The organism is Nocardia sp. BMG51109, from assembly GCF_000526215.1.
GTDB lineage: Bacteria > Actinomycetota > Actinomycetes > Mycobacteriales > Mycobacteriaceae > Nocardia.
This window is the reverse complement of the sequence record NZ_JAFQ01000004.1, coordinates 1,665,480-1,896,165: the sequence shown is the minus strand read 5'-3', so window position 1 is coordinate 1,896,165 and position 230,686 is coordinate 1,665,480. Positions and strand designations below refer to the sequence as shown.

General features: G+C 69.3%; 211 protein-coding genes, 2 tRNA genes, 4 pseudogenes and 2 riboswitches (2 of these 219 only partly in view). Of the genes and pseudogenes, 124 read left to right on the top strand and 93 right to left on the bottom strand.

The annotated features are described in order from the left end of the window. A protein-coding gene (locus tag D892_RS0109940; RefSeq protein ID WP_024801094.1) for an alkene reductase crosses the window boundary here: on the bottom strand, positions 1-792 show its 5' portion. 282 nt of this gene lie to the left of the window's left edge; only the first 792 of its 1,074 coding nucleotides appear in the window; it begins with the start codon at positions 790-792; its stop codon lies off the left edge, out of view. A 113-nt stretch (positions 793-905) separates the two neighbouring features. Here D892_RS0109940 and D892_RS0109935 point away from each other — a divergent pair, with 113 nt between their 5' ends. Both D892_RS0109935 and D892_RS0109930 read left to right on the top strand, forming a co-directional pair. Next, on the top strand, positions 906-1,283 hold the full coding sequence (locus D892_RS0109935) for a MerR family transcriptional regulator (protein ID WP_024801093.1): 378 nt from the start codon (positions 906-908) through the stop codon (positions 1,281-1,283). Positions 1,284-1,528: 245 nt separating this feature from the next. Further along, positions 1,529-2,128 carry a DUF4291 domain-containing protein gene (locus D892_RS0109930; RefSeq protein WP_024801092.1) on the top strand — a complete coding sequence of 200 codons (600 nt, stop codon included), beginning with the start codon at positions 1,529-1,531 and terminating at the stop codon, positions 2,126-2,128. 53 nt (positions 2,129-2,181) lie between these two features. Here the strand turns inward: D892_RS0109930 and D892_RS44995 are convergent, their stop codons facing one another. From D892_RS44995 to D892_RS0109915, 3 genes are all read right to left on the bottom strand, one after another. Continuing rightward, positions 2,182-2,700 (bottom strand): HEAT repeat domain-containing protein, encoded by a 519-nt coding sequence (locus D892_RS44995; RefSeq protein ID WP_084161004.1) that lies wholly within the window; start codon positions 2,698-2,700, stop codon positions 2,182-2,184. Then, positions 2,697-3,128: a hypothetical protein gene (locus D892_RS0109920; RefSeq protein ID WP_024801091.1), complete on the bottom strand. Its 432-nt coding sequence runs from the start codon at positions 3,126-3,128 to the stop codon at positions 2,697-2,699. Before D892_RS0109920 ends, D892_RS44995 begins: the two co-directional genes overlap by 4 nt. Before the next feature lie 351 nt (positions 3,129-3,479). Further along, entirely contained in the window at positions 3,480-4,139 is a 660-nt protein-coding gene (locus D892_RS0109915; protein WP_024801090.1) for a helix-turn-helix domain-containing protein, read from the bottom strand. 89 nt (positions 4,140-4,228) lie between these two features. Between D892_RS0109915 and D892_RS0109910 the strand changes: the two genes are divergently transcribed. Together D892_RS0109910 and D892_RS0109900 are read left to right on the top strand one after the other, a co-directional pair. Next, entirely contained in the window at positions 4,229-4,543 is a 315-nt protein-coding gene (locus tag D892_RS0109910; RefSeq protein ID WP_024801089.1) for a nuclear transport factor 2 family protein, read from the top strand. A gap of 49 nt (positions 4,544-4,592) precedes the next feature. Next, positions 4,593-5,369 (top strand): HD domain-containing protein, encoded by a 777-nt coding sequence (locus D892_RS0109900; protein WP_024801088.1) that lies wholly within the window; start codon positions 4,593-4,595, stop codon positions 5,367-5,369. A 42-nt stretch (positions 5,370-5,411) separates the two neighbouring features. Here the strand turns inward: D892_RS0109900 and D892_RS0109895 are convergent, their stop codons facing one another. From D892_RS0109895 to D892_RS40805, 9 genes and pseudogenes are all read right to left on the bottom strand, one after another. Further along, positions 5,412-5,786, bottom strand: coding sequence for a glyoxalase (locus tag D892_RS0109895; protein WP_024801087.1), 375 nt, complete (start codon positions 5,784-5,786; stop codon positions 5,412-5,414). Positions 5,787-5,814: 28 nt separating this feature from the next. Continuing rightward, entirely contained in the window at positions 5,815-6,402 is a 588-nt protein-coding gene (locus D892_RS0109890; protein ID WP_024801086.1) for a hypothetical protein, read from the bottom strand. 479 nt (positions 6,403-6,881) lie between these two features. After that, entirely contained in the window at positions 6,882-7,832 is a 951-nt protein-coding gene (locus D892_RS0109885; RefSeq protein WP_024801085.1) for a phosphotransferase, read from the bottom strand. A gap of 91 nt (positions 7,833-7,923) precedes the next feature. Continuing rightward, complete coding sequence (locus D892_RS0109880; protein ID WP_024801084.1) at positions 7,924-10,617, bottom strand: fumarate reductase/succinate dehydrogenase flavoprotein subunit; 2,694 nt, start codon at positions 10,615-10,617, stop codon at positions 7,924-7,926. A 28-nt stretch (positions 10,618-10,645) separates the two neighbouring features. Then, complete coding sequence (locus D892_RS0109875) at positions 10,646-11,425, bottom strand: ABC transporter ATP-binding protein (RefSeq protein WP_024801083.1); 780 nt, start codon at positions 11,423-11,425, stop codon at positions 10,646-10,648. Further along, positions 11,422-12,288: an ABC transporter permease gene (locus tag D892_RS0109870; protein WP_024801082.1), complete on the bottom strand. Its 867-nt coding sequence runs from the start codon at positions 12,286-12,288 to the stop codon at positions 11,422-11,424. The genes D892_RS0109875 and D892_RS0109870 overlap by 4 nt, the downstream gene beginning before the upstream one ends. A 175-nt stretch (positions 12,289-12,463) precedes the next feature. Further along, positions 12,464-13,891: an ABC transporter substrate-binding protein gene (locus D892_RS0109865; RefSeq protein ID WP_024801081.1), complete on the bottom strand. Its 1,428-nt coding sequence runs from the start codon at positions 13,889-13,891 to the stop codon at positions 12,464-12,466. A 55-nt stretch (positions 13,892-13,946) separates the two neighbouring features. Further along, complete coding sequence (locus tag D892_RS0109860) at positions 13,947-14,174, bottom strand: ferredoxin family protein (protein WP_024801080.1); 228 nt, start codon at positions 14,172-14,174, stop codon at positions 13,947-13,949. Beyond that, a pseudogene (locus D892_RS40805) lies at positions 14,175-14,909 on the bottom strand (GntR family transcriptional regulator); the annotation flags it as partial. It lies immediately after the preceding gene. 809 nt (positions 14,910-15,718) lie between these two features. Here D892_RS40805 and D892_RS0109845 point away from each other — a divergent pair. The 3 genes from D892_RS0109845 (at position 15,719) to bla (ending at position 18,691) form a co-directional block, all read left to right on the top strand. Next, positions 15,719-16,984, top strand: a complete 1,266-nt coding sequence (locus D892_RS0109845) for an ROK family protein (RefSeq protein WP_024801078.1) — start codon at positions 15,719-15,721, stop codon at positions 16,982-16,984. 174 nt (positions 16,985-17,158) lie between these two features. Then, positions 17,159-17,722 (top strand): TetR/AcrR family transcriptional regulator, encoded by a 564-nt coding sequence (locus tag D892_RS0109840; protein ID WP_198036868.1) that lies wholly within the window; start codon positions 17,159-17,161, stop codon positions 17,720-17,722. A gap of 9 nt (positions 17,723-17,731) precedes the next feature. Continuing rightward, positions 17,732-18,691, top strand: a complete 960-nt coding sequence (gene bla, locus D892_RS0109835) for a class A beta-lactamase (RefSeq protein WP_024801076.1) — start codon at positions 17,732-17,734, stop codon at positions 18,689-18,691. Here bla and D892_RS0109830 read toward each other — a convergent pair. Beyond that, positions 18,688-20,301 (bottom strand): DUF2207 domain-containing protein, encoded by a 1,614-nt coding sequence (locus D892_RS0109830; RefSeq protein ID WP_024801075.1) that lies wholly within the window; start codon positions 20,299-20,301, stop codon positions 18,688-18,690. The two genes, bla and D892_RS0109830, sit on opposite strands and share 4 nt — an antisense overlap. A gap of 329 nt (positions 20,302-20,630) precedes the next feature. Between D892_RS0109830 and D892_RS0109825 the strand changes: the two genes are divergently transcribed. Both D892_RS0109825 and D892_RS0109820 read left to right on the top strand, forming a co-directional pair. Further along, on the top strand, positions 20,631-21,563 hold the full coding sequence (locus D892_RS0109825) for a neutral zinc metallopeptidase (RefSeq protein WP_024801074.1): 933 nt from the start codon (positions 20,631-20,633) through the stop codon (positions 21,561-21,563). 7 nt (positions 21,564-21,570) lie between these two features. Further along, the gene (locus D892_RS0109820) at positions 21,571-22,776 is read left to right on the top strand and encodes a neutral zinc metallopeptidase (protein WP_063629950.1); all 1,206 of its coding nucleotides are present in this window, start codon (positions 21,571-21,573) and stop codon (positions 22,774-22,776) included. 32 nt (positions 22,777-22,808) lie between these two features. Here D892_RS0109820 and D892_RS0109815 read toward each other — a convergent pair whose 3' ends face one another. The 4 genes from D892_RS0109815 to D892_RS0109800 all read right to left on the bottom strand — a co-directional run bounded on the left by D892_RS0109815 (position 22,809) and on the right by D892_RS0109800 (position 28,198). Further along, positions 22,809-23,486: a TetR/AcrR family transcriptional regulator gene (locus tag D892_RS0109815; RefSeq protein ID WP_024801072.1), complete on the bottom strand. Its 678-nt coding sequence runs from the start codon at positions 23,484-23,486 to the stop codon at positions 22,809-22,811. Next, entirely contained in the window at positions 23,486-25,735 is a 2,250-nt protein-coding gene (locus D892_RS0109810; RefSeq protein ID WP_024801071.1) for an MMPL family transporter, read from the bottom strand. The genes D892_RS0109815 and D892_RS0109810 overlap by 1 nt, the downstream gene beginning before the upstream one ends. A gap of 113 nt (positions 25,736-25,848) precedes the next feature. After that, on the bottom strand, positions 25,849-27,144 hold the full coding sequence (locus tag D892_RS0109805; RefSeq protein ID WP_024801070.1) for an ammonium transporter: 1,296 nt from the start codon (positions 27,142-27,144) through the stop codon (positions 25,849-25,851). A gap of 217 nt (positions 27,145-27,361) precedes the next feature. Further along, on the bottom strand, positions 27,362-28,198 hold the full coding sequence (locus tag D892_RS0109800; protein ID WP_232236045.1) for a hypothetical protein: 837 nt from the start codon (positions 28,196-28,198) through the stop codon (positions 27,362-27,364). 509 nt (positions 28,199-28,707) lie between these two features. On the opposite strand from D892_RS0109800, the gene D892_RS49565 reads away from it, so the two are divergent. From D892_RS49565 to D892_RS46505, 5 genes are all read left to right on the top strand, one after another. Then, the gene (locus tag D892_RS49565) at positions 28,708-32,217 is read left to right on the top strand and encodes a DNA polymerase III subunit gamma and tau (RefSeq protein ID WP_024801068.1); all 3,510 of its coding nucleotides are present in this window, start codon (positions 28,708-28,710) and stop codon (positions 32,215-32,217) included. Between the two features lie 337 nt (positions 32,218-32,554). Then, positions 32,555-33,766, top strand: coding sequence for an acetyl-CoA C-acetyltransferase (locus D892_RS0109790; protein ID WP_024801067.1), 1,212 nt, complete (start codon positions 32,555-32,557; stop codon positions 33,764-33,766). Between the two features lie 32 nt (positions 33,767-33,798). Continuing rightward, entirely contained in the window at positions 33,799-35,946 is a 2,148-nt protein-coding gene (locus tag D892_RS0109785) for a 3-hydroxyacyl-CoA dehydrogenase NAD-binding domain-containing protein (protein ID WP_024801066.1), read from the top strand. Between the two features lie 203 nt (positions 35,947-36,149). Then, positions 36,150-38,153: a protein kinase gene (locus D892_RS49560; protein WP_063629949.1), complete on the top strand. Its 2,004-nt coding sequence runs from the start codon at positions 36,150-36,152 to the stop codon at positions 38,151-38,153. Beyond that, entirely contained in the window at positions 38,135-39,922 is a 1,788-nt protein-coding gene (locus tag D892_RS46505) for a hypothetical protein (protein ID WP_232236316.1), read from the top strand. Before D892_RS49560 ends, D892_RS46505 begins: the two co-directional genes overlap by 19 nt. A 21-nt stretch (positions 39,923-39,943) precedes the next feature. Here the strand turns inward: D892_RS46505 and D892_RS0109775 are convergent, their stop codons facing one another. From D892_RS0109775 to D892_RS49370, 3 genes are all read right to left on the bottom strand, one after another. Beyond that, complete coding sequence (locus D892_RS0109775) at positions 39,944-41,260, bottom strand: class I SAM-dependent methyltransferase (RefSeq protein WP_024801065.1); 1,317 nt, start codon at positions 41,258-41,260, stop codon at positions 39,944-39,946. Then, positions 41,257-42,792, bottom strand: coding sequence for an FAD-binding oxidoreductase (locus tag D892_RS0109770; protein WP_024801064.1), 1,536 nt, complete (start codon positions 42,790-42,792; stop codon positions 41,257-41,259). Before D892_RS0109770 ends, D892_RS0109775 begins: the two co-directional genes overlap by 4 nt. 588 nt (positions 42,793-43,380) lie before the next feature. Further along, positions 43,381-44,106, bottom strand: a complete 726-nt coding sequence (locus D892_RS49370) for a hypothetical protein (RefSeq protein ID WP_024801063.1) — start codon at positions 44,104-44,106, stop codon at positions 43,381-43,383. Positions 44,107-44,230: 124 nt separating this feature from the next. On the opposite strand from D892_RS49370, the gene D892_RS0109760 reads away from it, so the two are divergent. Continuing rightward, positions 44,231-44,665, top strand: a complete 435-nt coding sequence (locus D892_RS0109760; protein ID WP_024801062.1) for an SRPBCC family protein — start codon at positions 44,231-44,233, stop codon at positions 44,663-44,665. A 7-nt stretch (positions 44,666-44,672) separates the two neighbouring features. On the opposite strand, the gene D892_RS0109755 is transcribed toward D892_RS0109760, so the two are convergent. The 3 genes from D892_RS0109755 to D892_RS0109745 are packed head-to-tail and all read right to left on the bottom strand — an operon-like array spanning position 44,673 to position 46,478. Beyond that, positions 44,673-45,020 carry a VOC family protein gene (locus tag D892_RS0109755; RefSeq protein ID WP_024801061.1) on the bottom strand — a complete coding sequence of 116 codons (348 nt, stop codon included), beginning with the start codon at positions 45,018-45,020 and terminating at the stop codon, positions 44,673-44,675. Between the two features lie 14 nt (positions 45,021-45,034). After that, positions 45,035-45,871 (bottom strand): MerR family transcriptional regulator, encoded by an 837-nt coding sequence (locus tag D892_RS0109750; RefSeq protein ID WP_024801060.1) that lies wholly within the window; start codon positions 45,869-45,871, stop codon positions 45,035-45,037. 34 nt (positions 45,872-45,905) lie between these two features. Then, positions 45,906-46,478, bottom strand: coding sequence for a hypothetical protein (locus D892_RS0109745; protein ID WP_036566876.1), 573 nt, complete (start codon positions 46,476-46,478; stop codon positions 45,906-45,908). A gap of 124 nt (positions 46,479-46,602) precedes the next feature. On the opposite strand from D892_RS0109745, the gene D892_RS0109740 reads away from it, so the two are divergent. Beyond that, the gene (locus tag D892_RS0109740; RefSeq protein ID WP_024801058.1) at positions 46,603-46,941 is read left to right on the top strand and encodes a YbaB/EbfC family nucleoid-associated protein; all 339 of its coding nucleotides are present in this window, start codon (positions 46,603-46,605) and stop codon (positions 46,939-46,941) included. Positions 46,942-46,957: 16 nt separating this feature from the next. Further along, positions 46,958-47,566: a recombination mediator RecR gene (recR, locus tag D892_RS0109735; protein WP_024801057.1), complete on the top strand. Its 609-nt coding sequence runs from the start codon at positions 46,958-46,960 to the stop codon at positions 47,564-47,566. Positions 47,567-47,733: 167 nt separating this feature from the next. On the opposite strand, the gene D892_RS0109730 is transcribed toward recR, so the two are convergent. Both D892_RS0109730 and D892_RS0109725 read right to left on the bottom strand, forming a co-directional pair. Next, positions 47,734-48,378, bottom strand: a complete 645-nt coding sequence (locus D892_RS0109730) for a hypothetical protein (RefSeq protein WP_024801056.1) — start codon at positions 48,376-48,378, stop codon at positions 47,734-47,736. Beyond that, positions 48,375-48,593: a hypothetical protein gene (locus D892_RS0109725; protein ID WP_369801744.1), complete on the bottom strand. Its 219-nt coding sequence runs from the start codon at positions 48,591-48,593 to the stop codon at positions 48,375-48,377. The genes D892_RS0109730 and D892_RS0109725 overlap by 4 nt, the downstream gene beginning before the upstream one ends. A gap of 197 nt (positions 48,594-48,790) precedes the next feature. Here D892_RS0109725 and D892_RS0109720 point away from each other — a divergent pair, with 197 nt between their 5' ends. Next, positions 48,791-49,915: a PLP-dependent cysteine synthase family protein gene (locus D892_RS0109720; protein ID WP_024801054.1), complete on the top strand. Its 1,125-nt coding sequence runs from the start codon at positions 48,791-48,793 to the stop codon at positions 49,913-49,915. 25 nt (positions 49,916-49,940) lie between these two features. On the opposite strand, the gene D892_RS0109715 is transcribed toward D892_RS0109720, so the two are convergent. Then, positions 49,941-50,705 (bottom strand): sulfite exporter TauE/SafE family protein, encoded by a 765-nt coding sequence (locus tag D892_RS0109715; protein ID WP_024801053.1) that lies wholly within the window; start codon positions 50,703-50,705, stop codon positions 49,941-49,943. Positions 50,706-51,044: 339 nt separating this feature from the next. On the opposite strand from D892_RS0109715, the gene leuA reads away from it, so the two are divergent. The 6 genes from leuA (at position 51,045) to D892_RS0109685 (ending at position 60,115) form a co-directional block, all read left to right on the top strand. Beyond that, entirely contained in the window at positions 51,045-52,871 is a 1,827-nt protein-coding gene (leuA, locus tag D892_RS0109710) for a 2-isopropylmalate synthase (protein ID WP_024801052.1), read from the top strand. Between the two features lie 240 nt (positions 52,872-53,111). Continuing rightward, complete coding sequence (locus D892_RS44985; RefSeq protein WP_084161002.1) at positions 53,112-55,286, top strand: MinD/ParA family protein; 2,175 nt, start codon at positions 53,112-53,114, stop codon at positions 55,284-55,286. 226 nt (positions 55,287-55,512) lie between these two features. Further along, positions 55,513-57,282: an FAD-dependent oxidoreductase gene (locus tag D892_RS0109700; protein WP_024801050.1), complete on the top strand. Its 1,770-nt coding sequence runs from the start codon at positions 55,513-55,515 to the stop codon at positions 57,280-57,282. 50 nt (positions 57,283-57,332) lie between these two features. Further along, positions 57,333-57,959: a pyridoxamine 5'-phosphate oxidase family protein gene (locus D892_RS0109695; protein WP_024801049.1), complete on the top strand. Its 627-nt coding sequence runs from the start codon at positions 57,333-57,335 to the stop codon at positions 57,957-57,959. A gap of 70 nt (positions 57,960-58,029) precedes the next feature. After that, entirely contained in the window at positions 58,030-59,265 is a 1,236-nt protein-coding gene (locus D892_RS0109690) for a MurT ligase domain-containing protein (RefSeq protein ID WP_024801048.1), read from the top strand. A 139-nt stretch (positions 59,266-59,404) separates the two neighbouring features. Continuing rightward, positions 59,405-60,115: a type 1 glutamine amidotransferase gene (locus D892_RS0109685; protein ID WP_024801047.1), complete on the top strand. Its 711-nt coding sequence runs from the start codon at positions 59,405-59,407 to the stop codon at positions 60,113-60,115. On the opposite strand, the gene D892_RS44980 is transcribed toward D892_RS0109685, so the two are convergent. After that, positions 60,022-60,312 carry a type II toxin-antitoxin system Phd/YefM family antitoxin gene (locus tag D892_RS44980; RefSeq protein ID WP_084161491.1) on the bottom strand — a complete coding sequence of 97 codons (291 nt, stop codon included), beginning with the start codon at positions 60,310-60,312 and terminating at the stop codon, positions 60,022-60,024. The genes D892_RS0109685 and D892_RS44980 overlap by 94 nt on opposite strands. Positions 60,313-60,531: 219 nt before the next feature. Here D892_RS44980 and D892_RS0109680 point away from each other — a divergent pair, with 219 nt between their 5' ends. Together D892_RS0109680 and D892_RS40785 are read left to right on the top strand one after the other, a co-directional pair. Beyond that, complete coding sequence (locus D892_RS0109680; RefSeq protein WP_024801046.1) at positions 60,532-62,154, top strand: GMC oxidoreductase; 1,623 nt, start codon at positions 60,532-60,534, stop codon at positions 62,152-62,154. Between the two features lie 431 nt (positions 62,155-62,585). Then, positions 62,586-63,434 (top strand): hypothetical protein, encoded by an 849-nt coding sequence (locus D892_RS40785; protein WP_051499576.1) that lies wholly within the window; start codon positions 62,586-62,588, stop codon positions 63,432-63,434. A 50-nt stretch (positions 63,435-63,484) separates the two neighbouring features. Here the strand turns inward: D892_RS40785 and D892_RS0109670 are convergent, their stop codons facing one another. From D892_RS0109670 to D892_RS0109655, 4 genes are all read right to left on the bottom strand, one after another. After that, the gene (locus tag D892_RS0109670; RefSeq protein ID WP_024801044.1) at positions 63,485-64,693 is read right to left on the bottom strand and encodes a low temperature requirement protein A; all 1,209 of its coding nucleotides are present in this window, start codon (positions 64,691-64,693) and stop codon (positions 63,485-63,487) included. 40 nt (positions 64,694-64,733) lie between these two features. Next, a complete protein-coding gene (locus tag D892_RS0109665; RefSeq protein WP_024801043.1) occupies positions 64,734-65,189 on the bottom strand; it encodes an SRPBCC family protein in 456 nt (151 codons plus the stop codon). Between the two features lie 167 nt (positions 65,190-65,356). Next, positions 65,357-65,542, bottom strand: a complete 186-nt coding sequence (locus D892_RS0109660; protein ID WP_024801042.1) for a DUF1918 domain-containing protein — start codon at positions 65,540-65,542, stop codon at positions 65,357-65,359. Between the two features lie 114 nt (positions 65,543-65,656). Then, positions 65,657-66,076, bottom strand: a complete 420-nt coding sequence (locus tag D892_RS0109655; protein WP_024801041.1) for a secondary thiamine-phosphate synthase enzyme YjbQ — start codon at positions 66,074-66,076, stop codon at positions 65,657-65,659. A 133-nt stretch (positions 66,077-66,209) separates the two neighbouring features. Here D892_RS0109655 and D892_RS0109650 point away from each other — a divergent pair, with 133 nt between their 5' ends. From D892_RS0109650 to D892_RS0109640, 3 genes are all read left to right on the top strand, one after another. Then, entirely contained in the window at positions 66,210-67,475 is a 1,266-nt protein-coding gene (locus D892_RS0109650; RefSeq protein ID WP_024801040.1) for an aspartate kinase, read from the top strand. 75 nt (positions 67,476-67,550) lie between these two features. Next, positions 67,551-68,585 carry an aspartate-semialdehyde dehydrogenase gene (locus D892_RS0109645; RefSeq protein WP_024801039.1) on the top strand — a complete coding sequence of 345 codons (1,035 nt, stop codon included), beginning with the start codon at positions 67,551-67,553 and terminating at the stop codon, positions 68,583-68,585. 145 nt (positions 68,586-68,730) lie between these two features. Further along, positions 68,731-69,309 (top strand): SMI1/KNR4 family protein, encoded by a 579-nt coding sequence (locus D892_RS0109640; protein WP_024801038.1) that lies wholly within the window; start codon positions 68,731-68,733, stop codon positions 69,307-69,309. A 108-nt stretch (positions 69,310-69,417) separates the two neighbouring features. Here the strand turns inward: D892_RS0109640 and D892_RS0109635 are convergent, their stop codons facing one another. Beyond that, positions 69,418-70,767, bottom strand: a complete 1,350-nt coding sequence (locus D892_RS0109635) for a serine hydrolase (protein ID WP_036566870.1) — start codon at positions 70,765-70,767, stop codon at positions 69,418-69,420. A gap of 367 nt (positions 70,768-71,134) precedes the next feature. Between D892_RS0109635 and D892_RS0109630 the strand changes: the two genes are divergently transcribed. Together D892_RS0109630 and D892_RS0109625 are read left to right on the top strand one after the other, a co-directional pair. Next, positions 71,135-71,578 (top strand): Fur family transcriptional regulator, encoded by a 444-nt coding sequence (locus D892_RS0109630; protein WP_024801036.1) that lies wholly within the window; start codon positions 71,135-71,137, stop codon positions 71,576-71,578. A 48-nt stretch (positions 71,579-71,626) separates the two neighbouring features. After that, a complete protein-coding gene (locus D892_RS0109625; protein ID WP_024801035.1) occupies positions 71,627-73,093 on the top strand; it encodes a catalase in 1,467 nt (488 codons plus the stop codon). Between the two features lie 369 nt (positions 73,094-73,462). Here the strand turns inward: D892_RS0109625 and D892_RS0109620 are convergent, their stop codons facing one another. Further along, positions 73,463-74,404, bottom strand: coding sequence for a site-specific integrase (locus tag D892_RS0109620; protein ID WP_198036867.1), 942 nt, complete (start codon positions 74,402-74,404; stop codon positions 73,463-73,465). 462 nt (positions 74,405-74,866) lie between these two features. After that, positions 74,867-75,490 (bottom strand): helix-turn-helix domain-containing protein, encoded by a 624-nt coding sequence (locus D892_RS43555; RefSeq protein WP_024801033.1) that lies wholly within the window; start codon positions 75,488-75,490, stop codon positions 74,867-74,869. A 105-nt stretch (positions 75,491-75,595) separates the two neighbouring features. On the opposite strand from D892_RS43555, the gene D892_RS0109610 reads away from it, so the two are divergent. The 7 genes from D892_RS0109610 (at position 75,596) to D892_RS0109575 (ending at position 80,330) form a co-directional block, all read left to right on the top strand. Further along, positions 75,596-75,805 (top strand): helix-turn-helix domain-containing protein, encoded by a 210-nt coding sequence (locus D892_RS0109610; protein WP_024801032.1) that lies wholly within the window; start codon positions 75,596-75,598, stop codon positions 75,803-75,805. Positions 75,806-75,897: 92 nt separating this feature from the next. Continuing rightward, positions 75,898-76,407 (top strand): hypothetical protein, encoded by a 510-nt coding sequence (locus D892_RS40775; protein ID WP_156959439.1) that lies wholly within the window; start codon positions 75,898-75,900, stop codon positions 76,405-76,407. Beyond that, positions 76,404-76,742, top strand: coding sequence for a hypothetical protein (locus D892_RS0109600; RefSeq protein WP_156959438.1), 339 nt, complete (start codon positions 76,404-76,406; stop codon positions 76,740-76,742). Before D892_RS40775 ends, D892_RS0109600 begins: the two co-directional genes overlap by 4 nt. Continuing rightward, complete coding sequence (locus D892_RS0109595; protein ID WP_198036866.1) at positions 76,735-78,123, top strand: AAA family ATPase; 1,389 nt, start codon at positions 76,735-76,737, stop codon at positions 78,121-78,123. Before D892_RS0109600 ends, D892_RS0109595 begins: the two co-directional genes overlap by 8 nt. Next, a complete protein-coding gene (locus D892_RS0109590; RefSeq protein WP_024801028.1) occupies positions 78,123-78,395 on the top strand; it encodes a WhiB family transcriptional regulator in 273 nt (90 codons plus the stop codon). The genes D892_RS0109595 and D892_RS0109590 overlap by 1 nt, the downstream gene beginning before the upstream one ends. Then, the gene (locus D892_RS0109585) at positions 78,392-78,604 is read left to right on the top strand and encodes a hypothetical protein (RefSeq protein WP_024801027.1); all 213 of its coding nucleotides are present in this window, start codon (positions 78,392-78,394) and stop codon (positions 78,602-78,604) included. The genes D892_RS0109590 and D892_RS0109585 overlap by 4 nt, the downstream gene beginning before the upstream one ends. Before the next feature lie 292 nt (positions 78,605-78,896). Next, complete coding sequence (locus D892_RS0109575) at positions 78,897-80,330, top strand: phage major capsid protein (RefSeq protein ID WP_024801026.1); 1,434 nt, start codon at positions 78,897-78,899, stop codon at positions 80,328-80,330. A gap of 633 nt (positions 80,331-80,963) precedes the next feature. Here D892_RS0109575 and D892_RS0109565 read toward each other — a convergent pair. Together D892_RS0109565 and D892_RS0109560 are read right to left on the bottom strand one after the other, a co-directional pair. Next, positions 80,964-81,260 carry a hypothetical protein gene (locus tag D892_RS0109565; RefSeq protein WP_024801025.1) on the bottom strand — a complete coding sequence of 99 codons (297 nt, stop codon included), beginning with the start codon at positions 81,258-81,260 and terminating at the stop codon, positions 80,964-80,966. Continuing rightward, positions 81,257-81,607, bottom strand: coding sequence for a hypothetical protein (locus D892_RS0109560; protein ID WP_024801024.1), 351 nt, complete (start codon positions 81,605-81,607; stop codon positions 81,257-81,259). The genes D892_RS0109565 and D892_RS0109560 overlap by 4 nt, the downstream gene beginning before the upstream one ends. A gap of 182 nt (positions 81,608-81,789) precedes the next feature. Here D892_RS0109560 and D892_RS0109555 point away from each other — a divergent pair, with 182 nt between their 5' ends. Next, on the top strand, positions 81,790-82,752 hold the full coding sequence (locus tag D892_RS0109555) for a helix-turn-helix domain-containing protein (RefSeq protein ID WP_024801023.1): 963 nt from the start codon (positions 81,790-81,792) through the stop codon (positions 82,750-82,752). A gap of 353 nt (positions 82,753-83,105) precedes the next feature. Here D892_RS0109555 and D892_RS0109550 read toward each other — a convergent pair whose 3' ends face one another. The 5 genes and pseudogenes from D892_RS0109550 to D892_RS0109520 form a co-directional block, all read right to left on the bottom strand. After that, the gene (locus tag D892_RS0109550; RefSeq protein WP_024801022.1) at positions 83,106-83,759 is read right to left on the bottom strand and encodes an LUD domain-containing protein; all 654 of its coding nucleotides are present in this window, start codon (positions 83,757-83,759) and stop codon (positions 83,106-83,108) included. After that, on the bottom strand, positions 83,756-84,301 hold the full coding sequence (locus D892_RS0109545; protein WP_024801021.1) for an LUD domain-containing protein: 546 nt from the start codon (positions 84,299-84,301) through the stop codon (positions 83,756-83,758). Before D892_RS0109545 ends, D892_RS0109550 begins: the two co-directional genes overlap by 4 nt. A 202-nt stretch (positions 84,302-84,503) precedes the next feature. Then, positions 84,504-85,682: pseudogene (locus D892_RS0109535) on the bottom strand (transcription termination factor Rho, short form); the annotation flags it as partial. A 311-nt stretch (positions 85,683-85,993) separates the two neighbouring features. Then, a complete protein-coding gene (locus tag D892_RS0109525) occupies positions 85,994-87,157 on the bottom strand; it encodes a nitrate/nitrite transporter (RefSeq protein ID WP_024801019.1) in 1,164 nt (387 codons plus the stop codon). An 86-nt stretch (positions 87,158-87,243) separates the two neighbouring features. Further along, positions 87,244-88,983, bottom strand: coding sequence for a GMC family oxidoreductase (locus D892_RS0109520; RefSeq protein WP_232236043.1), 1,740 nt, complete (start codon positions 88,981-88,983; stop codon positions 87,244-87,246). A 275-nt stretch (positions 88,984-89,258) separates the two neighbouring features. On the opposite strand from D892_RS0109520, the gene D892_RS0109515 reads away from it, so the two are divergent. Next, entirely contained in the window at positions 89,259-89,744 is a 486-nt protein-coding gene (locus tag D892_RS0109515) for a glutathione peroxidase (protein ID WP_024801017.1), read from the top strand. 119 nt (positions 89,745-89,863) lie between these two features. On the opposite strand, the gene D892_RS0109510 is transcribed toward D892_RS0109515, so the two are convergent. Next, the gene (locus D892_RS0109510) at positions 89,864-90,427 is read right to left on the bottom strand and encodes a TetR/AcrR family transcriptional regulator (protein WP_024801016.1); all 564 of its coding nucleotides are present in this window, start codon (positions 90,425-90,427) and stop codon (positions 89,864-89,866) included. A gap of 114 nt (positions 90,428-90,541) precedes the next feature. Here D892_RS0109510 and D892_RS0109505 point away from each other — a divergent pair, with 114 nt between their 5' ends. Both D892_RS0109505 and D892_RS0109500 read left to right on the top strand, forming a co-directional pair. Beyond that, positions 90,542-91,210, top strand: a complete 669-nt coding sequence (locus D892_RS0109505) for a class I SAM-dependent methyltransferase (RefSeq protein ID WP_024801015.1) — start codon at positions 90,542-90,544, stop codon at positions 91,208-91,210. A 216-nt stretch (positions 91,211-91,426) separates the two neighbouring features. Beyond that, a complete protein-coding gene (locus tag D892_RS0109500; protein ID WP_232236041.1) occupies positions 91,427-94,846 on the top strand; it encodes a tetratricopeptide repeat protein in 3,420 nt (1,139 codons plus the stop codon). A gap of 17 nt (positions 94,847-94,863) precedes the next feature. On the opposite strand, the gene D892_RS0109495 is transcribed toward D892_RS0109500, so the two are convergent. The 10 genes from D892_RS0109495 to D892_RS0109445 all read right to left on the bottom strand — a co-directional run bounded on the left by D892_RS0109495 (position 94,864) and on the right by D892_RS0109445 (position 105,897). Further along, a complete protein-coding gene (locus D892_RS0109495; protein WP_024801013.1) occupies positions 94,864-96,249 on the bottom strand; it encodes an AarF/ABC1/UbiB kinase family protein in 1,386 nt (461 codons plus the stop codon). Between the two features lie 588 nt (positions 96,250-96,837). After that, positions 96,838-97,902, bottom strand: coding sequence for a prenyltransferase (locus tag D892_RS0109485; RefSeq protein ID WP_024801012.1), 1,065 nt, complete (start codon positions 97,900-97,902; stop codon positions 96,838-96,840). Continuing rightward, positions 97,895-98,620 carry a class I SAM-dependent methyltransferase gene (locus D892_RS0109480; protein ID WP_024801011.1) on the bottom strand — a complete coding sequence of 242 codons (726 nt, stop codon included), beginning with the start codon at positions 98,618-98,620 and terminating at the stop codon, positions 97,895-97,897. Before D892_RS0109480 ends, D892_RS0109485 begins: the two co-directional genes overlap by 8 nt. After that, the gene (locus D892_RS0109475) at positions 98,614-99,894 is read right to left on the bottom strand and encodes a glycosyltransferase family 4 protein (RefSeq protein ID WP_024801010.1); all 1,281 of its coding nucleotides are present in this window, start codon (positions 99,892-99,894) and stop codon (positions 98,614-98,616) included. The genes D892_RS0109480 and D892_RS0109475 overlap by 7 nt, the downstream gene beginning before the upstream one ends. A gap of 49 nt (positions 99,895-99,943) precedes the next feature. Beyond that, positions 99,944-100,804 (bottom strand): TIGR03619 family F420-dependent LLM class oxidoreductase, encoded by an 861-nt coding sequence (locus D892_RS0109470; RefSeq protein ID WP_024801009.1) that lies wholly within the window; start codon positions 100,802-100,804, stop codon positions 99,944-99,946. Positions 100,805-100,819: 15 nt separating this feature from the next. Continuing rightward, on the bottom strand, positions 100,820-102,319 hold the full coding sequence (locus D892_RS0109465) for an FAD-dependent oxidoreductase (RefSeq protein WP_024801008.1): 1,500 nt from the start codon (positions 102,317-102,319) through the stop codon (positions 100,820-100,822). 12 nt (positions 102,320-102,331) lie between these two features. Further along, positions 102,332-102,676 (bottom strand): carboxymuconolactone decarboxylase family protein, encoded by a 345-nt coding sequence (locus tag D892_RS0109460; RefSeq protein ID WP_051499572.1) that lies wholly within the window; start codon positions 102,674-102,676, stop codon positions 102,332-102,334. A gap of 83 nt (positions 102,677-102,759) precedes the next feature. Then, complete coding sequence (locus tag D892_RS0109455; RefSeq protein ID WP_024801006.1) at positions 102,760-103,644, bottom strand: NAD(P)-dependent oxidoreductase; 885 nt, start codon at positions 103,642-103,644, stop codon at positions 102,760-102,762. Beyond that, positions 103,644-104,393 (bottom strand): SDR family oxidoreductase, encoded by a 750-nt coding sequence (locus D892_RS0109450; protein WP_024801005.1) that lies wholly within the window; start codon positions 104,391-104,393, stop codon positions 103,644-103,646. The genes D892_RS0109455 and D892_RS0109450 overlap by 1 nt, the downstream gene beginning before the upstream one ends. A gap of 34 nt (positions 104,394-104,427) precedes the next feature. Further along, positions 104,428-105,897: an aldehyde dehydrogenase gene (locus tag D892_RS0109445; protein WP_024801004.1), complete on the bottom strand. Its 1,470-nt coding sequence runs from the start codon at positions 105,895-105,897 to the stop codon at positions 104,428-104,430. 301 nt (positions 105,898-106,198) lie between these two features. On the opposite strand from D892_RS0109445, the gene D892_RS0109440 reads away from it, so the two are divergent. The 8 genes from D892_RS0109440 to D892_RS40770 all read left to right on the top strand — a co-directional run bounded on the left by D892_RS0109440 (position 106,199) and on the right by D892_RS40770 (position 112,545). Continuing rightward, positions 106,199-107,404 (top strand): cytochrome P450, encoded by a 1,206-nt coding sequence (locus D892_RS0109440; protein WP_024801003.1) that lies wholly within the window; start codon positions 106,199-106,201, stop codon positions 107,402-107,404. Positions 107,405-107,437: 33 nt separating this feature from the next. Then, on the top strand, positions 107,438-108,268 hold the full coding sequence (locus tag D892_RS0109435) for an SDR family oxidoreductase (RefSeq protein ID WP_024801002.1): 831 nt from the start codon (positions 107,438-107,440) through the stop codon (positions 108,266-108,268). Next, positions 108,268-108,465 (top strand): ferredoxin, encoded by a 198-nt coding sequence (locus D892_RS0109430; RefSeq protein ID WP_024801001.1) that lies wholly within the window; start codon positions 108,268-108,270, stop codon positions 108,463-108,465. The genes D892_RS0109435 and D892_RS0109430 overlap by 1 nt, the downstream gene beginning before the upstream one ends. A gap of 34 nt (positions 108,466-108,499) precedes the next feature. After that, on the top strand, positions 108,500-109,048 hold the full coding sequence (locus tag D892_RS0109425; protein WP_024801000.1) for a hypothetical protein: 549 nt from the start codon (positions 108,500-108,502) through the stop codon (positions 109,046-109,048). A gap of 5 nt (positions 109,049-109,053) precedes the next feature. Beyond that, on the top strand, positions 109,054-110,289 hold the full coding sequence (locus tag D892_RS0109420) for a hypothetical protein (RefSeq protein ID WP_198036865.1): 1,236 nt from the start codon (positions 109,054-109,056) through the stop codon (positions 110,287-110,289). A 298-nt stretch (positions 110,290-110,587) separates the two neighbouring features. Then, positions 110,588-111,298, top strand: a complete 711-nt coding sequence (locus D892_RS0109415; RefSeq protein WP_024800998.1) for an acetoacetate decarboxylase family protein — start codon at positions 110,588-110,590, stop codon at positions 111,296-111,298. Next, the gene (locus D892_RS0109410; RefSeq protein ID WP_024800997.1) at positions 111,295-112,062 is read left to right on the top strand and encodes an SDR family oxidoreductase; all 768 of its coding nucleotides are present in this window, start codon (positions 111,295-111,297) and stop codon (positions 112,060-112,062) included. Before D892_RS0109415 ends, D892_RS0109410 begins: the two co-directional genes overlap by 4 nt. Positions 112,063-112,245: 183 nt before the next feature. Continuing rightward, on the top strand, positions 112,246-112,545 hold the full coding sequence (locus D892_RS40770; RefSeq protein ID WP_024800996.1) for a LuxR C-terminal-related transcriptional regulator: 300 nt from the start codon (positions 112,246-112,248) through the stop codon (positions 112,543-112,545). Between the two features lie 57 nt (positions 112,546-112,602). Here the strand turns inward: D892_RS40770 and D892_RS0109400 are convergent, their stop codons facing one another. Both D892_RS0109400 and D892_RS0109395 read right to left on the bottom strand, forming a co-directional pair. Then, entirely contained in the window at positions 112,603-113,088 is a 486-nt protein-coding gene (locus D892_RS0109400) for a hypothetical protein (RefSeq protein ID WP_024800995.1), read from the bottom strand. Positions 113,089-113,214: 126 nt separating this feature from the next. Then, a complete protein-coding gene (locus D892_RS0109395) occupies positions 113,215-114,033 on the bottom strand; it encodes a crotonase/enoyl-CoA hydratase family protein (protein ID WP_024800994.1) in 819 nt (272 codons plus the stop codon). 134 nt (positions 114,034-114,167) lie between these two features. Here D892_RS0109395 and D892_RS0109390 point away from each other — a divergent pair, with 134 nt between their 5' ends. Then, a complete protein-coding gene (locus tag D892_RS0109390) occupies positions 114,168-115,766 on the top strand; it encodes a succinic semialdehyde dehydrogenase (RefSeq protein ID WP_024800993.1) in 1,599 nt (532 codons plus the stop codon). Between the two features lie 772 nt (positions 115,767-116,538). On the opposite strand, the gene D892_RS0109385 is transcribed toward D892_RS0109390, so the two are convergent. From D892_RS0109385 to D892_RS0109375, 3 genes are all read right to left on the bottom strand, one after another. Next, positions 116,539-116,612: transfer RNA gene (locus tag D892_RS0109385), tRNA-Pro, on the bottom strand. 54 nt (positions 116,613-116,666) lie between these two features. Beyond that, positions 116,667-117,452 carry a hypothetical protein gene (locus D892_RS46500; protein WP_156959437.1) on the bottom strand — a complete coding sequence of 262 codons (786 nt, stop codon included), beginning with the start codon at positions 117,450-117,452 and terminating at the stop codon, positions 116,667-116,669. A gap of 658 nt (positions 117,453-118,110) precedes the next feature. Further along, positions 118,111-119,073: a metallophosphoesterase gene (locus D892_RS0109375; protein ID WP_024800991.1), complete on the bottom strand. Its 963-nt coding sequence runs from the start codon at positions 119,071-119,073 to the stop codon at positions 118,111-118,113. Positions 119,074-119,189: 116 nt separating this feature from the next. On the opposite strand from D892_RS0109375, the gene D892_RS0109370 reads away from it, so the two are divergent. Continuing rightward, positions 119,190-119,654, top strand: coding sequence for a GatB/YqeY domain-containing protein (locus tag D892_RS0109370; RefSeq protein WP_024800990.1), 465 nt, complete (start codon positions 119,190-119,192; stop codon positions 119,652-119,654). 97 nt (positions 119,655-119,751) lie between these two features. Here D892_RS0109370 and D892_RS0109365 read toward each other — a convergent pair whose 3' ends face one another. After that, positions 119,752-122,118, bottom strand: a complete 2,367-nt coding sequence (locus D892_RS0109365; RefSeq protein WP_024800989.1) for a transglycosylase domain-containing protein — start codon at positions 122,116-122,118, stop codon at positions 119,752-119,754. Positions 122,119-122,606: 488 nt separating this feature from the next. On the opposite strand from D892_RS0109365, the gene D892_RS0109360 reads away from it, so the two are divergent. Further along, positions 122,607-122,930, top strand: a complete 324-nt coding sequence (locus D892_RS0109360; RefSeq protein WP_024800988.1) for a WhiB family transcriptional regulator — start codon at positions 122,607-122,609, stop codon at positions 122,928-122,930. A 123-nt stretch (positions 122,931-123,053) separates the two neighbouring features. On the opposite strand, the gene D892_RS0109355 is transcribed toward D892_RS0109360, so the two are convergent. Both D892_RS0109355 and D892_RS0109350 read right to left on the bottom strand, forming a co-directional pair. Beyond that, positions 123,054-124,220 carry an ArsA family ATPase gene (locus D892_RS0109355; RefSeq protein WP_024800987.1) on the bottom strand — a complete coding sequence of 389 codons (1,167 nt, stop codon included), beginning with the start codon at positions 124,218-124,220 and terminating at the stop codon, positions 123,054-123,056. Next, positions 124,220-125,239, bottom strand: a complete 1,020-nt coding sequence (locus D892_RS0109350; protein WP_024800986.1) for an ArsA-related P-loop ATPase — start codon at positions 125,237-125,239, stop codon at positions 124,220-124,222. The genes D892_RS0109355 and D892_RS0109350 overlap by 1 nt, the downstream gene beginning before the upstream one ends. A gap of 190 nt (positions 125,240-125,429) precedes the next feature. Here D892_RS0109350 and D892_RS46495 point away from each other — a divergent pair, with 190 nt between their 5' ends. The 3 genes from D892_RS46495 to D892_RS0109335 all read left to right on the top strand — a co-directional run bounded on the left by D892_RS46495 (position 125,430) and on the right by D892_RS0109335 (position 127,053). After that, complete coding sequence (locus tag D892_RS46495) at positions 125,430-125,594, top strand: DUF4177 domain-containing protein (protein ID WP_156959436.1); 165 nt, start codon at positions 125,430-125,432, stop codon at positions 125,592-125,594. Next, positions 125,594-126,058: a RidA family protein gene (locus D892_RS0109340; protein ID WP_024800985.1), complete on the top strand. Its 465-nt coding sequence runs from the start codon at positions 125,594-125,596 to the stop codon at positions 126,056-126,058. Before D892_RS46495 ends, D892_RS0109340 begins: the two co-directional genes overlap by 1 nt. Positions 126,059-126,168: 110 nt before the next feature. Then, positions 126,169-127,053 carry an MBL fold metallo-hydrolase gene (locus D892_RS0109335; protein ID WP_024800984.1) on the top strand — a complete coding sequence of 295 codons (885 nt, stop codon included), beginning with the start codon at positions 126,169-126,171 and terminating at the stop codon, positions 127,051-127,053. 166 nt (positions 127,054-127,219) lie between these two features. Here the strand turns inward: D892_RS0109335 and D892_RS0109330 are convergent, their stop codons facing one another. Together D892_RS0109330 and D892_RS0109325 are read right to left on the bottom strand one after the other, a co-directional pair. Then, a complete protein-coding gene (locus D892_RS0109330) occupies positions 127,220-127,894 on the bottom strand; it encodes a Crp/Fnr family transcriptional regulator (RefSeq protein WP_011206875.1) in 675 nt (224 codons plus the stop codon). Positions 127,895-128,156: 262 nt separating this feature from the next. Next, positions 128,157-128,399 (bottom strand): hypothetical protein, encoded by a 243-nt coding sequence (locus tag D892_RS0109325; protein WP_024800983.1) that lies wholly within the window; start codon positions 128,397-128,399, stop codon positions 128,157-128,159. A gap of 91 nt (positions 128,400-128,490) precedes the next feature. Here D892_RS0109325 and nth point away from each other — a divergent pair, with 91 nt between their 5' ends. The 4 genes from nth to D892_RS0109305 all read left to right on the top strand — a co-directional run bounded on the left by nth (position 128,491) and on the right by D892_RS0109305 (position 132,519). Continuing rightward, positions 128,491-129,327 carry an endonuclease III gene (gene nth, locus D892_RS0109320; protein WP_369801743.1) on the top strand — a complete coding sequence of 279 codons (837 nt, stop codon included), beginning with the start codon at positions 128,491-128,493 and terminating at the stop codon, positions 129,325-129,327. Between the two features lie 23 nt (positions 129,328-129,350). After that, a complete protein-coding gene (locus tag D892_RS0109315) occupies positions 129,351-129,995 on the top strand; it encodes a TlpA disulfide reductase family protein (protein WP_036568494.1) in 645 nt (214 codons plus the stop codon). A gap of 620 nt (positions 129,996-130,615) precedes the next feature. Then, a complete protein-coding gene (locus D892_RS0109310; protein WP_369801816.1) occupies positions 130,616-131,329 on the top strand; it encodes a CoA pyrophosphatase in 714 nt (237 codons plus the stop codon). Then, on the top strand, positions 131,326-132,519 hold the full coding sequence (locus D892_RS0109305) for a MarP family serine protease (protein WP_024800979.1): 1,194 nt from the start codon (positions 131,326-131,328) through the stop codon (positions 132,517-132,519). The genes D892_RS0109310 and D892_RS0109305 overlap by 4 nt, the downstream gene beginning before the upstream one ends. A 161-nt stretch (positions 132,520-132,680) precedes the next feature. Here the strand turns inward: D892_RS0109305 and D892_RS0109300 are convergent, their stop codons facing one another. From D892_RS0109300 to acs, 3 genes are all read right to left on the bottom strand, one after another. Further along, the gene (locus D892_RS0109300; protein ID WP_024800978.1) at positions 132,681-133,628 is read right to left on the bottom strand and encodes an alpha/beta fold hydrolase; all 948 of its coding nucleotides are present in this window, start codon (positions 133,626-133,628) and stop codon (positions 132,681-132,683) included. 24 nt (positions 133,629-133,652) lie between these two features. Continuing rightward, positions 133,653-134,189 (bottom strand): phage holin family protein, encoded by a 537-nt coding sequence (locus D892_RS0109295; protein ID WP_024800977.1) that lies wholly within the window; start codon positions 134,187-134,189, stop codon positions 133,653-133,655. Between the two features lie 305 nt (positions 134,190-134,494). Further along, the gene (gene acs / locus D892_RS0109290; protein ID WP_024800976.1) at positions 134,495-136,453 is read right to left on the bottom strand and encodes an acetate--CoA ligase; all 1,959 of its coding nucleotides are present in this window, start codon (positions 136,451-136,453) and stop codon (positions 134,495-134,497) included. Positions 136,454-136,850: 397 nt separating this feature from the next. On the opposite strand from acs, the gene D892_RS0109285 reads away from it, so the two are divergent. The 5 genes from D892_RS0109285 (at position 136,851) to D892_RS0109265 (ending at position 142,910) form a co-directional block, all read left to right on the top strand. Next, positions 136,851-138,452, top strand: a complete 1,602-nt coding sequence (locus D892_RS0109285) for an ABC transporter substrate-binding protein (RefSeq protein WP_198037133.1) — start codon at positions 136,851-136,853, stop codon at positions 138,450-138,452. A 56-nt stretch (positions 138,453-138,508) separates the two neighbouring features. Continuing rightward, a complete protein-coding gene (locus tag D892_RS0109280) occupies positions 138,509-139,435 on the top strand; it encodes an ABC transporter permease (RefSeq protein WP_024800974.1) in 927 nt (308 codons plus the stop codon). Then, positions 139,428-140,387 (top strand): ABC transporter permease, encoded by a 960-nt coding sequence (locus D892_RS0109275; protein ID WP_024800973.1) that lies wholly within the window; start codon positions 139,428-139,430, stop codon positions 140,385-140,387. The genes D892_RS0109280 and D892_RS0109275 overlap by 8 nt, the downstream gene beginning before the upstream one ends. Before the next feature lie 5 nt (positions 140,388-140,392). Next, positions 140,393-142,078, top strand: a complete 1,686-nt coding sequence (locus tag D892_RS0109270; protein ID WP_036566860.1) for an ABC transporter ATP-binding protein — start codon at positions 140,393-140,395, stop codon at positions 142,076-142,078. An 82-nt stretch (positions 142,079-142,160) separates the two neighbouring features. Next, positions 142,161-142,910 (top strand): hypothetical protein, encoded by a 750-nt coding sequence (locus D892_RS0109265; protein WP_024800971.1) that lies wholly within the window; start codon positions 142,161-142,163, stop codon positions 142,908-142,910. 368 nt (positions 142,911-143,278) lie between these two features. Here D892_RS0109265 and D892_RS0109260 read toward each other — a convergent pair whose 3' ends face one another. Then, a complete protein-coding gene (locus D892_RS0109260) occupies positions 143,279-144,169 on the bottom strand; it encodes an HAD family hydrolase (protein ID WP_369801815.1) in 891 nt (296 codons plus the stop codon). A gap of 371 nt (positions 144,170-144,540) precedes the next feature. On the opposite strand from D892_RS0109260, the gene ssd reads away from it, so the two are divergent. The 7 genes and pseudogenes from ssd to D892_RS0109225 all read left to right on the top strand — a co-directional run. Further along, on the top strand, positions 144,541-145,650 hold the full coding sequence (gene ssd / locus D892_RS0109255; RefSeq protein WP_024800969.1) for a septum site-determining protein Ssd: 1,110 nt from the start codon (positions 144,541-144,543) through the stop codon (positions 145,648-145,650). Beyond that, positions 145,647-146,834: a TadA family conjugal transfer-associated ATPase gene (locus tag D892_RS0109250; protein WP_024800968.1), complete on the top strand. Its 1,188-nt coding sequence runs from the start codon at positions 145,647-145,649 to the stop codon at positions 146,832-146,834. Before ssd ends, D892_RS0109250 begins: the two co-directional genes overlap by 4 nt. A 347-nt stretch (positions 146,835-147,181) precedes the next feature. After that, positions 147,182-147,973, top strand: coding sequence for a type II secretion system F family protein (locus tag D892_RS0109245; RefSeq protein WP_024800967.1), 792 nt, complete (start codon positions 147,182-147,184; stop codon positions 147,971-147,973). Positions 147,974-148,379: 406 nt separating this feature from the next. Then, positions 148,380-148,982 (top strand): type II secretion system F family protein, encoded by a 603-nt coding sequence (locus tag D892_RS0109240; protein ID WP_024800966.1) that lies wholly within the window; start codon positions 148,380-148,382, stop codon positions 148,980-148,982. Positions 148,983-149,066: 84 nt separating this feature from the next. Next, entirely contained in the window at positions 149,067-149,252 is a 186-nt protein-coding gene (locus D892_RS0109235) for a DUF4244 domain-containing protein (protein WP_369801814.1), read from the top strand. A gap of 68 nt (positions 149,253-149,320) precedes the next feature. Beyond that, positions 149,321-149,689 (top strand): TadE family type IV pilus minor pilin, encoded by a 369-nt coding sequence (locus D892_RS0109230; RefSeq protein ID WP_036568479.1) that lies wholly within the window; start codon positions 149,321-149,323, stop codon positions 149,687-149,689. 125 nt (positions 149,690-149,814) lie between these two features. Then, positions 149,815-150,186: pseudogene (locus D892_RS0109225) on the top strand (Rv3654c family TadE-like protein); the annotation flags it as partial. A gap of 371 nt (positions 150,187-150,557) precedes the next feature. Here D892_RS0109225 and D892_RS0109220 read toward each other — a convergent pair. Beyond that, positions 150,558-152,954 carry a DEAD/DEAH box helicase gene (locus D892_RS0109220; RefSeq protein WP_084160998.1) on the bottom strand — a complete coding sequence of 799 codons (2,397 nt, stop codon included), beginning with the start codon at positions 152,952-152,954 and terminating at the stop codon, positions 150,558-150,560. Positions 152,955-153,389: 435 nt separating this feature from the next. On the opposite strand from D892_RS0109220, the gene D892_RS0109215 reads away from it, so the two are divergent. From D892_RS0109215 to D892_RS0109190, 6 genes are all read left to right on the top strand, one after another. Beyond that, positions 153,390-153,596, top strand: a complete 207-nt coding sequence (locus tag D892_RS0109215; protein WP_011206895.1) for a cold-shock protein — start codon at positions 153,390-153,392, stop codon at positions 153,594-153,596. A gap of 244 nt (positions 153,597-153,840) precedes the next feature. After that, on the top strand, positions 153,841-156,783 hold the full coding sequence (gene topA, locus D892_RS0109210; protein WP_024800961.1) for a type I DNA topoisomerase: 2,943 nt from the start codon (positions 153,841-153,843) through the stop codon (positions 156,781-156,783). 129 nt (positions 156,784-156,912) lie between these two features. Then, on the top strand, positions 156,913-157,437 hold the full coding sequence (locus D892_RS0109205; RefSeq protein ID WP_024800960.1) for a DUF664 domain-containing protein: 525 nt from the start codon (positions 156,913-156,915) through the stop codon (positions 157,435-157,437). Positions 157,438-157,724: 287 nt separating this feature from the next. Next, complete coding sequence (locus tag D892_RS0109200; protein ID WP_369801813.1) at positions 157,725-158,933, top strand: DNA polymerase III subunit delta'; 1,209 nt, start codon at positions 157,725-157,727, stop codon at positions 158,931-158,933. An 80-nt stretch (positions 158,934-159,013) separates the two neighbouring features. Beyond that, positions 159,014-159,089: transfer RNA gene (locus D892_RS0109195), tRNA-Thr, on the top strand. A gap of 292 nt (positions 159,090-159,381) precedes the next feature. Continuing rightward, positions 159,382-160,050 (top strand): hypothetical protein, encoded by a 669-nt coding sequence (locus D892_RS0109190; RefSeq protein WP_156959435.1) that lies wholly within the window; start codon positions 159,382-159,384, stop codon positions 160,048-160,050. Positions 160,051-160,502: 452 nt separating this feature from the next. On the opposite strand, the gene D892_RS0109180 is transcribed toward D892_RS0109190, so the two are convergent. Together D892_RS0109180 and D892_RS0109175 are read right to left on the bottom strand one after the other, a co-directional pair. Continuing rightward, complete coding sequence (locus tag D892_RS0109180; protein WP_024800956.1) at positions 160,503-161,567, bottom strand: diacylglycerol kinase; 1,065 nt, start codon at positions 161,565-161,567, stop codon at positions 160,503-160,505. Positions 161,568-161,577: 10 nt separating this feature from the next. Further along, positions 161,578-162,366, bottom strand: coding sequence for an SDR family oxidoreductase (locus D892_RS0109175; RefSeq protein WP_024800955.1), 789 nt, complete (start codon positions 162,364-162,366; stop codon positions 161,578-161,580). A 150-nt stretch (positions 162,367-162,516) separates the two neighbouring features. Here D892_RS0109175 and D892_RS0109170 point away from each other — a divergent pair, with 150 nt between their 5' ends. From D892_RS0109170 to D892_RS0109155, 4 genes are read left to right on the top strand one after another with little or no spacing between them, the layout of a single operon-like run. Next, on the top strand, positions 162,517-163,149 hold the full coding sequence (locus D892_RS0109170; protein WP_024800954.1) for a TetR family transcriptional regulator: 633 nt from the start codon (positions 162,517-162,519) through the stop codon (positions 163,147-163,149). A 51-nt stretch (positions 163,150-163,200) separates the two neighbouring features. Then, the gene (locus D892_RS0109165; RefSeq protein WP_036566857.1) at positions 163,201-163,572 is read left to right on the top strand and encodes a glyoxalase superfamily protein; all 372 of its coding nucleotides are present in this window, start codon (positions 163,201-163,203) and stop codon (positions 163,570-163,572) included. Between the two features lie 40 nt (positions 163,573-163,612). Beyond that, a complete protein-coding gene (locus D892_RS0109160; RefSeq protein ID WP_024800952.1) occupies positions 163,613-164,053 on the top strand; it encodes a DUF2752 domain-containing protein in 441 nt (146 codons plus the stop codon). 55 nt (positions 164,054-164,108) lie between these two features. Then, the gene (locus D892_RS0109155; protein WP_024800951.1) at positions 164,109-164,297 is read left to right on the top strand and encodes a hypothetical protein; all 189 of its coding nucleotides are present in this window, start codon (positions 164,109-164,111) and stop codon (positions 164,295-164,297) included. Between the two features lie 492 nt (positions 164,298-164,789). Here the strand turns inward: D892_RS0109155 and D892_RS0109150 are convergent, their stop codons facing one another. After that, a complete protein-coding gene (locus tag D892_RS0109150) occupies positions 164,790-166,109 on the bottom strand; it encodes an aminotransferase class V-fold PLP-dependent enzyme (RefSeq protein WP_024800950.1) in 1,320 nt (439 codons plus the stop codon). A 47-nt stretch (positions 166,110-166,156) separates the two neighbouring features. Next, positions 166,157-166,270, bottom strand: a riboswitch (SAM riboswitch). 95 nt (positions 166,271-166,365) lie between these two features. Between D892_RS0109150 and D892_RS0109145 the strand changes: the two genes are divergently transcribed. Beyond that, on the top strand, positions 166,366-166,998 hold the full coding sequence (locus tag D892_RS0109145) for a LysE family translocator (protein ID WP_024800949.1): 633 nt from the start codon (positions 166,366-166,368) through the stop codon (positions 166,996-166,998). A 90-nt stretch (positions 166,999-167,088) separates the two neighbouring features. On the opposite strand, the gene D892_RS0109140 is transcribed toward D892_RS0109145, so the two are convergent. After that, positions 167,089-167,625 carry a flavin reductase family protein gene (locus D892_RS0109140; protein WP_024800948.1) on the bottom strand — a complete coding sequence of 179 codons (537 nt, stop codon included), beginning with the start codon at positions 167,623-167,625 and terminating at the stop codon, positions 167,089-167,091. A gap of 223 nt (positions 167,626-167,848) precedes the next feature. After that, positions 167,849-168,187, bottom strand: a complete 339-nt coding sequence (locus tag D892_RS0109135; RefSeq protein ID WP_024800947.1) for a 2-oxo-4-hydroxy-4-carboxy-5-ureidoimidazoline decarboxylase — start codon at positions 168,185-168,187, stop codon at positions 167,849-167,851. A 145-nt stretch (positions 168,188-168,332) separates the two neighbouring features. Here D892_RS0109135 and D892_RS0109130 point away from each other — a divergent pair, with 145 nt between their 5' ends. Beyond that, positions 168,333-169,154, top strand: coding sequence for a crotonase/enoyl-CoA hydratase family protein (locus D892_RS0109130; protein WP_024800946.1), 822 nt, complete (start codon positions 168,333-168,335; stop codon positions 169,152-169,154). 54 nt (positions 169,155-169,208) lie between these two features. Here D892_RS0109130 and ppa read toward each other — a convergent pair whose 3' ends face one another. Then, entirely contained in the window at positions 169,209-169,700 is a 492-nt protein-coding gene (gene ppa, locus D892_RS0109125; protein WP_024800945.1) for an inorganic diphosphatase, read from the bottom strand. A 250-nt stretch (positions 169,701-169,950) separates the two neighbouring features. Between ppa and D892_RS0109120 the strand changes: the two genes are divergently transcribed. From D892_RS0109120 to D892_RS0109100, 5 genes are all read left to right on the top strand, one after another. Beyond that, positions 169,951-171,450 (top strand): D-alanyl-D-alanine carboxypeptidase/D-alanyl-D-alanine-endopeptidase, encoded by a 1,500-nt coding sequence (locus D892_RS0109120; protein WP_024800944.1) that lies wholly within the window; start codon positions 169,951-169,953, stop codon positions 171,448-171,450. Between the two features lie 88 nt (positions 171,451-171,538). Further along, a complete protein-coding gene (locus tag D892_RS0109115) occupies positions 171,539-172,624 on the top strand; it encodes a zinc-dependent metalloprotease (RefSeq protein ID WP_051499559.1) in 1,086 nt (361 codons plus the stop codon). Position 172,625: 1 nt separating this feature from the next. Continuing rightward, positions 172,626-173,642, top strand: coding sequence for a tRNA lysidine(34) synthetase TilS (tilS, locus tag D892_RS0109110; RefSeq protein ID WP_051499032.1), 1,017 nt, complete (start codon positions 172,626-172,628; stop codon positions 173,640-173,642). A gap of 56 nt (positions 173,643-173,698) precedes the next feature. Beyond that, the gene (gene hpt, locus D892_RS0109105) at positions 173,699-174,289 is read left to right on the top strand and encodes a hypoxanthine phosphoribosyltransferase (RefSeq protein ID WP_024800941.1); all 591 of its coding nucleotides are present in this window, start codon (positions 173,699-173,701) and stop codon (positions 174,287-174,289) included. 388 nt (positions 174,290-174,677) lie between these two features. Continuing rightward, positions 174,678-175,562, top strand: a complete 885-nt coding sequence (locus D892_RS0109100) for a LysR substrate-binding domain-containing protein (RefSeq protein WP_024800940.1) — start codon at positions 174,678-174,680, stop codon at positions 175,560-175,562. On the opposite strand, the gene D892_RS0109095 is transcribed toward D892_RS0109100, so the two are convergent. Then, complete coding sequence (locus tag D892_RS0109095) at positions 175,553-176,956, bottom strand: amidase (RefSeq protein ID WP_051499557.1); 1,404 nt, start codon at positions 176,954-176,956, stop codon at positions 175,553-175,555. The genes D892_RS0109100 and D892_RS0109095 overlap by 10 nt on opposite strands. Before the next feature lie 283 nt (positions 176,957-177,239). Between D892_RS0109095 and D892_RS0109090 the strand changes: the two genes are divergently transcribed. The 3 genes from D892_RS0109090 (at position 177,240) to D892_RS0109080 (ending at position 181,399) form a co-directional block, all read left to right on the top strand. Then, positions 177,240-179,678, top strand: a complete 2,439-nt coding sequence (locus tag D892_RS0109090) for a serine/threonine-protein kinase (protein ID WP_051499555.1) — start codon at positions 177,240-177,242, stop codon at positions 179,676-179,678. Then, entirely contained in the window at positions 179,675-180,385 is a 711-nt protein-coding gene (locus D892_RS0109085; protein ID WP_024800937.1) for a cyclase family protein, read from the top strand. The genes D892_RS0109090 and D892_RS0109085 overlap by 4 nt, the downstream gene beginning before the upstream one ends. 333 nt (positions 180,386-180,718) lie before the next feature. Further along, complete coding sequence (locus tag D892_RS0109080; RefSeq protein ID WP_198036863.1) at positions 180,719-181,399, top strand: nucleoside/nucleotide kinase family protein; 681 nt, start codon at positions 180,719-180,721, stop codon at positions 181,397-181,399. An 8-nt stretch (positions 181,400-181,407) separates the two neighbouring features. On the opposite strand, the gene D892_RS0109075 is transcribed toward D892_RS0109080, so the two are convergent. From D892_RS0109075 to D892_RS40765, 3 genes are read right to left on the bottom strand one after another with little or no spacing between them, the layout of a single operon-like run. Continuing rightward, entirely contained in the window at positions 181,408-182,295 is an 888-nt protein-coding gene (locus D892_RS0109075; RefSeq protein WP_024800935.1) for a PfkB family carbohydrate kinase, read from the bottom strand. Positions 182,296-182,342: 47 nt separating this feature from the next. Beyond that, entirely contained in the window at positions 182,343-183,182 is an 840-nt protein-coding gene (locus D892_RS0109070; RefSeq protein ID WP_024800934.1) for an SDR family oxidoreductase, read from the bottom strand. After that, positions 183,179-184,705 carry an aldehyde dehydrogenase family protein gene (locus D892_RS40765; protein ID WP_051499553.1) on the bottom strand — a complete coding sequence of 509 codons (1,527 nt, stop codon included), beginning with the start codon at positions 184,703-184,705 and terminating at the stop codon, positions 183,179-183,181. The genes D892_RS0109070 and D892_RS40765 overlap by 4 nt, the downstream gene beginning before the upstream one ends. A gap of 319 nt (positions 184,706-185,024) precedes the next feature. On the opposite strand from D892_RS40765, the gene D892_RS47650 reads away from it, so the two are divergent. From D892_RS47650 to D892_RS48430, 3 genes and pseudogenes are all read left to right on the top strand, one after another. Continuing rightward, on the top strand, positions 185,025-185,579 hold the full coding sequence (locus tag D892_RS47650; protein WP_198037212.1) for a hypothetical protein: 555 nt from the start codon (positions 185,025-185,027) through the stop codon (positions 185,577-185,579). Between the two features lie 112 nt (positions 185,580-185,691). Continuing rightward, positions 185,692-185,898 carry a DUF294 nucleotidyltransferase-like domain-containing protein gene (locus tag D892_RS40755; RefSeq protein WP_036566850.1) on the top strand — a complete coding sequence of 69 codons (207 nt, stop codon included), beginning with the start codon at positions 185,692-185,694 and terminating at the stop codon, positions 185,896-185,898. 24 nt (positions 185,899-185,922) lie between these two features. Next, positions 185,923-186,018: pseudogene (locus D892_RS48430) on the top strand (helix-turn-helix domain-containing protein); the annotation flags it as partial. Positions 186,019-186,166: 148 nt separating this feature from the next. On the opposite strand, the gene D892_RS48425 reads toward D892_RS48430, so the two are convergent. Further along, positions 186,167-186,403 carry a DUF2277 domain-containing protein gene (locus tag D892_RS48425; RefSeq protein WP_036566848.1) on the bottom strand — a complete coding sequence of 79 codons (237 nt, stop codon included), beginning with the start codon at positions 186,401-186,403 and terminating at the stop codon, positions 186,167-186,169. Positions 186,404-186,561: 158 nt separating this feature from the next. Here D892_RS48425 and D892_RS0109050 point away from each other — a divergent pair, with 158 nt between their 5' ends. Then, a complete protein-coding gene (locus tag D892_RS0109050) occupies positions 186,562-187,386 on the top strand; it encodes a DUF1266 domain-containing protein (RefSeq protein ID WP_036566846.1) in 825 nt (274 codons plus the stop codon). A 76-nt stretch (positions 187,387-187,462) separates the two neighbouring features. Here the strand turns inward: D892_RS0109050 and D892_RS0109045 are convergent, their stop codons facing one another. After that, positions 187,463-188,401: a hypothetical protein gene (locus D892_RS0109045; protein ID WP_232236037.1), complete on the bottom strand. Its 939-nt coding sequence runs from the start codon at positions 188,399-188,401 to the stop codon at positions 187,463-187,465. A gap of 298 nt (positions 188,402-188,699) precedes the next feature. Between D892_RS0109045 and ftsH the strand changes: the two genes are divergently transcribed. From ftsH to D892_RS0108955, 18 genes are all read left to right on the top strand, one after another. Then, positions 188,700-191,075, top strand: a complete 2,376-nt coding sequence (gene ftsH, locus D892_RS0109040) for an ATP-dependent zinc metalloprotease FtsH (RefSeq protein WP_024800930.1) — start codon at positions 188,700-188,702, stop codon at positions 191,073-191,075. An 88-nt stretch (positions 191,076-191,163) separates the two neighbouring features. Then, positions 191,164-191,859 (top strand): GTP cyclohydrolase I FolE, encoded by a 696-nt coding sequence (gene folE / locus D892_RS0109035; protein ID WP_232236035.1) that lies wholly within the window; start codon positions 191,164-191,166, stop codon positions 191,857-191,859. 10 nt (positions 191,860-191,869) lie between these two features. Then, positions 191,870-192,736 (top strand): dihydropteroate synthase, encoded by an 867-nt coding sequence (folP, locus tag D892_RS0109030; protein ID WP_024800928.1) that lies wholly within the window; start codon positions 191,870-191,872, stop codon positions 192,734-192,736. Next, positions 192,733-193,188, top strand: a complete 456-nt coding sequence (gene folB, locus D892_RS0109025; protein ID WP_024800927.1) for a dihydroneopterin aldolase — start codon at positions 192,733-192,735, stop codon at positions 193,186-193,188. The genes folP and folB overlap by 4 nt, the downstream gene beginning before the upstream one ends. Further along, positions 193,185-193,751, top strand: coding sequence for a 2-amino-4-hydroxy-6-hydroxymethyldihydropteridine diphosphokinase (gene folK / locus D892_RS0109020; protein WP_024800926.1), 567 nt, complete (start codon positions 193,185-193,187; stop codon positions 193,749-193,751). Before folB ends, folK begins: the two co-directional genes overlap by 4 nt. Before the next feature lie 5 nt (positions 193,752-193,756). Further along, positions 193,757-194,224 (top strand): DUF3180 domain-containing protein, encoded by a 468-nt coding sequence (locus tag D892_RS0109015; RefSeq protein ID WP_036568463.1) that lies wholly within the window; start codon positions 193,757-193,759, stop codon positions 194,222-194,224. A 73-nt stretch (positions 194,225-194,297) separates the two neighbouring features. Then, entirely contained in the window at positions 194,298-195,545 is a 1,248-nt protein-coding gene (locus tag D892_RS43550) for a DUF6779 domain-containing protein (RefSeq protein ID WP_156959434.1), read from the top strand. A gap of 137 nt (positions 195,546-195,682) precedes the next feature. Next, positions 195,683-196,702 carry a Rossmann-like and DUF2520 domain-containing protein gene (locus tag D892_RS0109005; protein WP_051499031.1) on the top strand — a complete coding sequence of 340 codons (1,020 nt, stop codon included), beginning with the start codon at positions 195,683-195,685 and terminating at the stop codon, positions 196,700-196,702. An 87-nt stretch (positions 196,703-196,789) separates the two neighbouring features. Next, positions 196,790-197,752, top strand: a complete 963-nt coding sequence (gene panC, locus D892_RS0109000; RefSeq protein WP_024800922.1) for a pantoate--beta-alanine ligase — start codon at positions 196,790-196,792, stop codon at positions 197,750-197,752. Positions 197,753-197,766: 14 nt separating this feature from the next. Further along, positions 197,767-198,186, top strand: a complete 420-nt coding sequence (panD, locus tag D892_RS0108995) for an aspartate 1-decarboxylase (RefSeq protein WP_024800921.1) — start codon at positions 197,767-197,769, stop codon at positions 198,184-198,186. A gap of 40 nt (positions 198,187-198,226) precedes the next feature. Beyond that, a complete protein-coding gene (locus tag D892_RS0108990) occupies positions 198,227-199,018 on the top strand; it encodes a type III pantothenate kinase (protein ID WP_024800920.1) in 792 nt (263 codons plus the stop codon). Positions 199,019-199,233: 215 nt separating this feature from the next. Next, positions 199,234-199,872, top strand: coding sequence for a cysteine dioxygenase family protein (locus tag D892_RS0108985; RefSeq protein WP_024800919.1), 639 nt, complete (start codon positions 199,234-199,236; stop codon positions 199,870-199,872). 5 nt (positions 199,873-199,877) lie between these two features. Beyond that, entirely contained in the window at positions 199,878-200,300 is a 423-nt protein-coding gene (locus D892_RS0108980; protein ID WP_024800918.1) for a rhodanese-like domain-containing protein, read from the top strand. A gap of 297 nt (positions 200,301-200,597) precedes the next feature. Next, on the top strand, positions 200,598-202,064 hold the full coding sequence (gene lysS, locus D892_RS0108975) for a lysine--tRNA ligase (RefSeq protein ID WP_036566844.1): 1,467 nt from the start codon (positions 200,598-200,600) through the stop codon (positions 202,062-202,064). A gap of 115 nt (positions 202,065-202,179) precedes the next feature. After that, positions 202,180-202,545, top strand: a complete 366-nt coding sequence (locus tag D892_RS0108970; RefSeq protein WP_024800916.1) for an Lsr2 family protein — start codon at positions 202,180-202,182, stop codon at positions 202,543-202,545. A gap of 240 nt (positions 202,546-202,785) precedes the next feature. Further along, positions 202,786-203,409: an FHA domain-containing protein gene (locus D892_RS0108965; protein WP_024800915.1), complete on the top strand. Its 624-nt coding sequence runs from the start codon at positions 202,786-202,788 to the stop codon at positions 203,407-203,409. 263 nt (positions 203,410-203,672) lie between these two features. Continuing rightward, a complete protein-coding gene (locus tag D892_RS0108960) occupies positions 203,673-206,219 on the top strand; it encodes an ATP-dependent Clp protease ATP-binding subunit (RefSeq protein ID WP_024800914.1) in 2,547 nt (848 codons plus the stop codon). Between the two features lie 158 nt (positions 206,220-206,377). Then, on the top strand, positions 206,378-207,193 hold the full coding sequence (locus D892_RS0108955) for a phytanoyl-CoA dioxygenase family protein (RefSeq protein WP_024800913.1): 816 nt from the start codon (positions 206,378-206,380) through the stop codon (positions 207,191-207,193). 169 nt (positions 207,194-207,362) lie between these two features. On the opposite strand, the gene D892_RS0108950 is transcribed toward D892_RS0108955, so the two are convergent. The 3 genes from D892_RS0108950 to D892_RS0108940 form a co-directional block, all read right to left on the bottom strand. Further along, positions 207,363-207,824 carry a YfbM family protein gene (locus D892_RS0108950; protein ID WP_024800912.1) on the bottom strand — a complete coding sequence of 154 codons (462 nt, stop codon included), beginning with the start codon at positions 207,822-207,824 and terminating at the stop codon, positions 207,363-207,365. Between the two features lie 90 nt (positions 207,825-207,914). Further along, positions 207,915-208,577, bottom strand: a complete 663-nt coding sequence (locus D892_RS0108945; RefSeq protein ID WP_024800911.1) for a response regulator transcription factor — start codon at positions 208,575-208,577, stop codon at positions 207,915-207,917. Between the two features lie 475 nt (positions 208,578-209,052). Continuing rightward, on the bottom strand, positions 209,053-210,411 hold the full coding sequence (locus D892_RS0108940; RefSeq protein ID WP_036566839.1) for a sensor histidine kinase: 1,359 nt from the start codon (positions 210,409-210,411) through the stop codon (positions 209,053-209,055). 583 nt (positions 210,412-210,994) lie between these two features. On the opposite strand from D892_RS0108940, the gene D892_RS44965 reads away from it, so the two are divergent. The 3 genes from D892_RS44965 (at position 210,995) to D892_RS0108925 (ending at position 213,525) form a co-directional block, all read left to right on the top strand. Further along, entirely contained in the window at positions 210,995-211,999 is a 1,005-nt protein-coding gene (locus D892_RS44965; protein WP_036568456.1) for an ABC transporter ATP-binding protein, read from the top strand. Beyond that, positions 211,996-212,844, top strand: a complete 849-nt coding sequence (locus D892_RS0108930; protein WP_024800908.1) for an ABC transporter permease subunit — start codon at positions 211,996-211,998, stop codon at positions 212,842-212,844. The genes D892_RS44965 and D892_RS0108930 overlap by 4 nt, the downstream gene beginning before the upstream one ends. 237 nt (positions 212,845-213,081) lie before the next feature. Further along, entirely contained in the window at positions 213,082-213,525 is a 444-nt protein-coding gene (locus D892_RS0108925; RefSeq protein ID WP_024800907.1) for an OsmC family peroxiredoxin, read from the top strand. A gap of 226 nt (positions 213,526-213,751) precedes the next feature. Here D892_RS0108925 and D892_RS0108920 read toward each other — a convergent pair whose 3' ends face one another. After that, positions 213,752-214,489, bottom strand: a complete 738-nt coding sequence (locus D892_RS0108920; RefSeq protein ID WP_024800906.1) for a CbtA family protein — start codon at positions 214,487-214,489, stop codon at positions 213,752-213,754. Continuing rightward, a complete protein-coding gene (locus tag D892_RS0108915; protein WP_024800905.1) occupies positions 214,480-214,674 on the bottom strand; it encodes a CbtB-domain containing protein in 195 nt (64 codons plus the stop codon). The genes D892_RS0108920 and D892_RS0108915 overlap by 10 nt, the downstream gene beginning before the upstream one ends. A gap of 37 nt (positions 214,675-214,711) precedes the next feature. Further along, positions 214,712-214,854: riboswitch (cobalamin riboswitch) on the bottom strand. On the opposite strand from D892_RS0108915, the gene D892_RS0108910 reads away from it, so the two are divergent. Next, positions 214,848-217,559, top strand: a complete 2,712-nt coding sequence (locus tag D892_RS0108910) for a discoidin domain-containing protein (protein WP_232236032.1) — start codon at positions 214,848-214,850, stop codon at positions 217,557-217,559. It overlaps the preceding riboswitch by 7 nt. 74 nt (positions 217,560-217,633) lie before the next feature. Here the strand turns inward: D892_RS0108910 and mhuD are convergent, their stop codons facing one another. After that, positions 217,634-217,942 carry a mycobilin-forming heme oxygenase MhuD gene (mhuD, locus tag D892_RS0108905; protein WP_024800903.1) on the bottom strand — a complete coding sequence of 103 codons (309 nt, stop codon included), beginning with the start codon at positions 217,940-217,942 and terminating at the stop codon, positions 217,634-217,636. A 56-nt stretch (positions 217,943-217,998) separates the two neighbouring features. Between mhuD and D892_RS0108900 the strand changes: the two genes are divergently transcribed. The 3 genes from D892_RS0108900 to D892_RS0108890 all read left to right on the top strand — a co-directional run bounded on the left by D892_RS0108900 (position 217,999) and on the right by D892_RS0108890 (position 221,053). Further along, positions 217,999-218,742, top strand: a complete 744-nt coding sequence (locus tag D892_RS0108900) for an alpha/beta fold hydrolase (RefSeq protein ID WP_024800902.1) — start codon at positions 217,999-218,001, stop codon at positions 218,740-218,742. Between the two features lie 145 nt (positions 218,743-218,887). Then, positions 218,888-220,057 carry an acyl-CoA dehydrogenase family protein gene (locus tag D892_RS0108895; protein WP_024800901.1) on the top strand — a complete coding sequence of 390 codons (1,170 nt, stop codon included), beginning with the start codon at positions 218,888-218,890 and terminating at the stop codon, positions 220,055-220,057. 186 nt (positions 220,058-220,243) lie between these two features. Beyond that, positions 220,244-221,053: an enoyl-CoA hydratase/isomerase family protein gene (locus tag D892_RS0108890; protein WP_024800900.1), complete on the top strand. Its 810-nt coding sequence runs from the start codon at positions 220,244-220,246 to the stop codon at positions 221,051-221,053. Between the two features lie 12 nt (positions 221,054-221,065). Here D892_RS0108890 and D892_RS0108885 read toward each other — a convergent pair whose 3' ends face one another. The 6 genes from D892_RS0108885 to carD form a co-directional block, all read right to left on the bottom strand. Next, the gene (locus tag D892_RS0108885) at positions 221,066-221,371 is read right to left on the bottom strand and encodes a DUF4190 domain-containing protein (RefSeq protein WP_024800899.1); all 306 of its coding nucleotides are present in this window, start codon (positions 221,369-221,371) and stop codon (positions 221,066-221,068) included. Between the two features lie 115 nt (positions 221,372-221,486). After that, positions 221,487-222,449, bottom strand: a complete 963-nt coding sequence (rlmB, locus tag D892_RS0108880) for a 23S rRNA (guanosine(2251)-2'-O)-methyltransferase RlmB (protein ID WP_024800898.1) — start codon at positions 222,447-222,449, stop codon at positions 221,487-221,489. A gap of 345 nt (positions 222,450-222,794) precedes the next feature. Beyond that, on the bottom strand, positions 222,795-224,186 hold the full coding sequence (gene cysS, locus D892_RS0108875) for a cysteine--tRNA ligase (protein ID WP_024800897.1): 1,392 nt from the start codon (positions 224,184-224,186) through the stop codon (positions 222,795-222,797). A 90-nt stretch (positions 224,187-224,276) separates the two neighbouring features. Continuing rightward, positions 224,277-224,765, bottom strand: a complete 489-nt coding sequence (gene ispF / locus D892_RS0108870) for a 2-C-methyl-D-erythritol 2,4-cyclodiphosphate synthase (RefSeq protein ID WP_024800896.1) — start codon at positions 224,763-224,765, stop codon at positions 224,277-224,279. 38 nt (positions 224,766-224,803) lie between these two features. Continuing rightward, positions 224,804-225,490, bottom strand: a complete 687-nt coding sequence (gene ispD, locus D892_RS0108865) for a 2-C-methyl-D-erythritol 4-phosphate cytidylyltransferase (protein WP_232236315.1) — start codon at positions 225,488-225,490, stop codon at positions 224,804-224,806. An 80-nt stretch (positions 225,491-225,570) separates the two neighbouring features. Beyond that, complete coding sequence (gene carD, locus D892_RS0108860; protein ID WP_019931623.1) at positions 225,571-226,059, bottom strand: RNA polymerase-binding transcription factor CarD; 489 nt, start codon at positions 226,057-226,059, stop codon at positions 225,571-225,573. Positions 226,060-226,360: 301 nt separating this feature from the next. Here carD and D892_RS0108855 point away from each other — a divergent pair, with 301 nt between their 5' ends. From D892_RS0108855 to disA, 3 genes are all read left to right on the top strand, one after another. Next, complete coding sequence (locus tag D892_RS0108855) at positions 226,361-227,125, top strand: hypothetical protein (protein ID WP_024800894.1); 765 nt, start codon at positions 226,361-226,363, stop codon at positions 227,123-227,125. A gap of 104 nt (positions 227,126-227,229) precedes the next feature. Beyond that, positions 227,230-228,627, top strand: a complete 1,398-nt coding sequence (gene radA, locus D892_RS0108850; RefSeq protein WP_024800893.1) for a DNA repair protein RadA — start codon at positions 227,230-227,232, stop codon at positions 228,625-228,627. Then, positions 228,624-229,826 carry a DNA integrity scanning diadenylate cyclase DisA gene (gene disA, locus D892_RS0108845; RefSeq protein WP_024800892.1) on the top strand — a complete coding sequence of 401 codons (1,203 nt, stop codon included), beginning with the start codon at positions 228,624-228,626 and terminating at the stop codon, positions 229,824-229,826. Before radA ends, disA begins: the two co-directional genes overlap by 4 nt. A 193-nt stretch (positions 229,827-230,019) precedes the next feature. On the opposite strand, the gene D892_RS0108840 is transcribed toward disA, so the two are convergent. After that, on the bottom strand, positions 230,020-230,686 hold the 3' portion of the coding sequence (locus D892_RS0108840) for a DUF4232 domain-containing protein (protein WP_024800891.1). It continues 5 nt past the right edge of the window; 667 of the gene's 672 nt are visible here — the last part of the coding sequence; the start codon falls outside the window, past its right edge; the stop codon is at positions 230,020-230,022.

The following is a 230,686-nucleotide window of genomic DNA, read 5'->3' as shown; positions in this document are numbered from 1 at the left end:
CGTGGTGGCCTCGAGGTGGATGTAGGCGAGGTCGAGGCGGGCCAGCTCGTCCAGGAGCGCGGTATTCAACTCGGCGGCGTCGGTTTCCCGCACGCCCCAGAACCCGCCGCCGGGGGAGAGGCGGATACCGGTCCTTGCCCCGCCGACGGCCTCGACGGTCGCGGTCACGGCTTCGACGGCGAACCGGATCCGATTGGCGATCGAGCCGCCGTAACGGTCGGTGCGCAGATTGGCGTTCGAGGACAGGAACTGGGAGATCAGGTAGCCGTTGGCCCCGTGCAACTCCACGCCGTCGAAGCCGGCCTCGACGGCCCGGCGGGCGGCATCGGCATACGACCGCGCATGCTCGGGCACCTCCTCGGTATCCAAGGCGCGCGGCACGGGCACCGGCTTCGGCCCGGCCGGCGTGAACACATCGCCGACGGCCGGCACCGCGGACGGCCCGACCGGTTGCATCCCGGTCGTCTCGGGATGCGAAACCCGTCCACCATGCATGATCTGCGCGAACAGCCGCCCGCCGTTGGTATGTACGGCCTCGGTCACCTGCCTCCAGGCGACGACCTGCGCCTCGGTATGCAGCCCCGGCGTCCCCGGATTGGACTGCCCGATGAGGCTCGGCTGCGCCCCCTCGGTCACGATCAGCCCGGCCGTCGCCCGCTGCGCGTAGTAGGTCGCCATCGAGGGCGTCGCCAGTCCTCCGTCGTCGGCCCGAACCCGCGACATCGGCGCCATCACCACCCGATTGGGCACCGTCAGGCCGCCGAGCCGATAGCTGTCGAAAAGTGTTGCCACGTCAAGCTCCTTGGTGATCCGAAGCGCCCGCACTCGGGCACGAGAGCTACGCTAAAACCTGACACGGATGTCAGAGGCAAAGCTTTGTGCCCCACTTCACACCTGGAGGTCCCATGCGCATCGGCGAACTGTCGTCCCGCACGGGAGTAAGCGTCCGCTCCCTGCGCTACTACGAGGAACAGGGCCTACTCACCAGCACCCGAAGCCCGAGCGGCCAACGCCACTACACCCCGGCCGACATCGACCGAGTAGCCTTCCTCCAACGCCTCTACGCCGCCGGCCTCTCCAGCCGCACCATCGCCGAACTCCTCCCGTGCGTAGATTCCCCCTCCGAAGAAAACTCCGACGCCGCCCTACACCGAATGACCCAGGAACGAGACCGCCTGTCGACCCACATCACCGACCTCATCCACACCCGAAACGCCCTGGACGACCTGATAACCGCCAACCGCGAACACCGAAAGGGTTTTCGGTGCCGGGCTGTCGGCTGATCCGGTACCGGCCAACGAATTCCGGCGTCTCAGTCTGCCCGACGTTGAACGTGTGGTGCATTTCTTCTCCGTCGATCAGAAGCTCTGAATGTCCTGTATGACGGTAGGTCGCGTAACCGGGGAGTCGCCACCTCTTTCGCGAACTCGAACGATGCGCTTGCCCATACACCACACATTGCCCGCTCTCGGCGGAACTCGAGCAAAAGAAGTATCGTACGTCGAGGCGAGATGGGACGATGAGCGCCATGGACGTTCCCTACAGACAGATCCGAGCCCACTTCGACGATGATGCGATCACCGTCTACCAGGCCTACCGTGCCGAGATCGCGATTTCAGCGGCGAAGAACGGAAAGTTTCCTCCGGCCTTCAAGAGGGAGCGGATGACCTGGATCAAACCCTCGTTCCTCTGGATGATGTACCGCTCCGGTTGGGCCAAGAAGCCTGGCCAGGAACATGTCCTGGCAATATCGATCATCCGAGAAGGGTTCGAGTGGGCCTTGTGGAATTCAGCCTTCGCACATTTCGACCCCGCCGTACATGCGGACGACGCCCAGTGGAAGGCCAGCCTGTCGGCACCCGTACGCATTCAGTGGGACCCGGAACGTAACACCAAATTCAGCCCGCTACCACACCGCTCCCTACAGGTAGGCCTGTCGGGCGAGGCCGTCCGCCGCTACTGCGACGAGTGGATAGTCGGCATCGAAGACGTTACTGGTCTGGCGCACGAGATAGATGGGCTGGTCACTTCTGGTGATACCGAGAAAGCGTACGAAATCCTTCCGAAGGAGAACCCGTATCCGGTCTCGAAAGAGTTGGCTGCGCATCTGGGTATATCCGGCGGATAGGCTTGCTGCGTGCCCGGGAAAGCGGACTATTAATGGCGACAAATTCGTAGTGATCATTTCTTGTTTCGCCTTCGTTCGAGCTGCTTTTCGGAACTTTCTCTCAAGATCTCATCGTCCGATTCAAGCAGTCGATTCAACGCTTGCTCAGCCTCTGGTCCTGGTGTTCCTCCGAGCGCCCATATTGCTTTCGTGGCCAGGGCGCGGCTATCGTCGAACTCAAGATATTCTGGAATCCACTGCGTGGCGTTGTACAGGGCATCTACGGCCGCTGGTGTCTTTAGCTCCCCTAGTGCTGATACCACATCTTCGTGTTTGTAATGCCAATCTGATGTGGAGAGTTGGCGCAGTAGATCGAGATGGTCGAGATCGAATCCAAACACGCTGGACACAATCATGGCATACTCGATATCTGCAGCATCGCGACGTTCCGTGGCATTCCGGAGAAGCTTTAGGCCGAGAGTCTTTCCGTCTCTCGTTCCGAAGTGCTGAAGAATATCTTCCTGCGTAGCCGACGGCGGCTTTCCTGGCGCATGAACGAGTTCTAATATAATGCGCTTGTCCTCCGGGGTCATCGCGGTATCTCCTTGAAGTTGAGAATGCCTCCATTGAAAATATCCAGAGCTGTTCCTCTTCCGAGTCCGATGTTGATATGCCCAGGACCTTCACCTTTGAAGAAGGCGTTTTCTTCTGCCCACCCTTTCGACACAACAGGCATGTCCGGATATATGCTCGACGTTACGTTCGAGACATCCCGGACGCCGACATTGATAAGCGAGTCAAGAGTGCCTGGGCGAAGTTGGAACTCCCCGACCCCGATGAACCCGCCGATCCACCGCACCCCACCCACCACGTAGGTGCAGACCCGATCGTCCTCGGTCACCGGCACCAGCAACACCGCATCCCGCAACGCCGCCACCAGCAACTCCGGCTGCCCGACCCCCGCATAAAACGCCCGAACCTCCGACCGCAAACGGGCCGAACCACCATTGTCAGCAGACATGCTCGGTAGGCCCCCTCCCTGGTCAGAAGCCGTGCACACCGCACTCGCAGCATACTGAATCGATGCCGGGGTGATGGGCCGTGCCCGCTCCTCATCTGTCGTCCGAGGACGTTGCGGGCAGCAGATCGGACCAGCGATCACCAGGAACTTCGGCGGCATTTCGCGAGAGACGAACAGTCAAGGTTCCCGACGAGCATCGGTCCAGTTCGGCACGGGCACCCCGAGCCTGTCCGGAAGAGGGCCTGGCGCCGGTTCGGAATATCAGGGCACGTCCCGTGGTACGGGGGCTCAGGTCGTGGAACCGCCCGCGACCGTGGGTGAGTATCCCGTCCGGGCCACCTTCCGCGCCACTCAGGTCGCGGCGGGATCGGCCAGTGCGAATGCGCCGGCCAGGGCGGGGAGGGCGGTGGGATCGCCTGCGATGGTGAGGGATTCGTGGGCGAGGGCGTCGGCGAGGGTGCGGGTGCCGGTGTTGAGGTCGACCAGGGTAGCGGTGTCGGTGGCGATGGTCGCGCGTGGGTTTTCGGTGCTGGTGGCGCGCACGGTGATGTCGGCCTGGTCGATGTCGACGCGGTAGGCGCGGTCGTCGATGCGTAGTTCGTAGGTGCCGTCGGCGCCGGACGCGCGGGTGGGGTCGAAGCGGGCCTGGAGGCCGAGGGCCAGCAGATCCGGGGCGATGTACCGGTCGTCGGGGTCGCCGAGCTGTGCCATCCCCCAGCGGCCGAGCCCGATCAGTATCGGTCGCAGGTCGTCTCCGGTGGGTGTGAGCTGGTAGACGGTCGACGCGGCCGGAGGCGGGAGCGTGGTTCTGGCGATGACGCCGGTCCGTTCGAGGTGTTTCAAACGCTCGGTGAGCAGCCCGGTTCCGATGCCGGGGAGCTCGTTCAACAGGTCGCTGAACCGCTGCGGGCCGAGCAGGAGATTCCGCACGATCAGCAGCGTCCAGCGCTCACCGAGCACATCGAGTGCCGCCGCGATCGCGCAGTACTGGTTGTAGGAACGCTTGGTCATCGCGCCGTAGCCTATCAACATCCGACTCTGTACTTAATAAATATGGTGCTATAGCTTGTCAATTTAGAAGTATGTTGAGGGGGTGGATCATGACTGTCGGAGCCGAACCGGCGAGACGGTGGACGCCGCAGGATCCTCGGGAGTTCGTCGCAGCAGCGCAGCGCATCACCAACAGCAGGGATGTCGAGGCGGTGCGGAGCATCTTCGCGCCGGACGCGGCCTGGACGATCGTCATCGACGGTGTCGTGCTGTCCGCGAACGGTATCGACGAGATCGTCCGGCGCTGGCAACTGATGGCCCGGTTCCTGCGGTCCCGCAACCTGATCGTGGCCAAGCGGCTGATCACGGCGGATGAGCGAACGCTGGTGAACGAGTGGACGAGCGGTCCGTCCGCAATGCCGTGACGTTCGGGTGGCACCGGCTATCGCTCCGCACCGCCGAAGGAGAATCCCGATGATCCGGGGCGGTATCGCGCCGATGAGCCGGTCGGAGGAGCTCGCCTTCGCTCGGCGAGCCGTTCTCGGCCAGCTGCGCGCGCTACCCGATACCGCGCGAACTGTCTTGGGCGGCAAGAGGACACGCCCAACATCGACATTCCGGCTCGTGGACCCGCCGGACAGCAGCCTCACCCGGCGGGCTCGCGAATGGGCCACCACCGTCTACGATCGCCCGCTCCTGCGGCACTGCCTGCGGTGCTGGTACTTCGGAGACCTGTTCGCGCAGTACGGAAATCACGACTACGACCCGGAACTGCTGTACGTGTCCTGCCTATTGCACGACGTGGCCCTGACCGACGCCCATTGCCCGCCTTCGGGAGTCGCGTGTTTCGCAGTACATGGTGCGGACCTGACCCATCGGCGGCTGCTGGACTGGGGCGCCGACACCGATTTCGCCGACACCGCCCGAACCGCCATTGCCCGGCACCTGGACATGCGGGTATCGCAGCACGACGGAATCGTGGCCCATCTCCTACAGGCCGCCGCCCACCTCGACGTGGCCGGCACCCGTCACCGCGATCTGCCCCCGGACGCACTCGCCGAGGTCGTGCGGGCGCATCCGCGTGACGGTTTCGCCCCGCTGCTGGTTCGTGCGCTGCGGCGCGAGGCCGGGCAGCGGCCGCATTCCCGGGCGGGGGTGTTCTGGAAGCTGGGCATCCGAATCCTGATCACTCACAATCCGATCGATACCGTCGTCGGCCGATCCGGACGGGAACACCAGCAAACGTTTTGAGCCCGCGCTGTCGTCAGCCAGTTCGGCCGCCCGAACATGATGTCAATTATTTTCCGGAGCAAGGAATTCCAGTCGATTGCCGACACCGTCACGACTGTGGAAGCGTCGCCGACCGGGGATCTCCTCCGGATCGGCCCAGGTGACCGGGTACCCGGCGGCGGAGAGTGCGGCGGCCACCGCGTCCACGTCGACGACGAATCCGGGATGCGCCTTGCGCGCGGGCCGGAAATCGTCCTCGATGCCGACGTGCAGTTCACCGTCGGGACCGCCGTTACCCGGCACCCGGAACCAGCAGCCCCCTCGGGCGGCGAGCACAGGCGGTTTGGGCAATTCCGCCCAGCCGAGGATGCCGGTATAGAACGCCCGCTGGCGCCCCTCGCTGCCGGGCGGGCTACTGACCTGCACGTGATGGATCATGTCTCCGAGGGTATGCCGGGAGCCGGATTCAGTCGTCTTCGTCGGCGGCGACCATCTCCAGCACTCGGGGGCGGTTGGCCGGGTCCAGGAGCATGGCCGCCGACCACAGGTAGCCGGACATGCCGAGCGGCGGTTTGGTGAATTCGTCTGCGGGCGTGAACAAGTCGGAGATGCCCCGCTCCGGGAGGTAGCGGTAGGTGAGGGCGACCCATTCGTTGCCGCGGGCGTCGTAGATGACCGCGTTGGCCATCTCCTCGGCGGTCGGGCGCTCGGGCATGCGGCCCTCGAGCATGATTCGGCGCATCTCGCCGGACGCCGTCTCCTCCGCCGTGAATTCCTCGCAGTAGCCCTCGAATACGAGCCCGAACCCCCACAGCGGCATCCCGGTGTGCTTCATCTGCGCCGCCCGGAAGTGCACCGGGTTCATTGCGGATTCCTCGGTCTCCTCGTTCTCCAGCGGGCCTGCCGTGACGGCGAGTTCGCCGCTGGGATGGGCGGCCAGCCCGAAGAACATCGGCGCCGCACCCCAATCCTCGTGCTGCTCCAGCATCCAGTGGGTGAGATCGCGAATCGAGGCGTCTTTCGGGTAGTAGATCGGGGCCGGGCCGATGGTCACGTCGGATGTCCTTCCTCGGCGCGTAGGAAGACGGCTCCCGCAAACGATGGAACAAGGCCGCCAACGTCCGCTGTTTGATTTGATTCGGCCGATCGAACTCGTCGCCCATCGTACCGGTGGAACCTGGCAGGTAACTCGACTCTCGGCAGCGCGGTACGCCGCATTTTCGGCGGAGAAGCGGACCCGTCACGGGACGACCTCGAGCCGCATGCCGCGCAGATCGTTTTCGCTGCCAGCCGGTTTCGGTGATGCCGAGTGAATCTCGCTCGACATCGACAGCGGGCCCGGCCGTCCCTGGTCCAGTTCACGGGCCGGAGCTTGTCGGCGGCGATCCTGTCCGGATCGATGGCGCGGGTCGGGCGGGGATCGCGACGCCGGAGGTGCGCGGGCTCCCGGCGCTCGCGGCAGTGGGTGCGGCCGATTCGTCGATGTGCACCGGCCGGGTCGGATTCGGCGGCCGGAAGACGCGTCGAACGGAGTCAGCCGCCGAGATCGTCCGAGATAGGTGGCATCGTTCGCCACTGGTCCATGGCCGGTTTCAGCGCCTCCGCGAGCATGGGCAGCTGCGGGACCAGCGCCAGGCAGGCCACCGTCCGGACGGCGCCGACGGCGTTGACGAAGCGGAGCAGGCGTTCGTCCAGCTCGCGCATGCCGTGGAGCCGTGCGCCCGAGTTGTAGGCCGCCTCGCCCTCGGGCCCGAAGAACGCCAGATCCCATTCGACCGGTCCGAGCGAAACCAGCTCGAAGTCGGAGTACAGCGGACCGGTCGGCGTGGCAACGATATTCGCCGCGGGGGCGTCGCCGTGAATCGGTTGGAGGTCGATGCCCGGGAACGTAGCCTCGAATGCGTTGCGCGAGCGGATGATCGGCGCCAGGACCGCCCATTCGTTCCGCGCGCGGTCGAGATCGGCCGGGTCGATCAGGTCGGGGTTCGCCGCCAAGGCGGCAAGGCCCTCGTCGACCATCCTCGGTTCGGCCGCCGACAGGAACGGCAGCTCACCCGGGTAGTCCCGCAGCACGGCGTGCAGATCGGCGACCAGGCGGCAGTTGTCCACATAGTCGGGCTCGGCCCTGTCCTGCTCGGCGAACTGCCAGAACGTCATCGAAAAACCATTGCGCTGCACGGGTTCTCGCGACACCAGCGGGCTGGGCGGAATCACCGGATCCCCGCGTTCCGCAAGCCATGCCACCACATCCAGTTCCGCTTGCTGCCGCGCCGCCTGGTCCCGCGGTTCGAGATAGCCCGGCAACACGGTCGGCACCCGCACCACCACGGGCGACGGAGCGAGGTGCACGACAACGGAGAACACGTCGTGCAGCACGGTCGCCTCGGTCACGGTCAGCCCTAGATCGCGCCCTGCGGCAACGGCCGCATCGAAAGCACGCGACGTGCGGTCGGCAAGCTGTTCGGACGTCATCGGCGCAGGCATGGCGGCTATGGTGCCACACGCCGCCGATCGACAGTCCCGGCGATCGTTCGAGGCGCCGGATCGAGGAGATCGAATGCGCGGCGTTCGCGTGTTACCCGAGTGCGTGGCGGGCGTAGGCGCGGACGTCGGCGTCCGAATCGGCCAGGGCCGCTTGCAGGGTCTCGCGGGCGCGGTCGTCGTCCGGCCAGGTGCTGAGGGTGAGTACGGTGGCCTTGCGGACATCCGGGTGCGGGTCGGCCAGGGCGGGGCGCAGGGCCTCCGCGGCGTATTGCGGATCGAGGCCGGCATGGCCCCGGGCTGCGCCCTCGCGTACCTGCCAGGCGGAATCGTTGAGGGCCGCAGACAGAGTGGCGGCATCGTCGGCGGCTCCCAGCGTCGCGAACGCGGCCAACGCCGCGGCACGCACGAGCGGGTCGTGGTCCTCGGCGAGGGTGCGCACTGTCGCCCGGCCGCCCCGGCCGACGGTGGCCAGGCCGCGGGCCGCGGCAATGCGGACCTCGCGATTCTCGTCGTGCGCGGCCGCGGTCAGCGCGGGCCAGTCGTTCACGGATACCAGTGCCGACACCGCCTCGATGCGGACGCGATGGTCGGGGTCGACCATGGCCTTGCCGAACAGCTCCCGGTCGCCCGATCGCGAGGTGCGCAGCAGTTCGATCACCGCCGCCCGCACCACCGGGTCGTCGGACGCCGCGAGTGCGGCCAGACCGGTTGCCGTGGGCAGGATTTCGACCAGTTCGCGGAGTCCGGACACGGCGGCGGCGCGCACGGTCGACTCGGGATCGCCGAGGGCGCCGATCAACCGGTCGGCGAAGCCGTCCGGTGTCTCCTCGGTCAGCACCGACAGCGCGGTGGCGCGCACCCGCGGTTCCGGGTCGTCCAGGTAGGGATCCAGATCGGTTGCGCTCGGGCCGTCCAATGCCAGGAGACCGGCGATCCGCGGCGCCGCGGCGTCCTGAGACTCGGTCACCGCCGTGCCGTCGCCGCGGCCGGCCACGAGCGGCGCCGACTCCTGGGCGCGCGGCGGGCCCGTCACGATGTCGGGCTGCGACACCGGTTCCGGCGCGGCGGCGGTGGACGGCACCGTGGCGAACTCGGGGACGGGCACGAAATACGGTGCTACCGGCCGCTTCAGGAACTCCATGCCGTTCCTGCCGCGGCGCAGATTCAGGTGATAGCGCCACTCCGCATCGTCGCGCCGCGGTAGGTCGGCGCGCTCGTGATAGAGACCCCAACGGGATTCGGTGCGGGTCAGCGACGAGCGCGCCGCCATCTCCGCGCAGTCCCGGATGAAACTCACCTCCGCGCACCGCATCAGCTCGTGCGGGGTGGTGGCGCCCATCTCGGCGATCTCGCCGCGCATGCGCTCGAAGGTCTCGATCGCCAGCGACAGTTTCGTCGCCGTCTTCGGCGGTGCCACATAGTCGTTGACGAATCGGCGCAGCTTGTATTCCACCTGCGGCTGCGGCGGGCCGTCCGGGTGGCGCAGCGGGCGGTACACGAGTTCGTGCGCCGACGCGAGCTGATCGACCGGAAGATCCTGCGGTGCGGCCAGATCGGCGAGCGTGGCGGCCGCGTGCTCGCCTGCCAGATCGCCGAATACGAACGCGCCGATCATGTAGTTGTGCGGCACGCATGCCAGATCACCGGCCGCGTACAGCCCCGGGACGGTCGTGCGGGCGTGCTCGTCCACCCACACACCCGATGCGGAATGCCCACTGCACAAGCCGATTTCGGAGATGTGCATCTCCACGTCGTGAGTCCGGTAATCGTGCCCGCGATTGGCGTGGAAGGTGCCGCGGGTGGGCCGCTCGGTGGTGTGCAGGATGCCTTCGAGCGCCGACAGCGTCTCGTGCGGCAGATGAGTCACCTTCAGATAGATGGGCCCCCGAGCGGATTCGATCTCCCGCTTGACCTCCGACATCATCTGGCCGGACCAGTAGTCCGAGTCCACGAAGCGTTCGCCCTGCGCGTTGACCTGGTATCCGCCGAACGGATTCGCCACGTACGCGCAGGCCGGGCCGTTGTAATCCTTGATCAGCGGGTTGATCTGGAAACATTCGATGCCCGACAGCTCCGCCCCCGCGTGGTAGGCCATCGCGTAGCCGTCGCCCGCATTCGTCGGATTCTCGTACGTGCCGTACAGATATCCGGACGCCGGCAGTCCCAGACGCCCGCACGCGCCGGTCGCGAGGATCACCGCCTTCGCGCCGATCGCGACGAATTCACCGGTGCGCGTGTGCAATGCGGCGGCGCCGACCGCGCGCCCGTCCTGGGTGAGAACCCGAACCGGCATCAGCCGATTCTCGATGCGGATGCGTTCGCGCATCTTCCGTTGCCGCAGTACGCGATACAGCGCCTTCTTGACGTCCTTGCCCTCCGGCATCGGCAGCACGTACGAGCCGGAGCGATGCACCCGGCGCACCGCGTACTCGCCGTAGGCGTCCTTCTCGAACTTCACCCCGTAACGCTCCAGCCGCTGCACCATCGCGAAACCGCGGGTCGCGGTCTGGTAGACGGTGCGCTGGTCGACGATTCCGTCGTTGGCCCGGGTGATCTCGGCGACGTAGTCCTCGGGCACCGCCTTACCCGGGACGACGGCGTTGTTCACACCGTCCATGCCCATCGCCAGGGCTCCGGAATGCCGCACGTGCGCCTTTTCCAGCAGCAGTACGTTCGCCCCGTTCTCGGCGGCGGTCAGCGCGGCCATGGTGCCCGCCGTGCCGCCGCCGATCACCAGGACGTCACAGTCGAGCCGGGCGGTTTCGGACAGGTCGGGAATGTTCATCGGCACATGCTCCGGGGAAGAAGGGTCACTACACGGACGCGGTGAAATCGCCCGAATAATCCAGGGCGGCAAGGATTTCCGTACGTAGTGTCGACCTGTCGACATCGTCGCGGGGATGCGGCACCTCGAAGCGGGCGCGCAGCGGTTGCGCGGCGCGGCCCAGCACCGCGACGCGGTCGCCGAGCAGCAGCGCCTCGTCCACGTCGTGGGTGACGAAGACGACGGTGACCGGATGCGACCGCCAGGTGTCGATCAGCAACCGCTGCATGGTGGCGCGGGTCGGGGCGTCGAGGGCGCCGAACGGCTCGTCCATCAGCACCGCCCGCGGCTCCCCGGCCAGGCCGCGGGCCAGTTGGACCCGCTGGCGCATACCGCCGGACAGGCTCTTGGGCAGGTAGTCGCCGAAGCCGGTGAGGCCCACCTCGTCGATCCAGCGCTCGGCCCGTTCCCGGCGCCCGGCCCGCGGTGCGCCGCGCAGCTTCAGTGCCAGTTCGATATTGGATCGCACCGTGCGCCAGGGCAGTAGCGCGTTGTCCTGGAACACCATTGCCCGGTCGCGGGACGGGCCGGTGATCTCGGTGTCGCCGGCCGTCATCCGGCCCGCTCGGGGCGGAAGGAGCCCGGCCAGCGCCCGCAGTACCGTCGACTTGCCGCATCCGGACGGCCCGGTCAGGACGAGGATCTCGCCCGGACCGATCGTCAGGGTGAGATTCCGCACGACCGACGCGCCGGAATAACCCAGCTCGACGCCATCGAGTACCAAACTCGTTGCAGCCGAGTCTTTTTCGTCCTCCACCGCGGTACTCATTTCGCCGTCTCCTCCGCTCGCGGCAGCCAGCGCGTGACTCGGCGGCCGAACAGCTCCACCATCGCCGAGGTGACGAATCCCAGCACCCCGATGGTGATGATGCCGACGAACACCCCGGGATAGTCCACGATCGTGTACGCCTGCCAGGTCCGATAGCCGACACCCAGACGGCCCGAGATCATCTCGGCCGACACCACACAGATCCACGCCACCCCGATGCCCACCGACAGCCCGCTGAAGACCCCCGGCAGGCTGCCCGGCAACACCACTCGAACCAGCACGTCCCATCGGCCACCACCCTGGGTGCGCACCGAGTCCTCCCAGATCGTCGGCAGCGCGCGCACGGCATGGCGGGTGCTGACCATGATCGGGAAGTAGGCGGCCAGGAAGGTGATGAACACGATCCCGGCCTCGTCGGTGGGGAACAGCAGAATCGCCACCGGCACGATCGCGATCGCCGGAATCGGCCGGGCCAGTTCGGTCAGCGGCCCGAAGATGTCGGAAAACGCCCGCGAACGACCCAGTGCCACACCACTTCCCACACCGATCACGGCGGCCGACGCGAAGCCGCTGAGGATGCGGATCAACGACTGCGCCAGATCCAGCCAGTAGGTGCCGGTGCCCAGCTGCCGCCCCAGCGCCCGCAGGATCTCGGTCACCGTCGGCAGCGTGTCGAACCGCACCCACAGCCGAACGTCGTTGGCGGTCAACAGCTGCCACACGACAACGGCAATGACGATCGACAGCGCCCGGACGGCCCGCGACCGCCATACCCCGGGCCCGCCGGCGACCGGCCTCGTTTCGGGCGCACGTTCTTCCGCGAGAGTGGTTGCGGTATCGACCTGAATCGTCCCGGTGCTCATGGGCGCGCCTTCCTCGGAACGTCTCCGCCCGATGCCATGGCGACCGGTTCCCGGGCGAGTCGAGAGTTCGGGCAGGTAGGGCCTACTGCGCGTGCCGTCGCCGCGGCTGCCGGTTCGTCGGTCAGTGCGCGCACGATCCGGGCTCGAACTCCGCCGGTGCTCATGCGTCTCTTTCTCACGACCGGACCTCGCCGACGGCTTGCTCGAACGACACCTGGGCGCCGGTCGGGTGCGCGGCGAGATAGCGTTGCGCCGCAGCCGGTGTGGTGAACGGTAGGTAGGTGTCGCCGTCGCGCACCCAGAGCGCCTTGTCGGCGAACCAGCGGGTGCCGAGTTCGGCGTCGGGCACATAGGCGGCACGGACCTTCTTCCCCTGTGCCCGAGCCAATTTCACGGCGCGCAGCAGGCTGGTCGGGTCGGCGGCCGGCTGAGCGGTGTCCTGGCCGTCGGTCCAGACCTCGCTCGCCCGCGCCGGGTCGGTCACCGGGCCGTTGGTCAGCGGATCGGTGCCGGTGATCGGCGCGGGGTTGGCCGGATTGCCCACGGCGGCGTTGTAGTCGGCACCGCGTTCGGCGAATGCCCTGCGCAGCGGCGCGTCGTCGACGAACTTGTCGATGTCCAGGTCGGCGAAGTCACCGATCGACTTCAGGTACGGCACATCGCCTTTGAACGCCCGGATCAGATCCGGCTTCAACGGGGTGTCGAACGAGATGCCGCCGGGGCCGTTGTAGAGGTACACGACCTCCTGCGGTAGGCCCGACCCTTCGGCCACCAGCTTCGCGGCCTCGAGGGGACGCTGATGCAGAAAGTCGGTGGCGTCCAGCTGTGCCCGCAGGAAGGCGTCGAGAACCTCCGGATGCTGCTCGGTGTAGCCGTGCCGGGCGACCACTCCGTGGAACGTGGGCACGTTCAGCTCGGCACCGTCGAACAGAAGTTTCGCCTTGTCCTGGAAGACCAGCAGCCCAGGCCACGCCACGAACTGCGACAGCGCCTGCACCTGACCGGATTCCAGCGCCGAGGCGCCGATCTGTGGCTGCTGGTTCAGCACTTCGACACCGGACTTCGGATCTATTCCGTTGCGGCTCAATGCCTGCCGCAGCAGGCCGTCGCTGGCCGAGCCCACGCTGGAGGACACCTTCTTGCCTGCCAGCTCGCTCAGCGACCGCACCGGCGAACCCTTGTCCACGACGATCATATTCGGCGACCCTTTCGGGTGATAGCCGGTCACCGAGACGAACTCGGTGCGGGAGCGCTCGTTGGCCTGCGTGCGTGAGCCGTTGATCAGCAGCGGATAGTCGCCCATGGACCCGATATCGATCTTCTCCGCCACCATCTGCGCCGTGATCGGTGCGCCGGTGTCGTAGTCCTGCCACTCCACCCGGTACTTCTTCCCGCCGTCCGCGGTGAGCTTCGACAGGCGCTGCTCCAGAAATCCCTTCGCCCGCAACAGGGTTCCGGCGGTGACGGTGTTGATGGTCTTGGATTGGTAGCCGATGACGACCTTGACGGTGTCACCGGAGGCGGCCTGCTCCAGCGAGCAGCCCGCGGCGGTGAGCGCCACGATCGCGGCCATCGCGGTCAGGCGGGCACGACGGTATTTCATGGATGTTCCTCGCAGAAGCGGCCATCCAGGCCGATGAAGGTGGGGAGCGCGTGATTCAGCGCAGGAGATACGGCATGTTCACGGTGACGGCGCCGGTGGGACAGCGGGCCGCGCACGGACCGCAGTACCAGCACTCGTCGACGTGCATGTAGGCCTTGCCGTTGTCCGGGTTGATCGCCAGCGAATCCAGCGGGCAGATCTCCACGCACAGCGTGCATCCCTGGATGCACAGCGATTCGTCGATCGTCACCGGGACATCGGTGCGCTGGTTGACCATGGCCATTCAGATCAATCTCCAATCGGGGCTGTCGATCGGGCGAGACAGGCTGCCGCGCATCGTGATTCGGTCACCGCGCAGCCGGATGTACTCGAGATCCACCGGGCGGCCGTCCACCAACTTCGCCAGTCGTTCCAACAGCAGCAGTGCGCCACCCTCGGGCATCTGCAGCGCGGCCGCCGAATGCGCGTCGGCGTTGATGGCCTCGAGCACCAGGTCGGCGGAGTCCAGTGGGCCGCCGAGCTGCTCGATGAGCGCGAAGATGTCGTTGGTCTCCAGGTCGCGCTCGATCACCCGATCGCCGATATCGGGCACGAGGTAGGTGAGATCCAGGCTCAGCGGCAGATCCCCGAGATAGCGCAGCCGTTCCAGATAGACCGCCGGTTCGCCGGGCGCCAGGCGCAGCCGGCGGGCGACGGCCGGTGGCGGCGTGATCCGCCGCGCCGCCCGGACCTCGTTGCGGACCTCGCCGTGCTCGCGCAGCGTCTCCTTCAGGCCGCGCAGCGAGTCCAGGCCGTGTTCGTATTTGCGCTGCGCCACATGGGTTCCCACCTTCGGCGCGCGCTCGATCAGGCCCTCGTCCTTGAGGAGCGCCAGCGCGTCGCGAACGGTGTTGCGCGACACCGCGAATTCGGCGGTCAGCGCGGATTCGCCGGGCAGGGCGCGGTCGAAGACCCCGGCATGGATCTGCTGGCGCAGCACATCGGCGACGCGGCGGGCTCGATCCGCGCGGCGGACTCCGCGGTCGGCGGACCGGCCGCCCGCATCGGACGCGTCGTCGCCCGCACGGTGGCTCTCCGCTCCGCGGCCGCGGTGGGCGTCGTCGGCGTCGGGGACTCCGTCTGTGTCAGGGGCAGCGTCTGTGTCAGGGACTTCGTCGGCGTCAGGGGCATTGCCGGCATCGCGGATGTCGTCGATGCCCGGGATGTCGTCGGTACCGCGGATGACGTGGGCGCCGGAGAAGTTGCCGGTGCCGGTATCACGGGGGCTGTCGGCCCCCTGGGGATCGCCGGTAGCACGGCGGCCGTCGACACTGCGGAGTACGGCGCGCTGCGGCGCGGGTTGCGGCGTCACCATTTCTCCTCCCGCCGTTGACCTGCGATTTCCGAGAATAACGGCGGTTCGGGGTGCACCGGCGCGAAGCGTGCCCGGCCGCCGCGGGCGGCTTCGGTTATGCGCCGCTCACCGAGCGGCCGGTCCTGCTCGAATCACGGTGATTTCGGTCATTCCGCCACCCCCGTAGCGTGCGGGGCGAGTTGAAATCACGGTGAGCGAAACAGATGCATACCGCCTGGTCTGGCGTCATGCAGACATGGGATGTTAGCTTCGATGGCATGTCCAACAGCCGACCGATCGCCGCGCGGGTCACGTACATGACCGTCGCGCTCGGTGTGCGGCTGCCGCGGCAGCGGGAGCTGTGTTGCTCTCGGCCGCGCAGCTGAGAACCGCTCCCAAGCCGTTTTCCGGTTTCCTCCGGGCCCTTCTCGCTGCCTTGTTGCTGCAATAGTTCGATCTGTCCCGCGACCCGGGACCACAACAAGGATCCGCACATGACGAGCCCCACCCTCGAGCGAACGTCCGCCCAGACCGCCACCCGAGTGGTACCGCCGCGGCCGGCGGTACCACCCGAACTCCGCATCGCCGACAATCCGGCCTCGGCGGTGTTACGTGCCGCCACTCGCGGCCCGATCTTCCGCGACACCGCCGCCCAGACCACGGGCCTGAGCATCGCGACGGTGAATCGCCAAGTCTCCGCGCTACTTTCGGCCGGATTACTGCGCGAGCGCGCCGACCTCACCGCATCCGGAGCCGTCGGGCGCCCGCGGGTGCCCTTCGAGGTCGACACCGATACGTACGCCACCCTCGGCGTGCACATCGGCGCCACGGTGACCAGGATCATCGCCGCCGACCTGTCCGGCCGCATCCTCGGCGGCCTGGAGATCGCCACCCCGCAGGTCGGGCAGGAGGCCGCACTCACCATCATCGCCCGCAGCGCCAAGGCATTCCTGGACCGGTTGCCGCGCCGCCGTCCGCTGTGGACCGGCGTCGCGTTGGCCGGCCGGGTCGATCCCGCCGCCGGCGTGGTGGACCATCCGCGGCTGGACTGGCGGGCCGCGCCGGTGTCGGCGGTCTTCGGTTCGGTGCTCGACCTCCCGGTGTCGGTGTCCGCGCACGTGGAGGCCATGGCCGCGGCGGAGTTACTGCTCGCCCACGGCGGCAGCGACGGCGCACGGCCCGGTTCCAGCCTGTACGTCTACGCCCGGGAGACCGCGGGGATCGCGGTCACCCTGCACGACCGCGTGCACACCCCGACCAACGGCCCGGGGTCGATCGCGCACCTGCCCACCGGCTCCGAGGTGGAATGCCAGTGCGGCCGGCGCGGCTGCCTGGAGGCCACCGTCGGCGAGGCGGGGCTGCTGGCCCGCGCCGTGCGGGCCGGCATCGTGCCCAGGCGGGAGGCGCCGCGCCGCCCGATGATCGGCGACCTGTACCGGGCGGCCGAATCCGGTTCGGCGCCGGCGCGTGAGCTGCTGGTGGAGCGGGCCGAAATCCTCGGTCACGCAGCGGCTCTGGTGCGGGACATGTTCAATCCGGACCGGATCGTTCTGGGCGGCCAGGCGTTCACGGGTTATCGCCCCGGAATCGACCACGTACTGCGGGCTTTTGCGCAGGGCAGCACGCTGCCGCCGGCCGATCTGCGGCTCAGCCGGTTCGGCGGCCGGGTCCAGGAGCACGCCGCCGCGGTGACCGCGCTCAGCGTGTTCTACGCGGACCCACTGTCGGCCATGCGCCGAAGCATCCGCACCACCCGCTGACCGGGCTCCGGCCCCGCCATCCGACCGGGCACGAGCGGCGTTGTCGCACAACGCAACCGCCGCTCGTGCTCGTCGCGCAGCGCTCATCCGATGCCGCCGCGCGGGCCTGTCCCTTCGACCCCGCTAGACTAAGTGGAAGATTTTCGTCCATTTCCACAGGGTGAGGTGACGGCGGTGGCCGACGACTTGCGGGCCGATGCGCGGAGCAACCGGGACCAGATCCTGGCGGCGGCCGAGGTCGTGTTCCGGGAACAGGGCGTCGACGTGCCGATGAAGGAGATCGCCGATCGGGCCGGGGTCGGCGTCGGCACCCTCTACCGGCGGTTCCCGGACCGGGGCGCGCTGATCAGCGCGGCGGCGCGGTCCTACATCGGCGCGCTGGCCGAGCTGGCCGCCACGGCCCGGGACGAGGAGGACCGCGCCTGGCTCGCGCTGTGCCGGTTCCTGCGGGAATGCGCCGAATCGCGCCTGGGCGCCACGGCCTCCGCGATCGAACCGGCGCTGCAGGCCGACACCCGGGCGGATCCGGGCCTCACCGATATTCGCGCGAGCGTCGCCGAGCAGGTGGCCCGGTTGACGGCGCAGGCGCAGGTCGACGGCGACCTGCGCACCGATGTGGACGCCCAGGACGTGAGTCGCCTGATGTCCCTGCAGATCTACACCCGCCCCGACGAGCCGTACGCGGCGGCGGTGCGGCGGACGATGGACATCCTGCTGGACGGCCTGCGCGCCCGGTAGTGTGCGGAGGTGGCCGATCGACGACAACTCTCGGCGTCCGGACACACCGGCTTCGGGCGTCGCCTCCTCCTGCGAAGTGCGCTGGCTCTACCGCTGGCGGCATGCGCGAAGCCCGATGCCCCGGCGATCGTCCCGGCGGGGTCGGATCCGGTGTCCAGTGCCCGGGTCGATCCGGTGGCGGCCGAGGATCACTTCGCAGCGCTGGAGCGGAAATACGATGCGCGCCTGGGCGTCTACGCCATGGCGACCGGCACCTCGGTAGCCATCGCCTATCACGCGGACGATCCTTTCGCGTTCGCCTCGACCTACCAGACCCTCGCGGCCGCGGCCGTGCTGCGTCAGCGGCCGCTGTCCTATCTCGACACGGTGGTCAGATACGTTCCGGAGGACGTGAATTCGTTCTCCCCGGTGACCCGGGAGCATATCGAGACCGGCCTGACCATCCGCGAGTTGTGCGATGCCGCAGTGAGATTCGGCGACGGCACGGCGGCCGGCCTGCTGATGCGCGATATCGGCGGCCCGGAGCAGCTGACCGCCTACCTGCGCAGCCTGGGTGACACGGTGAGCCGGATCGACCTGTACGAGCCGGAACTGGGCGGCGTCGCACCCGGCGACCCGCGCGGCGCCACCACGCCGCGTGCCCTCGCGGCCGACTATCAGCAGATCGTGCTGCGCGCCGCGCTGGCTCCGCAACAGGAAGTGCTGCTGAAGGATTGGCTCGAGCACGGCACCACCGGCGCCGACACCATCCGGGCCGGTGTGCCCGCCGGCTGGACCGTGGCCGGTCAGGCCGGGCTGGGCGGCTATGGACGAGCCTGCGACGCCGCGGTCGTCCGGCCGCCGGGCGGCGCCCCGCTGGTGCTGACGGTCCTGACCGACCGGCCCGGCCCCGCCGACGAACCGCGGCCCGCGATGATCGCCGACGCGGCGAGGTATGTGATCGGTGCGCTCTACCGCACCCCGCGCTAACGGCGGGCGGCGCCGAACAGACCCTCCACCGCGGTGATGAAATACGGGAAGTGCCCGGCGAACCGGTGCAGATTGCGGTCGCGGTCGAAGCCGCCGAACCAGTACAGGCCGGGCTGCCGATCGGCCCCGGGGTTCAGCTCCCGGAAGGTGCGGATCCAGTTGTCGGCGCGCCCGCCGATCACACTGAACGGCAGCGCCCGGGAGAACACCAGCTCCTGATCGCCAGGCGGAACCCGGTCGGGCGCAAGCGAATCCAGTCCGCGTTGCAGCGCCCGCACCTGCCCGGCCAGCTCGCGGCCCGCGGCGGTGCGCTCCGGCAGGTAGCGCGGCAGCAGCAGCGCCGCCACCCCGCCGATCGCGATCGCGACGCCGACCAGCGCATGCCCGCTCGTCACCGCGAGCCCGATCGTCGTGCCGACACCGGCCACCACCAGCACCGCGCCCAGCCAGAACGCCGGGCCGCGGCGGGACCGATCGACCAGGGTGCCGCGGGTGAGGGCGTCGTCGCGCAGCGCGGCGGACACCGGCGCGCCGTTCACCCGGCCGCCGCCGCGCAGCTCCGAGACCAGCGCCGAATCGGTGCCGTCGGGCAGCAGCGCGCGGTAGACCGCCTGCTCGTAGGCGCGCAGTTGATCGTCGGCCGGATTGATGCGATCGATCCGCCAGTCCGAATCGCTGACGGGGGTGATCCAGATGTACCGGCGCACAGCGAGATCCACCACCGTGGCGGCCAGATCGCCCGGATCCGCCGAACCGTCCAGCAGCAGGCCTGCCTCGCCGGGCAGCACGCCGCCGGGCGAGACGAACTGTGCCTGCTTACCGCTGTGCTGCACCGGATCCAGCGTCTCGGTCACCGCGAGCGCCGCCGCGTCCTGTCGCCGCGCCCAGACCAGGTAGCCGCCGGCCGCGATCAGCGCCACCAGCAACACCCCGAACGCGGCCAGCACGGGCGTCGTGATCGCGAACGCGCTCGGCTCGTCGCCGCTGATGTCGGCGTTGGCGGGCACGGTGCCCGGCGGCAACTGCAGCGTGAGGTCGATGAGGTCGCCCTTGTGCAGGCCCTCCTTGTGCAGCGACAGCACGCCGTCCGGCTCCACCCGCACATCGGCGCACGGCTGCGGGGCATCGGCCGGGCCGATCTTGCAGTCGACGATGCCCATTTGATAGCTGGGACCGATCACCGAGGCGTCGATCGCGGCGACATCGGTGTTGAGAACGCCGCTCCAGCGGAAGATCTGGGTGCCCGGCGCATCGTTCACCGTGTTGTGCACGGTGTACTTGTACGACGATTCGCCGGGCTGCGCGTCGATGCCGAACCGGTCGCCGTCCACCTTCGCCGTGCCCGGCCCGGTGGCCGCGATATCGGTGACGGTGAATCGTCGTTCGCCCTTGTCCGCCAGCGCGACTCGCAGCGGGACGGCCATGTGGAACTCGCCGCCCGGTGGTACCTGTACAGTCTGGTCGACCCCCAGCAGACCCTGTTCGTTCAGTGTGATGTCGGCGTTGATCGTCACGCCGTCCGCCGGTTGCTGGGCCTGTGTCGAGGTGGCGAACAGACCCGCCAGAACTAGAAACAGAGCGCCCAGGGCGCCCCCCCGAATGATCAGCATGACGCCATAGCTTAGACAGCTTGCTATTCTGCGTCAGCGGCAGTCGTATACCAGAAAGAACCAGGGGGCACGGGGGAGTGAGCCAACCACCCTACGGATATGGTCCGATTCCTCCCGGGCGTCGCCCGCCCCCGCCGGGGCAGCAGCCTCCGCCGTACGGCCCGCCACCTGGCCCTCCGCCCGGTTATGCCCCGCCGCCCGGTTACGCTCCGCCGCCGGGGTACGGTCCGCCGCCCGGCTACGGCCCACCGCCCGGCTACCCCGTACCCGGTTACGGTCCGCCACCGGGTTACGGTGCCCCACCGCCGGTTCCGGGCTACCGCCCGCCGATGCCGCCACCGGCACCGTACGGCCCGCCCGGGCGGCCGCCGAAACGGAAGCGCCGCGGTGGCCCGGGCGCCATCCTGATCGTCCTGATCCTGATCGTGACCAGCGGGTTGGTGCGCACCGCGATTCGCACCGGCGTGGATGCGGCGCATTCCGGCGATCAGCCGAGCTACACCTACGCGCCGACGACGGGCCCCGGAAAGGATTCGGGCACAGCGGGCGTCGCATCGACCGACGCCAATCCGCTGGTGGCCGACCCGGGTTCGCCGCTCAACCCGGCCCGCTGTAACTACGCGCCGTGGAGCACGCAGGTCGACGCGGCGCGCAAGTTCTTCGAGAGCGCGGCGGGCTGTCTCGAACAGGCCTGGCGCCCGGTGCTGTCGGCGGCGAACCTGTCGTTCACCGCACCGAAGATCAACGTCACCGCCACCACGGCCGGGATCACCACCCCGTGCACGGGCACCAGCAGCAGTTTCGCGGCGTTCTACTGCGGGGCCGACCAGACCATCTACATGCCGGTCAGCCAGCTGCAGACCGAGATGTTCCGGGATCACTGGGAGATCTACCTGTCGGTGTTCGCCCACGAGTACGGGCATCACGTGCAGGCCCAGTCCGGAATCCTGCTGGAGGCCAACAAGCAGCGCCGCGAGGCCGGTACCCGCAGCGCCCGCGGCCTGGAGCTGTCCCGCCGGGTCGAGTTGCAGGCCAACTGTTTCGACGGCATGTTCGTCGCGGCCACGGCCGGCGGCGGCTCGCTGACCTCCTCGCAGACCGGCAACACCCGCGAAGACTCCTACGGTCGCGGCGACGCCCCCGGCGATATGCGCGATCACGGCTCCGCCCAGAACATGGGCGACTGGTGGAGCACGGGTTTCGACAAGAACAAGACCGCACAGTGCAATACGTTCCGAGCCCCCGCGAGCCAGGTGAATTGACCCGGATATGAACCAGCCTCCCGGATACCCGCCGCCGCACGGCTTTCCGCCGCCGGGCCGACCGCCCTACGGCCCGCCGCCCGGATACGGTCCGCCTCCTGGCTACGGTCCGCCTCCGGGATACGGTCAGCGCCCTCCGTACGGTCCGCCGCCGGGTTCCCCGTACGGCCCGCCGCTGCCGCCGCCCGGCTACTACGGGCGGCCCTATCCGCCACCGAGTTCGGGCGGCGGCGCGGTCGGCGCGGTATTCGGTGTGCTGCTGGTCTTCGCCGTGGTCGGCGCGCTGGTCGTCTTCGCCACCGTCGGCGCGAGCGAGAGCGAATCGTCCAAGCACTCCTACGATTCGCCGAGCTACACCTACACCGCACCGAGCGAAACCACGACGTCGAGCTACACCACGGCGTCGTCGAGCTCGGCATCGTCCACCACGACCACCCGGTCCACGACGACCCGGCGCAGCACCGCCGCGACGACCACGAAACCCGCAGGGCCGCAACCGGTCGTCGCCACCGGTGACAATCCGCTGTTCCGCGACCCCGATTCCGGTCTGGTCAACATCCAGTGCGGCTACCCGCAGTGGGGTTCCAGCGTCGCGGCGGCAACGGCGTTCTTCGAGGCCGCCAAGACCTGCCTGGACAACATGTGGAAGCCGGTGCTGCAGGCGGCCGGCCTGCCCTTCTTCAGCCCCACCGTCTCCGTCCCGGCCAAGGCGGTGAACGCGACCTCGCCGTGCACCAGTTCCGGGGGCAGCTTCGCGGCGTTCTACTGCTCGGCCAACCACACCATCTACATGCCGCTGGACACCATCCAGATCGAGGAGTACGGCGACGATTCGGTGATCTATCTGGGCGTCTTCGCCCACGAATACGGCCATCACGTCGAGGCGGTCAGCGGCGTCACGGCCAAGGAGAACAAGGACCGGCGTGAGGCGGGGCCGAGTTCGGCACGGGGGCTGGAGCTTTCGCGCCGTCATGAACTGCAGGCCGAATGCTTCGGCGGAATGTTCCTCGGCTCTTCCAATTTCGTCGGTACGGTGACCGACGACCAGGCGGGGCGCGTCATCCGCGACTCCTACACCCGCGGCGACCGTCCGGGCGATACCCGAGACCACGGCAGCAAGCAGAACTTCGGTGCCTGGCACGAGTACGGCTACACCAACAACCGCACCCAGAAGTGCAACACCTGGCTGGCCGCGGCCGCCGACGTCTCCTGAACGACTTTTCCTGAATTACGGTGCGGCCGTGGTCATTCGGTGTCGCGCAGCGGTGCCAGCCGCTGTGCCGCCTCGTCGGGCTCGGGCACCCCGCCCAGGATGTCGAGCACCAGGTGGCCGACGCACGTGGCCCCGAGCACGCGGCTGGCGAACTCCTCGGCATCGCCGAACGGCAGGTAGGGCTTGGCGATCAGCAGCGAGGCGACGCCGTGCGCGGCCGCCCACAGTTCCAGCACGACGGGCAGCGGATCACCGGGCGTGATGGTGCCGGCATCCATCGCCTCCCGGACGGTGTGCGAGAAGCGCTGGAACGCACCGCTGCCTATCACCAGGTCGACCGCGCGCGGACCTTGATCGGAGGTGGCCGCCATGGCGACCCGGTACTGGGCCGGATGCTCCAGGGCGAATCGCACATAGGCCATGCCCTGGTCGCGCATCCGGGTGACCGGCGAGACGCCGGGATCGGTGGCCGCGACCACCGCGGTGTCGAGATTCTCGAACACCTGCGCCACGGCCGTTTCGATGAGCGCGTTCTTGTCGGCGAAGTGCCGGTAGATCGACGGCGCGCTCACCCCGACGAGCTTGCCGACCTCGCGGATCGATACCGCATCGGCATTTCCGGTGCGTGCCAGCAACTCCCGGGTCGCGACCAGAATCTCCTCGCGCAACTGGGCGCCGCTGCCGCGGGCCGATCGCTGGCGTGGGCACATCACGGCCGGCCCACCGGCTCCGGTTCGGCGACCGCGCTCGGCTCCTCGTCCGACAGGCCGAACCGATCGTGCAACCGGGCGAGCGGTGCGGGCGCCCACCAGTTGACCGTCCCCAGCAGCTTCATCAGCGCCGGTACCAGCAGCCCGCGAATGATGGTGGCATCGGCGAGCACGGTCAGGGTCAGCCCGAGACCGAACATCTGCATGAAGGACACTTTCGAAGTAATCATGGCCCCCAACACGATAGCCATCAGAACCGCCGCAGCCGTGACGATCTTGCCGGTGCGGGCGACACCGATCGCCACCGACCGCAGATTGTCCGCCGCGGTGCGCTCGGATGACAGCCACGCCTCCCGGATCCGCGACAGCAGGAACACCTCGTAGTCCATCGACATCCCGAATGCCAAGCAGAACATCAGGATCGGCATCGTCGCCACCAGGTAGCCGGTCGGAGTGAAGCCCAGCAGGTCAGCGAACCGGCCGTCCTGGAAGATCCAGACCATCATCCCGAACATGGCGCTCAGCGAGAGCGAGTTGAGCACCAGCGCCTTCAGCGGGAGCACCACGCTGCCGGTGAACAGGAACAGCACGATGAAGGTGGACAGCGCGATCAGTGCGGCGGCGAGCGGCAGCCGCGCCCCCAGCGCGTGCAGGGTGTCGGTGTTGATCGCCGCGCCGCCGCCGAACAGCGCCGGTCCGGGGGCGGGCACGTCGCGCAGTTGTCGCAGCTGCTGCTCGCCCGCGGCCGAGTACGGATTGAATGTCGTTGTGACGGTGAGGTATTGGCCGGTATCGTTGGCCATTCCGGGTGGTGTGGGCGCGACCCGCGAGCCGGACACATAGACGCCCGGCCCGGACAGCACGGCCGATACCCCGTCCACCTTCGACAGCTCGGCCGCATAGCCACCCACCGCGGCCGGATCCCCGCGGTACCCGTTCAGCACGACAGTGGTCGCCGTTCCCGTGTTCACGGCCGGGAACTCGCTGCGCAGGACGTCGCCGACGGCCCGGCTCTCGGCGCCGGGCGGCAGCACCCGCTCGTCCGGGAAGCCGAATTTCACGCCCAGGAACGGCGCTCCGATCGCCAGCAGCACCGCGACGATCACCACCGCGACCGGAGCGGCCCGCCGCATCACCCAGGTCACCATGCGATACCACGCCGACCGCTCGGGCGGGACCGGCTCGGGCCGCGGCCGGCGCAGCATGCGCCGCAATGGAACTCGCAGGTCCCAGGCGTTCACCCGGTCGCCCAGCAGCACCAGCGCGGCCGGCAGGATCACGATCGACGCGGCGGCCGCGGCGGCCACCACGGCCACGCCGGCGTAGGCGAACGACCGCAGGAAGTACAGATCGAACACCGCCAGCGCGGCCAGCGCCAGCACCACCGTGAGCGCGGAGAACAGCACCGTGCGCCCGGCGGTCTGGACGGCGCGGATCGCGGCGTCGCGGTGGGTCAGGCCGCGCGCCAGTTCCTCCCGGAATCGGCTGACGATGAACAGGCTGTAGTCGATGGCCAGCGCCAGGCCCAGCGCGGTCGTCATGTTCAGCGCGTAGATCGACACGTCGGCGAACATCGTGAACGCTCGCAGGATCGCTATCGTGCCGACGATCGCGAACACCCCGATCAGCAGCGGCAGCGACGCCGCGATCACGCTGCCGAACACCAGCATCAGCACGATCGCCGTCAGCGGCACCGCGACCGCCTCGGCGATCGCAAGATCCTTGGTGACCTGGCTGTTCACCTCGTGATAGAGGATCGACTGGCCGCCCGCCTGCACCGTGACGCCCGGCGGCATATCGCCCAGCCCGGCCGCGATATCCGCGGCGGACCGCTGTGCCTTGTCGTCGCCGCCGGTGAGATAGGCGAGCACGAGCGCGCTCTTGCCGTCGGTGCTGCGCAGGGCGGACGCGACCTGAGGTGGGCTGGACCAATAGGAGCGGACGCCGACGGTATCGGGGCGGCCCTGCAACTGCTCGGTGATGTCGGTGGCGGCCGCTCGCGCGTCGGGGGCCTCGACGCCCTGGTCGGAGTGCACCAGTAGCACCAGGTTGGGCTCGGCGCCGCCGAAGTTGTCCGCCAACAGGCGGGTTACCTCGGAGGATTCGGAGGCGTCCGAGGTGAAGCCGCCGGATTTCAGGCCGCTGGTGACCGAGGCGCCGAATCCGGCGCACAGCAGCGCGAGGGCCAGCGCCGCGAGCAGGATCCCTTTCGGATACCGGGTGGCGGTCCGGGCGATGGTGGTCAGCATGAAGTGTGCTCCTCGATGCGGCCGTAAGGTAACAGCGTTAGCGTAACGCTGTTACCTTTACGGGTCGCAAGGGGCGCTGCCCGGGCAATCGAGTGATCCCGATCACATGCCGGTTACTTTCGGTCCCGATCGCCCTTTCCGTGCTGGTGGCCGGACAGTCCGCGCGGCGCGTGCCCGTGCACCCCCTCGGCGTAGGCGGTCTCGGCGTGCAGGGCGAAGTCGATGCCGGCGACCTCGTCCTCCCTGCTGACCCGGAAGCCCATCGTGCGATCGATCAGCTTGCCCAGCACGAACGACACCGCGAACGCCCACACCGCGACCACCAGCACCCCGACCGCCTGCTTGCCCAGCTGGGCGAGTCCGCCGCCATAGAACAGGCCGCGCGCGTCGCCGGTCATCACCCGGGTGGCGAGCAGGCCGATCAGCAGCGTGCCGACCACGCCGCCGGTGAAGTGCACGCCCACCACGTCGAGCGAATCGTCGTAGCCCGCCTTGAACTTCCACCCCACCGCGTAGGAACACACCACGCCCGCGGCCAGTCCCACGATCACCGCGCCGAGGGTGTTCACCGAACCGCACGCCGGTGTGATCGCCACCAGGCCGGCCACCACGCCCGAGGCCGCGCCGAAGGTGGTCGGGCGCCCGTCCCGAAGCTGTTCCACCGCAAGCCAGCCCAGCATGCCCAGGCAGCCGGCGACGAGCGTGTTCAGGAAGACCGCGGCGGCGGTTCCGTCGGCCGCCAGCGCCGATCCCGCGTTGAAGCCGAACCAGCCGAACCACAGGATGCCCGCGCCCAGCAGCACGAACGGCAGATTGTGCGGTCGCATCGCATCGAGCTTGAATCCGACGCGCGGGCCCAGGACCAGCGCCAGCGCCAATGCCGAGGCGCCCGAACCGATCTCGACGACCAGGCCGCCGGCGAAGTCCAGCGCGCCGAAGGAGGACAGCCAGCCGTCCGGGCCCCACACCCAATGTGCGATCGGCGCGTAGACCGCCAGCGTCCACAGCGGTACGAACACCATCCAGGCCGAGAACTTCGCCCGGTCCGCGATCGCGCCGCTGACCAGTGCCGCGGTCAGGATCGCGAAGGTGAGCTGGAATGTGGCGTACAGCAGTTCCGGTACCGAGTTGCGCACCGAGGACGGGCCGATCCCGACCATCCCGGCATGGGTGAGGTTGCCGATCAGCCCGCCGCCGGCATCGTCGCCGAAGGCGAACGCGTACCCGAGCAGCAGCCATGTCACCGTGACCAGCGGGATGGCGATGAAACTCATCATCAGCATGTTCAGCACGCCGGTGGAGCGCACCATGCCGCCGTAGAAGATGGCCAGTCCGGGCGTCATGAGCAGCACCAGTGCGGTGCCCGCCAACAGCCAGGCCGTGGCCGCGGGATCGATCGTCGGGGGCACGGGGTAACTCCTTCCGGCGCATTCTGCGTTGCAAGGAAGTTACCGAACGCTCACCGCGGGGGTCGGCCGAGCAGTGCTCCGGTGTGACACCCGCCGTCCCAGCGCGTGGGGTCGGCCCCGTCGTCACGCCGGAACGACGGGGAAGGCACATCGACCGGAATAACGGCGCGCGTTATGCGCCCGGGGACGGCAACGCCGATGCGACGGGCGGGCCGCCCTACTGTCGACGGGGCTTGCGGGTCAATGCGCGCAGCCCGCGCGGTCCGGGTACCGGCCGGTCGTCGCGCAGGGCCAGCCATTCGGCGGTGACCAGCCACTGCTGCTGGGCGCGGGCGTCGCCGGTGTCGTGGAACACCCGGCGGCCGCGGTCGTCGTGTGCGCCGCGGGCCAGCTCCGGCCAGTCGGGCGGGTGGCCGTGCTCGCGCTCGTGGGTCTCGAGGAATCCGGCTACCGCGGTGCCGATCGCGTTCACCGGGCGGCGCGAGACCCGTTTGCCGTATTCGTCGGAATGGAAACGCCTTGCGGCGCACAGCGACCGGGGTTCGGCATTGAATGCGATCCAGCCGGCCCGCTGCGCGCGTTCGATCAGCCACAGATGTTTGATCGCGTTGGGGGCGATATCGCCGACGCGCTCGCGGATCAGGGTGAGAACGGGATCGGTGCACAGAATGTCGCGGCGGGTCGGCCCGGTTCCGTGTTCCGCCCAGTAATCGTGGGTGGTGGTTGCCAGTACCCGGCCGAATTCATCGATACTGCGTTGTGCGCGCCTTCCCAGGCGTTCGATGCGTTCGGCCTCGGCACGCACCCGGTTCTGGGTTATCAGCGTCCGGATCGCCGCCATCGTCGGAACCTGGCCGCGCTCCAGCAACTCCAGAATGGCGCCGGAGGTCTGCGGATCGGCGGCGGCCGCCGCGGGCAGCGAATCGCGATCCAATGCGAAATCCCGCGGGCTGATCGCGCGGCTCAGTAGGCCGACCGCCGTTCGGTCACCGGCGAATTCGGTCTGTGAAAGCCAGGCGGTGGCAATGTCGTCACACGACGGCACGGTCGGCATTTCCTCCGGGGACGGAGCGGGAGGGCCCGGTGACGCCGTGGGGAGAACTCCCGCTGGGGTCGGTGGCTGGGATTCGGGTGGTTCGGATTTGGTTGTGCCCCGGTCGGGATGAGGGACCGACCGGGGCCACCAACCTGATGAAGGTTTGGCTACCGAAGTTGCCGGAACTCACGTTAGCCAGTCCATTGCAAGAAAATCCAACCGGGTTACGGGATCGTTATGTCCGCAACTTTGCGGACAAACGGGGCGGCGGTTCGGAACTTTCTGCGGAGCACCGCCGGAGAACGGTAGTCGGACGAATTCTGTTGTATATCTGATTTGTTGGGGGCACTGCCATACTCATCGGTCTGTTGTTGCAGTTGTAGCGGGTTGCGGGAATGGTCGCGGATCCGCTCCGCATCGTCCGGGCCGATGGATCGCGCAGCCCGGGCCGGCGGATCGCGCAGCCCGGGTCGGCGAGCCGTGACGACGCGGTCGGCGCTGTCGCACCTTGCCGGTACCCTCGGGCCGTGGCTCTGTACCGGAAGTACCGACCGGCAACGTTCGCAGAGGTGGTGGGGCAGGAGCACGTCACCGATCCGCTGAGCACCGCGCTCGACACCGGGCGGATCAGTCATGCCTACCTGTTCTCCGGCCCGCGCGGTTGCGGCAAGACCTCCTCGGCGCGCATCCTGGCGCGCTCGCTGAACTGCGTCGAGGGCCCGACGTCGCGGCCGTGCGGGGTGTGTTCGTCCTGCGTGGCGCTGGCACCGGGCGGCCCGGGCAATCTCGATGTCGTCGAGCTCGACGCGGCGAGCCACGGCGGCGTCGACGACACCCGCGAGCTGCGCGACCGGGCCTTCTACGCGCCGGCCGAGTCCCGCTATCGGGTGTTCATCGTCGACGAGGCGCACATGGTCACCACGGCCGGCTTCAACGCGCTGCTCAAGATCGTCGAGGAGCCGCCCGCCCATCTGATCTTCGTCTTCGCCACCACCGAGCCCGACAAGGTGCTGCCGACGATTCGCTCGCGCACCCATCACTATCCGTTCCGCCTGCTGCCCCCGGCGACGATGCGCGGCCTGCTCGGCACGATCTGCGAGCAGGAGGGCGTGGCGGTCGAGGAGGCGGTCTACCCGCTGGTCATCCGGGCCGGCGGGGGTTCCCCGCGAGACAGCCTGAGCGTGCTGGACCAGTTGCTGGCCGGCGCCGGCCCCGAGGGCATCACCTACCAGCGCGCGCTCGCGCTGCTCGGCGTCACCGATATCGCCCTGATCGATGAGGCCGTCGAGGCGCTGGCGGGCGACGACGGCGCCGCGCTGTTCGGCACCGTCGACAGGGTGGTCGAGGCGGGGCACGATCCGCGCCGCTTCGCCACCGATCTGCTGGAGCGGATGCGTGACCTGATCCTGCTCCGCGCGGTGCCCGACGCGGCCGACCGCAACCTGGTCACCGGCCCCGGCGACGTGCTCGACCGCATGCGCGACCAGGCCGCCCGCATCGGCCCCGGCACCCTGACCCGCTATGCCGAGTTGCTGCACGAGGGCCTGGGCGAAATGCGCGGTGCCACCGCCCCGCGCCTGCTGCTCGAGGTCGTCTGCGCCCGCATGCTGCTGCCCTCGGTCTCCGATACCGAATCCGCCACCCTGCAACGCCTGGAGCGCCTGGAGCGCGGAGTGGCCGGCGGTGCCCTCCCGCCCGCCTCCGGCGGCGGCCCGGGATCCGGAGGAGGATCTCGCGCCGCAGGTGGCGGGGCTCCGTCCGCCGGAACCGGCGCGCCGGGGTCGACGGCCGAAACCACGGCGTCCTCCGGCGGCAGCCGCCGCCGCGGCGCCGAGGCGCTGGCGGCGATACGTGCCGAAAAGTCCGGTGACCCGGCACAGTCGGGCACCGGTTCGGCGCAGCGCGGTGGTCCGGAGGGTGCCGGGCCGCGTGATGCCGGCGATTCGGCGGGGGCCACACGTCCGGAACGGTCTACGGCCGCGGGTTCGGAGGGCACCGGCGGTTCGGCGGGAGCCGGCCGCACAGGGGAATCGCCCGGAGGCTCCGGGAGCGTCACCGGATCGGTGCAACCGGGCCACCCGGGGGAGTCGTCGCCCGCGAAGACGGATAGCGGCACACGATCATCCGATGTCCGGCAATCGGGTGCCGCACAGGCCACCGAACAGCGACCTCACCCGGCACAGCGCGCGCAGACCCCCGCCGGGCCGGAGGACGGGGGACCGCAACAGGGCCGGGTACCGGGCGATTCTCCGGCCGAAGCGGACGGGGGCGTAACGGCTGCCGATCCCGCGCTCGAGGTACCGTCGCCCACGTCCGGCTCGGCGTCGCATGCGGAACAGGATGCGGCGCAACAGGTTCGTCGTGCGGACGGCCTCGGCACCGCCACGGCTGCCGACACGGTCGAATCGCCCGCCGGCTCCGATACCCCCGCCGCCTCGCCGGAAGACACCTCGGCCGGGGTGCAGCCGGAGGGCCGAGACGGACAACCCGGCTCCGACCCGTCTGCTCCCCGGGCCGGGGCGCGGTCGGAGGGCCGAGACGGACAATCCGGCGCTGAGCCGTCTGCTCCCAGGGCGGGGTCGCAGTCGGCCGGACGAGCCGATCGGTCCGGGGCGCGGTCGGAGGACCGGGACGCGCAGTCCGGTGCCGAGGCATCTGTGCCCGCGGCCGAGTTGCCCGGGCAGGACGGTGCTACCGCAGGCGGGAGCGGCCGCGCGGCCTCCGGCAACCAGGATGTGCGACCCGGCTCCGCAGGGGCGCAGGACGATTCGACGACCGGTTCGGGCAATTCCGCGGCAGCGCCGCAATCGGGCGGGCGGCCCTCGGGCGTCGCCCCCGATATGGTCTCCGCGCAGCAGGATTCGTCGGTGGATGAGGGTCGCGGCGGTGTACCCGCCGATCCGTCACCGGACGATTCCGTCGGTCTCGATCACGGTATCCAGCCGGGTTCCCCAGGGGGGCCTGCCGATTCGGTGGCCGGCGCGGGTGATTTCGGAGCGGATTCGGTGTCGCGGCCCGCCGGCACGTCCTCGGATTCCGCCTCCGGGGCCCCCGGTGTCGCCGCAGCCGACGCGGTTCGGCCGAGTACCGAATCTCCGGTGCTCCAGGATGATTCGAGTGACACCGTAGCGGGTGTCAGCGGTGCCGCGAACGCCGATATGGCGCAATCGGTTCCGGGCCAGGACGCAAGCGGCACGGCGGCGGCGGCCGATCCGGGCGAGGCGGGTTCCGAACCGGGGGCCGGCTCCTCTTCCGGTGGGCCGGTCGAGGCGGCGGACGCGCCGTCGCCCGCGCCCGCGGGCGATCTCGTGCACGAGATCGAGGCGCAGTGGGGGGAGATCCGGGCCAAGGTGCGGGAGTTCGGGGCCGCCGTGCATGCGCTGCTGTCGGGGGCGTCGGTGGCGCGGGTGGACGGCGACACCATCGTGTTCGCGCATCAGCACGCGCCCTTGGCGCAGCGACTGTCGAATCCGAAGTATGTCGAGGCCGTGCAGGCGGCGGTGCATGCGGTGCTGGGCCGCGAGTTCGGCGTGCGCTGGGAGGTCGGCTCGGGCGAGGGCCGGGCGCCGAACCCCGCGCAGGCGAATCGCGGCTCCGCCGGTCCCGCACCCGGTGCTGGAGGTCCCGCGCGCGGCGCTACCCCGGTGCAGTCCGAGCCCCCGCGCTACACCCGTCCGAGTCGGACGAAGGCGGCGAATCCGGAAACTCCGGCCGATGCGCCCGCGGCGCGCGGCCGTGAGTCGGGCCCGGCGGCCGCCGATTCCGGCACTCGCTCCGCGCCCGCCGACGACTCCGATTCCCCGCCGGACGACTCCATACCGCTGCCGGACGGCCCGGATCTGCCCGAGGATCCCGGCCCTGCCGACTACTCGCCGGTAGGTTATGACAGTGTCCCACCTGCGTCGACGGCGGAGGAGGAGCAGGAGATGCTCGCGGAGTCGGCCCGCCCGGCCCCGCCGGGCGACCGCCGCGACCCCGATGAGGTGGCCTTGGAGTTGCTGACGGCTGAGTTGGGCGCCACACGGCTGGAGGGTTGACAGACACCCGCCCGACGACCTTAAGTTAACCGGAGTTCGCATCCGGCTGTACTATGAACGGGTGGTCGTCAGCAGCGGTGCTACGAGGTTCTATGGTGTGCCCGGGCATACGGGCGGCCGGAGCGTGCGTGGGCCGGTGCGTGCCGACGTTTGTACAGCGTCAACACGCGGTGCGAGCGACGGTCCCGGAGGCCCCGGCCTGTGTAACCCACGCAGGGCCCCCGGGAGAGCACCGCACAACGAACACGGTCGGTCGCATGACCGGTCGGCGAGGTTACCTGCGGCGATGCCGGGCACTGCGGTGTCGCCTCAGCCTTAAGGAAGGAATGACTCCGTTATGACCACAGAGGCCTACATCTACGAGGCCATTCGCACTCCGCGAGGCCGGAACAAGAAGGGCTCGCTGCACTCGGTCAAGCCGATCGATCTGACGACCGGTCTGGTCAAGGAGCTGCGTAACCGCTTCCCGAACCTGGACGAGGAACGCATCTCGGACGTCGTCCTGGGTGTCGTGTCCCCGATCGGCGACCAGGGCGCCGATATCGCCCGCACCACCGTGCTGACCTCCGGCCTGCCCGAGACCGTCGGCGGCACCCAGATCAACCGCTTCTGCGCGTCCGGCCTGGAGGCCGTCAACCTCGCCGCCCAGAAGGTCCGCTCCGGTTTCGAGGATCTGGTCATCGCCGGCGGCGTCGAGTCGATGTCGCGCGTGCCGATGGGGTCCGACGGCGGCGCCATGTTCGCCGACCCGTGGACCAGCTACGAGAGCTACATCGTCCCGCAGGGCATCTCCGCCGACCTGATCGCGACCATCGAGGGCTTCAGCCGCGAGGACGTCGACGCCTACGCGGTGCGGTCGCAGGAGCGCGCGGCGGCGGCGTGGACCGGCGGCTACTTCGCCAAGTCGGTCGTCCCGGTCAAGGACATGAACGGCCTGACCGTGCTGGACCGCGACGAGCACATGCGTCCGGGCACCACCCTGGAGGACCTGGCCAAGCTCAACCCGTCGTTCTCCATGGTCGGCGAGATGGGCGGCTTCGACGCGGTCGCGCTGCAGAAGTACCACTTCGTGGAGAAGATCAACCACGTGCACCACGGCGGCAACAGCTCCGGCATCGTCGACGGCGCGGCCCTCCTGCTGGTCGGCAACGAGGAGGCGGGCAAGGCGTCCGGCCTGACCCCGCGCGCCCGCATCGTCTCGACCGGCATCAGCGGCGCCGACGCCACCATCATGCTGACCGGCCCCACCCCGGCCGCCCAGAAGGCGCTGGCCAAGGCCGGCCTGAGCGTCGACGATATCGACCTGTTCGAGCTCAACGAGGCCTTCGCCTCGGTCGTCCTGAAGTTCCAGAAGGATCTGAACATCCCGGACGAGAAGCTGAACGTCAACGGCGGCGCCATCGCCATGGGCCACCCGCTGGGCGCCACCGGCGCGATGATCACCGGCACCATGGTCGACGAGCTGGAACGCCGCAACGCCCGCTACGCCCTGGTGACCCTGTGCATCGGCGGCGGCATGGGTGTGGCCACCATCATCGAGCGCGTCTGACGCCCCGAGACTCACAGGAGAGACGAAAACACATGACCGACAACATGATTGCCTGGGAGAAGGACGCCGACGGCATCGTCGTGTTGACCATGGACGACCCGAACCAGGGCGCCAACACGATGAACGAGCTCTACAAGAAGTCGATGACGGCCACCGTCGATCGGCTGGAGGCCGAGAAGGACGACATCGCCGGTGTCGTCATCACCTCCGCGAAGAAGACGTTCTTCGCCGGCGGCGACTTGAAGAACATGATGCACGTCGGCCCGAACGACGCCCAGGCCCTGATGGACGAGCTGACCGAGATCAAGTCCGCGCTGCGCCGCCTGGAGCAGCTGGGCAAGCCGGTCGTCTCCGCCGTCAACGGCGCCGCCCTCGGTGGCGGCCTGGAGATCACGCTGGCCACCCACCACCGCATCGCCGCCGACGTGAAGGGCCTCAAGATCGGCCTGCCCGAGGTGAAGCTGGGCCTGCTGCCGGCCGGTGGCGGCGTCACCCGCACCGTGCGCATGTTCGGCATCCAGAGCGCGCTGCTGCAGATCCTGCTGGAGGGCAAGGAGTTCGACGCCGAGAAGGCCAAGGGCATCGGCCTGGTCGACGAGGTCGTCGGCTCGATCGAGGAGCTGGTCCCGGCCGCCAAGGCGTGGATCAAGGCCAACCCCGACAAGGGCGTGCAGCCCTGGGACGTCAAGGGCTACAAGATCCCGGGCGGCACACCGTCCAGCCCGTCGCTGGCCGCGAACCTCCCGGCCTTCCCGGCGAACCTGCGCAAGCAGCTCAAGGGCGCCAACATGCCGGCCCCGAAGAACATCATGTCCGCCGCCATCGAGGGCGCGCAGGTCGACTTCGACAACGCCTCGCTGATCGAGTCGCGCTACTTCGTCAACCTGCTCACCGGCCCGGTCGCGAAGAACATGATCCAGGCGTTCTTCTTCGACCTGCAGTCCATCAACAACGGTGGTTCGCGGCCGAAGGACGTGCCGAAGCGCGAGATCAAGAAGGTCGGCGTGCTCGGCGCCGGCATGATGGGCGCGGGCATCGCCTACGTCTCGGCCAAGGCCGGGTACGAGGTCGTGCTGAAGGACGTCTCGCAGGAGGCGGCCGAGCGCGGCAAGGGCTACTCGGTGAAGATCGAGGAGAAGGCCCTGTCCAAGGGCCGGACCACCGAGGAGAAGTCCAAGGCGCTGCTGGACCGCATCCATCCGACCGCCGAGGCCAAGGATCTCGAGGGCGTCGACTTCGTGATCGAGGCGGTCTTCGAGAACACCGAGCTCAAGCACAAGGTGTTCCAGGAGATCGAGGACATCGTCACCCCCGACGCGCTGCTCGGCTCGAACACCTCCACGCTGCCGATCACCGGTCTCGCGGCCGGTGTGAAGCGGGAGCAGGACTTCATCGGCATCCACTTCTTCTCGCCGGTCGACAAGATGCCGCTGGTGGAGATCATCAAGGGTGAGAAGACCTCCGACGAGGCGCTGGCCCGGGTGTTCGACTACACCCTGGCGATCCGCAAGACCCCGATCGTGGTCAACGACAGCCGCGGCTTCTTCACCTCGCGCGTGATCGGCACCTTCGTCAACGAGGCGATCGCCATGCTGAAGGAGGGCATCGACCCGCAGACCATCGAGCAGTCGGGTCTGCAGGCCGGCTACCCGGCGGCGCCGCTGCAGCTGTCGGACGAGCTGAACATGAAGCTCATGCAGAAGATCGCCACCGAGACGCTGGAGGCCGCGAAGGCCGGCGATACGAAGCTGGGCACCGAGCGGCATCCGGCGCAGGACGTCATCGACTACATGGTCGGTGAGGGCCGTCCGGGCCGGCTGGAGAAGGCCGGCTTCTACGAGTACGACGAGAACGGCAAGCGCCTGGGCATCTGGTCCGGTCTGCGCGAGCACTTCGAGACCGGCACCGAAGACAAGGTCCCGTTCCAGGACCTGATCGACCGGCAGCTGTTCATCGAGGCCATCGAGACCCAGAAGTGCTTCGACGAGGGCGTGCTCGAGACCACCGCCGACGCCAACATCGGTTCGATCTTCGGCATCGGCTACCCGGCCTGGACCGGTGGTGTGCACCAGTTCATCGTCGGCTACCCCGGTGGACAGGAGGCCTTCGTGGCCCGCGCCGACGAGCTGGCCGCCAAGTACGGCAAGCGGTTCGAGGTGCCGAGCTCGCTGCGCAAGTAGACCCGTTGTCCCGGCACCTCGGGTGCCGGGACGCTCCTCGTACGCAGGTACGGCCCGGATCACGGGTTTTCGTGGTCCGGGCCGTGCTGTGTCCGAAGGGGTTTCGTCCGGGCCGGTCAGCCCCGCCGCGCGGGGCGAATTACCACCGCACGACTGTGGTCCGCGCTACGTTGGAATGAGCGCGGAACGTTCGAGGTGGTGCTATGAACCCGCATACGGGCAAGGTCCGCGGCACCGATCCTCCCGCCGAATCGAACACGCAGCGATATCCGGCGATCGGTGTCGCCGACGAGCTCGCGGCGTTCGGGCTGTACGGCGCCGAGGAGATCGGCCGCGGTGGCTTCGGGATCGTCTATCGCTGTGCCCAGCGCGCCCTGGACCGCGTCGTGGCGGTGAAGGTGCTCTCGTCGGAGATCGATGTGGAGAGCCGGGAGCGGTTCCTGCGCGAGGAGCATGCGATGGGCCGGCTGTCCGGCCATCCGAACATCGTCGATGTGCTCCAGGTGGACGTGACCGCCAGCGGCCTGCCGTTCCTCGTGATGCCGTACGCCACGCACGGGTCGCTGGAGCGTCTGATCCGCGATTACGGCCCGCTGAACTGGTCGGATTCGTTGCGGGTCGGGGTGAAGCTGGCCGGGGCGATCGAGAGCGCGCACCGGGTCGACGTGCTGCATCGCGACGTAAAACCGGCGAACGTGCTGCTGAGCCGCTACGGCGAACCGCAGCTGACCGATTTCGGCATCGCCCGGATACCGGGCGGATTCCGCACCTCCACCAGCATGATCACCGGCTCGCCCGCCTTCACCGCGCCCGAGGTGCTCAAGGGCGACGAACCGACCGCGCGCTCGGACGTCTACGGCCTCGGCGCCACCCTGTTCGCGCTGCTGACCGGGCATGCGGCCTTCGAGCGGCAGTCCGGCGAGAAGGTCGTGGCGCAATTTCTGCGGATCACCACCCAGCCCATTCCGGACCTGCGTGAGCAGGACATTCCGCCGGGCGTGGCCGACGCGATCGAACGTGCCATGGCGGCCGATCCGGCCGAACGCCCGGCCTCGGCGCTGGAACTGGGTGAGCTGCTGCGGCTCGAGCAACGCGAGCGGGGGCAGCTGCCCGACGACATGGCGCTGCTGGATCCCGGGGCCGAGACCGACGAGACCGGCGATTCGGGGTGGTCGGCGCATCCGTCGCTGCGCCCGCTGCCGCGCGGCTCGACGACGCTGCGGCCACCGGAGCCGTCCAGGCCGCCCGCCGAGCCCGGAGCGGCGACATCCGCTGCCGAGCCCGGAGCGGCGACATCGGCTGCCGAGCCTGGAGCGGCGACATCCGCTGCCGAGCCCGGAGCGGCGACATCCGCTGCCGAGTCGGAAGGGGTGGTGTCCGCTGCCGAGCCGGGGGCGGCGACGTCTGCTGCCGAGCCGGGAGCGGTCACCCGGAGCATGCCGCCCACGGCCGCCACCAAGTTCCGGCCGCCGACCCCGGCACGGGCGCCGGTCGAGCGGCCGCGGCTGCTGGACATTCTGCGCGCGGCCGACCGCCGTCGGCTCGCGGTGATCCACGGCCCGGCCGGATTCGGTAAGAGCATCGTCGCCGCGCAGTGGCGGTCCGAGCTCGTCTCCGGCGGAACGGCGGTGGCCTGGATCGGCGTCGACCACGACGACGACAACGAGGTCTGGTTCGTCGCGCACCTCGTGCAGGCGATCCGCCGGATGTGCCCGGATATCGGCGCCGGGCTCGAACAGGTGCTGGAGGAACGTTCCGCCGAGGCGGTGCCGTACGCGATCTCGACGCTGATCGACGAGATCCACGCCGCCGGGCGCCCGGTCGTGGTGGTGGTCGACGACTGGGACCGGATCACCGACGCCGGCGCCCAGCGGGCGATGGATACGTTGCTGGAGAACGCATGTCATCACCTGCGGTTCGTGGTCACCACCCGGGAGCCGGCCGGGCTGCCGCTGAGCAGGCTGCGCGTGCGCGACGAGGTGGTCGAGATCGGGTGTGAGGAACTGCGCCTGACGCCGGCCGAGACCCGGCAGATCCTGGTGGAGCGCAACGGTTTCCGGCTCACCGACGAGCAGGTCGAGCAGATCCGCACCGCCGCGGACGGGTGGCCGGCGGCCATCCAGCTGGTCAGCCTGTCGCTGCGCGGCGGCCGGCCGATCCGGAGACCGATACCGAGGCGTTGCGCGAGGTGGATCCGGAGCAGTTGATCGCGCATCTGTCCGGCGGCAACCAGTCGATTCGCGAGTATCTGTCCGACAACGTGCTCGACGCCCTCGACGAGCGCATGCTCGAGTTCCTGATGTCGATCTCGGTGACCGAGAAGGTCAGCGGCGCGCTGGCAGCGGCGCTGAGCGGGGAGCCGGATGCCGAGCAGATGCTCGAGCAGGCGCAGCAGCGGGAGCTGTTCGTCGGTCGCGTCGAGCAGGATCCGGAGCTGTTCCGGATCCAGCCGTTGTTCGCCGAGCAGCTGCGCATCCGGCTGGACCGGATGCATCCCGGCAAGCTGAAGTCGTTGCACCGCAAGGCATCCTGGTGGTATGCCGAGCACCAGCTGGTGCGCAAGTCGGTGGAGCACGCGCTGGCGGCCGCCGATCTGAAGCTGGCGCTGGACCTGCTGGAGAACGGCGGCATGGATCTGATCGACACCTCCCGGCTGGCCACGCTGCTGGGTACCGTGTCGAAACTTCCCGTGCAGCAGGTGGCCTCGCGGTCGAAGCTGCTGATGGCGCTGGCGCGGGCCAATGTCAACCTGCAGCAGTCCGGGGCCGCCCGCACCGCCCTGGGGCGGTTGTCGAACATGCTGGCGCGCAGTTCGCCGAACGACGCCGAGACGGTGCGGCAGCGGTGCGAGGCCGCAGTACTGGGCGCCGCCGATCAGGTGGCGCGCGACCGCATCGACGGTGTGCCGGAACGGGTGTCGGACTGCCTGCGGCTGGCCGGCGAACTGCCGCCGTGGACGGTGTCGACGGCGGCCAACCTGGTGTCGTTCGTGCGGCTGTGCGAGTTCGACTTCGACGGCGCGCGGGAGATGCAGGACTGGGCCGCGCCGTACCACGACCGCTCCAAGGATCCGCTCGGCGCCGTGCTCGGCATGCTGGGTAAGGGCGCCGCCGCCTACGAGCAGCTCGATATCGACACGGCCACCCGGTGTTTCGAGCAGGCATGGCAGACCGCCCGGGACCGCGGGGGTCCGCGGTCGCATGCGGTGCGGGTGGCGGCGGCCATGCTCGGCGAGGTCACCTATCGGCGCGGCGATCTGGATTCCGCCGAGCGCCTGCTGGATCAGAGCCATCAGCTGGTGGCCCGGGTGGGCCCGGTCGACTTCCTGATCACGACCTTCGTGGTGGGCGCGCGGGTCAAGGCGGTGCTCGGCGATACGGCGACCGCCGTCGCCCGCCTGGACGAAGGGGCGCGAATCGCCGCCGATCGCAAGCTGACCCGGCTCGCCGCGCACGTCCGCGCCGAACGCCGGCGGCTCGAGCTACCGGGCGACCAGGTCACCGGCGCGGTGGCCGATTCGGCGATCCGGCCGGTCCGGCTCAGCACGGGAACGGCCGCGCTGGCGGCGGAGGCCGAGGAGATCGCGAGCATCCGCGACCTGCTGTTCCGCCACTATCGCGGCGGCGCGGACGTTCTCGGCGACGATCCGCTCCCGCTGGGCACCACCGACACCGCGGTCAAGCGCGCCCGCGCCCTGCGCGGCCGGGTGACCGAAAAGCACCGCCCCCGTGCGGAATTGGATACGGCGCTGTTGCTGTCCGAATGCCTGTCGGCGGCGGGCTCGACCGGTGAGGCGATCGCCACGCTCACCCCGGCCGTCGCCCGCTGCGCCCGATTGGGTTGGCCGAGACCACTTCTGGACGCCGGCCCGGGAGTGCTCACGCTCCTGCACACCCTGCGCGACGACATGCTGCTGGGCGCCGAACACACCGAAGTCCCCGACATCCCCAGGAAATTCCTCGATTCCCTGCTGTGAGCAAATCGGCGGTTTCGGCCGTCAGGCGTTCCACCAGGGACGTAGCGGGACCGTCCACTCCTCCTGGGGGCCCAGCTTCATGCCCAGCACCTGGTGTAGCTGCACCACGTTGCGCTCGAAGCCGAGGGCGCTGCCGGCCATGTAGAGGCCCCAGACCTTCGCGGTGCCCTCGCCGGCCTCGGCGACGCAGGCGTCCCAGTTGTCGACCAGGTTCTTGCACCATTCGTGCAGGGTGAGCGCGTAGTGCGGGCGGAGGTTCTCCTCGTGCAGGACCTCGAGACCGACGTTCTGGATCTCGGAGACGATGCGGCCGGAGCCGATCAGCTCGCCGTCCGGGAAGACGTAGCGGTCGATGAAGTCGCCGGCCCTGGTGGTGCGGGTGTTGTCGGGCCGGGTGATGCAGTGGTTGAGGAACAGGCCGCCGTCGCGCAGCTTGTCCTGGATGGAGCGGAAGTACGACGGGTAGTTGTGCACGCCTATGTGTTCGGTGAGACCTATGGACGACACCGCGTCGAACTGGCCCTCGGGAACATCTCGGTAGTCGGAGTGGCGCACCTCGCCGAAGTCCTGCAGGCCCTCCTCGGCGATCTTCTTCTGGGCCCACTCCGCCTGCTCCTTGGACAGGGTCGCGCCGATCGCCTTGACTCCGCGCTCGGCCGCGTAGCGCACCATGCCGCCCCAGCCGCAGCCGATGTCGAGCAGCCGGTCGCCCGGCTTCAGGTTCAGCTTGTCGAACACCAGGCGGTACTTGTTCTCCTGCGCCTGCTCGAGCGTCCAGTCCTCGTCGCCGTAGGCCGCGCAGGTGTAGGTCATCGACGGGCCGAGCACGTGTTCGTAGAACTCGTTCGACACGTCGTAGTGATGGTGTATGGCCTCGGCGTCGCGGCCCTTCGAATGCCGGAAGCCCTCCAGCGCGATGCGCCGCCAGCGCGGCAGCGTCTCCTGCGGCGGCGGGGCGATCGGCTTGAGCGCGTCCCAGCCCAGCGAGCGTGCGATGGTGACCAGCGCCAGCGCCGACGGGCGCCGGAACTTCATGTCGCTCATCGCCTTCAGGAACTCGTACGGGTTGCCGGGGTGAATGCCCTCGGCGGCCATGTCACCGGAGATGTAGGCGCGCGCCATGCCGAGATCGCCCGGGGCCGTGGCGATGTAGTTGATACCGCGCGGCGTGCGGATGTCCAGGCGGTACTTCGAATCGGCGGGTCCGCAGCTCGAGCCGTCGTAGGCGGTGAACCGGATCGGCACCGGGCCGTCCACCAGCGTCTCGAAGATCTCGGCGATGCTGAGTCTGGTTCCCAGTTCCGCGAAAACGTCGGAACGATCCTTGAACGTGGTCACTTGCGTTGCACCGCCTTCGAATACAAATCCAGTAAACGATGATCTGGGTCGTAGTGTTTCTTCAGTTCGGGATAGGTATCACCGCCGTACAGGTCGGCGAACTCATCTTTGTCGTAGTAGGCATCCGAGTACAGGGATTTGTGACCGTCCAGTTCGGAAACCTTGCGCTCGATGGCGCGGTTGGCCGCGCCCTCCGGCTGCCCGGGAACGGTCGGGACCGCGGACCAGAAGCCGACGTTCACGTAGGTGCGCTCGGGCCGCAGCGGGTACATCGGCCACGGATACGGAGTATCCCCATTGGGCACAGCACGAGTATCCCCATTGGGCACGGCACGAGTGTCCCCGTTGGGCACGGCATGGGTTTCCGCGTCGGGCGCGGCGCGGGTATCCCTTGCTTTTCCGTTGTCGCGCAGGCGAAGTGGGCACAGCCAGACCGGCTCGATGGGGATCTCGGCGAGGAACCACTCCATGAAGTCCGCGGTGCGCTCGATCGGCACCTCGATGTCCTGCACCACGCGCTCGTTCGGCGGATTGCCCTTGCGGGCCTCGAGCCGGTCGGCGATGCCGTACTTGTGGTCCAGCGCGATCAGCTTCCAGTAGAAGCTCGAGCGGCGATACTTCCGCGGCCAGAACCGGCGGATCCGCGGGTTCTGCGTGCCGAACGCGCGCGAGCACCAGAACCAGTCGGTGTCCCAGCGCCACAGATAGTCGTGGATGGTCAGGCGGTCGCGCTTGGGTTGCTTCGAGTCGTGCTGGATGGAGCGGTAGTAGATGTCCATCCCGGTGTAGTCGCTGACCGGGCCGGGCTCGTCGGTCTGGCGGCCGAGGATGAGGTAGCTCTCGTCGCCGCCGAATACGACGCCGTCCAGGTAGTCGACCCGCTCGCCGTCGTAGGAGCGGTCGGTGACGATCCGGCCCATCACCGCTTCCAGCTCGCGCAGATCATGGAAGCGCACGTGGCGCAGGGCCACATACGGCTGTACCGGTTCCAGCTCGATCTTCAGGCGGGTCGAATAGCCGAGCGTGCCGTAGGAATTCGGGAAGCCCCGAAAAAGATCGGCATGGTCGCCCGTCGGTGTGGCGGTGATGATCTCGCCCGCGCCGGTCAGCACGTCGATCTCCAGCACCGATTCGTGCGGGAGGCCGTTGCGGAACGAGGTCGACTCGATGCCCAGGCCGGTGACCGCGCCGCCGAGCGTGATCGTCTTCAGCTGCGGCACGACCAGCGGGGCCAGGCCGTACGGCAGGGTCGCCGCGACGAGGTCCTCGTAGGTGGTCATCCCGGCCACGTCGGCCGTCCGGGCCTGCGGGTCCACCGCGATCACCCGGGTCAGGCCGGAGACGTCCAGACCGGGTGCGGTATTGGCCGCCCGGGCCCGGAACAGATTCGACGTCTTCTTGGCCAGCCGGACGTTCGCGTCCCGCGGTATCGCGCGATAACTTGCCAGGAGCCGATCGACCCCCGCTCGATGCGCGGCAAATCCTGATTCGCGTGCGACCGGTGCGCGTCCGGCCTTGCCCAACAGACTCACTGCCACACCCCTGACGCTATCGCTACCCGCAGGGCGAGGCTACTTCGAGGGTGCCTTTCGGTCGGATTTTTCACACGCCCGTCGCGTGTCGTTGGGGTAGTCGGCGGGCGGCCCTTCCGGGGTCGAAGCCCCTGGTCGACGCGGTAATTAGCGGTAGTAATGGTCTCGGGCGCGGGAACCTTTCGGGACTCGGCGGTGAATTTCGGAATACGTGTGGCACGTCGATCCGGATGAATCCCGGGGCGGCCGACCGGCCGCCGAATCGGGCGCATTCCGGGACGGTTGCCGGAAGGGCCCGCCGATCGATGTCCGTTTTGTCGGCCGGGCATTGTGGCCGAGCGCGGTCCCGGGTCGCGGCGTCGGCCGGACGGCGGGTGTCGGTGGACTCGGGGCGGGCACGCCGCGCTCTGCCGTGCCGCAATGACGCCCGATCACTGCGGCGCGGCGGGATCACTGCGGCGCGGCGGGATCACTGCGGCGCGGCGGGATCACTGCGGCGCGGCGGGATCACTGCAGCGCGGCGGGATCACTGCGGTGCGGCGGATGACCTGCGGTGCGGCGGGATCACTGCGGTGCCGCGGAGCCGGTTCAGGGGCGCTGCTGTCCGGGAACCTGCTGGTGCGGTCCCGGTTGTGGATAACCCTGCGGCGCAGGGTAACCCTGCGCCGGTGCCGGGTATCCCGGTGGCGGGGGCGGATACCCCTGCTGCTGACCCGGGTACTGCGGCTGACCGTACGGCTGCGGTGCGTATCCCGGCTGCGGTGCGTATCCCGGCGGCGGGCCGAACTGCGGAGCGGGCTGGGGCGGCGCGTACTGCGGATTCGCTGGGGCCGAGGCATAGTGCGGCGGGTAGCGGTGACCGGCGACGGCAGGCTGCGCGTAGGCCGGATGCTGTTGCGCCGCAGCGGGATCGGGCCGGTGCATCGGCGCGGCGGCCTGCGGGTGGCCGTTCGGCGGCCCCTGGCCGGCCGCAGGCTGCGGCGCGCCCCGCGTACCCGAACCGCCGGACTTGCGCACCTCGCTGCTGACCGCCCAGACGCCGCCCGCCGTCACCAGCGGGCCGAGCCCGACCAGGAGCCAGGCCGTCGTCTTGTTCCTGGACTTCTGCTCGTCGACGCTGCGGGTGGTCGAGCTGCCCTTCCTGGTCGTCGTGCAGGTGTCGCCGGCGTGCATCTCCCGGCCGCCGCAGTCGGCGCTGTCGCCGCCGCTCAGCATCACGATGCCGCCGATCAGCATGCCGATCCCGGCGATCGCCGCGAAACCGTAGGTGATGATGTTCTTGACACGACGTACGCGCAGCGCAGTATCCGACACGGATCCCCTCCAGGTGATTGCGAAGATAGGCGACCCGGCCGCCCCCGATCGCGGCGTACCATAACCCGGCGGCAGGCATCGCGCACATCGCCGACTCAAAGCCGACTCAAACAAGGAGTTCACAGTGGGACAGGTCAGCGCTTCCAGTTCGATCGTCGTTCCGGCCGATCCGACGCGCGCGCTCGAGGCGATCGCCGACTACGAGACGGTTCGCCCCCGCATCCTCTCGGAGCACTATCGCGACTACAAGGTCGTCGAGGGCGGTAAGGGCGCCGGCACGGTGGCGGAGTGGACGCTGCAGGCCACCCAGAAGCGCTCGCGCAACGTGCATGCGGTCGTCTCGGTGTCGGATTCGATGGTGACGGAGCGGGATTCGAACTCCACGCTGGTGACGACCTGGACGGTGACACCGTCCGGCACCGGTTCGCTGGTCACGATCCGGACCGGCTGGAAGGGCGCCGGCGGCGTCCCCGGATTCTTCGAGGGCATCTTCGCGCCCCTGGGCCTGAAGAAGATTCAGGCCGAGGTGCTGGAGAAGCTGAAGGGCGAACTCGCGTAACCGAGTGTCACCCCTGGGCGATGTCGAACAGATTGCCTTCGGGATCGGCGAGCGTGGACCAGACCGTCCCGTACTCGTCGAAGTCGGCGATGTGCTTGGCGCCCAGGGAGCTCGCCCGCTCGATCTCCGCGCGTCGATCGGTCGCGACGAGGTCGAGGTGGACGACGTTCTTGCCCGGATTCTTGTCCGGCACACACAGGAACATCAGCGTCGGCTCCGGCGTCGTGCGGCCGATCGTCGCGAAGTAGGTGTTCGCATCCGGATCGACGGGCCGTTGCAACAGCGCGGCGTAGAACTCCGCCAGTGCGGCGGCGTCGGCGCAGTCGACGGCGATATTGGCGAGCCTGAGGGACATGGGTTTTCCTTTCTTCACGGCCGGGCGACCGGCCAGCAGACTTCGGTGCGGAAGGCGGCCGGGTCGGCGGTGTCCGACGGGCCGACGACGTAGATCTCCCGGATGGGTTCGGCGAGGGCGGTGTCGTGCTCGGCGACATGGCTGCCCAGCGCCCCGTAGGTGCGGTCGAAGTCGGTGAACGGCCCGGTGTGCACGGCGATCGCGAAGCGCCGGGCCGGAAGTTCGGTCACCGCGGCGTCTTTCGCGCCGGCGAGCGCGTCGCGGGCGGCGGCGAGCGTGTCGCCGGCGGCGATGGGCACGAAGGCAGCTGCCTCGCCGATCTCGTTCTCGAAGAACTCGGGCGAGAAGGTGGCCCCACCCGGCCCGGCCGGTGCCGCCCCGGCCGCCGCGAGCAGTTCGTAGAGCCGGGCGAAGGTCGCACCGAACCAGTCCGGCATGTCTTCCCGGGTAAGGACATTCGTGATGGCAAGGGCGGGAAATGCGGGGACGGAACGATATTCGACCTGGATCGGCGCGTCCGGCAGCAGCAGCGCGCGCAGCGACGCGACCACGTCGCGGGTGCGGGTGAGTTCGGCCTCCATCCGCTCCAGATGCCCGCGCAGGGCGGCGTCCCGCTCGGACCGGTCGGGGGCGGCCAGCATCGCGCGGATCTCCGGCAGCGGCATGTTCAGCTCACGCAGGCGCCGGATGAGATGAGCCTGCGCGACCTGGCCGGTCGAGTAGCGCCGGTACCCGGAGGCCGGATCGATCGTCGCGGGTTCCAGCAGGCCGACCTCGTGGTAGTAGCGCAGCGTCTTGACGCTGAGATAGGTCAGCCGGGAGAACTCCCCGATGGCAACCGTCGCTGTCATACCCGCCAGCGAACACCCTCCAGCGGGTGGAGAGTCAATAGGTGAGCACGAAGGTCAGCAGCAGGGTCGTCTGGAAGGCCCCGCGCCACCAGGAGTAACCGAACCACACCCCGGGCGTGACCTCGCGGATCTCGTCCCAGACCTGCGGCGTGATCGAGGGCGCGTAGTCCAGGGCCCAGGTCGGCTGCCCGTCCAGCCGCGACGGCGCGGTGTAGACGTCGGCGGGGAACCCCTCGATTCCCGCGCCGGTGACGCGGTTCATCAGGCGGCCGCCGTCGGGGCCGGTATAGAAGGTCTTGCCGATCCAGAACGGCGGCGCCACCGCCTCCATGACCGGTGGGCGCGTCACCCAGCCGTTGGTGACGCCCATCGGCACGCTGCCCTGCGGCGCGTCCCGGAAGATCTGGTCCTGCTGTTCGGCCGAGCAGCTGTCGTGCAGCGCGGCCACCGTCGCGGCCGGGTTGTCGGAGTACAGCACGCACCCGTTGCCGTAGTCGGTATCGGCGTGCGCGACGGGTGCGGTGATCGCGGCGAGCGCCGCGGCCACACATACCGGCGTCACCGAACGCGCCGCCGCTGTTCGGAAAATCCCATGTCTCGCGCGCATGACAGCCTCCACCAGCGACTCGGCCCCACCTGTGATGGTAAATGGCTATTGCCGGGCCGATCCGGACCTACACCCAACCGTGACTACGCTGGAGGCCAACCACTTCCCGCAGAGAGGACAGCCCGTGGAGCCCGGTGGACAGGTCGACATGCAGGCATTGCTTGCCCAAGCCCAGCAGATGCAAGAGGCCGTGATGGCCGCCCAGGCCGAGATCGCCGCGGCCGAAGTCGAGGGTGAGGCCGGCGGCGGCCTGGTCAAGGTGACGGTGAAGGCGACCGGGGAGATCCGGTCGCTGCAGATCGACCCGAAGATCGTCGACCCCGAGGACATCGAGACGCTGCAGGATCTCGTCGTCGGCGCGATCAACAGCGCGATGTCGAACGCGCAGGATCTGGCCGCCGAGAAGCTGGGGCCGCTGGCCGGTGGGATGGGCGGCGGCTCGCTGCCCGGCCTGCCGTTCTGATCCGGAGACGCAGGCGTTGTACGAGGGTCCGGTCCAGGATCTGATCGATGAGCTGGGCAAGTTGCCCGGCGTCGGTCCGAAGAGCGCGCAGCGCATCGCCTTTCACCTGCTGTCGGTGGAGCCGCCGGAGATCGACCGGTTGCAGGCCGCGCTGCAGAAGGTGCGCGACGGCGTGCGGTTCTGCGCGGTGTGCGGCACGGTCTCCGACGGCGAACTGTGCCGCATCTGTGCCGATCCGCGCCGCGACCGCACGCTGATCTGCGTGGTGGAGGAGCCCAAGGACGTGCAGGCGATCGAGCGCACCCGCGAGTTCCGCGGGCACTACCACGTGCTCGGCGGCGCGCTGGATCCGCTGTCCGGGATCGGCCCGGATCAGCTGCGCATCCGGGAACTGCTGGGCCGCATCGGAAATCAGGAGGACGGCGTCGACGTCACCGAGGTGATCATCGCCACCGACCCGAACACCGAGGGCGAGGCGACGGCCACCTACCTGGTGCGCATGCTGCGCGACTTCCCCGGACTCTCGGTCACCCGGCTGGCCTCCGGCCTTCCCATGGGCGGCGACCTGGAATTCGCCGACGAGCTGACGCTGGGGCGGGCCCTGTCGGGGCGCCGCGCCCTGTAGGGCGAGCCGCCTCGGGCGCGGGATCGGCACGAGCCGCGCCGCCGGGAATTCGGGGCGTGCGGCCGTGCCGATCCCGATTACCGTCTCGGTGATGAGCCCCGAGTTTGCGGCGGGTCGGCTGGCGGTCGAAAACCAGTAGGGGGCAGGGGTTTTCGCGGTGGGGCCGGTCAGAGTTCGACCGGCTGCCAGGCGATGGCGTCGAGGCGGCCGCGGTCGCCGGTGGTCCAGGCCCAGATGAGGTCGGCGACCCGGTGGGCGTCGGTGAGCCGGGTGCCGACGTGGCGTTCGGGGGAGCCGTCGCGATATTCGAGGACGTAGGCGCCGTCACCGTCGCGGAAGGTCTGGATGTAGAACTGCGGTTCTCGCTCGACGATCAGGTACGGGTTGGGATCGGCCAGGTCCGGGATCCACTCGTCGAGCAGCGGCCTGGTCAGATAGGGGAACTCGCCGGCGCCGCCGTGCGTCACCGCGACCGGGACGTGGCCGGCCGGATCGATAAGCCAGGTGAGCTGCGGATCGTAGACCGCGTAGTCGCGCGGCGTGGCGAATTCGAACAGCAGCTTGCGCAGCGTGCCGATGGCATCGTATGGGCACGAAACATACAGCGCGGCACCGTTTTCCGCGCCTCCCGCAGGCGCCTCCGCGAGAAAGCCGTCGGCCGCGCGCAATTCGTCGTTGCGCTTGTTCAGCTCGGCCGCGATCTCCGCCACCGCCGCGGTTTCCGGCAGGCCGCGCTGGGCCGTCAGGTACGCGTCTACCTCGTCGGGGGTGGTCGCGACGCCCGAGGGCAGCAGGACGTGGTGGTAGCTCACCCGGCCAGGCTACGTGGCCCAGTACATGTCTCCGTGAGCGTGCAGCCGCAGCCGCCCGCCACGTCGAAACAATCGACGACGAAGGTGTGCCGGGATTGGTCGGCGTCGTGGCAGTCCGGATCCGTGCATTCCACCGACCGGTCGGTGTGCACGATCAGCGTGCCGTGGCAGTGGTCGAGCGCGGAATCGCAGGACGAACAAACCCGCATGTGCATGAAGACCTCCCGTGAGACCGTCCGCCCCACGGTCTTACCACCGGCACAGCCGATCCGAGAGCCCGGACGAGCGTGTCGCCCGAACCTGTCCGGAATTGCCCGTGCCCGGGCGTTGTCAAGCAACCACCCCGCAACCGGTGTGGACAATTGTGGAAATATCGAGTTCTACCTCCACGAGCTCGAGGCGAGGAGTGCGCATGACAGCCGCCGCGATACCGACCGGCGCGGAGCCGGCCGTGGCCGACATCAACCGGTACGACCCGGGCCACCGGCAGTGGCAGGCCGAGGCGATCGGGAAGGTCCGCGCGGATATGCGCCGCTCGTCCGATACGCACCTGCTGCGGGTGCCGGTGCCGGCGGTGCCGGGGGTGGACCTGTATCTGAAGGACGAGTCGACGCATCCGACCGGATCGTTGAAGCACCGGCTGGCGCGCTCGCTGTTCCTGCACGCGCTGTGCAGCGGCTGGATCGGGCCGGACCGGCCGGTGATCGAGGCGTCCAGCGGCTCGACCGCGGTCTCCGAGGCGTACTTCGCCCGCCTGATCGGCGTGCCGTTCATCGCCGTGATGGCCCGCGGCACCAGCCGGGAGAAGGTGCGGCTGATCGAGTTCCACGGCGGGCGCTGTCATTTCGTGGACGGCGCCGACGAGGTCTACGAGGTGTCGGCGCGGCTGGCGCGCGAGACCGGCGGCCACTACATGGACCAGTTCACCTTCGCCGAGCGCGCCACCGACTGGCGCGGCAACAACAACATCGCCGAGTCGATCTTCGACCAGCTCGCCGAGGAGCGCCATCCCGACCCGGCCTGGATCGTGGCGACCGCGGGCACCGGCGGCACGTCGGCGACGATCGCCCGCTACATCCGCTACACCAGCCGCGCGACCGGGCTCTGCGTGGCCGACCCGGACAACTCCGCATTCTTCCCCGGCTGGCGCGACGACGATCCGGCCGTCACCACCGAGACCTGTTCGCGCATCGAGGGAATCGGCCGCCAGCGGGTCGAGCCCAGCTTCGTCGCGACGGCGATCGACCGCATGATCCACGTCCCCGACGCCGCCGCCATCGCCGCGATCCAGGTGCTCGAGGAGCTGATCGGCCGCAAGGCGGGCGCCTCCACCGGCACCGGGCTGTGGGCGGCGTTCCACATCATGTCCGAGATGGCGCGCGAGGGCCGCGAGGGCAGCGTCGTCGGCCTGATCTGCGATCCGGGCGACCGCTACATCGACAAGTACTACTCCGCGGAGTGGCTCGCCGCCCAGGGCATCGACATCGCCCCGTTCCGCACCCGCCTGGACGCCTTCCTCGAAACCGGACGCCTGTGAGCCGACCGGAGCGCGAGGGCGCGGATCAGGTGGTCAGCAGCCGCACGACCGCGATGATGCCGACGACCACGATCACCCCGCGCAGGGCGGTGGGCGGCAGGCGCCGTCCGACAGTCGCACCCAGCTGTCCGCCGATGATGGATCCCACCGCGATCAGCGCGACCACCTGCCAGGCGACGTCGGCGACGGCGATGAAGATCAGCGCCGACAGCGCGTTCACCAGCAGCGCCAGCAGGTTCTTCACCGCGTTGAGGCGCTGCAGTTCGTCGTGCACGAACACGCCGAGCAGCCCGATCAGCAGCACGCCCTGCGCGGCGCCGAAGTAGCCGCCGTAGATACCCGTGGCGAGCACCGCCGGCCACAGCCACGGCCCGCCGTGTTCGGGCGCCGCGCCGTCGGTCTCGCGCCGCCGTCGCACCCAGCGCGACAGCCGCGGCTGGATCACCACCAGCACCAGCGCCGCGATGATCAGCACCGGCACGATGGCCTGGAACGCGTCGGCCGGCAGGGTCAGCAGCAGGATCGCGCCGATCGTCCCGCCGATCAGGGATGCGCTGCCGAGCCGCACCAGGCGGGCGCGCTGACCGGCGAGTTCGCGGCGGTAGCCGAGCACGCCGCTGACCCCGCCGGGCACCAGGCCGACGGTATTGGACACGTTCGCGGTCACCGGCGGATAGCCGAGGGCCAGCAGGACCGGGAAGGTGATCAGGGTGCCCGAGCCCACGATCGTGTTGATGCAGCCGGCCGCGATTCCCGCCCCGAAGACGGCCAGCTGGTCCAGCAAAGTCATGACTAGTTCCCTGTCGACATCCCTCGCGGAGCGGTGTCCGCTCCGGCGCATCCGCCACCGACGACGCTATAGGTAGGACGAATCGGGGTCGCTGCCGGTCGCCGATACCGTCGCTCACCTGCCCGGTCCGGTGGAGCGGGCGCCGCGGGCCGTCGTGCGGCGGGACCATCTTTCGCCGGCGGATCACGGACCTGTAAACTCGCGATCATCATGCAGCGGGCACTCCTCCTCGGCCGCCGCGACGGGGTCTGAATCGGACCGGCTCCCGTCGCGGGGTTCAGCTGTGCCGGTCGACCCAACACCTTTGGGACACATCACCCACACTCTCGGAGAATTTGCATGTCACCCGCTGATGCCTTCGTATCCGGATCGCGCACCATCCAGGCGCCGTCCAAGCCCGCGCCGGCCGACCAGCCCGCGTGGAACAAGCAGAAGAACTCCTCGATGTCGACCTTCCGGTACCGGCCGTTTGCCGAGGAGGTTCCGGGCGGCAGCCCGGTATCGAATACCGCGGATATTCCTTTCGACCGCACTTGGCCGGACAGGGTGGTCGACCGCGCGCCCGGCTGGTGTGCCGTCGACCTGCGCGACGGTAACCAGGCCCTGATCGACCCGATGAGCCCGGCCCGCAAGCGCCGCATGTTCGACCTGCTGGTGCGGATGGGCTACAAGGAGATCGAGGTCGGTTTCCCGGCGGCCAGCCAGACCGATTTCGACTTCGTCCGCGAGATCGTCGAGGACGGCGCGATTCCGGACGACGTCACCATCCAGGTGCTGACCCAGTGCCGCCCGGAGCTGATCGAGCGCACCTTCCTGGCCTGCCAGGGTGCGCCGAACGTGATCGTCCACTTCTACAACTCCACCTCGATCCTGCAGCGGCGGGTCGTGTTCCGCGCCGATCGCGCGGCGGTGAAGAAGATCGCCACCGATGCGGCGACGCTGTGCCTGGAGATCGAGCAGGGGTATCCCGACACGAACTGGCGCTACCAGTACAGCCCGGAGTCCTACACCGGCACCGAGCTGGAGTACGCGCGGGAGATCTGCGACGCGGTCTCCGAGATCATCGCCCCGACCCCCGACAAGCCGATGGTCATCAACCTGCCCGCGACCGTCGAGATGACGACGCCGAACGTCTACGCCGATTCGATCGAGTGGATGAGCCGCAACCTGGCCCGCCGCGACTCGATCGTGCTGTCGCTGCACCCGCACAACGATCGCGGCACCGCCGTGGCCGCCGCCGAACTGGGCTATCAGGCCGGTGCCGACCGCATCGAGGGCTGCCTGTTCGGCAACGGCGAGCGCACCGGCAACGTCTGCCTGATCACGCTGGGCATGAATCTGTTCTCCCGCGGCGTGGATCCGCAGATCGACTTCTCCGATATCGACGAGATCCGCCGCACCGTCGAGTACTGCAACCAGCTGCCCGTGCACGAGCGGCACCCGTACGGCGGCGATCTGGTCTACACCGCGTTCTCCGGCAGCCACCAGGACGCCATCAACAAGGGCCTGGACGCGATGAAGACCCAAGCGGATGCGGACGGCCGCGATGTCGAGGACATCACCTGGGAGGTCCCGTACCTGCCCATCGATCCGAAGGATGTGGGCCGCACCTACGAGGCCGTGATACGGGTGAACTCGCAGTCCGGCAAGGGCGGCGTCGCCTATATCATGAAGACCGACCACGGCCTGTCGCTGCCGCGGCGGTTGCAGATCGAGTTCTCGCAGGCGATCCAGCAGATCACCGACGGCGAGGGTGGTGAGGTCACGCCGAAGGAGATGTGGGACGTCTTCGCCGAGGAGTACCTGAACCCGATCCTGCCGCTGGAGCGCATGCGGCAGAAGGTGACCGCCTCCGAAACCGATACGGGGACGGACGCCATCACCGCCGTCATCAAGGTGGACGGCACCGAACAGGAGATCTCCGGCGCGGGCAACGGGCCGCTCGCGGCCTTCGTCGACGCGCTGTCCACGATCGGTTACGAGGTGCGCGTGCTCGACTACTCGGAGCACGCCATGTCGGCGGGCGACGACGCGCAGGCGGCGGCCTACGTCGAATGCGCCGTCGGCGACCGGGTGTCCTGGGGCGTCGGCATCGCCACCTCGATCACCACGGCATCGCTGCGGGCCGTCGTCTCGGCCGTCAACCGGGCTCAGCGCGCGGAATGACCACCGGGCGCACCGCCCCTGATCCAGGGCGGTGCGCTCCCCGGCGCCGGGCGATCCGGCGCGGACGCCCGGACGTTCACCGGGCCGGCTCGAGCCGAGTTATCCACATGTGGATAACCCGGCTGTGGACGGGGGTGTCGAGCTGTCCGTGACGGTACGGGCATCCGGCCAGCGTGCTAGCTTTGGAGTGCATTCAGCGCCGAGCTCACTGCTCGAAAAACCCGAGCAGATGGGGGATACGTGACACCTAACGACAACTCGACTTCACCACCCTGGTTGCAGAATCCCGGAGTGGACGTGGCCGCCGAGAAGGACGACCAAACCTCGAAGCCGGCGCACGACGAACAGGCGGACGACGCCGGGGCGGCCCAGGCCGATTCCGGAGACTTGCCGGTCCCCGGCACGGAGGCCGGCGAATCCGATTCGTCGGGTGAGCCCGAGCAGGCGGCGGGCATCCTCCCACCGGTGCCCGATTCGATCGAGCAGACAACCGTCCAGCCGCAGTTCGGGCAGGATCAGTTCGGGCAGGACCAGTTCGGCCAGGAACAGCAGTTCGGCCAGGAACAGCAGTTCGGCCAGGAACAGTACGGCGGTTTCCCGCCGCCGGGGCCGCCCGGATTCGCACCGGGGTCGTTCGCTCCGCCCGGTGCCCCGTACCCGCCGAATCAGGGCTTTGCTCCCGGCGGTTTCCCGCCGCCCGATCAGGGCGGTGCGTTCCCGCCGCCGGGCGGGCCGGGGCAGTTCCCGCCGCCGGGTGGCCCGGGCGACTACGGGCAGTTCGGATTCCCTGGTGAGCAGGGTCATTTCGCGCCTCCCGGCGAATACGGCCAGTTCCCGCCCCCGGGTGAGCCGGGGCAGTTCGCGCCTCCCGGCGAGCCCGGCCAGTTCGCGCCTTCGGGCGAGCCCGGCCAGTTCGCACCGCCGCCCGGCGGTCACGGCCAGTTCGAGGCCGCGCCTCCGGGCCAGTACATGGCGCCGTCCGGGGATTTTCCGGAGCAGTACGGGTCCGCTCCCGGCGGTCCGGCAGAGCCGAATTCGTATGCGGCGCCCACGTCGTACGGCGAGGTGCGGCAGGAGACGGCCTACGGCGAGGTGCGGCAGGAGATCGGTGCCGACGGCATGGTCCGGCGGGTTCTGGACGACGAGCCGTCGTCGGCGGCGCCGGGCCCGGACCAGTCGAGCGGAGGCGGGGAGCAGTTCAGCTGGGCGCCGCCGCCGCTGCCGCCGCAGCCCCAACCTCAGCCGCAGCCGCCGCAGCAGCCGGCCTATCCCCAGCCGACCTATCAGCCGCCGCAGCCCGGCCCCGACAACTGGCAGGGCGGTCCGCCGCCGCAGTCGGCGCAGCCGCCGGGCTTCCAGCAGCAGTACCTGACGTCGCCGGGCGATGCGGGTCAGGCGGTGAACGACCTGAACCTGCTGAAGCGGACGCGCCGCGCGCCCCGCAGCGGTTGGCGCCGGGCCGTGCACAAGGTCACCGGCGGTGCGATCAATCCGGGCGAGTCGCCGGCCGACCTGGTGCAACGCGAACTCGTCGAGCGGGTGAACCAGCCGGTGCGCGGCGACTACCGGATCGCCATCCTGTCGCTGAAGGGCGGCGTCGGGAAGACCACGACCACGGTCGGCCTGGGCTCCACGTTCGCGTCGTCGCGCGGCGACCGCGTCATCGCGATAGACGCCAACCCGGACCTCGGCACGCTCGCCCACCGGGTACCCCGGCAGACCAGGTCCACCGTGCGAAATCTGCTGGAGGACCAGCACATCAGCCGTTACTCGGACGTGCGGGCACACACCTCGCAGGCGCCGAGCCGGCTGGAAGTGCTTGCCAGCGAGCAGGATCCGGCCGTCTCGGAGGCGTTCAGCGAGGCCGACTACCGGCGGGCGATCGGCATCCTGCAGCAGTTCTACAACATCATCCTCACCGACTGCGGCACCGGTCTGATGCATTCGGCGATGAAGGGCGTGCTCGACCTGGCCAGCTCGCTGATCCTGGTGACCTCGCCGGCGATCGACGGTGCCCGCAGTGCCTCGGCCACGCTGGACTGGCTCGAGCATCACGGCTACGGCAAGCTGGTGGAGCGAACGGTGGTGGTGGTCAACGCCTCTCGCCGCGGCGCCTCCACGGTCGACCTCGATCAGCTGCGCAAGCTGTTCCTGGACCGCACCCGCGCCGTCCAGGTGGTGCCGTTCGACGACCATCTGGCCGAGGGGGCGGAGATCGATCTGGAGCTGGTCGGTAAGCCGACCCAGACCGCCCTGCTGGAGCTGGCGGCCATGGTCGCCGACGATTTCGGTTACCACGTCCCGCAGCCGCCGTTCCCGGGTCCGCACACGCAGTACTCCGGGCCGCCGGGTGGCTACCCCGGCCAGGATCCCTACCCGAGCTACAACCAGTACCCGCGCCCGCAGGGCTACTGACTCGTTCCGCCGCTCGTCCGAAGCGGCCTCCGTATTCGGGGGCCGCTTCTTTCGAATGGCCTGTGCGACGGTGTTTTTCGGCCAACCGTCGATGTAATGTGGCCGGTCGGCATGCGATAGCGGCGCAGATATTCCAAAGTTCCTGGTATAACCGTGCTTTCGTGTGCACCGCTACCGGTCTCCACGTCCAGCGCCTACAGTAGATCGCGGCGTGGAGGTTTGGTAGATGGCAGAACGGCAGGGCGCCGTCTCGCGGCGGACGATGCTGCGCGGGGCGGCCGGGGTAGCGGCGGCGGGGGCAGTAGCGGGAGCGATGGCCGGTGTGCCGCCGCGGGCGGCGGCGGACGAGCAGGGCCGTCGGGTCGCGGTGTTCGGTGGTGGCGTGGCCGGCCTGACCGCCGCGCACGAGCTGGCGGAGCGCGGATTCCGGGTGACCGTCTACGAGCGGCGGGCGCTGGGCGGTAAGGCGCGCAGCATGCCGGTGCCCGGCACCGCCCGCGACGGCCGCCCCGATCTCCCCGGCGAGCACGGCTTCCGCTTCTTTCCCGGGTTCTATCGCCATCTCCCCGACACGATGCGGCGAATTCCGTTCCCCGGCAACGCGAACGGCGTACACGACAATCTGGTCGCGGCGGTCGAGGCGCGATTCTCCCGGCGCGACGGCGACGACACCATCGTGCCGATGGGCCGCGCCGGCCGGCCGTGGTCGACCCCGGACGACTTCGTGCAGACCGTCGGCTCGGTGATCGCCACCTCGGCGAAGATGCCGATGGCCGACGCCCTGTATTTCGCCAACCGCATGCTGGTGTTCGACACCAGTTGCGATGCCCGCCGATTCGGTCAGTGGGAGAACACGCCGTGGCGCGATTTCGTCGGCGCCGGGGCGCGGTCGCGGGAGTTCCGGGCGCTGCTGTCGCGCACCCTGACCACGCTGCTGGTCGCGGCCAAGGACGAGTACGCCAGCACCCGCACCATCGGCACCATGGGCGAACAGTTCCTCGGCAATCCGCTGGAGACCACCAACGACGGACCGCTGGACCGGGTGCTCGACGGTCCGACCAACGAGGCCTGGATCGATCCGTGGGTGCGCCTGCTGCGCGATCTCGGCGTGCGGTTCGTGACGGCCGAGGTGCGCGGGCTGGACATGCTGGGTGGCCGGATCGGCCGCGCTCGCATCGTCGACGGGTCGGGGGCCGAAAGTTCGGTCGCGGCGGACCATTTCGTCCTGGCGGTACCGGTCGAGGTGGCGCGCGGGTTGTGGACGCCCGAGATCCTGGCCGTGCGGCCGGAACTGGCCGGTCTCGACCGGCTGGTGGTCGACTGGATGTCCGGTATCCAGTTCTACCTGCGCCGCCCCGCGCAGATCGCGCGCGGCCACGTCGCCTACGTCGATTCGCCCTGGTCGCTCACCTCCGTCGCACAGAACCAATTCTGGTCGCGCACAAAGCTTTCCGGCTATGGCGACGGTACGGTGCAGGACTGCCTGTCGGTGGACATCTCGGACTGGAGCACCCCCGGCACGCTGGTGCGCAAGCCGGCCGCGGAGTGCACGCACGACGAGATCGCCCGCGAGGTGTGGGCCCAGCTGCGCGACCATCTGAAGGGCGCCGCCCAACTGAGCGACTCGGACCTGCATTCGTGGTATCTCGACGCCGGCATCACCTGGGACGCGGCCCGTCGCCGCAACAACAACGCCGATCCGCTGCTGATCAACACGGTCGGTTCCTGGTCGGCCCGGCCCCGGCCGCACGGTGCGCTGGAAAACCTGTTCCTGGCGGGCGATTACGTCCGCACCGACGTGGACCTGGCGACCATGGAGGGCGCCTGCGAGGCCGCCCGCGCGGCGGTGAACGCGCTGCTGGACGTGGCCGGATCCGATGCCGAACGCTGTCGGTTGTACACCCTGTACCGGGCGCCCGGACTGGAGCCGCTGCGGCAGCTGGACGCCCAGCGCTACGCGGCCGGGCAGCCCAACCAGTTCGATATACCGGTCTGATTGTTCACAAACCCTGGCGCCGGCACGGCGATCGGCAGTTCAATCGAGGGATGAGTGAGATCACGACTCTCGCCGAGCTCCGTGAGCTGCTCGGCGAGCCGCATCCCCGCACCGTCGCCAAGGACCGTGCCACGCTGCATCCGCGCGACCGGCAGTGGATCGCCACCTCGCCGTTCGTCGTCCTGGCGACCAGCGACGACGACGGTAACTGCGACGCCTCGCCGAAGGGGGACCCGGCCGGATTCGTGCAGGTCCTCGACGACCGGACGATCGCCATCCCGGAGCGCCCGGGCAATCGCCGCGCCGACGGCTACGTCAACATACTGGCCAATCCGCATGTGGGCGTGATCTTTCTCATCCCGGGCCGCAACGAGACGCTGCGCATCAACGGCCGCGCCCGGCTCGTCCGGGACGCGCCCTACTTCGACGACATGGTCGTCAAGGGGCACCGCCCGGTGCTGGCCGTCGAGGTGGCCATCGACCAGATCTTCCACCACTGCGCCAAGGCGTTCATGCGCAGCAGTCTGTGGCAGCCGGACGGCTGGCCGCACGACGAGCTGCCCGGCCAGGCCCGGTTGACCAAGGAGGTGCAGCCGAACGTCACCGAGACGCTCGAGCAGCTGGAGCAGCACTACTCCCCGGAGACCTACCAGAAGTTGCTCTACGAGATCCGATAGGCGCGCGGCGAGGCACGGCTCACCCGGCACCGCTCGCGCGCGGACGGCGCACCCCCAATAAACTCGCGTCGTGGCAGACATCTCGGTGCGCGGACGGCTCGCGCTGCGTGCGGCGGCGGCCGCGTCGTGGGCCTCGCAGAAGGCCGGTCGCGGCAAGGGCTCGATGATCGGCGGCCTGATCGCGCTGCTGATCGACCCGACGATCATGACCCAGCTGGGTCGCGAGCGGCGCACGGTGCTGGTGACGGGCACGAACGGCAAGTCGACCACGACCCGCATGACGGCCGCCGCGCTCGGCGCGCTGGGGCCGGTGGTGACCCAGGCCGACGGCGCCAATATGGATGCGGGCATCGTGGCGGCGCTGAATACGGACCGGTCCGCGACGCTGGCCGCGATCGAGGTGGACGAGCTGCACCTGCCGCACGTCGGCGACGCGCTGAACCCGGCCGCGGTGGTCCTGCTGAATCTGTCTCGCGACCAGCTGGATCGGGTCGGCGAGATCAATATGATCGAGCGCAAGCTGCGGGCCGGCATGGCCCGGCACCCGGATACGGTCGTGGTCGCGAACTGCGACGACGTGCTGGTCACCTCCATCGCCTACGACCACCCGAACGTGGTGTGGGTGGCCGCCGGCAGCGGCTGGTCGGTGGACGCCACCAGCTGCCCGCGCAGCGGCGAGCCGATCGTGTGGGAGGGCACGCACTGGCGCAGCACCGGCGCCGACTTCCATCGCCCGGAGCCGGACTGGTGGGTGGACGAGGAGCATCTGTACGGCCCGGAGGGCGTGAAACTGCCGCTGCACCTTGCCCTTCCGGGCCGGGCCAACCGGGGTAACGCGGCGCAGGCGGTGGCCGCGTCGGTCGCGCTGGGCGTGCGGGCGGAGACGGCGGCCGAGGCGGCGGGCACGGTGCGCGAGATCGCCGGGCGGTACCGCAGCGTGCAGGTGGGCGACCACAGCGCCCGCCTGCTGCTGGCCAAGAATCCGGCCGGCTGGCAGGAGGCGCTGTCGATGATCGACCCGGCCGCAACGGGTCTGGTGATCGCGGTGAACGGCCAGGTGCCCGACGGCGAGGACCTGTCGTGGCTGTGGGACGTCCGCTTCGAACATTTCGAGGGCACCCAGGTGGTGGCCGCCGGGGAGCGCGCCACCGACCTCGCGGTCCGCCTCACCTACGCGGGCGTCGACCACACCACGGTGCCGAACCCGTTGCGCGCCATAGATTCCTGCCCACCCGGCCGGGTCGAGGTGCTCGCCAACTACACCGCGTTCCGCGACCTGAACCGCGACCTGGAGGCCCGCGGATGAGCAACGCGGGTGGGTGGCAGCCTTCGTCACCACGGGTGCCGGGGATACGCGCGGTGGAGACAGTCATGAGCGATGCGACCGGGGGCGGCAGTTCGCGTCACCGCAGAGGGAGCCGAGGATGCCTGCAAAGGACACTGCGATGAGCGATTCGACCGTGCGCATCGGGCTGGTGCTGCCCGATGTGATGGGCACCTACGGCGATGGCGGCAATGCGGTGGTGCTGCGGCAGCGGTTGCGCATGCGCGGGCAGGACGCCGAGATCGTCGAGATCACCCTGAACGACCCGGTTCCCGAGTCGCTGGACGTCTATCTGCTGGGCGGCGCGGAGGATTCGGCGCAGCGGCTGGCAACCCGCCACCTGCTCCGCCATCCGGGATTGCAGCGGGCCGCCGCGAAAGGCGTTCCGGTGCTGGCGATCTGCGCGGCGATCCAGGTCCTCGGGCACTGGTACGAGACCTCGAGCGGCGAGCGCGTGGACGGCGTCGGCCTCTTCGACGCCACCACCTCCCCGCAGGCCGAGCGCGCCATCGGCGAGGTGGTCTCCACGCCGCTGCTCCCGGGCCTTTCGCAGGCCCTGACCGGCTTCGAGAACCACCGGGGCGGAACCAGTCTCGGCAGCGACGCCACCGGCCTGGCCCGCGTCACCCGCGGCGTCGGCAACGGCGTCGGCAACGCCCTGGAGGGCGTGGTCCAGGGTTCGGTCCTGGGCACCTACATGCACGGCCCGGCCTTGGCCCGCAACCCCGAACTGGCCGATTACCTGCTCACCCGCGCTCTCGGCGTCGACGAACTCGAACCTCTGGACCTCCCCGAGGTGGACCAACTCCGCCGCGAACGCCTCCGCGCCTGACCGCGGCCGTGGTCAGACCCGCGCAGGCTGCCGTAACCGGTCCGGTCAACTCGACGGACCGGTGGTACGACCTTGGCGACCGGGGTACCGGCGCGGCTGATCACGATCTCCTCGCCGTGCTCGACACGGTCGATGATGCGCGACAAGTGCGTCTTCGCGTCATGGATATTGAACTGCTCGGCCGCATTGCCAGACATGACCACCTCCTTAGCTGAGAGGTCAGTTCATTATTGCCTCGTCGGCCAGTGTGGTGGAGAGTCCGGCGACCTCTCACTCGATGGCCGCGTGATCGGCGCCGACCATCGTTTATAGCGAAATGCTATTCGATTCACCGTTGTGTTCGCCTCGATTGTGTTGTGCGCGTGGGGATCCGGCGGTAATCTTCGCGCGGCCGTGCGTGATGAGGGAGGTGGCCGGTGCGCAGACGCGCCTTTATGAAGGGCGCCGGGACGGCGGCGCTGCTGGGTGCGGTGGGAGTTGCGCACGGGGCGGGGCCGGCTGCGGCCGAGCCGGTCTGGAACGACCTGTTCCGGTCCTGGGTGCCGGAGATCTTCGCGCCTGTTCCGGATCCGCCGGAACATTCGCCGGCCATCGTCGTGGGCTCCGGGTTCGGCGCCGCCGTCGCCGCGCTGCGACTGGCCGAGGCCGGGGTTTCGAATACCGTGCTGGAGCGCGGGTCTCGATGGCCGAACGATCCGTGGCGGGAGATCTTCACCGGCGACGACCTGCCGGACGGGCGCGGCTTCTGGCATCGAACCAGCTTCACCGGCGTCACCAAGGTGCCCATGCGGTTCGCCGATTTCGGCGGCGTTCTCGACGTCACCGAATTCTCCGGCATCGACGTGTGGCGCGCGGCGGCCGTGGGCGGCGGATCGGTCGTGTTCACCGGCGCGATGATCGCCCCGGAGCGCCGGTTCTTCGACAAGATATTCGGCGGCGCAGTCGATTTCGACGAGATGGATCGGGTGTACTACCCGCGGGTGCGCCAGCAGCTGCGGCTGAACCCGCTGCCGCCGGACCTCTACGCCGCGTCGCCGTTCAGCCACACCCGGCGCTGGGACGAGCAGGTCCGGCGGGCCGGCTACCAGCCGCTGGCCAACGACTCCATCTTCAACTGGGACATCCTGCGCGGCGAACTGTCCGGCGCGACAAGACCTTCCGCCACGGCCGCGCGCAGCAACCTGGGCAACTCCAACGGCGCGAAGTTCGACCTCAACCAGAACTACCTGAAATACGCCCAGGAGACCGGCAAGTCGGCGATCTTTCCGGGCCATCGCGTCGACGCCATCGCCCAGGACCCCGGCGGCCGCTACGTCGTCACCGTGACCAAGCTGGACCCGATCGGCACCGTGCTGGCCACCCGCACCCTCACCTGCGATCGGCTGTTCCTCGGTGCCGGCTCGATCGGCACCTCCGAACTGCTGGCGCGCGCCCAGGCCACCGGCGCGCTGCCGAATCTGAACGAGCACATCGGCGACGGCTGGGGGACCAACGGCGACGTGGTGCTCGCCCGGGTGGACAACTCGCTGGCGGGCACGGGTCAGGGGGTGCCGAGCGCCAGCCGCATCGCCGACGACTCCGGGCTGCCGCTGACCCTGGAGAACTGGTTCATCCCCGGAGTTCCGCTGGAGACCGGCGCGCTGGCCTCGCTCGGCATGGTCCTCGATCCGACCCGCGCGCGCATCGGCTACGACCCCGGCCGCAACGCCGCCGCGCTGAGCTGGCCCCGGCAGGCCCAGGATCAGGTGGTGGAGGCGTGCCGTGCCGTGGACCACCGCATCGCCGAACGTTCCGGCGCCGTCTTCGATTACGTCACCCCGCTCGGCTACGACGCCAACGCCGTATTCACCGCCCACCCGCTGGGCGGCGCCGTGCTCGGCCGCGCCACCGACAACTACGGTCGCGTGCACGGACATCCGGGCCTGTACGTCGTGGACGGCGCCGCGGTCCCGGGCAGCACGGGCACCGTGAATCCGTCGCTGACCATCACCGCCCTGGCCGAACGCAATCTGGAGGCGATCGTCCGCGCAGGCCGGTGAGCCGTATCCGAAACGGGGGTCACAGGCTCATGCCTGCGGGCACGACTCCGAGGTCGCCCGCGCACCGGCTCGCGGACGCGTCGCCTCGGCCCGAATCGTTCTCCGTGCCAGGGATGTGGCGTCACACTCCGCCACCGGTCGGGACGCGCCGGGGCGTCTGCGGCGGGATCGGATCTCCAATTGTGCCGCTGCCCAAGGGCGTTCCGCTCGCCGGTGCACGGCGCGGTGTGCTTCGGCATCGATTCGGTACGTCCGGGGCGGGCCACCGCGAGGGCGGGGTATCGTCCCGTCCACTGTGGCTCGATTGCGACCGATGGCGTACCGGAGACATCATCCGAGGCGACGTCGGGCGGGATCGCGCCGCGCGGTCTGCTCGATAGTTGCCGATAGCTATCAGTCTCAGCGAGTCGTTGGATGTGGAAGGGAACGTCGTGTCGCAGTACAGCACCGGAGCGGGCGCGCGGAACCGGGCGGGTGACCCCGGCGACGCAGGGGCGGGCGACCCCGAGGAGTTTCCGCGCAAACCACCGGCGCTGTGGACGGATTTCGTCATGCTGGCACTGGCCGTCGTCTCGGTGGTGCTGGTCGTCTGGGTGACCTTCTTCCCGGTCTCGCCGGGCGCCTACCGGGCGTTCGTGATCGTCGACTACTCCATTTGCGGGGTCTTCGCCGCCGAATTCCTCTGGCGCTGGCGCCGGTCGGGCTGGTCCTGGACGTTCCCGTTCGTGTACTGGTACGAGGTGCTGGGCATGATCCCGGTGACCAGCCCGTTCTTCCGCGGCTTCCGCCTGTTGCGCATCGTGGTGATCCTGGTCCGGCTGGCCCGGGTCGCCGACCGCGTCTTCGGCGACCGGGTGACGGCGGCCGTGGTGAACCGCTCGGTCGGCACGATCGTCGAGACGATCAAGCGCCCGGTGACCGTGGCGGTGCTGGAGGAGGTCGCGAAGGTGCTGCGCACCGGCCACTACACCCGCAACATCGCCGCCGCGCTGGAGGAGAACCGCGGCGAGCTCGACGCCATGATCGTGGAGCTGATCCGCAACGATCCGCAGATCGGGCGGGTGCGCTACCTGCCGTTCCACGAGGAGATCATCCGGACCATCGCCGACATCAGCTTCCGCATCGTCTTCGAGGCGCTGTCCGATCCGCGCACGGACGAGCTGATCGGAGATGTGTTGCGCGAGAACGTCGATCAGATGCGGGTGGCGATGCGCGACGGGGTGGAGGTGGAAGACACCGTCGACCACAAGCCGTCTCGGGCGCCCGACCGCTGGCGCTGATCTTCGCCACACGGCCCCGCCGACGGCCCGTCACATGCCCCGCCGACGGCTCAGTGCGCCTCGCTGTGCCGGATCTCGTCACGGGGCTGCGCGTAGCGCACCAGCTCCCATCCGGTCAGTCCGGCCAGCACCGCGCACAGCAGCCCCAGTGTCACGATCGCCGGCAGGTGCGCCGCGACCGGAATCAGCGCGCCCAGCAGCACCACCGTGACCACCCGTGCCCAGGACACCTGCCGGGTGGCGTACTGCTTGAATCCGACCAGCCCGATCACATACAGCATCACCCCGCCGTAAAGTGCGAACAGGGGAATTCCGTACAACTTGTCGTGTAACGAATGCCCTTCTGCGCCACCGACGTAATTGAGAACCTTCTTCAATCCGAGTGAGAGCGCGATGATTCCGGCGATCATCGGAAAATGCCAGTAGGTGTAGCAATTTCGCGCGATCTGAATGCGCCGCTCACCGCGGGCATGCATCATCTCGTGCTCGACCACCCGCGCCGCGACGTCGAAGTACGCCCACCACAGCAGCGCCGAAACCGTCAGCGCCAGCAGCGATCCGAGCGCGATCGGCCAGGAGATGGGCAGCCCGGACATGCCGACGCCGATGGCGACGATGGACTCGCCGAGCGCCACGATCACGATCAGCCCGTGCCGCTCGGCGAAGTGGCTCGCCGAGTTCACCCGCCACTGGTTGCCGGCGAACAGCGTCCACAGCATGTCACCGGCGATGGCGGCGGCCCACAGCCAGATCTGTGCGGCCCCTTCGTTGAGCGCGGCGATGATCAGCAGGGTGGTGCCGATCGTGATCGAGCCGACCGCCCAGCGCGTCACCTGCCCGCGCAGCTGCGCGTCCTCGTTGCTGGCCAGCCAGAACATCACCAGGTGCACCACCCGGATCACCAGGTAGCCGATGGCGAAGACCAGTGGCGCGTACCAGCCGCCGGGCATGTCGTGGAAGGTCTCGGGAATCACCTCCGCGACGATCAGCGCCGCGCCCATCGCCGCGAACATCGCGACCCGGGCGACGCCCTCGTCGGCCTGGATCACATTGCCCAGCCAGGCGTAGGCGATCCACACCCACCACATGACCGCCAGGATCAGCAGCGCGCGCAGCATGTTCAGCGCGGTCACCTCGTGCGCGGCCAGGTCGGTCACCTGGGTGAACGCGAACACCAGCACCAGATCGAAGAACAGCTCCAGCTGCGTCACCGAGGCGTTCTCGGAGACGACCCGAATCCGTCGTGTCACACCCGTCATGGGGATATCGTGCCAGGTCCCCGGGGTGACGGCGGTACGGTCAGCCCACCTCGTAGTTCTCGAACCGGAACTTCTCGATGAACTCGATCAGATTCTGCACCGCTTCCTCGTTGACGCGGGAGATGCTGCGTTTCATCAGGATTCCCGGCACGGGGATGGGCAGCTGGAGCTCGGCGTGGTACCAGACCTCGGTGCCCTCGTCGGTCACGTCGAGTTCGAACCAGCCCCGGCCGCCGCCGCCGGCGCCGCTCTCGACCACCTCCCAGGCGATGCGATCGTCGGTGCAGTCGTACTCCAGCACCTGGCGATCGGAGTTACCCAGCGGGGTGGCCGTGGCGTACACCCGCTTCGGGCGGCCGTAGTCGTCGTAGGTGGCTACGCGCACGTCTCTGTGCGACGGTGACCATTCCGGGATCCGCTCGATCGCGAGCAACGCCTCCATGACCTGTTCGGGATCGATGTCGATAACAAATCGATGGTCGGTCTTCGTGCGCATGTCATGCCCTCCACCCCCCAAATGCTTCGCGCCCGATTGTCTCCGGGGCGACAGCGCACGTCAACTGATTCACCATCGGGCGGCCCGCTAAACCACTAATTTTCGGGGCCGCAAAAGCTTTCGCCGGAGCGGTCGGCTCGGCGGCGCACCGGTCGCATCGAACCGGATCAGGAGTGTGGACGGACCTCGCATTCGGGGCCCGGATACATCAGGCTTTCGTGTCCGTCGTCGAATCGGACCACGAACGGCGGGTTACCGTCGTCGCCGCGCACCTCGACGATCTCGCCGGTGCGCACGGGCATGCCCACCGCGCGGCTGTGCATCAGGAGTTGGTCGCCGACATTCGCTCGCATGCCCCGCATTATGGGACGAGAGTGATAAGCATCACAAGGCGGTGGAGCGTCGGGATCCGCCGCCGGCCGGGACGGGTAGGGGGTGCGCAGGTCGCCTGGTTCGACCGGGCCCGGCTACTCGCGGTCGGCGAGGAAGGACAGACGCACCCGGCGGCTCGGGTTGTCGACATTGAGGTCGACGAAGGCGACCGACTGCCAGGTGCCCAGGGCCATCTCGCCGCGCAGCACCGGAACGGTGGCGTAGGGCGCGATCAGCGCGGGCATGACGTGCGAGCGGCCGTGCCCGCGCGAGCCGTGCGCGTGCCGCCACCGATCGTCGGCGGGGAGCAGGTCGCGCAGCGCGGCCAGCAGATCGTCGTCGCTACCGGCGCCGAGCTCGATGAGCGCCACGCCCGCGGTGGCGTGCGGGACGAACACGTGCAGCAGGCCGTCCCGGCCGCCGGCGGCCTCGCGCAGGAAGGCCGCGCACTGCGGGGTGAGGTCGTGGACGACCTCGGAGCGGCCCGTGGTGACCTCGATCTCTCTGCTCTCCATGGGTCCCATCGTCCACCTGCACGGGGCCCGATCGCCATTGCCCCCGCTCGGAGGCGCATCGATATGCGCTGGACAGCGGCCGGTACTCTGGGTTCCTGGTAAGCGCAGCTAGTCGATCTTGGAGGACCCCCTCGTGGCTCTCGTCGTTCAGAAGTACGGAGGATCCTCGCTCGAATCTGCCGAGCGAATCCGGCGCGTTGCTGAGCGGATCGTGGAGACGAAGAAGCAGGGCCACGAAGTCGTCGTCGTCTGCTCCGCCATGGGTGACACCACCGACGAACTGCTGGACCTGGCCCAGCAGGTGGCCCCGTCGCCCCCGGCCCGCGAGCTGGACATGCTGCTGACCTCGGGCGAGCGCATCTCGAACGCGCTGGTGGCGATGGCCATACACTCGCTGGGCGCGGAGGCGTGCTCGTTCACCGGTTCGCAGGCCGGTGTGATCACCACCAGCGCGCACGGCAACGCGCGCATCATCGACGTGACGCCGTCGCGGGTCCGCCAGGCGCTGGACGACGGCATGATCGTGCTGGTCGCCGGCTTCCAGGGCGTCTCGCAGGACAGCAAGAACATCACCACGCTCGGCCGTGGCGGCTCCGACACCACGGCCGTGGCGCTGGCGGCGGCCCTGGAGGCGGACGTCTGCGAGATCTACACCGACGTGGACGGCATCTTCACCGCCGACCCGCGGATCGTTCCCGACGCGCAGCGGCTGGACCAGATCTCCTTCGAGGAGATGCTGGAGATGGCGGCCTGCGGGTCCAAGGTGCTCATGCTGCGCTGTGTGGAGTACGCGCGAAGCTTCAACGTGCCCGTGCACGTGCGTTCCTCGTACACCGACAAAAAGGGCACCTACGTCTACGGATGGATGGAGGACATCCCCTTGGAGAAAGCAATCCTCACCGGCGTCGCGCACGATCGCAGCGAAGCCAAGGTGACCGTGGTGGGCCTGCCAGACGAGCCGGGCTACGCCGCCAAGGTGTTCCGGGCCATCGCCGATGCGGAGATCAACATCGACATGGTGCTGCAGAACATCTCCAAGGTGGAGACGGGGAAGACCGATATCACCTTCACCCTGCCCAAGACCGACGGTCCCAAGGCGGTGGAGTTCCTGACCAAGCGGCAGAGCGAGATCGGCTTCTCGCAGGTCCTGTTCGACGATCACATCGGCAAGGTGTCGCTGGTCGGCGCGGGCATGAAGAGCCATCCGGGCGTCACCGCCACCTTCTGTGAGGCGCTGGCACAGAACGGGGTCAACATCGACCTGATCTCCACCTCGGAGATCCGGATCTCGGTGCTGGTCAAGGACACTGAACTGGACAAGGCCGTGCAGGTGCTGCACAAGGCTTTCGACCTGGGCGGCGACGAGGTCGCGGTCGTGCACGCGGGATCGGGGATCTGACGTGATCGGGTCGAGCGCGGAGGCGGCAGCGGAGCGTAACCACGTAGCGCTCCCGATTACGTCGAGAGGGCACTGATGGGCGTGCGCGTAGGAGTGGTCGGCGCGACCGGGCAGGTCGGCGCCGTCATGCGAAAACTGCTGGAAGAGCGCGACTTTCCCGCCGACGAGGTGCGGTTCTTCGCGTCCGCGCGATCGGCCGGCAAGAAGCTGCCGTGGCGCGGCGGCGAGATCGTGGTCGAAGATACCGAGACCGCCGACCCGAGCGGCCTGGACATCGCGCTGTTCTCGGCCGGCGCCACCATGTCGCGGGTGCAGGCGCCGCGCTTCGCCGCCGCCGGTGTCACCGTGATCGACAACTCGTCGGCCTTCCGCAAGGATCCCGAGGTCCCGCTGGTGGTCAGCGAGGTGAACCCGGAGCAGACCCGGAACCTGGCCAAGGGCATCATCGCCAATCCGAACTGCACCACCATGGCCGCGATGCCGGTGCTCAAGCCGCTGCACGACGCCGCCGGGCTGCGGCGCCTGATCGTCTCCAGCTATCAGGCGGTGTCCGGCAGCGGACTGGCCGGCGTGCGGGAGCTCGCCGAGCAGGTGCGCGCGGTGGCCCCGGAGATGGAGAAGCTGACCCACGACGGGTCGGCGGTGTCGTTCCCGGCGCCGGACAAGTACGTCGCGCCGATCGCATTCGATGTGCTGCCGATGGCCGGTTCGCTGGTCGACGACGGTTCGGGCGAGACCGACGAGGATCAGAAGCTGCGCAACGAGAGCCGCAAGATCCTGGGTATCCCGGATCTGCCGGTGAGCGGCACCTGCGTGCGCGTGCCGGTCTTCACCGGCCACTCGCTGTCGGTGAACGCCGAATTCGCCCAACCGCTTTCGGTGGAGCAGGCGCAGAAGATCCTGGCGGGCGCCGCGGGCGTGAAGCTGGTCGACGTGCCGACCCCGCTGCAGGCGGCCGGCGTCGACGAGTCCCTGGTCGGCCGCATCCGCCAGGACGAGGGCGTCCCCGAGGGCCGCGGCCTGGCCCTGTTCATCTCCGGCGACAACCTCCGAAAGGGCGCCGCCCTCAACACGATCCAGATCGCCGAGGTCCTGCTGTCCCAGCGCTGAGGGGTGCCGGTCCGGCCGTGAGCCTTTGCGGCGATGTTCCATGTTGGTGAAAGCTGTGTAACTTCGGCTCCGACCTGGTGTTATGTGGTTTCGCCGCGTCGAATGACGTTGGCGCGCAGGTGCGTTCGGTCGTCATGATCAATTGATGGAGGACGAACTACGGGCTCGGCTGCATTGGATTCGGGGCCGCCTCGAGTGGTTGCGCGAGCGGGATGCCTTGCTGCCGAGAGGTTTCGGCGACGAGGTTCCCTCGGGGAGGCACCTGCACTCCTATCTCACCTGGCCGGTGCGGGCGAGCGAACTGTCCGGGTTGGAGATCGCGATGGGCGGGGTCCTGGAGCCGGAGTTCCGGGCCTTTCTCGCGCATGTCGGCGTCGGCGCGGGTCCCTACTGCGGAATCAGCTGGGAACGTCTCGTGCGTTCGGCCCGCAACGCTTGTGCCCGAACGTTTCCGAACGGTGAGCAGGGGTCGATCGCGCGCGGCCCCGAACCGGCGGATCACGGCGTCCTGGTGATCAGCGATGTCGGATACGGCGACTTCATCGGCGTGGTCGCGGCCGGGCCCTCTCGGGGCCGAGTCGTCTACCTGGGGTACCGCCGCGGCGAATGGTCGCTCGGCCCGGCCTTTCTCGACTACTACCAGAGCTGGCTGAACCACGCGGCCGCACGGATCAACGCCGAACTGCGCGCGCATCTCATCACCCCGCCGGTCGGTTGTGCCTGACCGGACGCCTCCGGCTCCCGGCGCGCACGCATTTCGCCGCGGAGACCGCGTGCGCCGGGCGAGCGGATGTTCCGGACGCGGCTGAGCCGAGACCACGGCCGTGCTCGGTCAGCGGATGCCCGGCGTCCGCGGGTCCGGCCCGAGGCAGGCGAGGATCAGACAGCCGGGCGGGCTGTCGGCGAAGGGTGGGGCGAGGGGAGTGTTCAAACAGGACAGCACAGTACAGCCGGGGTAGGCGTACGGGCCGATGCCGAACACCGCCAGCGTGACGTTCGGGTCGAGGTAGTCGCCGGGATTCACCTCCGGGGGCGGTTCCACGTACGGCCCCGGATCCGGCGCGGGCGGCTCGTCGAACGCGGCGAACAGCCGGCGGAAGAACTCGTGCGTCAGCTCGGCCGAATTCTGCAGCGTGCCGAGCGCCCCGCGCTCGCTGTGGTTGCCGTAGAAACCGGTCCACATCACGGTCAGGTCCAGACTGGGGATGATGAAGACGTTCTGCAGCCCGAGCCCCGACATCTCGTAGGTGTCCGGCGGCAGGAACTCCGGCATCTCCACGCAGCCCGCGCCGAGCCAGAACAGGTAGCCGTAGCACGGGTTGGTGGGCGAGGGCTGCCGCGCCTGCCGCAGATACTCGTCGGAGACCACCTGCGCCGCGCCCCAGCGGCCGTCGTTGCTCACCAGCAGTCCCAGCTTGGCCAGATCGTCGGGCGGGATCAGCAGATGGGCGTAACCGTAGGTGTGCGCGGAACGGTCACGGGCCCAGTAGTAGTCGCCGCGCTCGATGCCCAGCGGATCGAACAGCTCTCGCTGCGCGAACTGCTGCAACGGCTCGCCGACTGCCTGCTCGAGCACGTAGGCGAGCAGATCCACGTTGCGCTGGCTGTAGGAGAACGTGCTTCCCGGCGGCGTATCCAGCGGTAGGCCGAGCGCCTGGACGGCGCTGTTCGGATCGATCGGGACGACGGCGGTGGCGCCCTCGTTCAGCAGCCCGATGCGCAGCCCGGAGGTTTCGGTGAGCAGATTCTCGACGGTGATCGCCCGGTGCGCCTCGTCGCCGAGGCCGGGCGGCAGGTAGCCGCCGATCGGTGCGGCGATATCGAGCTTCCCTTGGTCCCAGGCGATTCCGGCGATCAGCGACACCACGCTCTTGGTGGCGCTCCAGACGTTCCAGGGGATACGTCCCGTCTCGTCGTTCGCCGGTCCGGTACCGATCAGGCAATTGTTCCGGAATACCTGGACATTCAACCGATTTCGCCCGGCGGCGAAATCCAGCGCGGCCGCCAGCCGGTCGGTGTTCAGTCCTTCCTGCTCGGGTTCCGCCCGCTCGAACTCGCGGCCGGAATGCACGCGGCAGTGCGCGAACTCGTCGGGAGCCGCCGAGACCGGCGGCGCGCTGACGATGCCGATCGCCACCAGGAAGACAGTCACACCCGCCAGCCGGCCGAGAAGGCGCCCCATGGCGTCAGATTATCCCGCCGCTCGCGGCCGGTGCGGGAACTCCGGACGGCTCATATCCGATTTGCAACCGTCGGCGCCGACCGTGAACGCCGCCAGGTTCGGGGGGAGTACCTGGCGGCGCCGTCACGCCGAGCGGCGCGGATGCCACGCCTGGATCCGCGGCTCGAGTGCCGACGCCCGACATGCGCCTCGCGGCGAGTGGTCGCTCGTAGCGACTGAGGGTGCGGCCCGGGGCTGTCCCGACGCCGGCAGTGGTGGTCAACGGGCGGGTATCCGGATCTATTCCGCCCCGGTCGGAGGAAGCCGGCCATAGGAAGACTATCGAGTCTTTTATTGACTTATTCCAGAAAACGGGCAGACTGGGGATATGCACACCGATGGCTTCGATCCGCGCGAGCGGTTGCGCGCGGCCGGCTTGCGGGTCACCGCCCCGCGGGTCGCGGTACTGGATGTGGTGACAGCCCTACCGCATTCGGATGCCGATCGGGTGGCCGTCACGGTTCGGGAACGGATCGGCTCGGTATCCACACAGGCCGTCTACGACGTGTTGCGCGCCTGTGTGAACGCCGGACTGCTGAGGCGCATCGAACCGGCCGGATCCGCGGCGCTGTACGAGGCGCGGACCGGCGACAACCACCACCACCTGGTGTGCAGAACATGCGGCACGGTCGTGGACGTGGACTGTGCCGTGGGCAGTGCCCCTTGTCTAGACCCGTCCGACACACACGGCTTCTCGATCGACGAGGCGGAGGTCGTGTACTGGGGGCAGTGCCCAGACTGCCGTCGGACGGCCGACACCCCATCCCGATAACCCGGGCAGCCCCTCTCCGGTGTTGCTCACCAGTCAAGGAGGCGTCGAATGACCAAGCCGACCACCACCAACAGCGGGACGCCGGTAGCGAGCGACAACGAGTCCCTCACCTCGGGTACCCAGGGCCCGATCCTGCTGCACGACCACTATCTGATCGAGAAGCTCGCCCAGTTCAACCGGGAACGGGTGCCCGAGCGGATCGTGCACGCCAAGGGCGCGGGCGCCTACGGGGAGCTGGTCGTGACCGGCGACGTCAGCCGGTTCACCAAGGCCAAGCTGTTCCAGCCGGGTGCGCGCACCGAGTCGCTGGTGCGTTTCTCCACGGTCGCCGGTGAGCAGGGCAGCCCCGACACCTGGCGCGACCCGCGCGGCTTCGCGATGAAGTTCTACACCGAGGACGGCAACTACGACCTCGTCGGCAACAACACGCCGGTCTTCTTCATCAAGGATCCGATCAAGTTCCCCGACTTCATCCGCTCGCAGAAGCGGTTGCCGGGCAACGGATTGCGCGATCACAACATGCAGTGGGACTTCTGGACGCTGCGGCCGGAGTCCGCCCACCAGGTCACCTGGCTGATGGGCGACCGCGGTGTGCCGAAGACCTACCGGCACATGAACGGCTACGGCTCGCACACCTACCAGTGGATCAATGCCGAGGGCGAGCGGTTCTGGGTGAAGTACCACTTCCGGACCGACCAGGGTCACGACTTCCTGACCCAGGCGGAGGCCGACCGGCTGGCCGGCGAGAACGCGGATTACCACCGGCAGGACCTGTGGGATGCCATCGAGCGCGGCGACTACCCGAGCTGGACGGTGTACGTCCAGGTCATGCCGGTCGCCGAGGCGGACGGCTACCGCTTCAACCCGTTCGATCTGACCAAGGTGTGGTCGAAGAAGGACTACCCGCTGATCGAGGTCGGGCGCTGGACGCTGAACCGCAACCCGCGCAACTACTTCGTCGAGATCGAGCAGGCCGCGTTCGAGCCGTCGAACATCGTGCCGGGCATCGGCTACTCGCCGGACAAGATGCTGCTGGGCCGCGTGTTCTCGTACGCCGACGCACACCGCTACCGGATCGGCACCAACTACGCGCAGCTGCCGCCGAACCGGGCCCGGGCCGCCGAGGTGAACTCCTACTCCAAGGAGGGCCCGATGCGGTACGAGTTCAACGCGCCGGAAGTCCCGGTGTACGCGCCGAATTCGTACGGCGGCCCGCACGCCGACGAGTCCCTGGCGCCGGAGGAGGCCGCCTGGGCCTTCGAGCCGGAGCAGGTCCGGGCGGGCTACATCCAGCACGCGGAGGACGGCGATTTCACCCAGCCGGGCACGCTGGTCCGCGAGGTGTTCAGCGACGCGGAGCGCGACCGCCTGGTGAGCAACGTCGTCGGCCATGTCCTGGGCGGCGTGCAGGAACCGGTGCTGAGCCGGGTGTTCGAGTACTGGAAGAACGTCGACACGGAGATCGGCAAGCGCATCGAGGAGGGCGTGCGCGCCGGCCTCAACGGCAACGGCTGATCACCCATCGGCAGCGGCCGACCGCCGCGAATGCGTGAGATGCGAAGGCCCGCACCGGTTCCGGTGCGGGCCTTCTGTCGTCGTGATGCCGCCGCGGGGCGTACGCCCGCCGGGCGACGGCAATCTCGGCTGCTACAGCAGCCCCCACCAATAGACCAGGCAGGCCAGTACGAAGACGACCGCGGTTTCCATCGTCGCTCCCAACCTTCGGCACGCGTACCACCATCATTCCTCGAGTCGGCGAGACGCGCCGTTCACCAAGATCACAACGCCGCAACGGATGCGTGTCCGGCCGGTGGGCCGCCCCCCGGATATCCGCACCGGACGTGATCCTGCTGTCCCCTCGGTAGGCAGGTTCCGGCCTGTTGATCATGCACTGAGCTGGTACTTTCCACTCTTCATGGCCTTGTCCATGTCACAAGATGTCACAATCGGTCCGAAAATCAGCTCCCACTGCTCGGCCACCATCACCCGGAACTCCCAATCACCGTGGATGTACTCACCGGTGACCGGCGACGCGATCATGCCCTTGGGCTGGTGGCCCAGCCATGCCCCGATGAGGTGCGGCAGCACGCCTCGCAGCGCCAACAGGGTCGCGCAGGTGTCCCGCGCGGCGTGCAGGTGCAGGTAGATCACGGGCGGCCGTTCGTCATCAGCACGGGTCTTCGCGCTCTCCGTTCGAGCGCTTCCCTCCGGGGCGGCGCCGAGCGTGCGCACAAAGTCGGCCCATCGCTCGTAGACCGTCTCCGGGTGCACCGCGCCGCCGGACGGGTTCACCACCACATGCGTCGGTGGCTCGCCCTTCACTCCGAACCGGCGGCCGGAGGCGAGATGCATCTCGCGCTGCCAGCGGCGCACCATCTTCAACGCTGCCGCGAGCGTCGGTGGTAGCGGCAACTCGCGGTGTGACTCCTCGGTCTTGGTATCGGTGACCAGCGCCGTGCCTTCTCCCTCGTCGCGGTCCGCCTTCTTGCGCCGATTCCGCTTGCGCTGCTCCCATATCGACATGCGCCCAGCTTCGAAATCGACAGCATCCCAACGCAATCCGGCTATCTCGCTCTTCCGCAGACCCGCGAACGCGAGCAGGCACACGATGAACAGCTGAATGCCGCGTTCGGCGGCCGTCTGGAGGATGGTCGATACCTCCGTCTTCGTCTCATTCTCGATGAACACCCCGCGCTTCGGTGCCTGAGCGACCGTGCCGCGGCGCTCGCGCAAACGGGGCACGAGCGCCGCCGAATTGACGTCCAAAAACCCCTCGTCGCGAAGGCCGCCCAGCATGTTCTCGATCTTGTCGAGAAACCGGTTCACCCGGTCCGCGCTCCACGGCACCCGCTTGCGCCCGCCCGCGGTGGGATGCGGGCAAGTGCCGGCACGAAGCTGGTCCCGCAGTCGGGTCAGCTGAGTCCGATGTAGTTGCCGCACAGGCATCGTGCCGTGCGCAGCGACCAGCGGTTGCAGGAGCCAATCGACGTAATCGGCTCGGGTGTTCGGGTCGACGCCCAGCCCGTCTGCCCATTCCTCGATGGCCTGGGAGACCGTGAGCCGAGGCGGTCGGCCTGACAGCGATCCTCGAGCCGATTTCACGCTGTGCTGCGCGTCGTACTCGATCGCCTCGGCCTCGTCGTAGCACGTGACCACGTGCCAGCGAGGTTTGCCGGTCGTCGGGTCGGTGCCAGCGCGACCGCGGAACACCCACCGTTCGGGCGACCGCGGACCGGGAGGCTTGTACGTGATGCTGCTCGGTAGTTTCTTCTTGCGGGCCATGGGATTTCAGCTCTCCATACGGTCTGTCGGCAGCTCTGTTCGCAAGTCGTCTACGGTCCCGCCGTGGGACCGGATAGCGGCGGCAAGCTCGGTCCGCTGGCTGATGATGTCCTCGACCGCGGCCTGATACGCCCGCGTTGCCTCCTCGGCGCTCTTGGGGTCGCGGCGGATACTCCAAATCGCTTTGTTACGAAGGGTTTTCAGGTCTTCGTCCAGATCGCGCAGCTTCCGTGAGGCTTTCGGAAGGTCGAACTTCTCTTGCGCGATGTGGTCGGGGCCAGTCCATTCCGGTTGGAACCAGTACCGCCCGCCCAGCCAGTCCACGGCGTCGATGCTGCGGAGGTCCCTCCCTGGGACAACTTCCGCCCGACCGTGCGGCAAATCCGGGTAGAGCAGCCATGCGGGCCATACGCCCAGTGCCGTAGCAAGGATGAGCAACTCGGGCACGGTGATGGTCTTCTTGCGTCCCAGTTCGAGATCGCTGATCTGCGCCTTCGATAGCGCGTAGCCGCATTCGGTTGTCCGCTGGGCGAGCTTCGCGGCGGACAGCTTCGGCCGTTCGGATTCGCGGAGCTGTTTCACCGCCCGGCCGACCCTCAAGGCCGTCTCGGCATCCCAATTTGTCGTCATGGATACGACATTACAGCCTGCTTGCGGTGTCCACACGAAGAGCGTAGAACTCGTATGGATACCAACGAACGATAGAAATGTCGTTACCGTAACGAGGAGTTCAATGTGAGCACCGCTCAGCTTCACAGCATTCCGGCCGCTCTCGAGCGGCTCGACATCGGACGTTCGACTTTGTACGAGCTGATGAATTCCGGCGTCCTGCGCTCGGTGAAGGTCGGCAGCCGCCGCCTGATCCCCGAGGCTGCCATCGTCGAGTTCATCGACGGTCTGTCGAGTGCATCGGATGCTAATTCGGCAGATCAGGGCGCGGCCTGATGTCGGCGCTCATCGACGAAAGCGGCCCGGGAGCGGGTGCAACCGCTCGCCGGGCCAACAGAAACCCCAACGCCTCACGAGAAGAGATTTCTATGTCCAAGACTACATACCCGACCAGCGCGAACGCTGACGACCGCCCGGGGTTGTGTGGCCGGTGCGACCACAGTCGCGACGTTCACGATCAGCTGGTCGCGGATCACGAGTTCGTGCCCGCGGACGGCTGTGCCGATGACATCCCCGACGGCGACGCCGTCGCCAAGGCTCGCGTGGTGCTCGCCCGTCTCGGCGAGGCGATCGAGGCGGACGGCCGGCCTCGCGACGAGATCGCGGTTGCGGCGGGTATCAGCCCGGCTGAGCTGGAGGCCACGTTGCACGAGCGCCGCCCGTTGTTCGTGGCCGAGGTGGTGTTGCTCTCGCTCGTGCTGGGCTTCGAGGCGTCGACGTTGTTCGCCCGTGACGCCGTTCCGGATGGGGTGGGCCGGGCACAGGTCACCATCGCCTTGCACTGCTCGAGGTGCGGGCGCGAGTGCGGCCGGTGCACGCCGCCCGCGCCGCCGGTGCCGGTGGTGTGCCGGTCGTGCCGGAAGGTGGCGGGCCGGTGAGCAACTCGGTCGCCGACGCCGAGCCGGTGCCGGTGCAGCTGCGCCGCCGGGCGCGGTGTGCCGAGCGGCTGCCCGGCGGTGATCCGTGGCTTGAGGGGCTGCACGACGACGACCAGGTGCCGACCGCGCGCCAGCTGTCCGCGTGGAGCGCTGCGGCACAGGATATTTGGCAGTCAGGCTGCACGCCGGTCGTTCCACGCGAGGTCGCCCGCCAGCTGTGGAAGCGGGGCGGTGCCGATCGCGAGTTGGTGGAGCTGCTGCACCGCCAGGCACGGGCCGCTGAGCACGAGTTGCTGGAGCGGCTTTGCACGGAGGAGGCGTTGCAATTTGAGTAAGAGGACCCAGGGCGTCGCGGCTTCGGTTGCGGCGCCCTCCGGGGCGGAGGATCTGCCCGAACCGACCTGGCATTGCCGGGCACACGCGGTGTACGACAAGGTGTGCTTCTCGTGCAAGGCGTTCGCCGAGGAGCAGCAAGAGATGCTCCGGCAGAGCCTTCGCGAGGCGACGACCCAGGACCACTCTCAGGACCACTCACCCCCGGGTGGTCCTCGGTCCTCGACCCTAGGGGGTCAGGACCAGGACCACTCGCGCCGAAACGTCCGCAACCAGCGGAAACGATCGAATGGAGTGGTCCTGGACGATTCCGGGCAGGACCACTCCCAGGACCATGATTCGGAGTGGTCCGGGACCACTCAGGACCACTCTCAGGACCACTCGCCGGAGGTGGACTACGGCCGCTATTTCGACGTGGCCGGACTGCTCGACGGCACCCTGCCCGACCCGCCCGCGCCTGCCTACGGTGTGCGCGACGACGCGCACGCGCTGTTCTACGCCGGTGAGGTGAACCTCGTGTTCGGCGATCCGGAGTCCGGCAAAACGTGGCTCGCGCTGGTCGCTGCCCGAGAGTTGCTGGGCGCGCACGGTGACGGTCGCGCCGTAGTGATCGACCTCGACCACAACGGCGCGGCCGCGATGGTGTCGCGCCTGCTGGCGCTCGGTGCGGACAAGGCCGCGCTTGCCGACCGCGAGCGGTTCCTGTACGTCGAACCCGAAGACCGTAGCCACCTGCTCGGTGTGGTCGCCGACATGAAGGTCTGGCGACCGGGCATCGTGGTGCTCGACAGCCTCGGCGAGCTGCTGCCGCTGTTCGGGTCCTCGTCGAACTCGGCCGACGAGTACACCGACGCGCACCGGACCGCGCTCAAGCCGCTCGCGAAAACCGGCGCCGCGGTACTGGTGATCGACCATCTCGCCAAGGGCAGCGAATCCCGGACACTCGGCCCCGGCGGTACGGCCGCCAAGCGCCGCACCATCGGCGGCGTCTCGCTGCGGGTGACGCTGAACGAGGCGTTCACGCCGGGCCAGGGCGGCTCGGCGTGGCTGACGGTCAACAAGGACCGGCACGGCGGCCTGCGCCAGCACTGCCCGACCGGCGGCCGCGAACCATCCGCCGGCCTTTTCCGCCTCGACCCGAGTCCGCTCGGCGAGGGCATCCTCGAGGCTGTCATCCGCGCGCCCAAGGACGGCGACCGTCCACCGACGAGCTTCGCTATCAGCGCCGCCGACGCGGAGAAGGTCAGCGATGACGTGGCTGTGCTGGCCGCGCTCGACCCGCTGCCGAAGTCTCGGCGCGATGTGCAGGATCGGATGGGTTGGGGCAGCGACCGCGCGAACCGGGCACTGAAGGCATGGCGCGAGCAGGACGGTAGCGACTGATGGGCGGGTATCGGGGCGCGCGGGCGCTCGTGGCCGAGCTGGCGGACGCGCGGCTGTCGGGTGCGGTGTGCGTGGGGTGTGCGCCGTTCTTCGATGAGGTGGTGCCCGGCGAGAGCAGCGAGGCGCGGATCGATCGTGTGACCGTGGCCGAGCGGTTGTGCTCGGCGTGCCCGGTGCGGGCCGCGTGTGACGCGGTGGCGGCCGAACTCGGCCGGGAAGCGGTCGGGGTGTGGGCCGGGCGGATGTGCGGCGAGAAAGGGCAAGGACGTTGACCGATAACCCGAGGCATATCACTGCGGCGTGGGCGATCGAGACCGCGGCGCGGTACTGGGTCAGCGGCAGCGCCTTCGATGAGGCGGTGCGCGTGCAGACTGCGGATCTGAGTCGTGACGAGCTGGTGCTCGTGGCCGGGCTGCTCGGTGCCCGGTTGTCCGGGATGGTGGCCGGTGTCGCGCAGTCGCGCCGCGCCGACGGCGAGTGAACCCCCGGGGGGAGGGGGTTGCCGCGAGAAAGCGCAGGTCGGGGGCGACCCGCCGGTCAGTCGCCCTTTCTCTCTCCCGAGATTTCGGGTCACGGTCGGCGGGAGCGTCGGCCCGGCGCGATAAGATCGCAGGTGCCTTCACCGGCTCCTGGACAGCCGCACCGGCACCGCCTTCTCGGCCGCCGCCGGTGCACTGTCGGCCGGAAGGCGACGCGCCGCGAACTCCACCCGATCGAGGCCGGAGAGCACCCGTCGATTCCCTCGATTCCCCCCTGTGCAGAGGAGTACGCACATGCGCGTCAACAGCGCGGTCTACCAGCGGTGCCTCGACCGCGAGAAGAACATTCAGGACGAGCTCGAACACCTGAAGACCAAGCCGGGCAAGGCAGCGGCCGAGGTGCGGCAGTGCGAGCAGCTGCTTGCCGAGTTCCGCGAGGTTCACCGCCAGCGGCTCGACCTTGAGCACGACGCGACGCTCGCCGAGATCCGCGGTGCGCGCGGAGGCGGTGCCGGCCTGGGCATCGTGGACCGACCCCGGACCGACGGTGCCGGTAGCGACGGGTTCTCCGAGCGGGACCGGGCGCTGTACAGCCTCGATGCCGCGGTGCGAACCGATCGCCTGACCGCCCGCGGTGCGGAGCTGGTGGAGACGCTGGTCGACCACGGCCCGGCGCTGTCCCGGTCGTGGACGGCGCGTTACGCCGTGGCCGCCGGGGCCGAGGACTACGAGCGCGCGTTCGCGAAGCTGGTCGGCAACCCGACGCACGGTCACCTGACATGGACGGCGGCCGAAGCCGAGGCGTACCGCGCGGTCGACGCGCTGCGTGTCGAGCAGCGCTCCATGTCGCTGACCGACACCGCGGGCGGCTACATGGTGCCGTTGACCCTCGATCCGGCCGTCATGCTCACGAGCAACGGCAGCACGAACCCGCTGCGTGCTATCTCGCGGGTCGTGCAGACCGCTACCGATTCGTGGAACGGCATCACCTCGGCCGGTGTGACCGCGGAGTGGACCGCCGAGGCCGCCGAGGTGGCCGACGCTTCGCCGACCCTGGCCAAACCAGCGATCCCCGTGCACAAGGGTGATGCGTTCGTGCCGTTCTCCTTCGAGATCGAAGGCGACGCGGTCGGATTCATGACCGAACTCGGGCGGCTGCTCCAGGACGGCGCCGACCAGCTCTCCGCGACCGCCTACACCACCGGTTCGGGCACCGGCCAGCCCAAGGGCATCATCACGGCCCTGGTCGCCGCTGCCGGTACCGTGCCGCTGGTCTCGCCGACGACACCCGAGACGATCGCGGCCAGCGACCCGTTCACGGTCCAGAACGCGCTACCGCCGCGGTGGCAGCCGAACGCCTCGTGGAACGCCAACCTGGCCGTTCTGAACACGTTGCGCCAGTTCGAGACGGCGGCCGGTGCGCTGAAATTCCCTGGGCTGCAAGGTAATCCGCCGTCACTGCTCGGCCGCACCATGTACGAGAACAGCAACATGGACGGCACGCTGAACCCCGGCGCGACCGAGGCCAACTACCCGCTGCTCTACGGCGACTTCGGGCAGTTCGTGATCGTGGATCGCCTCGGCTCGACGCTCGAACTCGTGCCTCACCTGATGGGCGCCAACCGCCGGCCGAGCGGCGAGCGGGGCGCATTGCTCTGGTTCCGAACAGGATCCGATGTCGTCGTGCCCCAGGCATTCCGGCTGTTGTCGGTGCCCACGACCGCGTAGAAGGGCGTCCGCCAGGTGGGACGGGGGTACTCGCCTATGAGTACCCCCGTTCGTCCGGTCGACGGGGGTGTGCGTCTGCCGCACCCCCACCCCCGGAAAATATTCTGACCCCCACCCGCATGACTCCGCCGGTAGTCATGGAATTTTTTGTGCGGGGCCGAATCTCAGGCGCGACCGGATGCGGAGTATCTGACCTGCGAAGAGTCCGCGCCGAGGAGAGTTTGGTCGGCAAACTCCGCTCGCTGACCAGCGTCTTTGCGGGACTCTCCGTAACCAAATCTTCAGTGCAGTTTTGGTCGTGCTGGAGACCGCGACAGCGGTTCGCGGTGAACCTCTCTCGATACCGTGCAGCAGGAGGGAGTGACAGATTGTCACTCCCTGCGTCTGCTGCACTGCGGCGGGATCTGCTTCCGCCCCGCCGCGGTGATCCGCCACACCTGCGCCTGCCAATGCCGCGCCCTCCCGACCTGGCTCACCCAGCCGCGTTCATGCATGGTGCCGATCGTCGTGTGCACCCGGTCCGGACTGAGCCGGATGTCCTCTCCGATGGCGCCGCAGTCGCGGGGCGCCCCATCGGCGAGTGTTTGCAGGATCTGTTGCTGCCGCTGCCCGGCCTGCTCATCCCGGTGGCCCTCAGTACTCGCGCGTCGAGTCCGGCCGGATGTGCCCGGCCTCGACGAGCACCTGCCACGCCACTCGCTTGCGCGGGCAGTCTTCCCGGTCGCAGGCTCGGTGCTGCTGCATGATCTTGTGGGCGCCCGCGACCCCCGGCTCGTACGGCGGCGCCTCGTGCGTCCAGCCGATCGTCCACAGGGGCTGTGTCGGTGCCTTCCGCTCGTAGTCGCGGCCCGAGCGCAGCAGAAGCCACACCACGCCCCCGGCGATGACCAGCAGCCCTGCCAGCATCCACCAGGCCGTTATCTCGCTCACGCCGCATCGGGTCCGTCGCCGGTCGGCGGCCGTCCCGCCGAGGCCCCCGCGTCGCCGGTGGTGACCGGGCGGGCGAGCTTCGAGCACAGCACCGACACGTCCAGTTCCTCGAGCGCGCGGCGACCGCCACCCAGGTGCGCGGCCGTCGGGACGATCACGACCTGCGCCTTGGCGCGGTGCACGGCTTCGATGAGCCGTAACGTCGGCATGTCGGTGGCAGCGTCGAACACCAGGCCCTCGGCGAATTCCAGATCCGACCATTCGGCCAGTTCGCGGATCGCTTTCTCGTCGGCGGCCACATCCTCGCTCAGGTCCGATCGGATGAGCCCAACTGCGTTGTCCCGCATCGCTTCTCCCTCGGTCGCGCCTCGTGGAAGGCACCCGCCGCCGGGGAGCGGGTCCGACGACCGGGGTTCGAGGTTGGATCAGTCGTCAGACCAGGGGCCGGGCATCGACTCGACTCGGCGGCGGGGCCACGAATAACCTTCGTCGTGACACGGTGGTGACACGAGCGCGTTAGTGTTCGCAGGTGTTCGCAGAATCAGCCGTGACCGGAAATCTGCTGCGCGAACTGCGCACGGTCGCCGACATCGGATTGCGCACTATGGCCGCACGCACCACATTCGCGGCGAGCTACCTATCCGAGATCGAGACCGGGCGGAAGCCGGTGACGGACGCAGTGGTGAAGGCCTACCGGAAGGCCCTCGGTGATCCGACACTCGGCCTCACCGGCGTCGACGTGGAACGTCTCGGCGCGACCGTCGCCGATCCGGCGAAGGCCGGCGCCTCGAGCCTCGAGGACATAAGTGCGATCCTCGAACGCACACGCCACCTCGAGGACACCGCCGGGGCGGCCCTCGTTTTGCCCGTGGTCCGAGGCATCGACAGTCTGGCACGAGCATTGACCGCGGAGAATGTAGGCGGCGGCTCGACGGCCGCAGGATTGGCGGCCGAAGTAGCTGGATATCGAGGGTGGCTCGAACACGACACCGGCCGGGCACACATCTCGAACAAAGCATTCGAGGATGCCGCACAGCTCGCCGACACTGCTGGCGACCGGTCCCAGCTCGCCCACGCGCTGAGCTTCCGCGCCTACACGGCTCGCTGCCAGGGCGACACCGAACGGGCGATACACCTCACCGAAGCGGCGGCCGAGGTGGACGGCGCGCACCCGATCCTCGGCGTGTACGCGCGCCATCAGCATGCCGAGATCCTGGCTGTGCGCGGCGACAACCGCCGGTCGGCCAAGGCCCTGGCAGGCGCCGAGCACGCGGCGGACGTGACCGACGGTATCGAGCTACCGTCCTGGGGCTACTGGTATACCGCCGGATTCTGGGGCCTTCACCGCGGTGTCGTGCTGTCGACCCTCGGCCGCCGCTGCGATGGCAAGCGGGAAGCCGCACAAGGGGTCGCGGCGATGCCTGCCGCTCACCGGTCCGCCGGATGGCTGACGCCGATGTTGGATCTTGTAGAGCCCGGGTGGAAGCCGTAGCGGCAGATCAAGAACAGAGACGGCCCGCGCTGCCCGACGATGGAGCGCGGGCCTTTCTGTGTCACCTGCGTGTCACAATTCGCGTCGTATTGGTACGTCCGCCAGTGTTCGCGGAAGTGCAAAACCCCTGCTCACGGACACCGTTGGACTCCCTCGAATCGCACCGGACGTGATCCTGCTGTCCCCTCGAGCAGCAGGAGCACGCCGGCGGTCGGATGAGACCCGACACCCCTCGTCGACGGGTCACCTCCGCTTGTCCCCACGCGGTGGTGGGGCACCGGTGTTATCCGGTGGTGACACAGACGATGCCGCCCCGGGCTTGCCGGGGTCTTAAGGAGCGCTTGCGGTGAGGGTTATTCGACGACGACGACTTCCAGCTGCCGCGGGCCGTGCACGCCCTCGACGTGGACCATCTCGATGTCGACCGTCGCGGCCGGGCCGCTGAAGAACGTGATCGGGCGGCGCGGATCGAGCCGGTCGAGGATCTCCGGCAGGGCGGACACGATCTGATCGGCGCGCACGACGCAGACGTGGCAGTCGAGCACCAGGGTCGGCCCGCGGCGGCCCTGCCCGGGCCCGCCGTCGAGGACGACCGTGCCGGAGTCGGCGACCGCGCCGGCGCAGGCGGTGACCACCGCGTCCACCCCGTCCAGGTCGTCGGTGGACAGCTGGGGATGGTCATCGATCACGCGGTGTTCGTCCGTCTCCGCCCAGGGCCGCAGCCAGTCCTCCGGCAGTCCGTCGGGCGCCACCACCGACGTGGCGTCGTGGGTCCGCAGGACGGTGCGCACCATGTCCGGGATCTCGGATTCGGTGGTCCGGTTGACTTGGGCGCCATATAGCCTCAGTCGCTCGACGAACAGCTCGACGATCGCCGTGCGGTCGTCCGGGGAGACGTCCGGCGCGTGCCGCCGATAATTGCGCGGCACCGTCACGGTCCGTTCGTCGTCGGGCAGTGCCTTCAGTCCGTCGCGCACGCGGCGCAGGATCTCCTCGCGCGAGGTCACCGCGTCCTCCCGTCCGGGGTCGATCCGGCGCCGCCGGGCGGGTGGCCGGTGCCGAGGGCGCGATGTCGGCCCGTATCGCCGCCGTGCCCGGTGCCTGTATGCCCGTTGCCCTCATACGCGCCGCGGGGGCGCTGCCACCGACGACGGAACGACTCCTCCGGGATCGTGGGCGCCCGCCGGCTGTCGGTCCACCCGGTCGCGCTGCGAGCCAGCAGTTGCAAGGACACCTCCAGGTCGCGCCGGGTCGGCACGATCTTCTCGACGCGCACCACCGAGATCAGGGTATCGGGCCGCGTCCGGCGCAGAGGGTTGTTGCCCTCGGACTCCACCGTGGCCCTCGTGTCGGCCTCGGCGACCAGGAAGTTCGTACCGATTTCGATCGCTGCCGCCGGGGACCTCTCGCGCCGGGGCAGGGGCGTGGAGCCGGCGAGGTCGTGCGGGCCGCCCGGCGCGCGGCGGCCGCGCCCGGCGGTGTCTGCGCGGTAGCGGGTGCCGGGATACGGGGCATCGCCGACACGGGCGGCGAACGGTGCCGTGCGCATGGGCGGCCCCTTCCATGGCCGGCGCCGGCGATTCGATCGGCACCGGAGTCCGAATGCGGGACGAGCTGTGCGGTGGTGCTGTGCGCCCGCCGGGCGGCGGGTGAGCACGGCTGATCTTGTCGAACAGGCTACCCCCGAGAGGTGTCCGGCTGACACCACAATGTAGGCCCGAATTTTCGGGGTTGCGCCGCGACGTCGCAGGTCAGCTGCGGGCGGCGCGGATACCCGCGAGGAACTCGGCGTTCGTGTCGGTCTGGCGCAGGCCGGTCAGCAGCAGCTCGAGGGCCTGCTGCGGTTCGCGGCCGGACAGGGTGTTCCGCAGCGACTGCACGGCGGCCAGTTCGTCGGGGTGGAGCAGGAGATCGTCCTTGCGCGTGCTCGATTGGGCGATGTCGACCGCGGGAAACAGGCGGCGCTCGGCGGCTCGGCGGTCGAGCTTCAGTTCGGCGTTGCCGGTGCCCTTGTACTCCTCGAAGATCACGGTATCGGCTACCGAACCGGTTTCCACCAGCGTGGTGGCGATGATGGTGAGCGAACCGCCGCCCTCGATGTTGCGCGCCGCCCCGAGGAACTTCTTCGGCGGCGCGAGCGCGGCGGCGTCCACACCGCCGGAGAGGATGCGGCCGGAGGCGGACGAGGCCAGGTTGTACGCGCGGGCCAGGCGGGTCAGCGAATCCAGCAGAACCACCACGTCCCGGCCCATCTCGACCAGCCGCTTGGCGTGCTCGACGGCCAGTTCCGCGACCGCCACGTGGTCGTGGGGCGGCTGGTCGAAGGTGGCGGCGGCGATATCGGCGGGTACCGCGCGGGTCAGGTCGGTGACCTCCTCCGGGCGCTCGCCGACCAGCACCATCATCAGGTGGCATTCGGGGTGGTTCTTGGCGATGCCGTGCGCGATGGATTGCAGCGCAAGGGTTTTGCCCGCCTTCGGCGGGGCGACGATCAGAGCGCGCTGGCCCTTGCCGACCGGCATCGCGAGATCGGTGACGCGCGTGATCGTTTCGTGCGGTTCGGTCTCCAGCCGGAGCCGGTCCTGGGGATAGATGGGGATCAATTCGGAGAAGTGCGGCCGGGATCGCGCCTGCCCGACCGGCAACCCGTTCACGGTGTCGACCCGGATCAGCGGCGGGTACTTGGCGTTGTCGCGCTTGGGGCCGACCGCGCCGGTGACGGTATCGCCGCGGCGCAGGCCGTTCTCGCGGATCAGCCGGGTGGATACGTGGGCGTCGCGCGGTCCGGCGAGGTAGCCGTCGACGTGCAGGGCGGCCCTGTTGTCGACGATGTCCAGGATGCCGGTCACCGCCGTCTCGGTGGCACCGCCGGCACCGCCGACACTGGAAGCACCGCCGGCATCGGAAGCACCGCCGGCACCGCCGCCTCTGTGGTGAATTGTGTTCTGTTCCATGATGTTTCTCCTGAGCGGATGGATGGTCGTAGTCGCGGCGAATGCCGTGATCGCGGCGGGGAACCGCGGGGGAAGAACTCCGGACCGGCCCGGTGGGTGGCGCTGCGCGCCGTCACATAACGCGGAACGGAGCGGTGAAGAGATCCTGTGGGAGGGACTGCTGCCCGGTGGGCGGGAGTGTCGACCTCATCCACACGATGACGACGTGCCTACGGTAGCGGCACATCAGGGGAACACGCAATGGCGCCGGTTCATTCCGTACCGGCGCCACCGCGATCATCGGTGGTTCAGGCGGGTTGGGCGTGGGCCGTGCGGCGCAGCGCCATCGTGTACAGCAGGGCCGCGACTGCGGTGAGCGCCAGCAGCAGGTAGCCCACCGTGTAATCGTCGAAGATGCTCCACATCACGCCCATGACCAGCGGTGGGAAGTAGCCGCCCAGGCCGCCGGCCGCGCCGACCAGTCCGGTCACGGTGCCGACGCGGGCGGGTTCGACCAGCTTGGCCAGCAGGGCGAAGACGCCGCCCGTGCCGAGCCCGACGAAGAAGGCCATGAGCACGAAGCTGATCCCGGCGGGCCACTCGGCGGGCGGGTCGAAGGCCAGCACCACGGCCAGCACCGCCGTCCCCGCGAAGGACGTGACCAGCACCGAGATGGGGCCGACCCGGTCGGACAGCGTGCCGCCCAGCGGGCGCGCCAGCACTCCGGCGATGGAGAAACCGGCGGTGCGCAGGCCGGCGTCGGACTGGGCGAAGTCGTATACGTTGTGCAGCACGGTCGGCAGGTAGGTGGAGAAGGCGACGAAACCGCCGAAGGCCACGGCGTAGAGGAAGGCGCCCTGCCAGGTCGCCCGGAGCTTCAGCGCGTCACGGATGCGCGGCAGCGCGGGTTCGTTCGCCGGGCGCCACTCCGGCGCGTTCCTGCTGAACATCAGCATGACAACGCCCATGGCGGCGAGTACGACGGCGAGCAGAACATGGGTGGCCGGCCTGCCCAGCCAGTCCACCAGCCGCGGGGTGAACAGCGCCGACAGCGCCGTGCCGCCCATGCCGGCGCCGAATACGCCGGTGGCGAAGCCGCGCCGAGCGGGTTCGTACCAGGAGTTGACGAACGGCACGCCGACCGCGAACGAGGTGCCGCCGATGCCCAGCAGGAAGGCCCAGAACAGCAGCGGCCCATAGGAATTCGACCAGCCGACGAACAGCACCGGCACGATCGTCAGGAAGCAGACGATCGCGAACATGAGGCGGCCGCCGAACTTGTCGGTGAGGACGCCGGCGGGAATGCGGCCCAGCGAGCCGACGATCACCGGCGTGGCGACGAGCAGCGAGGTCTGGCTCGCCGACAGGTTCAGCATGGAGCTGTAGCTGCTGGACAGCGGGCCGATGAGATTCCAGGCCCAGAAGGTGATGGCGAAGGCAACCGTGGCGAGCGCCAGATTCCTCGCATTCATACCTTCTGTCTATCAGACCCGAGGTTGCTCCGGCTTCAGGGTACGGGGTGCGCGCCGGGTGACCGATCACCCGGCGCGCAGAGCGATCAGGCTCCGGCGGTGATGAATTCGGCGCACTTCTCGCCGATCATGTACGACGGTGCGTTGGTGTTGCCGCCGGTGATGCTCGGCATGATCGAGGCGTCGGCGACGCGCAGGCCCTCGATGCCGCGCACCCGCAGTTGCGGGTCGACCACGGCGCGTTCGTCGGCGCCCATGCGGCAGGTGCCGACCGGGTGGTAGACGGAGTGGATGCGGTTGGGTAGTTCCCGCCGCAGCGCGGTCTCGTCGGTGAAATCCGGTCCGGGCGAGAGCTCCTCGGTGACGTCGCCCGCGATCGTCTTGGACGCCATGATCTCCCGGATCATGCCGATGGCCTCGACCAGGAAGTCGGTGTCGGCGGAGTCGGACAGGTAGCCCGGGTCGATGAGCGGCTGCTGGAGCGGATCCTTCGAGCCCAGCCGCAGCTCGCCGCGGCTCTTCGGGTAGATCAGCGTCGGGAAGACGGTCAGGCCGGGCCTGCGGTCCACCATGTGCAGCTTGTCCTCGTCCTGGTTGGGCACCGGATAGCTCCACGGCAGGGTGTGGATCTGCATGTCCGGCACGTCCTTGGCCATCGAGGTCCGCACGAACCCGACACATTCGAACACCGTCCGGCCCATCCAGGAGCTGCCCGGGCGCACGGTCTCGCGCAGCAGGCCGGCCGCGAAGTGCGAGGGGATGCCGCGGTGGATCGCCTTCTTCGAGATGAAGGTCATCGGGACGAACAGGTGGTCGTGCAGGTTCTGGCCGACGGGCAGGTCCGCGTGCACGTCCACGCCCATGTCGCGCAGGTGCCCGGCCGGGCCGATGCCCGACAGCAGCAGGATGTGCGGCGAGCCCATCACGCCGCCGGAGACCACGACCTCCTTGCCGGCGCGGATGATGCGGCGCCCGGACTTCTCGATCACCTCGACGCCGGTCGCCCGGCCCTTCTCGATGACGACGCGGGCGACGTGCGCGCCGGTCACCACGCGGAGATTCGGGTTCGGGCGCTCGGTGATGAAGCCGCGAGAGGAGCTGTAACGGATGCCGTTGCGGGCGCTCTGCTGGAAGATGCTGATGCCCTCCTGCGACTCGCCGTTGTAGTCGGCGATGCGCGGCACCCCGAGCGTTTCCGATGCGGCCGTGAGGAATTCCTGCGCGATCGGGGTCAGTTCCTTCTGCCGGGTGACCTGGATGGGGCCGCCGGAGCCGCGGAGCTCGTTGGCGCCGTCTTCCCAGTTCTCGAGGCGTTTGTAGGCGGGCAGGACGTCCTGGTAGCTCCAGCCGTCGCAGCCTTCGGCGGCCCAGGAGTCGAAGTTGGCCTTGTTGCCGCGGACGAACAGCATGCCGTTGACGGAGCTGGAGCCGCCGAGCACCTTGCCGCGGGTCATCGGGATCTCGCGCTCGTTGGCGTGTTTCTGCGGTACCGAGTACTGGCTCCAGGTCACCCGGTGCTTCAGCTGGGGCACCGTGTGCACCGTCGTGATCATGCCCGGAACCCGGACCAGCCGGGTGTTGTCCTTGCGGCCGGCCTCCAGCAGGATCACGCTGGCGCCGTGCTCGGCCAGCCGGGCCGCGACGATGGCTCCGGCGCTGCCCGCACCCACGACGATGTAGTCGGCTTCGGTGGCTGCCGCGTTGCGCGGAGATTCGGTCATAGTGCTTACCTCGTCCTCGAAGTGGTCGTCGTCGGCGTCGGCGCGCGCGGGGGCGTGCCCGAGATCGGCGCGCGCGGGAGCGTGCCCGAGATCACTGTAGAACAAGTTCTAATACTGGTGAAGGTCCGAGGTCGAATTCCGGCCGCGGACCCGGCCGCCACCGGCGGTCGAGTCGGTGGTGCAGGTGATCTTTCGGGCTTCTCCCGGGGCGTCCGATCGAGCGTTGGCGGCGCTGTCAATCTTGTGAACTCGTTTCAGTTCGCGGTCTTCGCGACGGTGCGAACGATGCGGAGAGATTATCGCCGTCGCGGGTGCGGACGCCGCCCGCGGTGCGTACTTCGGCCGGGGGGTTCGACGGAATTCGCCCTATCATCGGCGTTGTGACTATTCGTGACATTCCCGTACGTACCCTCTCCGACGATTCCACGACCCTGGGCGAGCTGGCCGGTGACAAGGCGATGCTGGTGGTGAACGTCGCCTCCAAGTGCGGCCTCACGCCCCAGTACACCGGCCTGGTGGAGCTGCAGCAGACCTACGGCCCGCGCGGCTTCAGCGTGGTCGGTGTGCCGTGCAACCAGTTCATGGGCCAGGAGCCCGGCAGTGCCGAGGAGATCCAGCAGTTCTGCTCGACCACCTACGGCGTGGACTTCCCGCTGCTGGCGAAGTCCGATGTGAACGGCGACGATCGGCACCCGCTGTATCAGGAGCTGGTGCGGACGACCGATGCCGACGGCGAGGCCGGCGATATCCAGTGGAATTTCGAGAAGTTCCTCGTCGATCGCGACGGCAAGGTGGTCGGCCGGTTCCGCCCGCGCACCGAGCCGAAGGATGCGGCGGTCGTCTCCGCCATCGAGTCGGTGCTGTAGGCCGGTGTCGGTGTCCTGGCGCGGCGTCGGTGCCGCGGGCCGGTATCGGCGTTACGGCCGGGCGTCGGCGCTGTGGTCCGTCGCTCAGTCGCCCCCGTAGTTCAGTCGCGGCCCGTAGTTCAGTCGCGCAGAATCCGGAGGGCGGCCTGTTCGAGCCGGTCGGCGATCTCCGCGTACGACGCGTAGCCCATGCCGGCCCGCACCAGGGCGCCGGCGTAGAGCAACTCGAGCGACTCCACGATATCCGGATCGGCATCCTCGCCGAGGGCCGTGACCAGGCGCTTGCGAATCTCCGTGCCGACGCGCATCCGCAGGTGGGCGACATCGGGATCGGTGCCGAGCAGCGCACTGGTCACCGCGCCCGCCAGCGCCGGTTCGTCGGCCACCAGCATCGCGATCTGCCGCAGCACCGCGACTGTTCGTGCGGTGCTGCCGGATTCGTCGTCGGCGGGCGGCGGCGTGGAGGCCAGGCGACGCCAGAAGACCTCGGCGACGAGATGTTCCTTCGAGGAGAAATAGGTGTAGGCGGTGGCGGTGCCGACCCCCGCGGCGGCGGCCACCATGCGCACCGTCAGCCCCGCGAAGCCCTCGCGGGACAACACCTCGAGCGCGGCTCTGGTGAGCCGGTCGACGGTGTCGGCCTGCTTCTCGGTGAGGCGCCGACGGGTCGCTTCGAGGCTCACGGGGACGGGTTCGGACACGTGTCCGGATGCTACTATGGACACCCTGTTCGGGCAACTCGCCCGCCCCCCGGCACCGGCCCGTGTGCCTCGCGCCGAGAGAAAGGTTTCCCCCTCATGACCCGTGCCGATTCGGCGATTCCCAGCACGGCCGCGGAGTTGTTCGACCTTGCCGAGCAAACTACCGGCTTCATGCCGATCGCGGAGGGTCAGGCGCTGTACGAGGCGGCCGTCCGCTACGGCGGGGACGGCACCGTCGTCGAGATCGGAACCTACTGCGGGAAGTCGGCGATCTACCTCGGCGCGGCCGCCCGGACGACCGGCGCGACGGTCTACACGATCGATCACCACGGCGGGTCCGAGGAGCATCAGCCCGGCTGGGAGTACCACGACAGCTCGCTGGTGGATCCGGAGACCGGCCGCTTCGACACGGTCACCCAGTTCCGGCGCGCGATCGTGCGGGCCGGGCTCACCGACACCGTGGTCGGCATCGTGGGCCCCTCGGCGACCGTGGCCCGCATCTGGCGCACCCCGATCCGGCTGCTGTTCATCGACGGCGGGCACACCGAGGAGGCGGCGCAGCGCGATTTCGACGGCTGGGCGCATTGGGTCGCCGCGGGCGGCGCACTGGCCATCCACGACGTGTTCCCCGACCCTCGCGACGGCGGCCGGGCCCCGTACAACATCTACCGAAAGGCGTTGGACAGCGGGAAGTTCCACGAGGTGTCGGCGACGGGGTCGCTGCGCATCCTGGAGCACACCACGGGGTGCGGCGGACAGGAATAGCGCGTCGTCCGGTCTCGTGCCCGCAGCCGGAAGGCCGCGAAAGTGGCTGTCCAGCAGGCAAATGCGCCGGAGTCGCAGTTCATCGGAGCAAGTTCGGGCGCGGCGGTGTGGCCGGGTGCCGGCTCGCCGCGGGAAGCCGGTCGCCGACAAGGTGTTCGGCATCGTCGATCGCGCCAACGCCGGACGAGGTTGGTCGGGCCCGATTAGCCTGTGCGGGTGGGCAGGGCGAGGGACGGTGTGGGCGACGGCGAATCGGCGAGGAGAAGGTTTGCCAGGCGCCTGAACGAGCTGTTCGACGCGGCGGGGAATCCGACCCTGGAACAGGTGGTGCGGAAGACCGGGAAGGATCGTCCGGGCACGACGCGGAAGGTCGCGTCGATCGGGGTGATCAGCTCGTGGCGGTCCGGGCAGCATGTTCCGGCCAAGTTCGTATCGCTCGAGCCGATCCTGGTGACGCTGAGATCCATGGCGAGAGAGCGCGGCGCCGGCGACTCGACGACGATGGGGAAGTGGCAGCAGCTGTGGCAGGCGGCGCGGGACAATCCTGCTGGGGCCGAATCGGTTTCGGGTCACCAGGTGGTCGATACGCTGCCGCGGGATACGACGGTGATCGGTCGCGACGACGAGTTGGAGCGCATCGCGAAGGGCGTCGAGTCCGGCGGGGTGGTGTCGATCAGCGGTATGCCGGGTGTCGGCAAGACGGCGTTCGCGATCAAGGTGGCGCATCGCCTGGCGGATGGATTTCCCGACGGCCGACTGTTCGTCGACCTGCATGCCCACGATCGCGGACGACCGGCCGCGGAGCCTGCCGACGTCCTGGCCGGGCTGCTCACCCTGCTGGGGATGGCTTCGCGCGCTATTCCCGACGGTCTGGAGAATCGCCGTGCCGTGTGGCGGGACCGGACGGCCGGGAAACGCATCCTGCTGGTCCTCGACGACGCCCGGGACGCCGCTCAGGTCGAGCCGCTGCTGCCGAACGGACCGAACTGTGCGACGGTGATCGCCGGTCGCCGGATGCTGGTCGCCCTGGACGGGGCCCACTCGTTCAGCCTGGATACGTTGGCGCCGGACGCGGCGGCCGAGTTGTTCTGCACGCTGGCCCGCCGCGCCCCGGCCGAGAGCGAGCGGGCGGTGGCGGCCGAGATCGTCCGGTTGTGCGGGTATCTGCCGCTCGCGATCGTGTTGCTGGCGGCCAGGATGGCCCATCACCCGACGTGGACCCTCGCCGGGTTGGCCGACGACCTCGCCGCGGCGGCCGATCCGCTGGGCGAGTTCGAGGCCGGTGAACGCGCCGTCCACATCGCGTTCGGGATGTCCTATCGCGACATGCCGCCGGCCCGGCAGCAGTTGTTCCGTCGCCTCGGACTGCACCCCGCCCGCGACATCGATGGATACGCCGCCGCGGCGCTGAACGGAACCGACGTGGCCGCGGCCCGCCGCGAGCTCGAGGCGCTGTTCGTCGACCATCTGCTGCAGGAACATGTGCACGGTCGCTACCGGATGCACGACCTGCTGCGCACCTATGCCCACGACCTCGCCGCCGGCGATCCGGAGCCGGATCGCCGAGCCGCCGTGGAACGGCTGCTGAATTACTACTGGCATGTCGGCTATTCCGCCGGCAAGCGTCTGGCGGTCGGAACCCGCTCACGGCCGCCCTCCGGCGAACGGGATTTCGAGGGTGCACCGAGCTTCCCCGGCCGCGATGGGGCGTTGGCGTGGCTGCGGGCCGAGCGGGACAACCTGCTGGACTGCCTCGGTTACGCCGCCCGCTGTGACCGACCGCGGCAGGCGATCGGACTGACGAGCGTCCTGGCCGGGTTGCTGTTCCTGGACGGTCCCTGGCCGGTCGCGGTCGAGCTACATCAACGCGCCGTGGCCCTGGCCCGGCTCGTCGGCGACCGCCTCGGCGCCGCCGACGCGCACTACAACCTGGGCATGATGCGGTACGCCATCGGAGACTATCCGGACGCGGTCGGTCCGATGCGGGAGGCGTTGCGGCTCTACTCGGACGACGGCCGGCGTGTCGATCAGGCGCGCGTCTTCGGCGTGCTCGGCGCGCTGGCGTACGTCACGGGCGACTATCCGGGCACGGCCGACCTGATGCGGCAGGCGCGGACGATCTACCAGGACGAGGGCGACCGCTCGGCGGAGGCGTACGCCCTCATCGGCATGGGCATGGCGCGATACGCGACCGGCGACTACCGGGACGCGGCGCAGTGGGTACAGCAGGCGCTGACGACGTTCGCCGATGTCGGCGACCCGCTCGGCGAGGCACACGCACTCAACGAACTCGGGGAGGTCCGGTACGCGAGCGGAGACTATCCGGGCGCGACCGAGTCGGTCGAGCGCGCGCTCGCCGTCTACCGGGCCCAGGGCGATCGTTTCGCCGAGGCGCGCGCCCGTAATGACCTGGCATCGGTGCGGTTCGCGACCGGAGATTATCCGGGCGCGGCCGATTCCGCGTGGCAGGCGCTGGAGATCTGCCGCGATCTCGGCGACCGGATGGGCGAGGCCTACGCGCTGACGGGCCTGGCCCGGCTGCACTATGCGACGGCGGACTGGTCGTCGGCGGTCGACGACATGAACCGGGCGCTGGAGATCTTCCGCGAGATCGGCGACCGGGTGGGCGAGGCCTATGCGGTCAACGATCTCGGCTGGGCCCGATACACCAATGCCGACTACTCCGGAACCGTCGCGGAGATCAGCCGCGCGCTGGCGATGTTCAGCGATATCGGTGACCGGGTCGGGCAGGCGTACACGCTTCTCGGACTCGGCCTGGTGCGGTACGCGGACGGCGAATACGTCGTCGCGGCCGAGCCGATGCGGCAGGCGCTGACGATCTTCGACGAGATCGGTGACCGGGTGGGCCGGGCGTACGTGCTGGCCGGGCTGGGCAGGCTCGCCCTGGCGACCGGAGACCATCCCGCCGCGGCCGACCGGCTGGGCCGGGCGCTCGAGATATTCGAGGCCATCGGGGACGCGGTCGGTGCGGCCTATGTCCTCAGCAGCATGGGCAGGCTCGGCTTCGACACCGGAGACACCGCGGGCGCGGTCGATCTCGTCACGCGGGCGGTGGCGACCTATCGCGAGATCGGCGACCGCTTCGGATTCGCCTATGCCCTGGCCGGATTGGCGTTGCTGCGGTACGCGGAAGGAGACTACGCGAGCGCGATCGGACCGGCGACGGAAGCGGCGGACGTCTTCCACGACATCGGCGATCGCGTCTGTTACGCCTATGCGTTCGTCGGTCTGGGGTTGCTGCGCTACGCGGACGGCGACCTCGCCGGCGCCGTGGCCATGGTCGAGCGGGCGCCGGCGTTGTTCCGGGAGATCGGTGACCGCATCGGAGAGGCATACGCCTTCGTCGGGGCAAGTCTGCTGTCCTACAAGGCCGGTGACTACGACCGGATCGACAATATGGCGCAGCAGGGGCTGGCGCTGTTCCGCGCGATCGGCGAGAACCCCCGGCGAGCCGAGCTGCTCGAGCGGCTCACGACGGCCTGGGAGGAGTCGAGCAAGCCACAGGATGCCGTGGTGTCCTACGCCGACGCGCTTCGACTGATCCGCGAGATCCAGATCCGCTGGAAGAAACGCCGGGTCTGGCGAGACTGGCCGGTGCCGGTCACCCGGCGCTGACGATCGGGCGTGCGGGACTACGGATTGTCCGGCGTCCGTTGCAGTTTCCAGGCTCGGTGCAGGCGGCCCGACTCGGTGGCCGGCACGTCGTCGTAGAGCCACTCGCGCATGATTCGGTGCCAGTTCGTGCTCGCCCGCAGGTGTCCGAGGGTGGCGCAGGTCCAGAAGCCGGTGCGACGGGAGATCAAGTGTTCCGGCGGCAGGTGCTGCCGGCGCATGCGCGAGAACTGGGGCAGCCGCGGGTCGACGACGTTGAGCAGCGCACCGCAGGCCAGCTCCGGGGTGATCGGCACGTCCTGGTCGGCCAGGCACCACTGCATAGCCGACAGCACGTAGTCGTAGCACTCGGACGCGGTCACACCCGCCTGATCGCCGATGACACCGTGGTCCACCATGAGCCGGTGGAGGTCCGGCCCGCGGTCCTCCGCGGCCGCGCGCAGACACGCGGCCTCGAAGGCGATGTGCTCCACGGCCATTCGCTTGTAGAGGCCGAAATCGAGGAATACCACCCGGCCGTCGGTGCCCAGTAGCACGTTGCCCGGATGCGGATCGCCGCAGAATTCGCCGAACTCGAACTGCGAACCCAGATAGAACCGGTAGATGATCTCGCCGATCCGGTCGCGTTCGGCCTCGGGCAGGGCCCGCATCGCCTCGAAGCTTTCCCCCGGCGCGTATTCGGTCACCAGGACGTGGCGACCGCTGCGTTCCGGAAACGCTTGCGGCACAGCGATGAACGGATGGCCGGCGTACAGGTTCGCCACGTGCTGCTGGGTGCGCGCCTCGGCGACGTAGTCGACCTCGTTCTCGAAGTTGGCGCGCATCTCGTCGAGCACCTCGAGCGTGAAGGCGGGCAGCGCGTGCTGCAGCAGCGGCCGCAGCAGGGCGAGGTTGCGCAGGTCCGCGCGAACCGCCGCGTCGATTCCCGGATACTGCACCTTCACCGCCACGTCCGTGCCGTCGGCGAGCCTCGCCCGGTACACCTGGCCGATCGAGGCGGCGGCGATCGGCTCCGGGTCGAACTCGGCGAACAGCGTCTCCAGCGGCGCGCCCAGGTCCTCCTCGACTACCCGGCGCATCGTCTCGAACGTCACGGCGGGTGCGCTGTCGAACAAGACCGCCAGGCTGTGCCGAAAGCTCTCCCGGTGTTGCGGCGGAACAAGATCCAGATCGAACAGCGACAGAAGTTGTCCCAGCTTCATCGCCAGGCCCTTCATCTCGCCGAGCACCACGACCAGCTTCTCGGCCAACTGCCAGACCGACTCGTCGGCCAGTCTGGCCCGGACCTCCTCGGAGCGACCGATCATCGACAATCTGGTGCGCTGTTGGTGAACAGCCTGCCCGGCGACGAGGACGCCCAACTTCGAACCCCGGGCCATCCGCGAGGTCGGTACCGGCTTGTTCATCCTGACTCCTCCGTCGGGTGCACTGTGTTGTTGTGCGAGATCGTTGTTGTACGAGATCGCGGTCACAGTAGGACCGCCGTCGGCGCGGCGCCACCACAGCGCTCACTGCCGGGAACCGAACGCCCTGGTCACATCGCTGCTGTGGCTTTTCCGGTCCAGAGTTCCAGGGCCGGGGGCACGACGGCCGCGATCGGCTGACGTCCGCTCGGTATTTCCGGTCCGTAAAACCTCATCGGTGCTCGGACCAGCGGATTCACCTGTCCCGCAGGCGGAATCGATGGCGCCGGGCACCGATGGATTCCTACCGTTTCCGGTGTTCGGATCCACCGGACCGTTCGGGCGGCAGCCCGGCGAAGATCTGTATCACGGAAAGTCGAGCCGACAATGGGCATTGCCACCGCAATCATCCAACTCGTAGCTGTCAGCATCCAACTCGGTATGGGAATCGCGGTGAACGGACTCGCGCTGGCAAACACCGGCAGCGCGGTCCTCGGGAACCTGATCGGCTAGCCCGCGAGCGCTCAGACCCGGTGTGATCCTCCTTCGAAGGGGGACGAAGGATCACGCCGGGTGCGGCGCATCCGGTCGTTACGACCTCGATCCCACGCAGTCGCAGGCGAATCCGGTGGTGATGTCGATCGACGGGGTGGAGTCGCGGAAGATGCCGTTGGCGGGGGTGGTGCGGGAGAGGGCGTCGGTGGCGAGGATCATGGCAGCGCCGGTCCAGGTGGTGCGCTCCACCGGCCAGTGTTTGCCGTCGGCGTACACCAGTCCGGTCCAATAGGATCCGTCGTTCTCGCGCAGGTGTTGCATGGATGCCAGGAGGTCGTGGGCGCGGTGGTGGTCGCCGAGGGTGTCCAGGGCCAGTGCCAGTTCGCAGGTTTCCGCGCCGGTGACCCAGGGGCGGTCGTCGACGCAGCGGATGCCGATCTGGCCGACGACGAAATCGGTCCAGCGTGAGGCGATCCGGTCGGTGCCGTCGGGGCCGTGGTAGGCGCCGCACAGCACCGGGTAGTACCAGTCCATCGAGTAGCGGTCCTTCTCGGTGAAGGACTCCGGGTGGTAGCGCAGGGCGTGGCCGAGGCGCAGCGCCGCGACCTCCCAGTCGGGTTGTGGGTCGGCGAGCAGTTCCGCCAGTGCGAGCGCGCAGCGGAGGGCGTGGAACATGCTGGAGCTGCCGGTCAGCATGGCCTCGGGGAGGACCGCGGAAGCGCTGCGCAGCCAATAGATCTCGCCGTTCGGGCCCTGCATGGCGGTGACGAAGTCGATGGCGGCGCGCACGGTCGGCCACATCGTCGCGGCGAACGATCGATCGCCGGTGCCCAGGTAGTAGTGCCAGACCCCGGTGGCGATGTAGGCGCAGAAATTGGTGTCCGCGTGGGCGTCCTCGACGATGCCGGCACGAAACTGCAAGGGCCAGGAGCCATCCGGCCGCTGGGTGCGGGCCGACCATTCGTAGGCCGCGCGCGCCTCGTCCAGCAGGCCGGTGACGGTCAGCGCCATCGCGTTCTCGACGTGGTCCCACGGCTCGGTGTGACCGCCGCCGAACCAGGGGAGTGCGCCGTCGGATTCCTGCTCGGCGGCAATGGATTCGGCGGTCTGCCGACACTGTGCCGCGGTGAGGATACCGGGAACCGCCGGCAGGTCAGGCACTGCGCACCGTCGGCTTGGTGAAGTACAGCGCGACGCTCTTGCCGATCACGGGATCCAGGGCGGACTCGGCGACGCGGGTCAGCCAGGGGCGTTTCATCATGTCCCACACCAATAGTCGGTGATAGGCGCCGACCACCCTGCTATCCGTCTTCGAGACGCCCACCAGGCACTTCAGCCACCAGTACGGCGCGTGCAGGGCGTGTGCGTGCGCGCTGTGGATGAATCGCAGACCTCGCCCGGAGATCTTGTTGCGCAGCTCGTCGGCCCGGTAGATGCGCACGTGGCCGCCCTCGTTGGCGTGGTACTCGTCCGACAGCAGCCAGCAGATCCGTTCGGGCAGATGGCGGGGGACCGTAACGGCCAGGGCCCCACCGGGTTTGAGCACCCGCACCAGTTCGGCGATGGCGCGGTCGTCCTCGGGGATGTGCTCCAGGATCTCCGAGGCGACGACGACGTCGAACTCCTCGTCCTCGAACGGCAGAGCGAGCGCGTCGCCCTGCACCGTCTCCGCCTTCGCGCAGGACGCCGCCTCGCCGGCCTCGGCCAGCGCGCCGAACATCTGCTTCACGTCCGCCAGGTCGTCGGCGTTCTGGTCGAAGGCGACGACGTCCGCGCCGCGCCGATAGGCCTCGAACGAATGCCTGCCCTGGCCGCATCCCACGTCGATGATGCGGGTGCCGGGCCCGACGCCCAGGCGATCGAAGTCGACGGTCAGCATGTGGTGGTCTCCTCGTTCGTAACCGTTCCCGTGTCGCGGCCGTCGCCGCGCAGACGCTGGGGGTGGCGCTCGATCGCGCGCTCGTACACCGCGACCGTCTGTGCCGCAACGGCTTCCCAGCTGTACACGGTCAGCGCGCGGTGGCGTCCGCTCGCGCCGAGTTCGTCCAGGCGGCGGCGGGAGCCGAGCAGCCGGCCGACGGCCTGGGTCAGCTCGTCGACGTCGCCGGGCTCGACGAGTTCGGCGCAGTCGCCGACGACCTCGGGCAGCGCCCCGGCCCGGCTGGCGACCAGCGGCGTACCGCTGGCCATCGCCTCGACGGCGGGCAGCGAAAAACCTTCGTAGAGAGACGGAATGCAGGCGATCTCGGCGGAGGCCAGCAGCTCGGCGAGCTCCAGGTCGGACAGCCCAGCGGAGGCGGTGACGATATCGGACAGGCCGAGTTCGGCGATCAGCTTCTCGGTGGGCCCGTTGGGTTCCAGCTTGGCCACCAGCCGCAGCTCGATGTCGTGCGACAGCCGCAGCCGCGCCACCGCCTGCAAGAGGTGGCCGATGCCCTTGAGAGGCTTGTCGGCGCTGGCGACGGCGACGATGCGGCCCGGCACCCGCCGCGCGCGCGGGCGGAACAGCTCGGTGTCCACGCCCAGCGGAACCACGTTCAGCTGATCTATCGCCACGCCGAAGTCGTCGACGATATCGGCGGCCGACGACGAGGACACCGTGATCAGGTCCGGGATCTCCCGGGCCACCCGCTGCTGCATCCCCAGGAACCCGTACCAGCGGTGCACGAACGCCTTGCGCCGCCACGGCGCCGCCGCCAGATCGAGTGACCGGTCGCGGGTGATCGGATGGTGCACCGTCGCCACCAGCGGCAGCTGCTGCGCGATATCGAGCAGTCCGGAACCGAGGCACTGATTGTCGTGCACCACATCGAAATCGGCCGCCCGCGCCCGCAACAGCCGGGCGGCGCGCAGGCTGAACGTGCGGGGTTCGGGAAATCCGGCCGTCCACATGGTGGCCAGCTCCAGCAGGTCGATCCGGTCGCGGATCTCACTCGGCCGCGGCGTGCGGAACGGGTCGGGATCCCGGTACAGATCCAGGCCGGGCACCTCGGTGAGGGTCACCCGCGGGTCGAGGTGCTCCGGATACGGCTGTCCGGAGAACACCTCGACCCGGTGCCCGAGTTCGGCCAGGCCGGCGCTGAGGTACCGGACATACACCCCCTGTCCGCCACAGTGGGTCTTGCTGCGGTAGGACAGCAGGGCGATGCGCACGTTCTCGGCTCACTCTCGGTGGTCGAACTGAAAAAGGAGGAGCGGTGGCTCAGGCGGCGAGGCCGAACGGAGCCAGCTTGACGGCCAGGCGATCCAGGAACGCCAGCACGTCTGCCTCCGGCTTATCCGGTAGGCCGTAGAGCACGTCGGTGACCTCGGCGGTCTGCCAGTCGGCCAGGCGCTGCGGGTCGGGCTTGCCGTCCAGGGCGACGACGCGCGGCCGTCCCTCCCGCCCGGCGTCCTGCCACACCTTGCTCAGCAGCTTCAGGCGCTCCAGCAGGACCTCGTGCTCGTAGGGGGTGGTGATCCAGCCGTCGGCGGATTCGGCGATCCACCGGAAGCCCTTCTCGGTGCCCGCCGTGCCGACCAGCACCGGCACGTGCTTCTGGACCGGCTTCGGCCATGCCCAGCTCGGGCCGAACTTGACGAACTGGCCGTCGTAGGCGGCTTCCTCCTGGGTCCACAGGGCGTTCATGGCTTCCAAGTATTCTCGAAGCACCGTCCGCCGCTTGTTACCGGGTACCCCGTGGTCGGCCAGCTCGTCGGTGTTCCACCCGAATCCGGCGCCGAGGCTGACCCGGCCGCCGGACAGATGGTCCAGCGTGGCGATGGTCTTGGCGAGGGTGATCACGTCGTGCTCGACGGGCAGCGCCACCGCCGTGGACAGCTCGATGCGCTCGGTGACGGCGGCCGCCGTGGCGAGCGCCACCCACGGATCGAGGGTCCGCATGTAGCGGTCGTCGGGCAGGCTGGCGTCCCCGGTCGTGGGGTGCGCCGCGTCGCGCCGCACCGGGATGTGGGTGTGCTCGGGCACGAAGAACGACCGGAAGCCGCGCTCCTCCGCGGCCTTGGCGGCGGCGGCCGGGGTGATGCCCCGGTCGCTGGTGAACAAGACGATGCCGAAACGCATGGGCCCGTATTCCTTTCAGTTCGCCGACGCGGGGGCGTGCGGTGTTTCGCCGGTGGCGGCCGCCCGCCCCGCGCGGCGTCCGTAGAAGCTTCCGTCGCCGAGCGAGCAGCCGCTGGCGTACCCCCCGGCGCAGACCCCGGAGGTGGCGCGGCCCGCGGCGTACAGCCCCGCGATGGGCGCACCGGAGACGTGCAGCACCCGCGCATCGAGATCGGTGCGCAGCCCGCCGAGGGTGAATCCCGCGGTCATGCCGCGCAGGTCGTAGCCGGCCAGCGGGGCGTTGACCGGCCGGACCCACTCGGGCTTCTTGCCCAGCAGCGGGTCGACCCCGTCCTTGGCGTGCCGGTTGTAGACCTCGACCGTGGTCTGCAGGGTGCCGGCGGGCAGGCCCATCTCGGTCTCGAGCTCCTCGACCGATTCCGCCACCCAGGTCGGCTGCTGCCGGAAGAACGGGGTGGAGGTGTCGGTCGCGTCGGCCGCTTCCAGCCCCTCCTCGTCCAGCACCAGGAAGGCTTGATTGTCCTGCTGTAGCAGCGTGGCCTGGCCGAGTCGGCCCGGGTAGGTGTCCTCGGCGACGTAGCGCTGGCCGCGGCCGTTGACCAGGATGCCGCGGGCCGCCCGCTGCGGATCGAGGAAGAACGCCACCTCGGTGGCGTCCATGTGGGCGAGGTCGGCGCCGAGGGCCTGGGCGACGCGGATGCCGATGCCGTCGTGCTCCTCGATGGCCGCGCCCGGGCGGCCGATCAGCCGCGGCGCGAAGCTCTCGATCATCTGCTGCTGATAGGCGAAGCTGCCGGTCGCCAGCACCACGCCGCGCCGGGCGCGGACGGTGACCTGTTTGCCGTAGCGCTTCGCGACGATGCCCACGACGCGCTCGTCGTCGTCCACCACGAGCTGCTGGATGCGCAGGTCGTATTCGGCTCGCACGCCGAGGGATTCGGCGACGTCGGTGAGCGGCTTCATCAGCATGTAGCCGCCGCCCTTGGCGCCGGTCCGCTTGTTGCTCATCTGCGGCACGTGGCCGCGCGGCGCGGGCGGGATGGTGTCCTTGAAGGGTGCGGCGTTCTCGCCGCCGGAGTACATCAGGCCCTCGTCGTGCGGCGGCTCCCAGCCGGGCTCGCCCCAGAACTCCTCCTTGAACGGAACGCCCTGGGCCACCAGCCAATCGAAGTGTTCGACGCTGCCCTGGCAGTAGTCGTGGATCTTCTCCTTGTCCACACCCGGCCCGAGGGCGGCGACCATGAACTTCTCCATGTTCTCCGGCGTGTCCTCGAAGCCGAGCGCGCGCTGCAGGGCCGTCCCGCCGCCGAGATAGATGAATCCGCCCGCCTGCGAGGCCGCGCCGCCCCAGCCGCCCGTGCGTTCCAGCACCAGGACGTCGGCGCCGGCGCGGGCGGCCTCGATGGCGGCGGACGCACCGGCGACGCCGTATCCGGCGATCACGACATCGGCCTCGAAGTCCCAGGCGGTGATCGCGTCGGCCCGCGCGGGGCGCAGGGTGGGGGTCTCGGTCATCGTCTGAGTTCCTTACTTGGTCTTGTTCGCCTGCTCGGACTTTCGCTGCTGGTCCACGACCTTGCCCACCACGCCGTCGAGCGCGGTGCCGGCCGGCCAGCCCACGTAGTGGCACAGGAACAGCGCCATCTCGCGCAGCTGGTCGGCGGTGAACTCGCCGTTGCGCAGGGCCGCGCCGAGCTGGATCTCGGCGACGTCGAACTGGCCCTGGGCGGTGAGCGCGCCGATCAGCAGCAGTCGCCGCTCGCGCAGGTCGAGCTCGGGGCGCGACCAGATGCCGGCGAACAGGTGGTCGGCGGTCACCGCGAAATGGTCGCCCGGGCCGTCGGAGAACTCCCAGCCGTACACCTCGGACATCTTCTTCAGGCCGCGCTGCCGGCGTTCCGCGGCGGATTCGCCGTTCTCGTCGCTCTGTTTCGACGGTTCACTCGTAAGCTCGCTCACGGCTGCTCCTTCTTCGCGTTCTCGCCGGGGCCGATGCCGAGGCCCGGGCCGAAATCGCCGAGAGCCCTTCGGGCCAAGGGCAATTCGACGCCGAGCCGCTCACCCAGCGCGAGTGCCAGGGACAGATCCTTCTCGCCGAGGTCGCGGACATGGGTCAGGATCGAGTACCAGAAATCGTCCGGTGCCACCGGTGCGGTGGTGTCGCGCAACATGATCGAGCCCGCGCCGCCGGTGACGGCGTCGGAGTGGCGGACCACCTTGCCGAGCGCCTTGACATCCAGTCCGGCCGTCTCGGCCAGCCGCTGCGCCTCCGACGCGGCGGTGAACGAGACGAAGTGCAACAGGTTGCGTGCCAGCTTCATTCGCGTGCCCGCCCCCACCGGTCCGGCGTGCACGACGAGATCGGAGAAGCAGCCGAACGGCTCGCGCACCCGGGCGAAGGCCTCGTCGCTGCCGCCGACCATCACCGCGAGCCTGCCCTGCTGCGCGCCCGCGGCGCCGCCGGTGATCGGCGCGTCGACGAATTCCACGCCGTGACCGGAACATTCGGTGCCCAGTTCCTCGGCGGTCCGGTCGCTGATGGTGGAGTGCACGGCGATCACGGTGCCGGGCTTCGCCGCCTGCAGGATGCCGTCGGGGCCGGTGACGACGGAGCGGACCTGCTCGTCGTTCACGACCGCCACCGAGATCACCGCGGCGCGCGCGGCCGTCTCCGCCGCGGAGGGCGCGGCCTCGGCGCCCTCCGCGGTGTACTTCTCGGTGGCCTCCGGCCGCGCGTCGCACACCACCAGCCCGCCGGGCCAGGTCAGCAGGCGCTCGGCCATCGGCGCGCCCATATTGCCGAGGCCGATGAACCCTACGCGGAAGTCCTCGGTCGCCATCAGCGGACGATCTGTCCGCCGTCGACGTTCAGGATCTGCCCGGTCACCCAGCTCGCCTCGTCGGACAGCAGGTACAGGCACGCGCCGACGAGGTCCTCGGGCTGACCCATGCGCTTGATCGGCAGCTTCTTCACCATGTCCTGGACGATATTGCCCGGGGTGGCGTTCTTGGTGGCCTCGGTGTCGGTCGGCCCGGGCGCGATGGCGTTGATCCGGATCTTGGAGCCGCCGAGCTCGGTGGCCAGCTGCTGGGTGAGGCTGTTGATGCCGGCCTTGGCCAGTCCGTAGAACCCGGAGTAGAGCCAGGCGGCGGTGGAGGACTGGTTGACGATCGAGCCGCCGCCGTCCTTCGCCATCTCCTGCCACACCGCGCGGGTCACGTTCAGCGCGCCGTGCAGGTTGACGCCCATGAACTTCTGGTAGTAGTCCCACGGCACGGTCAGCAGCAGGTCGAGCTTCATATCGCCGTAGATCGCCGCGTTGTTGACCAGGTGGTCGATGCCGCCGAACTCGGAAACGGTGAATTCGGCCAGGGCAGCGGCGGATTCGGGATCGGACACGTCCACGCTGTGGAACGCGGCGGTGCCGCCGGCGGCGCCGATCTCCTTGGCGACCTGTTCACCCTTGTCGGAATTCAGGTCGGCGACAACGACTTTGGCGCCCTCGGTGGCCAGCGCCCTGGCGTAGACGGCGCCGATGCCCTGCGCGGCGCCGGTGACGATCGCGGATCGTCCGGTGAAGCGGGCCATGATGAAATCTCCTCTGCGGGCGGTGAAGTCCGATTTATCGAGCGGTCGCGATCAGCTTGGTTTCCAAGTATTCCTCGAATCCGGCGACGCCGAGTTCACGGCCGATGCCGGACTGCTTGTAGCCGCCGAACGGGGCGTCGGCCGAGTACCACAGGCCGCCGTTGACGCCGAGCGTGCCGGTGCGCACGCCGCGGATGACGTTCTCCAGGCGGTCGGTGTCGGTGCCCCACACCTCGCCGGACAACCCGTAGTTCGATTCGTTGGCGATGCGGACGGCGTCGTCGTCGCCGTCGTGCGGGATCACCACGAGCACCGGGCCGAAGATCTCCTCCTGCGCCACGGTCGCGGTGTTGGGCAGGCCGGTGATCAGTGTCGGCTGCACGAACCAGCCGTTCGCCCGGCCCTCGGGGCGGCCGCCGCCGGTCACGACGGTGCCGCCCTCGGCCCGGGCGATCTCCAGATAGCGCTCCACCCGGGCGCGCTGCCGCTCGGAAATCAGTGGGCCGCAGATGGTTCCGGCCTCGTTCGGGTCGCCCGGCGCGATGCCGCCCATGGTCTTGGCCGCCGCCGCGACCGCGTCGTCGTAGCTCGCGCGCGGCACCACCAGGCGGGTGGTCAGCGCGCAGCCCTGGCCGGCGTGCACGCACACCTGGAACGCCGCGTAGCTCGCGGCGGCGGCGATATCGGTGTCGTCGAGGATGATGAACGCCGACTTGCCGCCCAGCTCCAGGAACACCTTCTTCAGCGTCGCCGCCGCACCGGCCATCACGGCCCGGCCGGTCTGTGTCGAGCCGGTGAACGAGATCATGTCGACCCGCGGGTCGGTCACCAGCTGGCTACCGAGGCTGTGATCGTCGGAGGTGACGACGTTGACGACACCGGCGGGGATATCGGTCTGCTCGGCGATGACCTTGCCGACCAGCGCGGCGCACCACGGGGTGTCGGGCGCGGGCTTGAGCACGACGGTCGCCCCGGCGGCCAGCGCCGGGCCGAGCTTGGCGAAGTTGATCTGGTGCGGGAAGTTCCAGGGCGTGATGGCCCCGACCACGCCGATCGGCTCGCGCCGCAGCCGGCGGCCGGACTTGATACCCATCGGCGACGCCTCGCCGAGATCGGTTTCCCACTCGTAGCTTTCGGCCAGGTCGGCGAAGTAGCCGAGGTCGCCGACCGGACCCTCCAATTGCGGCCCGCTCGTGAGCATCCGCGGTGCGCCCACCTCGGCGATGGTGACCTCGCGCAGTTCCTCGATGTTCTCGCGCAGCGCGTCCCGCAGCTGCCGCAGGCATGCGGCCCGGAACGCGGGATCGCGCGACCAGTCGGTGTCGTCGAACGCCGAGCGCGCCGCGGCGATGGCGGCGTCCATATCGGCGCTGTCGCCATTGGCCGCCTGGCCCACGACCTCCCCGGTAGCCGGATTCTCGGTCGCGAAGACGCCGGCGCCGCCGGGCACCAGTTTGCCGCCGATCAACAGCGGTGAGCCGTCGGTGGTGACGAGCTTCCCCATCAGATTGCTCCCATGTGTCTGGACACGTGTACGGACTATAGGTAGAGCGCCAGTCGCGGCGCAAGAACTTGTTTCAATTCGCGACACGCTTACGGTATCCGTCCGGGGTGCCGCTCGGCGGCCGTCGACGTCCTCTCCGGTGTCCCCGTCGTTCCGCATTCACCTTGCGGGAATGAATTTCCGATTGTCGCGTCGCGTGACCGATGGTAGCGTCCAGACACATGTCCAGCTATGTGTCTTCCGCGATCGCCAGGGGCCGTCGCGAGCGGCTGAACTCGTTCTCGAAGAAGGGGTGGTGGTGATGACCGCGGCACGCTTGGAGCCGGTCACGTTCGATCCCTACGACTACGGCTTCCACGAGGATCCCTATCCGATCTATCGGCGCCTGCGCGCCGAGGCTCCGCTCTACCACAATCCGGACCTGGGGTTCTGGGCGCTGTCGCGGCATGCCGATGTCACCACCGGCTTCCGCGACCACGTGCGGCTGTCGAGCGCGAACGGGGTCTCGCTGGATCCGGCGGCCTGGGGCAAGCACGCGCACAAGACGATGTCGTTCCTGGCGATGGACGACCCGCGGCACGTGCGGATGCGGCAGCTGGTCAACAAGGGATTCACGCCCCGGCGGATCGCCGAGATGACCGACCGCATCCGGGAGCTGACGCTGCTGCACCTGGAGCCCGCGCTGGAGCGCACGAGCTTCGACTGGATCGATGATTTCGCCGGCAAGCTGCCGATGGACGTCATCTCCGAGCTGCTGGGCGTCCCGGAACCGGACCGCGCCGAGGTCCGGCGCCTGGCGGATCAGGTGATGCACCGCGAGGACGGGGTGCTCGACGTGCCGGTCGCCGCGATGGAGGCGTCGCTGGAGCTGGTCGGGTACTACGCCGACATGCTCGGTCAGCGGCGCAAGACGCGCACCGAGGACCTGACCTCCGCGCTGCTGGACGCCGAACTCGACGGTGACAAGCTCGACGACGACGAGATCATCGGCTTCATGTTCCTCATGGTCGTCGCCGGTAACGAGACCACGACCAAGCTGCTCGGCAACGCGCTGTACTGGTCGGCCATCAATCCCGCGCAGTTCGCCAAGGTCGCCGACAACACCGAACTGATCGGCCACTGGGTCGAGGAGACGCTGCGCTACGACACCTCCAGCCAGATCCTCGCCCGCACCGCCACGCAGGACATCGACCTGCACGACGGCACCATCCCGGCCGGGGACAAGGTGCTGCTGCTGGTCGGCTCGGCGAACCGGGACGACGACGTGTTCGCCCACGCCGACAGCTACGACATCGAACGCACCGACAAGGGCGGGCTGGTCAGCTTCGGCGGCGGCGTGCACTTCTGCCTCGGTGCGCACCTGGCGCGGCTGGAGGCGCGCATCGCGCTGGCCGAGTTCACCGATCGGGTCGCCGCCTACGGCATCGACGAGTCGGGGATCGAGCGCGTGCATTCCACCAATGTCCGGGGTTTCGCGAAACTCCCTGTCACCGTGGAGGTTCGATGATCGCGCAGCCCGGGACGAGGAAGTGAGCGCCTGATGCCGCGGTTCGAAGCCAACCCCGCCCGCCGTCCGGCACTGGTCGCCGGCGCCTCGTCCGGTATCGGCGCCGCGACCGCCGTGGCCCTCGCCGAACAGGGCTGGCCCGTCGCGCTCGGCGCCCGGCGGGTGGAGGTCTGTGAAGCACTGGCGGAGAAGATCCGTGCCGACGGCGGCGAGGCGTTCGCCTACCGGCTCGACGTCGCCGACGGCGACTCGATCGACGATTTCGTCGCCGCCTCCGAAAAGGCCCTGGGCCCAGCGGAAATCGTGGTCTCCGGCGCCGGTGACCTGGAATTCGGGCGGGTCTGGGAGGTCGACCCCGAGACGTTCCTGCATCAGGTGCAGGTCCATCTGGTGGGCGCGCAGCGGCTGGCATACCGGGTGCTGCCCGGCATGATCGAGCGCCGCCGCGGCGATTTCATCGTGATCGGCTCCGACTGCGCGGACAGGCCGCGCCCCGGCATGGGCGCCTACAACGCCGCCAAGACCGGACTGGAGGCGCTGGCCGAACAACTCCGAATGGAGTTGGAGGGCACCGGCGTCCGCGCCTCGGTGGTGCGTCCCGGCCAGACCCAGACCGCCATGGGGATGTCCGCCGATCCGGACGTCGTCGGCCCGCTGCTGGAGGACTGGGCGCGCTGGGGTTTCGCGCGCCACCCGTATTTCCTGCGTGCCTCCGATATCGCCGCCGCGGTGGTCGCGGTCGCGGCCACGCCGCGCGGAGCCCACCTGGTCCTGGTGGAGGCACAGCCCGAAGCGCCACTGCGCGAATCGGATACAGCGCCACCGCGCGAACCGGATACCGGCACCGAGGAAGGGAGTCGCTGATGCATATCGAGGTGGACCTGGATCTGTGTCAGGGGCACGCCGTCTGTCAGGACGAGGCGCCCGAGGTGTTCACCGTGCCCAAGAACGACAAGGTGCAGCTGCTGCGCGTGGATCCGGGGGCCGATCTCGCGGCCGTCCGCGATGCCGTCCGGTACTGCCCGACCCAGGCGTTGTCGCTCGTCGACGACGACCAATAGCCAACCAGAAGCACTGCGAGCGAAGGAAATTCAGATGGCCGGCTTTTCCCGGGACGAACTCGACGAGATGGTCCGCCGCTGGGTGGACGAGAACAAGCGCTGCGAGGACATCGGTGACTGGCGCCCGCTGGCGGACATGTACACCGAGGACGCCACCTACGGCTGGAACTACGGCCCCACCCAGGAGTTCATGGCCGTCGGCCGGGACGAGATCCGCGACCTGGCGCTCGGCCAGGAGATGGCGGGCCTGGAGGGCTGGACGTACCCCTACCAGGAATTCGTGGTGGACGAGCGCAGCGGTTCGGTGATCGGCTTCTGGAAGCAGATCAACGAGAACACCCGGGCCGACGGCCGGCACTACAGCCCGGAGGGCATCGGCGGCAGTTGGTTCCGCTACGGTGGCAACTTCCAGTGGTCGTGGCAGCGCGACTTCTTCGACTTCGGCAATGTGTCGGCGCTGTTCCTCGACATGATCAAGGACAATGCGCTGTCGTCGGGCATGCAGCAGCGCATCGAGCGGTCGGGCGCGGGACCGCTACCGGGGTGGTACAAGATCGGGGAAGCCCCGGCTTCGCTGTGGTGACCGGCATGTCGTCCCGATACGCGGAGCTGTCCCGCGAACAGTTGGCCATCCTGGTGCCCGAACTGCTGCTGTGCGGGCATCTCATCGATCGGTCCGGAATGGCGCACACGATCTCGGCCTTCGGCCGGGACGGCATGGCCGAGGTCGCCATCGAGGAGTGGCAGCTGGCCAGCCCGATCTACACCCGCCGGATGCGTGCGGCGCTGCGGATCCCGGGCGACGACATCGTCACGATCTTCAAGGGTCTGCAACTCGATATCGGGGCGCCGCCGCAGTTCATGGACTTCCGGTTCCGCGTCGACGACGACCGGCACGGTGAGTTCTGGCTCGATCACTGCGGCGCGCTGGCGGATGTGGAGCCGATGGGCGAGCCCTACGTGTTCGCCATGTGCCACACCATCGAGGATCCGACCTTCGACGCGACCGCGCTGGCGACCAATCCGCACGCGCAGGTCCGGCCGATCCACCGCCCGCCGCGCATGCCCGCGGACCGGGTGCCGGTCTGCGCGTGGACGGTCACGATCGACGAGGCCAACGAGCCGCCGGCGACCCCGCCGAACACCCCGTTGATCGCGGCCTCCGCGGCCGCCCGGCTGGAGCTGGCGCCGGTCGATCCGGCCGACACCGGGCAGGCGGACTACGCGGGCGCGCTGCTGAGCGATCTGCGCTTCGCCGACTTCTCGAAGTCGGCCCTGGTGCGCATGGCCGACGAGGTGTGCCTGCAGCAGCATCTGCTCACGCTGGGGTTCCTGATCGCCGTGCGGGAGCGCGGCGGCGAGGAGACGGCGCTCGACATCGGCCGCAAGCAGTTCACGGGCATCGCCGGGCTCACCTCCCAGCGGATCCGCGCGGCCCTGGGACTCGGCGACGATTTCGCGGCGCTGGCGCAGGTGCTGCGGCTGCATCCGGCGTGGAATCCGTTGCCCTACACCGCCGCCGAGATCACCGCTTTCCACGACAGCGTCGTGCTGCGGCTGTCCCGCGAGAGTCCGGGTGTGGCCGACGGCGCCTGGCCCGCGCTGATCGATGCCGAGCATACGGAGGCGCTGGACGCGATGGTCCGCGGCGTGAACCCGCACTTCTACACACGGGTGCACGCCGACGGTGACGAACTGGTCGCCGAGATCGCCTCGGCCGGTGAGCCGTTCCCGGAGGCGTCGGAGGTCGCCATCACGCGTTTCAGCACCGGTGCCGACTTCTCCTTCGGCGAACGGCAGTCGCTGCCGCTCACGGTCGTGTAGTTCCGGGGACGGCCGGGCAGTTCGGGGCCGCCGGATTTCGCGGGTCTCACGGACCACGCCCGTGCCGGTGTGGGTCATCGATGCCGTCGGCGCACGCCGAGCGGCGAGTCGGACCGCCGCCCGGCGACGGGCCGTGCGGCAGGCTGCGCTCCGGACTACACGGCCGGTTGATCCGCCCGGCCCGAGCCTGTGCTGTCGTGGCCGGCCCCGGACTGCTACCGGTCGCAGGGGCCCGATCGGCCGAACGCCGGACGATGCCGCGCTACGCTGCCATACTAGAACGTGTTCTAATTGAAAGGTGAGGGCGCAGGTGTACTCGATACTCGGTGAGAAGATCGAGGTCCCGGTCGAGGTGCGTGAGGCGCAGGCTTGCTCGAGCGTGTTTCCGGTGGACCCGGTGGCGGTGCGCGAACTGTTGTCGGGCACGGGGCTGGAACCGGTGCGGATCGCGGGGCGCGCTCTGTGCGCGCTGGCCTTCGTCCGGCATCTCGACACCGACCTCGGCCCGTATCACGAATTCGCGTTCGCCCCGCTGGCGCAGCTGCCGGGCCGGCGCGGGAGTGCGGGCGCCTATATCCGCTGGCTGCCGGTGAATCAGACCTTCACCTGCGCGGTCGGGCGTGAGCTGTGGGGATTTCCCAAGGAGATCGCCGACATCCGGATCGAGCCGCACGGGCGCGGCCGCCGGTGCGAGGTCCGGCTGGACGGCCGCCTCGTGGTGGCGCTGGACGTGCCCGGTGGCGTGCCCGCACCCGCCGGGCCGGTCGGCGGCTCGATGCAGACCTACACCCATCGCGACGGCGTGCTGCGCGGCACGCCGTGGGTGATGCATCCCGCGAACGTCCGAATGCGGCCGGGCGGCAGCCGCATCGAACTCGGCGACCATCCGATCGCCGACGAGATGCGCGCCCTCGGCCTGCCCGCGCGCGCGTTGTTCACCAGCAGTTTCGGGTCGTTGCGCATGACCTTCCAGGAGGCGACGGAAATCCCTGTGCAGGAGGCACGATGAACAAGACAGCACTGGTGACCGGAGCCGCCAGCGGCATGGGCCGCATGGTCGCCCAGCGGTTGGCCGCGGCGGGCTACCGGGTCGCCGCGGTGGACGTGAACGAGACCGGGCTGGCCGAAACCGCCCGGCGCTCACCGAATACCACCACCTACACCTGCGACGTCTCCGATCGCGAGGCGGTCGAGGCGGTCGTCGAGAAGGTGCGCGCCGACCTCGGCCCGATCGAGCACCTGGTGCACGCCGCCGGGCTGTGCCGCGTGGGTTCGACGCTGTCCCAGGACGTTTCCGAGCTGCGCCGGATCATGGACATCAACTACATCGGCACCGTCAACATCTGCCAGACCATCGTTCCGGCCATGCGCGACGCCGGCGCGGGGATGGTGGTGCTGTTCGCCTCGGTGGCGGGCTGGCTGCCGTCCCCGGGGCTGGCCGCCTATTCGGCCTCGAAGTTCGCGGTCGTCTGCTACGCCGAGGCGCTCTCGCTGGAACTGCAGGGCACGGGCGTGCGGCTGATCGCGCTCTGCCCGCCGCACGTGGAGACCCCGTTCCTGGACGGCGTCCGGGCCGCCGACCCGGGCGTTCTGGGCGGCACCAACGGCGTCGCGCCCGAGAAGGTGGTGGACGCGATGGAGAAGGCCGTCGCCGACCCGAAGGCCCCGCTGTTCGTCTTCCCCGGCCCGGCCCGCCCGCTCGTCCTGGCCCGCCGCTTCATGCCCAACCTGCTCCGCAAGCAGGTCGCCAAGATGGTCAAGCCGACCGGATAGCCGTGCCGGTCCGCCCGCACCTGGAGGGCACGGTCGGCAATATCTTGCCGGTGACTGCCGAATTTCGGCCGATATCTACGAAATAGCCAGGGAACAGGTCTGATTCGGCATCGCTGAAAGTTCGCCCGCCTGCGATACTTGACCTGGGTCGGGCAACTTGCTGGCAGACGAAAGGGTCCGGCTGTGCTCGTCTCGATACCTTCTCCCGCGTCTCGACAGGCGCCCGCGCCGGGTCACCCGGAATTCGCCACTCCACCGCCGCCGGCCCTGAGCTCCCGGGAGATCGAGGTCATGCTCGCGTGGATCCGGAGCGACTCCAAGACCGCCGTGTGCCGACAGCTCTACATCTCGCCGGGAACGGTCAACACCCACCTGGCGCGAATTCGTGGCAAGTATCAGGCCGTCGGCCGCGCCGCGCCCACCAAGGCCGCCCTGCTGGCCCGGGCCTTACAGGATGGGTACATCTCGCTGGAACAACTGTGACGGCGAGGCCGGCGACGAGATCTCGCCGCCGGCCGCCGGGCATTTCCGGAGCCGGAATCACGCCGGACAACGCACCACGTAACTCCACTCGGTATCGCTCGGCCCGGTGACGCGGACAAGCACCGAGGTCGCGCCCCCGGCCGGCAGCGTGACGACCGCCGAACCTGTGCCCTCGTTGATGTTGTCGCCGATATAGCCGGTGCTGTAGACCTGCGCACCCCCGTAGAACACCTGGATCAGATCCGGGATGCTCTCGGTCTCGTAGCTCAGGACGAACGAGGCCGGGCCGCTCCTGCCCAGTTCGTGCACCGTATCGGTGACTCCCGCACCGCCGGATTCGGTCGACGCGTTGCACTGTTGCGAGCGCGGGACCGCGGATCCGAATCCGTCGCCGAAACTTCCGGTATCGAACCCGCTGCTGCCCGAGCTACCGGAACCGGGCGCCGCGACCGCGCCGGCCGTCGCGCCCAGCGTGGCCGTCGCCAGCGCGGCGAGGGCGGCGGCGTACCGGCGGGTCTTCCGCATTCCCAGGGTCTTCGGCATTTTTCCTCCACGGAGATCGGTAGACCATCCCCTGGGAAGAATGGTTCCAGCGGCCGCGCCGGCCCGATATCCGCTGTCCGAACGACACCGGGGCGCAGGGCTTCCCGATGTCCGGACGGGTATTCGTCAGCGGCCCTTGAACTGCGGCTTGCGCTTCTCGGCGAACGCCCGGGGGCCCTCCTTGGCGTCCTCGCTGCGGAAGACCTGCAACCCGAGCTTGGCGTCGATCTCGAACGCCTCCTCCTCGTGCATGCCCTCGGTGTCGCGAATCGTCTGCAGGATGGCCCGCACCGCCACCGGCCCGTTGGCATTGATCAGTTCGGCCAGCTCCAGCGCCTTGTCCAGGGCGGTCCCGTCGGGGACGACGTGGCCGATCAGGCCGATCTCCCTGGCCTCGGCGGCGGTGACGTGACGGCCGGTCAGCAGGATCTCGGCGGCGAGGGTGTACGGGATCTGCCGGGGCAGCCGGACGGCCGATCCGCCCATCGGGAACAGGCTCCAGCGCGCCTCGGACACACCGAATTTCGCGCTCTCGCCGGCCACGCGGATATCGGTACCCTGCAGGATCTCGGTGCCACCGGCGATGGCCGCGCCCTCGACGGCGGCGATCAGCGGCTTGGTCAGGCGGCGGCCCTTGAGCAGTCCGGGCAGATAGCTGGGGTCGAACTTGCCGCCCTCGCTCATGTTGTCGCCGGGAGACTGCTTGGACATCGCCTTCAGGTCGGCGCCCGCGCAGAACGCGCCGCCCGCGCCGGTCAGCACGCAGGAGCGGATCTCCGGGTCGTTGTCGACGGTGTCCCACGCCTGCACCATCAGCTCCAGCATCTCGCCGGACAGCGCGTTGCGGACCGTCGGGCGGTTCATGGTGACGACGAGCGTGTGACCGCGCCGCTCGATCAGTGCGTGCGGTTCCGTGTTGCTCCCGGTTTCCGTGGCTGCCGTCATCGCCGACCCTCTTTCTCCTGGCATTACCTGCGTGGTGCGGTCGAAGTTACCCCGCAACGTTGTCCCAAACAATAACGTGTTCTAGTTTGGAGCGTGGTGACCGCCGTCACGAGGCGGCAAGTTAGGGAGTTCCGATGGAGACAATCACGCACAGCGGCGCGACCACGTTGCCGCCGCGGATCACGAAGACGTTCGTCGACCGGCTGACCGCGATGGTGACCGCGGGCACCGCCGGGGACAAGCGCGACCCCTACGAGATGATCGAGGTCTACACCGGCGCCGTGGTGGGCGAGCTGCCGCAGTCCTCGCCCGAGGACGTGGCCGCCGCGGCCGCGAAGGCCCGTGCCGCGCAGCGGGAATGGGCGAGCTGGCCGCTGGCGAGGCGGCTGGCGGTGTTCGAGCGGATGCACGAGCTGATCCTGTCCGAGCTGGAGACCATCGCCGATCTGATCCAGATCGGCTCCGGCAAGACCCGGCGCATGTCGATCGAGGAATCGTGCGATCCCCCGATGGTCATCAGCCACTACCTCAAGCACGCCAAGCGGATATTGAAGCCGGTCAAGCGCGGCGGGGCGATGCCGATCATCGCCTCCTCGACCGAGCACCACCGGCCCAAGGGCGTCGTCGCGGTCATCGCCCCCTGGAACTTCCCGTTCGCCGTCTCGATGTCGGATTCGGCGCCGGCCCTCATCGCGGGCAACGGCGTGGTGCTCAAGCCGGACAACAAGACCGCGCTGTGCACGCTGTACGGCGTCGAGCTGCTGCGCCGGGCCGGGCTGCCGGACGGGCTGGTGCAGGTGGTCTGCGGCGCCGGCCCGGACGTCGGTCCGAGCCTGATCGAGAACTCCGACTACGTGATGTTCACCGGATCCACCGCGACCGGCCGCACCATCGGCGAGCTGGCCGGCCGTCACCTGATCGGTTGCAGCCTGGAGCTGGGCGGCAAGAATCCGATGATCGTGCTGGACGACGCCGATCTCGACGAGGTCGTCCCGAGCACCGTCTTCTCCGTCTACGGCAACTCGGGCCAGGCGTGCATGCACATCGAGCGGATCTACGTGCACGAGCGGCTGCACGACGAGTTCGTCCGCCGGTTCGTCGCCGCCTCGGAGGATCTGGGTGCCAAGGCCGGTGCGAGCTACGACTACGAACCGGAGTTCGGTTCGCTGGTGTCGACCGACCACCTGGCGCGCGTCGCCGGGCATGTGGAGGACGCCGAGGCCAAGGGTGCGACCGTGCTGACCGGCGGGAAGGCGCGGCCGGATCTGGGCCCCGCGTTCTACGAGCCGACCGTGCTGACCGGCGTCACCGCCGAGATGGCCCATGCCACCGAGGAGACCTTCGGGCCGGTCGTGACGATCTACAAGTTCACCGACGAGCAGGAGGCGATCCGGCAGGCGAATGCCACCACCTACGGCCTGAACGCCAGCGTGTGGAGCCGCAACCTGGCCCGCGCCGAGCGGCTCGCGCAGCGGCTGGAGGCCGGCAATATCAACATCAACGACGGCTTCGTCGCCAGCTTCTCCGCCAAGGCCACCCCGTCCGGCGGGATCAAGCAATCCGGGGTCGGCACCCGCCACGGCGACGACGGCCTGCTCAAGTACACCGACACCATCCATGTCGGCGTGCAGAAGAAGCAGGTGCTGTCGGCCCGCGCGAACATGCCCTACCCCAAGCAGCTGAAGAGCACCCTGATCTCGCTGCGGTTGATGCGCAAGTTGCGGATCCGCTGAGCCGCAACCCCTTTCGGTCACCGACGTGCGGCGCCGGTCCGGGCGATTCCGAGTCGCGTCCGGATCGGCGCCGCCTCCGGTTCGTGCTACTGCATCCCGATCGAGGGTGTCCAGGGACGCAGTGGACAGGTGACTGTCGGCAGTCGGTGCCGGCAGGGTGAGCTGAGCGAGGGTGGGCCGCACCGCCACTCACCGCGTGCTCGCTCGACAGTGCGACGGCGACGGCCACGATGATCGCGGCGCAGACGATGACGGCCGCGAGCAGCAGGAGCCGGAACTTTTCCCGGACAGCCGTTTCCGCGGCGTGCCGGTTCGCCCCTGGGCGTCCGGGACTATGCCCAGCAGCCTTCGTGTGCTCATTGCCATTGCATTTCCACCGTTCAGGCGCCGGCACTTCGTGGAGCCGCACGGGCGGAGATGCGGTGGCCGAGCCTCGAGCGAGTCCGTTGTGTCCTGGCGACCTTGCCCGGCCATGATCCGTCGATCGTCCTGTGGATCCTATTCAGAAGGCACTGTGCAGCAGTCGGAATCCGCGGGCTTGTTTCCGCGGCTTGTTCGCCGGTGGGACCATGCGCCCCGGCTGGCGAAGGGTTGCCGTTGGGCAGCGACTTCGAGCCGCTGGATCGAAGCTGGAGCGCTTTGCCGCCCGACTGCCGCCCGATCCGCGTCGGCACCGACTTCGTCCACCGCGGCGGGGCTGTCGGCTGTGGAACGAGTAAGGCCCCCGACCAGCATTGCTGATCAGGGGCCCTGTCGTGTCTCCACACACGAGTCGGGGTGGCGGGATTCGAACCCACGACCTCCTCGTCCCGAACGAGGCGCGCTACCAAGCTGCGCCACACCCCGTGGCGAACCTGTCGTAGCTTACAGCAGGGTCGGCTTCGACGTTAAATCGGCTGGTCACCGGTCCGGCAGCGGCCGGATGCTGGCCAGGATCTGTTTGGCGGCCGACCTGTCGATGGCCCTGGCGACCCCGGTATCGGCGGCGATCGTCATGACGAAGTTGCCGTTTTCGCTCGGGAACGCGAAGGCGAAGACGGAGAAGGTGGTGGCGCAGCCGGGCACGGGCGGCGGTGCGCTGCCCGTGGTCTCCACGAAGACGCCGCGCAACTGCCCGTCCAGCGATTCGAGCGACTCGGCCCGGCCCGGGGTGGCGCCGGCGGCGGCCGACCAGCCCACCTTGGCCATCCGCGCCCCGACATCGGCGGCGGCCGCGGCCGGGTCGGCCTGTGGCGACATCGTCAGGAACGCGTTGGTGCGAATGTAACTGGGGCAGTAGTCTTTACCGTCCTGCGCCAGCCCCGCGACCTCCACGGTGTCGGGCGGATTTCCCCACACGGCCGTGCCGACGGGATTGATCTGCCATTCCGGGGGCACGTCGTAGGCCGCTCCGCGTTCCGGGATCGGCACCGGCCGATAGCCCGGGACCACCGGGGCGAGCCCGGCCGCGCTCGGCGGCGCCGTGGCCGGGGCGGAACTCTGCGGCGTGCCCTTGCCACTGGTGAGCGCGCTGACCATGGACGGCGGAGCGGTCTGCGCGCTCGGGCTCGGGGTATTGCGGCCGGATACGATCATCGCGACGGCCACGCCGAGGGTCAGCACGGCCACCGTCGCGACCCCGGCGACGATCCACGCGGTGCGGTTGTGGCCGGGGCCCGGTGGCCTGCCGGTGGCGAACGGCGGCACCTGGAAACTCGACGTCGGCGGATGCTGCGGACCATTGGGCCATCGAGGTGAATTCGGTTGCGGCGCAGCATTCCCCGGCCCCGGGTATGAGCCCGGCCCGGGAGGCGCCGCGGCCCAGTTCGACCCCGACGCCGCGGGTGGGTATCGCACACCGGAGTTCGGTGGCGCCGCCGACTGCCACGGCGGAATACGGTGCGGGGAACCATAATTCGGCGCCGGTGCCGGGTGCGACTCGATCGGTGCCGGATCCGTCGGCTGCGTCGCACCGGAGGCCGCGGCCACGGCCGCCGAGAGCGGCGGACTGCCGTGCGCCGCAGCGGGATCGGGTCCGTGCGCGCCGAGGCCCTCGACCGATCCGAAGCTCAGCTGTGCCGCATCGGACCGCGCTGCCACCGAATCGTCGCCGGGCGCGGGTGCGGCGCCGAGATTCGTCAATTCATCGTTCGGCCGTGCCTGCAATCCCGGCCGAGCCCATTCTCGATGGGCCGGATCCTCGGTACCCGCCTCGCTCGGGGGCCGCCCGGTGTCGGGTCGCGAGCCGCCGGACCGCCCCGCGGGAACATCGGGGCCGGATCCGCCCGTCGAGGCCGGATTCCACGGTCCTTGCTCGAACCCGGTCAATCCTCGCCCCTGCCTGCCGTTCCACGTCGGCGCTACCCTAGCGCGCGACCGCCTCCGATTCCGATACCCCGTGGCCGCTGTCGGCAACCGGGCGTTCGGGTGGCGCGGCGATCAGGGTGAGCAGCGTCGCCTCGGGGCGGCAGCAGAATCGGTACGGGGCCCACGGCGAGGTGCCGAGACCGGCGGAGACGTGCAACCGGGTGTGCGCGCCCCACCGGGAGGCGCCCTTCACCCGGGAACGGTCGATCCCGCAGTTGGTGACCAGCGCGCCGACGAACGGCAGGCACAGCTGACCGCCGTGGGTGTGCCCGGCCAGTACCAGGTCGTAGCCGTCGGTGGCGAACCGGTCCAGCACGCGGGGCTCGGGCGAATGGGTCAGGCCGATGCTCAACTCCGCCAGCGGATTGGGGCTGCCGGACACCGTCTCGTAGCGGTCCCGCTTCAGGTGCGGGTCGTCGACGCCGGCGGTGGAGATCTTGATACCGCCCACCTCGAGATCGCGGCGCACGTGCGTCAGATCCAGCCAGCCGCGCTCGGTGAACGCCGCGCGCAGATCCTGCCAGGGCAGCGGCGCGCCGTGCACCCGCTTGTGGTTCTTGTCGAAGTACTTCAGCGGGTTCTTCGGAACGGGGGCGAAGTAGTCGTTACTGCCGAATACGAAGATGCCGGGCCGCGACAGCAGCTCCGACAGCGACTGCACGACCGAGGGCACGGCGCGAGGATGCGCCAGATTGTCGCCGGTGTTGACCACCAGATCGGGTTCCAGCCGGGCCAGCTCGCGCACCCACGTCTGCTTGAGCCGCTGGCCCGGGGTCATGTGCAGGTCGCTGATGTGTAGCACCCGTAGGCTCGCCGAACCCGGTTGCAGGACCGGTAGCGTCGCCTCGCGCAACACGAAGGCATTGCGTTCGACCAGCGAGGCGTATCCGATCCCGGCGGCGCCCGCTGCGGCGGTACCCAGCGCGGCTCGTCGGAGTGCGGGGGACGAGAAGACGGGCATTCGCTCAGAATAGGCGACCGGTGCAAGTCACACCGAGTGTGATTCCGCACAGGGACACGTTCGGGCGTGGCGTCAATGCTGTGGGAGCACCGCTGTCCAGCCGTTACCGTTGGCGCATGCCGGAACTCAAATCGAAGCTGCGCGCCGACCTCACCGCCGCGATGAAGGGCAAGGACGCGCTGCGCACCAACACGCTGCGGATGCTGCTGGCCGCCATCCAGACCGCCGAGGTGGCCGGCGCGCAGGCCCGCGAACTCACCGACGCCGACGTGCTCGCCGTGCTCGGCAAGGAGGCGAAGAAGCGCAACGAGGCCGCCGTCGTCTACGAGCAGGCCGGCCGGGGCGAGCTCGCCGCCAACGAGCGGGCCGAGGAGGAGATCATCGACGAGTACCTGCCCACCCAGCTGACCGACGCGGAGGTGGCCGATCTCGCCGATACCGCGATCGCCGAGGTCGCCCAGGAACTCGGCGAACGACCGGGCATGAAGCAGATGGGCCGGGTCATGAAGATCGCCTCGGGCCTGGCCGCCGGTCGCGCCGACGGTTCGCGCATCTCGGCCGCCGTGAAGGCGCGGCTCTAGGCGTTCGCCGCGGCGGCCTGGTGCCGGAACGCCGGAGGGCCCGCTACCCGGCAGGGGTAGCGGGCCCTCGCGATCTCATCGGCTCAGCCTCATCGGCTCAGCGCGGGATCGGGATCGGTATCGGGATCGGAGGCAGTCGCGGTGGCGCCGGTAGCCCGGGCAGGTTGGGCACCGGTGCGGGTCCGGGCGCCGGTGCCTCCCGCTGCGTTCCGTCGCTGATGTTGACCGTGATCACCGAACCGGGGATCGCCGAGCCGTTCGGCGTCGTGTTGATGACGGTGCCCTTCGCCGGGGAGCCCGGCACGGTCACCATCGTCGCCTGGAAGCCCGCGCCGATCAGGGCTGCGCGGGCCTCGGATTCGGTCATCCCGGTGACGTCGGGGATCTGCGAGTTGTTGGCGCCCCGGACGTACTTGTCGTCCTCCGGCGGCAAGGTCGCCGGCGGGTAGTGGTCCAGCGCCGGCCTGACGCCCTCGAACCAGCTGCGGGCCGGTTCGTTACCGCCGAACAGATTGCCGTCACCGCAGCTGCGCAGCGGGAACGAGCAGATCTCGCCCGGCGTGGGCGAGTCGCCGTAGATGTAGGCCGACCCGGCCAGCGAGTTGGTGAAACCGAGGAAAGCAGAGGACCGGTGCGCCTCGGTGGTGCCGGTCTTGCCCGACATCGGCACGGTCCATCCGGCGGCGCGGGCCGAACCGGCCGCGGTGCCGTTGATGTGGTCCTGGCCCATCGCGTTGGCCAGCGTATTCGCCAGCCCGGGCTCGACGACCTGTTCGCACGAGGGCTGGTTCAGCGGCACCTGCTTGCCGTCGCGGTCGACGACCTCCTGGATCGGCGAGGGCGGGCACCACTTGCCACCCGACCCCAGCGTCGCGGCGACATTGGACAATTCCAGCGGATTTATCGCGAACGGGCCCAGGGTGAACGAGCCGAGGTTCCCCTGTTTGACCATGTCGGCGAGGCTCTGGTTGCCGTGGCCCGAGCTGCCGGGCGCCGCATAGGTGCGCATGCCCAACCGGACGGCCATATCGACGGTCGGGGTGACACCGACATCCTGGATGAGCTTGACGAACGCGGTGTTCGGCGACTGCGCCAGCGCCTCGGTGACCGACATCGGCGACCGGTAGTTGCCGCTGTTCTTCACGCAGTACGCGTCGGGCGGGCAGCCGGGTGTGCTGCTGTAGCCCATGCCCTTGGCGGAGAAGAACGACGGCACGTCCAGCTGGGCGTTGATACCGAGGCCCTTCTCCATGGCCGCGGCGGTGGTGAAGAGCTTGAAGATCGAGCCCGCGCCGTCGCCGACCATCGAATACGGCTGCGGCTGCACCGTTTCGTGCCCCTCGGAACTGAGCCCGTAGTTGCGGCTGGAGGCCATCGCCCGCACCGGATGCGCGTCCTGTCCGGTTCCTATGACGCTGGAGACCTCGGCTATATCGTCGAGGTCCGGCTTGGTCACGTTGGATACCGCGTTCTTCAGCGAATCCTGCAGGGACGGATCGAGGGTGGTGCGGATCGTGTAGCCGCCCTTGTCGATCTGCTCCTTGCTGATGCCGGAGTTGGCCAGGTACTGCAGCGCGTAGTCGCAGAAGAAGCCGCGATCGCCGGCCGCTATACATCCGCGCGGCAGGCCCTTCGGCTCCGGCAGCACCCCGAGCGGCTGGGTCTTGGCGGCGCGGAACTCCTCGGCGCGGCTGGGGATGTTCTGGATCAGAGTGTCCAGCACGACGTTGCGGCGGTCCGTCACCAGCTGCGGATTGGTGTAGGGGTTGAGCTTCGACGAGCTCTGCACCATGCCGGCCAGCATCGCCGACTGCGCGGCGTTCAGATCCTTGGCGTCGATGCCGAAATAGGTCTGGGCGGCATCCTGAATCCCGTAGGCGCCGTTGCCGAACGGCACGATGTTCAGGTACCGGGACAGGATCTCGTCCTTGGTCAGCTGCTTCTCGAGCGTCAGCGCCATGCGGATCTCACGCAACTTGCGCGCGGGGGTGGTCTCGATCGCGGCCCGGCGTTCGGCGTCGGTCTTGGCGACCACCAGCAGCTGGAAGTTCTTGATGTACTGCTGGTCCAGGGTGGAGGCACCCTGCTGCACCTCGCCGCTGGAGGTGTTGGTGAGGAAGGCACGTATGGTGCCCTGCCAGTCGACACCGCGATGCTCGGCGAATCGGCGGTCCTCGATGGACACTATCGCCAACTTCATGTCGTTGGAGATCCTGTCGCTGGGCACCTCGAAGCGTCGCTGTTCGTACAGCCAGGCGATGGGGTTCCCGGCGGCGTCCACCATGGTCGACACCGCGGGGGCATTACCCTCCACCAGCTCGGCGGAGACGTTGTCGACGGCGTCGGCGGCCCGGTTGGACATGTACCCGAAGCCACCGGCAACCGGGAACAGCAGCCCGGCGATGAGCACCGCCGCCAGGACACACGCACCGAGGAGCCTCGCGAGCGTTTGTGAGATCGGCACGGACCCAGCCTAATTGTTGTCGCCGCGTCGCTCGGCTCGGCTTCGCCCCGCCGGGTGCGGCGGCCCGGCGACTCGGTTGTCCGGGATCGCCGCTTGCCACTTCCGCGCGTACGCGCGACCCTGAGAACAGTGCCGTGCCGGGCCCGGCGCGGCATTGATTTCGGTTGTTTCGATCGACTGGCGATCTCGCGTGTCGCTAGGGGTTTACGGGGACCACTCGGCGCGTCGGGCCGAGGGACCGGGCGTGTCGCCCGATTCCTTCCGACTGCCCGGTTCTCGGTCGCATTTGCATGGACGGGCGTACCAAAAAATCTGGGGACGGTCTTGCGCAGTCGCCATACCTTTACCTAGATTGAGAACCCAGTGTGATAGAGCTAACACTCAAAGTGGAATGTGGTGCAGGACGCAGCGGGGTTGGGTTGTTGCGCACTGCACGCGATTCTGGAGCGCCGTTGACCCGGTGTTCGGACTGCAAAGGGGCACACCAAATGCACATGACTACCCCCATCGCTCGATTGGACGTGGAGCAGGCCGAAGCGAGGATCGCCTGGGTTTCCCAGGCCCGATGCAAGGAAGTGGATCCCGACCAGTTGTTCGTGCGCGGCGCAGCTCAGCGCAAGGCGGCGACGATCTGCCGGCACTGCCCCGTGCTGATGGAGTGCGGTGCCGACGCCCTGGACAATCGAGTGGAGTTCGGGGTGTGGGGTGGAATGACCGAACGGCAGCGTCGTGCGCTGCTCAAACAGCATCCGGAGGTGACGTCCTGGGCGGAGTTCTTCCGCGCCCAGCGGCAGCAGAAAGTGGCGATGTAGTCCCTGCCACGGCAACGGTCCGAGCCCGCGAGTGCGGGCTCGGACCGTTTCTGCCCCCGGTCGCCCGGTTGGTGTTCGGGTGACTCGGGTGTGGGGCGGCCCGGTTGTCGGGCGGCTCGGTTGTCAGGCAGCAGGGCCCGGTTCGGTGAGCTGATCACCGACGGCACGCAGCGCCTCCAGATCGGAGACCTCGTAGGGCAACGCGGTGACGGCGACGATCGGCACGCGCGGGTGCGCGCCGGTGAACCGGTGCAGCAGGTGCCGCTCCCGCTTGGCGGTAATCGCGCGATGGGCGTGGACGCGCAGGACGTCCGCGGCGAGCGCGGCCGGATCGTGGTCGTCCCGATCGGTTTCGGCGGATTCGGCGGTGCCCAGGCGATCGGCACCGGCCAGGGCCTGTTCGGCCGACATCGAGCACAGCACCGGGTGGGTGCGGTTGAGGACCAGCCCGGCCAGCGGCATGCGATCGGTGGACAGCCGGTCGACGAAGAACGAGGCCTCCCGCAGCGCATCCGGTTCGGCGGCGGCGACCACGAGAAAGTGGGTGCCGGGCCGGGACAGCATCTCGTAGGTCCGGTTGGCGCGGTCCTGGAACCCGCCGAACATCGACTCCAGCGACTGCAGGAACAGCGACGCGTCCTTGAGCATCTGACCGCCGACCACGGTGGACACGCCGCGCACGGCCAGGCTCATCGCACCGGTGACGAATCGGCCGACGCCGCGGCCCGGCGCCATGATCACCCGGATCATCCTGCCGTTGAGGAAGTTTCCGAGGCGCTTGGGCGCGTCGAGGAAGTCCAGGGCGTTGCGCGACGGCGGGGTGTCCACCACGATCAGATCCCACGTCCGCTCGCTCGCGAGCTGGCCGAGTTTCTCCATCGCCATATATTCCTGCGTGCCGCCGAACGAGGAGGCGACCGTCTGATAGAAGGGGTTGCCGAAGATCTGCTCGGCCTTCTCCGGGCCGGTGTGCTCGAGCACCATCTCGTCGAAGGTGCGGCGCATGTTCAGCATCATCGCGTACAGCTCGCCGGTCACCTCGGGGCCGAGGTCGACCCGCTGCGGGACGTTCCCCAGATCGTTCACGCCCAGCGACTGCGCGAGCCGGCGGGCCGGGTCGATGGTCAGCACCGCGACCTTGCGGCCCCGTTCGGCCGCGCGCAGCGCGATCGCCGCGGCGGTGGTGGTCTTGCCGACGCCGCCCGAGCCGCAGCACACCACCACGCGCGCGGTGCGGTCCTCGATGATGCGGGAGATGTCCAGCGGCGTGACCGTCTTCGGCAGATTCATCACCGGACTCCCTGTGCGCTCAGATGTTCGGCCAGTTCGTACAGCCCGCCCAGGTCCATCCCGTCGGGCAGGGCGGGCAGGTACAGCCGACACAGATCGAGCCTGGCCAGTTCGGACGAGCTGTCGTCCTGCGCCTGCAGCGTCGTGGAATGCTCCACCGTCTCGCGCAGCAGTCCCTGGAAGTCGGCATCGGACAGGGTGATTCCCGCCTCGGCGAGGCCGGTGCGCAGCGCCTCGGCATCGATGTCGCCGGTCGCCGCCCGGGCGCGCACGGCCGGGGGTAGGTGGCTTTCGGTGGCGCGGTTGACGATCACGGTGCCGACGCGGAAATCCGCCTCGGTCAGCTCCGCGATCGCATCGGCCGTCTCCTGCACGGGCAGCGCCTCCAGCAGCGTGACCAGGTGCACCACGGTCTGATCGGAGTGCAGCAGCTTGGCGACGCCCTCGGCCTGCGTGGCGATCGGCCCGCCCTTGGCCACCTCCGCCATCGCCTTGGTGACATCCAGGAAGCTGGCGATTCGCCCGGTCGGGGGCGCATCGATGACGACCTCGTCGTAGACCGGCCGGCCCGACCGGTCGCTGCGCACGGCGCACTCCTTGATCTTGCCGGTCAGTATCACGTCGCGCAGGCCCGGCGCGATCGTGGTGACGAACTCGACGGCACCCATCCGGCGCATCGCGCGGCCGGCGAAGCCGAGGTTGTAGAACATGTCGAGATATTCGAGGAAGGCGTGCTCGATATCGAGGGCCAGCGCCATCACCTCGCCGCCGCCGTCGGCGGTCGCGATCTTGGTCTCGGTGGGCGGCAGCGGCGGCAGGTCGAACAGTTGCGCGATCGACTGCCGGCCCTCCACCTCCACCAGCAGCACCCGGCGCCCACCCGCAGCGAGTGCCAGCGCCAGCGCCCCGGCGACGGTGGACTTCCCGGTCCCGCCCTTGCCGGAGACGTAGTGCAGCCGGGCCTCGGTGGCACGTTCCGGCCAACCCAGTTTCAACCCCGGCTCTGCCGAAACGGGCACTGCTGTCGGTAATCCCACGTTCGCGAGCCTATAGCCCGATGTGAGAATGCGGCCACGGGATCCTCGGACTGTCTGGTACACCACTCGGGACTTGCGTGCGGCGCGGCGCGTGTGCGGCCCGTGCGTGCCGAGTCCGGGCTCGGTCCGGACCGACGCGGCGGCGTGATCGGCTACGGCTACGCTCGGCGGCATGAGTGATGTGACCGCGTGGGAATACGCGACCGTGCCGCTGCTGACGCATGCGACCAAGCAGATCCTGGACCAGTGGGGTGCCGACGGCTGGGAACTGGTCACGGTGCTGCCCGGTCCGACCGGTGAACAGCACGTCGCCTATCTGAAGCGGGTGAAGAGCTGATGGTCCAGCCGTGGCGGCAGAACCTGGAGCGGCTCGGCCTCGAGCTGCCCGCCGTGGCCACCCCGGCGGGCGCCTACATCCCGGCGCTGCGCACCGGCTCGCTGGTCTACACCTCCGGCCAGCTGCCGTTCATCGGCGGTGAGCTGTCGGTATCCGGCAAGGTCGGCGCCGAGGTGAGCCTCGAACAGGGGCAGGAGGCGGCGAAGTGGTGCGCGCTGAACGCGCTTGCCGCCGTGCACGACCTGGTCGGACTGGACGCGGTGGTGCGGATGGTCAAGGTGGTGGGCTTCGTCGCCTCCGCGCCCGGATTCAACGATCAGCCGCTGGTGATCAACGGCGCCTCGCATCTGCTCGGCGAGGTGTTCGGCGAGGCCGGGGTGCATGCGCGCTCCGCCGTCGGCGTCTTCGAACTACCGAAGAACACCCCGGTCGAGGTGGAGTTGATCGCCGAAATTACGGGCTGAAATGTGAAATAACATACGTTCCAACTGGTTTCGTAAGAACATGGGTACCTCGTCGGGTACGCACCAGAACTTGGCCAGGCACACGACCGCCAGCCCGGGAGGAACTTTCCATGGACTCACGACCGGCGAAAAATCGCGGAGAGGCGGGGGAGCCCCTCACCCATCCCGCGTACGGACAGCTGCGCCCGGTGACGACGACCGCCTCGGTGCTGCTGGCGAACAACCCGAACAAGATGACCCTGCAGGGCACCAACACCTGGATCCTGCGCGCCCCGGGCCGATCCGACTGCCTCGTGATCGATCCGGGGCCGCAGGATCGCGCGCACAGCGAGGCGATCGCCCGGGAGACCGGCGGCGATATCGCCCTGACGCTGATCACCCACCATCACCACGATCACACCGGCGGTATCGACCGATTGGTGAAGCTGACCGGGACATCGGTGCGGGCACACGACTCCCGGTACCTGCGGGGTTCCGAGACGCCACTGGCCGACGGTGAGGTGATCGAGGCCGCCGGGCTGCGGCTGACCGTGCTGGCCACCCCCGGGCACACCACGGATTCGGTCTCGTTCCTGCTCGACCCGGCGGACCCGGAGGCGGCGGCTCGGGTCCCGGAGGGAACCGCATCGGACGCCGCGGTATTGACCGGCGACACCGTCCTCGGCAGCGGCACCACGGTGCTGGAATCGCGCGACGGAGCCCTCGGCGACTACCTGGCATCGCTGGACCGGCTGGCCGAGGCCGCGCCCGGCCGACGGCTGCTGCCCGCGCACGGCCCGGATCACGAGGCGGCCGAGCCGGTGCTCCGCCACTACATCCGGCACCGGCAGGAGCGGCTGGACCAGGTGCGGCAGGCGCTGGTCGAACTCGGCCCGAACGCCAAGCCCCTCCAGGTGGTCGCCAAGGTCTACGCCGACGTCGACAAGCGCCTGTGGCCGGCAGCACGCAGCTCCGTCAAGGCGCAGCTGGCGTATCTGCGGGGCGAACAGAACTGACCTGTCCGGCGGTCCGTCGCACGTCACCCCGGCATTCCCTCGATCGTCGTCCCGGCATGCTTTCGGCCGTGATCCACAGCGATTCCGGCCGAAAGCATGCCGAAATGACGGTGGGACCCTGCGCCGGTACGACGGTCAGGCCCTGTGCCGGAACGACCGGGAAGGTCTACCGCGCCCGGCGGGCCAGCCGTTCGGAGTCGGAGATCAGCACGCTCTTGCCCTCGAGCCGCAGCCAGCCGCGGTGCGCGAAGTCGGCGAGCGCCTTGTTCACGGTCTCGCGGGAGGCGCCGACCAGCTGGGCGATCTCCTCCTGGGTCAGGTCGTGGGTCACCCGCAGCGCGCCCGCCTCCTGCGTGCCGAAGCGCTGGGCCAGCTGCAGCAGCGCCTTGGCGACCCGGCCGGGAACGTCGGTGAAGATCAGGTCGGCCAGGTTGTTGTTGGTGCGGCGCAGGCGGCGCGCGAGCACCCGCAGTAACTGCTCGGCGATCTCCGGGCGCTGATCGATCCACGACTTGAGCGCGTCGCGGTCCATGGTGACGGCGCGGACCTCGGTGACCGTGGTGGCCGTGGAGGTGCGCGGCCCCGGATCGAAGATCGACAGCTCACCGAACATGTCCGACGGGCCCATGATGGTCAGCAGATTCTCCCGGCCGTCGGGGGACCGGCGCCCGATCTTCACCTTGCCCGATGTGATGATGTACAGCCGGTCGCCGGGTTCGCCCTCGTTGAAGATGACGTGGCCGCGCGGGAAATCCACGGGTTGAAGCTGTTTGGCGAGAGCCGCGACCGCGGTGGGCTCGACGCCTTGGAAGATGCCTGCTCTGGCGAGGGCCTCGTCCACGAATGTGCTCCTTTTGGGATTGGCAGTGCTGTCCTGGGGCGACAGCTGGTCTGTGCGTTTGTCACGCACGCTGCCGCCTCCGAGCCCAGCGCTGTCGCTGTCTGTCCTGGACCGAAGCGATCCGGCCGACAGTGCAGTCTACTTTGCGTCCGGGCAGCGCAGTGACAGACACCACGTAACGAACGGTCTGTGAAACGCCCGCGATGCCGATTTGGTTCCCGGGGCCGTCCGCGTGAATCCGGTGCGACGGCGTCGGGCGGGGTCAGCTGGCCTGGGCGACATCCAGTTCGTCGCCACGAGCGCGCCGTCGGCCGGGATGGGCCGCGGTGGGTGGTACGCCGAGTTTCGCCAGCTCGTTGACCTCGGCATTGCTGGCGCGGTCCAGGTATTGCCGGACTTCTTCCTCAGGTTCGAGCAGTTTGCGGAGCCGATCTTCGACGCGTTCCATGAACAGCGCGAACAACATCAGCAGTACCGGGAAGAGCACCACGGCGAGTCCTTGCATATCCGTGAGTAAACACGGAATAGGTCTCAGATGGAACACGGCGTATCCGCACGGGCGCGCTCCCGTCGGTGGTGTTCCGTATGGTGGGTCCGTGCGTGAACCCCGATCCACAGTGCCCGCATCCGCCGGTGCTCCGGATGTCGCGGCCGCCGACGGCAAGCCGGTCCGAGGCCGGAAAAATGGTGGTGCGCAGGCCCGTAAGTTCGCCGGGGAAACCCGGCTGGGGCTGGTGCGCCGCGCCCGCCGGATGAATCGGACGCTGGCGCTGGCCTTCCCGGACGCACACTGCGAGCTGGATTTCACGACGCCGCTGGAACTCGCGGTTGCGACAATTCTCTCCGCGCAGTGCACCGATGTCCGGGTGAATCTGACCACCCCGGCGTTGTTCGCCCGCTACCCGGATGCCCGCGCCTACGCGGAGGCCGACCGTACGGAGCTCGAGGAGTACATCCGCCCCACGGGCTTCTACCGCAACAAGACCACGGCCCTGATCGGCCTGGGCCAGGCGTTGACGGAGCGGTTCGACGGCGTCCTGCCGAATACGCTGGACGAGTTGGTGCGGCTGCCGGGAATCGGCCGCAAGACCGCGAACGTCATCCTGGGCAATGCGTTCGACGTCCCCGGCATCACCGTCGACACACATTTCAGCCGGCTCGTGCAGCGCTGGCGGTGGACCACGGAGGACGATCCGGTCAAGATCGAGCACGCCATCGGCGAGCTGATCGAGCGCAAGGATTGGACCATGCTCTCGCACCGGGTGATCTTCCACGGCCGCCGCGTCTGCCACGCCCGCAAGCCGGCCTGCGGTGCCTGCCTGCTGGCCAAGGACTGCCCGTCCTTCGGCGCCGGGCCCACCGATCCGGCGACGGCCGCCGCCCTGGTCAAGGGGCCGGAGGCCGAGCATCTGCTCGATCTGGTGGGCCGGTGAGATCTGGTGGACCGGTGAGTTCCATACCGGTGGCGTGGCGCTGGACGCTCGCGGCGCTGATCGTCGTCGTCGCGCTGGCGGTCGCGCTCTGGCCGCGCGGTGGCGAACAGGACGGCGCTCGGAGGTATACCGCCACGGCGGTGGCGGGCGGTCCCGCGGCCGCCTCCGACGGGCAACGTGCCGCCGCCGCCCTGGCGGAGTGCCCGGCGCAGTCACCGCAGCAACCGCCTGTCCGCGCGACCGGCCCGCTGGCCGGGGTCACGGTCGGATGTCTCGCCGATGCCCGCCCGCTGGATCTGGGTCAGGCTCTGGCGGGACGTCCCGCACTGGTGAACCTGTGGGCGTACTGGTGTGAACCGTGTGCCCGGGAGCTACCGGCACTGCAGCAGTACGCCACCCGTGCCGCGGGCGCCGTGACCGTGCTGACCGCGCACAGCGATCCCGACGAGAGCAAGGCACTGGCCCGCCTGCGCGATCTGGAGGTGCGCCTGCCCGGCGTCCAGGACGGCGACGGCCGGGTGCGCACCGCGGTCGGCGCCCCCGCGGCGCTACCGGTGTCCGTACTGGTCCGCGCCGACGGCTCGATCGCGAAAGTCGTTGTCCGCCCGTTCGACAGCGCCGACGACATCGCCGCCACGGTCGCCGCCGAACTGGGAGTCGCGGCGTGAGCCAGGGCGGGGCCGTCGTCTCCCGCGGAGATCATCAGTGCCGGTGGACGGGCGCGTACGCCGAGCGGGTCGTTCCGGGCGAGCGATACGTGGCCGGCGGCGTGATGCCTTGCGGAGGTCATGAGGGGCGGTGCGGGACGGCCGCGTACGCCGAGCAGGTCGTCCGGGGTGAGCGATACGTGGCCGGCGGTGTGGTGCTTCGGGGAGATCGCATGGGGCGGTGCGGGACGGGCGCGTACGCCGAGCGGGTCGTCCCGGGTGAGCGATATGTAGCCGGCGGTGCGGTGCCTTGCGGACGTCACGAAGGCCGGTGCGGCGCGGGCGATCGCAACGGGGCGAATGCTTCGGGCGTGCGGGGCGCGTCGGCTCCTTTCGCCCGCAGGCGCGCCGCCGGTCGTCCGTCCGAGCGCGAGACAGCGTCGGTGAAGTGGTGTGGAACCGGCCCGAGCGGCGGTGGGCACATACGCGCGGGTGGGCGACCGGCTCGGCGCCGCATCCCGTTTCGTGATCGAATCGGTGTGGCGGGAAGTTGCTGTGCGGAAGGCAGCGTGCGGATGGGGGCGGGAGGAGGCAGCGTGCACAACCGGGACGGGCAGGAGGAGTCCGGCGCCAGACCGAGAGTGGTGACCGAGGGTATTCCCGCTTGGCTACGGGGCGTGGTCGACCGCAAACCCGCCGACCCGACCGGGGTCAACCAGGTGCTGAATCGGACCTCGCAACGGGTGGTCGCGGCCGCCGTGCGTCCCCGCCCGGCGTCGGTGCTGGTGCTGTTCGGCGGCTCCCCCGAACCCGATCCCGCTACCCCCGGTGGATTGCCCGCGGATGCGGATGTGTTGCTCACTCAGCGCTCGAAGACGCTGCGCCAGCATCGCGGGCAGGTGGCGTTCCCGGGCGGCGGCGTCGAACCCGGCGACGACGGGCCGATCGCGACCGCGCTGCGGGAGGCGCGCGAGGAGACCGGCCTGGAACCCGGTGGCGTGGAACCGATCGCGGTGCTGCCGAAGATCTTCGTCCCGCCCTCGCGATTCGATGTGACCCCGGTCGTCGCGTACTGGCGAACCCCGGGGGAGGTCGGGGTGGTCAGCGAGGCGGAGGCCACCCGCGTGGTGCGGGTTCCGGTCGCCGATCTGATCGATCCGGCCAACCGGTTCGTGGTGCGCCATCCGCTCGGCTACACCGGCCCCGCGTTCGCCGTGCACGGCATGCTCGTCTGGGGATTCACCGCCGGCGTGCTGGCCGGCCTGCTGGCGGTGTCGGGATGGGAGCGGAACTGGGATTACCACGATGTGCGTGATTTACAGGCCTCGCTCGAAGCAGTGGGGATGACGCTATGACCTCGTCGGCCTGGCTCGACATCGCGGTCGTGATCATTGCGCTGCTCGCCGCCTCCTCCGGGTGGCGGCAGGGTGCGGTCGCGTCCGCGCTGGCGTTCCTCGGCGTGGTGCTGGGCGCGGTGGCCGGCATCCTGATCGCGCCGCACATCCTGGTGCACATCAGCGAGGGCCGCAAACGCGTGCTGGTCGGCGTGGTGCTGATCGTGGCGCTGGTGATCGTCGGCGAGGTGGCCGGCATGGTGCTCGGCCGCGCGGCCCGCAGCGGTATGCGGCATCCGTTCACCCGCAGCGTCGACAGCGTGGTGGGCGCGGCCCTGCAGGCGGTGGCCGTGCTGGTGACGGCCTGGCTGCTGGCGCTGCCGCTGGCCTCGTCGTCGCAGCCCGCGATCGCGGCCGCCGTGAACGGGTCGCGGGTGCTCTCCGACGTCAACCAGGTGGCGCCGAACTGGTTGCGGCGCTTGCCCAACGAGTTCTCCCGGCTGCTCAACACCTCCGGCCTGCCGGACGTGATCGGGCCGTTCGGGCGAGCGCCGATCGCCGCGGTGGAGCCGCCGGATCCCACCGTGCTGGACAGTCCGGTGGCGCTCAACCTCCAGCACAGCGTGCTGCGTATTCGCGGTGTCGCACCGAGTTGCCAACGCGCCCTGGAAGGTTCGGGATTCGTGGTGGGCCCCGAGCGGGTCATGACGAACGCGCACGTGGTGGCCGGTACGAACACCGTGCAGGTCGACACCGCGCGCGGCCGGCTCGATGCCACCGTCGTGCTGTTCGATCCGTCGGAGGACGTGGCGGTGCTGGCCGTGCCCGGCCTGAACGCACCGGCGATTCCGCTGGCCCCGGAGGCGGCCGACTCGGGGCAGAGCGCGATCGTGCTGGGCTATCCGGGCGGCGGGCCGTACACCGCCAGCGCCGCTCGCGTGCGCGAGACGCTGGAGCTGACCGGGCCGGACATCTACAAGACCGGCACCGTCGAGCGCGAGGTCTACACCGTGCGCGGGCGGGTGCGCGCCGGGAACTCCGGTGGGCCGCTGGTGAATCCGGACGGTCAGGTGCTCGGCCTGGTGTTCGGTGCCGCCGTCGTCGACGAGGACACCGGCTACGCGCTGACGCTCAACGAGGTCCGGCGGGCCCTCGACTCCGCCGAGTCGGTGAACAGCCCGGTCCCGACGGGCGAGTGTGTGCTGAGCTAGTTCCAGCGGCACTCGCCTGCGTCCTCGGCCCCGAGTCGTCCGAATCGGCGGCGTCCCGCCGTGCTTCCGGCCGGAGTGCGTCTCCACCAGCGGCGGATTCCGGCCGAGAGCATGCCGGGAATGGCGGAGCTGTCGTCGCCGTATCGGGCTGCGCCCGGCGGTCAGCCGAGTAGCTTCGCCAGTTCGGTCGTGACCGCGTCCGGGCTCTCCTGATGCGCGTAGTGGCCCGCCTCCGGAATGCCGATCAGCCGGCGGCCGGGGGCGAGCCGATGCTCGCGGCGCAGCGTGCCGTCGAGGATGTAGCGATCGGCCTCGCCGTACAGCGACAGCACCGGAATCCGGACCGGCTCGCGCATCGCCGACATGAACCGCGCGCCGTCGGGACGCCATTGGCTGCGGAAGGCCCAGCGCTGATATTCCAGTGCGGAATGCGCGGCGCCCGGAACGCGGATGGCCGAGCGCATCCGGCGGGCGGTATCGACGAGTTCGGCGGTGTGTGCCCAGCGTCGGCCCGCCCGCTGCCGCAGCAGCCGCTCCACCTCGAAGCCGTCATCGATGGTCAGCAGCCGCTCGCCGTACCGCGGCGGCTGATAGCGCAGGAAGTTCGGTAGCCAGGCCCGGCGCTGCGGCGGGTCGCGCAGCACGGCCTGTTTGAGCGCGACCGGATGGGGCGAACTCACCAGCGCGATGGAGCGGACCAGCCGCGGATGCAGTACGGCCGTCGCCCAGCACACCAGCCCGCCCTCGGCGTGTCCGACCAGGGTGGCCTCGCTGTGCCCGAGCGCCCGGACCAGGCCGGCCACGTCGCCGGCCAGGGTCCAGCCGTCGTATCCGCGCGGTGGTTTATCGGAATCGCCGTAGCCGCGCAGATCCACCGCGGCGACGCGAAACCCCTGTTCGGACAGGCCGGTCAGCTGATGCCGCCAGGACCACCAGAAGTCGGCGAAGCCGTGCAACAGCAGTACCAGCGGCGCATTCGACGCGCGCCCGCGGTGCGCGGGCTCGGCCTCGACGACGTGGAACCGAATGCCGTTGGCATGCACATCCTTGTGGGCCCACGGGCCGTCGTAGCGGACGCTGGACGGATCCGGGATCGGGTTCGGCGACACGCCGATAGAGCGTAGTCGGCGGGACTACCTTTCCCGCCGATCGGTCGAGGTGACGGGAGCGTCGAGGGCGGAGGTGTCGAGGGTGGCGTGCTCGCCGTGCGAACCGAACCCCTGCGGCAGCACCGTGCGGGTCTCCTTCAGCGACTCTATGGTTCGCTCCGGTGCGCGCAGCTTGCGCACCTTCCGATAGCCGAGGAAACCGAACACCGCGACCGCGAGGACCATCAGCCCGAACACGATCAGGAACGACGCCCACCGGTACAGCCACACATCGAGCAGCTCGGCCAGGAAGAAGAAAAAGAAGAACGAGGAGAACAGCAGGATGGTCAGCGCGACGACGAAGTACACGCTGCCCTGGAGGCCCTTGCGGATCTCCCCGGTGACCTCGGCCTTGGCCAGCGCCACCTCGGCCCGGACCAGCGTCGACATCTGCTCGGCGGCATCGCGCACGAGATCGCCGACGCTGGCGCCCTTCGCGGTGTCGACCTCGGACAGCGGAATAGCGGTGATGGTCCGATCGCGACCCCCGTCGTGCCCGTTACCGCCGTTTGTGACGCTCAATGCTCGACCCTTCTCGATGTCCCGTGCTGTCCGGCCTTCACTCGCGGCGGCCACGCGGTCGTGCCCGACGCACGCGGCCCCGTCGCAACCCTAGCGCCGAACCGATCGGGGCAGCCGCCATTGACTCGGCAACACGTGTCCCTTTCGCCGGTTCGCACGTGTCCCTGTCGTCGGTTCGGCGGTGGTCGCGTCGTTCGCCGACGCGAGTTCCGCCACCAAGAGGCTAGCGGTGCCGCCGACCGGCCCGGGTACCGACGGACGAACGTGTCGCGGTGGCCGGGCCGGTCGACGGCGCGTTGCGCTGGTTACCAGTTGGTTTTGCGGGCGCGGATGGCTTCGAAGACGTGGGGGTCGACCAGGGTGGAGGTGTCGCCGAGTTCGCGGCCTTCGGCGACGTCGCGTAGCAGGCGGCGCATGATCTTGCCGGAGCGGGTTTTGGGTAGTTCGGGCACGGTGTGGATTTCGCGGGGGCGGGCGATCGGGGAGATCTCGCGGGAGACTTCGGCTTTCAGCTCGTCGACGAGGTCCTGGCCGGTGTCGGTCGCTGCGCCGGTGAGGATGACGAACGCGACGATGCCTTGGCCGGTGGTGTCGTCGCTGGCGCCGACCACGGCGGCTTCGGCGACGCCGTGGTGTCCGACGAGGGCGGATTCGACCTCGGCGGTGGAGATGCGGTGGCCGGAGATGTTCATGACGTCGTCGACGCGGCCGAGTATCCACAGGTCGCCGTCGGTGTCGAGTTTGGCGCCGTCGCCGGCGAAGTACCAGCCGTGTGTGGCGTAGCGCTGCCAGTAGGTGGCCTGGAAGCGTTGCGGGTCGCCCCAGATGCCGCGCAGCATGGACGGCCAGGGCTGGTCGAGTACCAGGTAGCCGTTGGCTTCGGTGTCGCCGAGCGGCACCGTATTGCCTTCTTCGTCGACGACTTTCGCGGAGATGCCGGGCAGCGGGCGCATGGCGGCGCCGGGTTTGGTGGCGGTGACGCCGGGCAGCGGGGAGAGCATGATGGCGCCGGTCTCGGTCTGCCACCAGGTGTCCACGACCGGGGTGCGGTTGGCGCCGATGACCTCGCGGAACCAGCGCCATGCCTCGGGGTTGATGGGTTCGCCGACCGAGCCGAGGACCCGCAGGCTGGACAGGTCGTGGCCGGCGGGGATCTCGCGGCCCCATTTCATGAACGTGCGTACCAGTGTGGGTGCGGTGTAGTAGATGGTGACGCCGTATTTTTCGATGGTCTGCCAGTGCCGGTGCTCGTCGGGGAAGTTCGGGGTGCCTTCGTAGACGACCTGGGTGGCGCGGTTGGACAGGGGCCCGTAGACGATGTAGCTGTGCCCGGTGACCCAGCCGATGTCGGCGGTGCACCAGTACACGTCGCGGCCGGGTTTGTGGTCGAACACGGTGTGGTGGGTGTAGGACACCTGGGTCAGGTAGCCACCGCAGGTGTGCAGGATGCCTTTCGGTTTGCCGGTGGTGCCGGAGGTGTAGAGGATGTAGAGCGGGTGCTCGGCGTCGAAGGGCTGGGCCTCGTGTTCGGGGGAGGCTTTCGCGACGGTGTCGTGCCACCACAGGTCGCGGCCCTCGGTCCACGGGATCTCGATCGCGGTGCGCCGCACCACCAGCACGTGCTCCACGCTCGACGGTGTGCCGCCGTGCGCGTAGAGCGCCTCGTCCACGGCCTCCTTCAGCGGTGCCGCCTTGCCGCGCCGCCATTGCCCGTCGGTGGTGATCACCAGGCGGGCCTCGGCGTCGTCGACGCGCTGGCGCAGGGCGGTGGGGGAGAAGCCGGCGAACACCACCGAGTGGGTCAGGCCCAGCCGCGCGCAGGCCAGCATCGACACGATCGCCTCGGGCACCATCGGCATGTAGATGGCGACCCGGTCACCGGCCTCGAGGCCCAGCTCGGTGAGGTAGTTCGCGGCGCGGGACACCTCGGCCAGCAGATCGGCGTAGGTGATCGCGCGGGAGTCGCCGGGCTCGCCTTCCCAGTGGAGGGCGACCTGGTCGCCGTGGCCGTCGAGCACGTGGCGGTCCACGCAGTTGTAGGCGACGTTCAGCTTCCCGCCGGTGAACCAGCGCGCGAACGGGGCGTCGTCCCAGTCCAGGACCCGTGTCCACGGTTGGTGCCAGTGCAGGCGGCCGGCCTGCTCGGCCCAGAACGCCTCGCGGTCGGCGGTGGCCCGGTCGTAGAGAGACGCGTCGGCGTTGGCAGCGGCGGCGAACTCCGCGGTCGGCGGATACACGTCCCGGTGTTCGGTGGTATCGGTCATCTCGTCTCTTCTTTCGCATGCGCTTCGGCCGGGGGTGACCGCGGCCACTATGCGACCCTAGTCGACCGTGACCTGCGTCGTCCCCGAGTCCTCTCCGGTGGATGTCCGGGGGTTGCGGCGATGTCAAGGCGCTTCGGCCGACTGTGCAGTGTCCGGACCTATCGATGAGCCGATCGGATATATGTCTCCGCAGTGGTTGTGCAATGTGTCACCCGATAGCGGCCGTCGTGAGTCAAACGTGTTGCCGGATTGCTAACACGGCGAACAAACCCGATCGGAACCGCTGACAACCGTCGGCCGGGTGGCTACTGTCCGACTCACCCAGGCGGATCGCGGAGCCCGTACCGGAGACCCCGGTGCGGAGCGCCGGTCCGTCCGACCCTTCGTGGAATCGGAGATTGCGTTGAGATTGAGGACGATCACCGCGTCGGCCGCGGCAGCACTGGTGGCGATGAGCCTCGCACTGACCGGATGTTCCACGGGCGGAACCGATACCGACGTCGTCACCGTGAACGGCGGCGAGCCGCAGAATCCGCTGGTGCCCACCAATACCAACGAGAACATGGGCGGCCGGGTGGTCGACCGGCTGTTCGCGGGGCTGAAGTTCTACGACGCGGAGGGCAAGGCGCACAACGAGATGGCGCAGTCGATCGAGACGGCCGATCGTCAGCATTACACGATCGAGATCAAACCGGACTGGACCTTCTCCGACGGCAGCCCCGTGACGGCGAAATCGTTTGTCGACGCCTGGAACTACGGCGCCCTCGGCACCAACGGCCAGGTGCAGAACTGGGCCTTCTCCTCGATCGCCGGCTACGACGAGGTCTCCGCGGATCCGCCCAAGGCGCAGACGATGTCGGGGCTGAAGATCGTCGACGACCACACCTTCACCGTCGACCTGAAACAGCCGTCGATCGACTTCGAACTGGAACTGGGTTTCGCGCCGTTCTATCCGCTGCCCGAGTCGGCGTACAAGGATATGAAGGCCTTCGGCGAACATCCGATCGGCAACGGCCCCTACAAGTTCGACAGCTGGGAACACAACGTCAAGCTCGACCTGTCGCCCAATCCGGACTATCACGGCGGCCGCCCCGCCAAGAACAAGGGCCTGAGCTTCGTGATGTATCAGTCCTACGACACCGCCTACGCCGATCTGCAGGCCGGCAACCTGGACGCGCTCGACGTCATCCCCGACACCGCCCTGGCCACCTACAAGGAGGATCTGGGCGACCGGGCGATCAGCAAGCCGATCGCCTACAGCCAGCACATCGGCATCCAGCCGAGCGTGCCGCACTTCGGCGGCCAGGAGGGGCTGCTGCGCCGCAAGGCGATCTCGATGGCGATCAACCGGCAGCAGATCGCGGACAACATCTTCCACGGCACCCGCGTCCCGGCCCGCGACTTCACCGCGTTCACCCTGGACGGATTCCGCGACAATCTGCCCGGATCCGAAGTGCTGCAATACAATCCAGAAGAGGCGAAGAAGCTGTGGGCGCAGGCCGACGCCCTCTCGCCGTGGTCGGGCACCTATCAGATCGCCTACAACTCCGACGGCGGTCACCAGGCGTGGGTAGAGGCGGTCGCCAACAGCGTGAAGAACACGCTGGGTGTCGACGCCGTCGGCGTGCCGTACCCGACGTTCAAGAACATTCGCGACGAGATCAAGTCGAAGACCGTCGGCAAGGCGTTCCGGTACGGCTGGCAGGGCGACTACCCCTCCATGTTCGAGTTCCTGACCTCGATGTATCTCACCGGTTCGGGAACCAACGACACCGAGTACAGCAACCCCGAGTTCGATCGGCTGCTGTTCGCAGCGCTGGCCGCCCCGACTCCCGACCAGGCCTACGACCTGGTGGCGAAGTCGCAGGAGGTGCTGTTCCGGGACATGGCCGACATCCCGATCTTCGACTACAACGTCGCGGCCGGCCGCTCGGACCGGGTGACGAAGGCCGAGGTCACCTGGAGCGGCCTGTTCGACTTCGAGAACATCGAAAAGTAGCCGCCCCGCGGGGCCGTGGCCGGATGCCGCGGCCCCGCTGCTCGATGGAGTGAAATATGGCTTGGTACATCGTGCGGCGGCTGCTCCAGATGATTCCGGTCTTTCTCGGAGCGACGCTGCTCATCTACGCGATGGTCTTCCTGGTTCCCGGCGATCCCATCCGGGCGCTGGCCGGCGACCGTCCGATGACCCCGGCTGTGGAGGCCACGCTGCGGGCCCGCTACCACCTGGATCAGCCGTTCATCATCCAGTACCTGGAATACCTGAAGGGCATCCTGACCTTCGATTTCGGCACCTCGTTCTCCGGCAGGCCGGTGCGTGACGAGCTGGCCCGGACGTTCCCGATCACGCTGCGGCTGGCCGCGCTGGCGGTCGTGATCGAGGCCGTGTTCGGCATCGCGTTCGGCCTGGTCGCCGGATTGCGCAAGGGCAGGCTGTTCGATTCCACGATGCTGGTGTTCAGCCTGGTCGTCATCGCGGTGCCGATCTTCGTCCTCGGCTTCCTCGCGCAGTTCCTGCTCGGCGTGAAGTGGGGGATCGTGCAGCCCACCGTCAGCAGCAAGGTGAGCTTCGGGGAACTGCTGGTTCCGGCGATCGTGTTGGGCGCGCTGTCGTTCGCCTATGTGCTGCGGCTGACCCGCAATGCCGTGGCGGAGAACATGACCGCCGACTTCGTGCGCACCGCCACGGCGAAGGGGCTGGGCCGGCGGCGGGTGATCGGGGTCCACATCCTGCGGAATTCGATGATCCCGGTGGTCACCTTCCTCGGCGCGGATCTCGGTGCGCTGATGGGCGGTTCGATCGTCACCGAGGGCATCTTCAACATCCCCGGCGTGGGCGGGACGCTCTACCAGGCCATCACCCGCGGCGAGCCGACCACGGTGGTGGCCTTCGTGACGGTGCTGGTGGTGATCTTCCTGATCTCCAACCTGGTCGTCGACCTGCTCTACGCCGCACTCGACCCGAGGATCCGCTATGCCTGAGCAGCCGGCCGAACCCCGGGAGATCCGGCCCGGGCAAGACCATTTCGTGGCGCCGCCGGACGAGGTCGAGGTGCTCGACACCGACCGGCTCGACGAGACCACCGCCCCGGTCGGTGTCTGGCGCGATGCCTGGCGGCGGCTGCGGCGCAACCCGCTGTTCGTGGTCTCCGCGCTGCTGATCGTGTTCGTGCTGCTGGTGGTCGTGTGGCCGGGCCTGTTCACCGATCAGGACCCGCGGTACTGCAACGGCGATTTCAGCATGGCGCCGCCCACCGGCGGGCATCCGTTCGGCTTCGACAAGCAAGGCTGCGACATCTACGCCCGCACCGTCCACGGCGCCCGGGCGTCGGTGGTCACCGGTGTCGGAGCGACGGTGCTGTTCGTGCTGTTCGGTGGCGTACTGGGTTCGCTCGCAGGCTATTTCGGCGGCCTGCTGGACTCGGTGATCTCGCGCGTCGCGGAGATCTTCTACGCGCTGCCGCTGATGCTGGCGGCCATCGTGATCATGCAGCTGCTGGAGTCGCGCACCGTGTTCACGGTGATGCTGATCCTGGCGTCGTTCACCTGGCCGCAGGCCGCGCGCATCGCGCGGGGCGCGGTGATCCAGGCCAAGAACAGCGAATATGTCACGGCGGCAAAGGCATTGGGGGTATCCCAGTTCCGGATCCTGCTGCGGCACGTGCTGCCCAACTCCGCCGGGCCGCTGATCGTGCTCACCACGATCTGGCTGGGCGTATTCATCGTCACCGAGGCGACCCTGTCGTATCTCGGTGTCGGCCTGTCCCGCACGATCGTCTCCTGGGGTTCGGATATCGCCGCCGACCAGAAGCAGATACGCACCTCGGCGATCCTGTTCTATCCCGCGACGGCGTTGGCGCTCACCGTGCTCAGCTTCATCATGCTGGGCGATGCGGTGCGCGACGCGCTGGATCCCAAGGCTCGCAAGAGGTGACGACGATGGACCCCCTGCTCGAAGTACGCGATCTCAACGTCTCCTTCACCGCCGACGGCCGGCAGATTCCCGCGGTGCGCGGGGCCGATCTGTCGGTGTATCCGGGCCAGACCGTGGCGATCGTCGGGGAGTCGGGTTCGGGCAAATCGACGACGGCGCACGCGATCATCGATCTGCTGCCCGATACCGGATCGATCACCTCGGGATCGGTGATCTTCGACGGCCAGGACCTGACCGCGGCCTCCGCGCGGGAGATCGTCGCGGTGCGCGGGCGCGGCATCGGTTTCGTTCCGCAGGATCCCATGTCGAATCTGAACCCGGTCTGGAAGATCGGTTACCAGATCCGGGAGACGTTGGAGGCCAACGGAATAGCCAAGGGCAAGGCCGCGCGCGACCGGGCGGTCGAACTGCTGGACGAGGCGGGGATGTCGGATTCCGCGCTCCGGGTCAACCAATATCCGCACGAGTTCTCCGGCGGTATGCGGCAGCGCGCGCTGATCGCGATCGGGCTGTCCTGCCGTCCCAAGCTGCTGATCGCCGACGAGCCGACCTCCGCGCTGGACGTCACCGTGCAGCGGCAGATCCTCGATCATCTCGCCGGGCTGACCGGTGAACTCGGTACCGCGGTGCTGTTGATCACGCACGACCTCGGCCTGGCCGCCGAGCGGGCCGAACATCTGGTGGTGATGTATCGCGGCCGGGTCGTGGAATCCGGTCCGGCTCTGCGGATCCTGCGCGATCCCCAGCATCTCTACACCCAGCGGCTGGTGAACTCGGCGCCGTCGCTGGCCTCGCAGCGGCTGTCGTCGGTGCGCAAGCGTGCCGAGATCCGGAAGCAGGCGGTCCTGCACGCGGCCGACCAGCCCGACGATACCGAATTCGGCACCGCCGCCGATGATGTCGTGGTCGCCGAGAATCTCACCAAGGTGTTCAAGATCCGCGGCAGCGCACCCTGGAAGTCCTCGGACCTGACCGCCGTCGACGACGTGTCGTTCCGGTTGCGGAGGGGCACCACCACGGCGATCGTCGGCGAATCCGGTTCCGGTAAATCGACTGTGGCGCAGATGGTGCTGGGGCTGCTCGCGCCGACGTCGGGGCGGGTCGCCTTCGACGGTCGCGAGGTGGCCACGCTGGATCGCAAGGCCGCCTTGGCCTTTCGTCGCCGCGTGCAGCCGGTGTTCCAGGATCCCTATGGGTCCCTGGACCCGATGTACTCGATCTACCGCACCATCGAGGAACCGCTGCGCACGCACGGCATCGGCACCTCGGCCGAGCGCGAGGCCACGGTGCGCGATCTGCTGGACAAGGTGTCGCTGCCGGCCTCGGTGATGCGGCGATATCCCAACGAACTGTCCGGCGGTCAGCGCCAGCGCGTGGCGATCGCGCGGGCGCTGGCGCTCTCACCCGAGGTGGTGGTGTGCGACGAGGCGGTGTCCGCGCTCGACGTGCTGGTCCAGGCCCAGATCCTGAACCTGCTCAACGAGCTGCAGGCCGAGCTGGGCCTGTCGTACCTGTTCATCACCCACGACCTGGCCGTGGTCCGGCAGATCGCCGACGACGTGGTGGTGATGCAGCAGGGCCGGATCATGGAGGCGGCCGAGACCACCGATGTATTCGACAACCCGCAGTCCGACTACACCCGCCGCCTGCTGGACGCGATCCCGGGGCGGGATCTGTTGCGCACGGCGTGACGGCGGGTCCGGGCACGCGCCGCCAGAGCGTGTCCGTGACGCCGTGCGCGAGGCGCCGGGTGCTCGAGTAGCGTGTTGGGTCGTGAACGACGTGCTCCAGCCCCTTGTCGAGCTGCCCGGTGTCCGCGAGGCGGCCGATCGTGCCCGCGATGCGCTGGCCGAGGTGCATATGCACCGGGCGAATCGGCGGGGCTGGCCGACGACGGCGGCCGAGGCGGCGGTGCGTGCGGCGCGTTCGTCGTCGGCGATCGACGGCGGTAGCACCGAGTTGCCGCCGGACGGCATCGCCGCCGATCCGATTCTGGCCGGGGCGCTGCGGGTGGGCCAGGCCCTCGACGGCGAAGCGCAGCGGAACCTGGTCGGGGTGTGGCAGCGAGCACCGCTGCAGGCGCTCGCCCGGCTGCATCTGCTGGCCGCCGCCGACCTCGTCGACGATCAGGAGCGGCTCGGTCGTCCCCGCCCCGATACCGGTGTCGCCGACCGCCTGGACATGCTGGCCCAGACCCTGCTGGCCTCCACCGCCCCCGCTCCGGTGGTAGCCGCGGTGGTGCACGGAGAGCTGATGGCGCTGCGGCCGTTCGGCATCGCGGACGGTGTCGTCGCGCGGGCGGCGTCCCGTTTGGTCACCGTGTCGAGTGGACTGGATCCGCACGGGCTGGGCGTGCCCGAGGTTTACCAGCTCCGGCGGCGGCAGGCGTATCTGGACGCGGCGGCCGGGTTCGGCGCCGGTACGCCGGAGGGTGTCGGGGGATGGGTCGTCCTGTGCTGCGAGGCCCTGGAAGACGGTGCGCGCGAGGCTCGTTCGATCGCCGACGCGGCCGGCGGCCCGTAGGAGCGGACCGCCACACATCAAAGCGGGCGGCGTTGTCGTTAGCGACCTCACCGCCCGCTAGCACGGACCACCCGGTTACCATGCGTGCTTCTCGGGGTTGTGTTCTGCGGCCTCGGCGACCGTCCGCGCCTCCGCGGTTCATCCCCACAACCTGTGCGAGGCTCTCGCCGCTGGATGCCCGGAGTTCGCAAGCCCACAACGCTATTGCCCTTGCGCGGCGTGCTCCGCGTGGGTGCCTGGCGTCCGTGCTCGGAAGGGTGGGATGGGAGATCGAACCTTCTCTTCCGCTCCGACCTTGGCCTTCCGTCCTTCCTTGGCTCCCATTGTTACTCTGTGGGCCCGGTCACAGCAAGACCTGCGGAAACATTTCAGCGCCGGCGTCGCAGCAGCCGATAACTGACCGCACCGGCCAGCACCGCGCTCACGCTCACCACCGCGGTCGCGGCGACCGTGGTGGATGACGGGGCAGGTAGTCGCGCCCACAGGGAGACCGGATTCGAGAAGGTCAGCACCGGCCAGCCGCGAGAAACGGCCTCGCGCCGGAGATTTCGGTCCGGATTGACCGCGGTCGGATGCCCGACCGCGCCGAGCATCGGCAGATCGGTGATCGAATCGGAGTACGCGTAGCACCGCGAGAGGTCGTAGCCCTCGGTCTCGGCGAGCCGGCGCATGGCCTCGACCTTGCCGTCCGCGTAGCAGTAGAAGTCCACCGCGCCGGTGTATTTGCCGTCCTCGACGACCATCCGGGTGGCGGCGGTGTGCGTGGCGCCCAGCGCCGCGGCGATCGGGCCGACGATCTCCTCGCCGGAGGCCGAGACGATCACCACGTCGTGCCCCCTGATCTTGTGATCGGCGATCAGATCGGCCGCCTCGGCGTAGATCAGCGGGTCCACCAGTTCGTGCAGGGTCTCCGCGACGATGGCCTGGACCTGCCCGACATCCCAGCCGGCGCACATCTTGGTCAGGTGCTCGCGCATGCGCTCCATCTGATCGTGGTCGGCGCCGGAGAGCAGGAACAGGAAGTGCGCGTAGCTGCTCTCCAGCACGGTCCGGCGGTTGATGAGGCCCTGAGCGAAGAACGGCTTGCTGAAGACGAATGCGCTGGATCTGGCGATGACCGTCTTGTCCAGGTCGAAGAATGCCGCGACCCGGCCGGGTCGCGCGTCGGGTGCGGATCGCCGCTGCGCGCCCCTCTCGGTGGCGCTCGTCCGATCCTCCGCAGCTGTCAGGTCGTGCTCGGCCGTCACGCCGTTCAGGATAGGGAGAATCCGCGCCGCCGTGGTGGTCGGGGCGGCTGTCCGGTGCCGGGTTCGCGTCGTTTGCCACCGTTACGCCCGATGTCCGGGCACGAAACTCGGTCGCGGTCGGACTTGCGTTTCGGCCGGGGCCTGGGTGTAGTATTGCTGGCACCTGGACATGGTCCAGGCGCGTTCAGCCCGACCCCCCGGGGCTGAACCCCGACGGCCCCAGCCTCCTCCCCCCCCGGCTGGGGCCGTCCTCTATTTCGGGGTCTGTTGTTCTTCTCTTTATGCGGTACTCGGGGTGCACTCTGTGCTCACACCCCCGTGGTTATCCACATTCGGCACTCGGGCACTGGTGCCGCCCTCGTCGCCGGGTGACGCTGATCGGCATGAATTCCCTTGCTGCGAGCCTGGATTCGGGTGACGCTCCGTCGAACCCCGTGCTGGTTCTCGTCGCCGACGAGCGGCTCCGAGAAGAGATCGGCCGGGTGGCGGCCGCGGCCGATCGCCCCCTCGCACAGGGCCGAATGCCGGTGGGGCGGCACGCCTGGGCCGGTGCGGCCATGGTGATTCTGGATACGGCGTCGGCGTGCGACTGCGACGCCGCGGGCTATCCGCGCCGCGACGGGGCGCTGCTGGTCACCGAGGGCGAGCCCGGCCTGCCGGAGTGGCAGGCGGCCGCCGTGATCGGTGCCGAGCAGGTGATCGCGCTGCCCGACGAGGCCGACCTGCTGATCGAATGCTTTGCCGAGCACACCCATCGCGCTCCGGGCGACGGTGTGGTGCTGGCCGTCGTCGGTGCGGGTGGCGGGGCCGGGGCATCCACGTTCGCCGCGGCCGTCGCGCGGACCGCCGCCGAGTGCCGGTTCCGGCCCGACACGATCCTGGTCGACGGCGATCCCCTGGGCGGCGGCCTGGACCTGCTGCTCGGCGTCGAGTCGGCGCCCGGCCTGCGGTGGCCCGATCTCGTCGTCGAGCAGGGCCGGGTGGCGGCAGCGGCGCTGCACGATGCCTTGCCGCCGGTGGTTCCCGGGCTCGCGGTGCTCGCCTGCGGTCGGGTGGGTCCGGGTGCGTCGGTGGCGGAGATCGGCGCGGGTGCGGTGCGCGCCGTGGTCGAGGCCGGCCGATCGGCCGGTGATCTGGTGGTCTGCGATGTATCCGGGGAGCGTGGCCCACAGGCGGACCGGATGCTCGAGGCCGCCGATCTGGTGGTGCTGGTGGTTCCCGCGCGACTGCGTTCGGTGGCCGCGGCCGGAGCCGTCGCTGCCCATGTCCGCGGTCGAAACCCCCACCAGGGCTTGGTTGTCCGAGGTCCCGCACCCGGAGGTCTACGTGCGGCGGAGGTGGCCGAGACGCTGGGCCTGCCGCTGCTGGCCGCGGTCCGCGCGCAGCCCGGGCTGGCGACCCGGCTCGAGCGCGGCGGCCTGGGTTCACCACGTGGCCCGCTGCGCACCGCCGCCGCGGCGGTGCTCGCCGTGCTGTCGGAGCCGGAGCGATGAGCGCGATCGTCCCGGCCGAACTGTTGGACCGGGTGCGTGAGCGCTTGGCGGCGGAGTCCGCGGAGCTGGATCCCGCGCGGATGGCGGCGGCGATCCGCGCGGAAGCCGGTGGGGTGCTGGGGGATACCGATCTGCTGCGGGTGCTGCGCCTGCTGCAGACGGAGCTGACCGGCGCGGGGGTGCTGGAATCGCTGCTGCACGATCCGCACGTCTCCGATGTGCTGGTCACCGGCCCGGATGCGGTCTGGGTGGATCGCGGGCACGGGCTGCGGCGGGCGCCGGTCACCTTTCCGGACGAGGCGTCCGTGCGGCGGCTTGCGCAGCGGTTGGCGCTGGCGGCGGGCCGTCGTCTCGACGATGCGCAGCCGTGGGTGGATGGCCGGCTGCCGGGAGTCGAAGGGGCGCTGGGACATTCGTTCGGCGTGCGGATGCACGCGGTCCTGGCGCCGATCGCGCACGGCGGCACCTGCCTGTCGCTGCGCGTGCTCCGGCCGGCCAGTCAGGGGCTGGACGCGCTGACCGCCACGGGCTCGGTGCCTGTCGTGGCCGCGCTCCTGCTGGAGCGGATCGTGCGGGCCCGGCTCGCCTTCCTCGTCGTCGGCGGCACCGGAGCCGGCAAGACCACCCTGCTGTCCGGCCTGCTGGCGAAGGTCGATGCCGCGGAACGCATCGTGTGCGTGGAGGACGCGGCCGAACTGGCCCCGCCACACCCCCACGTGGTCCGCCTGGTGGCCCGCACCGCGAACGTGGAGGGCGCCGGCGCGGTCACGGTGCGTGATCTCGTCCGTCAGGCGCTGCGCATGCGCCCCGATCGCATCGTGATCGGCGAGGTCCGCGGCGCCGAGGTCGTCGACCTGCTCACGGCCCTCAACACCGGCCACGACGGCGGCGCCGGCACCGTCCACGCGAATTCTCCACAGGAGGTGCCGGCCCGGCTGGAGGCCCTGGCGGCCCTGGGCGGGATGGACCGTGCGGCGCTGCACAGCCAGCTGGCCGCGGCCGTCCAGGTGATCCTGCATGTCCATCGCCGCGCCGACGGTTTCCGGATACTGCGCGAGATCGGCCTGGTTGTCCGTGATCCGACGGGCCGGGTCCACATCGAACCGGCCTGGCGCGCCGACGATTCCGCCACCCCCGCCGCATCGGACCTGGACGGATTGCTGACCGATCGGCTGGCGCCATGAGCGCGGCCCCGGACAGAACCCGCCGGATCCTGCAACGCCCTGCCCGCTTCCGCGGCTTCCGGCGGCACATCCCGCGGCCGTGGCGAAAAAGACTGTCGCGGACAATATTTCGGTCCGAATCCGGTCGCGATGCTCCTGTCGGGTTCGCGTTGGCCGGTGGGCCGGGGTGGTGTTCATCGGCCGGTAGAGGGTCGCGCAGCGTGGTCGGCCCGGCTGTCGTTTCGATGGGCTCCGGCGTCGCCCGCACGCGGGTGTACGCCGCTCTGGGCCGATACCGGGTTGTTGCAGCACATCAGTAAGCGCGCGAAGTTTCGGGCAGCATCGAGAACCGTTGTGGGGGTAGGTATATGAGTGCGGCGCTCTGCTGTCTTGCGTTGGCGGCCGTGCTGCTGCCCGGATCGGCCGGCCGGCGCAGGTTCGCCGGTCTGTTCGGTGCTCCACGGAAGCCGCGAAAGATACCGCCGCGCCTGCTGTTTCGTGTGCTTGCCGGAATGGCCGTGGCCGGATTGTCGGTGGTGGGAATCGGGCCGTTGCTCGCGGCCGTGATGGTGGCCGGCACGGTACTCGTGCGTATGCGGCGAGCCCGGGGGGACAGGCGGCGCGCGGTCGAACGTGCGGCTCTGGCCGAGGGGCTCGAGGCGGTGGTGGGCGAGTTGCGGGTCGGTGCGCACCCGAGCACGGCGGCCGCCGCGGCGGCGAGCGATACGCCAGGGGCGGTCGGCCGTGCCTTCGCGGTGTGCTCGGCGCGGAGCCGGCTGGGTGGCTCGGCGGCAGAGGGGCTGCGTGACCCGGACGCGGCGGTCGCCGACGAACTGTCGCGCATCGCCGACGCCTGGCAGGTCGCCGAGCGACACGGTCTGGCCCTCGCCGAGCTGGTGTCCGCCGCTCGGTCGGATCTGTTGAGTCGCATCCGCTTCCGGGCCCGCACGACCGCCGCCCTGGCCGGTGCGCGGGCCACCGCGACCGTGCTGGCGGGCCTCCCCCTGCTCGGCATCGTGCTGGGCCAACTGCTCGGTGCCGCACCACTGCGCGTCCTCCTGGGTCACGGCATGGGCACCGTCCTGCTGCCGCTCGGCACCGCCCTCCTCTGCGCGGGCCTGCTGTGGACCGACGCCATCACACGAAGGGTGCTGCCGTGACCGAACCACCGATCTCACTGCCGCCGTTACCGATTGCCGCAGGGACCGCGCTCCGGCCCACCTCACCCGGCCACCACCCGGGTACGTCCCCCCGGCCGAGCAGAACTACTTCGAGAGATCCACAGCTTCACGGGCCGGCCCGCCGACCGGGATTCGGTATGGCCCACCGCCCCGCTCGGTCGGTCCGGGCCGGCAACACAACGCGGCGAGTCCCGCCGGTGGTTCGAGAAGGCGATCGGCACATCGATGTCGTCGCCGCACGTTGTCGCTGCCTGGTCGGGAGTCTCGTAGTCGGTGTCCGCGGCGAATGCGGCGAACAGTTGGTCGCTTGCGTGTTCTTTCGCTCGGTGCTTTCCGGGGGCGGGGTAGTGCGGCGGGTCGGTGTCGAGGTCGGCAGGGGGTTGATGTGATCTGTTCACAGATTTCGTTGCTGCTGTTCGCTGTTGCCGTTCTGGTGGTTCCGGGACATATCGCTCCTCTCGGCCGGTTGCGGAGCGTGCCGACCGGGCAGCCGTGCCGACGAGATCGGCTGGGCGCGGAGCGGGCCCAGCCGGATCCGTTGTCCGCGGCATCGGCATTCGATCTGATGGCGGCCTGCCTGCGGGCGGGGCTGCCGGTCGCCACCGCCGCGCAGGCGGTGGCGCCCACGGCCCCCGCACCGGTGGGTGCGGCACTGCGCCGGGCCGCCGATCTGATGGCACTCGGTGCGGACCCGGTCGCCGCCTGGGACCAGGTGGCGGGCGAGACCGCGGCCGATGAGATCCGGGCGGTGGCCCGGTTGGTCCGGCGCTCGGCGCGGTCGGGTGCCGCACTGGCCGGCGCCATATCCGAACTGGCCGAGCAGTTCCGCGCCGCGGTGGCGGACGCGACCGCCGCCCGGGCCGAACGTGCCGGCGTACTGATCGGTGGCCCGCTCGGACTGTGCTTCCTGCCCGCGTTCCTCTGCCTCGGCATCGTGCCGGTGGTCGTCGGCCTGGGCGAGCACGTGCTGAAGGGCGGCCTGCTGTGAATACGCGAGGACTCCGGCGCGGACCGGCCGCGCCGGTGCGGGAGAAAGGGGACGACTGTGCGCTTGGCAGTGCGGACGGCGGTGCTGGAGGTGCGCTCACGCCTGATACAGGCGGCGGTGGGCGACGCGGGCATGAGCACCGTCGAATACGCAATAGGCACTATCGCCGCGGCGGCCTTCGGGGCGGTCTTGTACACCGTGGTGACGGGCGATTCGATCGTGAATGCGCTGACCAAGATCATCGACCGGGCGTTGAACACGGAGGTGTGACGGTCGGGCTCGGCTGGCCTTCGGCCACGGTCGGGCTCGTGTTGCCTTCGGCCACGGTCGGGCTCGTGTTGCCTTCGGCCACAGCGCCTTTCGGGCGGCGGTCCGGTACCGGCGAGACCGGAGGGGTGACGGTGGAGGCGGCCATCGCGCTCGCCGCGCTGGTGTTCGCGGTGGTGCTGTGCCTGGGCGGTCTGCTGGCGGCGCCGACGCAGATTCGCTGCGTCGACGCCGCTCGCGAGGCGGCCCGGCTGGCCGCCCGCGGCGCCGATTCCGACGCGCTGCCCGCGGCTCGGCGGATCGCGCCGAAGGGCGCCGAGATCAGCATCCGGTCCGACGGCGACCGTGTCGTCGCGGTCGTGACGGCCGCGACGCCACTGCTCCCGCTCGAACTGCACGCCGAGGCGGTCGCGGTTCGTGAACCGGGAGAGCCAGAGTGACCGGGCTCCACACACCGGCGACCGGCGGTGGTGCTGCTACGGGCACGGCTACGGCCGCGGCTCCGGCCACGGAAACGACTCTGTGCTCGGTTACGCAACGGGGATCGCCGCGTTCCCGGGGATTTTTGTGCAGTCGAAGGCGGAGCGCGGGTGGGCGATGGCGGGCCGACGACGGGGTCGCCACGGTCACGGCGTGTCTGGTGCTGGCTGCGCTGCTTGCGGTCACGCTGCTGATCACCCACGTCGGAGCGGTGGTCGTGGCGCGTCACCGGGCGCAGGCGGCGGCGGATCTGGGCGCCCTGGCGGCGGCCGGTGCGTCGGCCTCGGGCGACGACGCCGCCTGTGCCCGGGCCGACGAACTCGCGCGCCGGATGCGGGTACGGGTCCAGTCCTGCACGATCGTCGGGTGGGACGTCACCGTCGTCGTGACCGCGACGGTGACGCTCGGCCCGCTGGGCACGAGAACGGTTCACGCCCTCGCTCGTGCCGGTCCCGCCGCGGCGGCCACGCGGTGCGGCGGCGGGGCGGATCCTCGTGATTCTGAATACCGAACGGTTGGTGTCGGAAAGAATGCGTGACCCGGGCCACATACAGCGGTGCCCGCGCGCAGTCGCGCCCTCCTGGGAGAGTGACCAATTGCTGCGATGAGAATTCTCGTATCACTGCTTTTCAATTTATAAGTGAACAGCTATTCACATGGGTTGGCAGAGCGAAGGGAATTTGCCGGAGCAATGAACTGGTTAACATGAACTCACTCCTTCTTATTCAGGTATCGGCGCGGCTCCCGCAACGTAGACAGGGCCTCGTCCCACCGGGGCCCGGCGCCTTGCGGTGGTAGCGATGCGGTCTCGCGGTGATGACCCCGCCATCACGTTTCGAGGTCGCCGTCGTGATCGGGCGGATCGTCCGGCAGGTGCGCCAACACGGCGGTCAGCAGCGCGACGGCACCCTGCTTGTCCAGCGGATGGTTCCCGTTTCCGCACTTCGGGGACTGTACGCAGGACGGGCACCCGCCGGGACAGCCGCACGACTCGATGACCGCGAGCGTGGCCGCCAGCCAGGTCCGCAGCCGGGCGAAACCGCGCTCGGCGAATCCGGCACCGCCCGGGTGGCCGTCGTAGACGAAAACGGTGGGCAGCCCCGTGTCGGGGTGTTCGGCCGTCGACACTCCGCCGATATCCCAGCGATCGCAGCTGGCCACCAGCGGCAACATGCCGATCGCGGCATGCTCCGCGGCGTGCAGGGCGCCCGGCACCCGCTTCTCGTCCAGTCCGGCGCGTGCCAGCAGTCCGGGCGTGACCGTGTACAGCACGGCCCGGGTCGGCAGTGTCTGCTCCGGCAGCTCCAGCTCCACCAGATCCAGCACCTCGCCGGACGGCAGCTTGCGCAGATACCCGACCACCTGACGGCTCACCCGGACCCGGGCGAGCGCCGTCGTCACCGGGCCGTGGACGTGCTCGGTGGTGACCTCGTCGACGGTGATCGACGTGAGCGCCCGCGCGCTGGTCGTCCATCCCGGCTGCTCGGCGTGCACGAATGCCACGCCGGCCTCGAGATCGAGCTCGTCGACCACGAAGGTCTCGCCCTGATGCAGATGTACCGCACCCGGATACAGCGTCGCCGGCGCCCGCCCGGCATCGGTGGTACCGAGCAGCCGCCCGCTTTCCTCGTCGACGATCGCCACCGGCGTGCCGATACCGCCCCGCACGTCGACGGCGTCGTGCGGCTGATCCACTCCGGTCGCGTACCACCGCGCCGGAGGTTTGCCGTTACTCCGCCTGCGCATCGAGCCCTGCGCCGCTAGCTCGTCGATCAGCTCGGACGCCCCGAACTCCTCGACCTCCGCATCGGTCAGCGGCTGTTCCAGGGCCGCGCACAGCAGATGCGGCGCCAGGACGTAGGGATTGCGCGGATCGGTGATGGTCGCCTCGACCGGGCGCCCGAGCAGCGCGTGCGGATGATGCACGAGGTACATGTCGAGCGGGTCGTCCCGCGCCACGAGCAGCACCAGCGACCCCTGCAGGCGCCGGCCCGCGCGCCCGGCCTGCTGCCAGAACGAGGCGACGGTGCCCGGGAATCCGGCGATCACCACGGCATCCAGCCCGGCGATATCGACGCCGAGCTCCAGGGCCGTGGTCGTCGCCGCGCCCAGCAGCGAGCCGTCGGAGAGCTTCGCCTCCAGCTCGCGCCGGTCCTCGGCGAGGTATCCGGCCCGGTAGGCGGTCACCCGGCCGGCCAGTTCCGGATCGACCTCGGCCAGCATGCCGCGGGTTTCCAGGGCCACCACCTCCGCCGCCCGGCGGGAGCGCACGAAGGTCAGCGTGCGGGCACCCTCGGTGACCAGGTCGGTCATGATCCGGGCCGCCTCCGCCGTCGCCGGTCGCCGCACCGGAGCGCCGTTCTCGCCGCTGATCACCGGCGACAGGGCGGGTTCCCACAGTGCGACCGTGCGCGCACCCTGCGGCGATCCGTCCTCGGTGACCGCGGCGCAGGGCGCGCCGATGAGCCGGGACGCGGTGGCGGCCGGGTCCGCGGTGGTGGCCGAGCACAGGACGAACACCGGATCGGCGCCGTAGCGGGCCGCGATCCGGCGCAGTCGCCGCAGTACCAGCGCCACGTGCGAACCGAATACGCCACGGTAGGCATGGCATTCGTCGACCACGACGTAGCGCAGCTGCCGGAGCATCCGGGCCCACCGCGGATGGGAGCGCAGGATGCCCAGGTGCAGCATGTCCGGGTTGGTGAAGACCCAGCGCGCGTGCGCCCGCACCCACTGCCGCACCTCGGCCGGGGTGTCCCCGTCGTAGGTCGCGGGATGGATATCGCGCAGCGGGCCCTCGTGCGTCAGAGCGGCGGTCGCGCGCAGCTGGTCGGCGCCGAGCGCCTTGGTGGGAGACAGATACAGCGCCGTGGCCCGCGGCTCCTGTTGGAGCGCGGTCAGCACCGGCAGCTGATATCCCAGCGATTTGCCCGAAGCGGTCCCGGTGCTCACCACCACGTGCTGTCCGCCCGCGGCCAGGTCCGCCGTGCGCGTCTGATGCGACCACGGGGCGTCCACGCCGGTCTCGCGGAGCGCCGTGACCACGTCCGGTGATGCCCAGGACGGCCAGTCCGTGACGTGCGCCGCCCGCGCGGGCAGGTCGGTCACGTGGGTGAGACGGGTCTCTCCGTCCGGCAGTCCGAAGAGGACACGATTCAGCAACGATCGACCATAACCGGTTCGTTCGCTCGGCCGGATTGGAGCAGACGGCTCGGTCGGATTCATCCTGCTGAGACCCCGGCGAGCAAGGAATGTGTGAATCGTGTGTGTTGCAGAAGCCCCACCTGCCTTTTCACTACCGAGTAGCGATCTGCGTCACAGCTCGTTTGCCTGACACCCACTCGGTTATCCGGAAGCAAACCTACTAGAAGTCTGGATTTGGCCATTGCGCCCCTCACCTGCGCATTCGCAAGATCATCTTTTTTGCAAATTGTCGCTAACCCGACTGTCGAATTGCTCGGAGACATGGTTCACTGGGTCCTGGTCGCAAGCTTCTGTGTTCGAGGGAACGGATCAAAGGTCCAAACCATCAGCAGGATCGATGTTGCGAACGGTGTGCTTGATGCTTCCTGCAGGGGGAACAGAGTACAGCGGTCGGAACGGACCCGGTGGACGAACCAAACGTGTCCGCCGTTCCGGTATGGAAAGAGAAGGAACAGAATGGCACAGGGAACTGTGAAGTGGTTCAACGCGGAGAAGGGGTTCGGCTTCATCGCGCCCGAGGACGGCTCCGCTGACGTCTTCGTCCACTACTCCGAGATCCAGGGTTCGGGCTTCCGCACCCTCGAGGAGAACCAGAAGGTCGAATTCGAGGTCGGCCAGGGCACCAAGGGCCCGCAGGCCACCGGAGTTCGCGCGCTCAGCTGAGCGGGTCAACCCCAACAAGGTCCGATCGCTCGTCCCTCACCGCTCGACGCGGTGGGGGACGAGCCGTATCTGGGGCAGTACACTCGACCGCAAACCGGGGCTGTCCAACACGCCGCAGCAGAAACGTGGCGGTGCGACACGGTATAAACGTCATCGGCGGGGGGACATCGGTCTCCGCCGCCTGCCCCAGCCGCGTGCTGCGCCGCCTGCGCCGCGCGGGTCGACAGGAAAGGTGTGTTCGCCGGTGGCAGCACGAGACCGCGGTGCAGCGCAGGAGTCCCAGGCAGGTCAAGGCCGCCCGCTGCGTCGTCTCGTCATCGTCGAATCACCGACGAAGGCCCGGAAGATCGCCCCCTATCTCGGCCGCGGCTACACGGTGGAGGCCTCCGTCGGCCACATCCGCGATCTCCCGAGCGGTGCGGCGGACCTGCCCGCGAAGTACAAGGGGCAGTCCTGGGCGAGCCTGGGCGTCGACGTCGACAACGACTTCGAACCCATCTACGTGGTCAGCCCGGAGAAGAAGGCCAAGGTATCCGAGCTGAAGAGCCTGCTCGCCGATGCCGACGAGCTGTATCTGGCCACCGACCCCGACCGCGAGGGCGAGGCCATCGCCTGGCACCTGCTGGAGACGCTGAAGCCGAAGGTTCCGGTGCGGCGGATGGTGTTCCACGAGATCACCGAGCCCGCCATCCAGGCGGCCGCGGCCGATACCCGCGATCTGGACAACGACCTGGTCGACGCGCAGGAAACCAGGCGCATCCTGGACCGGCTGTACGGATACAAGGTCAGCCCGGTGCTGTGGCGGAAGGTCATGCCGCGGCTGTCCGCGGGCCGGGTGCAGTCGGTGGCGACCCGGATCATCGTTCAGCGCGAACGAGAGCGCATAGCGTTCCGCTCCGCCGAGTATTGGGATATCGCAGCCAAGTTCGACACCGGCGACGAACGGGACGACGCCACCAACGCGCGCACCTTCGGCGCACGACTGGTGACGGTCGACGGTGCCCGAGTAGCGAGCGGCCGGGACTTCGGCGCCGACGGCCGGCTGAAGACCGACGGCGTCACGGTGCTGGACGAGGGGTATGCGCGGCGGCTGGCCGAGACGCTGGAGGGCGCCGCCTTCCAGGTCAGCTCGGTCGAATCCAAGCCGTACACGCGCCGGCCGTACGCGCCGTTCATGACCTCCACGTTGCAGCAGGAGGCCGCACGCAAGCTGCGGTTCAGCTCGGCATACACCATGAAGGTCGCGCAGCAGCTGTACGAGAACGGCTACATCACCTACATGCGCACCGACTCGACCACCCTGTCGGAGTCGGCGATCGCCGCCGCCCGGTCGCAGGCAACGCAGCTGTACGGTGAGCAGTTCGTGCATGCGACGCCCCGGCAGTACAACCGCAAGGTCAAGAACGCCCAGGAGGCGCACGAGGCGATCCGGCCGGCCGGCGACACCTTCCTCACCCCCGGCCAGCTGCATGCCCGGCTGAGGCCCAGCGAACTCGACCAGTTCCGCCTCTACGAGCTGATCTGGCAGCGCACCATCGCCTCGCAGATGGCCGATGCCCGCGGCACCACGCTGACCGTGCGGATCACGGGTCGCGCCGGAACCGGCGAGGAGTGCGTGTTCTCCGCGTCCGGCCGCACCATTACCTTCGCGGGCTTTCTCAAGGCGTACGTCGAGAGCGTCGACGAGGATTCGGGCTCCCAGTCCGATGACGCCGAGTCCAGGCTGCCGGCCCTGACCGAGGGACAGGGCGTCTCGGCCGCCGAACTGAACCCGGACGGCCACACCACCAACCCACCCTCGCGCTACAACGAGGCCTCGCTGGTCAAGGCCATGGAAGAGCTGGGTATCGGCCGCCCGTCGACCTACGCGTCGATCATCAAGACGATCCTGGACCGCGGTTACGTCTACAAGCGCGGCAACGCGCTGGTGCCGTCGTGGGTGGCGTTCGCGGTGGTCGCGTTGCTCGAGGCGTACTTCGGGCGCCTGGTCGACTTCGACTTCACCGCCGCCATGGAGGACGATCTCGACGCCATCGCCGGCGGGCGGGAGCAGCGCGGAAACTGGTTGTCCAGCTTCTACTTCGGCGGCGAGCACGGCGCCGAGGGGTCGGTCGCACGCTCGGGCGGGCTGAAGAAGATGGTCGACCAGCAACTCGACGACATCGACGCGCGCAAGATCAACTCGATCAAGATGTTCAGCGACGACGAGGGGCGCGATGTCGTCGTGCGGGTCGGCAGGTACGGCCCGTATCTGGAGCGCATGATCGCCAATCCGGATGACCCGGGCGGTGATCCGGTTGCCCAGCGCGCCAACCTGCCCAGCGATCTGCCGCCGGACGAGCTGAATCTCGAGATTGCCGAGAAGCTGTTCGCGACACCGCAGGAGGGCCGTCCGCTCGGTGTCGACCCGGAGACCGGCCACCGCATCGTGGCCAAGGAGGGCCGATTCGGGCCCTACGTGACCGAGATCCTGCCCGAGCCAGAAGAGGACGCGGGCGCCAAGAAGGGGTCGAAGAAGGCGGCCGGTCCCAAGCCGCGCACCGGATCGCTGTTCAAGTCGATGGATCCGTCCACGGTCACGCTCGAGGAGGCCCTGCGGCTGCTGTCGCTGCCGCGGGTGGTGGGCGCCGATCCCCAATCCGGCGAGGAGATCACCGCGCAGAACGGCCGCTACGGGCCGTATCTGAAGAAGGGCACCGACTCGCGGTCGCTGGGGTCTGAGGATCAGATCTTCACGGTGACGCTGGACGAGGCGCTGAAGATCTTCGCCGAGCCCAAGCGGCGCGGTCGGCAGGCCGCGGCGGCCGCACCGCTGCGTGAACTCGGTAACGACCCGGTCAGCGAGAAGCCGATGGTCGTCAAGGACGGTCGGTTCGGCCCGTACGTCACCGATGGTGAGACGAACGCCAGCCTGCGCAAGGGCGACGAGGTCGAGTCGATCACCGACGAGCGCGCCTCGGAACTGCTGGCCGAACGCCGGGCCAAGGGGCCGGTGAAGAAGGCGGCCAAGAAGGCTCCGGCCAAGAAGGCGGCGGCGAAGAAGGCGCCGGCGAAGAAGACCACGGCCAAGCAGTCCGACGCGAAGAAGACCACGGCCAAGAAGAGCACCGCCAAGAAGGCCACGAAGTCCACCGCGAAGGCGCCCGCCAAATCCACCGCCAAGAAGACGACCTCGACCAGGTCGTGACCCGCGGCCGGTGCACCGAGGCTACCGGTACGTAAGTGTGATGGCGGAAATCGGCCGGTGTCCGAATTGGGTCACGGTTCTGCCGTAGCCTGGGCAGCCATTCGGTCACGCCCAGCGGAAGGACCTTCGATGACCGCACCATCGATCGAGCACACCGGCCGGGAACGCGAAACCCTGATCGAGATGCTGACGAATCAGCGTGAACTCTTCCGAATTACGTTGCGGGGCATCGATGACGACCAGGCGCGCCAGCGCACCACGGTCAGCGAGCTGACGCTGGGCGGCCTGTTGCACCACCTGGTGCACATCGAGCAGCATTGGACGGCGGTCATCGTCGAGCGTGACGAGAACGCGAAGATCGATGTGTCCCAGCTGGATTCGGAGTACAAGCTGGTCGCCGAGAAAACGATCGAAGGTCTGCTGAAGGAATGGGACGCGGTGGCCGACAGCACCGCGCAGCTGATCCGCGAGGTGGACAGCCTGGACGTCTCGATTCCGACCCCGACCGCGCCGTGGGCGCCCGAAAGGGTCTGGTGGACAGTGCGGTTCACGCTGCTGCACATCCTCCGCGAGATCGCGCACCACAGCGGGCACGCCGACATCATTCGCGAGGCGCTGGACGGCGCCAATACGACCTATCAGCGGGCTTTCTGAGGGATCCGGCCGGCGCCGAGTCGAGTGTGCCGAGACGGGCGCGGCAGCGGGCGATTCGGTCCGAAGCCTTGCACCGCCGGCAACACCACGGCGAATACCGCAGGAGCCGAGTGCATTTCGGATCGGCGGTGTGCTGTGGTGCGATCCGGGAGCGAGTCGTTTCGACGAGGCCGATCCGAAGCTGTCGGCCGGCGGGGGTGCGGGCGCTCGTCGGACAGGCGGCGTCGTGGCGTGCCGTTGCTGGTCGCGCTGTTCTGTCGGTGGCGGCGGCTAGGGTGTACAGCGTGGTGGGTGTCTTCGATCGGCTGGTCGGCCAGGAGGTGGTCGAGTCCGCGCTGACCGCCGCGGCGGTGGCCGCGCGCGGTGGCGTTGTGTCGGCGGCGATGACGCATTCGTGGTTGTTCACCGGCCCGCCCGGTTCGGGCCGTTCGGTCGCCGCGCTGTGTTTCGCGGCGGCCCTGCAGTGCACCGATCCGGAGACTCCGGGATGTGGTCACTGCCACGCCTGCACGACCACGATGGCGGGCACACACGGCGATGTGCGCCGGGTGATTCCGGAGGGGCTCAGCATCGGCACCAAGGAGATGCGCGAGATCGTGCAGGTCGCCTCGCGGCGCCCGAGCACCGGCCGCTGGCAGGTGGTGCTGGTCGAGGATGCCGACAGGCTGACCGAGGCGGCCGGCAACGTGCTGCTCAAGGTGGTCGAGGAGCCGCCCGAGCGGACGGTGTTCCTGCTGTGCGCACCGTCCGACGATCCGGAGGACATCTCGGTCACGCTCCGGTCCCGTTGCCGGCACGTACATCTGGTGACACCGTCGGCCGATGCCATCGCCCGGGTCCTGCGCGAGCGCGACGGTCTGCCCGCCGATACGGCGGCCTGGGCGGCCTCGATCAGCGGCGGGCACGTCGGCCGGGCACGCCGCCTGGCCACCGACGAGGAGGCGCAGGCCCGCCGCAAGCGAGCCCTGGCCCTGGTGTCGGCCACCGCGCGCCCGGCCGCGGCCTATGCGGCCGCCGACGAACTGGTGAAGACGGCCGACGAGGAGGCCAAGCAGGTCAGTGCCACCCGCGACGAGCGGGAGAAGGAAGAACTGGCGACCGCGATGGGCGCCGGCGGCACCGGTAAGGGCACCGCCTCGGCGACCCGCGGCTCGGCCGGCGTGCTGAAGGAGCTGGAGCGCCGCCAGAAATCCCGGGCCACCCGCACCAGCCGCGATTCGCTCGACCGCGCCCTGATCGACGTCGCCGGCCTCTACCGCGATGCGCTGACCGTCGGCTTCGGCGCGGCGAAGCCGGTTACGGCGTCCGGCATCGCCCTGACTCATCCCGACCTCGCCGATCAGATCCGCGAACTGGCCACCGATGTCCGCCCCGAGGGCCTGCTCCGCTCGATCGAGGCGGTGCTCGAGTGCCGGGAGGCCCTGGACCAGAACGTCAAGCCCCGCTTCGCCGTCGCCGCCATGGTCGCGGGCCTGATCGCCGCCCGCACCCCCTGACCGGCCCATACCGAGTGTCCCAGACCACCCGTTTTCGCGATCCGCCCGCGAGACGATAGACTCGCACCGCCGCAAGGCACGCCGCCTTAGCTCAGTCGGTAGAGCGCTTCACTCGTAATGAAAAGGTCGGGGGTTCGATTCCCCCAGGCGGCTCCACAAAAGGTCTCTGACATGCCGAGCGTGTGTCGGGGTCTTTTTGCTGGTCGAACAAGGATTCGGTGTGCGTGTCGGTGTCACCGAGCAGTCGTTCGAGAGCTTTGCAGGTTTCCTCTCAGCGAGCGGCACCATCCTGTTGCGCTGATTGCACGGCGCATGCGCTTCGCTGGTGGATGCCCTAGCAGCGTAGAGGTCGGCGTCGATGTCATGAGTGGTCATTGTCATTGTCGTTGTCCTTCAGCTGATTTCGGGTTTCTGGGAGGCGCGTGGGGCGCCTGTCGGGGTGCGGTGTGTGGTTGTTCTGTATGTCGCCGGACGTCGTCATGTCCGCGGAGCGCTGGTGGCAGCGGGTCGGCATTTCTTGGCCGGTGAACGTCTCGACGTGGGTGGTCTCACCGCCGACCTGGCACAGTCGCCTCCGGCGAGCGTTACCCGCTCCGCGGCGGCACGTGAATACCGGCGTGCCGTAGAAGCGCCGCCGCGTTATCGTCGGCGCATGCTGGTAGCGCGGGCCAAGTGGCGCCGTCTGGAACTGACCCGTGACAACCAGCGTGTCGGTGTTCTGCGGCAGCGATGGCATGGCGCCATCGCTGAACTGCCCACGGCGACACTGACCTTCCGCAACCACTCCAACATCGACATCCGCGCCTATCCCATCCCCGCCGACACCGATCCGCCGGCGCCACCCTCGGCCCCGGCGACGATGACAGCCACCACCACTCGCCCCGTGCAGTACTCCTGGAAAATTCAGGCGGCAGACCGCCGCTACCAGATGGTCCAGGGCAAACGTGACCGCTATACCGTCACCGAACACGGCGACCCACTGGGCAACGGTTGGTTCACCGCCACCTTCATCCACCGCCAGTGGCTTTCCCTGCCATCGGCCGTCCCGCTCGACCACCAGGCGTTCATCATCTGGCTCGCATACCAAACTTTCCTGCCCAGACAAGCGGACCTTTGATGAGGTTCTTCGTGAGGCGCTGCGCACGAGCCGTCATTACGGCGGCGGGTCGCCTGCGCATCAACCGACAGCACTGTGCCAGAGCCGACAGCGCTCCCCGAGTCCCTGCGGGGCTTCCGCCCGATGCCGTCGGACACACCGTTGATCTGGCTTATCGGAATCGGCGGGGCGAGCCCGGACGACAGGCCCGATGCCGACGCGGACGACGAACCGGAAGATGAGGACGGCGACGAAAGCCTGGCGGGCAGGGGATCGCGGCGCCGGGGCATCACGCGATCCACGCCGAACTTGCCTCCCGGTGGGAAACCCCGCGACTGATACGGCACCGGTGAGTGCGTCATTTCGCTGCGGCGGCAAGATGTTCGGGCTCGCCGAGGGCCGGACTGTCCGTCAGGCGGTAGCCCGGCCCTGCCTGCGTGTGCTGCCGGCGTCGGCAGGGTGGCATCGGCCGGTCAGCGGATCAGGCCGCGGCCTGTGGTCAGGGGGAGGTCGGTGGCGGTCAGGAGGCCCGGCTCGGCCTGGATGACTGCTGGGACCGCGCTGACCAGGCGGGCAGCTGTGCCGACCAGGCCGGCTCGGGCGTGGTCGCCGTTGCTGTAGAGCTGTAGGTCCAGTTGGTAGTCCGGTTCGCCCTCGATCTCGACGCGGTAGCAACCCTTTCCGGTGGGCTGGGGCCAGTCCGGGGCCAGGGCGGGGTGTAGGCGGGTGATGTGTTCGAGGGCGATGACCGTGCGGCCGGCGCGGACGCCGTTCACCTGGAAGCGGAGGGCGGCCGCGGTGCCCGCCGCGATCGTGTGGCCGGCCACCCGCAGCGGTTCCGGTGTCGCGAGGCGCTCGAAATGCTGTGTCACCTCGTCGAGTTCGACGTCGAGGGCGGCCGCCAGCTGGCGCACCACGCTGCCCCAGGCCAGGGTGAGTACGCCCGGCTGCAACAGCAGCGGCAGGTCGTCGAGGTCGCGGCCGAAGCCCATGATCTCGAACAGCACCTTCGGGTTGTCGTAGGTGGAGTAGTCCATCAGCTCCGAGCACACGATCTTGTCGATGCGCTCGCTGCCGCTGCTCAGCAGGAGCGGTAGCCAGTCGTTGGCCCAGCCGGGGTCGATGCCGTTGACCCACAGCGAGGCACCGCCCTCCCGGGCGGCCTCGACGATCGGGTCGATCATCTCCGAAGGCACGGTGCCGTAAGGGAACTGGAGAAAAACCGGGCTGCTCGACACCACGTTGATGCCCGCCCGCAGGATGGTCTTCAGATCCTCGACGGCCTCCACCAGCCGGTCGTCGGCCATGGCCGTGTGCACGATGCAGTCGGGCCGCAACGCGAGCAGCGCCTCGGCATCGGTGGTGGCGAGTACGCCGGTCGGTTCGTCCAGGCCGGCGAGCTCGGCGGCGTCCTTGCCGGCCTTGGCGTCGCTGGACACCCACACGCCCGCCAGCTCCAGTTCCGGCCGGGCGATGATCGACCGTAGCGCCCACCGTCCGACGTTGCCTGTGCTCCACTGCACTACGCGATAGGTCATCGTCGTCTCCTCACAGATCGGGAAGTCCCAGTTCGAGATTCGGGCTTTCGATGCCGCCGTCCACCTCCAGCACCTTGCCGGTGACATAGCCGCCCGCCCGCGAGCTGAGATACACGATGGCGGCGGCGATCTCCCACGGTTCACCCAGCCGGTGCAGCGGTGTGGCGTCCTCCATGCGCTGCTTGATCTCCGGTTGCTGCGCAACGACATCCAGGGCGGAGGTGAGCACCGAACCCACGGCGACGGCATTGACCCGGATGCGGGGCGCCAGATCGGTTGCCGCCAAACGGGTCCAGTGCGCCAGCGCGGCCTTCGCGGTGCCGTAGGCGAGGAAACCCCGGCCGGCGGTGCGGCCCATCATCGACGAGATGCCGACCACGGATCCGCCGTCACCGTTCAGCATGTGCGGCACGGCCGCCCGGGTCAGCGCGTGCGCGGTGGAGACATTGAAACGGAATGCCTCCTCCAGGAATTCGGTGCCGGTGGTGAGGAACGTGTTCGGCATGGTGCCGCCCACGTTGTTGACGACGATGTCGAGGCGGCCCAGTTCGGCGGCCGCGGTATCGGCGAAGGCGGTGACGGCGGACAGTTCCGACAGGTCGCAGGGGACGGTGACCACCCGGCGTCCCAGGGCGCGGATCTTGTCGGCCACCTCGTCCAGCTGGGTGGCGGTGCGGGCGGCGATGGCGACGTCGGCGCCCGCCTCGGCGAGGGCCAGCGCGGTCGCGGCCCCGATGCCGCGCCCGGCTCCGGTCACGACCGCGACGCGGCCGTCCAGGCGGAAATTGTCCAGAATCATCGCGGCGAGGCTCCTTGTCCGGACCCGGCGGACGGGTCCTGCTGTACGGTCTGCGCGACCGTGAGGGCGGTCACACGGCAGTGTTAAGAACTATTTCTTAACTGTCAAGGAGTAGTGCTCAACATGCTGGTGGGGCGCTATCGTTCAGCTGTGCAGACGACGACGGCGCGGGAGCGGCTGATCCGAGCGGCGGAGCGATTGATCGCCGAGCGTGGCCCGACGGTCCCGCTGCGCGACATCGCGGCCGCGGCCGGGCAGCGCAACAATTCCGCGATCCAGTACCACTTCGGCTCCCGGGACGAACTCGTCGCGGCGGTGGTGGAGAACCGGCTGGCGATGCTCGAGGTGCGCCGGCTGGAACTGCTTGCCGAACAGGCGGGTTCGGCCGCCGCCGGCTCGGTGCACGCGCTGCTGGAGGCGCTCGTGCTGCCGATGTTCGAACTGGGTGCGCGGCACGGGATCGGCCACTACGCCCGGTTCCTGGAGCAGATTCGCACCCATCCCGCGGTGACCGATGCGGCGAATCTGGACAGCGAGCGGCGCACTTCGGTGCGGCTCATCATGCAGGGGCTCGAGCGCGGCCTGCCGATGCTGCCGGCACGGTTGCGGCATCGCCGGCTGCGCATGCTGCCGACGGTGTTGTTCGCCCTGCTCGCCGACCATGAGCGGGCGATCGAGTCCGGCCGGGCGGCGGCCGACGATCCGGCGGCCCGGACCGAGATCATCGATATCCTCGCGGGCACCCTGACCGCTCCGGTCACCGAACGCGCGCCGGCCCGGTAATCGGTGCGCAGGGGACTGTTCCGGGCGCTTCCCCTCTGCCATTATCGGACGATGGCAGACATCCGGCTCGCCGCTCCGATTCCCGTGCTGCGCATCTTCGACGTGGCGAAGGCATACGAGTTCTATTGCGACTACTTGGGTTTCGCTGTCGACTGGGAGCACCGGTTCGAGCCCGGACTGCCGCTGTACGCGCAGGTCTCCCGGTCGTCGGCGAAGGTGCATCTCAGCGAGCATCACGGTGACGGCACGCCGGGGACGGTGGTGTGGATCGCCGTGAGCGATATCCACGGCCTGTATGCCGAGGTCGCCGGTAAGAGCTATGCCTACGCGCGGCCCGGCGCGCCCGAGGACGGTCCCGGCGGTCCGGGATTCTCCGTGACCGACCCGTTCGGCAACGAGCTGCGGTTCGCGCAGCCGGACTGACCTGGCGCATCGTCGTCCGTGGCGGCTACCGTGGACGACTGTGGATATCGCACCTGCACAGGCCGAAACCCGTCGGGGCCGGCGGGCTCTCGGGCAGCCGCTCGTCATGGCGGGCGCCGCCGCGGCGGCGGTCGCGGTGCTGCACTTCCGGGATCCGCATGTGCCGGGGTCCTACAGCATCTGCCCGTTCTACGCGGTGACCGGCTGGTGGTGTCCGGGCTGTGGTGGTCTGCGGGCGATGCACAACCTCACCGATGGGCGGTTGCTCGACGCGGTGCACAGCAATGTGCTGCTGCTGCCGTTGCTGGTGGGATTCGCGGTGTGGTGGGGGAACTGGGCGCTGCGGCGCTGGCGCGGGCAGGGGGAACGGCCGTTCCCGTTCGCGCTCGGCCGCATCCAGCTCTTGGTGATAGTGGCGGTATTGACGGTGTTCACGGTGTTTCGCAACACCCCGTGGGGAACGTGGCTGGCGCCGGTCTGAGGGGCGCGCGGCGTGGCCGTTGGGGCAGTCGCCGCAGACTGGGCATGCTGACGGTATGGCTGAATCGCTGAAGGCACGGTTGCGCGAGAAGATGCTGCGGCAGTTGAACGAGGACGGCTCGCCGGACTCGGAGCAGGACGACCCGCGCCAGATCTCGATCGAGAACGATCTGGAGGCACTGGACGCGGTCGCCGACGACGATCCGCTGCTCGAGGAACTCGCGGCGCGCTATCTCGTGCCCTGACACGGCACGTGTTCCGCGCCGCATTGGGTCGCGCGGCTCGGCCGGGTGATGTGACTGCGGAACGCGTCCTCCGCGCTCGCCGGGCTGCACGGGCGTCCGGAGCGAGCTACCGCCACGGCACTCGCCGTGGGATGGGGAAGCTCAGAGGGAGCCGCACCGCCGCGCCCATGGTTCCGCGCCGCATTGGGCTGCGGGGCTCGGCCGGGTGATGTGACTGCGGAACGCGTCCTCCGCGCTCGCCGGGTGCACGGGCGACCGGAGCGAGCTACCGCCACGGCACTCGCTGTGAGCTGGGGAAGCTCAGGAGGAGCCGCCACTGCCGCCCGCACGCCCGTACCCGAAGTCCGGCCGCTTCCCGGCCGTGTGCGGTGGGCGGACCGGTCGGCAGGGATCCCCCGAACGCGGCGCGGAACGGTGCTCGGTGCCGCCGTCCCGGGGCAATCAGGTTGGCGTGCAACGGGTTCGAACCGTGCCCAGGGCACCCGATCTTGATCAGAACGTGCAGGGTGCCGAGCCGGCAGGGGTGTCGGGAGCCAGCCGAGGACGAGTCTCGGGGGTCGGATCCCAGCGGCCGTCGCGGCAGGAGTAGTCCCAGTCCGGACCCCGCTCGACCATGGTGCCGATGGCCTCGATCAGCCGGTCGACGTCGTCGGCGGAGGTCCCCAGTCCGATGCTGGCGCGGACGGCGGTGTCGACGCCGAGGCGGGCCAGCAGGGGGTGGGCGCAGAATCGGCCGTCGCGCACGCCGATGCCGTGTTCGGCCGACAGGTAGGCGGCGATGTGGCCCGGTTCGAAACCGTCGACGGTAAGTGTCACGATGCCGACGCTGTCGGTGCTGTCCGGCCAGATGCGCAGAAATCGAACTCCCGCAATGGTTTTCAACCCGTCTCGCAGGCGTTCGGTCAAGCGGTGCTCGTGTTCGGTGACGGTCGGTTCGTCCAGCTCCGCCAGGGTGTCGCAGGCGGCGGCCAGGGCGGCCACGCCCAGCACGTTCGGGGAGCCGGCCTCGTGCCGCTGCGGGGCCGCGGCCCATTCGGCGCCGGTGGTGGTGACCTCCCGGACCGCGCCGCCACCGGCGAGATAGGGGGCCGCGGCATCGAGCCAGTCCCGGCGGCCCACCAGCACGCCGGCGCCGAACGGCGCGTACAGCTTGTGCCCGGAGCAGGCCAGGTAGTCGATCCCGGTGTCGCGCAGGTCGATTCGCCGGTGCGGTGCCAGTTGCGCCGCGTCCACCAGGATCCGGGCGCCGCACTGGTGCGCGATCGTGGCCAGGCGGCGCAGCGGCAGGACCTCGCCGGTGACATTCGATGCACCGGTAACAGCAAGCAGCGCAGCGGGTTTGGTGCACAGCTCGGCGACCAGGCGGCGGATCGTCTCCTCGATCGTGTCCGCCGCCGGCACCACCCGGCGGCCGTGCCGCGTCCAGGGCAGGAAGTTGGCGTGGTGTTCGATATCGAGCACGACGGTGTCGCCGGGCACGCAGGAGGCCAGCAGGTTCAGTGCGTCGGTCGTGTTGCGGGTGAACACGACCACCTGGTCGTCGGCGCAGTGCAGCAGGCGTGCCACCGAGCCGCGGGCGGATTCGTAGCAGTCGGTGGAGATCCGGGACGGATAGCCCGCGCCGCGATGAACGCTGGCGTAGTAGGGCAGCAGCTCGGCGACCCGGTCGGTGACCTGTGCCAGGGCCGGCGCACTCGCGGCGCAGTCGAAGTTGGCATACGTGCGAGTTCCGCCCTGCACCAACGGAACTCGCAGATCGCATCCGGAGACACGGGCGGGAGCGGCGCGGGTCTGGTCGAGAACGGGGGTCATCATGCAATCCCTTCGGGTCCGGGGACTCCGCAGGGAAAGGTGATCGGAGTCCGCGCTTGCCGTGCCCGGTCGGGCAGCGGCCCGGTCGTCACCCGGAGCACCCCACCGCGGAGGAGGGTTGCCGGCCAGCAAGCCGGGGCTTCACGCTGGCACTCATGACCTGTTACCGAGCGTGGCAGATTCGAGCAGATCTTGTCAACTCGCGGACCGGTAAAACCGATTGCCTCCGGGCCCGGGCCGCGCTGTCATGGTGTGGGTGAGCATCTCTCTGCTGTTGGGCTTCGTCGGCCTGTGCGTGCTGCTCGCGATCACGCCCGGGCCGGACTCGTTCCTGGTGCTGCGGTTCTCGATCGCGGGGCGGCGTCCGGGGATCGCCGCCGCCATCGGGTCGGCGCTCGGCGGCATCGTCTGGGCCGTCGTGGTCGCGGCCGGGGTGGCCGCGCTGCTGGAACAATCCGCGACGGCCTACCGGGCGATGAAGGTGGTCGGCGGAATCTACCTGGTGTACTTGGGTATTCGGACGCTGGTCGAACATCGTCGGGCGCGAACGGCGCAGGTGCGGGAATCGGCGGAGGCGCCGTCGGCCGACGTGGCCACGGTGCGTGCGGCGTTCACCGCGGGTTTGGTGTCGTGCCTGTTCAACCCCAAGGTCGGGTTGTTCTATCTGGCCGTGCTGCCGCAGTTCCTGACCGAGGTGACCTTCGGCAACGTGCTGGTCCTCGGCGCGATCGAATCCACCGTCGCCGCAGCGGAAATGGTGCTGCTGGCGATCGCGGCGGCGCGTGCCGTCGCGCTGTTGCGGCGGCCGCGCGTCCGGGATCGGCTGGAGCAGATCAGCGCCGGTGTGCTCGCGGCGCTCGGGATCGGCACGGCCACGTCCGCGGCCTGATCGGCGCCCCGCGCACCGGGCCTGATCGGTGACCACCCGGCATGCTCCGGTACCGACTCTGAACACGCTGGGGCAATGGGCGATTCGGTGCTAGTCCAGGTCGTGCGGACGGTGGTAACCGCCGTTGTAGTACAGCAGTGGTGCGGGGTCGGCGTCGGTGTCGTCGTGAACCCGGGTGACCAGCCCGACGACCACGGTGTGGTCCCCGACCGGGATGAGCCGGTACACGGTGGCGCGCACCCAGATCGGGGTGTCGTGCAGCACCGGCTCGCCGGTATCCAGCCGGGTCCACAGCTGGGGATCGGCGAAACGCTCGTCCGCCGTGCGGGAGAACCGCTGCGCCAGATGCCGCTGATGGTCGCCCAGAAAGTGCACCACCAGGGATTCGGCGGCCAGCATCGCCTCGATGCTCGACGAGGTGTGCGCGATATTGAACGAGATGAGCGGCGGATCCAGCGACAGCGACGCGAACGACGTGGCGGTGAAGCCGATCGGGCCGGTTTCGGAGCCCAGCGTGACGATGGTGACACCGGCCGGATACCGGCGCATCGCGGCGCGATACCGCGACGCGGTGATCCCGCTGGGGTCGTCGGGCGACTCCGGCTCGACGTCGGAGGAACTGCTCATGTCACCACCCGGCCGACCGGCAGCGGACGTTGCATCGCTGACTCATCCACCGTTCCAACCTACGTCGGGCCGGGCGCGAGTGTTCGCGGTCGTGGCTCAATCCACATCGATCGCCGGTCCCCGGACCGTGCCGGAAGTTCCCGGGGCGGCCAGGGCCTGCGCACGATGTCGGCCCTGCGCACGATGTCGGCCCGGGGCCCCGGGAATTCGGCGTCGAACCGGCTCAGTAGTCGGGATAGCCGTCGGCGGGCCCGAGCATTCGGTCGACCCGCTCGCGGGCGATCCGCACCAGCCGCTGCGGTGAGCGGTCCGGAACGTCTTGGTGTGCAAGCGAATCGACGTGTGCAAGCGAATCGACGATGCGATCCAGATCCGGCGCGGACAGTGCCAGCAGCTCGACGTCCGCTGCGGTGAGCAACGTCGCCCGATCGGGGTAGGGGCGGCCGTCGGCGATCTTCTCCGCCCACGTCACGCTGCAACAGCATTCGTAGAGGGCGTGCACGGCACGGCTGCGGGACAACGAATTGAATCGATTCAGGCCGATGCCGTTGTGCATCAACATGGTGGCCTCCGAGTAACCGGTGGCGGCGAATCCTGAGTAGCCGATGGTCTCACCGCGCCCGGATCGCCGGCCACCGCCCGCCGCAGAATTTGCACAGGTTTTACATGCGTTCGGATGCTCCGGGCCGAGTCGTTACGCTGGGCGAATGACCGAATGGACGGCCTTCACTGTGGAGAGCAAAGACCACGTCGCGCAGGTGACGCTGACCGGCCCGGGTAAGGGCAATGCCATGGGCCCGGACTTCTGGCGGGAACTGCCGCTGGTCTTCGGGGAACTCGCGGCCGATCCGGAGGTGCGCGCGATCGTGCTGACCGGTTCGGGCAAGCATTTCTCCTACGGTCTCGATCTGCAGGCGATGAGCCCGACGTTCGGCCCGCTGCTGGCCGACAAGGCCCTGGCGGCCCCGCGCACCGACTTCCTGATCGACATCCGGCGGCTGCAGGCCGCGGTGACCGCCGTCGCCGACTGCCGCAAGCCGGTGATCGCCGCGGTCTCCGGCTGGTGCGTCGGTGGCGGGCTGGATCTGATCGCCGCCGCCGATATCCGGGTGGCGAGCGCCGAGGCGACGTTCAGCCTGCGCGAGGCCAAGGTGGCCATCGTGGCCGACGTCGGCTCGCTGCACCGGCTGCCCGGCATCATCGGGGAGGGCCAGCTGCGCGAACTCGCCTACACCGGCAAGGACATCGACGCCGCGCGGGCGGAGAAGATCGGCCTGGTCAACGACGTGTACCCGGATCAGGCGGCGGCGCTGGACGCCGCGCACGCACTGGCCCGCGAGATCGCCGCCAACCCGCCGCTGGTGGTGCAGGGCGTGAAGGACGTGCTGGACCAGCCGAAGGCCGGACGGGTCGCCGACGGGCTGCGCTACGTGTCGGCGTGGAACGCGGCGTTCCTGCCGTCGGAGGATCTCACCGAGGCCATCCAGGCCGTCTTCGAGAAGCGGTCGCCGGAGTTCAAGGGCCGGTGAGACGGCGCGCGGTGGGAGCCGGATGCTCCGGAACTCCCACCGGGTGCCGGTTCGTCAGTGGCTGCCCTGCTCCTTCAGCCGGGCGAAGGCCTCCTCGACCAGGGTCTCGGCCTTGGCCCGGCCGTCCCAGCCGTCGACCTTGACCCACTTGCCCGGTTCCAGGTCCTTGTAGTGCTCGAAGAAGTGCCCGATCGCCTTGCGCTCGAACTCGCCGACGTCGGAGACCTCCTGGATGTGGTCCCAGCGCTTGTCGCCCGCGGGCACCGCCACGATCTTCTCGTCGCCGCCGGCCTCGTCGCTCATCAGCAGCACGCCGACCGGGCGGGCCTCGACGATCACGCCGGGGAATACGGATTCGGGCAGCAGCACCAGGCAGTCGAGCGGATCGCCGTCGGAACCGAGGCTGTTCTCGATGTAGCCGTAGTCGGCCGGGTAGACCATCGGCGTGTAGAGGTAGCGATCCAGACGCACCCGACCGGTCTCGTGGTCGACCTCGTACTTGTTGCGCTGTCCCTTGGGGATCTCGATGGTGACGTCGAACTCCACGTCGTCTCCTTAATCTGGTGCCTGTGTCGGTGCGGCGTCCGCGGGCTCCGCGGTGGCTCGAGCCGTGGCCGGGCCCGTCGCTCCCGACTCGCCAGCTCGTGCGGGGGAACGCCGGCGAAGTGAGGATAGTGTGGTCCGCGGGCGCATGGGTGCGGCAGGGACCGGGGTCCGGTGAAACCTGTCGCGATGCGACCCTGTCACGGGTGCCGAGGGAGAACGCGATCACGTGGTAGATCGAGGAAATATGGATATGGGTGGGCCGCCCGCTCGGCGGCGGCGCAACATCTGGATCGGTGTGCTCACCGGGCTGGTGGTGATCGTGGTGGCGGTGGCCGCCGCCGTGGTTCTGGTCACGGTGCGCCCGTGGACCGAGGAATTCCGGCACGGCGGCCTACAGATCGCGGCGGCTCCCGCGCCGCTGCGGCCGGCCGCGCAGCCGGCTACCGCCTCGTCGACGAAGCCTGGCCCCAGTCCGCAGGGGCTTGCGGCCGCGCTCGCGCCGGTGGCCGGCAACCCGGATCTCGGCGCGTTCAGCGCCTCGGTCAGCGACCCCGACACGCGTACCACGCTGTGGAGCGTCGATCCCGGCAAGCCGGTCATCCCGGCCTCCACGGCGAAGGTGATGACCGCCGCCGCGGCCCTGCTCGTCGCGCCGCCCGAGCACCGCGTCTCGACCAGGGTGGTGGCGGGTGCGAGCCCGAACGAACTGGTGCTGGTGGGCGGGGGCGACCCCACCCTGACCGCGCAGGCCGACGGCAAGGGCTACTACCGCAACGGGCCACGGCTGTCCGATCTGGTGCAGCAGATCCGCGCGTCCGGCCGCCAAGCCGACACGATCGTGGTGGACACGTCCCTGTACACCGGCCCGACCTCGCCGTCGGGCTGGGATCCGGCCGATATCGCCGGCGGCTCCTGGGCCCCGATCGAGCCGGTGATGATCGACGGCGGCCGACTGGATCCGCTGGTCGAATACTCGCCTCGCACACCGACTCCCGCGCTGGACGCCGGTCGGCGGCTGGCGGCGGAACTGGGGATCGATCCGGGCCGGGTGCGTTCGGGCCGCGCACCGGCCGGGGCGGCCGAGGTCGCGCAGGTGCAGTCGGCACCGCTGCGGGATCGCCTGAGCGAGATGATGATCCACTCCGACGACGTGCTGGCGGAGACGATCGGCCGCGAGGTCGCGACCGTCACCGGGAACGAGCAGTCCTTCGCCGGGGCGGCCACCGCCATGGTGACCGCGTTGAACGCCGCGGGGTTCGACACCACCGGCACGACCATGCTGGACAACAGCGGGCTCTCGACCGACGACCGGGTTCCGGCGCGGCTGCTGGACCGCATTCTGGTGGAGGCGGCGGCACCGCAGCCCGGTTCCGGCACTACGACGGGAACGGGCGGTGCGACGGCAACAGGCGGTGCCGCGGGACAGGGTGACACCACCGGAACGACGGCCGCCGACGGATCGACGGGGACCGGTTCGCCGCTGGCGCCGTTGCTGGATTATCTGCCGGTCGCGGCGGGCAGCGGGTCACTGGCCGACCGCTTCGTGACCCCGGCCGACCGCACCGGCGCGGGTTGGGTGCGAGCGAAGACCGGAACTCTGTCGGTATCGAGCGCGTTGGCAGGGTATGTCCTGGACAGCGATGGTCGCGTGCTGACGTTCGCGCTGATGTCGAACGACCGGCCACCGGAGGCGAGCCGGCCGGCGTTGGATGCCATCGCCGCCGGACTGCGCAGATGTGGATGCTCCTGACGTTGGGAAGACGATGACCGGACCCGGTGATGCCGCCCCGGACGACGGGGCGGCCCGCGACCAGACCCCCGACCGTTCCGAGCAGGTGATGGTCGACGCCGCGACCGAGGCCACGCCCCTCACGTCCCGCCGCCCCGCCATGGCCGGTGCGGTCGACTGGGCGCTGGCCGCCCGAACCGGTGCGGCGCTGGTGCCGTCGGGCCCGCGCACCACGCGCTACTCCGCAGAACAGGTGGTCGAGGAGCTGTCGGCGGCCTCCGCCCGCGCCGAATCCCCGGTGCGAGAGGTGAGCCTGCTGGCCGACGACCGGGCGGTGCCGGAGGCGCGCATCGTGGACCGGCCCGGCTGGATCGGCGCGGCCGCGGACTCGATGGCGCAGCTGATCGGCGACCCCGATCCCGACCGCGGCCGGTTCACCGGCAAGCCCGCGGGTGTGCAGGCCGGCGCGATGCTGGCGTTCCTGTCCACCGCGATTCTCGGCCAGTACGACCCGTTCAGCGGGCCGGACGGCACGCTGCTGCTGGTGGCGCCCAACATCGTGGGCGTGGAACGGGCACTCGGCGTGTCCCCCAGCGATTTCCGGCTCTGGGTGTGCCTGCACGAGGTGACACACCGGGTGCAGTTCTCCTCGGCGCCCTGGCTGGCCGGCTATATGAAGCGCAACGTCGAGGTGCTCGGCGAGGTCGGTGACGAGCCGCTCGACGAGATGCTGTCGCGGGTGCTGGACGCGGTGCGCGAGCGGCGCCGCGGCACCCGGGAACACAGCGACGATCCCGCCGATCGCGGCGTACTGGGACTGCTGCGGGTCACCCAGGCGCCGCCGCAGCGCGAGGCGCTGGACCGGCTGCTGATGCTCGGCACGCTGCTCGAGGGCCACGCCGACCACGTGATGGACGCGGTCGGCCCGGCGGTGATCCCCTCGGTCGAGCAGATCCGGCGGGCCTTCGACCAGCGTCGGCGCCGGCCCGGAAATCCGTTGCAGCGGTTGCTGCGTGCCCTGCTCGGGGTGGACGCCAAGGTGGCCCAGTACGTGCGCGGCAAGGCGTTCGTCGACGAGGTGGTCGGCACGGTCGGCATGCAGCGGTTCAACACGGTGTGGACCGACGGCGACACGCTGCCGCGCACCGACGAGATCGGCGAACCACAGCGCTGGATCGCTCGGGTACTCGGCTGAGATGGGGCCGCCGGGCGCATCCCGCAGGACGTCGGCGGCGCCCGCCGGAGGACGGCCGCTGCCGCGTACGTCGGCGGCTCTGGATCTGCGGCACGCGCTGCGGGACTGGCTGGCGCGGTATGCACCCACCGGTGTGGTCGCGGTGGCGCTGTCCGGCGGCGCCGACTCGCTGGCGCTGACCGCGGCCGCGCTCGCCGAGGCCGAGGTGGTCGACGCCCTGATCGTCGATCACGGGCTGCAGACGGGTTCGGACCGAGTGGCCGCGGAGGCGGCCGCGGCGGCGGAATCGCTGGGCTGCCGGGCGGTCCGGGTGCTCCCGGTCGAGGTGGGTGACGACGGCGGCCTGGAGGCGGCGGCCCGGCAGGCCAGATACGCCGCGCTCGACGAGGCCCGCGAGGGGCTTCCGGTACTGCTCGGCCACACCCTCGACGATCAGGCCGAAACCGTACTGCTGGGCCTGGCGCGCGGTTCCGGTGCGCGGTCGATCCGGGGGATGGCCGAGTTCTCCGACCCGTGGGGGCGCCCGCTGCTGCGGGTGCGGCGCGAGGCTACCCGGCAGTTGTGCGCGGATCTGGGGCTCCACCCGTACGAGGATCCGCACAACCGGGCGACCGAGTTCACCCGGGTGCGGCTGCGGACCGAGGTGCTGCCGCAGCTGGAGGAGGTGCTCGGCGGCGGCGTGGCGACGGCGCTGGCCCGCACCGCGGAACAGCTACGCGAGGACGGCGACGTCCTCGATATGCTTGCCGGGCAGTTGCTGGACACCGCGACCGACGGTCCGGAGTTGTCGATAGAGACTCTCACCACTGCCCCCGCGGCATTGCGTCGGCGCGCCATCCGTGCCTGGTTGTTGGCTGGGGGCGCAAAGGCGTTGACCGACAAGCATTTACGCGCCGTGGATGCGCTGGTCACGGATTGGCGCGGACAGGGCGGAGTCGCCGTCGGCGGCGGAAAGCCGGGGATCCGGTTGGTTGCCACGCGCGAACATGGGAAGCTGACCCTGCGTTTTGCACGATAGTGATCCCGGTGGCGCCGGCGCCGTGATCGGACTTCAGTGAAGGGAAACCAGCGCACGTGTACGGGGACGACATCGCGTCGGTGCTGATCACCGAGGAACAGATCAAGGCGAAGGTCGAGGAACTGGCCGAGCTGATCGCGAAACGCTATGCGGGAGATGCCGCAGGGGCCGGCGGGACGAGCTCCTCGATCGGGCCCGAGGGCGATCTGCTGTTGGTGGGCGTGCTCAAGGGCGCGATCTTCTTCATGACCGATCTGGCTCGGGCGCTGCCCATTCCGACCCAGATGGAGTTCATGGCGGTGTCCTCCTACGGATCGTCCACGTCCTCGTCGGGCGTGGTGCGCATCCTCAAGGACCTGGACAAGGACATCGCCGGGCGGCACGTGCTGATCGTCGAGGACATCATCGACTCCGGTCTCACGCTGTCGTGGCTGCAGCGCAATCTGTCCAGCCGCAACCCGGCCTCGCTCGAGGTGGTGACGCTGCTGCGCAAGCCCGACGCGCTGCGCTCCCAGGTCGAGGTCGCGCACGTGGGGTTCGACATCCCCAACGAATTCGTGGTCGGTTACGGGCTGGACTATGCCGAGCGCTTCCGGGACCTGCCGTACATCGGCACGCTGGATCCCAAGGTGTACAGCGGCGAGTGACCGGGCCGCGGGCCCGGTCGACTAACCGCATTCGGCGTGTTTTGTCGCGCCACACAATGTGTGTGATAAATGTCACAGTTTGATTGCACTGTCCGCGTGTCTCCGCGTGTCGAGTGTTGCTGAGACCCGGTGGTCTGCATCGCGGGCGAGGAAACTCATCTGTCGCCGGTGGGGAGTGGCCCGGATTACTCCTGGTCGCCTACTTCTATGGCCCGCCGGGTCGGTTGAAGATTGGATTTTCTGCGAATTCGCGGAGGCGGCCGTGCGCCCGTTTTGTCTAGGTAATATGCTGGCAGTAACAAACCTGATGGCTGTTTTCAGGCGAACTTTTAAACTTTGAGGTCTGAACCAGCTGGATTTTTAGAACCGATTCTGATAGCAAGGGGCTATGGACCCGCATTTGCGCGACTTGCGGTATTTCGTCGCCGTCGCTGAGGAACTGCACTTCACGAATGCCGCTCAGCGGCTGCACATCGCTCAACCCACCCTCTCGCGGCAGATCCGCCAGCTCGAGCGGCAGCTCGACGTGGTGCTGTTCGACCGGAATCAGCGCAGTGTCGCGCTGACCGTGGCCGGTAAGGAATTGCTCGAGGGTGCGCGCAAGATTCTCGAGCTGTGGGAGGTCACCAACGTCGCCCTGCAGGAGGCGGGCGAGGTGCTGCGGGTGGGAATTCAGAGTTCGATCGGCCGCGGCCTGATCGCCGATCTGGAAAGCGCCAGCGGGCACCGGCTGGCGCTGCACTCGGCGTCGTGGACCGATCCCTCCAGCGGGCTGTCCGGGCGTCAGGCCGATCTGGCGCTGACCTGGCTGCCGGTCCCCGACGCCGGCCGGTACCGCTGGCAGGTGCTGCGCACCGAGCCGCGGTGGGTGCTGCTACCGGAGAATCATCCGCTGGCCGAGCGGGAGGCGATCGAATTCGCCGACCTGGCCCACGAGCCGTTCGTCGCGATGCCCCCGGAGGCCGGCGCCGCGCGCGAGTTCTGGCTGGGCAACGACGCCCGCGGCGGCCGGCAGCCGAAGATCGGCGGCGAGGCGGCGACGGCGGAGGAGCGCCTCGAGGCCGTGAGTCTGGGCCTGGGCGTCTGCCTGCTGGCGGAGAACAACGTGCCGATGTATCGGTGGCCCGGATTGTCGGCGCGCCCGGTGACCGGGCTGCCGCCGTGCGAGCTGGCGGTGGCCTGGCGGGCCGACGACGATCGGCCGACGATCCTCGATTTCGCCAACCGCGTGCTCGCCGGCGGATTCGGCGCGCCGGACAAGGCTCAGGACTGAGCGGAGTCTCCGGGCGCGCCGGCGACCCGTCGCCAGGGGCGTGCGGCCTCGAGCTGAGCGGCCAGGCGCAGCAGGGTGGATTCGCTTCCCGGTGGACCGGCCAACTGTGCGGCGAGCGGGGTTCCGGTGCGGGGATGGATGCCCATCGGCACACTCAGTGCCGGCCAGCCGACGAGATTCCACAGCGCGGTGAAGGGCGCGAAGCGAATGCTGGTCCATGCGTTGGCGACCCAGCCCCGGCGGTGCCAGGCGGCCGCGCGCGGTGGCGCGGCGGCGAGTGTGGGCGTGAGCACCACGTCGTGGTCGTCGAAGTAATCCAGCAGCCGGGACTCGATGCGGTCGATCTGTCCGGGGCGGACCAGTCCGGTGCGCAGCACCGCCCGGCCGAGGGCCAGATGTGCGCGGGTGCGCCGCTGTAGCAGCCGGGGATTCGGCAGCGCGGCGGCCTCGCGCACCGGGTTGGCCAGCCAGCGCAGCGCCAGCGCGGTCGGTGCGCCGGCGTCGGGCAGATCGGCATCCGCCACGACATGTCCGGCGGCCGCGGCGGTCTGCGCCGCCGTGCGTGCCGCGCCCGCCCACCGCGGGTCCACCCGCAGCAGCGGCGACGGCGCGGTGACCGTCACGCCTATGCGCAACTGCGCCGGGGGATCCAGTTCGGCCAGCGCGGGACGGTCGGCCAGCACCGACAGCATCAGCGCGGCGTCGGCGACCGTGGTCGCCAGCACGCCGTTCTCGGTCATCCCGTCCCAGGAGTCCAGGCCGACTTCGGCGGGTACCACGCCGCGGCCCGGCTTGACCCCCACGACGCCACAGCAGGCGGCCGGGATGCGGACCGACCCCAGGCCGTCGTTGCCGTGCGCCACGGGCACCAGGCCGGCGCCCACGGCGGCTCCCGAGCCACCCGACGAACCGCCCGCGCTGTAGCGAATGTTCCAGGGTGAGCGGGCGATTCGTTCGGGCGTGTCGGTCGTGCCCCACAGCCCGAACTCCGGTGTCTCGGTGAGCCCGACGATCACCGCCCCGGCCGCGCGCAGTCGTCGCACGACCGGATGGTCCGCCGCGGCAGGCTGTCGATCACCGGCCAGCGATCCGGCCAGGGTCACCTCGCCCGCGACGTCGATGTTGTTCTTGACGGCGAGCGGCACACCGGCCAGCGGCAGCATGTCGAGGTCCGGCCGGTCGGCCAGCTCCGCGGCCTCGGCCCGGGCCCGCTCGCCGCGAACCAGGCTGAAGGCGTCGACCTTCGGGTCCCCGGCCCGGATGCGATCGAGTGCGGACTCGACGATCTGCTCGGGCCGCAACGCACCGTCGCGCACCGCGGCCGCGATCGCCGTCGCCGTGGTCGGATCCGGTACCCGTGGCGATGCCGGGTCGGTCGCCTCGTTCGCGCCCACCGGTACCTCCTGCGTGGCGCCGGTGCCGGGCGTCGGTGTCTCAGGGGAGGTATTCGCTGGTGAGATGCCGTCCGCTAGCGCCGTGCCGTCGTTGTGCATCCTGCTTGCCCCCGTCGCGTCGTGGTCGAAATGGGGTGGTTGCGTGTCGACGCGCAAATTATCATTTCGGGCAACGCTCGGGGATGATGGTCTCGGGTGTGGCGGATTCTATCCGCCCCACCGCCGACCGACCGGTGCGGATTTCGGTCCGCGGTCGGTGCGACAGGTCTGGATGGGTGCGGATATGGTTGACGGCTCCGACTTCGGTGGGTTCTTCGGACGCCCCACGGCCGGAATCGAATTCGGTGCGGTGTCCGCATTCGCCACGGCGTGGGAGTCCGCCTCCCGGCCGCCGGTGATCGCCGACTACCTGCCCGACGCCCGGACGTTGCGGCGGGACGCCCTGCTCGAGCTGATCCGGATCGACATGCGCTACCGGTGGTTGTCTCGTTTGTCCGCTCCGGGCGCGGAGCGGTCCGCGGTACCGACCAAGCGGCTGCGCGAATACTGCGCGGAATTCCCGGAGCTGGCGCCGGAGACGATTCCGGCAAGCCTGGTGTACGAGGAGTTCGTGATCCGCCGCCACAGCGGGGAACGAGTGGATCCGCGCGAATGCCTGCGCGAATATCCGGAGCATGCCCGGCAACTGCGGGAACTGCTGAACGCCGATGACGAGGATCGCAGCACCCGGCGGGCCGGCCCCGATCTCACCGACACCGCGCGACCGCCGGACGATTCGGGCACCTGGACCGCCGCGTCGACCCGTACCACCGCCGACCTGCTGGTCGAATCCGTCGAACCGTCGGGCAGCCGGTTCGATGCCCTGGACGCCATCGAGATCGGCCAGCGCTTCGACGATTTCGAGCTGCTGACGGCGCTGGGCAGCGGCGCTTTCGCGCGGGTGTTCCTGGCCCGGCAGCGCAGTATGCAGCGGCTGGTGGCGGTGAAGCTGTCCGCCGACCGCGGCGCCGAACCGCAGACGCTGGCCCAGCTCGACCACGACTACATCGTGCGGGTCTTCGACCAGCGGCTGCTCGAGGAATTCGATCCGGCCGCGGGCACCGATCCGCGGGCACGCCGACTTCGCCTGCTGTACATGCAATTTCTGCCCGGCGGCACCCTGCTCGGGGTGTTGCGCTGGGTGCGCGCCACCCCGGCGGCGCTGCGCAGCGGGCGGCTGCTGTTGGACGCCGTCGACGCCGCGATGGAGGAGAAGGGGGAGATCCGGCCCACCGACTCCAGCGTGCGCGCCGAGATCGCCGGCCTGTCCTGGCCGGAGACCGTGGCGTGGCTGGGGCGGCGGCTGGCCGAGGCGCTGGCGTACGCCGACGTGCAGGGAGTGCTGCATCGCGATGTGAAGCCGGCCAACGTGTTGCTCACCGCGGAGGCGGTGCCCAAGCTGGCCGATTTCAATATCAGCTTCAGCCGCACCCTGACCGGCACGAGTCCGGTCGCCTACTTCGGCGGTTCGCTGTCCTACATGTCGCCGGAGCAGCTGGAGGCATGTCATCCCGGCTGTGACCGCACGGCCGATGATCTGGACACCCGCGCGGACATCTACTCCCTCGGCGTCGTCCTGTGGGAACTGCTCACCGGCGCAAAGCCTTTCGACGACGATACGGCCGACGAGTACGGTGATGCGACGACCCTGGCCAGGATGCTGCGGCGGCGTCGCGCCGGAGTGGAGGACGAGGCGCTGGAACAACTTCCGGCCGACTGCCCGGCGGCACTGCGCCGGGTGCTGCTGACCTGCTTGGCGGCTGAACGTGAAAACCGCTGGGCGAGTGGGGAGAAGCTGGCACAGCAGCTACAGCTGTGCCTGGATGAACGGGCGCGTGATCTGGTCGATCCGCCGCCGGGCAGCTGGCGGCTGTTGCTGCGGGCGTGGCGGGTGCCGCTGGGTGCACTGGCCATCGCGATTCCGAATGTGGCCGCGGCGCTGTACAACATCCAGCACAACAGGTCGCTGATCATCGAGCGGCTGGGCCAGCCGTCCCAGCAGACGTTCATTCTCGTGACGGCTGCGGTGAACGCGGTACTGTGGCCGATCGGAGTCGCGGTGCTGGCGTATCTGTCTCGCCGCCTGATCACGGTGCCGCGAGGGCTGAGCCGGGGACGCGAATACGATCCGGCGGAGCTGGCGCGAGCGCGGGTGGATGCGCTGCTGATGGCGGATCGTGTGGTGATGGTGGCCTTTTCGGCGTGGGTTGTTGCCGCGATCACCTTTCCGGTCGCGCTGCGGCTGGCCACCGGGGAGGTCGGCATGCAGGCCGTGCTGCATTTTCTGTCCTCGGTCCTGGTGTGCGGCGCGATGGCGGTGGCCTATCCGTTCTTCCTGGTGGCGCTGTACACGATGCGCTGCATCTATCCGGTGTTCCTGCGGCACGGCGACGTCAGCGCCGGCGATGCGCAACGGCTGCGCCGATTGGGCCGGCGCGCCACCAGTTACCTGGCGGTGGCGGCATCGGTACCGCTGCTCGCGGTCGCCGGGGTGACTCTGCTTCCGCCGGAAGATATTCCGCGGGTGGTCGTGGCGGTCCGGGTGCTGAGTGTGGGCGCGATCGTCGCGTTCGTGGCGTCCTATGTGCTGTTCCGGGCGCTCGAGGCCGATCTGCGCGCCCTGGAGCGGGTGGTGGACCCCGCTGCGGCTCAGCGCATGTCGCATTTCAAGGGGAGCAAGTGACCGCGCCGTTCGCGCGGATCGTGAACCTGTCGCATGTGCACGACCCGGCTACGACACCGTTGTACCCGGGCGATCCCGAGTTCACCGCCGAGACCGTCGCCACCATCGAACACGACGGGTACTACCTGCGCCGGGTGTGTCAGGGCGAGCACACCGGGACTCATTGGGGCGCACCGATTCACTTCGATCCGGACGGCCTCGCCGCTGATCGGCTCGGCCCCGAGGACCTGCTGCTTCCGGCAGTGCGGATCGATGTCCGCGCGCAGTGCTCGGGGAATCGGGACTACGCGATCACCGTGGCGGATCTCCAGTCCTGGGAGCGGCGGTTCGGGCCGATTCCGCGCGGCGCCGCCGTCGTCGCCTGGACCGGGTGGGACGGGCTGTGGGGCACACCCGCTTTCGCCGGAACGGGTGAATTCTCGGGTCACCAGCCGGGATTCGCGCCAGCGGCGGTGCGCTGGCTGCTCGACACCGGCCGATTGGGACGCCGGGGAGCCCTGGGGATCGACACGTTCGGGCCCGATCTCGGCACCGACGAGTCCTACACCGTATCCAAGCTGCTGTATCGCGAGCACCGCATCAGCCTCGAATGCCTCGCCAACCTCGCCGACCTGCCGGATACCGGTGCGTGGGTGCTGGCGGGTGGTGCGATTCACCGCGGCGGATCGGGGTCGCCCGCGGGAGTGTATGCGCTGATTCCGTGCTGAGCGGCCGCCGACGGTGCCGGCCGATGCGCCCGATTCGCTCAGGGAACCGGTGCCGCTTGGGGAGCCGGCGGCCGGGCCGATCGGATCGTTGTGTCGTTCGGATAGTGGTGCCGCTGCCCACCACTCGACAGTCATTCCGGCACCCTCGGCCGGGATACCCGTGTTGTAGACGGATTCCGGCCGAGAGCGCCGATATGACGGTGTTCGGCTGTGTCGGTGTGGTGGCGCTCGGATGGTTCGTGCGCGTTCCCCAGCCGTGGACGGCTGGGGAGGGATGCGGCGGGGACAGGCCGACTGGCGGGATCGGCCGGCGGTCCCGGTAGGGTCGGGCACGTGGTCGGTGAGGGCGAGATATCGCTGACGGAACTGGCGGCGCGCGTGCGCGACCGGGCCGCGAACCGGGACGGTCGTTACGTGCTCGGCATCGCCGGGCCGCCCGGCGCGGGCAAGTCGACGCTGGCCGCGGCCCTGCGCGACACCGTGAACGAGCAGGCCGGCAAGGCCGTGGCCGAGGTGGCGCCGATGGACGGATTTCACCTGACCAACGCGGAACTGCGGGTCGCGGGCGCGCTGGCCCGCAAGGGCGAGCCCGATACCTTCGACGTCGCCGGATATCTGGACGGCCTGCGCACCCTCCGGGAAACGCCACCGGGACAGCGTGTTTCGTTGCCCTCCTACGACCGCCTGCGGCACGAGCCGGTGCCCGGCGGGGTGGTGTTCGACCGGCAGCGGATCGCCATCACCGAGGGAAACTTCCTGCTGTTCGACGATGTCGGGCCGGCCGGCTGGTCCTCGGTGCGGGAGTACCTCGACGAGGTCTGGTATGTCGACGCCCCCGCCGATGTACTACGAAAACGCCTGGTGCGCCGACATGTTCACGGCGGTAAGAGCGAGCAGTTCGCCCGGTCGAAGGTGGCCGACAGCGATCTGCTGAACGCCGAACTCGTCGCCACCACCCGCGAGCGCGCGGATCTGGTGCTGCGGGCCGCCGGGCGGCGCTACCGCGTCCTCTGATCGGCTGGTCATGTCCGCGGAGGCCGAGAAGGCAGGTGCCGCATCCATTCTCGGGTACCGAGATATTCGCACGACAGCGTCGCGACGGCCGCCGCGTTGCGTAGCGCCTCCGGGAACGGTTGCCCGGCACTGTGATAGTGGCAAAAGGCGCCGTGCAGAATATCGCCCGCGCCCAGCGTATCGACGGCGGTCGCGGCGGGCGTCTCGATGTCGACCCGGTGGCCATCGGCCGAACAGTGCATCGAACCGCCGCCCCGCGTGATCGCCGCCTGGCGTACGCCGTGGGCGCGCAGCCGGTCGAGTACCTGGTCGGGGGAGCCGTCGGTGTCCGGCGGTGCGAAGGCGGCCGAGCAGATCGCGATATCGGTCAGCGGCAGCAATTCGGCGTGCACCGGCCGCCACCGACCGGCGTCCAGCACCACCGTGACCCCGGATTTCCTGGCGGCCGTGGCGAATCCGATCGCGAGTTCGGGATAGTGGCCATCGATCAGCAGGACGGCGGCGTCGTTGAGCGGCCCGAGCTGGCCCGCCTCGAACGGCGCCGATATCTCCGCGCCGTCCAGCGACACGATGGTGCGGGTGCCCGTCTCGGTCGCCACGACGATGGACGAGACCGGCGGTTGACGGCCGCTCGCCGGCGTGACATCCAGCGGGGCGACCCCGTGATCGTCGAGGTCGCGCCGGATCATCTGTGCCAGTGGATGTTCGCCGAGCGCGGTGATCAGCGCCGGGGTGCGGCCGGACAGGAACGCGCAGGCCACCGCGGCATTGGCCGCCGGCCCGCCCGCCCCCAGAAACTGGTTTTGCGCCTGGGTCTTACTGTCCTCGTCCGGATAGCGCCGCACCGCGTACGCGATATCGAGCGTAGTGAGCCCGACGAACACCGCTGTGGCCATAGGGCGAGAGTAACCACCGAGGCCCCGTCCGGGCGGACCGGCGCGGTCTACTCCGTCCCGGTGCGCACGCGTTGCTCGTAGGCCTTGCGGACGCCCGAGTCGACGTCGTCGAGGAAGGCGCGCTGCGAACCCATCGCCCGGCCGATGCTGTCGGCGACCGATTGCGGCATCAGGCCGAAGACCTGCGAGAACACCCCCGCCACGCGGGTGATCCGGACCTTGGAGCGGGGCTGGACGAGCAGCTTGGTGATGGCCTCCGCGATCTCCTGCGGCTCGGCGGGCCGCAGCAGCTTCGGCGCCGTCACGCCCGAGCCCAGGTCGGTGTTCGTCAGCGTCGGCAGCACCGAGGAGAACGACACGCCGCTGCCGCGATACTCCTCTCGCAGCGTGTCGGTGAAGCCGAGCACCGCGTGCTTACTGGCGTTGTAGGTGGCCAGGCCCGGAATGTGGGTCTCGCCGGCCAGCGAGGCGATATTGACGACATGCCCGCTGTGGCGCGGCAGCATGCGCTCCAGCGCCAGCTTCGAACCCAGGATCACGCCGTACACGTTGATGTCGAGAATGCGCCGGGTGAGCGCGTCCGGCTCGTCGATCAGCTTGCCGGTCGGCATGATTCCGGCATTGTTGATCAGCACGTCGATCGGGCCCAGCTGCCGCTCCACCTCGTCGAGGAAATTCGCGAACGACTGCTGATCGGTGACGTCGAGCCGACCGTAGTGGTCGAACTCCCGCGCGGTGCCGGACTCCTTCACCGCTGTCTCGTCCACGTCGCCGATGGCGATCCTCGCGCCCAACCGCTGCAGCGCGGTGGCCGTGGCGAGGCCGATCCCGCGGGCTCCACCGGTGATGACGACTACCTTGCCGCGGATCGTTCCGAACTCCGTCACTTGCCCTTACCTCCCACGGTGTTGATCACGTCCCGGACTCCCAGGCGCCGCAGGCCGCGGGCGCCGGCCGCGCGCATGGCCGTCAACGCGAAGCCGAGTTTCCTTGTGCTGTAGGGGAACCAGAACAGTTCCTTCTGCTGGGTCGGCAGTATCGGGGCGGTGACCGCCTGCTTGCGGCAGTACTTCCGCAGCCCCTCCGCGCCGCCCCACCGGGCGCCGACGCCGGACTGCTGCCAGCCACCCATCGGCAGCGCGAAGTTGAACAGGTTGGCGAAGACGTCGTTGACGTTCACCGCGCCCGCATCCAGTTGCCGCGCAATGCGTTCGCCGCGCGCCCGGTCGCCGGTCCACACCGACGCCGACAGCCCGTAGATCGAATCATTCGCCAGCGCAACGGCTTCGGCCTCGTCGGCCACCTTCATGACCGGCAGGGTCGGGCCGAAGGTCTCCTCGGTCATGCACGCCATGCCGTGGTCGACATCCACCAGCACGGTCGGTTCGAAGAAGGTGCCGACGCCGGTCGGCCTGCCTCCGGTCACGGCCCTCGCGCCCTTGGCGATCGCGTCATCGACGTGGCGGGTTACGACGTCGCGCTGCGCGTGACTGGCGAGAGCGCCGATGTCGTAACGGGATTCGCGGCCGTCGGCGCCCTGGCGTAATTCGCGGACGTGCTCGGTCAGCTTGGTGACGAATTCGTCGTACACCGGTGCCTCGACGTACACCCGCTCCACCGAGATGCACACCTGCCCGGCATTGAACAGGCCACCGAACGCGATGCCGTAGGCGGCGCGATCGAGATCGGCGTCGGCGAGCACCAGCGCCGGATCCTTGCCACCGAGCTCCAGGCTGTAGGGAACGAGCCGCTCCGCGCATGCCGCGGCGATCGCCCGGCCGGTCCGGGTGGATCCGGTGAACTGCACGTAATCGACGGTATTCACCACGGCCGCACCGGTTTCCGCGGCGCCGGTGGACACCGACAGCACCGGCGGCGCGCCGATCTCGGACCAGCCGCGGGCCAGCTCCAGGGCCGACAGCGGCGTCACCTCCGACGGCTTGAGCAGTACCGCGGCGCCCGCCGCGAGCGCCGGAATCACGTCCAGTGCAGGCATGGCCAGCGGGAAGTTCCAGGGCGTGATCACCCCGACGACCGGGTACGGCCGATAGACGGTGGTGAGCCGCTTGACCCGGGCCAGCGGGCTGTGCGGTGACGGATGCTCGTCGGCGAGGAACTTCCCGGCCCGGCGCGCGTAGTAGCCGATCAGATCCACCGCGAAGCCGGGGTCGATGAGCGCGTCCATCCGCGGCTTGCCGGTCTCCGACTGCAGCACGTCGGCCAGGTGATCGGTGTTGTCGATCAGCCAGTCCTGCAACTTCAGCAGCCACCGCTTGCGGCCCGCGGGACCGATGGCCTCCCATTCCGGCTGGTGCTGCCGCAACCGATCGACCTTCGCCGCGACCTCGTCCGCGGAATCCACGGTCACCCGGCCGACCTCCTCGCCGGTCGCGGGGTTGTGAACCTCGATCTCGGCCGCCTGCGGTCCGTCTGCCTCGGCCGCCTGTGGTCCGTCTGCTTCGGCGGCCTGCGGTTCGGCGCTCTCGGCCGGCTGTCGCTCGGGGATCGTCGTCGTTCCCTGCGGCGCAGTGGTCGCCGATGCATCGGTGGTCGCGGCTGCCTGCGGTTCGGTGGTCCCGGTCGCTGGTGGTTCGGTGGCCTCGGCTGCCTGTGGACCGGTCGTCTCGGTTGCTCGGGGCTCGGCGTTCGCGGCGGTCTGTCGCTTCCTGGGCGCCGTTTCCCGCGGTTCGGTGACGTCGGTCGGCTGTGCCTCGGTGGTCGGTGTTTCGGTGGCCTCGGTCGGCGGCGATCCGGTGCGGTTGTTCGTCCGTGGTTCGGCTGCCCGGGGCTTGTTCGAGGTGGTGTCTTTCGGCTCGGTTCGCTTCCGGGGGGCCGCTTTTCGCGGTGTCTTCCTCGGCGGTGCCTTCTTGTCCGAGGTGTCCTTCGGTGCGGCCTCTTCCGGCGCTGCCTTCTCCTCCGGCGCGGTCTGCTCTGCTGCGGTCTTCTTGGCCGGGGGCTTCGCCGGCGTCGGTTTCTCCGCCGCGGTCTTCTTCGCCGTGGCCTTCGTCGGCTCCGATGTCTTCGCCGCGGCCTTTTTCGCCGGAGCTTTTTTCGCTGGAGCTTTTTTCGCCGCGGTCTTCTTTGCCGGGGTCTTCTTTGCCGGGGTCTTCGCCGCGGCGCGGGAACCGGTGGCCTTGCGGGCCGGGGTCCGGCCGTCGGAGTCGCCGGCGGCATCCGGGGAGTTCCCCGGGTCTCTCGCCTCGGGGGCCGGGTCGGTATTCGTCACGATCTGCTCTTCCCAGGTGCGCTGCGGTGCGACTGTGAACTACTTCACTGACCTATGATCGTGACACAATCGCCGGTCGAGTTCTCGGCTTCTACTGTCAACCGGTGTGGGTGATCTTGTGCTCGGGAGAACAAGTTCGGAGGTTTCCCAGGGCGATCGGGGCGACCGACGTGCCGGTTCGCCGGTGGATCGTCGACTTCGTCGCCGAGACCCTGCGCACCGAAACCCTCGAACACGCGGTGCACCGGCTCGACGAGTCGATCATCCGGCGCATCCCGGAATTGGCCGATCGTGAAATGCGCCGGGATCTGGAGGCGAGCACCCGGGCACACGCCCTGGTGGTCCTCGGCGGCGATGCGGGCGCTGATCGATCGTGAACTGGGGCGTACCGGTGCTCCCGGATGCTGCGTCCGCACGCCTACCCGCGCTGCCGTCGCGGTCCGGATGCCACCGCGAAAACCCTTGGTCTACACAAAAATACGGTCCGCTATAGAATTCAGCGGATCGAGCAGCCGCTCGGTCACCCGATCGAGCGCCGCAGCGCGCGGTGGCAGATCGCTCACGTCGATCTACGGTGTCCGATCTCGAGCGGTCGGCGCCGTGCCGAGGGCGTCGGCGCGCTATCCGCCGGACCGGAGTCGCTCGTCAGCGACGCAGGGGCGAATCGGTGGTGGGCGGCAGGCCGCGCTCCGGCAGCTCCGACAGCAGCGTGGTGGTTGCCGCCGCGACGGCCGCCACGGCCTTGTCGAAGGCGGGCTTCGTAGTGGACGACAGGCCGGACAGCCCACCGACCTTCCGCACGTATTCCTGTGCGGCCGCGTATATTTCCTGCTCTGTCGCAGGGGGCTCGAGCCCACGCAGGACGGTGATGTTTCCACTCATGGCCAGAGATTAGCGCTAGGTTCCCAGCCACGACAGGCTAAGACTGTACTGATGTGAAAATTGTGTGTTGCGCTCTCGCGCTACCCCGTGGGCGCGTCGTGGCAAACACGCGACGGGGGAGGCAGCGCAATCCGGCGCGGTGGGACACAATCGGAGATATGGCTGCCCGCGACGTCCCGACGCTGACCACCTTCCCCTACGAAGAGCTGGACCGGCGCGAGGAGGACCATTGGTCCGGTGCGCAGGTCTCCGACGACGAGCTGCGCGCGCTGTCGCTGGGCGCGTTCTATTCGTCGCGCTGGGACGCCTTCCACGATGCGCTGCTGCTGGGCCCCGAGCGCGAGCATCCGATGGGCGACCGTCGCGAGCTGGCCATCGACACCCTCACCGGCGCCTGGGGCATCACCGACGGCACCGAGGCGATGGCCTCGATGGAGCAGCTGCTCGACGGCATGCACTCTCCGCTGTACGCCCTGGTGCACCCGCTGGTGTCGGCCTCCATCAACGCCCCGGAGCGCGACCGGTTCGGCGAGCGCGCCGACCGGCACCGCGCGTTCCTGCGGCAGGTCGGCTCGTTCCGCGGCATGGACAATCCCGAGGCGCTGGTGCGCGACTACGACATCTGGTCGCAGGCGATCAAGCTCGGCCTGATCGAGCACCTGGTGCAGCCGCTGCCCTCCGATATCGAGGCGTGGGATCTGGCCCGGGTGGTGGCGGTGGCGCGGATGGCGTTCACCGCCGGCTACCTCGATGCCGATGTGGCCTGGGACTACGTGATGCGGACGCTGGCGCCGGCGCAGCGCCGGTACCGCAACTGGCGGCAGTTCGGTGATTCGTTCCTGACCGGCTGGACCTACTGGCAGGCGTGCGAGGATCTGGCCGAACTCAAGTCCGGCGGGGTGGACCGCCGCATGGAGCTGGTCCGGCTGTGGATGCGCCCGACCAGCCCGTGGCGTCGAATCTCGTTGCAGCCCAGCGACTGAGGCTCCGCAGGCTGAGGCTCCGCAGTACGGCCCGGCACCGCCGGTATGGCACGGGCCCGGCGCCGCCGGTATGCGCTCAGTCCGGTAACGAGCGCAGGATGCCGCGCCCGTAGCGCTGGAACTGTGCGTCGTCGACCATCCCGAGCGAGTGCCGCTCCACCAGCAGCTCCCATTCCGAATACAGCTGTGTCACACCGGGATCCGGCGGCGCGACGGCGCCGTCGGCGGATACCCGCTGGATGGCGAAGGTGAGTGCGCCGACGGCGCGGTCGGTGTCGGCCCGGTCGATGCCGGTGAAGTGCAGCGTCACATTGCCGTCGGATACGTCGATGCCGTATTCGCCGGTGCTGCCGGTGTCGTCGGTCAATCGCGCCGACAGCAGTGCCGCCACCGGCATCTCGTAGGCATAGTGGCTGCCCGAACCGCCGCCGGAGACGAACAGCATCCGTCCGGTGGTGACCGCGAGCAGCCCGCGCCCCCGCCCGGTCGGCGGTTCGGCGTCGACCCATGCCGTCTCCAGCGCGAATTCCTCCGGCGTGACGAGCCGATGTAAGTCGGCGATCGCCGAGCGGGCCTCGCGGCGGGGCACCATCCGGCGCACCGCGCGATCCACGTCGGCTCGGGTCGGCCCCGCCCGGCCCCAGGCGGGGGCGGGCGGGGTGAGGTCGGGCATGGACATGTCGATGCGCTGAGTCGCCACGATCTGGGCGTTGATCCGCTCCACGATCACGGTGGCGGCCGGCACGTCGTGTTCGGCGATCAGCACCGGTAAGGGCGTGCGATCGGCCGGGGTGCCGGTCAGCAGCGAGGTGGGGTACCGCAGGTAGATTTCTATGACGACGGCGTCGTCGGAGCGCCGGTTCAGGCGGACCTTGAGCAGATCGGAGATCGGCACGTCGAGCACGCGCTCGCCGTCGGTCCCGCCGGGGCGCAGCACCTGCAGGCGCCCGCCGCCGTGACGCAAAATCGCTGTGGGTGTCCGTAGCTCGACTATGTCCATACCCCCTGCGCTCATCTTGTGTCGTCGGTCACAATGGGACGTGCATGCCATGATTGTTACCACTTGGGCTGACACCTCCAGGTATCCGCCCGATAGGCCGGGAACCACTCGCGTTCTCCGACCGTTTACCAGTTGAACTGCATCAGCTGCCGAACTGCGCGATGTAACGAGTAGACCGTACGCGGTAACGTGGCATGTCCGCATCCGTTCCGCCGGACCCGCCGGGGTTTCGGCACGGAGGCGGACCCGCCCGAAGCATCGTAGGCACGCACCGGATACACCGGAAAGGACTGGCCCCGTCGGCCGACGCTCTATGAACCGCAAGACAGTGTTCCGCAACCTGGCCATAGTCGCGGGCATCCTGCTCGTGATCTACCTGGTCACGTACTTCAGCAACGACACACGCGGCTGGAAGAACGTCGACACGTCGGTGGCGCTCACCCAGCTCCAGGACAAGTCCAATGTCAAGCAGGTCCAGATCGATGACAAGGAACAGCAGCTTCGCATCACCCTGAACAAGGGCAACGACGCGACCGGCGGCCAGGCCCAGATCATCGCCAAATATCCGGGCGGCAGCGAGGTCTCCTCGCAGATCCTGAGAGACGTTCAGAACTCGGGCGCGCCGTACAACACCAGCGTCAAGCAGGACAGCTGGTTCACCCAGGTGCTGCTGTTCGTGCTACCGATGGTGATCCTGCTGGGGTTGTTCGTCTTCGTCATGGCCCGCATGCAGGGCGGTGGTCGCGGCGGCATGATGGGCTTCGGCAAGTCCAAGGCCAAACAATTGTCCAAGGACATGCCCAAGACCACGTTCGCCGACGTGGCCGGCGCCGACGAGGCGGTCGAGGAGCTCTACGAGATCAAGGACTTCCTGCAGAGCCCGGCCCGCTACCAGGCGCTGGGGGCCAAGATCCCCAAGGGCGTGCTGCTGTACGGCCCGCCCGGCACCGGTAAGACGCTGCTCGCCCGCGCCGTCGCCGGTGAGGCCGGTGTGCCGTTCTTCACCATTTCCGGGTCGGACTTCGTGGAGATGTTCGTCGGTGTCGGCGCGTCCCGCGTGCGCGACCTGTTCGACCAGGCCAAACAGAACAGCCCGTGCATCATCTTCGTCGACGAGATCGACGCGGTCGGCCGTCAGCGCGGCGCCGGCCTCGGCGGTGGCCACGACGAGCGCGAGCAGACCCTGAACCAGTTGCTGGTCGAGATGGACGGCTTCGGCGACCGCACCGGTGTGATCATCATCGCGGCCACCAACCGCCCCGACATCCTGGATCCGGCACTGCTGCGGCCGGGCCGCTTCGATCGCCAGATTCCGGTCAGCAATCCGGATCTCGCCGGTCGGCGCGCCATCCTGCGGGTGCATTCGCAGGGCAAGCCGATAGCGCCCGACGCCGACCTGGACGGCCTGGCCAAGCGGACCGTCGGCATGTCCGGCGCCGACCTGGCCAACGTCATCAACGAGGCCGCGCTGCTCACCGCGCGCGAGCACGGCAACGTCATCACCGGTCCGGCGCTGGAGGAGTCGGTCGACCGCGTGATCGGCGGTCCGCGCCGCAAGAGCCGCATCATCAGCGAGCACGAGAAGAAGATCACCGCGTATCACGAGGGCGGCCACGCCCTGGCCGCGTGGGCGATGCCCGATATCGAGCCGGTCTACAAGGTGACGATTCTGGCCCGCGGCCGCACCGGCGGTCACGCGATGACCGTGCCCGAGGACGACAAGGGCCTGATGACGCGCTCGGAGATGATCTCCCGCCTGGTGATGGCGATGGGGGGCCGCGCCGCCGAGGAACTGGTGTTCCACGAGCCGACCACCGGCGCCTCCTCCGATATCGACCAGGCCACCAAGATCGCCCGCGCGATGGTGACCGAATACGGCATGAGCGCGCGGCTGGGCGCCGTCCGCTACGGGCAGGAACAGGGCGATCCGTTCCTCGGCCGCACGATGGGCACGGCCTCGGACTACTCGCACGAGGTCGCCCGCGAGATCGACGAGGAGGTGCGCAACCTCATAGAGGCCGCGCACACCGAGGCGTGGGCGATCCTCAACGATTACCGCGACGAGCTGGACAGCCTGGCCACCGCGCTGCTGGAGAACGAGACCCTGCATCGCCGGGAGCTCGAGGGCGTCCTGTCGACCGTCGACAAGCGGCCGCGGATAACGGCGTTCAACGACTTCGGCGAGCGCGTCCCGTCCGACCGGCCGCCGGTGAAGACGCCGCGCGAGCTGGCCGCCGAGCGCGGCGAGCCGTGGCCCGACGAGCAGGAGCAGGCGGTGCGGAAGGCCGCCGCGCAACCGGTTCCGGCCAACGGCTATCCGCCGGAGGGCTACCCGAATCCGCAGCCGGGCTACAACCAGCCGGCTCCGCGACCGGCGGGCTATCAGCAACCCGCGTATCCGCGTCAGAGCGGCGGTACGCACGGGTCGCGGCCCGATTACGGCGCCCCGGCCGGATGGTCGGCGCCGGGCTGGCCGCCGCAGGAGGATCCGCAGTCCGGCCGGCCCGGTTCGGGTCCCCAGGGCTCGGCCGCCCCTGGTTACGGCGGCGGGCCGGGCGGCTGGGCGCCGGGTGGCGGCCAGCGCTACGGGCGCCCGGGCTGGGGCCGTCCCGGTGATCAGGAGGGCTACCCGCAGCCGAACGGCGAGGGGGAAGGCGGCGACTGGGACGGACCGAACGGACGGCACTGAACGACCGGTGATTAGGCTCGACTGTTGAAGCGCCGGGGAATTGCCGGTGTTTCCGTCGCGTTCGAGGCTGCAGGGGCGTCGGCCCGTGATGCCGGGCGCGTCGAGTACTGAGTTGTGGAGGTGTCCTCGAGTGTCGGTCAACAACCGTGTCGTTGCCGGGTCCGATGGGTCGTCCTCCGCGGTCGCGGCGGGTGACGTCGCGCTCCACACCGGGCGGCCGTTCGATCAGGATCGGGCCGAGGCGGCCGTGCGGGAGTTGTTGATCGCGGTCGGCGAGGATCCGGACCGTCCGGGCCTGGCCGATACGCCGGCCCGGGTCGCGCGCGCCTACCGGGAGATGTTCACGGGCCTGTACACCGAACCGGATTCGGTGCTGAACACCACCTTCGACGAGGGACATCAGGAGCTGGTCCTGGTGCGCGACATTCCGCTGTACTCCACCTGCGAACATCACCTGGTGGCATTCCACGGTGTCGCGCACGTCGGGTATATCCCGGGCCCGCACGGGCGGGTCACCGGCCTGTCGAAGCTGGCCCGGCTGGTGGACCTGTATGCCAAGCGGCCGCAGGTGCAGGAGCGGCTCACCAGCCAGATCGCCGACGCGGTGATGCGCAAGCTGGATCCGCGCGGGGCCATCGTGGTGGTCGAGGCCGAACATCTGTGCATGGCGATGCGGGGCATCCGCAAGCCCGGCGCCAGCACCACCACCTCCGCGGTGCGCGGCCTGCTGCAGACCAGCGCGTCCTCGCGCGCGGAGGCCCTCGACCTGATCCTGCGTAAGTGAGCGGCGGCTGATGACCGGTCTGATCACTCCGCGTGCGGGGCGCTCCTGTGTGGTGATGGGGGTCGTCAACGTCACCAGCGATTCGTTCTCCGATGGCGGCCGCTATCTGGACCCGGCGCTGGCGGTCGAACACGGGGTGCGGCTGTACGAGCAGGGGGCCGACATCATCGACGTGGGCGGCGAGTCGACCCGCCCGGGTGCGGTCCGCGTCGATCCGGAGACCGAGGCGTCCCGGGTGGTTCCGGTGATCCGGGAACTGGTCGCGGCCGGCGTTCCGACCAGCGTGGACACCATGCGGGCGCGGGTGGCCGACGCCGCGGTCGATGCCGGGGTCGGCGTGATCAACGACGTATCGGGCGGGCGGGCCGATCCGGATATGGTGAAAGTCGTTGCGTCGGCGGAGGTCCCGTGGATCCTCATGCATTGGCGCGCCGATGCCGACTATCGGCACACCGGTCCGGCCGACCGGTACGACGACGTGGTCGCCGAGGTACTGGCGGAGTTGTCGGTCCAGGTGGATCTGGCCATGGCGGCGGGTGTGCATCCGAGCCGGCTGGTGCTGGATCCGGGATTGGGCTTCGCCAAGAACGCCGAGCACAACTGGGCCCTGCTCGGCGCGCTGCCGGAGCTGACCGCGCAGGGGCTGCCGATCCTGATCGGCGCCTCCCGCAAGCGGTTCCTGGGGGCCCTGCTGGCGGACGGCGAGGCCCTGCGGCCTCCCGACGGCCGCGAGGTCGCGACCGCCACCATCTCGGCGCTGGCGGCCGAGCACGGCGCATGGGGCGTGCGGGTGCACGACGTGCGTTCTTCGCTGGACGCCGTCGCCGTCACCGACGCCTGGTCGGCCCGGCGCCGCGCGAAAGGGGCCGCTCGATGACCGATCGGCGGAGCGAGCGCGGCCCGGCCGATTCCGACCGCATCGAGCTGCGCGGGCTGCGCGCCTTCGGGCACCACGGCTGCTTCGATTTCGAGCGTCGCGACGGTCAGGAGTTCATCGTCGACATCACCCTCCGGCTGGATCTCGCGGCGGCCGCGGCCACCGACGATCTCGCCGCCACCGTCGACTACGGCGCCCTGGCGGGCCGGGCGGTGGCGATCGTGCAGGGCCCGGCGCGCAATCTCATCGAGACGGTGGCCGCCGAGATCGCCGACGACGTGATGGCCGATGCGCGCGTCGCCGCCGCCGAGGTGGTCGTGCACAAGCCGTCGGCGCCGATTCCGCACACCTTCGGCGACGTCCGAGTGGTGGCCGTGCGCAGCCGCACCGACGGCGCGGACGCGGTGCCGGCGCGGGCCGGGTCGGGCAGTCGCACGGGAACGGTCGGATGAGTCGCGCCGTACTGTCGATCGGATCGAATATGGGCGACCGCCGGGCGCATCTGCGCAGCGTGGTCGACGCATTCGCCCCGCACCTCGTCGCGGTGTCCTCGGTGTACGAGACCGCACCGTGGGGCCCGGTGCCGCAGGAGCCCTATCTCAACGCGATCCTGCTGGTCGACGATCCGGTGGCGAGTCCGTGGGACTGGCTGCGACGCGGTCGGGACCTGGAGCGGGCCGCGGACCGGGTGCGCGAAGTGCGCTGGGGCGCACGGACTCTCGACGTCGACGTGATCCGGTGCGAGGAGCGGCGGACCGATGGCGCCCACCCGGTCCGCAGTACCGATCCGGAGCTCACGCTGCCGCATCCGCAGGCGCACCATCGCGCGTTCGTGCTGGTGCCGTGGCTCGAGGCGGATCCCGGGGCGGTGCTCGAGGTATCCGAGGAGCCGCGCCCGGTGCGGGAACTGCTGGCCGCCTTGCACCCCGCCGAGCGCGCCGGGGTGCACCGCACCGAACTGACGCTGCGACCGGCCGCGCCGGAGCGGCCGGAATCCGATCGGACCCGGTCATGAACGCCATGAAGCCGACCCGGCTGCTGGATCTGACGGCGAATGTGCTGCTGGCGGCGGTTGTCGCCTGGGTAGCCACGCGCTGGGCGTATTCCAGCTTTCCGTCCATCTCCGTGATCGCCGGCGCGTCCCTGTATCCGGTGGCCGCGCTGGAGGTGGTGCTGGCGTTCCTCGTCCGGTCCCGGGTGCAGGATCAGCGCGTCGGGGACGGCCCGAAGGATCTGCATCCGATCACCGTGGCGCGGGCGGTGGCGCTGGCCAAGGCGTCGGCGCAGGTGGGTTCGCTGGCCGCCGGCGTCTGGCTGGGTTTCCTCGTCTGGGTGTTCCCGCAGCGGTCGACGCTGCGCGCGGCGGCCGCGGACACCCCGGGCGCGATCATCGGCCTCGTGGCCGGCGTGCTGCTGGTGGCGGCCGCGCTGTGGCTGGAGCATTGCTGTCGCGCGCCGATCGACCCTCCGGACGAACCGGCAACGTGACAGCGACCCTTGCGGACGGGCCTTCCGACCTGGTCGCAAGCTGAATTCGGTCAACCGAGCTACCCTGTCGGGCATGGTTTCACCCTCCCGTAGCAGTACTTCCCGTCGGCGGCGGGTAGACGCGGGAAAATTGGTCGTCGGTGTATTGATTCTGCTCGGTCTGATTGCCAGTGTTTTTCTGGTCTTCAGCCACAACCTGCAACTGATCCGCATCGGCCTGGTGGCGGCCCTGTGGGCGGCCGCGATCGGCGTCCTGGCAGCCACCCGGTACCGCCGCGAGGCGGCCGCTGACCAGGCCAAGGTGCGTGGTTTGCAAACGGTGTACGAGCTACAGCTGGAGAAGGAGATCAACGCCCGCCGCGAGTACGAACTCGGGGTCGAGGCCCGGGTTCGCGAGGAGGTCGGCGCCGACGCCGCCGAACTGGCCGCCCTGCGCGCCGAACTCGCGGTGCTCCGGGAGAGCCTGCAGCGGCTGTTCGACGGCGAACTGCCGGTGGAGCGGCCCGCCCTGCGCGCCGACGCCGTGCGAATTCAGGAACTACCCGGAAAGCGGGCGAACGGTAACTCGCCGGAAGCCGACACCTGGGACGCGTGGAGTGTGCCCGCCGTGCCGCGCGGATCGCTGACGCCGGTCTTCGAGTCCGACCACCCCGAAGCCCCGATGTTCGCCAGCCCCGACGACGATCCGGTGACGGCCGAAACGTCCATCGTGACGCCGGACCGCACCCGGCCGGACTTCGAGGCATGGGCCGAGGCCGAGTACGAGCCCGAGTCCGACGACGAGTCCGGCGAATCCGGTCGATCCGGATCGCGCGCATGGGAATTCGAGCCGCCGTCATCGGATGCCGGATCCGCCGACCGCGGCGCCGATACGGGCGCGTGGAGCAACGGCCGGACCGCTGCCTCCGCTCCGGATACCGATCGTCCCGTTCGGCTGTCCGACCGTCCCGCGGTGGACGGGGCTGCCCGGTCCTCCTTCGGGGACGGTGAGGCTCGGTCCTCCTTCGAGGGCGGGGCTGCCCGGTCCTCCTTCGAGGACGGTGCTACTCGGTCCTCCTTCGAGGACGGTGCTACTCGGTCCTCCTTCGAGGACAGTGCTACTCGGTCCTCCTTCGAGGACAGTGCTACTCGGTCCTCCTTCGAGGACAGTGCTACTCGGTCCTCCTTCGAGGACGGCGAAACCCAGCCCTCGTGGTCGCCGTCGGCGGGTTCGCGTCGCCGCCGCCGCATCGAGTCCGGCGGGGACCATCCGGGCCGCCAGCTGTCGGTGGCCGAGATCATGGCGAATCTCCGCTCGGAGCAGAACAACTCGAACCGCTGAGCAGGCCCGCCCCGGTCGTGTCGGCGGTGGGGAACATCACCGGCCCCGGCCCTGTCCGCGGTGCGCGGCCGGGCCTATTCTCGAAGCGATAACGTCCGGTACCCGCGCGGCGGGACTGGAACGACTTCGAGAGGACAATGGTGACCTCTGATTCTTCGCGGCCCGATGCGGGCCGTGGGCTTTCGGACAGCGGCGGTGTTTCGGGGAATGACCCGGCGCCCGCACGCCTGACGGTGGGAATCGTCTCGGCGGGACGCGTGGGTTCGGCCGTCGGCGCGGCGCTGGAGCGTGCCGGGCACGTCGTATTCGGCGTGTCCGCGATTTCGGACGCGTCGGTGCGGCGGGCGCAGACCCGGTTGCCGGATTCCCGGATCCTGCCGGCCGAACAGGTCGCCGCGCGCAGCGAACTGCTGGTGCTGGCGGTACCCGACAGCGAACTGGCCGGTCTGGTCGCCGGTCTGGCGGCGGCGCGGGCGGTGCGCCCGGGCACGATCGTCGCGCACACCTCCGGCGCGAACGGCATCGCGGTGCTGGCGCCGCTGGCCGAACTCGGCGCCCGCCCGCTGGCGATTCATCCGGCGATGACATTCACCGGGCACGACGAGGACGTGGTCCGGCTGGGCAATGCCTGCTTCGGTATCACCGCGGCCGACGAGGTCGGCTACGCCATCGCGCAATCGCTGGTGATCGAGATGGGTGGCGAGCCGGTGCGGGTGCCCGAGGAACATCGCACGCTCTATCACGCGGCGCTGGCCCACGGCAGCAATCACCTGGTCACGCTGATCGTCGACGCGGTCGCCGCGCTGCGGGCGGCGCTCGACGGCCCGGGCCTGCTCGGTCAGCAGCAGGTGGACGAGCAGCCGAACGGGCTGGCCGAGCGCATTCTGGCGCCGCTGGCCTCGGCGGCGCTGGACAACGCGCTGCGGCGCGGACAGGCGGCGCTGACCGGTCCGGTGGCGCGGGGCGACACCGAGGCGGTCGCCGCCCATCTCGGCGCGCTCGACGAGGTCGATCCGCGGCTGGCGGCCGGCTATCGAGCCCTGTCGCTGCGTACGGCCGAACGCGCAGGCGCCGATACCGCGCTGATCGACCTGTTGACGGAATCCCGTCCGCGCCGTTCGCGGCGCGGCGGACCGGAAGGTGAAAGCGGTGCGTGAGCGCCGCGGGTGCGGTACCCGCTGCCCCCGGACGGCGCGGCCCGGCACGACCACGACAGGCCCCGGACGAGGAGAGAAGGGATGCTGATGTCCGATCCGATGCCGCGTCAGCAGGCGCTGCGTGCGGCTTACCGGCCCGGCGAGACGACCGTGCTGCACGACCCGGCGACGGTGACAGCGGTCTCGAACGCGCTGCGTTCGGCCGGTCGCAAGGTTGCGCTCGTGCCCACCATGGGTGCGCTGCACGAGGGCCATCTCGAGCTGGTGCGGCAGGCGCGGCGCACCAATCAGGTCGTGATCGTCTCGATCTTCGTGAACCCCTTGCAGTTCGGGGCCGGCGAGGATCTGGACAAGTATCCGCGCACCCTGGACTCCGATGTGGAGTTGCTGCGTGGTGAGGGTGTCGAGCTGGTGTTCGCCCCCAGCGCCGCCGAGATGTACCCGGATGGTCCGCGCACGTCGGTGCACGCGGGACCGCTGGGCGCCGAACTGGAGGGCGCGTCCCGGCCGACGCATTTCGCCGGCGTGCTGACCGTCGTCGCGAAGCTGTTCCAGATCGCCCGCCCGCACGAGACGTTCTTCGGCGAGAAGGACTATCAGCAGCTGACGCTGATCCGGCAGATGGTGCGGGACCTGAACTTCGATCTGAAGATCGTCCCCGTGGCCACGGTCCGCGAGCACGACGGCCTGGCCCTGTCCTCACGCAATCGGTATCTCGATCCGGTGCAGCGCGAACTCGCCACGACCCTGTCGGCGGCGCTGGCAGCGGGCCGGCACGCCGGTGGTCTGGGGCCGGACGCGGTGCTCGATGCCGCGCGCGCCGTGCTGGACGGCGTGTCCGGTCTCGACGTCGACTATCTCGAGCTGCGCCGCTCCGATCTGAGCCCGCTCACCGCGCCCGCTCCGCCCGAGTGGAGCGGAAATGCCCGGCTGCTGGTCGCCGCCCGCCTCGGCGGCACCCGCCTGATAGACAACACGGCCGTCTCCCTCGCGCGCGTAGACGGCCATCCGACCACTCCGCATGCCCAGCCCACCCGGGCGAACTCGTAGGAAGGGCGACGACGATGTTGCGCACCATGATGAAATCGAAGATCCACCGCGCCACGGTGACCCACGCCGACCTGCACTACGTCGGCTCGGTGACCGTCGACCCGGACCTGCTGGACGCCGCCGATCTGCTCGAGGGCGAGCAGGTCTGCATCGTCGACATCGATAACGGCGCCCGGCTGGAGACCTATGTGATCGCCGGCGAACGCGGTTCCGGAGTGATCGGAATCAACGGCGCCGCAGCGCATCTCGTGCATCCGGGCGATCTGGTGATCCTGATCGCCTACGGCATGCTGGACGAGTCCGAGCTGCGCGACTACGCCCCGCGCGTGGTGTTCGTGGACGAATGCAACCGCGCGGTGCAGCTGGGCTCCGACCCGGCGCACGCACCGGAGGGCTCGGGCCTGACCTCCCCGCGGTCACTGACCCCGGCGTGAGCGGTCTGGGTCGGGGGCAGGAGAGTAGGGGGCGGGTCGGATGTTGCTGACCATCGACGTGCGCAGTACCAGCATCGAGATCGGGCTGTTCTCCGGGAGCGGCGAGCACGCGAAACTCGAGCAGACCTGGCGGGTGCATACCAATCCGCTGCTGACCGCCGACGAATTCGCCATGCAGGTGCGCGGGCTGATCGGCGATCAGGCCGATCGGGTGGTCGGGGTGTCGGCGCTGTCCACGGTGCCGCCGGTGCTGCGCGAGCTGCGCGAGATGCTGAGCCGGTACTGGAGCCACGTGCCGCACGTGCTGGTGGAACCCGGTGTGCGCACGGGCATTCCGCTGCTGGTGGACAATCCGAAGGAGGTCGGCGCCGACCGCATCGTGAACTGCCTGGCCGCCTTTCACCGCTTCGACGCCCCGGCCGTCGTGGTCGACTTCGGCACCGCCATCTGCGTGGATCTGGTGTCGGCGAAGGGCGAGTTCCTCGGCGGCGTGATCGCGCCGGGCGTGGAGATCGCGACGGAGGCGATCGTGGAGCGCACCGCATTGCGCCGGGCCGAGCTCACCAGGCCGCGCTCGGTGGTGGGCAAGAACAGTATGGAGTGCATCCAGGCCGGGGCCGTCTTCGGTTTCGCCGGGCTCGTCGACGGGCTGATCGACCGCATTCGCGACGAACTCGACACCTTCGCCGGTGACAATGTCGTGGTCGTGGCCACCGGTCGGACGGCGCCGCTGATCGTGCCCGAGTCCGAGACCATCGAACGGCACGAACCGCATCTGACGCTGGACGGGCTGCGGGTGGTCTTCGAGCGCAATCTGCAGCGCCGACGCTGATAATCTGCGGCGCCGGCGCTGTGCTGCGCCCGCCCGGCACCGGCGGATGTGGGGAATCCGACACGATGCTTGCGGCCGGTGGAACCGCTGCTAAACTCGCTGCCGTGACTTTCCGCGTGCGCGTTCAGGAGTGTTGTCGAGGCTGATTCGCCTCGGCCGATGTCGAGGCTTCGCAATCGCCCTCGACCATTCCCACTTCTCCTGGAGCCTCGCTCATGCGTTCCTCTGCAGTCAGTTATCCCGCGCGTATCCGGGCGTCTTCGCCCGCCGCCGTTCCGGCGGTTGCCGGTGTCCGGCTCCCCACCGAGGTCACCGAGCGACCGGTCGCCTCCGCACTGCCCACCCGGCTGCGCCCGGCCGACCTGTTGCGGCTGACCGACGAGGGCGCCGAGGACGTGCTGGCCGGGCGCTACGACCACCTGTTCCCGGCCGGCGGCACCTGGCCCGCCGGTAACCGCTGGGCCGCCCGGCTGCTCAGCGACGAAGAGGTCGACGTCTGGCTGATCAGCTGGGTTCCCGACCGTTCCACCGAACTGCACGATCACGCGGGTTCGCTCGGCGCGCTCACCGTGCTCAGCGGCGCGTTATCGGAATTCCGTTGGAACGGAACGGAATTACGCCAGCGCACGCTGTCGGCGGGGGACCAGGCGTCGTTCCCGCTCGGCTGGGTGCACGACGTGGTCCGCGCGCCCGATCAGTTCGCCGGCGCGCCCGAACCGTCGAATCCGACGCTGTCGGTGCACGCCTATTCCCCACCGCTCACCGCCATGTCCTACTACGAGGTCACCGGCCACGGCACGCTGCGGCGCTCCCGGACCGTCCTCACCGACCAGCCCGAAGGCGATGTGAAATGACCCACTTGACGATCGATGCCATGTTGGAGAACGCGCGGTCGCAGTTGCGGCGGGTCTTCGCGTTCGAGATGCCGGAGGCGATCGGCAGAGGCGCGCGATTGGTCGACATCCGGCCGCAGGCGCAGCGCGTGAAGGAGGGCACGTTGCCCGGCGCGCTGGTGATCGAGCGGAACGTGCTGGAATGGCGGCTGGATCCGACCAGTTCGGCCCGGTTGGCCTCGGCCACCGATCACGACGTGGAATGGATCGTCGTCTGCTCGGAGGGATACACCTCCAGCCTGGCCGCGGCCTCGTTGCAGCAACTGGGATTGCATCGGGCCACCGATCTGGTGGGCGGGTATCAGGCGCTGAAGGCCGCCGGATTGTTGTCGGTCGCCGCGGGCGCCCCGCACATCGCCCGCGAGGCCGCCGCCCTCGCCTCGCTGTAATTTCGCCGATCGCACCCGAATTCGAGCGCGACACAGCGGATTTCGACATCGTGTCCGTTGCGTCGCAATTACTCGATCGGTTGTGGTGGGTGCCGGAGGACCGGCCGAGCGTTCCGCCGATGCCGTTTTGCCGCCGCCCGCGGGGCCGCTCGGGCGGCGCGCAAAACCTTTTCCGGCGGCACGATAGGGTAGTTCGCTGTGAGCACCCCGAACACCCCTTCGTCCGGTGGCTCCGCGGGTTCGGTTCCCGCGGGGCAATCCCGACCTGCCGCAGCGGAAGTCGACGTTCCCGAGCAGATGCGGATTCGCCGGGAGAAGCGTGATCGCCTGCTCGCCGACGGCGGCCAGGCGTATCCGGTGGTGGTGCCCCGCACGCACACCCTGGCGGAAATTCGTGCCGCCTATCCTGAGCTGGCGGCCGATACCGCCACGGGGCAGCAGGTCGGCGTGGCCGGGCGGGTCATATTCACGCGCAATACCGGCAAGTTGTGTTTTGCGACGCTGCAGGAGGGGGACGGCACCAAGCTGCAGGCGATGATCAGCCTGAACGGCGTCGGCGCGGACGCGCTGGCCGCCTGGAAGGCCGACGTGGATCTCGGCGATGTCGTTTTCGTGCACGGTGAGGTGATCTCCTCGCGCACCGGGGAATTGAGCGTCATGGCCGATTCCTGGTCGATGGCGGCGAAGGCGCTGCGGCCGTTGCCGGTGGCGCACAAGGAGATGAGCGAGGAGTCCCGGGTTCGTCAGCGCTATGTCGATCTGATCGTGCGGCCGGAGGCGCGGGAAATGGCGCGCACCCGGGTGCGGGTGGTGCGGGCGTTGCGAAATGCTTTGGAGCGCAGGGGTTTTCTCGAGGTCGAGACGCCGATGCTGCAGACGCTGCACGGCGGTGCCGCCGCACGGCCGTTCGTGACCCACTCGAACGCCCTCGATATGGACCTCTACCTGCGCATTGCTCCGGAGTTGTTCCTCAAGCGCTGCGTGGTCGGCGGCCTCGAGAAGGTCTTCGAGATCAACCGGAACTTCCGCAACGAGGGTGCCGACTCCACCCATTCGCCGGAGTTCGCCATGCTGGAAACGTACGAGGCCTACGGCACCTACGATGATTCCGCGCGGATGGTGCGGGAATTGGTGCAGGAGGTGGCGCAGGAGGTCTTCGGCACCCAGGCGGTGACGCTGGCCGACGGCACCGAATACGATCTCGGCGGCGAGTGGAACACCGTGGAGATGTACCCGTCGCTCTCCGACGCCCTCGGCGTCGTTGTGACACCCGAAACGACCGTGCCGGAATTGCTGAAGCTGGCCGATCGGGTGGGCCTGGAAATTCCGCCGGACAAGGGGTATGGCCACGGCAAACTGGTCGAGGAACTGTGGGAGCACACCTACGGCGACAAGCTGTATGCGCCGACTTTCGTGCGCGACTTCCCGGTGGAGACTTCACCACTGACCCGGGAGCATCGCAGCGAGCCGGGAGTGACCGAGAAGTGGGATCTCTATGTTCGTGGCTTCGAGTTGGCAACCGGCTATTCCGAACTGGTGGATCCCGTGATTCAGCGCGAGCGGTTCATCGATCAGGCGAGATTGGCCGCCCAGGGCGACGACGAGGCCATGCGGTTGGACGAGGACTTCCTCGCGGCGATGGAACATGGTATGCCACCGACAACGGGTACCGGCATGGGAATCGATCGGTTGCTCATGGCCTTGACCGGCATGGGAATCCGGGAAACGATACTGTTCCCAATTGTGCGTCCGACGGCTCGCTGAGCAGTCGGAATCGAATGTCGAAGTCTCGTCTTGGAAATCTCGGAATTCGAGGTATTCTCGACTCGGGCATCGGCCTAGTATGCGGGTCGCACGATTTCGAGAGGACGTTCATCTCATGGCAAAGAAGGTCACCGTTAGCTTGATCGACGATGTCGACGGTGAGTCCACCGCGGACGAGACCGTCGAGTTCTCGATCGACGGTGTGTCGTACGAGATCGACCTGTCCGCGGCAAATGCGTCGAAGCTGCGGGACGGGCTGGAGCAGTGGGTCACCAGCGCACGCCGGGTGAGTGGTCGGCGGCGGAGCAAGCCGGCCGGCGGGACTACGGGCGCGACCAAGAGCCGGGTGTCGATGGACCGTGAGCAGAGCGCGGCAATTCGGGAATGGGCGCGGCGCAAGGGGCACAAGGTATCCGCGCGCGGACGTATCTCCGCCGACATTACCGAGGCATACAACAAGGAAGTCGGTCGTAGCAACTAGTTCTGGTCGTCGCAACCGGCAAGCGGGTGCGACGTCCGTTGTCGCTTTCGCCGCTGCCGTCCGGAGGAATCGTGCGCCGTCCGGGCGGCAGCGGTATTTTCATATCGATTCCGCATAACCGACGGGTGGCGTTTGTCTCCGTCGCGTGGTGCGTGATCTTGCTCGGTCGGGGGCGGCGCGGCACCATGGAAAGGTGCGAACGACGTCACTGGCCGAGTGGAGAGTTGAGGGATCGGCACAGTGACCGCATTTCACGAATCGTTCTTGCGATTCATCGATGACACGGGGCGGCAGGAGGAGTTCGTCCTTTCTGCCGACCGCGAGCGTGTCACGATCGGACGTTCGCAGCAGGCGGACCTGACCCTGTCCTGGGACGCCGAGGTGTCCCGCCTGCACGCCTCGCTGGAGTACCTGGGTGCACACTGGACGATCGTCGACGACGGCCTGTCCCGCAACGGGACGTTCGTCAACGGCGAGCGGTTGGTCGGCCGGCGCCGGCTGGCTCCCGGCGACCGCATCCGGATGGGGACCTCGCTGCTGTCGTTCCACGATTTCACGGGCGTCGCCGACGACGCCACCCGGACCTCGACCGGATCGCTGCCGACGCTGCGCTCGCTGACCGAGACCCAGCGGGCGGTGCTGATCGCGCTCTGCCGCCCGTACAAGAACAACGCCGGGTTCGCGACGCCCGCGCCGAACCAGCAGATCGCCGATGAGCTGTTCCTGAGCGTGGACTCGATCAAGACGCACCTGCGCACGCTGTTCTCCAAGTTCGGGGTGGAGGACCTGCCGCAGAACCGCAAGCGGGTGCGCCTGGCGATGCTGGCCATGCAGAGCGGGATAATTTCCGAGCGCGATCTGTAGCCGTCGCGGGCGGCCGGCCCTGTTCGCTGTCGGCGTACGTACTGGGGAAACGTTACGGGCGGTGGTCGCGTTATGACTGAATGAGTCGTACTGTCGCCGGTTCGCAATAGGGTGGACGGACGACGACCGTGACCCCCGGCAACTAGAGTGGAGGCTGGGGAGGCAACCCCAGGGCTTCATGGCAGGCTGGCGCAGCAGGTGTGAAGCACACGGCAGAGCAGCGCCGGACAGCCGTAGAAAGCGGAGCAGGAAGTGAGGGAGCGATGTTCGAGAGGTTCACCGACCGCGCGCGGCGCGTCGTTGTCCTGGCCCAGGAAGAGGCCAGGATGCTCAACCACAACTACATCGGCACCGAGCACATCCTGCTGGGCCTGATCCACGAGGGTGAGGGTGTCGCGGCGAAGTCCCTGGAGTCCCTGGGCATTTCGCTGGAAGGTGTGCGCAGCCAGGTCGAGGAGATCATCGGGCAGGGCCAGCAGGCGCCGTCCGGCCACATCCCCTTCACCCCGCGCGCCAAGAAGGTGCTGGAGCTGAGCCTGCGCGAGGCGCTGCAGCTCGGCCACAACTACATCGGCACCGAGCACATCCTGCTCGGTCTGATTCGCGAGGGCGAGGGCGTGGCCGCCCAGGTGCTGGTCAAGCTCGGCGCCGACCTCAACCGGGTGCGTCAGCAGGTCATTCAGCTGCTGTCCGGCTACCAGGGCAAGGAGCCGGTCGAATCCGGCGCCCGCGGCGAGCAGGGCACCCCGTCCACCTCGCTGGTGCTCGACCAGTTCGGCCGCAACCTGACGCAGGCCGCGCTGGAGGGCAAGCTGGATCCGGTCATCGGCCGCTCGAAGGAGATCGAGCGCGTCATGCAGGTGCTCAGCCGCCGCACCAAGAACAACCCGGTGCTGATCGGCGAGCCCGGTGTCGGTAAGACCGCCGTGGTCGAGGGCCTGGCGCAGGCCATCGTCAACGGCGAGGTCCCGGAGACGCTGAAGGACAAGCAGCTGTACACCCTCGACCTGGGATCCCTGGTCGCGGGCAGCCGCTACCGCGGTGATTTCGAGGAGCGCCTGAAGAAGGTGCTGAAGGAGATCAACACCCGCGGCGACATCATCCTGTTCATCGACGAGCTGCACACGCTGGTCGGTGCCGGTGCCGCCGAGGGCGCGATCGACGCGGCCTCCATCCTGAAGCCGAAGCTGGCCCGCGGTGAGCTGCAGACCATCGGCGCCACCACCCTCGACGAGTACCGCAAGTACATCGAGAAGGACGCCGCGCTGGAGCGCCGCTTCCAGCCGGTCCAGGTGGGGGAGCCGACGGTCGAGCACACCATCAACATCCTCAAGGGCCTGCGCGACCGGTACGAGGCGCACCACCGGGTGTCCATCACCGACGGTGCCCTGGTGGCCGCCGCAACGCTGGCCGACCGGTACATCAACGACCGGTTCCTGCCGGACAAGGCGATCGACCTGATCGACGAGGCCGGCGCCCGCATGCGCATCCGCCGCATGACCGCACCGCCCGACCTGCGCGAGTTCGACGACAAGATCGCCGACGCCCGCCGGGAGAAGGAAAGCGCGATCGACGCGCAGGACTTCGAGAAGGCCGCGCGGCTGCGCGACAAGGAGAAGCAGCTCGTCGCCAAGCGCGCCGAGCGCGAGAAGCAGTGGCGTTCCGGTGATCTGGACGTCGTGGCCGAGGTCGACGACGAGCAGATCGCGGAGGTGCTGGCCAACTGGACCGGTATCCCGGTGTTCAAGCTCACCGAGGAGGAGACCACCCGTCTGCTCCGCATGGAGGACGAGCTGCACAAGCGGATCATCGGCCAGGAGGACGCGGTCAAGGCCGTTTCCAAGGCCATCCGCCGCACGCGTGCCGGCCTGAAGGATCCGAAGCGTCCGTCCGGTTCGTTCATCTTCGCCGGTCCGTCCGGTGTCGGTAAGACCGAGCTGTCCAAGGCGCTGGCGAACTTCCTGTTCGGCGACGACGACGCGCTCATCCAGATCGACATGGGCGAGTTCCACGACCGCTTCACCGCCTCGCGGCTGTTCGGTGCCCCTCCGGGCTACGTCGGCTACGAGGAGGGCGGCCAGCTCACCGAGAAGGTGCGCCGCAAGCCGTTCTCGGTCGTGCTGTTCGACGAGATCGAGAAGGCCCACCAGGAGATCTACAACACCCTGTTGCAGGTCCTGGAGGACGGCCGCCTCACCGACGGTCAGGGTCGCACGGTCGACTTCAAGAACACCGTGCTGATCTTCACCTCGAACCTCGGTACCTCGGACATCTCGAAGGCCGTGGGTCTGGGCTTCACCCAGTCCAACAGCGAGGGCTCGAACTACGAGCGGATGAAGCTCAAGGTCAACGACGAGCTGAAGAAGCACTTCCGGCCCGAGTTCCTCAACCGCATCGACGACGTGATCGTCTTCCACCAGCTCACCACGGATCAGATCGTGGAGATGGTGGATCTGATGATCGGCCGCGTCGGCGTGCAGCTGAAGAACAAGGATATGGAGATGGAGCTGACCGACCAGGCCAAGAGCCTGCTCGCGAAGCGCGGCTTCGACCCGGTGCTGGGTGCGCGGCCGCTGCGTCGCACCATCCAGCGCGAGATCGAGGACCAGCTGTCGGAGAAGATCCTGTTCGGCGAGCTGGTCGCGGGCCAGATCGTCGAGGTGGATGTCGAAGGCTGGGACGGCGAGGGTGCCGGCGAGGACGCCAAGTTCACCTTCACCGGCCGGGACAAGCCCGCCAAGCCGGCCGAAGACGAGGGTGAGCCGGTGGCCGCGCTGGCCGGCGAGTCCTCGGCGGCGTCCGGAGAGTAGATCGCACCGAGAGCCCCGCTTCCCCAGGTTTTTCCTGGGGAAGCGGGGCTCTCGCATGTCCGTGAACGGATGGGGGACAGCTCGCAGCGCCGGAAATTCGGTGGCGGAACTCGCAGGGTTCGAGGCATCGTCGAACGGACCGACCGCGAAAGGACCGCATGCTGACCGAGACACAGATAGCGGAGTTCGTCTCCGCCGGGTTCGTGAAGGTGGACCGGGCGTTCCCCCGGGAGGTCGCCGACGCCGGGCGGGAGGTCCTGTGGCGGGCAACGGGCTGCGATCCGGACGACCGGTCGACGTGGACGCAGCCGGTGATCTGGCTGGGCGACCATGCCGAGGAGCCGTTCGGGCAGGCGGTGAATACCGCGTCGCTGCACGAGGCGTTCGATCAGCTGGTGGGTCCGGGGCGCTGGCTGCCGCGGATCAGCCTGGGCAGCTTCCCCATTCGCTTTCCCAGCTCGGCGGATCCGGGCGGTGACGGCTGGCATATCGACGCGAGCTTTCCGGGCGACGACCCGGACGACTTCATGACCTGGCGGATCAACCTGTGGTCCAAGGGCCGGGCGCTGCTCATGCTGTTCCTGTTCTCGGATGTGGATGTCGACGATGCCCCGACCCGTATCCGGGTGGGTTCGCATCTGCGCATGCCGAAGGTGTTGGCGCCGTTCGGCGAGGACGGCGTGGGGATGGGGAGTGCGGGCCCCGGAGGAATGCTCGAGGCGTATGCGGCGACCGCCGACCTGCCGGAGGTCCGAGCCACCGGCGAGGCCGGGGACGTCTATCTGTGCCATCCGTTCCTGGTGCATGCGGCGCAGCCGAATCGCACGGGGCGGCCCAAGTTCATGGCGCAGCCGCCGCTGCTGTCGCGTGAGCCGTGCACCCTGAATCGGCCCGACGACGCGTATTCCCCCGTCGAACAGGCGATTCTGCGTGGACTGGACGGTATTCCCGCTGCCTCGGTGGAGACCCGGTAGCGAGCGCCGGCATTCCTGGCCTCGCGCGGAACTCGGCGCGACAGGTCGCGGATGGTATCGGCCGGGGCGGGTCGATCGGCTGGGCGATCGCCACCGGCGCCGCGATGGATTCGCGGACCGGGCCGGATGCGAAGGTGGCTCACCCGGGCCCGGTGCCGGCCGGAGCGATTCAACCGAACGACATGATCGCGCCGGAACCGCCGGCGGCCGCGAACTCGAAGAACCGCACCAGGTTGTCGTAGTTCACGCGCAGATAGTCCAGGGCCTCGGCACCCTCGTACCAGATGTTCGGGTAGACGTTCTGCGCCGTCATGCGTCCGGGGTCGAAACAGCGGGCCAGTCGCTCGAACGGCGTGCTGCGCAACAGGTCCGCGGCGCGGTGGACCAGGTCGGCATCCCATGCGCTCAGCGTGCCGTCGGAGCCGATCGACTCGCCCTCCATGTACAGGTCGAGCCCCAGGTGGGCGGCCTCGAACAGGTAGCGCAGGCCGTCCCATGCCTTGTCGAGATAGCCGTCCGGTTCGCCGTCGCGATCCAGCGACCACAGGAATTCGTGCACATTCTCCGGATTCGCATCGATCCGGTTCAGTTCGGCCGGTGTCACCCGGCTGAACGACATCACCATACCCATCGCAGATCCCCCCAGATGTGATAGCGGTTTTCGTGCCGCCGAGGCTAGCCGGGGGCACCGACAGGTTCGCCGCACGCGGACGTCGCGCGGCTACTGCCACCCCGGACGTACCAGGCCCGATTCATACGCCATGACCACCAGCTGGGTGCGGTCACGCGCGTCGAGTTTCAGCAGGATTCGGCTCACGTGCGTGCGCGCGGTCGCTGGGCTCAGGAACAGTCGCTCGGCGATCTCCGCATTGGTGAGGCCCTCGGCGACCAGCCGCATCACCTCGCGCTCGCGGTCGGTCAGCCCCGTCAGCTCGACGGCAGGCGCGGGCTTGGCACGCGAGGCGAATTCGGCGACCAGGCGCCGCGTGACGCTGGGCGACAGCAGCGCGTCGCCCGCCGCCACCACCCGCACCGCCTTCACCAGATCGGCCGGTTCGGTGTGCTTGACGAGGAATCCCGTTGCGCCCGAACGCATCGCCTCGAAGACGTACTCGTCCAGTTCGAAGGTGGTCAGCACCACCACCTTGACCGCCGTCAGCTCGGGGTCGGCGGCGATCTCCCGGGTGGCGGCCAACCCGTCGAGGACGGGCATCCGGATATCCATCAGCACCACGTCGGGCCGCAGTGCCCTGGTCATCTGCACTGCATGCGCGCCGTTGTCGGCCTCCCCGACGACATCGATCCCCTCCTGCGCGTCCAGCAGCGCGACGAATCCGCCGCGCACCAGCGCCTGATCGTCGGCGACCAGCACCCGAATGCTCACGGCACCTCCAGCCTCGGCCGGTCCGTCGGCACACGACCTCGGCGCGCCGCTCGGATCGGAGCGGCCACCGACGTGCAACCGGCTTCCCACAGGTGATCCAGTATGCGGTGAGATCCGGTACCCGGGTTGTCCGGCGCCGCCCGTCGCACACCGTACCGAGCCGTGCGCGCTGTCCGCGTGCCTGGACGTCCGTGAGTGTCCAAGGGCCGCAAGGGGAATCCGGAGGCAAGGTGCAGTGGCGCCGAGCGGTCGGCGGCCGGTCCGGTCGCCGGTGCCGAACCGGGGAGCAGGAGGCGGGCGTGCGCCCGGAGGAGGCCGTCGAACCTCGGCTCGCTCGCCCGTGGTCCGTGGTGCCGAGTGGTCATCGGTCGGTTCCGCTGTCGGTGTAGAACTGGGGGGACCGGGAGGCGGGCGTGCGCCCGGAGGAGGCCGTCGAACCTCGGCTCGCTCGCCCGCGGTCTGTGGTGTCGAGTGGTCATCGGTCGGTTCCGCTGTCGGTGTCGTGCTGGGGGACCGGGAGGCGGGCGCGGACCCGGAAGCCGCCGCCGGGTCTCGGCTCGGCCGTCAGTTCGCCGCCGAGGGCGTGGGCGCGCTCGATCATTCCCGGAATTCCGTTGCCGCCGTTGTTCGCCGCAACCGGACCGCTGGTCGTCGATCCGCCGGCTTCGGGGCTTGCGGGAGGTGTGTCGGCGTAGTCCGTTCCGGCCGTGGCGTTTTCGTAGCCCGTCCCGGAGGCGTCCTTGTCGCCGGCCGCGGCTGTTCTTTCGTAACCGCCGATTGTGGACGATTGTGGACATTCGCGAGGGGGTGAACTGTCGATGGTCAGGCGTACGGTGCCGGGCGAGTAGTCCACGGTGACAACCGCTTCCGAGCTCGGGGCGTGGCGCAGCACGTTGGTGAGCGATTCCTGCACGATGCGCGCGGCGGCGCCGTCCAGCACGGCGGGCAGCCGCTGCGCGGTCCCGCGAATATCGGTTCGAACGGTCAGGCCGGCCGCGCGGGGCGGGCCGAGCAGCGTATCGAGGTCGCCGATGCCGACGGCCGGACTCGTCGGTACCGCAACGGTTCCCGCGCCGGCCCGGATGGAGCGCAGCAGCGCGTGCACCTCGCCGAGGGCGTCGCGGCTGGCCTCCTTGATCGCCGCCAGCGACGTGGCCGCCTGCTCCGGCTTGCGGTCCAGCAGTTCCAGCGCCACCGACGACTGCACATTGATCACCGACAAGCTGTGTGCGAGGACATCGTGCAGCTCGCGGGCGATGGCCAAGCGTTCCTCGGTGGCGCGCTGCTCGCGCCGGGCCAGCTCGCGGGCGCGTTCGGCCCGTTCGTTGGCACGGGCGGCCTCCGCGCGTTCCCGCCGCGCCACCAGCACGGACCGGCGCTGCCGGATACCCTCCGCCACCGCCACCAGGACGGCCAGCCAGGCCAGCAGGCCGGCGGCCTGCCAGCCGTTGGTCGAGTAGCCGCGCAGCGCGGGCACCGGCCACACCATCAGCAGATAGCCCACCGGCAGGAACGGGTAGGTGTACCAGCGCGAACACCGGGCGGCGGCGGTGAGGAAGGCGAACACCAGCGAGAGGAAGATGGGTCCGTACCCGTATCCGATGAGCAGGTACGCCGCCGTGACGGCCAGTACGCCGAGGAACACGGTCCGCGGGTGAGTGCGGCGTACCACCAGCAGCAGCGGTCCGGCGAGCAGCAGCGCGAAGCCGAGCGCGTCGAGGTCGCGGGTTCCGCTCTGGTGCAGGTTGGCCAGGTTCCCGAAGACGAGCTGCACCGCGGCGACGATCATCGCCGGCAGCACATCCCGGCCGTGCGGCCGCGCCTTCGGTTGCACACTCGCACGGTAGCCGGGGCTACGGGGAAACGGGGGCATCGCGCGGCGAATTACGTCTGGATACGTATGCCGGATCGCTCCGTGCGGCGGATGTGTCGACCGAGGTCCCAGGCGGATTCTCGATGCCATGAACGATTCGGCACACGACAGCGACGGCACCCGGACCACCGATGCGCCGACTCCGGCCATCCCGGGCCGAGTCCCGGGCGGCGACGCCGGTGGCCGTCCCGACACTCTCTCGGCGACGGTCGTCGCAGGACCGGACCCGGTTGCCGCTCGGCCCGACCGGGCCACACCCCAGCCGGATCCGGCTGCTGTTCGCCCGGACTCGGCCATCGTCCGGCCGGATCCGGCTGCTGCCCGACCGGCCCCGGCCGCCCCTGGTGTGGACTCGGCCGCCGCTCGCCCGGACTCGGCCGCCGCTCGCCCGGACTCGGCCGCCGTCCGCCCGGACTCGGCCGCCGTCCGCCCGGACTCGGCCGCCGTCCGCCCGGACTCGGCCGCCGTCCGCCCGGGCGCGGCCGGGTCCGATACGGTCACTGCCCGGCCGGCCCCGGCCGACACGGTTGTGGTCACCGAGGCCCTGACCAAAAGCTATGGCTCGCACACCGCCGTCGACGCCTTGCATATGACCGTCCGCGGCGGCGAGATCTACGGCTTCCTGGGGCCCAACGGCGCCGGCAAGACGACCACGCTGCGCATGCTGGTCGGCCTGATCCGACCCAGTTCCGGAACGGCGACCGTGCTGGGTGGTCGGCCGGGCGATCCGGATACCTTGCGGCGCATCGGCGTTCTCATCGAAGGGCCCGGCTTCTATCCGTACCTCTCGGGCCGGGACAATCTGCGGGTGCTCGCCCGCTATCGCGGGACGTTCGACCGTCGTCGGCGTTCCGGTTCGGGCGGCCCCGCCGACGTGCGCACCGCTGACGCGCCGAGTGCTCTTTCCCGCGAGAGCGGCCGCAACGGTCTCCCCGCGGGCACCCGAACCCGCGACACCCGCGCGCTGCACGACGATGTGGAACACGTGCTGCACCGGGTCGGGTTGACGGATCGGGCCGACGAGAAGTTCCGCGCCTACTCGCTGGGGATGAAGCAGCGGCTCGGTGTCGCCGCGGCGCTGCTGGGCCGCCCGGACCTGCTCATCCTCGACGAACCCACGAACGGGCTCGACCCGGCCGGCATGGCCGACATGCGCGAGCTCATCACCGGGCTCGCCGCCGACGGGCACACCGTCGTGCTGTCGTCGCACCTGCTCGGCGAGGTGCAGGAGATCTGCGATCGCGTCGGCGTCATCTCGCGGGGCCGCCTGCTCACCGAGGCGACGGTGAGCGAACTACGCGGTGCCGCAACGCTTTTCCTGCGAGCAGAACCGATCGAGCTGGCCTTCCCGGCCGTTCGGGGCGTGGCGGGCGATCGATCCGCGTTGCTGACCGCCACCGGCATCAGAGTCGATGCCGGCACGGCAATGGCGCCGGCGGTGGCGCGCGCGGTGATCGCGGCCGGTGCGGACCTGCTGGAGCTACGCACCGACGAAAAGTCGCTGGAGGAGGTCTTTTTCGAGATGACGCAAACGGAGGAAGTACGATGAAAGACCTGTTGGCTTGTGCCAGAGCGGAATTCACCCGGTTGCGGAAGTGGCCCGCGTTCTGGATCGTGCTCGGCACGTGGATCCTGTTGAATCTCACGTTCGCCTATCTGTTCAACTATCTGGCCTACACCTCGGGCGAAGGCTCCCGGATGTCGAACGGTCAGCCGCGCGACGTGCTGCTGCATCTGATGCTCCCGGCCGCGGTGCCGGAGGTGTTCACTCAGGGTATGGCGATGTTCGGCGGTGCGTTGATGCTGGTGCTCGGTGCGCTGGTGGTCGGCGGCGGATACGGCTGGGGGAGCTGGAAAACCGTTCTCACCCAAGGGCCTTCGCGGACGAATGTGATCGGCGGGGCGGTGCTGGCGCTGACGGCGGTGGCGGTGGCGCTGGTATGCGCGGCCTTCGTGATCGACACCGGCGTGGCCGCCGTGATCGCCGGTACGCAGCACGAGTCGATGGCGCTGCCGTCGGCCGGCCGGTCTCTGATCGGTATCGCCACGGGCACGGCAATTCTCGGCATGTGGACGCTGGCGGGAGCGTTGATCGGTGCGCTCGCGCGGGGCCCGGCGCTCGCGGTCGGTCTGGGCCTGGTCTGGGTGCTGGTGGTGGAGAACCTGCTGCGCGGTGTGGGAGCGATCTTCTCCCCGGTCCGGGTCATCACCGACCATCTGCCCGGCACCGCCGCCGGCTCGCTGGCCGGTGCGATGCGCACGGCCGGGGGAGCGGCGACGCCCGGGGTTCTCGACATTCTGTCCCGCCCGGCATCGTTCGTGGTCCTGGCCGCCTATGTCGTGGCGTTCGTCGGTGGCACGGTGTGGCTGGTCCGCCGCCGCGACATGATCTGAGCGGCAACACTGTTCGGCAGCCGCCGGTGCCCGTGGCTCCGGCGGCTCCGGCCGTCCGGGTCGCTGTCGGCCGGGACAGGCCACGCCGTACGTGGCGCGCCCGGCGCCGGTCGTCCGGACGAGTGACCGTCCCCCCGATTTCTCCTAGCCGACTCCATGAAGAGGTACGGCAGTCCGCCACGAGCCGGTAGGTTCGACAGCGGACGGCAATGCGTTTCCGACTGTGAAAGGACAGTGATGCCAACACGTACCGCGCGCACCGCTTGGACCGGGGGTCTGCAGGACGGCTCGGGCCAGGTCGAACTGGCGAGTTCCGGCGTCGGCAAGTTCGATGTGTCGTTCCCGAAGCGGACCGCCGACACCGCCGAGGGCACCACCAGCCCGGAGGAACTGATCGCGGCTGCACATTCGTCGTGTTATGCCATGGCGCTGTCGGGGCAGATCGCCACCGCCGGCGGCACCGTGCAGAGCCTGGCCGTCGACGCCGATGTCACCCTGGGCCCGGATCCGGCGGGCGGTTTCCACATCAGCACCATCAAGCTGACCGTCCGCGGCAAGGTCGACGGCCTCGACGCCGCCGGTTTCCAGGCCGCGGCCGAGGGCGCCAAGGTCGGCTGCCCGATCAGCAAGGCCCTGGCGGGCGTCGGCACCATCGAACTGGATGCCGCGCTGGAGTCCTGACCGAGTAGGACCGGGCGTCGGCGCGGTACAGGGCGGCGACCGCGACGAGCACCGCCGCCACCCACATGCGCGGTGCGCAGCAGCGCCGACAGCCCGGCCACCTGAGTCTTCTCGAGTTCGCCCCGCCCCGTGGCGGCCAGCGCGGCCACGGGTCCGATGTTCCTGCCGTCAGGCTCGTCCGCGAGCAGGTCGGAGCCGCGCAAGTTCGACCGGAGAAGGCGCGAGCCTACGCGGAGACCTCGGCCTTCTTCCGGCCGGCGAATTCGGTGAGGGTCGCGAAGGCGAGCCCGAGCACGGCCCACAGCGTCGCCGACACGGCCAGTGACGACACCCGGAACTGCCACAGCAGCGTGGCCGGGAAGTCCCCCTTCACCTCGTTCACCCCGGGCAGCGCGATGTAGCCGATCGCCACCACGATCACGAAGACCGCCACCGCGGCGACGAGTCGCAGCGTGCCGGGTTGTGCCGAGAGCAGCCGATGGACGTACACCGCCGCGCCGACCGCCGCGAGTCCGAGCAGCACGGCCGCCAGCCACAGCCAGGTGCGCTGGTTGATCGTGTCCGGTTCGCCGACCGCGGGTGGGTTGGCCGGGTACTTGAAGAACGGCACCGCGGTGATCGCCAGCCAGCCGCACAGCCCCAGCGATACGGCCAGCTTCGGCCCGGGCAGGGCGGTGTGGCGGCGTGCGACGTTGGCGACGGCGGCGAAGATCGCGCCCAGCGCCAGGCCGCCCAGGCCGAGCGCCAGGAACTCGCCGAACCTCTGGCCGCCGCGGCTGACCAGCGGTTCCTCCGATTCGCCGTGGGAGTGGCCGGATTCGGCGCTCGACTCCTCGAGGGTGATCGCCGATTCGATCTTCGGCTCGCCGATCACGAATCCGACCGTTCCGGCGAGCAGCCCGGCGATCAGTCCGGCCAGCAGGCCGCGGAGCAGCAGGGTGGTGAACGATCCGGTCAGTGGCACGGCACGCCCAGCAGGTGCCGTCCGTCGTGCATCAGCTCGTGCAGGTACATCCCGCTGCGGGAGACCGCGCCCTGATCGAAGCCGACCAGGTACAGCGTGAGCAGTGCCAACAAGACGACGCCCACCGTCACGAGCACGGCGGCGAGGGAATCGGTTGCGCGGCTCGGGGTATGCGCAACGGCCATGGTGGTCCTCCTTCGGGGATGGTCGCGTCCCCGCGAGCCGATCTAGCAACGACGGTGCCGGTGTCTGGCTCTCCGGCGGATGCCGGATCACAGTGGCGCGACCGCCCCGGAATCACACCGGGTTACCGCGTCACCGTCGCTCTGGTCCTCTGAACTGTGACACCCTGAGTGACGTGGCGTCAACTGCCCGACCGGCATCCGGTCGCCGCTCACGATTGCCGATCGGCATCGGTGCGGCGATCGGGGCGGTGGTGGTGGTCGCCGCGATCGTGGTGGTGGTGCCGCGGGCGCCCGCCGCACCGCAGGGCTTTCCCTGTCCCGGCGACAGTGCATCGACGCAGCCCGGATGGGCGCCGGCGGCGACGTCGTTCGGCGCGGGCTACGACGCGCATCCGTTCGTCGGCAACGGCTATCTCGGACTGCGGATACCGCCCGCCGGTACGGGCTACGCGGAGACCGGGGAGAAGACCGGCTGGCCGCTGTATACGCCGCGCTACGACGGCGCGTTCGCGGCCGGTTTGTACGCGCGTGATCCGGCCGTCGCCGACGGACTGGCGACCGCCGCGGCGCTGCCGAACTGGTCGACTCTGCTGGTCGGGGTGGGCGACGAAACCTTCTCGCCCGCAACGCCGTCCGCTCAGGTGTCGAATTTCCGGCAGACGCAGTACCTGCGCTGCGGGCTGGTGCGGACCGAGCTGACCTGGACCACGCGCGACGGCCGCGCCACCGACCTGGTGTACGACGTGCTCACCGATCGCACCGATCAGCATGCCGCCGCGGTGCATCTGACCGCGACACCGCACTGGAGCGGCCGCCTGACGGTCATCGATCGGATCGACTTCGCCGGGGCGCGCCGCGTCGACCCGATCGCGGTGCCGAACCCGGACCCCGCCACGTACCTGGCCGAATTCCGAACCAGGACAACGAATGTGACCGGAGATGTGGCGTCGGTTCTGGATGCCGGGAGCCCGGCTCGGGCGGGGGAATCCGGCAGGCAGGCGACGATGGATGTCGCCTCGGGGCGGTCGCACGAGGTCACCAAGTTCGTCGGCGTCGACACCGGTCGCACCGCGCCCGATCCGGGCCGTGCCGCGGTCGGCGCCGCGCACCGGGCCGCGGCGCGGGGGTGGTCGAATCTGCTTGCGGCGCAGGCGAAGTCTTGGCGTGCGCTGTGGGATTCGGATATCGAGGTGCCCGGCCGGCCGGACGTGCAGCGCTGGGTCCGGGGCGCGCTCTACGCGCTGTACTCGGCGACGAATCCGCAGCAGGACAACAGTATTTCGCCCACCGGGCTGAGCAGTGACAACTACGCCGGACTGATCTTCTGGGACGCCGACATCTGGATGTACCCGGCGCTGCTGGCGTTTCGACCCGAACTGGCCCGGTCGGTGATCGACTACCGATTCGAGACCCTGCCCGGTGCGCGGGAGAATGCCCGGCGGCTCGGACATCCGGGCGCGTTCTACCCGTGGACCAGTGCGCACACCGGTGACCTGTGGAGCGAGTGCCACAGCTGGTCACCGCCGCACTGCGTGACGCAGATCCATCTGCAGGGCGATGTCTCGCTCGCCGCCTGGCAGTACTTCCTGGCCACCAAGGACATCGGTTACCTGCGCGAACGCATCTGGCCGATCATGTCGAGCCTGGCCGAGTTCTGGGCCGCGCGGGCGACGCCGAATCCGGACGGCAGCTACTCCGTCCGCGATGTCGCCGGACCGGACGAATACAGCAACGGCGTGGACGACGGCGCCTACACGAACGGCGTTGCGGCCGTGGCGCTCCGCAATGCCGTCACGGCCGCGGGCATAATCGGTGCCCCCGCGCCACCGGAGTGGACCGCCGTCGCCGACCACCTGCGCATGCCGTTCGACGCGCAAGACGGGATATTCCTGCAGTACGACGGCTACCGTGGCACGCGGATCAAACAGGCCGACACCGTGCTGCTGCAATATCCGCTCGAATGGCCGATGGCGCCGCAGGTGGCGGAGCGGACGCTGGACTACTACGCCGAGCGCACCGATCCGGACGGACCCGCCATGACCGATTCGGTGCACCAGATCGATGCGGCCGCGAGCGGTGTGCCGGGCTGTTCGGTGGGCACCTATCTGGACCGTTCGGCCCGCCCGTTCGTCCGCGAACCCTTCGGGCAGTTCGCCGAGGCGCGCGGGGAGAAGGCGGGCGCCACCGATCCGCTGGCCGGATCGCCGGCATTCGATTTCGCCACTCTCGCCGGTGGTTTCGTGCAGGAGTTCACCGGCGGGCTGGCCGGGTTGCGGTGGCGGGAAGACCGAGTGCGACTGGATCCGTTGTTGCCGCCGCAGCTGAGTGCGGGCGTTACGGTGCGCGGATTACGTTGGCAGGGAAGGATTTTCGATGTCTCGGTGGGTCCGGAGCGCAGCGAGGTCACGCTGAGGTCGGGGGAGCGGCTGCCGGTCGAGACAGGAAATGGTGTGCGGCAGGTGGATCCGGGCCGGTCGCTGGATCTGCCGACTCGGCGGCCGGACCTGACCCCGACCTCCGACGCGGCCCGCTGCAAGACCGCGGCCGCGTCCACCGAGCGCCCGGGCGACTACGCCGCCGCGGCGGTCGACGGCGATCCCGCCACCCGCTGGCTACCGGCCACCGACCGCGCCGACCTCACCGTCGACCTGGGTGCGGTCACCGCCGTGAGCCGGGTGGCGCCGGTATGGAGCGGTCCGCCTCCGCCGTCGTCCGAGGTGGCGATATCCCGGGACAACCGCACCTGGACCACCGTGGCACGCGGAACCGACGGCTCTTTGTCGGTTCCGTCCTACGCCCGCTACGTCCGCCTGCGGCTCGCAGGCGTGGATCCCGGTGCGGAGACAGGTGTTCGGGAATTGGACGTGATTCGCGCACCGGAATGACGGCAGCGGCGTCATTCCGGCGATGTCGGCTCCGGCGTTCTCGACGGTGCCCGCGTGGCGGTCCGGCAGCCGGTCTAGGACTTGGCCGGGACGTCCATCACGACCTCGAACTCCAGCAGCGACGCTCCGCTCGCCACCGGCTTGCGGTCGCTGCCCGCGTGCGCCTCCTTGGCCGGGCCGTCCCGCCACGCGGCGAACGATTCCTCCGAATCCCAGTGCGTGACAACGAAGTACCGGTCGTCACCGGCCACCGGGCGGAGCAACTGGAAGCCGAGGAATCCGGGGGAGTTCTCGACCGCGTGCGCACGGTGCGCGAACCGCTTCTCCAGTTCGGGGCCCGCGCCCTCGGGAACCTCGATCGCATTGATCTTCACAACAGCCATGTGCACCAGGCTAGCGCCGTCTCCGGGCCGCGGGCGCCCGACGTATCGTCGACACGATGCTGTACGACGAGGGCGGCACGGGTGTGCCGATACTGCTGCTGCACGGGCTGATGGGCAGTGCGCGCACCTGGCGGACGCAGCTGGACTGGCTGCGCGCGTTCGGGCACGTGTACTCCTTCGATGCCGCGGGACACGGCCGCCCGCCCCCGCCCGAGCTGACCACCGAGGCGTTCGTGGCCGATCTGGCGGCGGCCACGTCGGCGATCACCGAGCCGATGGTGGTGGTCGGGCATTCGATGGGCGGGCTGCACGGCTGGGTGTTCGCGGCGGAACATCCCGAGCGGGTGCGGGCCCTGGTGATCGAGGACATCGCCCCGGATTTCCGCGGCCGCACCGCCCGCGACTGGGCGGCCATGATCGAGTCCTGGCCGCAGCCGTTCCCGGACGAGGACGCGGTGCTGGACTACTTCGGCCCCGTCGCCGGCCGCTACTTCCTGGAGTCGTTCCGCCGCGACCCCGACGGCTACCGGTTACACGGGGCCGTCGCCACGTTCCGGGACATCTCGGAGGAGTGGGGAGTCCGCGATTTCTGGGCGCAGTGGCGTGCGATCCGGGTTCCGGCCCTGCTGGTCGAGGGCGAGTACACCATCACGCCGCCGGGGCAGATGCGCGAGATGGCGGCCGTCCACCCGAACGCCCGCCACGTCCTGGTTCCCGGCGCCGGCCACCTCGTCCACGACGACCGTCCGGAGCGCTACCGCACCGAGGTCGAGGAGTTCCTCCGCGAGATCCTCGCCTGAGCCCCTCGTCCGGGCGGATACCTGCACGGATTCCGGTCGAGGGCTCGCCGGACCGGCGGGACCATCGTTTGATGGCACGTGCCTTCAGTCGGCCCCGGTGGTCGTCGTATGCTCGTCGCAGCCCCCGAACAAAGGTGACCACACGATGATCGACTTCTCGATTCCCGCCGACCTGGCCGCCGAACGCGACCGGATCCGCCAGTTCGTCATCGACAAGATCGTTCCGTACGAGCGCGATCCCCGGCTGACCTCGCACGGTCCGAACGACGATCTGCGCCGGGAACTGGTCGAGCTGGCCCGGGCCGAGAAGTTGCTGACCGTTCAGGCCCCGGTGGAGCTGGGCGGGCGCGGCCTGTCGCATGTCGAGCAGGCGGTGCTCTACGAGGCCGCCGGCTGGTCCACCCTCGGCCCGGTCGCGATGAACTGCGCGGCCCCGGACGAGGGCAACATGTTCCTGCTGTCCAAGGTCGCGAATCCCGAACAGTCCGACCGCTACCTGATGCCGGTGATCGACGGCAGCCAGCGCTCGGTGTTCGCGATGACCGAACCGGACGGCGCCGGCTCGGACCCGGGGCAGCTGGCCACCACCGCCACCTTCGATGGCGAGAACTTCACCGTCAACGGCCGCAAATGGCTGATCACCGGCGCCGACGGGGCGAAGACCTGGATCATCATGGCCCGCCTGGAGGCCAATCCGCACTTGCCCGAGGGGCCCACTCTGTTCCTCGCCGAAGGCGGAAGCCCGGGCATCGTCGTCGAACGCACCATGAACACGATGGATCGCAACTACGTCGGTGGCCACGGCGTGGTCCGGTTCGAGAACCTGGTGCTGCCGAAGGAGTCGGTGCTCGGCGAGACCGGCCAGGCGCTGCGATACGCGCAGCTGCGGCTGGCCCCGGCCCGGCTCACGCACTGCATGCGCTGGCTCGGTGCCGCCGAGCGCGCACAGAGCATCGCCGTCGAGCATGCCAAGACCCGCACCGCCTTCGGCAGGCCGATCGGCGAGCACGAGGGTGTGTCGTTCCTGTTGGCGGACAACGAGATCGCGCTGCACCAGTGCCGGCTGACCATCTGGCACGCGTGCTGGCTGATGGATCAGGGGCACAAGGCCCGGCACGAGAGCTCGATCGCCAAGTCGTCGGTGTCCGAGGAGCTGTTCAAGGTCGCCGACCGCTGCGTGCAGGTGCTCGGCGGCATCGGCATCAGCGATGAGACGGTGGTGGAGATGATCTTCCGGGATATGCGCGCCTTCCGCCTCTACGACGGCCCGACCGAGGTGCACAAATGGGCAATCGGCCGGAAGGTGCTCCGCTGAGCCCTGCCGGCGCCGCCGACCGGCGGCGGCTCGGTTCCCCCTATGTCCCGGTGATCCGTCGTGGTTGCGCTGCCGCGCGGGTCTGTGTTCTGGTTGTTCGCGGTAGTCAGCCGTAGTCGGCAGGGCGGCGTTCGGCCGGTTCGAAGCCGGGCGCCGCGCAGCGTCACAGAACTAGGATCTTCTCGCATGAGTTCGGAACTGCACGTCGATGCCTCGGCCGGGATCGCCGTGCTCACGCTCAACCGTCCCGCCCAGCAGAACGCCATCACGCCGGCCATGGCCGCCGAATTGGGTGCGGCGCTGCGGCGTTGCGATTCCGAGGACGCCATCCGCGCGGTGATCATCACGGGTACGCCGCCCGCCTTCTGCGCGGGCGCCGACCTGTCGCACCGGGCCGGCGAGGTCACCGGAACCATCGATCCACCGCCGTGGCAGGTGCGCAAGCCGGTGATCGCGGCGGTGAACGGGCATGCGGTCGGGATCGGGCTGGCGCTCGCGCTGCAGTGCGACCTGCGGTATATGGCCCGTGACGCGGTGTACGGACTCAACCAGGTCCGGCGGGCGGTGCTCGCCGACGGCTACGCGCACTGGACGCTGCCGCGGCTGGTCGGCATGGCCAACGCCGCCGACATCATGCTCACCGGCCGCACCTTCGACGGCGACGAGGCGAAGGCGATGGGGCTGGCCAACAGCTGCCTGCCGACGGGCGAGGTGCTGCCGACCGCACTGGCCGTGGCGCACGACATCGCCGCCGGGTCGGCCCCGCTGCCGGCGGCGCTGTCCAAGCGGCTGCTGTGGGAGAGCCTGGGGATGAGCGCGGAGGCCGTCGGCAAGCTGGAGAGCGAACTCAATACCTATGTGGCGCAGAGCGTCGACGGCGGCGAGGGGATGGCAGCCCTGCACGATCGGCGGCAGCCGAAGTGGTCCGGCAGCGTCAGCACCGAATGGCCTGCCTGGGGCGTGCCGATCAGCCCCACGCGCCCCGGACTGGATTGATGTGCGGGCGGCTCAGGCGTTTCCGTCGGCGTTCCCGCCGAGCACCATCAGGAAGAACAGGATCCCGATCAGCGCCATCAGGATGGTGCCGACGACGCCGAGGATGTAACCGACCAGCACCTGCGTGCGGCCACCCAGCGCACCTTGCGAGGCCTCGATCTGGTCCATTGCCCGCTTGCCCAGCACCCACGCCACCGGACCCAGTGCGCCGCAACAGAATACGCTCAGCACGCCGAGTAGCAGCACCGTGGTGGCCTGCGGATGTTCCACCGCCTGGCTCGGTACCGCCTGCTCCTGCCAGTAGTACGGGTCGTTCATGGTCACCGATCAAGTCTAGGTGAGCCGTACCGGTTTGCGCCGGGTCCGCCGTCGCGTGTTCGCGGCGCGGAACCCGAACGGCGTGGTGGTGCGGGGATTTGCCCGCACTCGGGGTTTACGCCCGGCGCTGCCTGGCGATCTCGGCCAGCACCACGCCGGCGGCGACCGACGCGTTCAGCGACTCCACCGGGCCCGCCATCGGAATGCTCAGAATGGCATCGCAGGTCTCCCGGACCAGCCGGGACAAGCCTTTGCCCTCCGAGCCGACCACCACGACGGTCGGTGTGCCGCCGTCGAATTCGTCGAGCGTGGTGTCGCCGTCGGGATCCAGTCCGACAATCTGGAGCCCGGCGTCGGCGTAACTCTTCAGCGTGCGAGTCAGATTCGTGGCCCGGGCGACCGGCAGCCGGGCCGCGGCGCCCGCGCTGGTACGCCAGGCCACCGCCGTGACGCTGGCGCTGCGCCGCTGCGGAATCACCACGCCGTTCCCGCCGAAGGCCGCCACCGAGCGGACGACCGCGCCCAGATTGCGCGGGTCGGAGATGTTGTCCAGCGCCACCAGCAGCGGCGGCGTCCCCGCCGCGCGGGCGGCGTCGAGCAGATCGTCGGGATGTGCGTAGCGGTACGGCGGCACCTGCAGCGCGAGCCCCTGATGCAGCCCGTTGTTGCTCATCCGGTCCAGATCGGTGCGCGACACCTCCAGGATCGAAATCCCGGTATCGGCGGCGAATTTCACCGCCTCGGTGAGCCGTTCGTCGTTCTCGGTGCCCACCGCCACGTACAGCGCGGTCGAGGGGACGCCGGCGCGCAGGCACTCCACCACCGGGTTGCGGCCCAGCACCAGCTCCGGACCGTCGTCGCCCTTGCGGGGGGACGGGCGACCCGGGGTGCGGCCCTTCGTCTGTGCGGTCTTGGCCGCCGCGCGCTTGGCGGCCGGGTGGTTGGTGCGCATGTGCGCGGGCGGGGTGGCACCCCGGCCCTCCAGGCCGCGGCGGCGCTTACCGCCGGAGCCCGTGGTCGCGCCCTTCTTGCTGCTGCCCTTGCGGATTGCGCCCCGCCGCTGCGAATTGCCTGCCATCAGTTCGCCTTCCGTATCGTGCGTGCTGCCGGCGTGGAGGCGGCGCCCCTCACGTGTCCTCGCCCCTCACGTGTCCTCGCCCCTCACGTGTCCTCGCCCCTCACGTGTCCTCGCCCCTCACGTGTCCTCGCCCCTCACGTGTCCTCGCCCCTCACGTGTCCTCGCCCCTCACGTGTCCTCGCCCCTCACGTGTCCTCGCCCCTCGCCCCTCACGTGTCCTCGCCCCTCACGTGTCCTCGCCCCTCACGTGTCCTCGCCCCTCACGTGTCCTCGCCCCTCACGTGTCCTCGCCCCTCACGTGTCCTCTCCCCTCACGTGTCCTCGCCCCTCACGTGTCCTCGCCCCTCACGTGTCCGCGGTCAGCGACCACTCCGGGCCGTCGGGGGTGTCGGTGACCGCGACACCGGCCTCCTTCAATCGGTCACGCACCGCGTCGGCGGTCGACCAGTCCTTGTCGGCGCGGGCCCGCTGGCGCCTGTCGAGTTCCGCGCGCACCAGCACGTCGAGGGCATCCAGGGCCGCCGACGAATCCGTCGCGGCGTCCCAGTGCGGATCCAGCGGGTCCACTCCGAGGATGCCCAGCATGGCGCGCACCGAACCGGCCAGCTCGCGGGCGGTGTCGGCGGCGCCGGATTCCAGGGCCCTGTTGCCCTCGTGCACGACGCGGTGGATCTCGGCCAGTGCCTTGGGGATTCCGAGATTGTCGTCGAGCGCCTCCGCGTATGCGTCGGTCCACTTGCCGACCGGAATCTCGCCGCCGCGTTCGGCGGTGCGGCGGACGAACGCCTCCAGCCGCTGATAGGTCTGTGCCGCGTCGCTCAGCGCCTGATCGGAGTACTCCAGCATCGAGCTGTAGTGCGCGCTGCCCAGGTAGAACCGGAGTTCCACGGCCCGAACGGTTTTCAGCACGTTCGGCACCGCCAGCGTATTGCCCAGCGACTTCGACATCTTCTCGCCGCCCATGGTCACCCAGCCGTTGTGCAGCCAGTACCGGGCGAACCCGTCGCCGGCGGCGCGCGACTGGGCGATCTCGTTCTCATGGTGCGGAAACACCAGATCCATACCGCCGCAATGGATGTCGAACTCGGCGCCGAGGTAGTACTCGGCCATCGCCGAGCATTCCAGGTGCCAGCCCGGGCGGCCCGGGCCCCACGGCGACGGCCAGGTCGGCTCGCCGGGCTTGGCGGCCTTCCACAGTGTGAAGTCGCGCGGATCGCGCTTGCCCTCGCCGGCGCTCTCGCCCTGGTGCACATCGTCGAGCTTGTGCCCGGACAGGCTGCCGTAGTCGGGGTAGCTGCGCACGTCGAAGTAGACGTTGCCGCTCGAGGCGTAGGCGTGGCCGCGGTCGATCAGTCGCCGCATCAGCTCGACCATCTGCGTGATGTGCCCGGTGGCGCGCGGCTCGACCGACGGCGGCAGCACTCCGAGCGCCTCGTAGGCGCGGTCGAAGGCGCGCTCGTGCGTGGTGGCCCACTCCCACCACGGGCGGTCCGCGGCGGCGGCCTTGTGCAGAATCTTGTCGTCGATATCGGTGACATTGCGGACGAAGGCCACGTCGTAGCCGCCGGCCGCCAGCCAGCGGCGCAGCACGTCGAAGGCGACTCCGCTGCGGACGTGTCCGATATGGGGTTCGCCCTGCACGGTGGCGCCGCACAGGTACACCGAGGCACGGCCGGGGACCAGCGGCGTGAAATCACGCAGGGTCCGCGTCTCGGTGTCGAACAGGCGCAGAGTCACGACCAGCCATCCTAGCTATGGGCAAAGAGCGAGAATACGAGCGGTTTATTGCAGGGTACGGGCGCACCGATCGGGCACGCACGCGCGGGTTCAGTGCGAACCCGGACAGTCCTCGGTACAGCGGCGCAGCAGCGCGGTTGCCACCGCGGCCACGCCTTCGCCGCGGCCCGTGAGCCCGAGGCCGTCCGTGGTGGTACCCGATACCGAGACCGGTGCGCCGAGTAGTTCGCCGAGCACCTGCTGGGCCTCGCCGCGTCGCGGCCCGATCTTGGGCCGGTTCCCGATGACCTGTACGGCGGCGTTGCCGATCGAATAGCCGGCCTCGCCGAGTAGCCGGCGTACCTCGGTGAGCATGGCCGCTCCGGATACGCCCGCCCATTCGGGCCGCCCGGTGCCGAACACCGCGCCCACATCGCCGAGCCCGGCGGCCGACAGCAGAGCGTCGCAGAGCGCGTGCGCCGCGACATCGCCGTCGGAGTGGCCGGCGCACCCGCTCTCGCCCTCGAACAGCAGGCCCGCCATCCAGCAGGGGCGGCCGGGTTCGATCGGGTGTACGTCGGAGCCGATGCCGACCCGGATGTCGGGCGGGTCCGCGATGGTGTCGCCGCGTCCGCTCATCAGGACACCGCCTCGCGAATGCCGCTCTCGTCGAGCAGTGTTCGGGCCAGGTGCAGATCGAGCGGCGTCGTGATCTTGAAAGCCAGGGGATCGCCCGCGATCACGCGGACGCTCGCGCCGAGCCGTTCGACCAGGCCCGCGTCGTCGGTCACGGGCACGTCGTGCGCGTAGGCGTCGCGCAGCAGGCGGGCGTCGAAGCCCTGCGGCGTCTGGACGGCCCGCAACCGCGCGCGGTCCGGGGTGCCGGTCACGTCGCCGCGGTCGTCGATCGCCTTGATCGTGTCGGTCACCGGGACGCCGGGGACGACCGCGCGCTGCCCGGCCCGCAGTTCGCCGACCACTCGGGCGATCAGCGCCGGGGGCGTCAGGGCGCGGGCGGCGTCGTGCACGAGGACATGGGTCGCCTCCGGTGCGGCCGCGAGTCCGGCGCGCACGGAGTCGGTGCGTTCGGTACCGCCGGCCACCACGCTCACCGGCACGGGGCGAGGCTCGCGGTGGCCCGGGTGGGCGCCGGGCGCCGTCGTTGCGCGGGCGGCCGCGCGGGTGGTGAGGAGCACCTCCGCCTCGGCGATCAGTTCGGCGGGCACCATGATGACGATGCGGTCCACGACCCCGGAGGCGATCAGGCCGTCGACAGCGAGGGTGAGCATGGGACTGCCGCCGACCGGGACGAACGCTTTGGGCATCGACTCACCCAGGCGTACGCCCTGGCCGGCGGCAGGCACCAGCGCGACGACGTGATCGTCGTCGTGGGGTGAACTCACGGTCAGGAGGCCGCGGCGAGAACCTCGTCGAGCAGGGTCTCGGCCTTGACATCGTCGGTGCCCTCGGCAAGGGCGAGTTCACCGACGAGGATCTGACGGGCCTTGGCCAGCATGCGCTTCTCGCCGGCGGACAGGCCGCGGTCCTGCTCCCGGCGCCACAGGTCGCGAACGACCTCGGCCACCTTGTTGACATCGCCGGAGGCCAGCTTCTCGAGGTTCGCCTTGTAGCGGCGAGACCAGTTCGTCGGCTCCTCGGTATGTGGTGCGCGGAGAACCTGGAAGACTCGGTCGAGACCCTCCTGGCCGACGACGTCGCGGACGCCGACGTACTCCGCATTTTCTGCGGGAACCCGAACAGTGAGGTCGCCCTGGGCGACCTTCAGGACCAGATACTCTTTCTGCACACCCTTGATGGTGCGAGTCTCGATAGCTTCGATCAGCGCCGCTCCGTGGTGGGGGTAAACGACGGTGTCTCCGACCTTAAAAATCATGTGTCCCGTGCCCCTTTCGATGCTCACAGTTTAACATGCGACTCGGTAACGGCGCGATCAACGACGCAGGTCAGGGCCACAACGGGAGGGCCGTGGGGGTTGACAGAACGACATCTGTATGCATCCCCTTGTGCCAGAACGACTTTCCGGGCAGGACGGCTCCCGCCCGCCGCGGAGTTCCGTCGCGAGCGCCCGAGTGTCGAATCATAGAGGCGAGACACGAGCCACCTGCACGCGACTACTACGCTGCCTACTACTACTCTCCATCGTGGAGTGAGCCGGTCGACATGGAGGACAAGCCGTGACTGCCCTGAATGCCACCACAGCGTCGAAGACACCACGGCGTGCCGCTGTCGTCGTCGCCCTCGCCGCGGGTGCGGCACTCGCGCTGTCGGGCTGCAGCGCCGGGCAGATGTCCCAGACCGCCTCGCAGGTGGCGGCCGTGAACGGTAATTCCGCCGATGTCGGCCGGGTGGCGCTGCGCGATGTGCGCATCCTGCTGCCGCAGTCGGAGCAGTACACCAATGCCAAGGGCGGCAAGGCCGTTCTCGCCTTCAGCGCCGTCAACGACGCGGCCGAGCCGGACCGGCTCGCCAGCATCACCAGCGATCTGGGCACGGTGAAGATCACCCCGGCCAACCCGGAACTGAAGTTCCAGCAGACGCTCGTCGCCGCGGGCCCGCAGGCCGGTGCGGCGGCGCACGAGGCCGCGCCGACCGGTTCCGCCGCCCCGTCGAGTTCTTCGGCGCCGACGAGCTCCGCCGAGTCGACGAGTTCGGCCGCGCCGACCGGATCGGCGCATGCCGAGTCGACCGGATCGGCGCACGCCGAGGGGCTGGGCGTGGCCGAGCATCCGGCCGAGCCGGCCAGCCCGGTCCTGGTCGAGATCGACGGCCTGACCAAGGACGTCGCGCCGGGCCTGACCTACCAGGTCACCTTCAATTTCAAGGAGAGCGGCACCGTTTCGGTGCACGTACCCGTCGACGCCGGCCCGGACACCGCCCGTAAGGAAGGCGGCCCGGCGGCCGCCGAGGGTGCCGCGGGCGAGCACAAGGGCGGGCACTGAGCCCAGCCGTGCCGTCGGCCGCGCGCGGGCTCCGGGCGCGGCCGAGCCGTGCCCGCTCGCGTGCCGAGAGCCGTTGTGTCGGACCCGATCCCTAGGCTGCCCTGGTGGCCAAGGTGAAATCGCTGTATCGCTGCACCGCGTGCGGGCACGAGGTTGCCAAGTGGGTCGGCCGGTGCCCAGGGTGTAGTGCGTGGGGCTCCATCGACGAGGCGGCCGCACCGGTATCGGCCGGGGCGCAGCCCGGGCGCAAGGCGCTGCTGCCGTCCACCGCCGCGGCGCCGATCTCCACGATCGACTCGCAGGTCACTCGGGCCCGGTCGACCGGCGTCGGCGAACTGGACCGGGTCCTGGGCGGCGGTGTCGTGCCCGGATCGGTCGTGCTGCTGTCCGGCGAACCGGGCGTGGGCAAGTCGACGCTGCTGCTCGAGGTCGCCCATCGCTGGTCGCGGCAGCGCGACGAGCGATCGCTGTACGTGACGGCCGAGGAGTCGGCCGGCCAGGTGAAGCTGCGCGCCGACCGCACCGGGGCGGTCCACGAAAGGGTGTATCTCGCCGCCGAATCCGATCTGGCGACCATCCTCGGCCACGTCGAGCAGGTGCGTCCCAGCCTGCTGGTGGTCGACTCGGTGCAGACCATGCTGGCCGCCGACGCCGACGGCGTGATCGGGGGCGTCACCCAGGTGCGCGCGGTGACGGCGGCGCTGACCTCGCTGGCCAAGGCGAGCGGCATCGCGGTCCTGCTGGTCGGTCACGTCACCAAGGACGGCAACGTGGCCGGTCCACGCACCCTGGAGCACCTGGTGGACGTGGTGCTCCAGTTCGAGGGCGACAGGCATTCGACGCTGCGCATGGTGCGCGGGATCAAGAACCGCTTCGGCAGCGCCGACGAGGTGGGCTGCTTCGAACTGCACGACGACGGGATCGCCTGCGTCTCCGACCCTTCCGGGCTGTTCCTGCATCACCGCAACGACCGCGTGCCGGGCACGGCGATCACGGTGGCCATGGATGGTAAGCGCCCGCTGCTCGGCGAGGTGCAAGGACTCACGGTGGGCACCTCGGTGCCGGCGCCCCGGCGGGCGGTGAGCGGTCTCGACTACAACCGGGTCTCGATGGTGCTGGCCGTGCTGCAGAGCCGGTGCGGCGTGTATCTCGGCAAGCACGACGTGTACGCGGCGACCGTCGGCGGCATGCGGCTGACCGAGCCGTCCGCCGACCTGGCCGTCGCCCTCGCGCTCACCAGCGCCGAGCGTGAGGAGTCGCTGCCGGCCGGCACGGTGATCCTGGGTGAGGTGGGGCTGGCCGGTGAGGTCCGGCGCGTCACGGGCCTGGGACGTCGACTCGCCGAGGCGGAGCGGCTAGGTTTCACTGAGGCGCTGGTGCCGCCGGGCGTGGATCTCTTCGGTATCGCCATGAAAGTGCACGAGGTGGCAAGTGTCCGCGCGGCAATTGCCCGGGGTGGGTTGTCGAAACGAAATCGCAAGCGTGCGGAGGCTGCCGAATGAACCGAGGCCGGTGGGTCACCAACCTGCTCGGCAGGTCCGCGCCGGGTGCGGCCGGACCGGATCCGGTTGCGTCGCGGCCGGGGCGCGGCACGGTGACGGCCGGGCTCGATACCGGGCCGACCGGTGCGCCGGAACCGGTCGCCGCGGGGGAATCGGCGCGAACCAGCGCCGCGCGCCTGGTGCCCGGCACGCAGCTGCGCGACGGTATCGATCGCATACTGCTCGCGCGCACCGGCGCATTGATCGTGATCGGTTACGACGAGTCGGTCGAGCGGATCTGTGACGGCGGGTTCGACCTGGACACCGAATTCTCCCCTACCCGGCTGCGTGAGTTGTCGAAAATGGATGGGGCCGTGGTGCTTTCCGCCGACGGCACCCGGATCCGCCGGGCCAACGTGCATCTGGTGCCGGATCCGGCGCTGCCGACGGCCGAATCGGGCACCCGGCACAAGGCCGCCGAGCGCACCGCGGTCCAGGTCGGCCATCCGGTGGTGTCGGTGAGCCGGTCGACCGGGATCGTGACCGTGTACGCGAACGGCGACCGGCACCTGATCCAGCCGTCCGAGGTCATCCTGTCGCGGGCCAATCAGGCGATGGCGACGCTGGATCGCTATCGGACCAGACTGGACGAGATGACCAGGCAGCTGTCGCTGGTGGAACTGGAGGACTACGCGACGCTGCGGGACGTGCTCACCGTCGTGCACTGCCTGGAGCTGATCCGGCGGGTGGGCCGCGAGATCGAATCCGATGTCGACGAACTCGGCATCGACGGCCGCCAGCTGGCGCTGCAACTGGCCGAGGTGCTGGGCGATACCGAGTCGGTGCGCCGGCTGGTGGTGCGCGACTACCTGCGGGCCGAGCCGGTCGACGACGCCGCCGTCGACGGCGCCCTCGGGCAGCTGGCCGAGCTGCTGGAGGTGGAACTGCTGGAACCGGCCAATCTGGCTCCGCCGCTGGGCTTTCCGGCCGCGCTCGACACCCTGGACGTCGGCGTCGGCCCGCGCGGCTACCGGCTGCTGGCCGAGATCCCCCGGGTGGCACCGAGATCGGTGGAGTCGCTGGTGGCGGCGTTCGACTCGCTGTCGGGCCTGCTGGCCGCCACCGCGGCCGAATTCGAGACGGTGGGCGGGATCGACGTGGCGGTCGCCCGTCAGATTCGGGAGGGACTGTCCCGGCTCGCCGAATCCGCACACGTCTAGGTCCGGCCACGTCCCGATCCGCTCACGTCCCGATCCGCTCACGTCCCGATCCGCTCACGTCCCGATCCGCTCACGTCCCGATCCGCTCACGTCCGGGGTCGGCCACGTCCAGGTCCGGCCGCGTTCGGGGCCGGCCGCGTTCGGGGCCGGCCGCGTTCGGGGCCGGCCGCGTTCGGGGCCGGCCGGATACGGCTCAGCCGATATTGAACGTCTCCGGTGCGCTGTGCACCGAACCCAGCTGCGCGACGACGGCATAGGCGCCCGCCGGGACCTGGACCCGCTCGCCGGCGCACTGCGGCTGCGAGGTCGTCCCGGACCAGGTGAGGGTGAACCGTGCCTGCTCACCGCCGGCGAGCGCGCGCACATCGGCCGGACCGCCCTGATCGCAGTCCTGGTTGGACCACAGCCGCCGCTGGCCGTCCAGCGACTGCACCGTCACCTGCAGCAGTCCGGAGCCGATGTCGTGCTGACAGGCGGCGGTGGAGATATTCGTGACGACGAGGCCGAACACGGGCTGCCCGCCGACCGGGTAGGTGGGCTGTTCGACGGTGACCTTCAGTGCCAGCGACCGGTCCGCGCACTGCGCCGGCGAACCGCTGGCGGTGGCATTCGTCGTCGCGGTCGAGGAGGCCGTGCCCGAGGGCGGGGCGCCCGGCCCGGCCGTGCCGGAGGGGCTCGCCGCGGCCGTGCTCGTGGTCGACGCGGTGGCCGCGGCGGCGTGGGGATCGTCGCCGTCGTCGCCCCCGCGCAGCAGCGCGACGGCCAGCCAGATCACCAGCGCGAGGGCGATGACCAGGGCTGCGATGGCGATCAGGCGCCGGCGCCAATAGATCTCCGGCGGCAGCGGTCCATTCGGTTCC

Coding starts and splice junctions, on each gene's coding strand:
- D892_RS0109755 (WP_024801061.1), bottom strand. CDS start 45,020: ATGTCCCTCAGGCTCGCCAATATCGCCGTCGACTGCGCCGACGCCGCC.
- D892_RS0108950 (WP_024800912.1), bottom strand. CDS start 207,824: ATGGGTATGGTGATGTCGTTCAGCCGGGTGACACCGGCCGAACTGAAC.
- D892_RS0109045 (WP_232236037.1), bottom strand. CDS start 188,401: ATGAGCGCAGGGGGTATGGACATAGTCGAGCTACGGACACCCACAGCG.
- D892_RS0109050 (WP_036566846.1), top strand. CDS start 186,562: ATGGCTGCCCGCGACGTCCCGACGCTGACCACCTTCCCCTACGAAGAG.
- D892_RS0109005 (WP_051499031.1), top strand. CDS start 195,683: ATGGTGACCTCTGATTCTTCGCGGCCCGATGCGGGCCGTGGGCTTTCG.
- folE (WP_232236035.1), top strand. CDS start 191,164: ATGCCGGGCGCGTCGAGTACTGAGTTGTGGAGGTGTCCTCGAGTGTCG.
- D892_RS0109830 (WP_024801075.1), bottom strand. CDS start 20,301: ATGCTGATCATTCGGGGGGGCGCCCTGGGCGCTCTGTTTCTAGTTCTG.
- D892_RS0109180 (WP_024800956.1), bottom strand. CDS start 161,567: ATGACCTATCGCGTAGTGCAGTGGAGCACAGGCAACGTCGGACGGTGG.
- acs (WP_024800976.1), bottom strand. CDS start 136,453: ATGACCGATACCACCGAACACCGGGACGTGTATCCGCCGACCGCGGAG.
- D892_RS43555 (WP_024801033.1), bottom strand. CDS start 75,490: ATGACGACAAATTGGGATGCCGAGACGGCCTTGAGGGTCGGCCGGGCG.
- D892_RS0109870 (WP_024801082.1), bottom strand. CDS start 12,288: ATGAGCACCGGGACGATTCAGGTCGATACCGCAACCACTCTCGCGGAA.
- D892_RS0109250 (WP_024800968.1), top strand. CDS start 145,647: ATGAGCGCGATCGTCCCGGCCGAACTGTTGGACCGGGTGCGTGAGCGC.
- D892_RS0109445 (WP_024801004.1), bottom strand. CDS start 105,897: ATGGGGAAGCTCGTCACCACCGACGGCTCACCGCTGTTGATCGGCGGC.
- D892_RS0109895 (WP_024801087.1), bottom strand. CDS start 5,786: ATGATCCATCACGTGCAGGTCAGTAGCCCGCCCGGCAGCGAGGGGCGC.
- D892_RS49560 (WP_063629949.1), top strand. CDS start 36,150: ATGAACCCGCATACGGGCAAGGTCCGCGGCACCGATCCTCCCGCCGAA.
- D892_RS0109885 (WP_024801085.1), bottom strand. CDS start 7,832: ATGCCTGCGCCGATGACGTCCGAACAGCTTGCCGACCGCACGTCGCGT.
- D892_RS0108955 (WP_024800913.1), top strand. CDS start 206,378: ATGCTGACCGAGACACAGATAGCGGAGTTCGTCTCCGCCGGGTTCGTG.
- D892_RS48425 (WP_036566848.1), bottom strand. CDS start 186,403: ATGAGTGGAAACATCACCGTCCTGCGTGGGCTCGAGCCCCCTGCGACA.
- D892_RS0109270 (WP_036566860.1), top strand. CDS start 140,393: ATGGACCCCCTGCTCGAAGTACGCGATCTCAACGTCTCCTTCACCGCC.
- D892_RS0109140 (WP_024800948.1), bottom strand. CDS start 167,625: ATGAGCAGTTCCTCCGACGTCGAGCCGGAGTCGCCCGACGACCCCAGC.
- D892_RS0109920 (WP_024801091.1), bottom strand. CDS start 3,128: ATGTCTGCTGACAATGGTGGTTCGGCCCGTTTGCGGTCGGAGGTTCGG.
- D892_RS0109560 (WP_024801024.1), bottom strand. CDS start 81,607: ATGCGGGACAACGCAGTTGGGCTCATCCGATCGGACCTGAGCGAGGAT.
- D892_RS0109575 (WP_024801026.1), top strand. CDS start 78,897: ATGCGCGTCAACAGCGCGGTCTACCAGCGGTGCCTCGACCGCGAGAAG.
- D892_RS0109645 (WP_024801039.1), top strand. CDS start 67,551: ATGGGCGTGCGCGTAGGAGTGGTCGGCGCGACCGGGCAGGTCGGCGCC.
- D892_RS0109720 (WP_024801054.1), top strand. CDS start 48,791: ATGACAGCCGCCGCGATACCGACCGGCGCGGAGCCGGCCGTGGCCGAC.
- panD (WP_024800921.1), top strand. CDS start 197,767: ATGTTGCGCACCATGATGAAATCGAAGATCCACCGCGCCACGGTGACC.
- D892_RS0109435 (WP_024801002.1), top strand. CDS start 107,438: ATGCCGCGGTTCGAAGCCAACCCCGCCCGCCGTCCGGCACTGGTCGCC.
- D892_RS0109340 (WP_024800985.1), top strand. CDS start 125,594: ATGGTCCAGCCGTGGCGGCAGAACCTGGAGCGGCTCGGCCTCGAGCTG.
- D892_RS0108895 (WP_024800901.1), top strand. CDS start 218,888: ATGATCGACTTCTCGATTCCCGCCGACCTGGCCGCCGAACGCGACCGG.
- D892_RS0109150 (WP_024800950.1), bottom strand. CDS start 166,109: ATGACCCCCGTTCTCGACCAGACCCGCGCCGCTCCCGCCCGTGTCTCC.
- D892_RS0108985 (WP_024800919.1), top strand. CDS start 199,234: ATGCGTTCCTCTGCAGTCAGTTATCCCGCGCGTATCCGGGCGTCTTCG.
- D892_RS43550 (WP_156959434.1), top strand. CDS start 194,298: ATGGTTTCACCCTCCCGTAGCAGTACTTCCCGTCGGCGGCGGGTAGAC.
- D892_RS0109420 (WP_198036865.1), top strand. CDS start 109,054: ATGTCGTCCCGATACGCGGAGCTGTCCCGCGAACAGTTGGCCATCCTG.
- D892_RS0109860 (WP_024801080.1), bottom strand. CDS start 14,174: ATGGCCATGGTCAACCAGCGCACCGATGTCCCGGTGACGATCGACGAA.
- rlmB (WP_024800898.1), bottom strand. CDS start 222,449: ATGGCAGGCAATTCGCAGCGGCGGGGCGCAATCCGCAAGGGCAGCAGC.
- D892_RS0109845 (WP_024801078.1), top strand. CDS start 15,719: ATGACGAGCCCCACCCTCGAGCGAACGTCCGCCCAGACCGCCACCCGA.
- D892_RS0109825 (WP_024801074.1), top strand. CDS start 20,631: ATGCCGCCACCGGCACCGTACGGCCCGCCCGGGCGGCCGCCGAAACGG.
- D892_RS0109880 (WP_024801084.1), bottom strand. CDS start 10,617: ATGAACATTCCCGACCTGTCCGAAACCGCCCGGCTCGACTGTGACGTC.
- D892_RS0109245 (WP_024800967.1), top strand. CDS start 147,182: ATGAGTGCGGCGCTCTGCTGTCTTGCGTTGGCGGCCGTGCTGCTGCCC.
- D892_RS0109820 (WP_063629950.1), top strand. CDS start 21,571: ATGAACCAGCCTCCCGGATACCCGCCGCCGCACGGCTTTCCGCCGCCG.
- D892_RS0109375 (WP_024800991.1), bottom strand. CDS start 119,073: ATGCCCGTCTTCTCGTCCCCCGCACTCCGACGAGCCGCGCTGGGTACC.
- D892_RS0109815 (WP_024801072.1), bottom strand. CDS start 23,486: ATGTGCCCACGCCAGCGATCGGCCCGCGGCAGCGGCGCCCAGTTGCGC.
- carD (WP_019931623.1), bottom strand. CDS start 226,059: ATGATTTTTAAGGTCGGAGACACCGTCGTTTACCCCCACCACGGAGCG.
- D892_RS0109015 (WP_036568463.1), top strand. CDS start 193,757: ATGAAGCCGACCCGGCTGCTGGATCTGACGGCGAATGTGCTGCTGGCG.
- D892_RS0109155 (WP_024800951.1), top strand. CDS start 164,109: ATGGCTGAATCGCTGAAGGCACGGTTGCGCGAGAAGATGCTGCGGCAG.
- D892_RS0108890 (WP_024800900.1), top strand. CDS start 220,244: ATGAGTTCGGAACTGCACGTCGATGCCTCGGCCGGGATCGCCGTGCTC.
- D892_RS0109120 (WP_024800944.1), top strand. CDS start 169,951: ATGGGTGGGCCGCCCGCTCGGCGGCGGCGCAACATCTGGATCGGTGTG.
- D892_RS0109360 (WP_024800988.1), top strand. CDS start 122,607: ATGCACATGACTACCCCCATCGCTCGATTGGACGTGGAGCAGGCCGAA.
- D892_RS0108960 (WP_024800914.1), top strand. CDS start 203,673: ATGTTCGAGAGGTTCACCGACCGCGCGCGGCGCGTCGTTGTCCTGGCC.
- D892_RS0109165 (WP_036566857.1), top strand. CDS start 163,201: ATGGCAGACATCCGGCTCGCCGCTCCGATTCCCGTGCTGCGCATCTTC.
- D892_RS0108885 (WP_024800899.1), bottom strand. CDS start 221,371: ATGAACGACCCGTACTACTGGCAGGAGCAGGCGGTACCGAGCCAGGCG.
- D892_RS0108930 (WP_024800908.1), top strand. CDS start 211,996: ATGAAAGACCTGTTGGCTTGTGCCAGAGCGGAATTCACCCGGTTGCGG.
- D892_RS0109930 (WP_024801092.1), top strand. CDS start 1,529: ATGGACGTTCCCTACAGACAGATCCGAGCCCACTTCGACGATGATGCG.
- D892_RS0109135 (WP_024800947.1), bottom strand. CDS start 168,187: ATGTTGATGCACAACGGCATCGGCCTGAATCGATTCAATTCGTTGTCC.
- D892_RS0109865 (WP_024801081.1), bottom strand. CDS start 13,891: ATGAAATACCGTCGTGCCCGCCTGACCGCGATGGCCGCGATCGTGGCG.
- D892_RS0108970 (WP_024800916.1), top strand. CDS start 202,180: ATGGCAAAGAAGGTCACCGTTAGCTTGATCGACGATGTCGACGGTGAG.
- D892_RS0109935 (WP_024801093.1), top strand. CDS start 906: ATGCGCATCGGCGAACTGTCGTCCCGCACGGGAGTAAGCGTCCGCTCC.
- D892_RS0109325 (WP_024800983.1), bottom strand. CDS start 128,399: ATGCAAGGACTCGCCGTGGTGCTCTTCCCGGTACTGCTGATGTTGTTC.
- ftsH (WP_024800930.1), top strand. CDS start 188,700: ATGAACCGCAAGACAGTGTTCCGCAACCTGGCCATAGTCGCGGGCATC.
- D892_RS0109625 (WP_024801035.1), top strand. CDS start 71,627: ATGACCAAGCCGACCACCACCAACAGCGGGACGCCGGTAGCGAGCGAC.
- leuA (WP_024801052.1), top strand. CDS start 51,045: ATGTCACCCGCTGATGCCTTCGTATCCGGATCGCGCACCATCCAGGCG.
- D892_RS0109130 (WP_024800946.1), top strand. CDS start 168,333: ATGACCGAATGGACGGCCTTCACTGTGGAGAGCAAAGACCACGTCGCG.
- mhuD (WP_024800903.1), bottom strand. CDS start 217,942: ATGGCTGTTGTGAAGATCAATGCGATCGAGGTTCCCGAGGGCGCGGGC.
- D892_RS0109785 (WP_024801066.1), top strand. CDS start 33,799: ATGACCGACAACATGATTGCCTGGGAGAAGGACGCCGACGGCATCGTC.
- D892_RS0109700 (WP_024801050.1), top strand. CDS start 55,513: ATGGCAGAACGGCAGGGCGCCGTCTCGCGGCGGACGATGCTGCGCGGG.
- folP (WP_024800928.1), top strand. CDS start 191,870: ATGACCGGTCTGATCACTCCGCGTGCGGGGCGCTCCTGTGTGGTGATG.
- D892_RS0109495 (WP_024801013.1), bottom strand. CDS start 96,249: ATGAACAAGCCGGTACCGACCTCGCGGATGGCCCGGGGTTCGAAGTTG.
- D892_RS0109430 (WP_024801001.1), top strand. CDS start 108,268: ATGCATATCGAGGTGGACCTGGATCTGTGTCAGGGGCACGCCGTCTGT.
- D892_RS0109410 (WP_024800997.1), top strand. CDS start 111,295: ATGAACAAGACAGCACTGGTGACCGGAGCCGCCAGCGGCATGGGCCGC.
- D892_RS0109115 (WP_051499559.1), top strand. CDS start 171,539: ATGGTCGACGCCGCGACCGAGGCCACGCCCCTCACGTCCCGCCGCCCC.
- D892_RS0108915 (WP_024800905.1), bottom strand. CDS start 214,674: ATGGCCGTTGCGCATACCCCGAGCCGCGCAACCGATTCCCTCGCCGCC.
- D892_RS0109630 (WP_024801036.1), top strand. CDS start 71,135: ATGCACACCGATGGCTTCGATCCGCGCGAGCGGTTGCGCGCGGCCGGC.
- D892_RS44995 (WP_084161004.1), bottom strand. CDS start 2,700: ATGACCCCGGAGGACAAGCGCATTATATTAGAACTCGTTCATGCGCCA.
- D892_RS0108990 (WP_024800920.1), top strand. CDS start 198,227: ATGTTGCTGACCATCGACGTGCGCAGTACCAGCATCGAGATCGGGCTG.
- D892_RS0109275 (WP_024800973.1), top strand. CDS start 139,428: ATGCCTGAGCAGCCGGCCGAACCCCGGGAGATCCGGCCCGGGCAAGAC.
- D892_RS46495 (WP_156959436.1), top strand. CDS start 125,430: ATGAGTGATGTGACCGCGTGGGAATACGCGACCGTGCCGCTGCTGACG.
- D892_RS0109220 (WP_084160998.1), bottom strand. CDS start 152,954: ATGAATCCGACCGAGCCGTCTGCTCCAATCCGGCCGAGCGAACGAACC.
- ssd (WP_024800969.1), top strand. CDS start 144,541: ATGAATTCCCTTGCTGCGAGCCTGGATTCGGGTGACGCTCCGTCGAAC.
- D892_RS0109590 (WP_024801028.1), top strand. CDS start 78,123: ATGGGCGGGTATCGGGGCGCGCGGGCGCTCGTGGCCGAGCTGGCGGAC.
- D892_RS0109750 (WP_024801060.1), bottom strand. CDS start 45,871: ATGACAGCGACGGTTGCCATCGGGGAGTTCTCCCGGCTGACCTATCTC.
- D892_RS0109635 (WP_036566870.1), bottom strand. CDS start 70,767: ATGGGGCGCCTTCTCGGCCGGCTGGCGGGTGTGACTGTCTTCCTGGTG.
- D892_RS0109545 (WP_024801021.1), bottom strand. CDS start 84,301: ATGCGCACGGCACCGTTCGCCGCCCGTGTCGGCGATGCCCCGTATCCC.
- D892_RS0109470 (WP_024801009.1), bottom strand. CDS start 100,804: ATGCGTTTCGGCATCGTCTTGTTCACCAGCGACCGGGGCATCACCCCG.
- D892_RS0109875 (WP_024801083.1), bottom strand. CDS start 11,425: ATGAGTACCGCGGTGGAGGACGAAAAAGACTCGGCTGCAACGAGTTTG.
- disA (WP_024800892.1), top strand. CDS start 228,624: ATGAACCGAGGCCGGTGGGTCACCAACCTGCTCGGCAGGTCCGCGCCG.
- D892_RS0109425 (WP_024801000.1), top strand. CDS start 108,500: ATGGCCGGCTTTTCCCGGGACGAACTCGACGAGATGGTCCGCCGCTGG.
- D892_RS0109205 (WP_024800960.1), top strand. CDS start 156,913: ATGACCGCACCATCGATCGAGCACACCGGCCGGGAACGCGAAACCCTG.
- D892_RS0109670 (WP_024801044.1), bottom strand. CDS start 64,693: ATGACGGGTGTGACACGACGGATTCGGGTCGTCTCCGAGAACGCCTCG.
- D892_RS0109745 (WP_036566876.1), bottom strand. CDS start 46,478: ATGCGCGCGAGACATGGGATTTTCCGAACAGCGGCGGCGCGTTCGGTG.
- D892_RS0109685 (WP_024801047.1), top strand. CDS start 59,405: ATGAGCGATTCGACCGTGCGCATCGGGCTGGTGCTGCCCGATGTGATG.
- ispD (WP_232236315.1), bottom strand. CDS start 225,490: ATGCCCAAAGCGTTCGTCCCGGTCGGCGGCAGTCCCATGCTCACCCTC.
- D892_RS0109175 (WP_024800955.1), bottom strand. CDS start 162,366: ATGATTCTGGACAATTTCCGCCTGGACGGCCGCGTCGCGGTCGTGACC.
- D892_RS0109355 (WP_024800987.1), bottom strand. CDS start 124,220: ATGAATCTGCCGAAGACGGTCACGCCGCTGGACATCTCCCGCATCATC.
- D892_RS0109695 (WP_024801049.1), top strand. CDS start 57,333: ATGAGTGAGATCACGACTCTCGCCGAGCTCCGTGAGCTGCTCGGCGAG.
- D892_RS0109280 (WP_024800974.1), top strand. CDS start 138,509: ATGGCTTGGTACATCGTGCGGCGGCTGCTCCAGATGATTCCGGTCTTT.
- tilS (WP_051499032.1), top strand. CDS start 172,626: ATGGGGCCGCCGGGCGCATCCCGCAGGACGTCGGCGGCGCCCGCCGGA.
- D892_RS44980 (WP_084161491.1), bottom strand. CDS start 60,312: ATGTCTGGCAATGCGGCCGAGCAGTTCAATATCCATGACGCGAAGACG.
- D892_RS40775 (WP_156959439.1), top strand. CDS start 75,898: ATGTCCAAGACTACATACCCGACCAGCGCGAACGCTGACGACCGCCCG.
- D892_RS0109450 (WP_024801005.1), bottom strand. CDS start 104,393: ATGGCCCGCTTCACCGGACGATCCGCGATCGTCACCGGCGCCGCGCAG.
- D892_RS0109465 (WP_024801008.1), bottom strand. CDS start 102,319: ATGACCGAGACCCCCACCCTGCGCCCCGCGCGGGCCGACGCGATCACC.
- D892_RS0109090 (WP_051499555.1), top strand. CDS start 177,240: ATGGTTGACGGCTCCGACTTCGGTGGGTTCTTCGGACGCCCCACGGCC.
- D892_RS0109505 (WP_024801015.1), top strand. CDS start 90,542: ATGACCCGTGCCGATTCGGCGATTCCCAGCACGGCCGCGGAGTTGTTC.
- folK (WP_024800926.1), top strand. CDS start 193,185: ATGAGTCGCGCCGTACTGTCGATCGGATCGAATATGGGCGACCGCCGG.
- D892_RS0109075 (WP_024800935.1), bottom strand. CDS start 182,295: ATGGCCACAGCGGTGTTCGTCGGGCTCACTACGCTCGATATCGCGTAC.
- D892_RS0109665 (WP_024801043.1), bottom strand. CDS start 65,189: ATGCGCACGAAGACCGACCATCGATTTGTTATCGACATCGATCCCGAA.
- D892_RS0109725 (WP_369801744.1), bottom strand. CDS start 48,593: ATGCACATGCGGGTTTGTTCGTCCTGCGATTCCGCGCTCGACCACTGC.
- D892_RS0108925 (WP_024800907.1), top strand. CDS start 213,082: ATGCCAACACGTACCGCGCGCACCGCTTGGACCGGGGGTCTGCAGGAC.
- D892_RS0109655 (WP_024801041.1), bottom strand. CDS start 66,076: ATGGAGAGCAGAGAGATCGAGGTCACCACGGGCCGCTCCGAGGTCGTC.
- D892_RS0109455 (WP_024801006.1), bottom strand. CDS start 103,644: ATGGCGACCGAGGACTTCCGCGTAGGGTTCATCGGCCTCGGCAATATG.
- folB (WP_024800927.1), top strand. CDS start 192,733: ATGACCGATCGGCGGAGCGAGCGCGGCCCGGCCGATTCCGACCGCATC.
- D892_RS0109390 (WP_024800993.1), top strand. CDS start 114,168: ATGGAGACAATCACGCACAGCGGCGCGACCACGTTGCCGCCGCGGATC.
- D892_RS0109810 (WP_024801071.1), bottom strand. CDS start 25,735: ATGCTGACCACCATCGCCCGGACCGCCACCCGGTATCCGAAAGGGATC.
- D892_RS0109370 (WP_024800990.1), top strand. CDS start 119,190: ATGCCGGAACTCAAATCGAAGCTGCGCGCCGACCTCACCGCCGCGATG.
- D892_RS0109900 (WP_024801088.1), top strand. CDS start 4,593: ATGATCCGGGGCGGTATCGCGCCGATGAGCCGGTCGGAGGAGCTCGCC.
- D892_RS0109440 (WP_024801003.1), top strand. CDS start 106,199: ATGACCGCGGCACGCTTGGAGCCGGTCACGTTCGATCCCTACGACTAC.
- D892_RS0109215 (WP_011206895.1), top strand. CDS start 153,390: ATGGCACAGGGAACTGTGAAGTGGTTCAACGCGGAGAAGGGGTTCGGC.
- D892_RS0109640 (WP_024801038.1), top strand. CDS start 68,731: ATGGAGGACGAACTACGGGCTCGGCTGCATTGGATTCGGGGCCGCCTC.
- D892_RS0109715 (WP_024801053.1), bottom strand. CDS start 50,705: ATGACTTTGCTGGACCAGCTGGCCGTCTTCGGGGCGGGAATCGCGGCC.
- D892_RS0109790 (WP_024801067.1), top strand. CDS start 32,555: ATGACCACAGAGGCCTACATCTACGAGGCCATTCGCACTCCGCGAGGC.
- lysS (WP_036566844.1), top strand. CDS start 200,598: ATGCGGATTCGCCGGGAGAAGCGTGATCGCCTGCTCGCCGACGGCGGC.
- D892_RS0108900 (WP_024800902.1), top strand. CDS start 217,999: ATGCTGTACGACGAGGGCGGCACGGGTGTGCCGATACTGCTGCTGCAC.
- D892_RS0109335 (WP_024800984.1), top strand. CDS start 126,169: ATGGACTCACGACCGGCGAAAAATCGCGGAGAGGCGGGGGAGCCCCTC.
- D892_RS0109800 (WP_232236045.1), bottom strand. CDS start 28,198: ATGCCGACCGTGCCGTCGTGTGACGACATTGCCACCGCCTGGCTTTCA.
- D892_RS0109525 (WP_024801019.1), bottom strand. CDS start 87,157: ATGAATGCGAGGAATCTGGCGCTCGCCACGGTTGCCTTCGCCATCACC.
- D892_RS0109460 (WP_051499572.1), bottom strand. CDS start 102,676: ATGTCCGAGGTGTACGGCTGGGAGTTCTCCGACGGCCCGGGCGACCAT.
- D892_RS0109100 (WP_024800940.1), top strand. CDS start 174,678: ATGGACCCGCATTTGCGCGACTTGCGGTATTTCGTCGCCGTCGCTGAG.
- D892_RS0109910 (WP_024801089.1), top strand. CDS start 4,229: ATGACTGTCGGAGCCGAACCGGCGAGACGGTGGACGCCGCAGGATCCT.
- D892_RS0109400 (WP_024800995.1), bottom strand. CDS start 113,088: ATGCCGAAGACCCTGGGAATGCGGAAGACCCGCCGGTACGCCGCCGCC.
- panC (WP_024800922.1), top strand. CDS start 196,790: ATGTCCGATCCGATGCCGCGTCAGCAGGCGCTGCGTGCGGCTTACCGG.
- D892_RS0109305 (WP_024800979.1), top strand. CDS start 131,326: ATGACCTCGTCGGCCTGGCTCGACATCGCGGTCGTGATCATTGCGCTG.
- D892_RS0109480 (WP_024801011.1), bottom strand. CDS start 98,620: ATGCTGACCGTCGACTTCGATCGCCTGGGCGTCGGGCCCGGCACCCGC.
- D892_RS0109660 (WP_024801042.1), bottom strand. CDS start 65,542: ATGCGAGCGAATGTCGGCGACCAACTCCTGATGCACAGCCGCGCGGTG.
- D892_RS0109915 (WP_024801090.1), bottom strand. CDS start 4,139: ATGACCAAGCGTTCCTACAACCAGTACTGCGCGATCGCGGCGGCACTC.
- D892_RS0109395 (WP_024800994.1), bottom strand. CDS start 114,033: ATGACGGCAGCCACGGAAACCGGGAGCAACACGGAACCGCACGCACTG.